General features: G+C 39.1%; 184 protein-coding genes, 4 tRNA genes, 3 rRNA genes, 16 pseudogenes and 1 other annotated feature (1 of these 208 cut by a window edge). Of the genes and pseudogenes, 77 read left to right on the top strand and 130 right to left on the bottom strand.

Going from position 1 to position 230686, the window contains the following annotated elements; all coding sequences use genetic code 11:
* Both AB1A03_RS16400 and AB1A03_RS16395 read right to left on the bottom strand, forming a co-directional pair.
* A protein-coding gene (locus tag AB1A03_RS16400; RefSeq protein ID WP_354625673.1) for a hypothetical protein crosses the window boundary here: on the bottom strand, positions 1-156 show its 5' portion. 1050 nt of this gene lie to the left of the window's left edge; only the first 156 of its 1206 coding nucleotides appear in the window; the start codon lies at positions 154-156; the stop codon falls past the left edge of the window.
* A gap of 246 nt (positions 157-402) precedes the next feature.
* Positions 403-1263 (bottom strand): DMT family transporter, encoded by an 861-nt coding sequence (locus AB1A03_RS16395; RefSeq protein WP_354625672.1) that lies wholly within the window; start codon positions 1261-1263, stop codon positions 403-405.
* Positions 1264-1495: 232 nt separating this feature from the next.
* On the opposite strand from AB1A03_RS16395, the gene AB1A03_RS16390 reads away from it, so the two are divergent.
* The 6 genes from AB1A03_RS16390 (at position 1496) to AB1A03_RS16365 (ending at position 6176) form a co-directional block, all read left to right on the top strand.
* Entirely contained in the window at positions 1496-1906 is a 411-nt protein-coding gene (locus tag AB1A03_RS16390; protein ID WP_354625671.1) for a LexA family protein, read from the top strand.
* Positions 1906-3159 carry a Y-family DNA polymerase gene (locus tag AB1A03_RS16385; protein WP_354625670.1) on the top strand — a complete coding sequence of 418 codons (1254 nt, stop codon included), beginning with the start codon at positions 1906-1908 and terminating at the stop codon, positions 3157-3159. The genes AB1A03_RS16390 and AB1A03_RS16385 overlap by 1 nt, the downstream gene beginning before the upstream one ends.
* Positions 3160-3299: 140 nt before the next feature.
* The gene (locus AB1A03_RS16380) at positions 3300-4319 is read left to right on the top strand and encodes a Gfo/Idh/MocA family protein (RefSeq protein WP_354625669.1); all 1020 of its coding nucleotides are present in this window, start codon (positions 3300-3302) and stop codon (positions 4317-4319) included.
* A 51-nt stretch (positions 4320-4370) separates the two neighbouring features.
* Complete coding sequence (locus AB1A03_RS16375) at positions 4371-5051, top strand: Rossmann-fold NAD(P)-binding domain-containing protein (protein ID WP_354625668.1); 681 nt, start codon at positions 4371-4373, stop codon at positions 5049-5051.
* Between the two features lie 82 nt (positions 5052-5133).
* Positions 5134-5412 carry a hypothetical protein gene (locus tag AB1A03_RS16370; protein WP_354625667.1) on the top strand — a complete coding sequence of 93 codons (279 nt, stop codon included), beginning with the start codon at positions 5134-5136 and terminating at the stop codon, positions 5410-5412.
* 11 nt (positions 5413-5423) lie between these two features.
* Entirely contained in the window at positions 5424-6176 is a 753-nt protein-coding gene (locus tag AB1A03_RS16365; protein WP_354625666.1) for a putative metalloprotease CJM1_0395 family protein, read from the top strand.
* Positions 6177-6378: 202 nt separating this feature from the next.
* Here the strand turns inward: AB1A03_RS16365 and AB1A03_RS16360 are convergent, their stop codons facing one another.
* Together AB1A03_RS16360 and AB1A03_RS16355 are read right to left on the bottom strand one after the other, a co-directional pair.
* On the bottom strand, positions 6379-7266 hold the full coding sequence (locus AB1A03_RS16360; RefSeq protein ID WP_354625665.1) for a LysR substrate-binding domain-containing protein: 888 nt from the start codon (positions 7264-7266) through the stop codon (positions 6379-6381).
* Positions 7267-7428: 162 nt separating this feature from the next.
* Complete coding sequence (locus AB1A03_RS16355) at positions 7429-8829, bottom strand: glycoside hydrolase family 1 protein (protein ID WP_354625664.1); 1401 nt, start codon at positions 8827-8829, stop codon at positions 7429-7431.
* Between the two features lie 148 nt (positions 8830-8977).
* Here AB1A03_RS16355 and AB1A03_RS16350 point away from each other — a divergent pair, with 148 nt between their 5' ends.
* Positions 8978-9748: a cache domain-containing protein gene (locus AB1A03_RS16350; protein ID WP_354625663.1), complete on the top strand. Its 771-nt coding sequence runs from the start codon at positions 8978-8980 to the stop codon at positions 9746-9748.
* A 113-nt stretch (positions 9749-9861) separates the two neighbouring features.
* On the top strand, positions 9862-10863 hold the full coding sequence (locus AB1A03_RS16345; protein WP_354625662.1) for a methyl-accepting chemotaxis protein: 1002 nt from the start codon (positions 9862-9864) through the stop codon (positions 10861-10863).
* 441 nt (positions 10864-11304) lie between these two features.
* On the opposite strand, the gene ulaA is transcribed toward AB1A03_RS16345, so the two are convergent.
* From ulaA to AB1A03_RS16330, 3 genes are all read right to left on the bottom strand, one after another.
* Entirely contained in the window at positions 11305-12561 is a 1257-nt protein-coding gene (gene ulaA, locus AB1A03_RS16340; protein WP_354625661.1) for a PTS ascorbate transporter subunit IIC, read from the bottom strand.
* 169 nt (positions 12562-12730) lie between these two features.
* Positions 12731-12859, bottom strand: a complete 129-nt coding sequence (locus tag AB1A03_RS16335) for a PTS sugar transporter subunit IIB (protein ID WP_354625660.1) — start codon at positions 12857-12859, stop codon at positions 12731-12733.
* Positions 12860-12924: 65 nt separating this feature from the next.
* A complete protein-coding gene (locus AB1A03_RS16330; RefSeq protein WP_354625659.1) occupies positions 12925-13368 on the bottom strand; it encodes a PTS sugar transporter subunit IIA in 444 nt (147 codons plus the stop codon).
* Positions 13369-13609: 241 nt separating this feature from the next.
* Between AB1A03_RS16330 and AB1A03_RS16325 the strand changes: the two genes are divergently transcribed.
* A complete protein-coding gene (locus AB1A03_RS16325) occupies positions 13610-14635 on the top strand; it encodes a LacI family DNA-binding transcriptional regulator (RefSeq protein WP_354625658.1) in 1026 nt (341 codons plus the stop codon).
* Positions 14636-14800: 165 nt separating this feature from the next.
* Here the strand turns inward: AB1A03_RS16325 and AB1A03_RS16320 are convergent, their stop codons facing one another.
* Entirely contained in the window at positions 14801-17575 is a 2775-nt protein-coding gene (locus tag AB1A03_RS16320) for a glycoside hydrolase family 3 protein (RefSeq protein WP_354625657.1), read from the bottom strand.
* A 181-nt stretch (positions 17576-17756) separates the two neighbouring features.
* Here AB1A03_RS16320 and AB1A03_RS16315 point away from each other — a divergent pair, with 181 nt between their 5' ends.
* Positions 17757-18629 (top strand): helix-turn-helix domain-containing protein, encoded by an 873-nt coding sequence (locus AB1A03_RS16315; protein ID WP_354625656.1) that lies wholly within the window; start codon positions 17757-17759, stop codon positions 18627-18629.
* Here AB1A03_RS16315 and AB1A03_RS16310 read toward each other — a convergent pair.
* The 9 genes and pseudogenes from AB1A03_RS16310 to yghU form a co-directional block, all read right to left on the bottom strand.
* Positions 18626-22324 (bottom strand): SbcC/MukB-like Walker B domain-containing protein, encoded by a 3699-nt coding sequence (locus tag AB1A03_RS16310; RefSeq protein ID WP_354625655.1) that lies wholly within the window; start codon positions 22322-22324, stop codon positions 18626-18628. The genes AB1A03_RS16315 and AB1A03_RS16310 overlap by 4 nt on opposite strands.
* Positions 22321-23034, bottom strand: coding sequence for an exonuclease SbcCD subunit D C-terminal domain-containing protein (locus tag AB1A03_RS16305; RefSeq protein WP_354625654.1), 714 nt, complete (start codon positions 23032-23034; stop codon positions 22321-22323). Before AB1A03_RS16305 ends, AB1A03_RS16310 begins: the two co-directional genes overlap by 4 nt.
* On the bottom strand, positions 23013-23555 hold the full coding sequence (gene sbcD / locus AB1A03_RS16300) for an exonuclease subunit SbcD (RefSeq protein ID WP_354625653.1): 543 nt from the start codon (positions 23553-23555) through the stop codon (positions 23013-23015). The genes AB1A03_RS16305 and sbcD overlap by 22 nt, the downstream gene beginning before the upstream one ends.
* Before the next feature lie 178 nt (positions 23556-23733).
* Positions 23734-24000 carry an Lpp/OprI family alanine-zipper lipoprotein gene (locus AB1A03_RS16295; protein ID WP_354625652.1) on the bottom strand — a complete coding sequence of 89 codons (267 nt, stop codon included), beginning with the start codon at positions 23998-24000 and terminating at the stop codon, positions 23734-23736.
* Positions 24001-24230: 230 nt separating this feature from the next.
* Positions 24231-27248: a PqiB family protein gene (locus AB1A03_RS16290; RefSeq protein ID WP_354625651.1), complete on the bottom strand. Its 3018-nt coding sequence runs from the start codon at positions 27246-27248 to the stop codon at positions 24231-24233.
* 1 nt (position 27249) lies between these two features.
* Complete coding sequence (locus AB1A03_RS16285) at positions 27250-27888, bottom strand: paraquat-inducible protein A (RefSeq protein WP_354625650.1); 639 nt, start codon at positions 27886-27888, stop codon at positions 27250-27252.
* On the bottom strand, positions 27878-28480 hold the full coding sequence (locus AB1A03_RS16280; protein ID WP_354625649.1) for a paraquat-inducible protein A: 603 nt from the start codon (positions 28478-28480) through the stop codon (positions 27878-27880). The genes AB1A03_RS16285 and AB1A03_RS16280 overlap by 11 nt, the downstream gene beginning before the upstream one ends.
* Before the next feature lie 292 nt (positions 28481-28772).
* The gene (locus AB1A03_RS16275) at positions 28773-28961 is read right to left on the bottom strand and encodes a putative motility protein (RefSeq protein ID WP_354625648.1); all 189 of its coding nucleotides are present in this window, start codon (positions 28959-28961) and stop codon (positions 28773-28775) included.
* A 110-nt stretch (positions 28962-29071) separates the two neighbouring features.
* A pseudogene (gene yghU, locus AB1A03_RS16270) lies at positions 29072-29936 on the bottom strand (glutathione-dependent disulfide-bond oxidoreductase).
* 113 nt (positions 29937-30049) lie between these two features.
* Here yghU and AB1A03_RS16265 point away from each other — a divergent pair.
* Both AB1A03_RS16265 and AB1A03_RS16260 read left to right on the top strand, forming a co-directional pair.
* Complete coding sequence (locus AB1A03_RS16265) at positions 30050-31642, top strand: protein adenylyltransferase SelO (protein ID WP_354625647.1); 1593 nt, start codon at positions 30050-30052, stop codon at positions 31640-31642.
* Between the two features lie 193 nt (positions 31643-31835).
* Complete coding sequence (locus AB1A03_RS16260) at positions 31836-33509, top strand: flagellar assembly protein A (protein WP_354625646.1); 1674 nt, start codon at positions 31836-31838, stop codon at positions 33507-33509.
* 251 nt (positions 33510-33760) lie between these two features.
* On the opposite strand, the pseudogene AB1A03_RS16255 reads toward AB1A03_RS16260, so the two are convergent.
* From AB1A03_RS16255 to AB1A03_RS16240, 4 genes and pseudogenes are all read right to left on the bottom strand, one after another.
* A pseudogene (locus AB1A03_RS16255) lies at positions 33761-34484 on the bottom strand (YebC/PmpR family DNA-binding transcriptional regulator).
* Positions 34485-34866: 382 nt separating this feature from the next.
* A complete protein-coding gene (locus AB1A03_RS16250) occupies positions 34867-36324 on the bottom strand; it encodes an alpha-1,6-glucosidase domain-containing protein (RefSeq protein ID WP_354625645.1) in 1458 nt (485 codons plus the stop codon).
* Positions 36261-38765 carry a pullulanase-type alpha-1,6-glucosidase gene (pulA, locus tag AB1A03_RS16245; RefSeq protein WP_354625644.1) on the bottom strand — a complete coding sequence of 835 codons (2505 nt, stop codon included), beginning with the start codon at positions 38763-38765 and terminating at the stop codon, positions 36261-36263. The genes AB1A03_RS16250 and pulA overlap by 64 nt, the downstream gene beginning before the upstream one ends.
* Before the next feature lie 781 nt (positions 38766-39546).
* Positions 39547-39999 (bottom strand): AAA family ATPase, encoded by a 453-nt coding sequence (locus AB1A03_RS16240; protein WP_354625643.1) that lies wholly within the window; start codon positions 39997-39999, stop codon positions 39547-39549.
* Positions 40000-40228: 229 nt separating this feature from the next.
* On the opposite strand from AB1A03_RS16240, the gene AB1A03_RS16235 reads away from it, so the two are divergent.
* From AB1A03_RS16235 to nhaD, 4 genes and pseudogenes are all read left to right on the top strand, one after another.
* Positions 40229-41548, top strand: coding sequence for an efflux RND transporter periplasmic adaptor subunit (locus tag AB1A03_RS16235; RefSeq protein WP_354625642.1), 1320 nt, complete (start codon positions 40229-40231; stop codon positions 41546-41548).
* A 162-nt stretch (positions 41549-41710) separates the two neighbouring features.
* Positions 41711-43221: pseudogene (locus AB1A03_RS16230) on the top strand (efflux RND transporter permease subunit).
* 40 nt (positions 43222-43261) lie between these two features.
* On the top strand, positions 43262-44821 hold the full coding sequence (locus AB1A03_RS16225) for an efflux RND transporter permease subunit (RefSeq protein WP_354625641.1): 1560 nt from the start codon (positions 43262-43264) through the stop codon (positions 44819-44821).
* A 290-nt stretch (positions 44822-45111) separates the two neighbouring features.
* Positions 45112-46542, top strand: a complete 1431-nt coding sequence (nhaD, locus tag AB1A03_RS16220; protein ID WP_354625640.1) for a sodium:proton antiporter NhaD — start codon at positions 45112-45114, stop codon at positions 46540-46542.
* Here the strand turns inward: nhaD and radD are convergent.
* From radD to AB1A03_RS16195, 5 genes are all read right to left on the bottom strand, one after another.
* The gene (gene radD / locus AB1A03_RS16215; protein ID WP_354625639.1) at positions 46531-48261 is read right to left on the bottom strand and encodes a DNA repair helicase RadD; all 1731 of its coding nucleotides are present in this window, start codon (positions 48259-48261) and stop codon (positions 46531-46533) included. The genes nhaD and radD overlap by 12 nt on opposite strands.
* 68 nt (positions 48262-48329) lie before the next feature.
* Positions 48330-48929: a protein-disulfide isomerase gene (locus tag AB1A03_RS16210; RefSeq protein ID WP_354625638.1), complete on the bottom strand. Its 600-nt coding sequence runs from the start codon at positions 48927-48929 to the stop codon at positions 48330-48332.
* Positions 48930-49118: 189 nt separating this feature from the next.
* The gene (locus AB1A03_RS16205; protein WP_354625637.1) at positions 49119-50975 is read right to left on the bottom strand and encodes a methyl-accepting chemotaxis protein; all 1857 of its coding nucleotides are present in this window, start codon (positions 50973-50975) and stop codon (positions 49119-49121) included.
* A 642-nt stretch (positions 50976-51617) separates the two neighbouring features.
* Positions 51618-51707: transfer RNA gene (locus AB1A03_RS16200), tRNA-Ser, on the bottom strand.
* Between the two features lie 74 nt (positions 51708-51781).
* Positions 51782-52738, bottom strand: coding sequence for a glucokinase (locus tag AB1A03_RS16195; RefSeq protein WP_354625636.1), 957 nt, complete (start codon positions 52736-52738; stop codon positions 51782-51784).
* A 279-nt stretch (positions 52739-53017) separates the two neighbouring features.
* On the opposite strand from AB1A03_RS16195, the gene AB1A03_RS16190 reads away from it, so the two are divergent.
* Positions 53018-53860 carry a MurR/RpiR family transcriptional regulator gene (locus tag AB1A03_RS16190; protein ID WP_354625635.1) on the top strand — a complete coding sequence of 281 codons (843 nt, stop codon included), beginning with the start codon at positions 53018-53020 and terminating at the stop codon, positions 53858-53860.
* Between the two features lie 72 nt (positions 53861-53932).
* A complete protein-coding gene (gene pyk, locus AB1A03_RS16185) occupies positions 53933-55363 on the top strand; it encodes a pyruvate kinase (RefSeq protein WP_354625634.1) in 1431 nt (476 codons plus the stop codon).
* A 115-nt stretch (positions 55364-55478) separates the two neighbouring features.
* Here pyk and AB1A03_RS16180 read toward each other — a convergent pair whose 3' ends face one another.
* Complete coding sequence (locus tag AB1A03_RS16180; RefSeq protein ID WP_354625633.1) at positions 55479-55760, bottom strand: YeaC family protein; 282 nt, start codon at positions 55758-55760, stop codon at positions 55479-55481.
* Between the two features lie 83 nt (positions 55761-55843).
* Between AB1A03_RS16180 and AB1A03_RS16175 the strand changes: the two genes are divergently transcribed.
* On the top strand, positions 55844-56707 hold the full coding sequence (locus AB1A03_RS16175) for a DUF2989 domain-containing protein (RefSeq protein ID WP_354625632.1): 864 nt from the start codon (positions 55844-55846) through the stop codon (positions 56705-56707).
* Between the two features lie 11 nt (positions 56708-56718).
* Here AB1A03_RS16175 and AB1A03_RS16170 read toward each other — a convergent pair whose 3' ends face one another.
* Positions 56719-58182: an HDOD domain-containing protein gene (locus tag AB1A03_RS16170; protein ID WP_354625631.1), complete on the bottom strand. Its 1464-nt coding sequence runs from the start codon at positions 58180-58182 to the stop codon at positions 56719-56721.
* A gap of 123 nt (positions 58183-58305) precedes the next feature.
* Entirely contained in the window at positions 58306-58920 is a 615-nt protein-coding gene (rnt, locus tag AB1A03_RS16165) for a ribonuclease T (RefSeq protein WP_354625630.1), read from the bottom strand.
* Between the two features lie 128 nt (positions 58921-59048).
* On the opposite strand from rnt, the gene AB1A03_RS16160 reads away from it, so the two are divergent.
* Positions 59049-59918 (top strand): flagellar protein MotY, encoded by an 870-nt coding sequence (locus tag AB1A03_RS16160; protein ID WP_354625629.1) that lies wholly within the window; start codon positions 59049-59051, stop codon positions 59916-59918.
* 49 nt (positions 59919-59967) lie between these two features.
* On the opposite strand, the gene AB1A03_RS16155 is transcribed toward AB1A03_RS16160, so the two are convergent.
* Positions 59968-60300 (bottom strand): YajD family HNH nuclease, encoded by a 333-nt coding sequence (locus tag AB1A03_RS16155; RefSeq protein WP_354625830.1) that lies wholly within the window; start codon positions 60298-60300, stop codon positions 59968-59970.
* A gap of 157 nt (positions 60301-60457) precedes the next feature.
* On the opposite strand from AB1A03_RS16155, the gene AB1A03_RS16150 reads away from it, so the two are divergent.
* Positions 60458-61264, top strand: a complete 807-nt coding sequence (locus AB1A03_RS16150) for a Cof-type HAD-IIB family hydrolase (RefSeq protein WP_354625628.1) — start codon at positions 60458-60460, stop codon at positions 61262-61264.
* 53 nt (positions 61265-61317) lie between these two features.
* Here AB1A03_RS16150 and AB1A03_RS16145 read toward each other — a convergent pair whose 3' ends face one another.
* The 5 genes and pseudogenes from AB1A03_RS16145 to leuC all read right to left on the bottom strand — a co-directional run bounded on the left by AB1A03_RS16145 (position 61318) and on the right by leuC (position 66117).
* A complete protein-coding gene (locus AB1A03_RS16145) occupies positions 61318-61821 on the bottom strand; it encodes a hypothetical protein (protein WP_354625627.1) in 504 nt (167 codons plus the stop codon).
* Between the two features lie 70 nt (positions 61822-61891).
* A complete protein-coding gene (locus AB1A03_RS16140) occupies positions 61892-62326 on the bottom strand; it encodes a DUF3010 family protein (protein WP_354625626.1) in 435 nt (144 codons plus the stop codon).
* Between the two features lie 103 nt (positions 62327-62429).
* Positions 62430-63956: a hydroxymethylglutaryl-CoA lyase-like TIM-barrel protein gene (locus AB1A03_RS16135; protein ID WP_354625625.1), complete on the bottom strand. Its 1527-nt coding sequence runs from the start codon at positions 63954-63956 to the stop codon at positions 62430-62432.
* Positions 63957-64094: 138 nt separating this feature from the next.
* On the bottom strand, positions 64095-64709 hold the full coding sequence (leuD, locus tag AB1A03_RS16130) for a 3-isopropylmalate dehydratase small subunit (RefSeq protein WP_354625624.1): 615 nt from the start codon (positions 64707-64709) through the stop codon (positions 64095-64097).
* 10 nt (positions 64710-64719) lie between these two features.
* Positions 64720-66117, bottom strand: a pseudogene (leuC, locus tag AB1A03_RS16125) (3-isopropylmalate dehydratase large subunit).
* Between the two features lie 356 nt (positions 66118-66473).
* Between leuC and rnd the strand changes: the two are divergent.
* Positions 66474-67583, top strand: a complete 1110-nt coding sequence (rnd, locus tag AB1A03_RS16120; RefSeq protein ID WP_354625623.1) for a ribonuclease D — start codon at positions 66474-66476, stop codon at positions 67581-67583.
* 92 nt (positions 67584-67675) lie between these two features.
* Entirely contained in the window at positions 67676-69025 is a 1350-nt protein-coding gene (locus AB1A03_RS16115; protein WP_354625622.1) for an AmpG family muropeptide MFS transporter, read from the top strand.
* Between the two features lie 97 nt (positions 69026-69122).
* Here the strand turns inward: AB1A03_RS16115 and AB1A03_RS16110 are convergent.
* From AB1A03_RS16110 to pomA, 3 genes and pseudogenes are all read right to left on the bottom strand, one after another.
* Positions 69123-69977, bottom strand: a pseudogene (locus AB1A03_RS16110) (PA4780 family RIO1-like protein kinase).
* Between the two features lie 136 nt (positions 69978-70113).
* On the bottom strand, positions 70114-71124 hold the full coding sequence (locus tag AB1A03_RS16105; RefSeq protein ID WP_354625621.1) for a flagellar motor protein MotB: 1011 nt from the start codon (positions 71122-71124) through the stop codon (positions 70114-70116).
* A gap of 2 nt (positions 71125-71126) precedes the next feature.
* Complete coding sequence (gene pomA, locus AB1A03_RS16100) at positions 71127-71900, bottom strand: flagellar motor protein PomA (RefSeq protein ID WP_354625620.1); 774 nt, start codon at positions 71898-71900, stop codon at positions 71127-71129.
* Positions 71901-72218: 318 nt separating this feature from the next.
* Between pomA and xseB the strand changes: the two genes are divergently transcribed.
* The 3 genes from xseB to dxs all read left to right on the top strand — a co-directional run bounded on the left by xseB (position 72219) and on the right by dxs (position 75500).
* Positions 72219-72452, top strand: coding sequence for an exodeoxyribonuclease VII small subunit (xseB, locus tag AB1A03_RS16095; RefSeq protein WP_354625619.1), 234 nt, complete (start codon positions 72219-72221; stop codon positions 72450-72452).
* A 92-nt stretch (positions 72453-72544) separates the two neighbouring features.
* Positions 72545-73432 (top strand): (2E,6E)-farnesyl diphosphate synthase, encoded by an 888-nt coding sequence (gene ispA, locus AB1A03_RS16090; RefSeq protein WP_354625618.1) that lies wholly within the window; start codon positions 72545-72547, stop codon positions 73430-73432.
* A gap of 208 nt (positions 73433-73640) precedes the next feature.
* Positions 73641-75500 (top strand): 1-deoxy-D-xylulose-5-phosphate synthase, encoded by a 1860-nt coding sequence (dxs, locus tag AB1A03_RS16085; protein ID WP_354625617.1) that lies wholly within the window; start codon positions 73641-73643, stop codon positions 75498-75500.
* Positions 75501-75516: 16 nt separating this feature from the next.
* Here the strand turns inward: dxs and AB1A03_RS16080 are convergent, their stop codons facing one another.
* From AB1A03_RS16080 to AB1A03_RS16050, 7 genes are all read right to left on the bottom strand, one after another.
* Entirely contained in the window at positions 75517-76929 is a 1413-nt protein-coding gene (locus AB1A03_RS16080; protein ID WP_354625616.1) for an ABC transporter substrate-binding protein, read from the bottom strand.
* Positions 76930-77076: 147 nt separating this feature from the next.
* On the bottom strand, positions 77077-77559 hold the full coding sequence (locus AB1A03_RS16075) for a phosphatidylglycerophosphatase A family protein (RefSeq protein ID WP_354625615.1): 483 nt from the start codon (positions 77557-77559) through the stop codon (positions 77077-77079).
* A gap of 10 nt (positions 77560-77569) precedes the next feature.
* Positions 77570-78562, bottom strand: a complete 993-nt coding sequence (thiL, locus tag AB1A03_RS16070; protein WP_354625614.1) for a thiamine-phosphate kinase — start codon at positions 78560-78562, stop codon at positions 77570-77572.
* Complete coding sequence (rluF, locus tag AB1A03_RS16065) at positions 78562-79440, bottom strand: 23S rRNA pseudouridine(2604) synthase RluF (protein ID WP_354625613.1); 879 nt, start codon at positions 79438-79440, stop codon at positions 78562-78564. Before rluF ends, thiL begins: the two co-directional genes overlap by 1 nt.
* 108 nt (positions 79441-79548) lie before the next feature.
* A complete protein-coding gene (locus AB1A03_RS16060) occupies positions 79549-79830 on the bottom strand; it encodes a hypothetical protein (RefSeq protein WP_354625612.1) in 282 nt (93 codons plus the stop codon).
* Between the two features lie 195 nt (positions 79831-80025).
* Positions 80026-80111, bottom strand: a tRNA-Leu gene (locus AB1A03_RS16055).
* Positions 80112-80283: 172 nt separating this feature from the next.
* Positions 80284-81453: a cyclic di-GMP phosphodiesterase gene (locus tag AB1A03_RS16050; RefSeq protein WP_354625611.1), complete on the bottom strand. Its 1170-nt coding sequence runs from the start codon at positions 81451-81453 to the stop codon at positions 80284-80286.
* 272 nt (positions 81454-81725) lie between these two features.
* Between AB1A03_RS16050 and AB1A03_RS16045 the strand changes: the two genes are divergently transcribed.
* A complete protein-coding gene (locus AB1A03_RS16045; RefSeq protein WP_354625610.1) occupies positions 81726-82037 on the top strand; it encodes a hypothetical protein in 312 nt (103 codons plus the stop codon).
* Between the two features lie 84 nt (positions 82038-82121).
* Here AB1A03_RS16045 and AB1A03_RS16040 read toward each other — a convergent pair whose 3' ends face one another.
* Both AB1A03_RS16040 and AB1A03_RS16035 read right to left on the bottom strand, forming a co-directional pair.
* Positions 82122-82826, bottom strand: coding sequence for a DUF3581 domain-containing protein (locus AB1A03_RS16040; protein ID WP_354625609.1), 705 nt, complete (start codon positions 82824-82826; stop codon positions 82122-82124).
* 236 nt (positions 82827-83062) lie between these two features.
* On the bottom strand, positions 83063-83722 hold the full coding sequence (locus AB1A03_RS16035; RefSeq protein WP_354625608.1) for a 7-cyano-7-deazaguanine/7-aminomethyl-7-deazaguanine transporter: 660 nt from the start codon (positions 83720-83722) through the stop codon (positions 83063-83065).
* A 90-nt stretch (positions 83723-83812) separates the two neighbouring features.
* Between AB1A03_RS16035 and AB1A03_RS16030 the strand changes: the two genes are divergently transcribed.
* The gene (locus AB1A03_RS16030; protein WP_354625607.1) at positions 83813-84478 is read left to right on the top strand and encodes a Bax inhibitor-1/YccA family protein; all 666 of its coding nucleotides are present in this window, start codon (positions 83813-83815) and stop codon (positions 84476-84478) included.
* 81 nt (positions 84479-84559) lie between these two features.
* Entirely contained in the window at positions 84560-85144 is a 585-nt protein-coding gene (locus tag AB1A03_RS16025; protein WP_354625606.1) for a GDSL-type esterase/lipase family protein, read from the top strand.
* Here the strand turns inward: AB1A03_RS16025 and lolE are convergent.
* From lolE to AB1A03_RS16010, 3 genes are read right to left on the bottom strand one after another with little or no spacing between them, the layout of a single operon-like run.
* Entirely contained in the window at positions 85101-86345 is a 1245-nt protein-coding gene (gene lolE / locus AB1A03_RS16020) for a lipoprotein-releasing ABC transporter permease subunit LolE (RefSeq protein ID WP_354625605.1), read from the bottom strand. The genes AB1A03_RS16025 and lolE overlap by 44 nt on opposite strands.
* Positions 86345-87061, bottom strand: a complete 717-nt coding sequence (gene lolD / locus AB1A03_RS16015) for a lipoprotein-releasing ABC transporter ATP-binding protein LolD (RefSeq protein ID WP_354625604.1) — start codon at positions 87059-87061, stop codon at positions 86345-86347. Before lolD ends, lolE begins: the two co-directional genes overlap by 1 nt.
* Complete coding sequence (locus AB1A03_RS16010) at positions 87054-88280, bottom strand: lipoprotein-releasing ABC transporter permease subunit (protein WP_354625603.1); 1227 nt, start codon at positions 88278-88280, stop codon at positions 87054-87056. The genes lolD and AB1A03_RS16010 overlap by 8 nt, the downstream gene beginning before the upstream one ends.
* Before the next feature lie 188 nt (positions 88281-88468).
* Between AB1A03_RS16010 and AB1A03_RS16005 the strand changes: the two genes are divergently transcribed.
* From AB1A03_RS16005 to AB1A03_RS15995, 3 genes and pseudogenes are all read left to right on the top strand, one after another.
* Positions 88469-89029 (top strand): PilZ domain-containing protein, encoded by a 561-nt coding sequence (locus AB1A03_RS16005; RefSeq protein ID WP_354625602.1) that lies wholly within the window; start codon positions 88469-88471, stop codon positions 89027-89029.
* 13 nt (positions 89030-89042) lie between these two features.
* Positions 89043-92520: pseudogene (gene mfd, locus AB1A03_RS16000) on the top strand (transcription-repair coupling factor).
* Positions 92521-92541: 21 nt separating this feature from the next.
* Positions 92542-93426 carry a peptidoglycan binding protein CsiV gene (locus AB1A03_RS15995; RefSeq protein ID WP_354625601.1) on the top strand — a complete coding sequence of 295 codons (885 nt, stop codon included), beginning with the start codon at positions 92542-92544 and terminating at the stop codon, positions 93424-93426.
* Between the two features lie 69 nt (positions 93427-93495).
* On the opposite strand, the gene AB1A03_RS15990 is transcribed toward AB1A03_RS15995, so the two are convergent.
* From AB1A03_RS15990 to rluC, 3 genes are read right to left on the bottom strand one after another with little or no spacing between them, the layout of a single operon-like run.
* Complete coding sequence (locus AB1A03_RS15990; protein ID WP_354625600.1) at positions 93496-94479, bottom strand: glycosyl transferase family protein; 984 nt, start codon at positions 94477-94479, stop codon at positions 93496-93498.
* Between the two features lie 27 nt (positions 94480-94506).
* Positions 94507-95151, bottom strand: a complete 645-nt coding sequence (locus AB1A03_RS15985) for an HAD family hydrolase (RefSeq protein ID WP_354625599.1) — start codon at positions 95149-95151, stop codon at positions 94507-94509.
* A 1-nt stretch (position 95152) separates the two neighbouring features.
* Positions 95153-96091, bottom strand: coding sequence for a 23S rRNA pseudouridine(955/2504/2580) synthase RluC (rluC, locus tag AB1A03_RS15980; RefSeq protein WP_354625598.1), 939 nt, complete (start codon positions 96089-96091; stop codon positions 95153-95155).
* A gap of 334 nt (positions 96092-96425) precedes the next feature.
* Here rluC and rne point away from each other — a divergent pair.
* The 3 genes and pseudogenes from rne to trxB form a co-directional block, all read left to right on the top strand.
* Positions 96426-98327 (top strand): annotated as a pseudogene (gene rne / locus AB1A03_RS15975) (ribonuclease E); the annotation flags it as partial.
* Between the two features lie 66 nt (positions 98328-98393).
* Entirely contained in the window at positions 98394-99509 is a 1116-nt protein-coding gene (locus AB1A03_RS17400; protein WP_502945976.1) for a hypothetical protein, read from the top strand.
* Between the two features lie 161 nt (positions 99510-99670).
* Positions 99671-100621 carry a thioredoxin-disulfide reductase gene (trxB, locus tag AB1A03_RS15970; RefSeq protein WP_354625597.1) on the top strand — a complete coding sequence of 317 codons (951 nt, stop codon included), beginning with the start codon at positions 99671-99673 and terminating at the stop codon, positions 100619-100621.
* Between the two features lie 49 nt (positions 100622-100670).
* Here trxB and nlpI read toward each other — a convergent pair whose 3' ends face one another.
* The 15 genes and pseudogenes from nlpI to AB1A03_RS15895 all read right to left on the bottom strand — a co-directional run bounded on the left by nlpI (position 100671) and on the right by AB1A03_RS15895 (position 114057).
* Complete coding sequence (nlpI, locus tag AB1A03_RS15965) at positions 100671-101609, bottom strand: lipoprotein NlpI (RefSeq protein ID WP_354625596.1); 939 nt, start codon at positions 101607-101609, stop codon at positions 100671-100673.
* A 172-nt stretch (positions 101610-101781) separates the two neighbouring features.
* Entirely contained in the window at positions 101782-102729 is a 948-nt protein-coding gene (gene secF, locus AB1A03_RS15960) for a protein translocase subunit SecF (RefSeq protein ID WP_354625595.1), read from the bottom strand.
* Positions 102730-102742: 13 nt separating this feature from the next.
* Positions 102743-104605: a protein translocase subunit SecD gene (secD, locus tag AB1A03_RS15955; protein WP_354625594.1), complete on the bottom strand. Its 1863-nt coding sequence runs from the start codon at positions 104603-104605 to the stop codon at positions 102743-102745.
* A gap of 88 nt (positions 104606-104693) precedes the next feature.
* Positions 104694-105029, bottom strand: coding sequence for a preprotein translocase subunit YajC (gene yajC / locus AB1A03_RS15950; RefSeq protein ID WP_354625593.1), 336 nt, complete (start codon positions 105027-105029; stop codon positions 104694-104696).
* A 59-nt stretch (positions 105030-105088) separates the two neighbouring features.
* Complete coding sequence (gene tgt / locus AB1A03_RS15945; protein WP_354625592.1) at positions 105089-106213, bottom strand: tRNA guanosine(34) transglycosylase Tgt; 1125 nt, start codon at positions 106211-106213, stop codon at positions 105089-105091.
* Positions 106214-106244: 31 nt separating this feature from the next.
* Positions 106245-107294, bottom strand: a complete 1050-nt coding sequence (queA, locus tag AB1A03_RS15940; RefSeq protein ID WP_354625591.1) for a tRNA preQ1(34) S-adenosylmethionine ribosyltransferase-isomerase QueA — start codon at positions 107292-107294, stop codon at positions 106245-106247.
* A 392-nt stretch (positions 107295-107686) separates the two neighbouring features.
* The gene (locus tag AB1A03_RS15935) at positions 107687-108031 is read right to left on the bottom strand and encodes a YggL 50S ribosome-binding family protein (protein WP_354625590.1); all 345 of its coding nucleotides are present in this window, start codon (positions 108029-108031) and stop codon (positions 107687-107689) included.
* A gap of 78 nt (positions 108032-108109) precedes the next feature.
* A complete protein-coding gene (locus AB1A03_RS15930) occupies positions 108110-109024 on the bottom strand; it encodes a DMT family transporter (protein ID WP_354625589.1) in 915 nt (304 codons plus the stop codon).
* Between the two features lie 118 nt (positions 109025-109142).
* Positions 109143-109322, bottom strand: a complete 180-nt coding sequence (locus AB1A03_RS15925) for a hypothetical protein (RefSeq protein WP_354625588.1) — start codon at positions 109320-109322, stop codon at positions 109143-109145.
* Positions 109323-109345: 23 nt separating this feature from the next.
* On the bottom strand, positions 109346-110323 hold the full coding sequence (locus tag AB1A03_RS15920) for an aminotransferase-like domain-containing protein (RefSeq protein ID WP_354625587.1): 978 nt from the start codon (positions 110321-110323) through the stop codon (positions 109346-109348).
* Positions 110324-110515: 192 nt separating this feature from the next.
* Positions 110516-110873: pseudogene (gene rplT, locus AB1A03_RS15915) on the bottom strand (50S ribosomal protein L20).
* A 15-nt stretch (positions 110874-110888) separates the two neighbouring features.
* Entirely contained in the window at positions 110889-111086 is a 198-nt protein-coding gene (gene rpmI, locus AB1A03_RS15910; protein ID WP_354625586.1) for a 50S ribosomal protein L35, read from the bottom strand.
* Positions 111087-111187: 101 nt separating this feature from the next.
* Positions 111188-111731 (bottom strand): annotated as a pseudogene (infC, locus tag AB1A03_RS15905) (translation initiation factor IF-3).
* Between the two features lie 21 nt (positions 111732-111752).
* A complete protein-coding gene (thrS, locus tag AB1A03_RS15900; RefSeq protein ID WP_354625585.1) occupies positions 111753-113660 on the bottom strand; it encodes a threonine--tRNA ligase in 1908 nt (635 codons plus the stop codon).
* Between the two features lie 136 nt (positions 113661-113796).
* Positions 113797-114057, bottom strand: coding sequence for a YebG family protein (locus AB1A03_RS15895; protein WP_354625584.1), 261 nt, complete (start codon positions 114055-114057; stop codon positions 113797-113799).
* A 123-nt stretch (positions 114058-114180) separates the two neighbouring features.
* On the opposite strand from AB1A03_RS15895, the gene AB1A03_RS15890 reads away from it, so the two are divergent.
* The 3 genes from AB1A03_RS15890 (at position 114181) to rsmF (ending at position 117043) form a co-directional block, all read left to right on the top strand.
* Positions 114181-114774 carry a paraquat-inducible protein A gene (locus AB1A03_RS15890; RefSeq protein ID WP_354625583.1) on the top strand — a complete coding sequence of 198 codons (594 nt, stop codon included), beginning with the start codon at positions 114181-114183 and terminating at the stop codon, positions 114772-114774.
* 38 nt (positions 114775-114812) lie between these two features.
* Positions 114813-115412, top strand: coding sequence for a paraquat-inducible protein A (locus AB1A03_RS15885; RefSeq protein ID WP_354625582.1), 600 nt, complete (start codon positions 114813-114815; stop codon positions 115410-115412).
* A 185-nt stretch (positions 115413-115597) separates the two neighbouring features.
* Positions 115598-117043, top strand: coding sequence for a 16S rRNA (cytosine(1407)-C(5))-methyltransferase RsmF (gene rsmF / locus AB1A03_RS15880; RefSeq protein WP_354625581.1), 1446 nt, complete (start codon positions 115598-115600; stop codon positions 117041-117043).
* A gap of 146 nt (positions 117044-117189) precedes the next feature.
* On the opposite strand, the gene AB1A03_RS15875 is transcribed toward rsmF, so the two are convergent.
* The 8 genes from AB1A03_RS15875 to AB1A03_RS15840 all read right to left on the bottom strand — a co-directional run bounded on the left by AB1A03_RS15875 (position 117190) and on the right by AB1A03_RS15840 (position 126736).
* Positions 117190-119451: a diguanylate cyclase domain-containing protein gene (locus tag AB1A03_RS15875; protein WP_354625580.1), complete on the bottom strand. Its 2262-nt coding sequence runs from the start codon at positions 119449-119451 to the stop codon at positions 117190-117192.
* A 244-nt stretch (positions 119452-119695) separates the two neighbouring features.
* Positions 119696-121093, bottom strand: coding sequence for a sodium-dependent transporter (locus AB1A03_RS15870; protein WP_354625579.1), 1398 nt, complete (start codon positions 121091-121093; stop codon positions 119696-119698).
* 433 nt (positions 121094-121526) lie between these two features.
* Positions 121527-122537 carry a quinone-dependent dihydroorotate dehydrogenase gene (gene pyrD / locus AB1A03_RS15865; protein WP_354625578.1) on the bottom strand — a complete coding sequence of 337 codons (1011 nt, stop codon included), beginning with the start codon at positions 122535-122537 and terminating at the stop codon, positions 121527-121529.
* A 98-nt stretch (positions 122538-122635) separates the two neighbouring features.
* A complete protein-coding gene (locus tag AB1A03_RS15860) occupies positions 122636-123424 on the bottom strand; it encodes a hypothetical protein (protein WP_354625577.1) in 789 nt (262 codons plus the stop codon).
* Positions 123425-123707: 283 nt separating this feature from the next.
* Positions 123708-124007 carry a hypothetical protein gene (locus tag AB1A03_RS15855; protein WP_354625576.1) on the bottom strand — a complete coding sequence of 100 codons (300 nt, stop codon included), beginning with the start codon at positions 124005-124007 and terminating at the stop codon, positions 123708-123710.
* A gap of 104 nt (positions 124008-124111) precedes the next feature.
* Positions 124112-124747: a tRNA (adenosine(37)-N6)-threonylcarbamoyltransferase complex dimerization subunit type 1 TsaB gene (gene tsaB, locus AB1A03_RS15850; RefSeq protein ID WP_354625575.1), complete on the bottom strand. Its 636-nt coding sequence runs from the start codon at positions 124745-124747 to the stop codon at positions 124112-124114.
* 68 nt (positions 124748-124815) lie between these two features.
* Entirely contained in the window at positions 124816-125295 is a 480-nt protein-coding gene (locus tag AB1A03_RS15845) for an ATP-dependent DNA helicase (protein WP_354625574.1), read from the bottom strand.
* 64 nt (positions 125296-125359) lie between these two features.
* Positions 125360-126736 carry an ATP-dependent DNA helicase gene (locus tag AB1A03_RS15840; protein ID WP_354625573.1) on the bottom strand — a complete coding sequence of 459 codons (1377 nt, stop codon included), beginning with the start codon at positions 126734-126736 and terminating at the stop codon, positions 125360-125362.
* A gap of 81 nt (positions 126737-126817) precedes the next feature.
* On the opposite strand from AB1A03_RS15840, the gene AB1A03_RS15835 reads away from it, so the two are divergent.
* On the top strand, positions 126818-127195 hold the full coding sequence (locus tag AB1A03_RS15835; RefSeq protein ID WP_354625572.1) for a nitrous oxide-stimulated promoter family protein: 378 nt from the start codon (positions 126818-126820) through the stop codon (positions 127193-127195).
* Between the two features lie 50 nt (positions 127196-127245).
* Here AB1A03_RS15835 and aqpZ read toward each other — a convergent pair whose 3' ends face one another.
* The 14 genes from aqpZ to AB1A03_RS15765 form a co-directional block, all read right to left on the bottom strand.
* On the bottom strand, positions 127246-127956 hold the full coding sequence (aqpZ, locus tag AB1A03_RS15830; RefSeq protein WP_354625571.1) for an aquaporin Z: 711 nt from the start codon (positions 127954-127956) through the stop codon (positions 127246-127248).
* Between the two features lie 164 nt (positions 127957-128120).
* Entirely contained in the window at positions 128121-128987 is an 867-nt protein-coding gene (locus AB1A03_RS15825; protein WP_354625570.1) for a delta-class carbonic anhydrase, read from the bottom strand.
* Positions 128988-129738: 751 nt separating this feature from the next.
* Positions 129739-129854: ribosomal RNA gene (rrf, locus tag AB1A03_RS15820) — 5S ribosomal RNA — on the bottom strand.
* Positions 129855-129965: 111 nt separating this feature from the next.
* Positions 129966-132854: ribosomal RNA gene (locus tag AB1A03_RS15815) — 23S ribosomal RNA — on the bottom strand.
* Positions 132855-133350: 496 nt separating this feature from the next.
* Positions 133351-133426, bottom strand: a tRNA-Ala gene (locus tag AB1A03_RS15810).
* Positions 133427-133480: 54 nt separating this feature from the next.
* Positions 133481-133557 (bottom strand) — tRNA-Ile (locus AB1A03_RS15805).
* Positions 133558-133635: 78 nt separating this feature from the next.
* Positions 133636-135180: ribosomal RNA gene (locus AB1A03_RS15800) — 16S ribosomal RNA — on the bottom strand.
* Together the 16S, 23S and 5S rRNA genes with 2 tRNA genes alongside form the textbook arrangement of a ribosomal RNA operon.
* Before the next feature lie 563 nt (positions 135181-135743).
* Positions 135744-135959, bottom strand: coding sequence for a hypothetical protein (locus AB1A03_RS15795; protein WP_354625569.1), 216 nt, complete (start codon positions 135957-135959; stop codon positions 135744-135746).
* Between the two features lie 24 nt (positions 135960-135983).
* Positions 135984-136763: an efflux RND transporter periplasmic adaptor subunit gene (locus AB1A03_RS15790; protein WP_354625568.1), complete on the bottom strand. Its 780-nt coding sequence runs from the start codon at positions 136761-136763 to the stop codon at positions 135984-135986.
* Positions 136764-136805: 42 nt separating this feature from the next.
* Entirely contained in the window at positions 136806-137420 is a 615-nt protein-coding gene (locus AB1A03_RS15785; RefSeq protein WP_354625567.1) for an efflux RND transporter permease subunit, read from the bottom strand.
* A gap of 101 nt (positions 137421-137521) precedes the next feature.
* Positions 137522-140125 carry an efflux RND transporter permease subunit gene (locus AB1A03_RS15780; RefSeq protein WP_354625566.1) on the bottom strand — a complete coding sequence of 868 codons (2604 nt, stop codon included), beginning with the start codon at positions 140123-140125 and terminating at the stop codon, positions 137522-137524.
* Between the two features lie 24 nt (positions 140126-140149).
* Positions 140150-140647 (bottom strand): DUF6691 family protein, encoded by a 498-nt coding sequence (locus AB1A03_RS15775; RefSeq protein ID WP_354625565.1) that lies wholly within the window; start codon positions 140645-140647, stop codon positions 140150-140152.
* Positions 140647-141069 (bottom strand): YeeE/YedE family protein, encoded by a 423-nt coding sequence (locus tag AB1A03_RS15770; RefSeq protein ID WP_354625564.1) that lies wholly within the window; start codon positions 141067-141069, stop codon positions 140647-140649. The genes AB1A03_RS15775 and AB1A03_RS15770 overlap by 1 nt, the downstream gene beginning before the upstream one ends.
* Positions 141070-141077: 8 nt before the next feature.
* Positions 141078-141371, bottom strand: a complete 294-nt coding sequence (locus tag AB1A03_RS15765; RefSeq protein ID WP_354625563.1) for an ArsR/SmtB family transcription factor — start codon at positions 141369-141371, stop codon at positions 141078-141080.
* Between the two features lie 163 nt (positions 141372-141534).
* On the opposite strand from AB1A03_RS15765, the gene AB1A03_RS15760 reads away from it, so the two are divergent.
* The 6 genes and pseudogenes from AB1A03_RS15760 to ptsG all read left to right on the top strand — a co-directional run bounded on the left by AB1A03_RS15760 (position 141535) and on the right by ptsG (position 149421).
* Positions 141535-141720 carry a YgaP family membrane protein gene (locus tag AB1A03_RS15760; RefSeq protein WP_354625562.1) on the top strand — a complete coding sequence of 62 codons (186 nt, stop codon included), beginning with the start codon at positions 141535-141537 and terminating at the stop codon, positions 141718-141720.
* A 29-nt stretch (positions 141721-141749) separates the two neighbouring features.
* Positions 141750-143452, top strand: a pseudogene (locus AB1A03_RS15755) (FAD-dependent oxidoreductase).
* 409 nt (positions 143453-143861) lie between these two features.
* Positions 143862-144800: a ribosome biogenesis GTPase YlqF gene (gene ylqF, locus AB1A03_RS15750; RefSeq protein ID WP_354625561.1), complete on the top strand. Its 939-nt coding sequence runs from the start codon at positions 143862-143864 to the stop codon at positions 144798-144800.
* Between the two features lie 69 nt (positions 144801-144869).
* A complete protein-coding gene (locus AB1A03_RS15745) occupies positions 144870-146111 on the top strand; it encodes a trypsin-like serine protease (protein WP_354625560.1) in 1242 nt (413 codons plus the stop codon).
* 84 nt (positions 146112-146195) lie between these two features.
* A complete protein-coding gene (dbpA, locus tag AB1A03_RS15740) occupies positions 146196-147584 on the top strand; it encodes an ATP-dependent RNA helicase DbpA (protein WP_354625559.1) in 1389 nt (462 codons plus the stop codon).
* Positions 147585-148014: 430 nt separating this feature from the next.
* Positions 148015-149421 carry a PTS glucose transporter subunit IIBC gene (gene ptsG / locus AB1A03_RS15735; RefSeq protein WP_354625558.1) on the top strand — a complete coding sequence of 469 codons (1407 nt, stop codon included), beginning with the start codon at positions 148015-148017 and terminating at the stop codon, positions 149419-149421.
* Between the two features lie 298 nt (positions 149422-149719).
* Here ptsG and AB1A03_RS15730 read toward each other — a convergent pair whose 3' ends face one another.
* Genes AB1A03_RS15730 through AB1A03_RS15720 form a run of 3 tightly spaced genes read right to left on the bottom strand, consistent with a single transcriptional unit; the run spans position 149720 to position 153155 of the window.
* A complete protein-coding gene (locus AB1A03_RS15730; protein WP_354625557.1) occupies positions 149720-150952 on the bottom strand; it encodes an ABC transporter substrate-binding protein in 1233 nt (410 codons plus the stop codon).
* 25 nt (positions 150953-150977) lie between these two features.
* Positions 150978-152420 (bottom strand): ATP-binding protein, encoded by a 1443-nt coding sequence (locus AB1A03_RS15725; protein ID WP_354625556.1) that lies wholly within the window; start codon positions 152418-152420, stop codon positions 150978-150980.
* 12 nt (positions 152421-152432) lie between these two features.
* Positions 152433-153155 carry a response regulator gene (locus AB1A03_RS15720; protein ID WP_354625555.1) on the bottom strand — a complete coding sequence of 241 codons (723 nt, stop codon included), beginning with the start codon at positions 153153-153155 and terminating at the stop codon, positions 152433-152435.
* 519 nt (positions 153156-153674) lie between these two features.
* On the opposite strand from AB1A03_RS15720, the gene AB1A03_RS15715 reads away from it, so the two are divergent.
* From AB1A03_RS15715 to AB1A03_RS15695, 5 genes are all read left to right on the top strand, one after another.
* Positions 153675-155081: a diaminobutyrate--2-oxoglutarate transaminase family protein gene (locus AB1A03_RS15715; RefSeq protein WP_354625554.1), complete on the top strand. Its 1407-nt coding sequence runs from the start codon at positions 153675-153677 to the stop codon at positions 155079-155081.
* A gap of 4 nt (positions 155082-155085) precedes the next feature.
* The gene (locus tag AB1A03_RS15710) at positions 155086-156576 is read left to right on the top strand and encodes a pyridoxal phosphate-dependent decarboxylase family protein (RefSeq protein ID WP_354625553.1); all 1491 of its coding nucleotides are present in this window, start codon (positions 155086-155088) and stop codon (positions 156574-156576) included.
* A 2-nt stretch (positions 156577-156578) separates the two neighbouring features.
* Positions 156579-157796, top strand: a complete 1218-nt coding sequence (locus AB1A03_RS15705) for a carboxynorspermidine synthase (protein ID WP_354625552.1) — start codon at positions 156579-156581, stop codon at positions 157794-157796.
* 75 nt (positions 157797-157871) lie between these two features.
* Positions 157872-158744, top strand: a complete 873-nt coding sequence (locus AB1A03_RS15700; RefSeq protein WP_354625551.1) for a type III PLP-dependent enzyme domain-containing protein — start codon at positions 157872-157874, stop codon at positions 158742-158744.
* Positions 158704-159000, top strand: a complete 297-nt coding sequence (locus tag AB1A03_RS15695) for a type III PLP-dependent enzyme domain-containing protein (protein ID WP_354625550.1) — start codon at positions 158704-158706, stop codon at positions 158998-159000. The genes AB1A03_RS15700 and AB1A03_RS15695 overlap by 41 nt, the downstream gene beginning before the upstream one ends.
* A gap of 49 nt (positions 159001-159049) precedes the next feature.
* Here AB1A03_RS15695 and AB1A03_RS15690 read toward each other — a convergent pair whose 3' ends face one another.
* The 4 genes from AB1A03_RS15690 to AB1A03_RS15675 are packed head-to-tail and all read right to left on the bottom strand — an operon-like array spanning position 159050 to position 162606.
* Positions 159050-159694 (bottom strand): class GN sortase, encoded by a 645-nt coding sequence (locus AB1A03_RS15690; protein WP_354625549.1) that lies wholly within the window; start codon positions 159692-159694, stop codon positions 159050-159052.
* The gene (locus AB1A03_RS15685) at positions 159691-160797 is read right to left on the bottom strand and encodes a vWA domain-containing protein (RefSeq protein ID WP_354625548.1); all 1107 of its coding nucleotides are present in this window, start codon (positions 160795-160797) and stop codon (positions 159691-159693) included. The genes AB1A03_RS15690 and AB1A03_RS15685 overlap by 4 nt, the downstream gene beginning before the upstream one ends.
* Positions 160794-161870, bottom strand: a complete 1077-nt coding sequence (locus AB1A03_RS15680) for a VIT domain-containing protein (protein ID WP_354625547.1) — start codon at positions 161868-161870, stop codon at positions 160794-160796. Before AB1A03_RS15680 ends, AB1A03_RS15685 begins: the two co-directional genes overlap by 4 nt.
* A 1-nt stretch (position 161871) precedes the next feature.
* Positions 161872-162606 carry an OmpA family protein gene (locus tag AB1A03_RS15675; protein ID WP_354625546.1) on the bottom strand — a complete coding sequence of 245 codons (735 nt, stop codon included), beginning with the start codon at positions 162604-162606 and terminating at the stop codon, positions 161872-161874.
* A 359-nt stretch (positions 162607-162965) separates the two neighbouring features.
* On the opposite strand from AB1A03_RS15675, the gene pdsR reads away from it, so the two are divergent.
* From pdsR to pyrC, 3 genes are all read left to right on the top strand, one after another.
* Positions 162966-163670 carry a proteobacterial dedicated sortase system response regulator gene (gene pdsR / locus AB1A03_RS15670; protein WP_354625829.1) on the top strand — a complete coding sequence of 235 codons (705 nt, stop codon included), beginning with the start codon at positions 162966-162968 and terminating at the stop codon, positions 163668-163670.
* Complete coding sequence (gene pdsS / locus AB1A03_RS15665) at positions 163667-165835, top strand: proteobacterial dedicated sortase system histidine kinase (protein ID WP_354625545.1); 2169 nt, start codon at positions 163667-163669, stop codon at positions 165833-165835. Before pdsR ends, pdsS begins: the two co-directional genes overlap by 4 nt.
* An 84-nt stretch (positions 165836-165919) precedes the next feature.
* Positions 165920-166948: a dihydroorotase gene (gene pyrC, locus AB1A03_RS15660; protein ID WP_354625544.1), complete on the top strand. Its 1029-nt coding sequence runs from the start codon at positions 165920-165922 to the stop codon at positions 166946-166948.
* Positions 166949-167019: 71 nt separating this feature from the next.
* Here the strand turns inward: pyrC and AB1A03_RS15655 are convergent.
* Positions 167020-168153, bottom strand: a pseudogene (locus AB1A03_RS15655) (sensor domain-containing diguanylate cyclase).
* A 619-nt stretch (positions 168154-168772) separates the two neighbouring features.
* Here AB1A03_RS15655 and AB1A03_RS15650 point away from each other — a divergent pair.
* The 9 genes and pseudogenes from AB1A03_RS15650 to AB1A03_RS15605 all read left to right on the top strand — a co-directional run bounded on the left by AB1A03_RS15650 (position 168773) and on the right by AB1A03_RS15605 (position 176185).
* Positions 168773-169352, top strand: a pseudogene (locus AB1A03_RS15650) (thymidine kinase).
* A 95-nt stretch (positions 169353-169447) separates the two neighbouring features.
* Positions 169448-169615, top strand: coding sequence for a DUF2986 domain-containing protein (locus AB1A03_RS15645; RefSeq protein WP_354625543.1), 168 nt, complete (start codon positions 169448-169450; stop codon positions 169613-169615).
* Positions 169616-169754: 139 nt separating this feature from the next.
* Positions 169755-169877 (top strand) — a sequence feature (His leader region).
* 22 nt (positions 169878-169899) lie between these two features.
* On the top strand, positions 169900-170796 hold the full coding sequence (gene hisG, locus AB1A03_RS15640; RefSeq protein ID WP_354625542.1) for an ATP phosphoribosyltransferase: 897 nt from the start codon (positions 169900-169902) through the stop codon (positions 170794-170796).
* A 5-nt stretch (positions 170797-170801) separates the two neighbouring features.
* Positions 170802-172103, top strand: coding sequence for a histidinol dehydrogenase (hisD, locus tag AB1A03_RS15635; RefSeq protein ID WP_354625541.1), 1302 nt, complete (start codon positions 170802-170804; stop codon positions 172101-172103).
* Between the two features lie 63 nt (positions 172104-172166).
* Positions 172167-173236, top strand: a pseudogene (gene hisC, locus AB1A03_RS17395) (histidinol-phosphate transaminase).
* Positions 173237-173248: 12 nt separating this feature from the next.
* Complete coding sequence (gene hisB / locus AB1A03_RS15620) at positions 173249-174319, top strand: bifunctional histidinol-phosphatase/imidazoleglycerol-phosphate dehydratase HisB (RefSeq protein ID WP_354625539.1); 1071 nt, start codon at positions 173249-173251, stop codon at positions 174317-174319.
* Positions 174316-174915 (top strand): imidazole glycerol phosphate synthase subunit HisH, encoded by a 600-nt coding sequence (gene hisH, locus AB1A03_RS15615; RefSeq protein WP_354625538.1) that lies wholly within the window; start codon positions 174316-174318, stop codon positions 174913-174915. The genes hisB and hisH overlap by 4 nt, the downstream gene beginning before the upstream one ends.
* 2 nt (positions 174916-174917) lie before the next feature.
* On the top strand, positions 174918-175670 hold the full coding sequence (gene hisA / locus AB1A03_RS15610) for a 1-(5-phosphoribosyl)-5-[(5-phosphoribosylamino)methylideneamino]imidazole-4-carboxamide isomerase (protein ID WP_354625537.1): 753 nt from the start codon (positions 174918-174920) through the stop codon (positions 175668-175670).
* Positions 175671-175996: 326 nt separating this feature from the next.
* Positions 175997-176185 carry a hypothetical protein gene (locus AB1A03_RS15605; RefSeq protein ID WP_354625536.1) on the top strand — a complete coding sequence of 63 codons (189 nt, stop codon included), beginning with the start codon at positions 175997-175999 and terminating at the stop codon, positions 176183-176185.
* A 158-nt stretch (positions 176186-176343) separates the two neighbouring features.
* On the opposite strand, the gene AB1A03_RS15600 is transcribed toward AB1A03_RS15605, so the two are convergent.
* Positions 176344-177129: a substrate-binding periplasmic protein gene (locus AB1A03_RS15600; RefSeq protein ID WP_354625535.1), complete on the bottom strand. Its 786-nt coding sequence runs from the start codon at positions 177127-177129 to the stop codon at positions 176344-176346.
* A gap of 645 nt (positions 177130-177774) precedes the next feature.
* Between AB1A03_RS15600 and AB1A03_RS15595 the strand changes: the two genes are divergently transcribed.
* The 4 genes from AB1A03_RS15595 to AB1A03_RS15580 all read left to right on the top strand — a co-directional run bounded on the left by AB1A03_RS15595 (position 177775) and on the right by AB1A03_RS15580 (position 181498).
* Positions 177775-179256: a carbohydrate-binding protein gene (locus AB1A03_RS15595; RefSeq protein ID WP_354625534.1), complete on the top strand. Its 1482-nt coding sequence runs from the start codon at positions 177775-177777 to the stop codon at positions 179254-179256.
* Between the two features lie 446 nt (positions 179257-179702).
* Positions 179703-180473, top strand: a complete 771-nt coding sequence (gene hisF, locus AB1A03_RS15590; protein ID WP_354625533.1) for an imidazole glycerol phosphate synthase subunit HisF — start codon at positions 179703-179705, stop codon at positions 180471-180473.
* The gene (gene hisIE, locus AB1A03_RS15585; RefSeq protein ID WP_354625827.1) at positions 180473-181102 is read left to right on the top strand and encodes a bifunctional phosphoribosyl-AMP cyclohydrolase/phosphoribosyl-ATP diphosphatase HisIE; all 630 of its coding nucleotides are present in this window, start codon (positions 180473-180475) and stop codon (positions 181100-181102) included. Before hisF ends, hisIE begins: the two co-directional genes overlap by 1 nt.
* An 84-nt stretch (positions 181103-181186) precedes the next feature.
* Complete coding sequence (locus AB1A03_RS15580) at positions 181187-181498, top strand: hypothetical protein (RefSeq protein ID WP_354625532.1); 312 nt, start codon at positions 181187-181189, stop codon at positions 181496-181498.
* 76 nt (positions 181499-181574) lie between these two features.
* On the opposite strand, the gene AB1A03_RS15575 is transcribed toward AB1A03_RS15580, so the two are convergent.
* On the bottom strand, positions 181575-182783 hold the full coding sequence (locus AB1A03_RS15575) for a DEAD/DEAH box helicase (protein WP_354625531.1): 1209 nt from the start codon (positions 182781-182783) through the stop codon (positions 181575-181577).
* A gap of 550 nt (positions 182784-183333) precedes the next feature.
* Positions 183334-184221: a hypothetical protein gene (locus AB1A03_RS15570; protein ID WP_354625530.1), complete on the bottom strand. Its 888-nt coding sequence runs from the start codon at positions 184219-184221 to the stop codon at positions 183334-183336.
* 363 nt (positions 184222-184584) lie between these two features.
* On the opposite strand from AB1A03_RS15570, the pseudogene AB1A03_RS15565 reads away from it, so the two are divergent.
* Together AB1A03_RS15565 and AB1A03_RS15560 are read left to right on the top strand one after the other, a co-directional pair.
* Positions 184585-185884: pseudogene (locus tag AB1A03_RS15565) on the top strand (YjiH family protein).
* A gap of 25 nt (positions 185885-185909) precedes the next feature.
* On the top strand, positions 185910-186509 hold the full coding sequence (locus AB1A03_RS15560) for a MarC family protein (RefSeq protein WP_354625529.1): 600 nt from the start codon (positions 185910-185912) through the stop codon (positions 186507-186509).
* A 38-nt stretch (positions 186510-186547) separates the two neighbouring features.
* On the opposite strand, the gene AB1A03_RS15555 is transcribed toward AB1A03_RS15560, so the two are convergent.
* A complete protein-coding gene (locus AB1A03_RS15555; RefSeq protein WP_354625528.1) occupies positions 186548-187315 on the bottom strand; it encodes an SDR family NAD(P)-dependent oxidoreductase in 768 nt (255 codons plus the stop codon).
* A gap of 52 nt (positions 187316-187367) precedes the next feature.
* Positions 187368-188441, bottom strand: a complete 1074-nt coding sequence (gene dinB / locus AB1A03_RS15550) for a DNA polymerase IV (protein WP_354625527.1) — start codon at positions 188439-188441, stop codon at positions 187368-187370.
* A 240-nt stretch (positions 188442-188681) separates the two neighbouring features.
* On the opposite strand from dinB, the gene AB1A03_RS15545 reads away from it, so the two are divergent.
* Positions 188682-189830: a methyltransferase gene (locus AB1A03_RS15545; protein ID WP_354625526.1), complete on the top strand. Its 1149-nt coding sequence runs from the start codon at positions 188682-188684 to the stop codon at positions 189828-189830.
* A 117-nt stretch (positions 189831-189947) separates the two neighbouring features.
* Here AB1A03_RS15545 and AB1A03_RS15540 read toward each other — a convergent pair whose 3' ends face one another.
* The 15 genes and pseudogenes from AB1A03_RS15540 to recC form a co-directional block, all read right to left on the bottom strand.
* A complete protein-coding gene (locus AB1A03_RS15540; protein WP_354625525.1) occupies positions 189948-191840 on the bottom strand; it encodes a SurA N-terminal domain-containing protein in 1893 nt (630 codons plus the stop codon).
* A 79-nt stretch (positions 191841-191919) separates the two neighbouring features.
* A complete protein-coding gene (locus tag AB1A03_RS15535) occupies positions 191920-192195 on the bottom strand; it encodes an HU family DNA-binding protein (protein ID WP_354625524.1) in 276 nt (91 codons plus the stop codon).
* Positions 192196-192352: 157 nt separating this feature from the next.
* Positions 192353-194711, bottom strand: a pseudogene (gene lon, locus AB1A03_RS15530) (endopeptidase La).
* A 152-nt stretch (positions 194712-194863) separates the two neighbouring features.
* Positions 194864-196158, bottom strand: a pseudogene (clpX, locus tag AB1A03_RS15525) (ATP-dependent protease ATP-binding subunit ClpX).
* A gap of 15 nt (positions 196159-196173) precedes the next feature.
* Complete coding sequence (clpP, locus tag AB1A03_RS15520) at positions 196174-196800, bottom strand: ATP-dependent Clp endopeptidase proteolytic subunit ClpP (RefSeq protein WP_354625523.1); 627 nt, start codon at positions 196798-196800, stop codon at positions 196174-196176.
* Between the two features lie 109 nt (positions 196801-196909).
* Positions 196910-198217, bottom strand: coding sequence for a trigger factor (tig, locus tag AB1A03_RS15515; protein ID WP_354625522.1), 1308 nt, complete (start codon positions 198215-198217; stop codon positions 196910-196912).
* A 391-nt stretch (positions 198218-198608) separates the two neighbouring features.
* Complete coding sequence (locus AB1A03_RS15510) at positions 198609-198833, bottom strand: MarC family protein (protein WP_354625521.1); 225 nt, start codon at positions 198831-198833, stop codon at positions 198609-198611.
* The gene (locus AB1A03_RS15505; protein WP_354625520.1) at positions 198833-199210 is read right to left on the bottom strand and encodes a MarC family protein; all 378 of its coding nucleotides are present in this window, start codon (positions 199208-199210) and stop codon (positions 198833-198835) included. Before AB1A03_RS15505 ends, AB1A03_RS15510 begins: the two co-directional genes overlap by 1 nt.
* 95 nt (positions 199211-199305) lie before the next feature.
* On the bottom strand, positions 199306-199776 hold the full coding sequence (ybaK, locus tag AB1A03_RS15500; RefSeq protein WP_354625519.1) for a Cys-tRNA(Pro) deacylase: 471 nt from the start codon (positions 199774-199776) through the stop codon (positions 199306-199308).
* A gap of 32 nt (positions 199777-199808) precedes the next feature.
* The gene (locus AB1A03_RS15495) at positions 199809-200189 is read right to left on the bottom strand and encodes a GGDEF domain-containing protein (RefSeq protein ID WP_354625518.1); all 381 of its coding nucleotides are present in this window, start codon (positions 200187-200189) and stop codon (positions 199809-199811) included.
* Positions 200180-201013 (bottom strand): hypothetical protein, encoded by an 834-nt coding sequence (locus AB1A03_RS15490; RefSeq protein ID WP_354625517.1) that lies wholly within the window; start codon positions 201011-201013, stop codon positions 200180-200182. The genes AB1A03_RS15495 and AB1A03_RS15490 overlap by 10 nt, the downstream gene beginning before the upstream one ends.
* Positions 201014-201093: 80 nt before the next feature.
* Positions 201094-203157, bottom strand: a complete 2064-nt coding sequence (gene recD / locus AB1A03_RS15485) for an exodeoxyribonuclease V subunit alpha (protein WP_354625516.1) — start codon at positions 203155-203157, stop codon at positions 201094-201096.
* Complete coding sequence (locus tag AB1A03_RS15480; RefSeq protein ID WP_354625515.1) at positions 203151-204098, bottom strand: PD-(D/E)XK nuclease family protein; 948 nt, start codon at positions 204096-204098, stop codon at positions 203151-203153. The genes recD and AB1A03_RS15480 overlap by 7 nt, the downstream gene beginning before the upstream one ends.
* Before the next feature lie 92 nt (positions 204099-204190).
* Positions 204191-206761 carry an exodeoxyribonuclease V subunit beta gene (gene recB, locus AB1A03_RS15475; RefSeq protein ID WP_354625514.1) on the bottom strand — a complete coding sequence of 857 codons (2571 nt, stop codon included), beginning with the start codon at positions 206759-206761 and terminating at the stop codon, positions 204191-204193.
* Positions 206758-210225 carry an exodeoxyribonuclease V subunit gamma gene (gene recC, locus AB1A03_RS15470; protein WP_354625513.1) on the bottom strand — a complete coding sequence of 1156 codons (3468 nt, stop codon included), beginning with the start codon at positions 210223-210225 and terminating at the stop codon, positions 206758-206760. The genes recB and recC overlap by 4 nt, the downstream gene beginning before the upstream one ends.
* Positions 210226-210483: 258 nt before the next feature.
* On the opposite strand from recC, the gene AB1A03_RS15465 reads away from it, so the two are divergent.
* Positions 210484-210723, top strand: coding sequence for an HP1242/YdcH family protein (locus AB1A03_RS15465; RefSeq protein WP_354625512.1), 240 nt, complete (start codon positions 210484-210486; stop codon positions 210721-210723).
* Between the two features lie 169 nt (positions 210724-210892).
* On the opposite strand, the gene AB1A03_RS15460 is transcribed toward AB1A03_RS15465, so the two are convergent.
* Together AB1A03_RS15460 and mrcB are read right to left on the bottom strand one after the other, a co-directional pair.
* Positions 210893-211348 carry a tetratricopeptide repeat protein gene (locus AB1A03_RS15460; protein WP_354625511.1) on the bottom strand — a complete coding sequence of 152 codons (456 nt, stop codon included), beginning with the start codon at positions 211346-211348 and terminating at the stop codon, positions 210893-210895.
* Between the two features lie 12 nt (positions 211349-211360).
* On the bottom strand, positions 211361-213646 hold the full coding sequence (gene mrcB, locus AB1A03_RS15455) for a penicillin-binding protein 1B (protein WP_354625510.1): 2286 nt from the start codon (positions 213644-213646) through the stop codon (positions 211361-211363).
* A 232-nt stretch (positions 213647-213878) separates the two neighbouring features.
* Here mrcB and AB1A03_RS15450 point away from each other — a divergent pair, with 232 nt between their 5' ends.
* Genes AB1A03_RS15450 through yjjG form a run of 3 tightly spaced genes read left to right on the top strand, consistent with a single transcriptional unit; the run spans position 213879 to position 215938 of the window.
* Positions 213879-214763, top strand: coding sequence for a DUF3014 domain-containing protein (locus AB1A03_RS15450; RefSeq protein ID WP_354625509.1), 885 nt, complete (start codon positions 213879-213881; stop codon positions 214761-214763).
* A gap of 39 nt (positions 214764-214802) precedes the next feature.
* Positions 214803-215264 (top strand): outer membrane lipoprotein, encoded by a 462-nt coding sequence (locus AB1A03_RS15445; protein ID WP_354625508.1) that lies wholly within the window; start codon positions 214803-214805, stop codon positions 215262-215264.
* Complete coding sequence (gene yjjG / locus AB1A03_RS15440; protein ID WP_354625507.1) at positions 215264-215938, top strand: pyrimidine 5'-nucleotidase; 675 nt, start codon at positions 215264-215266, stop codon at positions 215936-215938. The genes AB1A03_RS15445 and yjjG overlap by 1 nt, the downstream gene beginning before the upstream one ends.
* An 89-nt stretch (positions 215939-216027) precedes the next feature.
* Here the strand turns inward: yjjG and erpA are convergent, their stop codons facing one another.
* The 3 genes from erpA to clcA form a co-directional block, all read right to left on the bottom strand.
* Complete coding sequence (gene erpA, locus AB1A03_RS15435) at positions 216028-216378, bottom strand: iron-sulfur cluster insertion protein ErpA (RefSeq protein ID WP_354625506.1); 351 nt, start codon at positions 216376-216378, stop codon at positions 216028-216030.
* A 138-nt stretch (positions 216379-216516) separates the two neighbouring features.
* A complete protein-coding gene (locus AB1A03_RS15430) occupies positions 216517-217281 on the bottom strand; it encodes a DUF6776 family protein (protein ID WP_354625505.1) in 765 nt (254 codons plus the stop codon).
* Positions 217282-217304: 23 nt separating this feature from the next.
* Positions 217305-218702, bottom strand: a complete 1398-nt coding sequence (clcA, locus tag AB1A03_RS15425; protein ID WP_354625504.1) for a H(+)/Cl(-) exchange transporter ClcA — start codon at positions 218700-218702, stop codon at positions 217305-217307.
* 227 nt (positions 218703-218929) lie between these two features.
* Here clcA and hemL point away from each other — a divergent pair, with 227 nt between their 5' ends.
* The 4 genes from hemL (at position 218930) to rraB (ending at position 223764) form a co-directional block, all read left to right on the top strand.
* Positions 218930-220207 (top strand): glutamate-1-semialdehyde 2,1-aminomutase, encoded by a 1278-nt coding sequence (hemL, locus tag AB1A03_RS15420; protein ID WP_354625503.1) that lies wholly within the window; start codon positions 218930-218932, stop codon positions 220205-220207.
* A 164-nt stretch (positions 220208-220371) separates the two neighbouring features.
* On the top strand, positions 220372-222636 hold the full coding sequence (gene parC / locus AB1A03_RS15415; RefSeq protein ID WP_354625502.1) for a DNA topoisomerase IV subunit A: 2265 nt from the start codon (positions 220372-220374) through the stop codon (positions 222634-222636).
* Positions 222637-222642: 6 nt separating this feature from the next.
* Complete coding sequence (locus AB1A03_RS15410; protein ID WP_354625501.1) at positions 222643-223386, top strand: 1-acylglycerol-3-phosphate O-acyltransferase; 744 nt, start codon at positions 222643-222645, stop codon at positions 223384-223386.
* 12 nt (positions 223387-223398) lie between these two features.
* Positions 223399-223764 carry a ribonuclease E inhibitor RraB gene (gene rraB, locus AB1A03_RS15405; RefSeq protein WP_354625500.1) on the top strand — a complete coding sequence of 122 codons (366 nt, stop codon included), beginning with the start codon at positions 223399-223401 and terminating at the stop codon, positions 223762-223764.
* 56 nt (positions 223765-223820) lie between these two features.
* Here rraB and AB1A03_RS15400 read toward each other — a convergent pair whose 3' ends face one another.
* The 7 genes from AB1A03_RS15400 to AB1A03_RS15370 form a co-directional block, all read right to left on the bottom strand.
* Positions 223821-224213 (bottom strand): DUF2750 domain-containing protein, encoded by a 393-nt coding sequence (locus tag AB1A03_RS15400; protein WP_354625499.1) that lies wholly within the window; start codon positions 224211-224213, stop codon positions 223821-223823.
* Positions 224214-224226: 13 nt separating this feature from the next.
* Entirely contained in the window at positions 224227-224496 is a 270-nt protein-coding gene (gene ubiK / locus AB1A03_RS15395; protein WP_354625498.1) for a ubiquinone biosynthesis accessory factor UbiK, read from the bottom strand.
* Between the two features lie 62 nt (positions 224497-224558).
* The gene (gltS, locus tag AB1A03_RS15390) at positions 224559-225782 is read right to left on the bottom strand and encodes a sodium/glutamate symporter (RefSeq protein ID WP_354625497.1); all 1224 of its coding nucleotides are present in this window, start codon (positions 225780-225782) and stop codon (positions 224559-224561) included.
* A 390-nt stretch (positions 225783-226172) separates the two neighbouring features.
* Complete coding sequence (locus AB1A03_RS15385; RefSeq protein ID WP_354625826.1) at positions 226173-226364, bottom strand: rhodanese-like domain-containing protein; 192 nt, start codon at positions 226362-226364, stop codon at positions 226173-226175.
* The gene (locus AB1A03_RS15380) at positions 226334-227464 is read right to left on the bottom strand and encodes a rhodanese-like domain-containing protein (protein WP_354625496.1); all 1131 of its coding nucleotides are present in this window, start codon (positions 227462-227464) and stop codon (positions 226334-226336) included. The genes AB1A03_RS15385 and AB1A03_RS15380 overlap by 31 nt, the downstream gene beginning before the upstream one ends.
* Before the next feature lie 428 nt (positions 227465-227892).
* Positions 227893-228822 carry a hypothetical protein gene (locus AB1A03_RS15375; protein WP_354625495.1) on the bottom strand — a complete coding sequence of 310 codons (930 nt, stop codon included), beginning with the start codon at positions 228820-228822 and terminating at the stop codon, positions 227893-227895.
* Between the two features lie 1550 nt (positions 228823-230372).
* Positions 230373-230686: hypothetical protein (locus tag AB1A03_RS15370; protein WP_354625494.1), on the bottom strand; the 314-nt coding region annotated here is incomplete at its 5' end.

Genomic DNA, 230686 nt, shown 5'->3' with positions numbered 1-230686 from the left:
TCGGGTGTGATCATCTAAGCCTTGAAAAATTGACATTAAAATGAATAAATCAAGAAACAGTACAATGGTTAACACACTCTTTCCAATCGGTTGATTATTTAGGCGAGTCAGTCCGCTCTTAACTTTATTCACTCTACTTCTGATCGTTATCAGCATGATACTTCCTTGTATATCGTCATGTTACCTGGAGATGTTTTGTTAATCTGGCCTGTCGTACACGGCATTTGCTAATCAATATGATTTTATAATGAAGTTTATCCCGATTACTGTGGCATTGATCGACCTACTCGAAGTTGATAGCGTCCGTTCATCAACAACAGAGAGCATAATGGCTAATACCAATAGGTATGAAATATATTGCCTCAATTTTATGCAGGAAAAGTGCTTAAAAAACATCCTCGCTTATTTTTTGTGGGCAACGGCTGCGTCTCCCTTCGCTAAAATATATATACAGATTCCCCCTAAAATTGCACAGGATGCTAACACTAACCTAAACGTAATTGGTTCGCCCAACAAAACCACACCACCTAGTGCAGTTATTACTGGAACACTTAGTTGAACGGTTGCTGCGCTTGTGGCTTTCAAATAAGGTAAAACGCTATACCAAAGTGCGTAGCCGATACCCGATGCTAACGCACCCGATGCCACGGCATACACAATTCCGGAATAATCGACACTCATTTGCGGTATCATTAACATGCTTACCACTAATGCGAGTGGAGCCGCACGGAGAAAATTACCAGATGTTTCTTGCGTTGCATCACCAGCACTTCGTCCACGCAACGAATAGATCCCCCATGCGATACCTGCGCCTAGCATCAGTAGCGATCCCACTAAAGGGGGCGACGCTAACCCAGGCAAGAAAAGCACAATTAAACCACCTAATGCCAACGCAATACCTGAAAACTGTTTAATATTCGTCAACTCCCCGGCAAACACGCCATAACTGATCATTGTAGCTTGCACGGCACCAAACAGCAGAAGCGCACCAGTAGCAGCAGGAAGACTTAGGTAAGCAAATGAAAATCCCGCTGCATAAGCTAGTAGCGAAATCGCAGAAATCCAATTACCTCCCCATATTAGCTGACGATTTTTCAAAGTAACGACGACAGCGAGCATCACGACAGCGGATAAAATTCTAATCGTTGTAAAACTCGCCGCATCAATGTTCGTCTCGTTAAAAGCCAATCTACAGAGCAATGAATTACCAGCAAAGGCGATCATTGCAATGACGGTAACAAGGATTAATCGGGATGATGACATAGAAGAAGTCTCTTATCGGTAACAGTTAATTGCCTTGGTTTATCACGAAGCTCAACCCAATAATGACTTAGGTTTATATAAAGCAATGCAAGGAGGACATTAAGTTAACACTGTTAACAAATGCATTACAACTAATCAACTTCAATATTCCAATAAATCGATTTATTTTTCCCCTTGTACTTATCAATTTGTTCATTATAATAATACTGTTTATTTATACAGCTAGGTCGCTATGAACATTATACCTATACCTGCAAGTGCAGGCATTACCGGATTTGAATCTCCTGCGAGTGATTATCTTCAATTGCCATTAAGCCTCGATGCGCTGCTTGTCGACCACCCAAGCTCAACTTTTATTGGTAAAGCTGATGGCCACTCTATGCAAGGAATTGGTATTTTTAGTGGCGATATTTTAATTATCGACAGACATATTCAGGTTAAAAATCAAGATGTTATTGTGGCAAATTTGAATGGTGAGTTTATTTGCAAAATTATCGATATACCTAATCGGATGCTACTCTCGGCTAATCAGTACTTCCATGCTATATCAATACGAGAAAATGACCAATTTACGATTGAAGGCGTGGTGATCCGATCCATTCGATGTCATCGCCCCAGCCACCTTTTAGAGAATATCACTTAATGTATGCATTAGTTGATGCGAACGCATTTTATTGCAGCTCTGAGCAAGTTTTCCGCCCCGAATGGCGTGGTAAGCCAATGGTTGTGCTATCTAATAACGATGGCTGTATTATCGCTGCGAATAAACAAGCCATATCCTTGGGTATTAAAAAATTTCAGCCCTATTTTAAATATCGAACACTATGTAACACAAAGGGTATAATAGTTTGCTCCTCTAACTATGAGTTATATGGAGATCTCTCTGGCAAAATGATGCAAATTATTGGGCGATTTGCGCCTATACAGCATATCTACTCCATTGATGAATGCTTTCTTTTATTTGCAGATTTTTTAACCATTCCCAACCTTATTCAAGATGCACAGGAAATGCGCAAAGCAGTCTGGAAGGAGGCGCGCTTACCTGTTTGTGTCGGTTTAGGGGCGACGATGACATTAGCAAAGCTTGCCAATCACATCGCCAAAAAATCACCTGACTCGAATGGCGTCTCTCTATTAACCCCTGCTGATATGACGAATCATATCTTCAAAAATATATCGCCTAGTGAGGTATGGGGAATTGGCCGTAAAACAAATAGAAAACTCTGCGATATGGGGGTTAATAGTGTGACCAAACTACTCCAGTTAAAGCGCCATATAATCGAACAAAATTTCAATATTGAATTGCTACGCACTATTCAAGAATTAAATGGTGAAAAATGTAAAGGATGGGATGAAACGCGCGCAGATAAGCGACAAATATTTTCGACACGGAGCGTGGGACAACGTATTGTAAATATCGCCTGTTTACAACAAGCCCTTGTTAAACATATAACTATCGCAGCCGAAAAACTACGTATTCAAGGGTCACTTTGTGGTACTTTAATGGCTTTTGTGGCAAATAGCCCATTTGATACCGCTCCCCGCTATTTTAAGATTATTAAACACTTTACCCCGCCAACGCAAAGCACCCCAACCTTAATTAAAGCAATCACTAATGATATTCAGAGACTTTATATACCCGGTATTCAATATTATAAAATAGGTGTCGGTTTAGTTAATTTGAGCAGTACACACCACCAGCAATATGATCTCTTTAATGACGCCCAAAACGATAATCAACTGATGAATTTAGTTGATAATGTTAACCAAAAATATGGTCGAGATAGCGTACTATTTGCCAGTCAAGGTGTTAATGAAAAATGGTCAATGCGACGGCAGTTTTTAACCCCACAATACACGACTAATTGGAAGGATATACCGAAAATACATTGCTAATTAACCCTCATAGGGGATAGCAAGGAAAAGCGTAACAGAATCAACATCATTATTTGCGTATAGTGGACATTATTTGTAAAGTGACATAGCGCTGTTACCTGCAGCCTCTATGACAACGACAAACGGATAGGAGATAGACGATGAAACTTGGGATTGTTGGTTCAGGAAATATTGTAAAAGAAGCCTTAGCAGCATTGACCTATGTGCCTGAAATAACAATACAAGCGATCGTCGTTCGCGAAAAATCGCGCGCAGTAGCTGAGGAGCTACAGAAACAATATAGCATTAACAAAATTTACTGCGATTACGATCGATTTCTTGAAGATGCTGATATCGAAATGATCTATATTGGTATTCCTAACAGCCTACACCATCACTACAGTAAACGTGCCCTACTCGCAGGAAAACATGTGATATGTGAAAAACCATTTACCTCAAACTATCACGAACTAAAAGAACTCGCAGATTTAGCACGAGAGAAAAAATTATATCTGTTCGAAGCGATCACCTTGATCCACTCAAAGAACCTTGCCTATGTAAAGGAAAAGTTAGCTGAAATCGGGGAGATTAAACTAATACAGTGCAATTACTCACAGTTTTCCAGTCGTTACCCTAAATACCAACAGGGCGAAGTATTAGCGGCGTTTGATCCAGCCTACTCAGGCGGCTCGCTGTTCGATATCAATGTCTATAACATTCACTTTGTTTGTCGACTTTTCGGTAAACCAGAATCGCTACATTATCACGCTAACATCGGTTTTAATGGTATCGACACTTCAGGTGTTTTAGTGATGAACTACCCGCATTTCACTGCGATATGTAGTGCCGCTAAAGATTCACAAAGCCCATGTCATGCAACGGTGCAAGGTACAAAGGGTTACGTGAAAATAGCCGGGCCAACTAACGAAGCTAAAGAGGTAGAATTTAAGTTAATAGAGGAGGCTTCTATATCAACCAATAAAGGGGAATATAGCAATCGTATGGTTGATGAATTTAAAGTATTCGCGGCTCTCTACCACAGTAACAATTATGCCGCTTGTTTAGCATTGCTGGACCACTCACTCGTGGTAATCGACGTGCTAACTGAAGCTCGCCTACAAGCCGGTATACACTTTCCTAACGATCTGCTATCCGAGCTAACACCTGACAAGGCATCTTGATATATTGGCAGAAAATATTAGCAACAACCTTAATTAACGCTGAGGGAAAATATGTCGCAACCGATAGAAATGATCATCGCTGGTGCAACTGGTTTAGTGGGAAAATCAACATTAGAGGCAGCATTACAGTGCGAAAAAATAACCCATGTCTATTCGCTTTCGCGACGCCCAATTACAATAAAAGCCGCTAAATTAACCCAGTGGTTAGATGAAAAATTAGATATTCCTAGTTTTATAAATCCCCCAAAATTTCCAATAGTTGCGGTGATCGCACTAGGCACAACCATCAAAAAAGCGGGTAGTAAAAAGCAGTTACACGCTATCGATGTAGAGCTCGTGATTAAGGTCGCAAAGGATATGCTCACATTAGGTGTAGAGCATATTATTGTCATATCATGCTTGGGCGCCTCCCCTAAAGGGGTTTCTCATTACCTTCGTTGTAAAGGGGAGATGGAAATGAGGCTACAGCAACTCACTTTTAAAACAATTACATTTCTCCAACCAGGTCCCTTAGCTGGGCCACGTGATGACCCTAGAATGGATGAAAGAGTACTACAATGTGTTATGCAAGTGATTAGCCCATGCATGCTAGGTTCATTGCAAAATTATAAACCGATTGATGCCACTGATGTAGCTAAGGTAATTATCCACTTAGCAACAGAACAGCTGGATATTGAAAAAAAACAGGTAAAACGCCTAACCAGCTCACAAATGCAATCACTAATTAGTTAGTTTAATTTATATACAATTAAGATAGAAATTTATCCATTAATGTACCATAATTACCCTATCTGTATTAATTGAGGCTATGACAATGGACATTTCCGGCACAGCAAATGTTATCAAGCAACCAGTCACCTTACAACGAAATGATCCCTATGATTCAAAACAGCAACAACTTGCTACTGAAACTCAAAAGCAAGCGCAAAGCGTCGATAAAATAACCACCGAGCAGCCAGTACAAAAAAGTACTGAGGTTAATAAAGATAAGGTTAATGCACGTGTTTCAGAATATCAATCCCTTTCATCTTCATCAGGCCATCAAGTGACTGCCGATGAAGCGGTGGGCAGTTTGATTGATGTTCGAGTTTAGCAGTCGCTGCTATGAATATCAGTTTAACGACTATTTCATTACCCTTTGCGAACGGCGCTCCCCTTGCACCAAGCCGTTCGGAAAAAACGCCGGAAGCGGTTAATTTAAATGCCCACACCACAGTGTCAATTAGTACGGTAACGGATGCGACACAAAGTAACATTGCCCCCCCCACTTACCAAAGGCCAATAAATAAACAGGCTGATGGTATTGCCTCTCCATCATTAAATCCCAATGAAACAAAGCAACAAGGTGAAGAGCCCGTAGTGCAAGATGGCGATCAAACCATTGTGCCAAAAGATAAGCAATCAGATCCTGAAACACCGCGTACGACAAATAGTAGGCAGGAGCAATATAGCGATGCTGAATTGAAGGAAATCAGCTCATTAAAAATGCGCGATACTGAAGTCGAAATTCATGAAAGAGCGCATTCTTCAGTAGGAGGGCAATATGCTGGAGCCCCCAGCTATACCTATCAGACTGGACCTGATGGGGTAAAATATGCCGTTGCTGGCAAGGTTTCCATTGACACCTCTGCCATTGCCAATGATCCAGAGGCAACTTTACGTAAAGCACAACAAATAAAAGCAGCGGCTTTAGCGCCCGCAGAACCATCAGGACAAGATAAACGGATAGCAGCCAAAGCAGACCAAATGGCGGCACAGGCAAGAAATGATATATTACAAGAAAATCAGAAAAGTGATGATATAAAGGGAGCAGCATCCAGCCTCTGGCTACTCACGACCAGAGCACTTTGCTGGTGAACAATCGTTACAAAAAGAACATGATACTGACCAAACAGTGCAACACCGTATTCAACAGATCCACACTCTCTATGAAAATTCATCCATCAGTAAAATCAACTCAACCTTCCATAGACAAATCTAGCTTCGCTATTTTGCTTGTATAAACGGCTTTATATTTACTCCTAAATATTGAATTTGCCATTAATAGCAAAAAGCAATTTCAAAAATTCCGCCAATGTTGACTGAATGTAATAAAACGCTGTAATAACGGGGAGAGATATTTTTCTTTATGATGTATTAAATAATATTGCCTTATTTGATTTTTCGGCAAATTTAACATGCTAATTCGATTAGCTTTGACTGCATGTATAACGGCTAACTTTGATAAACAAGCAATCCCCAACCCCGCTGCGACACTATTAATAATGACCTCTGTATTTGTGAGTTGTAGCGCCACCTTGTAGTTTTTTAAATGTGGCTCTAAGTAGCGCATAAAATAGTGTTTAGTACCCGACCCCTCTTCACGAAAAATCCACGGCTGATTATCTAAATCGGAAATATCTGTGAGCACGGTTTTACTCAATGCGGAATTGGGTGCACAGACAATGCACATTTCATCGGATAACCATGGCTCTATATGAATACTATCATCGTGAACTTTCCCCTCTACCAAGGCGACATCCAATTCAAATTTAGCTAATTTCTCATAAATAGCAGCACTATTTGAAACAAATAGCGTTTGCTTGAGGTGTTCTGTTTCTAAGCGAAAGTCTCGAATTATAAACGGAGCTAATTGATTACCGATGGTATTACTCGCGCCAATTTTTAACTGGCCCGTTAAACCAGATTGTTCATCAAATAAACTCGTCATATGATCGGCACGAGTAAGATTTTCGTCAGCTAATGGTTGTAGCTTTAAGCCAAACGAATTAATCAACAAACGATTATTATGTCGGTCAAATAGTTGATGACCTAATTGCTTTTCTAACTCGCTAAGCGCCATACTAACTGCCGGTTTTGTTAAATAGAGCTTTTGCGCAGCCAGCGTAATTGATTTTTCTTGAGCAACCATTTTAAATATATTTAATTGCCTTAATGCAATATTCATTTATCCCCGATTTAATACCATCTGCCTTGCTTCGCTATCATCCATTACTCGAAAAGTGAATAACAATGACCTCACGTTACATCAGCTCTGTTAGCCGATCTGGCACTTAACAAAGTAACTTGAGGTAACAGAGGTAGAAGATTGCCGAAATTTCTTTGATAACTATACTGGCGGTTGAAGATTTTGTCCCTTTGATTGGATAATATCCTGATACCAATAAAAACTTTTTTTACGTTTGCGCATTAAACTGCCCTGACCATTATCATCACGATCGACATAAATGTAACCATAACGTTTAGACATTTGTGCCGTAGAAGCACTGATTAAATCGATAGGACCCCAGCTGGTATAGCCCATTACCTCTACCCCATCTTGCAGTGCTTCACCAACTTGATATAAGTGATCATTGAGATAGGAAATACGATAATCATCTTCAATCTCCCCCTGTCCATTAACCTTATCAACTGCGCCTAAACCATTTTCAACGATAAAGAGTGGTTTTTGATAACGGTCATAGAGTAAATTAAGCACAATCCGCAAACCTTTTGGATTAATTTGCCAGCCCCAATCTGTAGATTTAAGATAGGGATTGCTGCCCATTTTTAATACTTTTTCATCAACTATTTCCATTTCAGCATGTGTGGTGACACAGCCCGTCATGTAATAGCTGAAAGAGATAAAATCAATAGTCTCTGTTAACGCTTCCTTATCTTCTTCATTAATATCCAATTCAACACCTAACTCTTTAAATTTACGCGTCATATAGCTTGGATAATAACCTCGGGACTGCACATCACCGAAAAATAACCATTCTCGATTTTCTTGCATAGCAGCAAAAATGTCATCGGGATGACAAGTTAAAGCGTATTGAATAGCACCGAGCATCATATTACCTATTTTGCCATCGGCTACCAGTTCGTGACAGGCTTTAACAGCCTTAGCACTCGCGACAAGTTGATGATGCATTCCTTGATATAGACTTTGAGGGTCGCTCCCCCGAGGAATACCAGCCCCTGTAAAAGGTTCATGCAGCGAAATATTTATTTCATTAAAAGTTAACCAATGTTTAACTCTATGACCGTAGCGGTTAAAAACGACACGTGCGTAACGTTCAAAAAATACAATTAATTCTCGACTTTTCCAACCTTGATAATGCTCGGCTAAATACAATGGCATCTCATAATGCGAAAGAGTCACCAACGGAACCATGCCATGCTTCTCTAACTCATCAAAAATTTTGTCATAGTATGCCAAACCAAGTTCATTTGGCTCTAATTCATCACCTTTTGGAAAAATACGACTCCATGCGATTGATAGGCGAAAACAAGTAAACCCCATCTCAGCAAACAGAGCAATATCTTCGGGATAACGATGATAAAAATCGATCGCGGTATCTTTGATATTAAAATCACCTTGGTGACGTGTTTTTAATTCGCCAAACGTGCCAAAGGGCTGCACATCAGAGGTTGAGAGCCCTTTACCATCGATATTATAAGCCCCCTCAATTTGGTTAGCAGCAGTCGCCCCTCCCCATAAAAATTCATTCGGAAAACGAAAAGACATAAAAGCTCCTTAATAAGTTTTGGTTACTAGATTGCTAAACAGCAAACAACCAAATGATTGCTATAATCATATGAAATGATTATTATTCAATAACAATTATTTTAACAACACATAAAACTCAATGATTGATAAAAACACTAGGAACAACATGAAAAATTTAGGATTTTCACGGAAGATAATATTAGCGGCCAGTTCAATTATTGCCTTAGCATTAATCGTTTTAGCCTCGATTAACTATATTACAGTCATGAATCATACTCAAACTAACTTGCACGCTAACCTTACAGAAACGTCTCATACCGCTTCAAGCAATATTTCTAATTGGCTAAACGGTAAATTACTCGCTATATCAACAGTTGCAGAAGAAACAGATGAAATCAGTGCGACAATGGACAGATCTAAACTCGCATTGATCAATAAAGCTGCAAATTTTGTGCATGTTTACGTTGCCAATGAATCCGGCACTATGGTCTTAGAGGATAAAAATATATCGCTGCCTGCAGATTATGACCCGCGCATACGCCCATGGTACACACAAGCTAAACGACTTAATTCGGCATCATTTACTAAACCTTATGTCGATGCAACCAGTGGTGATGTATTACTTTCAGCGATGGCTCCCATTAACAGAAATGGTCGTTTTGTTGGTGTTGCCGCCAGTGATTTATCACTAGACTTTATCAGACAAACCTTAGATCTTGTTGATTTTTCTGGCATGGGACATGTTTATCTCATTGCTGATGACGGCACTATTTTAGTACATCAAAACAAAGGGTTAATCCAAAAGAACATTAATGATATTTATACAAAAGATAAGATATCAATACAACCTGAATTAATGGAAGCTTCTAGCGATGCAGGCCCCTGCTTGTTGGTTTTTTCCCCATTGAAGGCGTACCATCACTTAAATGGTATCTAGCCGTTGAAATCAACAAAGAACAAGCTTTCTCATCGATAAATAAAATCCGTAATTTAGCATTATACCTCCCACCAATCACCGTTATCATTGCTGTTGTATTATTAAGTTTACTGATGGTTCAATTAACCAAGCCGCTGCGTACATTACAAACTGCAATGCATGATATTGCCCAAGGAAATGGAGACCTAACCAAACGCTTAGCGATCACAAGTAACGATGAAATAGGTAAACTAGCGGAGTACTTTAATACCTTTGTTGCCAATATTCATCACATGATGACAGATTTTAAAAACAACTCCGATGAAATGCTTACAATTTCAGAGCAAATGCATAATATTTCGACTCAAAGTCATCAAGAGATGGAAAAACAAAAGCACGAAACAGAACAGGTAGCGACAGCAGTATCAGAAATGTCAGCCGCAACCAGTGAGATAGCACTCAATGCACAGGGTGCTGCGGAAGCTGCCCAAGAAGCAGATCATGAAGGACAGTTAAGCAATAAAATAGTTGATGAAGCAATCTCTTCTATTCAAGGTTTAGCCATTAATTTAGCAACTGCAGAGCAAGTGATTGGCGAGTTGGAGCACGAAGTTAAAGATATCAGTACCGTCTTAGGGGTAATTAAAGGTATTGCAGATCAGACCAATCTTCTCGCTTTGAATGCGGCAATTGAAGCCGCTCGAGCTGGTGAACAAGGACGAGGCTTTGCAGTCGTTGCAGATGAAGTCCGCAGCCTTGCTGGTAAAACACAAGAGAGCACTGAAGAAATAAACAATAAAATTACCAGCTTACAAAATGGGGCGAAACGCGCCGTTGATTCGATGAAACAAAGTAGAGAAACGAGTGATATTAGCGTACAAAAAGCAGGAGAAGCCGGTGAATCTCTTGTGCGTATTTCAAGTTCTATATCACGCATTTCTGAAATGAATATTCAAATCGCAACGGCATCTGAAGAGCAGACTAATGTGATTGAAGAAATTGCGCGTAACATCGTTAATATTTCAGATGCAACGGAAGTGACCAATCAGGCTGCCAATGAAACAGTAAAAACCAGTGAAAAATTATCCGGTATCGGTAAAGTCATTAACGACAAAGTGAATCTTTTTGTCATTTAATTGAATCACTTGCTAAACTAATGCCATTCGTCGAGAATGGCATTTTTTGCACATGCATCAGCTTTCAGATAATTATAAAATAACCCACCAAATCAACCACTTAACTATCTACTGAAACCGATATTGCCTACGCTAGATACCCGAGATTATCGCCAGCTAAATGTCTACAAGATTAGCTAGTTGCGTTAATAGACTAACAAATTAGGGATAGCCATAACGAGCACAGTCGATGAGTAATATCAGTAGCTTTATAAATCCACGTGAGCATCAAGAACACAAAACAATAAAAGTAATTAAGGATAATATGTCGAGATCCTGTAATACAAGTTCGCTACATTTACATCAGTCCGAACAGGGATATTGTGAAATTTGCTTACATAAAGAAAGCAGACCTGCTCTTTTTCAAGAATGGTCTGCTCTATGTACGCTGATAAGTATTGCTTAGTTAACTATTATGCCTAATAGAATACCGACGACACCAAAGTCTGCATCACTAAATGTTGTGTTAGCAAAACCTAAATCACCCAATACTGGCAATAAAAATACAGGTAAGAAGGTAATTAATAAGCCTTGCGCAAAGCCACCTAAAATGGCACCACGGCGTCCACCAGTTGCATTACCAAATACCCCTGCCGCTGCACCTACAAAGAAGTGAGGCACAACACCTGGAATTATCATGGTCAATCCCATTAGATAAAGCAGGAACATACCAAATAACCCTGCCGCAAAGCTAGATAAGAAACCAACTAAAACCGCATTGGGTGCATATGGGAATACCACTGGGCAATCAAGTGCAGGAATGGCATTGGGTACAAGTTTATCTGAAATACCTTTAAACGCCGGTACAATTTCAGAGATAACCATACGCACACCTTGCAAAATAACCCAGACGCCAGCTGCAAAACTAATTGATTGCATTAAAGAAAACATGAACCAATGTTGGCCACCACTGACTTCACGCACATAATCACCACCAGCAAAAAGGCAGGTAATGATAAAGATAATAAACATCGTGAATGAGATAGCAACGGGTGTATCACGTAAGAATAATAAACTCTTAGGTACATCCATATCTTCGGTTGAATGGGCTTTATTACCAAATTTACTGCCGATGAAACCCGCTAACACATAGGAACAGGTTGAAAAATGACCAATAGCCACATCATCAGAGCCCGTCACTTGAGCCATATATTTATGTGCAATGGCAGGGAAAAATACCATTAATGATCCAACAATAATTGAACCCGTTGCAATAAGTGCAACCCCTGACATACCGCCACTCGCTAAGATAGCAGCAACCATCATCGACATGAATAAAGTATGATGACCGGTTAAGAAAATAAATTTCCATGGCGTGAAGCGTGCAATTAAGATATTAACAATCATGGCGAACAACATTATCATCGCCATCTCTTTACCGAATGCTTCTTGCGCTATCGAGACAATCGCTTCATTATTAGGTACCACACCATGAATGTTGAAAGCTTCTTGGAATATTGCAGAAAAATCACCCAATGAGCTAACGACAAGGCCAGCACCCGCACCTAAAATAACAAAACCCATTATCGTTTTTACGGTACCTTTAATACATTCCGTAACAGGTTTTTTCTGTGCAATTAATCCGATTAGTGCAATTAAGCCAACTAATATAGCAGGCTCGGATAGCACATCATTCATTAAAAAGTTGAAAAACTCCATAATGGTCTCCTATAATGCGCCAAGTTCTTGCAATGCTGCAGACATGCGTTCTTTCATTGCCACTTTGTCTATCATATTATCCAGAGAAACAATTTTACCTTCGACTTTTTGTGCGATAAGTTGTTCTGCAATATCTTTCGTACCAACAAAAATATCACAATCCGTTCCTTTAGCTGAACCAAGAATCTACATGGTCAACATCTGCTTTTACGCCAAGATCTTTAACAATACTTTTAATGCTCATTTCCATCATTAAACTTGTACCAAGACCATTTCCACATACAACGATAATTTTCATAATTTATACCTTTTTTGATTTAATTCAGTGTTAATAAATATGCGCCATCTCTGGCATGGGATTAATTAATATTGTTCAATTATGCTGCGTATTTCAGCAACAGTATCTGCATTACAAATAGTTTCTACATGTTCTTCATTCATAAATAGCTCTACAAGTTGCTGAATAGCAAGTACATGGCTTTCACTATCTGTAGCAGCAAGTGTCAATAACAACTTTACTGGGTCATTTTCTTCATTATTGAACTTAACGCCATTTTTAATAATCGTTAAACTTAAGGATAGTTTATTTACACCATCTTCAGGCCGTGCATGTGGCATCGCAATGCCAGGACCAACAACATAGTAGGGACCAATTTCTTCATGAGTCCGAAAAATAGCATCCAAATAACTAGGATTAATCGCACCATTATCAATTAATGGTTGGCATCCTAATGTAACGGCTTCCTGCCAATTTTCTGTACTGTCATAAATATTAATGACATCCTCTGTAAGCAACGTTTTAAGCATGGTTTTACTCCCCTAGTGTTAAGCCGTCATTTTCTAGTGGTGCTACTTTACCCGTATTTCAAATACCAATTAGTGACGCGCGTCACATTTGATAGCGCTATCTGGTAGCGCTATCAAATGTGTGATTTAGATATCACTTTTATTAACAGGCGCTAAAGTAAGATTTAATAATGTTATAATGATATTCTCTAATAACAATTGGAATAACTCTGCTGTTTTAAAATTATATTCAGGATTATCTATGGAAGTACCCCGTAAACGTCGCGGTACAGGACGTGTCACATTAGCTGATGTAGCAAAGTCGGCTGGCGTAGGAACAATGACTGTATCTAGAGCATTAAGAATGCCCGATCAAGTTTCTAGTAAACTAAGAGATAAAATACAGCAAGTAATTGATGAATTGGGCTATATTCCGAATCAAGCGGCAGGTGCACTCGCATCTGGAAAAAGTAACTCAATCGTAGTTATTCTCCCCTCATTTGTTGATAAAATGTGTTCTCAATTTATTCCGACTTTCCAGGAGGTATTAAATAAAGCAGGCCATCAGTTAATACTGGGTTACAGTAATCACTCCACGGTACAGGAAGAGCAATTGCTGTCAACACTACTAGCAAGCAACCCCTCTGCCGTAGTACTTTTTGGCAGTGACTACAGTGAGCAGTCAACAAAAATGATAAAAAATGCTCAGCTAACTATTATGGAAGTTACTGAAATCAACAAATTTGCATCAGACTTGAATATTGGCATTGACCACTATCAGGCAAGCAAAGATATGACTCAATATCTAATTAATAAAGGTTATAAAAACATTGCATTTATTGGTTGTCAAAGCAAGCACAATCTTTTACAAAAGCAATTACGAGGCTGGCAGTCTGCAATGCTTAATAATTATCTATCCCCAGACCATTTTTTAATCGCCAACGATATTGCTAATATTCAATTAGGTACTCAAGGACTCTCAGAGTTATTATTAAAACAGAGTAATTTAGATGCTATTATTTGTAGTAATGAAGATATCGCTATGGGGGTATTATTTGAATGCCAACGTCGAGTCATTAAAGTCCCTAAAAATATTGCCATAACAACCCTTGATGGAGCGTTACTTAGTCGTCAATCAGTACCTACATTGACGAGTATCGACATTGACTATACTAAAATGGCAAAAAAAGCGGCTCAGCGATTATTAGAGCGCTTGTTAGATAAAGAAGTAAATAATAATACCCAAATAGATGTTGGCTATAAACTCTGTGAGCGTGCAAGTAGTTAATCAATGACCATAACAATTTTTAGCTCTCCACGACTCCTTAACATAAAAATCTCCCTCTAATTGGCAGCCCTATTATAGGGGGAGACCTATATAAAAACACCATGAACTCCTACTGTTATATGCTCTAATTAAGCGTAGGAGTAAATGGATAATAGCCTAATAATTTTACACTTTAGTAAAAATCAATTTTTCCAGCTGTAAACCTGATTTTACGAAATCAATGTCTAGCTTATAAAAACCTTTATCAAGTTTAACTTGCAGCCCTTCTACAGTGATAATTTTACCATGGGTGCCATTAATGGGTAATGTCATGCTAAAAATCCCATTTAAACTCAAGCTACAAGCTGATTGTGAAGTCGCTTCAGCATCATATTTCATTAAACTGCTACACTGATACACTCCAGCTTCTGCCACTTCAATCATCACGGTTGAATTACTTTTCGTATTAAGTTCAATTGCTAGGTCAATCTGATGCACGGTCTCAGCAGCACTTTTATCAATAGCAGCGAATGATTTAATGGGTTCATAGGCTTTCAGTGGTCGATCCATCACTGGAGTATCGAGAATAAAGCGACAGATATTCATAGCGCATCGCTGTATTTCACCCAATGTCAGCGTGCCATTCTGCAGCGCGGCTAGCGTGTCATCGCCCATCGCATTCATTTCTGCGCCATCATTTTCAACCACCATATAAAGGTCATTTTGTGCACGAATCATGAATGATGTATAGCTCTTATCCTCTTTACCCGCTTGAATAGGATCATTCATTTTAGCCCACCAATCGGTCATAACAATACCAGTATACCCCCACTCTTCGCGCAGTATAGTCGTGTTAAGATCATAATTTGAAGCACTCCAATGACCATTAATTGGGTTATAAGCCGTCATAATGGTAGTTGCACCACCTTCCTTCACCGCCATTTCAAATGGTTTTACGTGAATTTCACGCAGTGCTCGTTGTGACATGATGCTATCAACATCAACGCGAGCCGTTTCTTGGTCATTCGCAGCAAAATGTTTGATTGTGCCAGTAACCCCCGCTTTTTTCAGTCCGCGAGTTTGTGCGGCAGCCATCACCCCCGTCATCAAGGGATCTTCCGAAAAATATTCAAAGTTTCGCCCATTAAGCGGATGACGATGAATATTAATGCCCGGACCTAACAAGGTATCTATCTGATTTGCAAGTAACTCTTGCCCAACAAGGAAAAATAGCTGTTCGTTAAGCGGTTTATTCCAAGTACAACCAAGTAGCGTACCAATTGGCACCTGCGTCGCTTTATGGCCACTATCCATACGAATTCCAGAGGGGCCATCTGCGGCGGCAACGACTGGAATCCCTAAATTAAATAGGCTATTAGATACACCACCGAATGCAGCTGCGGTACCTGGCGTGACTTTAGGGCTACACATCCCCTCGCCTCGTACGATAGTTGCTAATTGCTCTGGCGTCATTTGTGCAACAAAATCCTGCAATGATGCTTTGCCCTGTTTTACATCTATTAACTTAATGCCTTGATCACCAGTTAATGATAATGGTTGTGGCATACTAGCTTGAATGCGTTGCGCTAAAGAAACAGTGCGTAATGGTACAGGCTCATAACTAGCTTGATACACGCCTGACTCGTTTCTCTGTAAAGGTTTTAGGCGTTCAAAGGGGTGAATAGGCGCAAGCGCTTCGGTTAATTTCTCGATAACCAGTAACTGATCTAATGCAAACGTTGCAGCAACAGGCTGAGCATGACGAACACTTGCACCTAGGTAAAATTGATAACAGCCTTCTTCTAACACATAACTATTCGGTTGCCCTGTTATGCCACTATCATCATAGGAGGCAAATGAAGTAACAGGAATTGAGATGCGCAATGTTTCACTCTCTCCTGGTTTTAATTGTTGCGTTTTTGCAAAGCCAGCTAGCACGCGAGCTGCTTTACCAAGTACACCTTGCGGTGCTTCTAGATATAACTGTACGACTTCCTTAGCAGAGAATTCAATGCCAACATTGTGCACTTTTACATCAAAATGCAAGATGAGATTTACGCCTTCACCTTCCTCGGCATAAGCGACAAGATCACGGCTAAATTCAGTATAAGAAAGCCCCGCACCAAATTCATACTGTACCGCTTGCGGATTAAAGGTCTCAAAATAACGATAGCCAACATAAATATCTTCAGCATACAAATTATAATCTTTACGGCCAAAGTTTGCTGATGATGGGTAGTCTGCTAGCTGATAAGCAATGCTATCTGTTAAACGACCACTTGGTGATATATCACCTGAAAGGATATCGGCCAACGCATGACCGCCTTCCATCCCCGCAGCCCAACTATAAAGTACTGCTTTAATCGATTGATGGCCGGAAATAGTGTTAAGCCATGCCATATCCATAATATTGGTGACATTAAGTACGATAATCACATTGTCAAAGTGCTGGTTAACTTTCGCGATCATCTCTATTTCTAGTTCGGTTAAACAATAACTGCCTGCTTTATCGGCATTATCTTGATCTTCACCCGCTGTACGGCCAATAAATATAACCGCTTTGCTGGACACAGCTGCAGCTTGCACTATCACATCTTCACTAAGAGGCATTTCTTGTTGAAACCAAGGCTCAGCCGCCCAGCCACCACCGCCGTTATCAAAGGGACGTTCTGCAATCCAATTTTCATAAATCGTCACCAATGACTCATTCAACACAATACCTTCATTTGCTCTTAGACCATCTAGGGCGTTAATCGCATAGGGTACATTAACCGCGCCACCTGAGCCTGTACCGCTTCGGTAAGTATCGATTTGGCAGCGACCAAATAAGGAGATTGTTTCAGTAGCTTTTAACGGTAACACCGCGTCCTCATTCTTGAGTAATACAATACCTTCGGCAGCAGCTTGACGACTAACTGGCACAAGATTTTGCTGTGCTTGGCTGATTTGTTTAATATTCATATAAAACTCACTCATCACTATTTATGGTACGTGTTGAAAAATTAGATCAACATAAAGCCGATATTAACTTATGCAAATAAACACAAAGACAAAATTATATTGGTTATGCTCTTAGTAAATAGTATGCTTGTTAGGTACGCTATTCTACCAAAATAGCGACAATAAAAAGGAAAATAGCGACATGAGCATTATATATCAACTAAAATCTCACCAGCAACATCAACAGATCAAATTTGCCTATGTTGACGGCTTTCATAATCATGACTTTGCCGCCCATCAACACGATTTTTCAGAGCTTTTTTTTGTACTTAGTGGCAGTGGAAACCATTCGGTCGAAAGACATGTCTACCCGCTAAGTAAGGGCGATGTATTTGTTATAAACGGTGATATTGAGCATGGTTTTCATGATGTGAATAAGTTGAAAGTTGTTAACTTAATGTTTGATTATCAAACGCCTTTCTTCGAATTGCCTTCCATGCGCCTTTTATCTGGCTATCAAGCGATGTTTAAAGTTGAACCTATTGCCAGACAGCAAACTGAATACCGAGCAAAATTAACGTTAAATGGTCCGCAACTTTCAGCAACTCAAGCACTGCTTAGTAGTATTAAGCAAGAATATCAATTAGCCCAGCCCGGTTTTGAAGTGATGTTAACCAGCTTATTACAACAATTAGTCGTCTCATTATCTCGTATTTATCAACAACAATCACAGGATCTACCTCAACCAACCCTTGCATTAAGCCGAGCTTTAGTCTTCATCGAACAAAATTTTGCCCTTATCGATATTAATACGGAAACAATAGCCAGGGCAGCATTTGTTAGTAAAAGACAATTAGAAAGGTTATTTCGCCAATTTTTGAATACCTCACCAAACCAGTATTTAAAAGATATTCGTCTTAATTTCGCAAGTAAATTACTAATAGAAGAAAACCGACATTCAGTACAACATATTGCCGAACAGAGCGGCTTTGCCGATAGTAATTATTTTTCTAAATGCTTCAAACAGACTTTCCAATTAACGCCGCAGAATTACAGAAAACAGCGTAGGAATTAACCGCGTTTGGCAATGTTCTTTGCCTTAACCGAAAATTTAGCCTCAAGAAAACTAATACCCATGCCACTTTTTTTGGTCACGATTAACTGTGTTGGGATACAATCCTTCATCGCTTCTACATGGCTTATTACGCCAATCATCTTGCCCGAAGCATTGAGGTTATCTAGCGAATCTAACGCAATATCTAAGGTTTCGCTATCTAAGGTGCCAAAACCTTCATCGAGAAACAGTGAATCAATGCTGGTTTTATGACTCACTAAATCTGATAACGCTAAGGCAAGCGCAAGGCTAACTAAAAAGCTTTCACCACCCGAAAGTGTTTTAGTATCACGCTCGATATCACCTTGCCACGTATCGACTACAACCAACGTCAACCCTTCATTTTGCTTACGCTGCAATTGATAACGTCCATGCACTCTATCGAGCTGTTTATTGGCTAAATAGACGAGATTATCTAAGGTTAAACCCTGAGCAAATTTTCTGAATTTATCCCCTTTTTGAGAACCAATTAAGGTATGCAAATAGTGAATATCATCGTAGCGGACCTTAAAATTTGCAATTTCAGTAAATAAAAGTTGTTGACCATCACAACGCGCTTTATCCGATGTCAATTCATTGTTAATTTCACCAACACGTTTTGTGATATTCTCTGCACGGTCGTGCAACTGCCCACTTTTTTCCACAATTTCTGCTTGTGGGGTTTTCAGGTATTCATCGACTAATGCATGCTGCATCAGCGCTGCTAATCCCTGCTGTGCACTGTCACATAACGCTTGTGTTTGCGCTATCTTCGTATTGAGTGTTTGCTGAAGTGCTAAAAGGTCATTGCGTTCTTCTGCTGACAATAATGCCTTGCAAAAATCACCTTCTGTCGCAAAGGGACTTTGCTGTAATTGTACTAACCACGTATGCTCTTGCACTTTTACGCTGTTTTGTTCCTCTTTCAGGCGGTGTTGTAAAATGGAAATCTCACCACCGATAGTGCTTAGCTTTTCTCTTACGCTCTGCATCGTCAGCTGAGCTATTTGGTATGCAGATTCCGCATTTGCTAACGCTTGCAATGCTTGCTCTCTAACATTCGCAACCACTTTGTCAGCAAAAAGACGTTGTCGCTCACGCTGCTGCTCAGTCAAATTTTTGTGTAAGGCAAGTTTATCCCTTTGCAGAAGAGAGAGTTGCTGCGTTTGTTCAACAAGAGTCGTTACTGCACTTTCGATTTGCGCCTCTAATTGCAATAGGTGACTCGTGATATGCTGTTTTTGTTGGCTATATTCTTGCCAACGCATTGCATCCCGTTGTTTTTCGCTCAACCACTGCGCTAACTCATCAAATAGGGGAGCAACAAAACCTTTTTCGCAGATCTCCACCAGTAAGGTCGCTTTTTTAGCGTCTATTTGTTCTATTTTATGCGTTTTTTCTGTACTTATTTGGGCTAATTTTTCCTGCTCATTACTTATATTCTGTTCAAGCAATGCGATCTTTGTTTTAATCACTTCAACATTGCGTTCAGCTTGTTCTACATCCGAAGTTGCCTTCTTTAAGGCTTTTTCGAGATACTTTAACTGGCCTATTTTGTCGCTTATTTGTGATGATAATTTATCCTGTTGTTGTTGATAGAGCATAAATTGATCCGTTTCACTAATGACCATATTTATTGATAACAACTGACAGTTAACTTGCCAACTTTTTTCAAGCTCGCTTTGCTCTTCTGAAATAGCGTTCAACCTCTGCTGTAATTCCTGCAAATAACGTTTGCTTGAGCTAATCTTCGACGTTGTTGCTGTAATAATTTTTAAACAGTGCTCTAACTCCTTTTCCGCATCACTTAGTTGATCGATCACCTCCGGAATATCAATAGCGACACCTGTAATTTTAGGGTGCTCTTTGGCGCCACATAAAGGACACGCCTCCCCTGTTTGTAAATGAAGACGATACTGAGCAAGTTGCTCTTCTTGATTTGCGAGAGTTTTCAATGCATGAATTAACTGTTTTTGTTTCGCAATTTTATCGATACTTTGTTGCTCTATTTTATCTAGCTCAACCAATTGTTGTTGCTGTTCGCTGTACATTGCTTGCTTTAAGCGCTGTTCAGTCTGCACAGCTAACCATTGCCCACTATCATGACTTAATTGAACAAGTGCTCGATAACCACGGTCCATTCTTTCTTTACTTGTTTCGAGCTCTTCAAGTTTACCCTCATTTTCAGCCAGCAGATAATCCTGCTCTATTTTAAGCAATGCTTGTTGCACGGTTGCTAAGTGATCATTCGCCGCTTGTAATGTATTATTGTTGTTCTGTTGCTCTGCTTGTTTGCCAAGAAGAGAATGTTGCACACTATACTCATTTGCAGTCAATACCGTCATGTTTTGTTGTTCAGTTTGCAGCATCTCACTTTGCATTTGCCATTGACCAAGATATTGCTGTAATGACTGATCCGACTGCTGGTTGTGTAAATACAGCGTTACATTTTCTAAGCTCTGTTGCTGATTCTTTTGTTGACCAACAAGTTGCTCATGCTTTTCCAGTGTCGTTTTTTGTAACGTACTCAACTTTTTGAATTGACTCTCTTTTTCATCAAGCTTCTCTTGCAGCGTTACTATTACATTATCTAACGGCAGTACTTGTTCATTGATTAATTTTTCTAACGACTGTTGCTGAGCCTTCGCGGTATTTAAAGTGTGCAACGATGACTGCTCAGTAGTGATAGATAAATCGAGGGATTTTTTCGCGGAACATTCACTTTCTTGTTTTGCTAACAATGCTGTTTGCGTTTTATTTACCTGTTGTAAGGCTGACTGCCAAAGCTGAAATGGCATATTTAGCTTTTCGGCTGGCTCACTATGCGCTAAACGCAGCAACTGTTGCTGTGCAGCCTCTTTTTGAGCAAGGGCAAGATCAGACTCCCGTTTGGCATTATTAGCACTCGCCTGCGCTTTATCATGTTCAGTCCACCAAACATTATGCGCACTTAATTGTGCCAGCTCAACCTTCAGCTGGACTTGCTCATTATTGAGATGATGTAACTCATCGTTCAAGGCAAGCTTTTGTTCATCATTGAGCAAATGTACACCACTTGCTTTTGCCTCTAACTCACCAAGTTTAATTTTGGCATCCATAAAACGTTGATGTACTTTTTCGGAGATGAGGCCGTATATTTCCGTGCCGGTAAGCTCCTCTAAAAGCTCAGCCCGTTCTTTTTCATTCGCATTCAAAAAGGCTGCAAACTCGCCCTGTGACAACATCATTGATTTTCTAAAACGGGCAAAATCGAGCCCAGTGATTCGTTCAACCTTCTCACTTTTCGCTTTTATTTGGCTGGCAATAATACGCTGACTGGCAACTTCCGCTAACTCCACATCGGCTTGCTGTAAGTTACCATCTGCCTTGCCTCGTGAGCGGCGCATGCTCCATAACGCACGATAGGCCTTACCTTTAACTTCAAACTCTACTTCAGCAGAACACTCAGCGCTACCACGGGTCATTATTTCATTGTTGGCAGTGGTGATAACACCAAGGCGCGGCGTGCTGTGGTATAGCGCAAGACAGATAGCATCGAGAATAGTCGTTTTTCCAGCTCCCGTTGGTCCGGTAATGGCAAATAATCCATTATCGATAAAAGGCGCTTGGGTAAAATCAATTTTCCATTCTCCCTTGAGTGAATTAAGGTTTTTAAAATGCAGAGTTAAAATTTTCATTCGCTCGGCTCCTGATACGCCACTTCCGTGACTATCTCTTTAAATTCATTTTTAATTCGTTCAAGTTGCGCTTCAGCTTGATCCCCTTCAATAGTTTCAAGGGCTAAGCGTTTATTAAATACATCAAAGGGATCTAACTCAGCCAGAGTCTCTTGTATCTGTTGTGTTAAAACAGGTTGATTTTTTCCTCTAGCGCGCTTTATTTTAAGGACTTCAACATGATACTCATCGGCCATCGCCAAGACTCTTTGTTGTAAATCGGAATAATGATCTTGCACTTCGACCTCTATAAACAACCAAGTGGGCTGGTCATTAAGCGCATTAGCAACATTCTGTAATTGTACTTTAATAGCATCTAAATCCCCTTTCAATACTGCCATAGGTTGAAAGAGTGGTATATCAAAGGGTGTGATTGAAATATTTTTGCCGCTAATAAATTCAACAATAACAACTTGTTTATTATATTTAAGTTCATCAAAACTTAAGGGAATCGGTGAACCGCTATAACGAATATGTTCACTTTTCGCGACTTTTTGCGGGCGATGAATATGCCCTAAAGCGATGTAATCAGCAGGAGGAAAAGCATCGGCAGAAAAACCATCTAAGCTACCTATGTAAATATCTCTAACCGATTCAGACTGACTTACTCCTAACGCGGTTAAGTGTCCGGTGGTAATAATCGGAACCGTTAGCCCCTTGGCATCACGCAAATCAACCGCGGCAGCATAAAGCGCGTGATAATGAGCCTTAATGGCTTCCCCAAGCGCCTCTCTTTTTGTAGCCCCGTTTCACCACCACTACTCGTCAACAGATCACGAGGACGGATAAAGGGTACTGCACAGAGAATCGCACCTATTTCAGCTTGGCTATTTTTCAGTGTAAATAATTGCCGATGGATATCCTCTCCAGCTGTTGTAATAACATAGGTGTTAAGACAAGCAAGGATATCCTTGGATTCATTCAACGTTGAGACAGAGTCATGGTTACCGGCAAGTACAATTAAAGTGCAGTTTAATTTACTTATTGCCACAACAAATTGATTATACATTTCTCTAGCATAGCTTGGTGGTGTCCCTGTATCGAAAATATCGCCAGCAACAATAACTGCATTAATAGACTCTTTTTCAATAAGAATGAGCAACCAATTGATAAATGCTTGGTGCTCCTCTCTGCGACTTTTGGTTAAAAAACTCTGCCCTAAATGCCAATCTGAAGTATGTAGAATCTTCATATGTTACCCGTGATATTTGTCGATGAATAATAATTTAGGGAATAATAACAGATAAAAAAAGCCTCTGAGAAATTGATATATCAGTCAATTTTTCAGAGGCTTTATATATTTATGGCTTAATTTAAATTACATCTACAAGCGGTGCAATAATCAAACTAAATATTTAATAATCTAACAATTATTTTTTGTAAGATTCAACAATGCTATCTACGCGTAGATTTGCGCGTTCAGCTTCCATTGCAGCAGCTTCAGCAATTGCTGTATTCGCTTCAGTTTCAGCTTCCATACGAGCGTGATCAGCAGCTAGACCATCTACTTTAGCAGATAGCTCACTAATTTGTTTATTTGTTTGTGCAACACTCGCATCTAAATCAGCTTTGCTCACACAACCACCTAAAACTGTAGTTGCAAGGATAATTCCAGCGATAGTTAATTTATTATTCATAGTAAAACCTCTTTTAGTTATCGTACGGGATGTAAATATATCTTTTACATACAATATATATTTTTTTCTATACATTACAAGTATGTCAGAGCTTTTATTATTTTCCAACTATTAAAATTTTATTTTTGTCATTTAAAAGTCATTTTGAATGACATTAACAAAAAATTCGTCAAAATGTTGCTTTTATAAATTTTCCTATAAATCAATAAGAACAACATTATCAGAGAGCACTATTTATTTATTTGCCAATCTAACCACTCTTTCTTTGGCTCATCAAAAATATCAAATAAAGCTCGGTTATTGACTAGCGGAGCGCCCTCTGCTGGCGAAGCAAAAGCGAGTCCTCCCGATAAAATAGATTCTAAAGATTCTGTTCTGACTTTTATGCCAGAAAAAATACCTGCATCAACATCAATGCCACTGGCATTCCAAAAGCGACTATTTTCATTTAGTAAATGTTGATATTTACTATCAATATTTGCATATATAATGACAGCGTTAGCATTCCTCGTGAGATCAAAATCAATTACTTTACCGACTTTAATTTGTCTGTAATAGATTGGATCGCCCACTTTTAAAGAGCCTAACGAATTAGTACGCAAGCCGATATTTAAACCCGTTGTTAATGATTTAACAATGGGTTTACTATATAAACCACTAAATATATGCGCTGAATTCTTAGACTCCCCCGGTACAACAGATATAAAATTACCCGTTAATATTGCCTGCGGATTTTCAATATTCGTTAAGCCAATTTGTGCAGAAGAGAGCCAAAATTTGGCATCTTTCGCAAATAACGCGGGGAATTTTTTAGAGATACTTAAACTGACCTTTGTACCAGTGAGATTATTATTAACAGCGACATTATTAACATTGCCAACAACATGATTATTAAATTTAACGGGTGCCCCTTCTTGCAAATCAACAACAGTGTCAAATTCAAGTTGAACATCATAACCATTGAGAATCGCCTGAGATCGGCTTGCAAACAATTTAAATTTTTGCATTTCAGAGGCTGCTTTGGCTTCACTATTTTCGCTTGGTAATAATGCAATCCCGCCTCTTATCACTGAAGCTAAGCTTTCTGTACGAATATCCAAGTCAGTGATATTTCCAGCAACATTGATACCACTTCCTTGATAGAAACGGGCATCATCACGTACAAAATGACGATATTCATCATCTATGGTCAGCGTTATATCAACATTTTTTCCTGACCCATTGAAATTGACCGTTTCAACATAACCAATATGTTGCTGCAAATATGTAACGGGTGTACCAACCGTAATTGAGCCAGCTTCATCGCTACTAATAATAAGTTGTAAGCCAGGATCACCAGGACGTGAGGCTGGCGCGCTATCACTTAAATAAAAGTTTTTCGTCGGGGTACCATCTCCTTGCTTAATAACAAGGTAAGCCCCTTTCACTAATGCATCTAATCCGGTTAACGAACCTGCTGATATTTTTGGTTCAACCATCCAAACAGCACTATTTTTGACAAATAATTTGGTAAATTTGGGATCATATTTAATTGTGGCAATACGCGATTTTAAATCCTTCGTAACTTTGACGTGAGATACCATACCAATTTCTTCACCTTGATACATTAGTCGTGTTATGTTCGCGTTAATTTCATTTTTATTGGCATTCTTTACTGTCAGATATACTTTTTCACTATATCTAGCATCTTTTCTGGAATGATAAAGTGGGAATATCGCTCCGTTTTCAAGTGGTTTGTGTGACTTATTTTTAACATCTCCATGGAAAGATATTCCGCCAACTAGCAGCGCTTGCAGGGGCCGCGACTTGAGGCTAAAAGATTGCAAATTTCCAGTAAGTTCAAAACCAGAGTCTTCAAAGAAAACACTATTTTCATTAACTAAATGTTGGTATTTTTCTTCGATATAAACATGCACATTAAAGGAGACATTATCCTCAGCAAGTTCAAACCCCTCAATGTTGCCTACTTTCATTCGCTTATAATAAACCCCCTGTTCTGCATTTATTGAATTTAAATTTTTGGCTAGTAGTTGCAAATGCAACCCGGGTTTAGAGTAATCATTAATGGGTTGAGTATCGAGTATAGTAAAATCAGATTTAGGTTTATCACCAATAATACCTGGTTCAATGGCGATATAAGTACCTTCTAGAATCTTGTTGAAACTATCCATTTTATCTAAGCTGATAATGGGCTTATCCAACCAAAATTTAGTTGATTCAGTGATATAGGGAGCTACTTCTGGATCAAGGAAAACTTTTCCGACCCATCTATATTCATCCGTATCCTTACTGTTTTTATCAAATTCCAGTGACTTAACAAAACCTAAATCATGCTCAGCATACCTGACTTTAGTTTTACCAACAGTAACGGCACTAAAGTTATCAAAGCGTAATGTTATTTCAAACCATGCTTTTGCATCATCGTAGGTATCATATAAGTTAAATGTATGGGAATTTTCGGCTAACGCCGATTCATCATTATTCGGGTTATAAAAAGCAATGCCACCGGCAACAATCGACCCTAGCGACTCCGTACGGAGGTGAAAACCGGATAAACTGCCACTAATATCAATACCACTTGCATTCCAAAAACGCGAGTCAACTTTAACTAATTTTTTGTATTTTTTTTCAATAAGCAGGTTTATTTTGACCCAATCATTATCTTCTTCTAGCTCATAATCAATAACCTTACCTACGGCTATTTTTTTATAGAAAACTTGGCTACCGATTGCTACGGAGCCTAAATTAGTTGCATAGACGGAAATGTGTAAACCAGGCGCATCCTCGGAAATTGGAGCGGCTTTGTCCAAAGCAACAAATTCATGCTTAGTCGCACCTTCACCAACAGCCATTGCAATATAATTGCCTGAAAAAACGGTATCCAGCCCAGATATTTGAGACAGACTGACTTCAGGACGGACAATCCAAAATGCCGTTGTCTCTTTCAATAACACATCGGCTCTATAATCCATTTCAATATGCGCGATGACGTTATCCATATCTTTAGTGATGTTAACATTTTTTACAACGCCAACCACGAGCCCCTTATATCGTACTTCGGTTTTACCAACGACAATACCATCGGCACTTTCGAATTGTACCTGTATGTTGATGCCTGCTGTCATCACGGCATTGACAATCATCCATATACCAATAATCGCGGCCAATATGGGTAAAATCCAGATAACGGACATTTTAGAGCTTTTTTTAACGATCGCAGATTCGGTGGTACTTATTTCCTGACTCATTCTACTCTTCCTCATCCCAAATTAAACGGGGATCAAAACTTTCGGCTGCAAGTATAGACAGCACGACCATAATACCAAAAGCGGTAGCACCACCTCCGGCAATAATTTCAACAACACTGCCAATTTCAACAAGTGTGACTAGCAGTGCAACAACAAACACATCGAGTAAAGACCAACGGCCAAATATTTCAATAAATCGATAAAAAGTAGTCAGCCGTTTTTTGCTAAAACGGGATTTATTCTTTAGGGAATAGACAAGTACATATAACGCGACCAATTTTGAAAGAGGGAGAATAAAACTAGCCAAAAATATCACCGCGGCAATCGGATAGCTACCTAATTTAATGAGTAGTGCAACACCAGATAGGATAGTATCAGGATCGCCTTTGCCAAAATAAACGATGGTCATAATCGGAAGGAGATTTGCAGGGATATATGCAATCGTAGCAGTAATAGTATAGGCAAGAGTACGATTATAGGAATCTGGCTTGCGACTATAAATCGCCCCATCACAACGGTGACACTTTGGTGATTCTTCTTCTTTATCCCATTTATTTACAAAATGGCAATGGGGGCAAGCTGCCAAACCATGATTTTTAGCCGTATTAACTCGCGGGAGTGAAGCATTATCAATGCTCATGAATTCTTTCCCATATTTGCTCTATATCAAAAGTCACGCGTAACGCAACCACACACAATAACAAACCAACAAAACACACAAGCCCCATGCCAAAAGTTAATACCGCCATTGCCTGTAATTTGATAATAGAAACCAAAATCCCCATCATAAACACTTCGAGCATCTCCCATGAATCAATTTTATGATAAATTAACACCGCTTTACGGTAATAAGGATGTTGCATTACAGGGGTATCAAAATAACAGCTGATATATAATGTTAACGTCAACTTAAAAAGAGGTGCAATAATACTCGTTAACGCAACAATCAATGCCACGAAATATAATTCCGTTTGCAATAAGATTTCTACACATTCAAGCAAACTTGCCGAATTCGCACGGCCAACAGCGTGCATTGCCATCAATGGCATAAAGATGGCTGGCACAAAAAAAATTAATCCCGAAATAGCAACCACTTTGGTTCGACGAATCGCATCTATTTTCCGCCTAATAACCTCACAACCACAACGGGGACAACCTGCAACTTGCCCCTCTGATATCGATCCAATATCAATTAAAAGATCACATTCATGACAGGCATGAAGATGCGACATCAGCAAAATCCCTCTATCTGTCTTAAAGTTACACAGAATGTACTTAGTAACGTTGTTAACAACATTAATTAAATCCTAATTTTAATTATAATTATAATACTTTGTAAGGTTTAAATAACGCCACATAAACATTAGGTGTTGTTAATTAATTGATTAGTTTAACGAAAATAACCGAACTATGACGATTTTGCAATAGCCTCTCCGTGCGAAAAACAAATTATGTGTTGCCACAAGAAGAAGCTGCTAACCTATCAGGAAAACGAATACACAAATCTACAAATATAATGTGCGGTTATACCGAAACATCTATATGGTGCCCCTTACTTCCTTCAGGCTTCACAGGCGCAATAGAATCAATTAATTGAGCGGCCTGTTGTTCTGCTTGATTATTCGTTGTTTTTAATAAATTAATATTTACTTTTTCAAGTGTATTAATTCTATTCTGCTCAGTTAGCACTGAGCCTACTACCGCCATATCCATGATATCTCCTTGTTACTTGCACGCATATTTTTATTATAGCGTATCATTTTAACTCAACATAAAATAATGAATGAATGCTAAAATAAGCACACAGCCTCTATATACTCAATTTATTTTTTAGGGGTTAAATTGAGTATATCAGTAATTTCAGATGCTTGATGTCGTTCAGCTAACATTTCCCAAGCATCCCCCCACGTGCGATTAACAATCCTGCCACGTTGTACTGCGGTACGCGATGCGATCTGCTTTGCCCAACGCTGTAAGTTACTATAACTTTGGACATCTAAAAACTCAGCGGCATCGTACAATTTACCCAGCACCAAATTTCCATACCATGGCCAAATAGCGATGTCTGCTATGCTGTATTCATTGCCTGCAATAAATGTGTTTGTAGATAATTGCTTATCTAGAAGATCCAATTGGCGTTTTATTTCCATGGTAAAACGATTGATGGGATATTCAAATTTTTCTGGGGCATAGGCATAAAAATGACCAAAGCCGCCACCTAGGTATGGTGCCGCACCTTGTAACCAAAATAACCAGTTCAAAACCTGCACACGTTCGGCGCTATTTTTTGGAATAAACAGCGCGTGTTTTTCTGCTAAATATAGCAAAATTGCGCCCGACTCAAATACATTGATTGCAGGCTCCGTGGAGCAATCGACTAACGCTGGAATTTTTGAATTTGGATTGACAGTAACAAAACCGGAAGAGAACTTGATTTCCTTGCCCTATTTGAATTAAATGAGCATCATATTCAGCCTCTTCGACTCCCAACGCTAATAGCTCCTCCAGTAGAATCGTCACCTTTTGACCATTTGGCGTTCCCATTGAATATAGCTGTAAAGGGTGCGATCCAATAGGAAGTACCTTATCATGCGTAGCCCCTGCTATTGGGCGATTGATACTTGCCCAAGTTCCGCCAGTTTGCGCATTATTTTGCCAAACTTTCTCAGGTATATATTTGTTTTTCATCATTCCTCCAAAATAAACAGTTTTCAGATTATTTAATTTACCTATTCATTGCCTTGCTAAATAACCAACCAAAACAGTATACTATTTAACTATCTCAATTTGGAATATTTATTATGCCATTAGCAAATTTCGATAATCAATTTATAAGAGAATTACCTGCAGACCCGATCATCGAAAACGGCTGTAGAAGTGTCGAGTTTTCTGCCTACTCCTTGGTTACCCCAAAGAAAACCCAAGCTCCCTCTTTAATTGCTTATAATGAACAACTAGTCGAACAATTAGGCTTAACCAAATTATTAAGCAATCAAGATGCATTTACTCAAGTAATGACTGGCAATAAACTATTAGCGGGAATGCAAGGTTATGCGCTTTGCTATGGCGGCCATCAATTTGGTCAATGGGCTGGACAATTAGGGGATGGCCGTGCGATTAATTTAGGTGAACTTGTCACTAAAAAATTAGGTTATCAGACGCTGCAATTAAAAGGTGCAGGAAAAACCCCTTACTCTCGACGCGGTGATGGCTGCGCGGTACTTCGTTCGTCTATTCGTGAATATTTATGTTCAGAAGCGCTTTTTAATTTAGGCATCCCAACGACACGCGCACTTAGCTTATGCTTGACGGGTGAAAAAGTCCTCAGAGACATGATGTATAACGGCAACTCTGCAATGGAGTCGGGGGCTATTGTATGTCGAGTTTCTCCTTCCTTTTTACGATTTGGTAATTTTGAGTTACCGTCTGCACGGGGCGATCATGCGCTGTTACAGCAGCTTGTTGAATATAGTATAAAAGCAGATTTCCCCACACTACAGGCTGACAACGCCTCGGATAAAGACGTTTATATCGCTTGGTTTAAAGAAATTTGCCAGCGTCACTGTCATTTAATTATACACTGGATGCGCGTCGGTTTTGTCCATGGGGTTATGAATACTGATAATATGTCTATTATTGGTGAAACAATTGATTACGGCCCCTATGGGTGGATCGATAATTTTGACTTAGATTGGACGCCCAATAGCAGCGATTTTGAACAAAAACGCTATCGCTTTGGACAGCAATCAGCTATTTGCTTGTGGAATCTCTACCGCTTAGCTAATGCTATTTTACCCCTTATTGGTGAAACAGCACCGTTGCAAGCTATTCTCAATGACTACGAGGTTAATTATCAACGTAAATGGTGCCAAATGATGGCCAATAAGCTAGGTCTTGTCGCTTATCAAGGCGAGGACGATTTGCAATTGTTTAAGGATTTAGAAACATTACTATCACTGATCGAAACAGACATGACCATTTTCTATCGTAACTTGGCAAAACTCTCAGCCCAAATCGACCTCACTGATATGAATAGCTGGCTTGAACTATTTTCCCCTTGTTTCTATGACTCGCATAAAGTTGATGGCCATTATGTGCCCATTTTACAACAATGGCTAACACGTTATATAGCGCGAATTGAATTAGATGGATTAACAGACTCTCAACGGGCAATGTCGATGAATAAATATAATCCTAAATATGTGTTGCGCAATTATATAACCCAGCAGGCGATTGAATTAGCTGAACTCGGTGACTTTAGTGAAATAGATAAATTACAAAAAATATTTACACGCCCTTACGATGAGCAGCCGCAATATGAACAATATGCTAAGCGACGCCCTGAATGGGCAAAAAATAAAATAGGGTGTTCAACATTATCCTGTAGTTCATAATAAATTGCACAAAAAATCGATTATGTGACCGTCACTCAAGTTCTTAACTATATGATTAAAATAAGATCAAATAGACTTTTTATTTTTAGTCATTTATTACATTATTTGCGATTCAATAATATTACAAATATTTTTCAACTACATTATTTATAAAAATCACCTAGAAACAAAATAGAGAGATGAGCAATACATTATGGGCGAAAATATAATAGCAAATAGTAATTTACTAAAACTATCGAGTGATAATAAGGAATTACTATTTCTAATTCAGTCTAGCAATGATGCAATCACTGCAGAACATCTCACCCAATTAATTTTATCATCTCCATATTGCAATTTTAAACTTGATCAAGTTGCCATCAACCAAGCCGTAACGGTGGTTAAACAATTAAAAGCAGGCCACTCTGTTGATACTAAGTCGATTATTGTTGCTGAACGTATTGACGCACAATTATCTATCACTATTGATCCCATGCTCATGTTTGCCAAGGCGGAGATCATCTCTGCTTACGGTGGAAAAGCGATTACCAAATCCGACTTGAAGGATCACATTAATGAATTGGGTATTCAGCATGGGATACGCCATAAAACCATCGAATTACTGATCGAAAAATCACAAAGCGCCCCTCCGGGAACTGCTGTGCAAGCAACCATTGCTCAAGGTTCAGAGGCCGTTAATGGGGTTAATGCTAGTTTTACTCGTCTAGTTGACACCCCTAAAGAGCGGCTACTAAAACCCATCGAAGACGAACATGGTCGTGTTGACATGCGTGATTTAGGCGAATTAATTACCGTTGCGCCAGATAGTCATTTAATGCGTAAAACCCCGATGATTTTAGGTTCACCAGGCATGAATGTTATGGGTGATATTCTTGAATATGTCCCCGGTAAAGATTTCGCATTAATTGCAGGTGCTAACACTCAAATCAGCCCTTCTGATGAAAATCTATTAATCTCAACCTTAGTTGGTATACCAAAAGCACTCGGTAACGGAATGCAGGTTGATGATGTGTTATTAATTGATAATGTCAATGTGGGCTATGGTCATGTTAATTATGATGGCAGTATCATCATCAAGGGTAATGTTTGTGAAGGTATGAAAGTAAGCTCTAGCGGAGATATTACCGTATCGGGTTACGTTGAATCAGCTGAAATAAATTGTGGTGGAGACCTGATCGTTTCCAAGGGGATCATAGGCCGTAAACAGGAGGAAAATTGTGATAATTATTCTTGCCAAATCACCGCCAAAGGGTCCGTAATTGCGAATTTTAGCCAATACTCTCAAATAAAAGCAGGTGAAAGTGTCTTTATTAAAAAACAGTTATTACACTGCCATGTTGATAGCCAAGGTGATATTAATGTCATTGATGAATCGGGACTAAAAGGAACAATTTTGGGTGGCATTTTACGCTGTCAAAAAAGTATTAACACGGTAACCTTGGGGGCGACAGCAGGCAGTAAAACGATTATAGATTTGGTCGGCATTTATCCGAAAATAATCAATGATAGGCAATTAATAAAACAATGTATAGATGAAGAGCAAAGTAAACTAGAAAGTTTAATTTCAGCGCAACGTAAAATTGACATTCTACCTAATTCAGAAAAAAAACAGGAATTAGATAGCCGTTTACAGCTCACCAAAGCATCTGTAAAAGAAGTTATATCATCACTAATAATCGAACTAGAAAGTAAAAATAGGGAGCTACAACAATATTTTGAAGAGGCTAAAGTCATCATTCAAAAAAAATTACATAATGATGTAATCGTATCCATTGGCAGAGATAATTTTCGCTCTCAACGAGATTATGGGCCTTCTAAAATATCCGTAAAAAGTTACAAATTATCCGTAGAACCTTACCTTAAATAGACGTAAAACAAGACTAATCCGCATAACTATCTGATATATCTTGTTGCTTTAAATCAGTAGCTGCGTTGCATTCAATCGTAATAGCCTGCTATTACTCAATCAAGCGCCTTTCTCGCCATCATTTTTCCTCAACAAGCCCTGATCGCAATATTATGCGCAACGGTATAAATTAGAACAGTGAATTTCAGGCATAAAAAACCACGTCAATTAACGTGGTTTTTTATGCGCACAATGGCCTTCTAGCTTAGTATTTAATCGGGTAAGACGGCATTGTGATAAACATTCTGTACATCATCACAATCTTCTAGCATATCCATAAATTTTTCAAATTTCTCAATATGCTCTTCGGTGATGTCGGTGTCCGTTTGTGGAACAAAGGTTATCTCTTCCACATCAAACTCAAGGTCTGGATGGTTCTCATGCAGTGCTGTTTTGACCTTATAATATTCTGTATGGGGACAAAACACGGTGATTTGCCCCTTTTCATTCTCAACATCAGTGACATCAACATCAGCCATCAGTAACTCATCTAGTACAGTTTCTTCATCTATACCTTTAAAACTAAAAACAGCTTGATGCTCAAACATATGCGCAACCGTACCTTGAGAGCCTATTTTCGCACCTGTCTTAACAAAACAGTTACGTACATCGGTCCATGTACGTTTATTATTATCCGTTAAACAGTCAACAATAACACTACAACCACCCGGCCCAAAACCTTCATAAGTTGCACGTTCATAGTCTTCACCACCGCCACCTTTTGCTTTTTCAATAGCACGTTCAACGACATGAGTTGGTACTTGATTCTTTTTTAGCGGCATCAATTAAACGACGTAAGGAGAGGTTTCCATCGGGATTTATACCGCCATTTTTAGCACAAACATAAATCTCTTTGCCATACTTTGAGTATACTTTAGTTTTAGCGCCCGCTGTTTTCGCCATCGATTCTTTGCGGTTTTGATATGCTCTTCCCATCTATTAAGACTCTTTTATAGTTGATTAAAATGAAAGTGGTAATTTTAACGCTTAACTAAGCAGTTAGGCTAGTCTAACATCAATAAAATTTGCGTTATTGGCTATAAATTAGCTTTCTATTGCACTTTATAGAGAAGATACCATTAACGGATTAATTTATACCAATTCGCATAATATTATGGTCATAGCTTATTGTGGAAAAATGATGGCGAGCAAGGCGCATGATTGAGTAATAACAGGTTATTACGATTGAATGAAACGCTGTTATCTATTATTTTAACCAATAAGATAGGCCAGGTAGTTATGCAGATTAGTATTAAACAAGTAAAAAAAATCGGCGCACCAGGCACCGATTTTAGATTTACAAAGCAATTAAATTATATCATTTAACTTCACAAACTGACATCGTGCCCACTTTTTGTGCATCAACAAAGTCTGTTACAACCAGTGACATAACATAGTTACCGTCACCTAAAGCTAACGTGTTATTACCTGGGTCACTGATAGCACTACTGCCAATACGTGCAATTGCATCATATTCAGCATCAAGTACCATTGCACTTGCAGAAGTTGTTGTACCTGCAAATACTTGTGGGTCCCAGTTTCCGGTATCAGCAGCTAGCTTAAAGCCACCAGAAAGATCTACACCACTTAAAGCAACTTGGTAAGTATTATTACCTTTATAGTTTAATGCGTATGCAATATCCCATCCCCAACCAGAGTGTGCACCACGTACAGCAAGTGATTCTGCCACAGGCCCAGTTTCAGCACTATCGGCTAGTAACTCACATGTTTTTACTTCAACAGCTGTAACTAATAATGTGGCCGCTGATTTATCGCTGGCGTCAAATTTAAAGGTAACCACTGAATCAACGTCTAATGTCAGAGAAATATTATCTCCCCCGTTTAAAGGGAATACATCGCCAACAGTTAAAGCACCTGAGCCACCGTAATTGATAGGTCCCCAAGTTGGATCAGCCACTTTAAAGCCATAGGTACCTGCATCTAATGTCATGGTAACGTTGTAAACACCCGCAGTAGTAAACTCCATCGCATTCGCCGTTCCCCAGCCGTTCATATCACCACGAATATGTGGGATATCATCACCGAATGGCGGAATAGAAGAGAGATCTTTGTTACTATTATCTACTGGTAGACCCGCACCTTGACTAGCACCTTGTGATTGCACAAATACCGCTGTTGTTAATGCAGGAACAGTAAAGGTACCATCGCTAAATGTTGAGCCATTATCAACTAGGTCAGTATGTAATGTAAAACCAGCAGCATCTTTCACAGGGGCATTAATTGTTGCATTGGTTGTATTAATCACCACAACAATTGCATCTACTGCAGGGTCAAGATCAGCACCCGCAGTAGTACCATCATCAATACTCATGACGATAACACCCGATTGTGATTCTACGCCTGTATTTCTGAAATCAACGCGCGATTGAACTTCACTTGCACTGCCAAGACTAAATAGTGGTGAACTAGTACGAATTTTTAATAGCTCCTTAAAGCGAGTATCAGTCCATTCGATATCGCTCATTACTGGCTTAGCATTGCTATCCGCAATAATCTCTTTAATTAGAGGCCAGTTTGAACCATCTTTATCTTCACGTGGCAGACCAACATTCCAGTTATTGCTACTCATATCAAAATTAACAGTATTGTACCAATCACCAGAATCGTAGCTATCGCGTTGCATTGATTTAGAACGTAGCAATTCAGAACCCATGTGGAAGAACGGAATACCTTGACCAAACATGTTCGTACTTAGGGCAATAATTTGCATTCTAGCACGGTCAGCAGAAGAAACTTCTGATGCGGCTTTGTACATATTATTATCCCAAAGTGTTTGGTTATCATGTTTTGATACATAGGAGATATTTTCCTGTGGATAAGAGTGTAACCCGCTTTTTGGCCATTGTAATTAACGTCTTGACCACGTTTTGTTTTACCTGTGTGGTCCAGCATAACAAAATTAGCTAAGTTACCCGCCATACCCAAGCGAATCAAGTCTCCAGCTTCTCTTAATTTAAGAATTGAAGTATCTTCATCTGCTTGCATTTCATTCCAAACGCCAGCAGTTGCAAAACCTTGGTTTTCACGTAATTGATTGCCACCATCAAATGGACCACCACCACGAACGGCATCACGTAGACGATCAGAGAAGGTACCAATTTCCGTGCCACCCATATTAGGCTGAGTTGCTTGCTCAAATAAGGCATTATCTGCTACTTCACCAAAATTCCAACCTTCGCCGTAGAAATAAGTATCAGGATCAACTTCCTTAACAGCGGCTAATGAATCCACCATTAACTGTTTTGGTTGGTGCCCCATTAAATCAAAACGGAACCCATCGATTTTGTATTCTTTTGCCCAAGTCACTAAAGAATCCGTCATTAATTTACCCATCATGACGTTTTCTGTCGCTGTATTTGAACAACAAGTAGAGGTTTCAACAAAACCAGAGGCATTTAAGCGCTGATAATATCCGGGAACGATTTTATCTAAAACAGATTTAGGAGCAATACCATCGGCATTAGTGTGATTATAAACCACATCCATTACCACGCGGTAACCCATTGCATGGAGCTTCATTATTAGCGTACGATACTCTTCAATGCGCTTAGTTCCCATCGCATCGGTCGCATAACTGCCCTCTGGTGTTGTATAATGGAATGGATCATATCCCCAGTTAAAGCTGTCAATTGAACGTAGGTCATTCATTAAAGCTTGTGCATCACCCGTTTCTGGATTATAGCCCTCTAATACATCACGGATCACAGAGTCATTTACACCATCGTCACAAATGGCTGCCGATGCTTTAATTTCACATAGTTTAGCGACAGTGTCACCCAGATCAACACGTTTAGCTGGATCTTCATCAACCGTTGCGATATCGAATACATTCATTAAATGAGCTACATTCATACCATTTTGCGCTAGTGACTCTAACTGCATAACACTTTTACGATCTGTTTCAGTTATTGCGATATATTTACCATCTAGCGCATCGGTGCCACCATCGTTTGGCGCAGAAGTTAAATCACGAAGATGTGTTTCATAAATAACTAACTGCTCGGGTCTGTCTACAGTTGGAATTGTATGATCTTCCCAACCACTAGGCTTAGCGTCCATAGCTAAATCAACAACTTGAGAGTAAAGGCTATTAGTTGATAAGCTTAATGAATAGGGATCGGTTACCTGTAGTGTTTCTACTTTGTCTAAAGCAGAGTGGTATACTTCCACTTCGTAACGGTAATATTTGCCAAGTGCATCAGTAACATTTTGTACTTCCCAAGTACCATTCGCTTTACGCGTCATCGTCACAGCATCACCAACTTGCGCTAAATTATCATCATAAAGATATAATGAAACGTTTTTAGCCGTAGGCGCCCATACTTTAAATGTCGCATCAGAACCAGTGACGATAGCACCTAAGGTTTCCTTTTGTGCACCTTCATCGCCAGTTGCATAAACAGCATCAAGCGCAGGTGCAAGTTGAACACCCGTAGCATCAAAAACTTTGCCTTCCGCATTCTTAGCGACAAGCACAAGTTGTCCAGATATTAATTCCGCATCAGTTAGTGAAGAATCTTGCGGGATAGCAAAGCCGAATGCTTTATACTCAGCATAACGTTTTGCGGCACCCTCTGGCATCTCTTTTGCGGTTAGCTCTAATTTAACCGACGGAGAAGTAATTTCCCCTGTGTCATCATCAAGAGCAAAACCACCCGTTTCAAGATAATGGATTTCATAGGTCGCATCACCGCTAGTGTCCCAAGCAACCGTTGACGCATCGATTAACGCACCTTTAGTACCTTCATACAATGATAAGGCAACAGGAGTAGCAGAAAGTTCAGGTTTACCTTGTGCTAAGTAAACTTTTTTACCTAGTGTACTCATATCCCATTTACGATCGCCACCCGGTTCTTTTTCATTACCTTTGTGCATGATATATGTCACACAGGTTGCACCAGGTTTTAAATCGATTTTATAAACTGCACCATTATCACCTGTCTCAACTGGCGCTAATGGAGTATCCCACGATGTAACCGCACTATCGGCCGCACCATTACAAGTTGGATCATCGTTCCAAATATGTAAGCCCCAACCATCATAGCTCGCATCTTTGCGTAGATAATTCAGCTCACTTTGGTCAGCATTACCACCATCATCGTCATTATTGTTGCTACTACCGCCACAGGCTACTAATGTAGCGGCTACGAATAACGGCATGGTGTACCGTGCTAATTTATTAATTTTAAATTTCATTAACTTTTCCTGTTCAATTATATTTATTATTGGATTAATAATTTGCAGTTTGTATGAAAATAGTAAAGGTTGCCCTTTTACGGTGCGTAATCTTATGGGATTAAAATAAATTAATATGTGATCAAATCTTACAAAAAAAACAATGAAAAAGTTCAAAAGCAAAGTATCCACCAATTCTGTGAAAGACATCACCGAATACCAATCAAAAAAACTGCAAAGCAGCTTGATTTTTAAAAAACAGCATGAAAGCGCTTTCTCATGGTAATGGTTTACCGTGAAAAATGAGCACTAACATGTAGCGAACCCGGGCGATACAAGCACAAAACAAGAAAAGAACAAAAAAGACACGAAAGCGCTTCATATTCAAATGTAAACGCTACCAATAACCACCTAGGCCAGTTATTTGCATAACACCATCATGGATATAGTTTTTTACGTTGAAAATGTTCAATATAGATAATGAAATATAGCAATTAAACGCCACTTACACGCTCTTTGTTATTTTCACTTTATTTTATTAAAAATAAGCATATTATTGCTTTTCAAGTCACGTAAAATACATTTAGTTTTTCAATTTATTGAAATGTGCAGATTAAGGAAAAATGTATTTAAGATAATATAAGTGCAAATAAATGATCATTATTAATTATAATATTTGCAATACATAAACGAGATGGCGTTGAATATTGGATTTATATATTTCCCCATGTTACCTCAATATTCTTTTAGCAAGCGCTAATCGAACACTAAACAAAGAAGTAACATGGGATAACCTATTATTTTATTTGCTGGTAAAACGGAGATTAACATCGACCTTAGAAGATAAGGCTGCACTAAGTGTCTGTGCTTTCTCGCTTGCTAATATCACCATCCCTTTATGATTGGCTATATTTTTAAAAAAATTATTTAAATCAAAATCCGCCTCTAGTGCATGCGAATTTTTAACTGCAACGCTTTTACCTAACGCTATATCTGCTTTTGTAAATAACAATATAGACTGTGATTTTTTTGCCTCTGTAAAAAGATCATTCACGCCTGTTTCTTGCTCTGCAATCGCCGAAGTGAGCTGTAGCAATTTTCCACTATAGGTTTCAACATCTTCCATTGCTTTTGCCAAATCAGTTGTATTGGCTCCATTAAAGATAATTAAGAATCGTTTAGGGTGACTAACATGACGCTTCAAATCTTGTAAAAAACGCTGGTAGCTACTGCTTTGATAATCGATGATTAGCATGGTTTATCCACTTTTTAAGTAAAGAATAGTTGTGTCACTGCAGTTTATCAGTTTATCTATTTAAAGGTTTAATAAATTGAAAATGCCTTGTATATTTAATTAGCTTAGTTGATAAAGTATAAGTCTTTATTTTTTGACTTGCGGCACAATGACTTCTTTTCACAACAACCAATTTAACATTGATGTAATTACCGATTGGTATTAGTTAATCTTAATCAAGGACAGTTAGATGACGCTCAATAAAAAGTGGCTGATATTTCCTGGCATTGCTATCGGCATTGCAGTTTTAGTCTCCGCCTCTATTTTAAAATCCGCTCCAAAGTTACAAGAGAAATATGATAACGCGCAATTAGTCGATATCACCCCTTTGATAAAACAACACATCTCGCCACAGGTGGTTGGATTTGGGCGAGTATCCGCTAAACAAAAATGGCAAGGTATTGCCGAAGTTAAAGGCACCATAATATATCGACATCCAGATCTTGAGGTGGGCAAACATCTTCGTAAAGGGCGTGTTGTTCTAAAAGTAGATCCTCTTGAATACCAATTAAAAGAGGCACAAGCCGATGCTAATTTACAAGCAGCAAAAGCGCAACTGACACGTTTACAACAAACAGAAAAAAACCTTAATGCAAGCTTAAACATTGAACAACAAAAATTGGCGTTAATCACACAAGAATACCAACGCAATTTACGCCTACAAAAGCAAAAACTTATTTCCAATTCAGCATTAGAAAATCAACAACAGCAATTACTTATTCAAAAAAATTCAGTACAACAATTATCAAGTTCATTAGCCCTACTCCCCGATGATAAAAAAGTCATTGAAGCGCAAATAAAGGTTAATCAGGCAATGCTCGAAGATAGTCAACGTCAGCTACAAAAAACAGAATTTATTCTTCCCTTTGATGCTCGAATTAGCCGCGTCAACATTGAACAATCAGAAGCGGTTACACTAGGAGCAACTCTTTTTGAAGCACAACAGTTAGGTGAGATAGAAGTTGCCGCACAACTATCATTACAAGATGTAGAGATTTTACGAAACAGTGTCATTAACAGCGACCATTCCACCATTGACACATTACTGAGTGAATTAAATTTCGAAGCTGATATTGAGATGATGTTGGGCAATAAAAGTTATCAATGGCCAGCCAAATTAACACGCATAGGCAGCACTATTAATGAACCGCAAGATAGCATCGATTTTTATTTAGAGGTTGAGCAGGATGCTAAAGCTTTTCTAATGGCAACCAAACCACCACTGAGTGAAGGTATGTTCGTTAGTGCAAGGATTAGTGGTCTCCCCTCTGCGCAATTTATCATTCCTGAACGCGCCCTGCATGGTGATGCTATTTATATTATGGATGAGCAAAAAAACTTACAAATCAAACCTGTGCAGGTTGTTTTTAGAACAGCTCAAGGTGTCGCAATTAGTGGCGATATTAAAGAGCAACAAGCACTGATATTAAATGATGTGATCCCCGCTATTGCAGGTATGCGCGTTAAACCAAGCCAAGTCCAAATCAACAACGATAAAAAGGGATTATAGTGATAACACATTCCATCATTATCGACTCATTAATGTTTGTAAAAATGAATGCTAGCTTGTTTTTTGATTTTATAATTAGCACCGCTATCAACAGAAATCCATGCCTCACTAACATCCATTTATTCCGCAGCCTGAACAGATCTCATTATTAAAGGATTTGGTATGATTACATTATTTGTTCGCCACCCAACCCTTGCCAATCTCCTGATGCTAACTTTTTTTGTGTTAGGGTTAAGCCGTGTAGGCGAAATTAAGAGGGAAACTTTTCCTGAGTTTTCCCCTCCCTATATTATTGCTCAAGTTGTCTATCCTGGTGCCTCTCCCTCTGAAGTAGAAGAGAGCATCTGCTTACGTATGGAAGACGCCGTTGATGGCCTTAGTAATATCGAAGAGATAAAATGTGACGCCCGTGAAGGTAGTGCAAGTTTAACGCTTAAAATGAGCGACCAAGCCGATCTTGGACGAAGTTTGATTGATGTTCAAACAGAAATAAATGCGATCAAAGACTTCCCAAGTGAAATTGAAGCCCCCATCGTCAAAGAGTTAGATTGGGCAGAGCCGGTTATTGATGTCGCCATTTCAGGTAACACTACTCGCCCAGATCTCAAAGCCTATGCTGAGGATGTAAAACGCCGTTTAAAAATTGAAGCGGGTGTAAATTTAATCACCATAACAGGTTTTTCTGACCATCAGTTACGTATATCCGTCAATATGATTGATATGCGCCGTATCGGCTTAAGCATTGCTGATATCGCCAATATAATTGGCAAACAAAACATACAAATGCCCGCGGGTAATATTGAGCTATCAGATAAAAATCTATTAATTCGTTTTGACGAACGTAAAACCTCTCCCGCTGATTTAGGAAAAATCATCATTTCAGGTAACGCTCAAGGGGGGCTAATTAGGCTTAAAGATATTGCCACCATTGAAGATACCTTTGAATTAGATGAAGATAATATTCAATTTAATGGGCAACCAGCGGCTATTTTAAAAATCAAAAAGAATAAGGCGGATGATTCGCTTCGCATCAAAGCAAAAGTGCAAAGCTTCATTGAAAATGAAAAGCTAATTGCACCAAAGGGGATCACGCTGACACTTACGAATGACTTATCATCCTTATTACAAGATCGCCTTTCCATGTTACTGCGCAATGGCTGGCAAGGTATTTTATTAGCTTTTTATCGTTATGGTTGTTTTTCTCATTGCGTTATTCATTTTGGGTTTGCGCTGGATTACCCGTTGCGTTTTTAGGCGGTTTATTTTTAATGGGTATGTTTTCCATCTCGATCAATGTAATGACCTTAGTAGGGCTGTTAATGGCAATTGGTATTATGATGGATGACGCCATTGTCATCTCTGAATCCGTTGCAGCTCATATTGACAAAGGCTTGCCCATCAATGAGGCGGTCAGTAAAGGGGTAGCTAAGGTCGCTCCAGGAGTTATCTCTTCTTTTTTAACCACTGTGTTTATTTTTGGTAGTTTGCTGTGGTTAGAAGGACAAATGGGACAAGTGCTATCCGCCGTGCCGCTAGTATTGATTATGGTGCTTTCAATCAGTTTAATTGAAGCCTTTTTGATTCTCCCTCACCATTTAAGCCAATCCCTTAATAAAGCAAAACAAGAATCGCCAACCACTAAGAATAAAAGTACTCTTTTTACAAAAGTTTGAACATTTCAGAACCCATAGCTTAGTCAAAATGGTTGCCTTTATGGTGCATTGGCGCTACGTAAGTATCGGGTTCACCTTTGCCCTATTATTTATCTCTTTTGCCTTGCTAAGTGGTGGGCTGCTTAAGTTTTTACCCTTTCCCGAACTTGATGGCGACATTGCCGAAGCGCGTATCATTTTGCCACCCGGTTCCACTTTGCAACAAACAGAACAAGTCGTCGATAGAATCGTGAGCAGTGCCAAACAACTTAGCGAACAATACAGCAGGTCAAACGCTGAGCCTGCACCGTTGGTGCGAGATATTACGGTGCAATATAATTTTAATGCCGATGCAGGGGAAACTGGAGCGCATATTGCCACTGTTCGTTTAGACCTGCTCTCAGCAAAAATTCGTAACTCATTAATAGACTCCTTTATTAATGATTGGCGGCTTACAACGGGTGAGCTCGCCATGCCTATTTCATTAGTCTTTAAACAACCCGCAATGGGGCCTGCAGGTCGGGATATTGAGCTGCGCCTACAGCATAGTGATTTGACCATGTTAAAGCATGCATCAATCGATCTACAAGCTTATCTATCACAATTTAATGGTGTTAATGGCATTGTCGATGATATGCGCCCAGGAAAGGAGGAAATATTAATCCACCTAAAACCGGGCGCTGAAAACCATGCATTAAACGGTCAAACTATCGCTATGCAACTACGCAGTGCCTATTACGGGCAAACCGCCGATGAAATTCAAGTTGGCCCAGAAAATATAGCCATTCATGTACGCTTAAATAAAGAGCAAGCAGGCGATTTACAAACACTCAGTAACTTCCCGATCATGCTTGCCGACGGTAGCCAAATTCCCTTAAGCAGTGTCGCATTCATTGATTTTCAACGGGCATTTGTGCGTATTCAACGTGTCGATAGCCAACGTACAATCACGGTAATGGCTGATATTGACAATAGCAAAGCGAATGGCAATGAAATAGTAGCCAATATGCGTAATGAGTTTATCCCACTATTAAAGCAACATTATGCGGGGATCATCATCGATTTTGAGGGTGCAGCAAAAGAGTCAGACAAAACGGGCAGTTCCCTACGAAAAGGATTTTTAATCGGCTTATTTGGAATTTTTGTCATTCTTAGCTTCCAATTTAGAAGTTATAGCGAACCTTTGGTGGTCATGTTCGCTATCCCCTTGGCATTAATCGGCGTTCTCTTTGGCCACTATATTACTGGTTATAGTTTATCGATGCCTTCTATTATGGGTTTTATCTCTCTGGCGGGAATCGTCGTCAATGACTCTATTTTATTAGTGCAATATATTCGCCATCACATTGAGCTAGGCGATAAAGTGGTTGATGCTGTTGTCCTAGCCAGTCGAGATCGATTACGAGCTGTTTTTTTAACATCATTGACCACAGCAGCTGGATTATTGCCACTGCTCTTAGAGACAAGTCTACAAGCACAAGTAGTCAAACCACTAGTCGTCTCTATCGTCTTTGGTATTTTTAGCTCTACCTTATTGGTACTGTTTATTATCCCCTGTGCGTACGCAGTGCTCGATGATTTTAATCTAGTACACCGCCATCAAAAATTAACCGCAAAATAGCGCGACTCAAACCCTATACGATTTAACCGTGGCCACACAAAGTAAACTTGTATGGTCACGCTTAGTTTATCCCATTGCGATAGAGTTTATTAACGTTAAATCAGCGACTTATCCATGTTGGCATTATTTCATCAAAACAACCAGCAGCTCACAGTAATTAATTGTCCCTGTACTAGGATTATAGCAATTCCTATTATTAGTTACTCAATAATGTCTATTTCTAAATAGATTTATAACGACGGGAATTGCGATTATTTAATTGCCGTTTAAAGTATGGAGATAAATGTTCTATGACCAAACGTAAAATTTGCCTGTTTGCTTTCACTCTATTTTTCTCAATACCCGCCTTATCTGCTCCACCGCTCATGGACTTAACCACATCGACCATCGGTTATGCATCATTAACTATTTTTGCCATCGCCTACATTTTAGTTATTAGTGAAGAGTATTTACAACTACGTAAATCAAAACCCGTCCTGTTAGCTGCTGGCCTTATTTGGTTAATGATTGGTTTCTTGCTTAATCAGCAGGGGCAAATTGAGATTGCAAAGGCGGCTTTAGAGCATAATTTATTAGAATACTCAAAACTGCTCTTATTTTTACTCGTTGCAATGACTTACATAAGTGCAATGGAAGAGAGACGACTCTTTGATTCATTACAAGCTTGGATGGTTTGTAAGGGGTTCAACTACCGCACTTTGTTCTGGTTGACTGGGATCTTAGCATTTTTTATCTCTCCAATAGCCGATAACTTAACGACAGCGCTGTTGATGTGTGCGGTAGTCATGAAAGTGGGGGGAGATAATAATAAATTTATTAATTTAGCCTGTATCAATATTGTTATTGCCGCTAATGCGGGCGGTGCATTTAGCCCATTTGGTGACATCACTACATTAATGGTATGGCAAGCAGGTATTGTCTCATTTGGTCAATTCTTAGACCTATTGATTCCCTCTATCGTAAATTACCTATTACCTGCATTTATTATGTCCCGCTTTGTCGAAAAAACCCAACCACTGACTGTTTGTGAGTTTGTTGAATTAAAACGCGGTGCGCGGCGAATCGTGTTACTTTTTATTCTCACTATTTTTACAGCAGTAGGTTTCCATCTATTTATCGATTTTCCTCCTGTCATAGGGATGATGATGGGGCTCGCCTATTTACAATTTTTTGGTTATTTTCTGCGTAAAACCCTGCCTAGTTCATTAGCAAAAAAAACTAAAAGAGCTTTGAATAACAATGATCAAGCTGCATTAAAACGCCTTGGTTCCGTTGTTCCCTTTGATGTTTTTCAACGCGTTGCATCATCAGAATGGGATACATTACTGTTCTTTTATGGTGTGGTTATGTGTGTCGGAGGACTTAGTTTATTAGGTTATTTAGACTTAGTATCAGGAGTTATCTATACACAATGGAATCCAATTTGGGCCAATATAATGGTTGGTGGTATGTCCGCCATTGTCGACAATATTCCGGTGATGTATGCCATATTAACCATGCAACCTGACATGTCTATGGGCAATTGGTTATTAGTAACACTAACAGCCGGTGTTGGCGGAAGTCTACTGTCCATAGGCTCAGCAGCTGGTGTTGCGTTGATGGGGGCAACGAGAGGAAAATATACCTTTTTTGGACACCTAAAGTGGATGCCCGTCATTGCGATCGGTTATGCCGCGAGCATTATTGTGCATCTACTACTTAATAGTGAATTATTCACTTAGTTCAAACAATTTGTCCCGCACTACCCAAAAACGTCCTTTTTTACGCGCAATAATAACCTTTGGTGCGCGTAAACGATGTGCATTTTTTATCACCTTAGTGGGGCAGCTTTCTGTGAAGGGTCTATGCCTATCGATTAAATGTGGGCGAATAAAGCGATTAAGAAAATCTCTCTTCTGCGTTTTGCTATGCAGGGGCCAAACCTCATTAATTTCCCCGCCATCATCGCCAATATAGGTGACTTTTAATTGTGCTTTTGCAAATTTATTCTTACCCGCTTGCAGCTTTAAATCTATGCAATTCATTATTAGAGCGTCTTTAAGTTTTAATGCGTCACGTAATTTTTTATCGGGATCCACCAGTACATGGTTGCATTGTTGACATTGTCGAGCAGCTATATCGTTATCAGCCCCACACTGGTCACAAAATTTAGCGCGAAAACGATAACCGCATATTTCTCGCAGCCCATCGGCATGCTCTTTGTAACCTTGACATTGGCGCCCATAATGCTCGATAACGAAACCTGCAGGATCCATTTTACCCCAAAAGTTATTCTTAAACGAACATACAGGGCAAGGTATAGTCACAATTTCACTGTCACAATCTGGTTGAGCACTGCCCACTTCCGGTTGATACAAATCATAACAATTACCAGCAAACTCCATCACCAAACAATCTTTTTTACCCGCACTAAGGCGTAAACCACGCCCCACAATCTGCTGATATAAACTAATCGATTCGGTGGGTCGTAGGATGGCTATTAAATCAACATGTGGCGCATCAAAACCGGTGGTTAATACCGATACATTTACTAAAAACTTAATATTCTCAGCTTTAAATTCAGTAATAATACAATCTCGCTCCTCGACAGGGGTATCACCAATTACCAGTGCCGCATTTTCATCAACCAAGTAGGTCATGATCTCCTTGGCATGATTCACCGTAGAAGCAAAAATCATCACCCCCCTTCTATCCTTACTGGTACTAACCACCTGCTTGATAATTTGCGGGGTTACACGTTGTGATTTTTTTACTACGGAATCGAGTTGTGCAACATTAAAATACCCTGCTGAGGAGATTTTAACCTGTGAAAAATCATAGCCGATCACCGCCATATCCATTATTTTCGGTGTTGTTAAGTATTTTTCTTCCAGTAAAAAACGGATAGGTAAGTCAAAAATACAGTCACGAAAAAATCGTTTTTCATGACTCCGCACTTGCCCGCGTGTATGGTATTGATAAATCCACCCCATCCCCAAACGATAAGGGGTGGCGGTAAGACCTAATATTTTTAAGTTGGGGTTGATTGACTGTAAGTGTTGAATAACTTTTTGATAGGCGCTATTTTCATCCTCAGGCACACGATGGCATTCATCAATAATCAATAATGAAAATGCGTCATCAAAACGGCCTAATCCATTGGCAATAGACTGTACTGACGCGAATACAACTTGACGATCATTCTCTTTGCGCCCTAAGCCTGCGGAAAATATTGAGGCTTGTAAATCATAACTTTCATATTTAGCATGATTTTGCTCAACCAGCTCCTTAACATGTGCAAGGACCAAAACACGCCCTCTAGCAAGCCGAGCTAATTCCGCAATGATTAAGCTTTTACCAGCCCCCGTTGATAATGCTAATACTGCGGGATCACTATTTTTTCGGAAGTATGCGATAGTCGCATTAACGCTGTCTTGCTGATAAGGGCGAAGTATATACATATGGCGAAGCTATAAGGAAAAATAATTACGCTTAAATTAAATCGTTGCCAGCAGACAACGATTTAGCATTAAAGCAGTTCTTTCTTCACGGCCTTTACAATGCCAACTGGTTTCTTGAGATAAAGCGCGTGATTTAATAAAACCGCTTTATCTGCGATCGTTAATAACAGGGCTGGAAATGAATTTGTTCCCATAAACTCTTGTAATTCGTTAATATCAGATAACGTATATTCCGCTTCTTTACTTAACTCTTCTTTAAACACTTTATTCGGAGGCGACAGTTTAAATGCATTAATAATCTCATTGAAATCATGCTTACATGTTAAAGGATTACCTTCAATAAAATGCGCATTTTGTAGTGCGTTTAACACTGGTAACGCTCTCTCAGGTTGTTTACTTTGCAGCCAAGTCATTAAGTTCGCTGCTAGAATAGAACTCTTTGGGCTATCGGAAAAACGCATGTAATCTTTAGCAAATTTAACGCAACTCTGTTGAGCTACCGCATCAACCTGTTTGAAGCCAGCACTATCGCTGCCATCAAAATGTGCACAATGCCAGATATGTAACTTCATTTCAGGGTAAGCATTAGCAAGTTCATTCACTTGTGCCGTTGCTGCATAACTCCAAGGACAGTGTGAGTCATAAATAAAATAGAGTTCAGGTATCATCGTCTCGCCTTCTATTAATAAATTGAATATGATTTTAGTGACTTTAAGGCCACTATACAATCAATGATTTTGACCAACATGGATAATTACAAATGGGGAAAAAGACACTAGAAATGTAATGATAAAAAAACACCTCCCATAATATGATCATGGAAGGTGTTTAAATGCAATCTGAACTAATAGGTCATATTAAATAATGAAACGTTTTATCTCATTACTTAATAGATTTGCTTGTTCCGCTAATTCATCACCCATTAATTCATTTTGTTGTGCCGACTCACTGGATGTTTCTGCCACATCTCTTATCGATACCACATGACGATTAACTTCAGCAGCAACCATGCTCTGCTCTTCGATAGCCGTTGCAATCGTAGTATTCATATCCATAATCGCAACCATATCGTGATTGATTTTTTCAAGTAATCGCCCTGCTTGTGAGGCCTTATCAGCACTCTCTTGCCCTTCGTGACGACAATCAACCATTAAAGCAACAATCTGTTTAGTTCTATTCTGTAAAGATACAATGATATTTTCAATTTCTTTCGTCGATGATTGTGTGCGACTAGCAAGCGTACGAACCTCATCGGCAACAACCGCAAAACCACGACCTTGTTCGCCAGCACGAGCCGCCTCTATCGCCGCATTTAATGCTAATAGATTAGTTTGTTCTGCAATACCTCGGATCACATCAAGTACACTGCCAATTGTTTCGCTATCTTTGGCTAAATAATTCACCACACCTTCGGATTCAATTAATTTATCAGATAACAAGTTGATTTGCGTGATAGTTGCATCGACACCTTGCAGCCCCTGTGCAGCATTATCATTGGACTGTTGTGCTTTATCTGCGGCATCTGTTGTATTGTTGGCAATCTCTTCAATAGTTGCAACCATTTCGGTAACAGCAGTAGCCACCATATCCGTCTCTTGCATCTGTGACGCCACACCTAAATTCGATTTGTGAATATTATCAGTTAGTGTCGCTGTCGCATTATTGAGACTGCCAACAGAATTATTCACCGACACAATAAGACGTTGGAAGTTAGCAATCATGCTATTAAATGCTTTGCCCATATCCGCCAGCTCATCTTTATTATCCGTTGCAAGCGAAATTGTTAAATCATTCGTTTCTGATATTTTAATAATCGAGTTTTTAATATAGGAAATGCCATTCATAATACTACGCGCAATAACCCAAGCAATCGCAATTGAAACAAACAATGCAACGGCAAATAAAATATTCGTCACCTGCTTAATTTCATCAACGTACGTGTCCACGGCCACATTCACTTTAGCAATTAAGTTATTTTGTATTTCCGTTACTTTTAACGCACTTTCATTCATTGATTTTTGTAAGCCATCGGTTGCGTTATAACCTAATTTTTTCTGCTCTTTTATTAACGCTAGGAATGAACTTTGATAATTTTCTAGTCCCTCTAAAATCGCTTTTTTCTGTGTACTGATTAAATAACTTTTTTTAACATCTGCATGTAATATTTCATAATCATCCTGGAATACCGTAATAAATCTGTCATCAAGTTGACGTATATAGTTCTGTTCACTGCTTCTTATCTTAAGCATTAAATTTAAGAACGACATTGAATCACCAATAGCTTGCTCAGTAGCGCTCACAGCATCCGCTAACTGCCCATTCAAACCACTCTTTAAATCAAATCCAATCGCACTTTGGGTTGCCACAAGTTCAGAAAAATATTGTTGATACTCATTGAGTACGACGGCTAATTGCAGCGCTTCATCAACAGGGACATTAATCAAACCTAAATCTGTTTCTAACACTTTAATTCTGCTTTGTAGCTGCGCAACTTCATCATTAAATGAGGTTATGTAACCATTCTCTTTACGCGCTAAGAAGTCTTTTTCATAGGAGCGCAATTGCAGTATTCCAGCTTCAATTTTGCCAATATTCTGCACCAATTTTATATCTTGTTGTAAAGATGAAGAGGAGAAGTTAATGAGGAGTAACATAGCGACCATACTTACTATTGTTACGGCAGCGTTTGCTATTAATTTATTTTTTATCAACATGCAGCGTGTTCCCTGTAGTGTACATAGACAATTTACGAAATTTGTTATGAAATAATGTAATCTTAATTAAAAATAGACAAATCTATATTGAACTAAATTTTGATTAACTCTTATGATTATTTCCGATCATATCATTAATAGAAACATACTATGGTAGTAGGGGGAGTAAATCCCCCTCCCCCTAGGGCGTAGATAGATCTAATTGCAAATTTGTGATGTGAAATATGTAAATACATTTAAAACTAAGAGATATAAGATTTGGCCCAATAAGTGGGTTGAAGTATGGCCTATCATGTTGATTAAAAATAAATAAAAAACAAATAACAACAAAAACATATTGCCATGTAATTTACATCAAAACCAAATCCAATTGGTATAATTTGCTGCAATACTAGCATTTTGCATAATATTTTGTTCATAGCTTGTGGAGAACAAATGAGGGAAAGCAAAAAGCATGAATCGAATAATTACAGATGATTGCGATTAAATGCAACATGGTCATCTATTATTTTAACCACCATAATAGATCAGATACTTATGCGGATAACTGTAAATAGCATCATATACGATAAACATAAAAAACCCGAACGCTTATATTCATAAACTGTTCGGGTTCTAGTCGTACCTAGGAGGCACTAAATATGGCGGTGAGCGAGAGATTCGAACTCTCGTTAGGGGTTAACCTAAACACACTTTCCAGGCGTGCGCCTTCAGCCACTCAGCCAGCTCACCAATACTTCGATATTTCATTGAAGCGGGGCGCATGATAGTTAACTCTCCTCCTAAAATCAACTACTAATATCATTTTATATAATATTAAGTTCTTGGCGAAGATAAACACTCGCCCCTAGCAATCCTGGATTATCATGAATAATCAAATAGGTTGGGATCGATGCTAGATAGCTTTTAAAACGCCCCTTATCTTCAAAATATTTTCTAAAATCACTTGCTTGAAAGAAATCAACAAATCGAGGAACAATTCCGCCCGCAATATAAACACCACCAATACAAGAAAGGTTTAAGGCAAGGTTACCCGCAAAACCTCCCATCACTTCACAGAAAATATTCAAGCTACGCAAAGCCAACGGGCATTCATTTGCAAGAGCAGCACCAGTCACTTCTTTTGGCTCATGAAACACCGGTTGCTTACCTTCTAAACGGCATAGGCTATGATATAAATTAACTAAACCTTGCCCAGCCAAAATTCGTTCTGCCGAAACATGCCCGAATTGTTCCTGTAATAAAAGCAAAATATCAGCCTGTTCACGTGTATTTGGCGCAAAACTAACATGACCACCTTCACCATCCAAACTGATCCATTTATCAGCTGGTTTAATAATGTGTGAAACGCCTAGACCCGTTCCAGGTCCAAATACTGCGGTGACGCCATTTTCAACGGGTTCTCCTCCCCCAACTTTTATTTTTTGTTGGTCATTGAGGAAAGGGACTGCTAATGAAATTGCAGTGTAATCATTAATAAGATATAAAGATGTTAAATTAAGTTTTTCTTTTAATGCCTGCTTAGAAAAAGCCCAACTTAAATTAGTCATCACAATCTGATCATTATCAACAGGGCAAGCAATACCAATACAAAGATGCTTCACTTCGCCCTGTAATGTTGCAAAATATTGCACTAATGCTGCATCAAGCGTTACAAATTCCGCACAAGCAAACTCTCTTAATTTACTCAATTCACCGGTTTCTATATCACAAACAGCAAGGCGAATATTAGTACCGCCAACATCAGCAACTACAGACAACATATTTTTCTCCATAAATAATTAAAAATAAAAAATAAAAGTATAAATTCGACAGATCTCACTCACAATATCGTAATAAAACAACGAAAAGGTTGATCTAAAACAGCTTTATGTTGTAATAAAATGACAGCGAATAATGGCTTACTTATAATAAAGTGACATTACAAGCATTTAATCTATTTTAGATCCTACGACATAAAAGGATTAAAAAACATAAACTATCACGAGCTATTTTGTAAGTGCCTAGTTTAACTTATAAATAATATATTACAGCGGTCAGGCATGAATACTTTAGAGTTAATTCAAAAAAATCTAGATACTTTTAGCAAATCAGAACGGAAAGTAGCCGAAGTGGTAATAACATCACCACAGATAGCAATTCATTCTAGTATAGCTACATTAGCAAAAATGGCATCAGTCAGTGAGCCAACTGTAAACCGGTTTTGTCACCAGCTTAATACTAAGGGATTTCCTGATTTTAAACTACACCTAGCACAAAGCCTTGCGCTTGGTACTCCCTATGTTAATCGTAATGTTAATGAAAGTGATGGCCCAAGTGCTTATACAGCAAAAATATTTGAGTCAACAATAGCCTGTTTAGAAAATGTCAAAGACTCCTTAGATATATCACTTATTAACCGTGCTGTTGATGTTTTGACACAGGCAAATAAAATCTCTTTCTTTGGCCTAGGTGCTTCTGCATCTGTTGCTAAAGATGCGCTGAATAAATTTTTTCGATTTAATATTCCTGTTTTATGTTTTGATGACGTTGTCATGCAAAAGATGAGCAGCATCAACAGTAACGATGGTGATGTCCTTGTCTTAATTTCACATACAGGGCGCACTAAAGCGTTGGTTGAAGTAGCTCAATTAGCACGTAAAAATGATGCCTTTGTTATTGCTTTAACAGCATCTAACTCGCCACTTGCTCTTCAGAGTAATTTAGTCTTATCGACTAATGTCCCTGAAGATACCGATATCTATATGCCAATGGCCTCACGAATTGCTCAATTAGTCCTAATTGATGTTTTAACGACTGGATTTACACTTCGACGCGGCTCCAAATTTAGAGATAATTTAAAAAAAGTAAAAGAAGGTATTCGCGACTCAAAATTTGATATGTAAAATAAATCAGTAACATTTGTAAATACACTTCATATTTGTTACAAGATGTTTCCCCTATACAAGGAGTAGATGATGATCAGACGTACAAAAATAGTAACAACCCTTGGACCTGCTACCGATAGAGATAATAATTTAGAAAAAATCATTGCTGCAGGCGCCAACATGGTTCGTATGAATTTCTCTCATGGAGAAGCGATAGACCATGTTAGACGAGCAAATGAAGTTCGCGAAATAGCTGCCCGTTTAGGTAAAGAAGTGGCAATTATGGGCGATCTACAGGGCCCTAAAATACGCGTATCAACATTCATAGATAAAAAAATTCATCTTGCAGTTGGTGATAAATTTGCGCTAGATAGCGATATTGAAAAGGGTCAAGGCAATCAACAGGCCGTAGGACTAGATTATAAAACATTACCGCAAGAAGTAGAATCAGGTGATATATTATTACTTGATGATGGCCGCGTGCAATTACAAGTAGAAAAAGTAACGGGCAACCGCGTTGACACCGTAGTCACAATCGGTGGTCCACTTTCAAATAATAAAGGTATTAATAAAAAAGGTGGGGGTTTATCAGCTCCCGCACTTACTGAAAAAGATAAAAAAGATATATTAACCGCAGCTCAAATTGGCTGTGATTACCTAGCGGTATCTTTTCCTCGCAATGGTGCTGATATCCACTATGCTCGAAAATTAGCACAAGAAGCTGGTTGTCATGCCAAAATTGTAGCAAAAGTAGAACGAGCTGAAGCCGTTGAAACACAAGAAGCTTTAGAAGATATTGTTCTTGCATCTGATGTGGTGATGGTTGCTCGAGGCGATTTAGGTGTTGAGATTGGCGACGCACGTTTGGTGGGCGTACAAAAAAATATGATCCGCACAACACGCCGTTTAAATCGCGTAGTGATTACCGCGACGCAAATGATGGAATCAATGATCAGCGCGCCGATGCCAACCCGCGCGGAAGTGATGGACGTTGCAAATGCGGTACTTGATGGTACGGATGCCGTAATGCTTTCAGGCGAAACAGCGGCGGGTGATTATCCAGTTGAAACTGTAAAAGCAATGAGCGACGTTTGTATTGGCGCAGAAAAACACCCAAGCATTAATGTTTCCAATAACCGTATGAACTACACATTTGAGGATCCTGGTGAAGCTCTTGCAATGACAACTATGTTTGCCGCTAACCACACCGTTGGGGTTAAAGCGATTGTTGCATTAACCGAATCAGGTTCAACACCATTATTAATGTCACGTTTAAGCTCGGGCCTACCTATCTATGCACTTTCAGGTAATGCGCAAACATTAAACTACTGTGCATTATATCGTGGTGTGACCCCCGTTAAATTCCCATCTACAACAACTAACAGTGTTGAATATATTGCTAAGGCAATCCAAACATTAAAAGATAAAGATTGTCTAAAAGATGGTGATCTGATACTGATTACTCACGGAGATGATAACAACGCAGGCTCTACAAACACCTGTAAAATTGTTAGAGTGTAGGTAATTTTACCGCTTAACTAACAGTAAAAAACCTCTTTTAAAGAGGTTTTTTACTTAAATCATCGAGGAATAACAGTTTCGTCGATAATGATAGGATTTACTACCACCTCTACTGTTATAGGTTAATAATATGAATTTCTGGTTCATCCTCATGAGTAAATTTTGTTTTTAATTGCGCTTTGCTTTGCATGTATATTTCCCCCCCTTTAGCGATGCTAAAATGGTCGGGCAGTTCGTTATATAAACTTTGATATGCCATTATTAACTGTAAACTACTCTCTTTCTGATGTGTAGATAATTGCTTACCGTCTGGCCATCTTCCGGTTTCGGCAGCTTGTTTTAATTGTTCATATAACGATGGCGATATATTTTTTGCATATTCGGTTAAATTTGACACTCGTATCACCTATTTTAGTATTAACATGCTAACTTATATTTATAATGCATATGTATATTGATTTCACGGAACAGAATCAACTTATGATTACCCAAACCATCAAATTTATTTTTGGACTAGTTACTCTCTTCGCTATTATCTCCTGTAACCCATTTTCACATGATAGTTTATCGCGTATTTGTGATAGTGATCCTGAACTATGTGCAGATCTACATACATTAACCGATTGCCGTTTCCAACGAACACATCTGATTCGTGCTCGTTATTATGACAAAAGAGAGCCTTCTTCAGACCATACTCGTCAGCTTTTAGACCGTCTTGATGAGTATGAATCATGTATAGAATTAACACTTTCATTACAATTCACACGCAATCAAGGACGCAAACAAGCACGCGTCGAAAATTATCTTACGACTAAAAATCTAATGAAAAATGAGTTAAAAAAAATTAAAAATACAGAGGATCCCATTCTTGCTTACTATCTTTGGACGCATTATCAGGATTTAAAAGCAAAACAAGTTTTTTTAAACGCTGCACGTAAAGAAGGCGTAACAGACCGTAAATTGTTAACCAAGCTTGCCATCTATTATAGTAAATTTGACCCACAACAAGCATTAGCACTATTTTATAATGCGCTACGAGAAAGTAACTCATACAAAGATATACCTGATAGTACATTTGTTTATATTATGACCATTTATTACCAAGCACAGGATTTTGAAAAAGCTTACATATGGGCACTACTTGCAATAAGCAAAGAAGCGATGAAAGCACAAGATGAACAGCAACTGGAATATATAAATCTAGATCTTATTTTGCAAAAAGGACTTATCAATGGAAAGAAACTAATAACCAATGAAATGGCATTACAAGAGCAAGCTAATATCTATAAAAAGAAACTGATGGAAGGTAAGTTTAGCGAATATCCTGAAACACTCATTAAATAACATTTATTTTACTATTGACGCATCGAAAAGGCCGTTAAACACATGTTAAGGTGCTCGATAGTAAAGTTAAATAGAGAAAAATCTTCACTATTTATTTTTTCTACTGCACCTAAATATTGCACAGAGAACATACCAATCACTTTATTAGAAATCATAATAGGAGCAAAGCCAATAACACCATTAGCAATTAATTTTTCAATATCTTCTGTAATATAATTGCGCCATTTAGGATCACGATAGTTAGCCACTAACGTCGCCTCCTCATTTTGTAAAACGTGATCCATTAAATGAAGGTTTTTATTAATATCAAGTCTGCGATGGAAATAAATAACCTCCCCATAATCATCATATGAAACCCTTGATTCCAAATGACTTTTATCCTTAGATAGCATCCAAAAGGAGCTACGACTGAAGTGAAAAATAGTCGCTATTTGCTGTAGTGTGTAATTTAATAATTCATTAATACTATGGCCTTTTTTACTTAACCTTGTTATCTCTTTAACGGTCATTAATATCGCTTTTTCCTGACTCAATAAAATGGTGGCGTTTCGCGTTGAAATTGTCAAATCATCTTCTTTAGGCAATTTGCGAATATATTCATCTAACACAGAAGCACCATATGAGTTTAATAAACTAATAGCGAGCACCCTTGTCTCATCTATACGTTCACGTAAAATTTGTCTATCGATATGCATAATATGGCTAATACTATTTAATACTTCATTAAATTCATTAAATTCACGTTTATTATTCGGTGGCGAGGTAATATAAAAACTGAGCTTATTTGCTAAGCTTATTGCTTGCATTTCAACCGTACGACTTTCTGGGGTATCCAGTGACTTCCTTAATAAATCCCCAAGATGCCATGTTTCAGCAAGCCCTCGACTAAGCTCGTTAAAACTCATCCCAAGCGTTTCTTGGCAATGTTTTTGAAACTGATTTGCAGGTAATGATGTTTTTTCAATTAATTCTCGAGCAATTTCACTATCACAACTCCAAAAAGCAGTTTCACCGATGTTATATAACATCGCAGCCAAATAAACCTCTTCCTGTGTATCATCTTCATACTCAGGCAACATCATTTTAGCTAATAAAGCAGCATGGAAGGCATTGGCCATTAACATACCTAAACGCTTACAGACCTGCTGAGATAAATTTTTGTTTTCTAATAGGCCATCTAATATTTTGGATGTCAAACAGATATTTTTTACTGTGCGTATACCCAACACAATAGCCGCTCTAGAAACGGTCGTTATCTGACGTTTAGAAATACGGTTACCACTATTTACAACTTTTAAAACTGAGGATGATAGAGATTGATAGTGTAAGATCACCTTACATAATTTAGGTATAGAACTAATGTCATCATTGGAAAATTTATCTAATTTACTCGCAACAGAAGTAATTGCTGGTAGCTCATTCTTAGATAATAACTCAACCCACCTTGCCGCTGTTCGCTTTCTATTTTCTGCCATGAAGAACACTACCCCTAGATTCATTTGCAATTATTGTGATGAGGAGTAAAAGGCGCCAACTATCCCTATGGTACCTCAAGATACTTTGCCAGGCCTATTATTGAATAACTGATATTATTCTAATTAAACAGGCCATCCGCCTAATCCTTTCCATTTGTTGACAATATAGAAAAACAACTCTGCGGTCACTTGTGTATCGTATAAAGCAGAATGCGCCTCATTATTATCATAGGGTATTTTGGCCTGTTCACAAGCCTTCGCAAGCACAGTTTGACCAAGGGCTAACGCAGCCATACTCGCTGTATCAAAACTGACAAAAGGATGAAATGGGACTCTTTTAAAGTTACAACGCTGGGTTGCCTGATTTATGAAACCTTGATCGAATGAAGCATTATGAGCCACAATTATAGAACGATTGCATTGATTATTTTTTTGATGTTTACGAACTAACTTAAAAATTTCGCTTAATGCCTCACATTCATCAATAGCGCCCCGTAACGGATTAAAGGGATCAATACCGGTAAATTCCAATGCTTTAGGATCTAAATTCGCCCCCTCAAATGGCATTATATGAAAATGAATTTTTTCTGCAGCATAAAGGTAACCTTGTTCATCCATCGCAGGAAAAATTGCGGCGATTTCTAGCATCGCATCCGTTTGAGAGTTTAATCCTGATGTTTCAATATCAATAATAACGGGGTAATAACCACGAAAACGCGCAGTCAATGTGTTTGCCATAATTTACTCATAGTTAAAATTTGAAAAGTAATTATGCCTGATTTTTCCGAAAACAGCATAAAATTCACTAAAGAAAAAAATATCGCTGCCGATAATAATGATGACGCCTTAATAAGATGAGTTATATTATGCAAAAAATTATTTTTATAACACTGCTATTTTTCTATCAATCAGCCTTTGCAACGAATAAAAGTTATCACGCAGATATGGATAACTCCCTTTGGTATATCTCCAGCTCTACTCCCATTCAATGTACACTGGAGCACCCTATTCCAAATTATGGACAAGCGCATTTTGAGGCAAGGGCAAGTAAAAAAATCAACCTTGATTTTATTTTACATAGTAAACTGGCGATGCCCGTTACACGCACAGTGAAACTCAAATCAATACCGCCACAATGGCGCCCCGGTGCACCTAGCGAAGATATTGATACCGTCGAGTTTTATCAACAATTTGATGGTTATGTTACGCAACAAAGCGCTTGGCGCATGTTGAACGAACTTGAAGCAGGACAATACCCAACCTTTTTCTTTGAAGATTGGCGTAATAATGATCAAATAACCAGTGTCGCACTTTCATCAATCAATTTTAATCGTAGCTATGATGAGTTTAGTAATTGTGTCGATCAACTGTTACCCTACGATTTTGAAGATATCTCTTTTAGTATTTTAAAATACAATAAGAACGGCGTTAAACTCACCTCATTTTCCAAAAAACGTTTAAAAATGATTGGTGATTACATTAAATATGATGAAAATATTAGTGTTGTGCTCATTGCAGGATACTCAGATAGCTATGGTTCCCGTAGTCATAATCAAAAATTATCGGAGCAACGCGCAATTTCAGTTAAAGAATATTTAGAACAATTAGGTCTAGATGATGAAAAAATACAGGTAACAGGATTTGGTGAAAAACATCATGTGGCGGATAACCAAAATATATTAGGACGGATGCAAAATCGCCGCGTAGTTATCTCTATTGAACGGGAAGATAGTTAACTCATCCAACACATGCCCCATTCGAATATTATGATTGGGGCATAATACACTACTTTTTCATTTTAGATAACAAGTCTGCAAAGGGGTTGTAGGTTGCACTGGCTTGTACATCATCACCAGCGACTACCGTACTGCCATACAAATCTGCTTGAGTATATTTATCATGCTCATGGTCATGACAGTAGATACACAATAACTCCCAATTACTTCCATCTGCTGGATTATTACTGTGATCATGGTCGATATGATGAACCGTTAATTCACGTAAATTAGAATAAACAAATTCACGCGCACATTTTCCACACACCCACGGAAACAATTTTAATGCTTTATCGCGATAGTCATTTTCCATTGATTTGTAATTGCTTGGGATATAGGCCATTTGAGTACCACTCTTTAAATGATTAATATTAAAAACAGATAATATACCCATGATACTTCAAGATGCAAAGTCAGCAATAATATTATTTCTACAAACAGTGTCGATTAAAAAGACGATTTCAAATACACTATCGGTAAATAAATTACCGGAATTAATCATGTATAAATTAATTGCTTTAGATATGGATGGCACCTTATTAAATAGCCAAAAAGCCCTAACCAATCGTGTTCGCGAAGCAATATCAGCGGCAAAGGAACGAGATATAAAAGTAGTATTAGCTTCAGGCCGCCCCTTTGAAGGCATGCTACCAACATTACAAGCGTTGGGTTTAGATGGTGAAGATGATTATGTGTTAACCTATAACGCCTCACTCATTCTTAAAGTAGCCTGTCGCTCAGTTATAAAAAGCTCTATTTTAACAGGGCGAGATGCGATTGAGTTATATCAGCTAGCAAATAAGTTAGATGTTAATATTTTAGCTTACTCTATGACGCATGGGCTGATCACACCAAAGGAAAATAGATATACGGATTATGAAGCAAAACTCAATGGCATTGAATTTAACCTATACGACTTTAATCAGCTTGATGAAAATGATGATATCATCAAAATTATGATGATTGACGAGCCAGAACAACTCGCTAAAGGGATTAAATTACTCCCAAATGAGATGCAAGAAAAGTATTCAATGGCACAAAGCACACCATTTTTTTACGAGTTTATGCATAAAAATAGCAACAAAGGTGAAGGCATGGCTGCTTTAACCGCACATCTCGGACTAACAGCAGAACAAGTGATATGTGTAGGCGATGCGGCGAATGATTTAGAAATGATTAAGTTCGCAGGATTAGGTGTTGCAATGGATAATGCCGTTGATGAAGTTAAAGCCCATGCGAATTTTATTACAACGAGCAATGATGAGGATGGTGTTGCCCATGTCTTTGAAAAATTTCTACTAAAATAATAGCGATAAAAATGAAGCTGCGCTATCTAAAAAAGATAGCACTGCTTTATGACTTAATGGGAGTGGTCATGATCATCATTAATACTCGAAAAAGTATCAAGAACAATAGCGCTTGGGCTAAATTCATCATCATTACCCGCTAGATAGCGCAAATGCTCCCAGCTGAGCATATACGCAAAATATAAGCGATATAAACGCTTTTTCTTAATGCCAACATGCGCAAATAATTGACTGCCATTATAGCCTTGCAATTTTTCAATGATATTAATAAAACGTAGCCATTTTCTCTCGCATTGGTGATGAGAAGGCATCGTTGATAGGGAATGAATAACATGCAAAGCCCTCCAAAATGCTTTGTCCGTCTCACTATTACCATGCCGTTGAGCACTCTTAATTTGTTTTAAAAAGCTATTTTCTATCGCCACACCTTCTTTGCATAAATAATCGCATAACTGAGCTTGTAAGTATAAAGCCCCCTGTACAAAGAACCCCTGTGGATTAACGGGTTTCTCAGTATCAAGTAATGTATTTAAAAAGGGATTAACATCTGTTTTCAAAATTTATCCTTAGCTGCGATTTTCAACTTTACAGATTTCATGACGTTGTAAAAAACGGCTTTAACTATTATTAATTGGCCGCTTGGTGCTCTAAGTAAGCAAAAGCAGTTAACAATGCGGTTTCTTGAAACTGCTTTAACCCCAATTCTCTTGCTTCTGGTTTTACCTGCGCTTTCGCTAAACCTTCTTTAATATAAGCAGGAGAAAGCACAAGCACCTTAACATCACTCATCAGCTGTAACGCAGCTTCAATTTTAAAACTAAGTGGATTTCCAGCAAATTTGCCCTTTAAGTCACGCTGCCTAATAACAACCGTATCCACTTGGTAATCTTTCATTAATTGTGAAAAATCAAACTGAAATTTTTTAAGTGGCTCAGTATTGATTGCATCGCCTAACGTTAATTTAGTTGTCCTGACGGCTGGCACATCATAGAGCCCCCCTTTTAATTGAATGATACCAATTATCGCTTCATTCCCCGTTAACTCAACCCCACAAACACGCATAAAATAACCTTATAAAAAATTAACTAAACATAGCAAATTAACTCATTGCTACATATTAAAACAAATATTGGTTTAACGACTAAAAATTGTCGCAAGGAGATCATTACTCCTTATGAAATTTGAGGTTTATCATACGAATAGTTGCAGCAATACCTGCTAAAACCTGATTAGCATTTACGCCACGCGTCGTAAATTGGCTATCACCATCTGACCAAGTCACTCTACATTCGGTTAATGCATTGGTTTTTCCACCTGGGGGAATACGTAATTCGTAATCAATTAATTCAGGAAACTGGAATCCATCTTTATCTAACACTTTTTTCATTGCGCTGATAAAAGCATCAAAACCACCATTACCACTACCGCTGGTTTTATATATCTCATCTGCAACTCGAACTCGAATACTAACAGTTGATTCAAGTTCCAATCCAGAGTTGATAGAGCAATTTAACAATTCTACATAGTTATAATCATTGCGTTCGAGCATATCTGCAATGATAAATGGTAAATCATCGGGACTAATACTAGATTTTTGATCCGCTAAGCGAACGATGCGTTTCAACAATTTTTTCTGCTGCTCATCGTCAAGTTCAATATCCATCGTCTCAAGGTTTTTCATAAGCGAAGCCTTACCACTCATTTTACCCAGTGCATAACTGCGTGAACGCGCAAAACGTTCAGGCGTTAATGCAGTGATATACAATCCACCTTTCCTATCACCATCGGCATGAATTCCACTGGTTTGAGTAAACACATCGGCACCGACAATTGGCGTATTATCGGCGATACGTTTACCTGAAAAATTCTCCACTAACTGGCTTAAATTGTGTATTTCACTTTCATCAATATTCACCTTTTTACCCAATTTATCCTGTAAAACAACGGCAACTTCAGTGAGTGACGCATTGCCCGCCCGCTCACCTAAGCAGTTCATGGTGCAATGGATTGAAGCAACACCCGCTTTAACGGCAAACAGCGCATTAGCAGTGGCTAAGCCATAATCATTATGCGGATGGAAATCAAATTGCAGATGCGGAAAACGTCCAATCATATCACTTAGACTTGTAAACACATCATCGGGAGACATGACCCCTAATGTGTCAGGTAGCATAAAGTGGCCAATGCCTTCATGCTCTAATTGACTTACCATTGCAAAAACATATTCAGGACTGTCTTGATAGCCATTTGACCAATCCTCGAGATAAATATTAACTTTTAACCCTTTTTGCTTGGCATAGGCGATCGTCTGTTTTATATCAGAAACATGTTCATCAAGAGTTTTGCCTAACTGCTCAGTACAATGTTTTAAGCTACCTTTTGCCAATAGATTTAAAACTTTTCCACCTGTATCTGTTATCCAATCAACACTTAATGTATGGTCGACAAAGCCAAGTACTTCGATTTTATCAACAAGCCCTTCGCCACTTGCCCAGCGATTAAGCTTGCTAACGGCCTCTTTTTCACCTTCAGAGACACGTGCAGAAGCGACTTCAATACGATCTATTTTTAATTTTTGTAACAAAGCCTTAGCAATACTAACCTTTTCAGCAGGAGAAAATGAAACCGCTTGAGTTTGTTCGCCATCGCGTAATGTAGTATCCATTAATTGTACAACGTTGGGCTGTATCATTCCCTTTACTCCGTCTGTTATTCTGTTTAAAAGCTGCTTGGATTAATTTTCAAATATTAATCCAAGCAGTTTTCGATAAAAAAGGCGCAACAATTGCGCCTTTTTAATTAACCGACCACTATTTTAATAGTAGCGGCCTTAATTCCACAACCAAGGTAAAGCTTGTTTCTGTTTCTCTTCAAAGGCAGTGATTTTATCTTCATGTTTTAACGTCCACGCAATATCATCAAGACCTTCAAGTAATGACTCTTTACGGAATGCATCAACGTCAAAGCTAATATCAAGACCACCTGGTGTTGTGACTTTTTGCGCAGCTAGGTCAACCGTAAATTGTACACCTTCATTAGCCGCAATTTCAGCCATTAATGCATCTAATTCATCTTCGCTGACTTTAATAGGTAAAATACTATTTTTAAAACAGTTGCTATAAAAAATATCGGCAAAACTAGTAGAAATAATGGTATTAAAACCATAGTCAGCGATTGCCCATGGCGCATGTTCACGCGATGAACCACAGCCAAAGTTTTCACCCGCAACTAAAATTTTAGCACCTTGGAAAGCAGGCTTATTTAATTCAAATTCGGGATTAGGAGTGACATTATCAGCAAGGTAACGCCAGTTATGAAATAAATTGATACCAAAACCTGTACGCTCTACTTTTTTCATAAAGTTTTTTGGAATGATTTGGTCTGTATCAACATTACTACGATCCATTAACGCAGCGATACTAGTGTGTTTAATATATGGTTGCATTATCTTTTTCCTATTTCCAATCACGAATATCAACGAAGTGGCCTGCAATAGATGCAGCTGCTGCCATCGCAGGAGAAACAAGGTGAGTACGTCCGCCCTTACCTTGACGACCTTCGAAGTTACGATTTGATGTAGAAGCACTACGTTGACCGTCTTTTAACTCATCGCCATTCATTGCTAAACACATAGAACATCCTCAATAGCGCCATTCCCATCCAGCTTCAACAAATACTTTATCTAAGCCTTCTTTTTCCGCTTGGAATTTAACAGGGAAAGATCCCGGTACTGCGATAGCTTGAACACCTGCAGCTACTTTTTTACCTTTGAGTAATTCAGCCGCCGCACGGAAATCTTCAATACGTCCATTAGTACATGAACCAATAAAGACGATATCCACATTAATATCTGTAATTTTTTGCCCCGCTTTAATATCCATGTATTTAAGCGCACTTTCACATGCCTGTGCTTTTACTTCATTTTCAAAATCAGAAGGCGCAGGAACGACAGCATTTACAGCAACGACTTGCTCAGGTGATGTCCCCCAAGAAACTTGTGGTGCAATATCTTCTGCTTTTAATGTAATCGTTGCATCAAATTGTGCATTTTCGTCTGAAGGAATACTCTTCCAATAAGCAACAGCAGCATCCCAATCAGCGCCCTTAGGAGCAAATTCTTTACCTTCTAAGTAATCAAAGGTTTTTTGATCTGGAGCAACAAGCCCTGCACGCGCACCCGCTTCGATTGCCATATTACAGAGCGTCATACGCCCTTCCATCGACAAATCGGTAATGGTATCGCCAGCAAATTCCATGACGTATCCCGTACCACCAGCAGTCCCTGTTTCAGCAATAATAGCAAGGGCGATATCTTTTGCGGTTGCAAATTTAGAAAGTTTACCTTCGACTTTAACAAGCATCGTTTTCGCTTTCTTCTGTTGTAATGTCTGTGTCGCCATTATATGTTCAACTTCAGAGGTGCCTATACCAAAGGCCAATGCACCAAATGCGCCGTGAGTTGCCGTATGGCTATCACCACAACAAACAACCATACCGGGATGAACAAAGCCATGCTCTGGAACAACAATATGGATAACACCATTATTTAGGCTATCTAATCCATACAGATTGATATTATGAGATGCACAGTTAGCGGTCATTGTATCAACTTGTTTCTTGGCAATAACATCAACAATGTTGGTACGATCGACAGTAGGGATACAATGATCGATGGTGCCGAGAATACTGTGTCGATTACGCACTGCTCGATTTTGTAATTTCAGGCCTTCGAATGCTTGAGGACTGGTTACTTCGTGCATTAAATGTCTGTCAACATAAAGAAGTGGTGAACCTGATTCTGGTTCATGCACCAAATGAGCATCCCAGATTTTTTCATACATTGTTTTAGTCATTGTTTTCCTTACCGTACTATTCACTGTAAATATTCGACGCTAACATTTGTAAACAGCTGTTTTAAAAAAGCTATTAACAAACATCGTTACTTGGGGGTTAAAATAAACTATTAGATTGCCCCATTCTAATTGATCACTGTCAATCTCACAAGATGGGAGTCACAAAATCCTATTCAAATGACTATTTATGCACGTTATCTTGATTAATATGCATGATTTTATCATCTATAAATCTTGCCATATAAAATAGCTAGCTCACAAGCTTTAAAATATCCCTTTTATCACAGTGAATATAAATGGATGATTTTTAATAATTTTAGTAACATATAACAATTATTATTCATATGGGAGTATCTATGCAATTTGACATGATAACGACACAAACACAATTGCATGATTTTATAGCAACACTTGACGATAGTCCTATCTCTCTTGATACCGAATTTGTACGAACACGTACCTATCTTGCCAATCTTGGCCTATTGCAAATATCACAAAATAACAAAATCACCTTAATTGATCCGCTTGCTATTACAGACCTTTCTGCTTTTTGGTCTGCACTCAATGAAAAAAAATGTATTTTGCATGCGAGCAGTGAAGATTTAGAGATTATTCGCGAACATAAAGGTGACTTAAATATTAAGCTATTTGATACGCAAGTAGCCTGTGCTTTCTTAAACCTTGGTGCTTCATTGGGTTATGCAAAAATGGTGGAAACATTAGAGGGAATTGTTGTTGATAAAGGAGAATCACGCACTGATTGGTGCCAACGCCCTTTAAGTGCTAAGCAGATAAATTACGCAGCTATTGATGTTCTCTATTTACAATCTTGCTTAGAAAATTTACAAAAACGTCTTGAAGAGAAAAAAATGACTCTCTTTTTCGAACAAGAGTGCCAAATGATTCTAAATCAAAAAATGCAAACCCAAGATCCTGAAAAAGCATACAAATCATTCAACAACTTGTTTAAATTAGATAGGCAAGGTCTCGCCGTTATTAAAGCGCTAGCAACATGGCGTTTGCTCACGGCTAAATCACGTAATCTAGCGCTAAATTTTGTTGTAAAAGAAGACCACCTTTGGTTATTGGCTCATTATCGCCCAGCTTCGTTTGAAGATTTACACCGTCTACATTTGCTACCAAACGAGATTCGCATTCATGGCGATACAATTTTAGCTATCATTAAGGAAGTTGCTCAACAAGATCCGGAAACATACCCCCCTATGTTTCGCGTCTCGTGGATTTTCCAGCCTACAAAAAGACAGTTAAAGCAATGCGCAGTAAAATTCAACTGTGCGCGGAAAAATATGAATTACCGGTTGAAACTCATCGCTTCAAAACGTATTATTAATGAATATTTGAGTTGGTTATGGAAACTCGATGCAGAACAAAAGAAAACAGCCAAAAAACCGAAACTATTATCCGAATGGCGCTTTGAACTGATCGGACATCAATTTGAACATTAGTTAGATTTTGATAATGTACTACGAGACCAATATTGCTCCGATGCACTATCCCTTTTGTTTATTACACCTAGGTTTATTAGAGAGCGACGAATATGAGCGAATCGCAGTCCTGGCTGGAAAATTGTAAGGTCTACCTTGAAAAACGAGTCGTGATCCTCTTTTTCTTCGGTTTCTCCGCAGGCTTACCAATTTTACTTGTTTTTTCAACACTCTCTTTTTGGTTAAGAGAAGCTGATGTTAGCCGTGCAAGTATCGGTTTTTTTAGTTGGATAGCGCTAGCATATGCATTTAAATGGATATGGGCTCCCTTCGTAGATAGTTTAGCATTACCCTTTCTAACCAACTGGTTAGGACGACGTAGAGCATGGCTATTATTTTCACAACTTGCTATTGTCTTATCACTATTAGGCATGGCTCTAAGCAATCCTCAACAAAATCTTACTGCATTCGCTATTTTTGCTATTATTGTTGCCTATAGTTCTGCTACACAAGATATTGTCATCGACGCCTATCGTATTGAATCTGCTCCAGAAAAGCTTCAAGCAGCGATGGCTGCAGCTTATATGACTGGTTACCGACTTGCCATGATCATGGCGGGAGCTGGCTCTTTAGCAATAGCTGCTTGGGCAAGCAGTAGTGATGCTTATCAATTATCTGCTTGGTCAACATCCTATCTGGTTATGGCGCTATGCATGGGGGTAGGTATTGTTACCACATTCATTTGCCATGAACCCACTTATCAAAACTCACAGCAAATAAACGCACAGAAACTTGAACAAAAATTAAAATACCAACATCTGCCGTCCATCCTCGCTCATTTTTTAGCTTGGTTAAGCATAGCGATAATTCAACCCTTCACTGATTTTTTTCAACGCTATGGCAAGAATGCAATATTGATATTACTTCTCATTGGTAGTTACCGCATATCCGATATTGTCATGGGCATCATGGCTAACCCCTTCTATGTCGATATGGGCTATAGCAAGGGCGAAGTAGCGGCTATATCAAAGGTATTTGGCGTGATCATGACCCTTGTAGGCGCAGGTTTAGGAGGGATTTTATTAACTCGCTATAGCACCTATTCGATACTGTTTTTAGGGGCATTTCTGGTTGTGATCACCAATTTGATTTTTGCTGTCTTAGCTTTTGTTGGAAAAGATTTACTGCTATTAACGGCAATTATCTCGATGGATAATATCAGTGCAGGTATTGCAACAACAGCATTCATTACCTACATTTCTAAACTAACCAATATTGAATTTTCAGCCACGCAATATGCCCTATTTAGTTCAATGATGTTGCTCTTTCCTAAGTTTATTGCTGGTTTTTCAGGGATTTATGTGGATCACTGGGGCTATATAAACTTTTTTATTAGTTCAGCATTAATTGGCGTGCCTGTTTTGGGATTAATTATACTATTAAAAAAAGTGATAGAGTCATAAGGATACTAATAAACTAGCGAATGGGTAATTATTCTACTTAATATATATGATAAATATACCACCAAGTAGAATAATTAAAGAGTGGAAATTGAATAGATTAAAGCTCTGCCTCCACTAAGCGTTGCTGCTTCTCTTGATATTCATCACGCGCTGTCATTATCTCATTCATAACATTATCAACATCGACCGCATTGTCTGGTTCAACAAATTCCCCCGTTAACACCGTATTAACGGATAATTCACCGGCTTCATAGCGCTGCCAGATCTCTTCGCCATACTTAGTATGTGATAACTCTGGCGCAAATTGCGAATAATAGCGTTTCATATTTTCAACATCTCTTAGCAGCATTCGCTTCGCGTTATTATTAGCAGCAGCATCAACTGCCTGCGGTAGGTCAATAATAACCAAATTTTACCATTCGTCTACTAACACATTAAATTCAGATAAGTCACCGTGAATAATACCAACACTAAGCATGGCCACAACATATTGCATCATTTCAAGGTGATCTTCTATCGCCTGTTCCTTTGACATCGAAACATCATTCAAACGAGGTGCAGCAAAGCCCTGTGTATCAGTGATTAAATCCATTAACAACACGCCTTCAAAACAGCCATAAGGCTTGGGTACACGTACCCCAACAGCATCTAATTTATAAAGGGCATCGACTTCTGCATTCTGCCAAATATTTTCTTGCTGTTCGCGACCAAATTTAGAATTTTTTTCCATTGCACGCGCTCGACGCCCGCTACGTACTTTACGACCTTCGGTATATAAAACCGCCTGTTTGAAACTTCGCTTAGAGGCTTCTTTATATACCTTTGCACAACGAATAAATTCCCCACACTGGACAACATAAACCGTTGCTTCTTTGCCACTCATTAATTGACGTAATACTTTGTCAACTAATCCATCATCAACAAGTGGCTGTAATCTTTTCGGAATTTTCATTTTCTACTGATACTTTAATAAATGATTTAAATAAAAGCAGACTGTAAATCTGCTTATAGATGCAATAACTACTATCAATTAAGGAATGCCGTACTATACAGAAATTAACCATAAATACGCTATAGATACGAAAATATTAATTCGCCGGTAAGCCTATCGGATCACTTTCTTTAGCTTCTCCCTGCATAACCATGATTTCAACACGGCGATTACGGCGACGCTCAGCGATACTTTTCCCTTTAGTTAAAGGCTTAGTGTTCGCATAACCAGCAACGACCAACTCTTTACCTTTCATCCCTTTTACCTTTAACATTTCATGTGCTACTGAAACAGCACGCTGTGCGGAAAGATCCCAGTTCGAGCGATATAATTCTGAATGAACAGGTTCACTGTCAGTATGGCCAGAAATAGTAATCACCCCAGGGACATCAACGAGTACCTTGCCAACTTTGCTAATAACGGGGCGAAAACGAGGTTGTAAAAAAGCAGATCCCGATGGAAATGCCCCTTTTTCACGAATACGAATAATTAACTGCTGACCTAATGACTCTATTTCAATAGCACCATCATTAATCTCTTCACGTAAATCTTTGGCAACTTTGCTCGCTAAGCCATGATCGGCAGAAACGCCCGGAGCTTGGATAAGATTTTCGACAGGCTCATCCATTGCTTCATCTTGCTGTTCTTCCTCTTGCTGCTGCTCTTGCGACTCTAAATCCGTTGAATCCAGTGGCTCATTAATGTTATCTGACTCACTTTCATCGGGCGCATCTTGCTTTGGTGCTTGGATTTTAGTTTGTCCACCGCTATTATTCGAATCACCCTCTTTAAAATCGAGTTTTGCTTTTGTCATCTCAATAGTTTGTTGCATGATAACTTCAATCGGGGTTGGATCTGGTTTACCTGGACGGAACTCTTGCGCAATAACGGAGGTACCTTTTGGAATATCTTTAACTTCTAAATTTGTTTGTACACCAAAGGCATTTTTCATTGAGCCTGCAATCTGCTTAAATTTGAGCACATCCATTTCTGAAAATGATAATAGCAAAACAAAGAAACACATAAGCAATGACATTAAATCAGCAAATGTGCCCATCCATGCGGGCAACCCCTCTGGGGGACATTTTGGACATTCCTGATCAGCCATTGTTAATTACCCGCTTCATCTGTTGTATCAATACTTCGTTTTGATTCAGGTAAATAATTTCTTAGCACACCTTCAATAACACGTGGATTTTGACCATCTTGAATACCTAATATTCCATCAAGAATTAAATTTTTATTCAACGCTTCTTCCGCCGCTCTTAATTTTAATTTATCAGAAATAGGAATGGCCATCATATTCGCTATAACGGCACCGTATAGTGTTGTTAATAGTGCTACGGCCATTGCAGGTCCAATGGATTTAGGATCATCCATGTTAGATAGCATTGCCACTAAGCCAACCAAAGTACCGATCATCCCCATAGCAGGAGCAACGTCACCAAACTGTTTAAATATTTCTGCGCCAGATTCATGCCTTGCTGCCGTTAAACGGATATCATTTTCCAGCGTACTTCTCACCACATCAGCGTCATGCCCATCGACTAACATATCAATCCCCTTACGCATAAAAGGATTATTAATCTCAGCCTCTTCAAGTGCTAAAAAGCCCCCTTTACGAGCTGCGTCAGCCATTTCCACCGATTTGCTAATCAACTCTTCCGCAGAGTCTGTTTTAAACATAAACGCTTTTATGGCGATTTTGACAGCGCCAATAAACTGGCTGAGATTATATTTCATCATAACCACGAATAATGAACCACCCAATACGATTAATATTGAGACGGTGTCTATAAACATCCCAATGTTACCACCTAATATCATCGCCATGATGACAAATGCAAAACTACCGATGAGGCCAATAAGGGTTGCTAAATCCACAAAATATTCCTTTAAGTAAATGTAAAACAATCCAACATTCAGAAAATGCGAAACAGACACCCAATCAACACTGAGTGGTTAGATTTCAAGAACGCTGAATAATACCGTTAGCGTTTATTAATTTCATTCAATGAATTAATTTGTTGAGTATATCTATTTTCGCTTATATTACAGGTAAGCTGCCATGATCTTTATTAATTTTTTACATTCAAACAGAAATAGATCACATCTTCCCCCTTTATAAAAGATTTACCTTAACAGTAATTGACTTATTGGCTAGGCACGGTACTCTTTAAATTTTAGCTAAATGAGCGTTCCATGGCATTAAAGAAACCTGAAAATATGCTTTATGAAGAAGCAATTACTGAATTACAAACTATTGTGAATCACTTAGAAAACGGCGATCTACCTTTAGAGGATGCGTTAAAACAATTTGAAAGAGGCATTTCGCTCGCTCGCAGTAACTCGCAAAAGTTGCAAGATGCCCAACAACAGGTAAAAATATTAATGCAACAAGACGAACAAGCGGTTTTACAACCATTTAATGGTTAAGTTCTTTATTGCCATTGCTATAACGACTCTGGTCACAGAATGATAGCAAGCTGAAATTTTTCAATTATATAAAAGTGAATATAGTAAAATCTATGATACAACTTGTTGAAATAAACACCCGTTATCAAAACCGTGTTAACTCACAACTAGAACATTATATTAACCAAAATGCTCCAATCTCTGCTCAATTAAACGAAGCAATGGCTTATGGCGCTTTACTGGGTGGCAAACGCATACGCCCTATTCTCGTTTATATCGTGGGTAATATGTTAGGAACTAAATTAACCACCTTAGATCCTATCGCCTGCGCCATAGAATGTATCCATGCATATTCGCTAATTCATGACGATTTACCAGCTATGGATGATGATGACTTGCGTCGAGGTAAACCCACTTGCCACAAAAAGTTTAATGATGCGACCGCTATTTTAGCTGGTGACGCACTACAAACATTGGCTTTTGATATATTATCTACAGCGAATGCTGGGCTCTCTGCACAAACACAGCTGACGATGATAAACCGGCTTGCCAAAGCTTCCGGTGATAATGGCATGTGCGCAGGTCAATCTTTAGACCTCCAAGCCGAAAATAAAAAAATTGACTTAACTGCCCTTGAAAAGATACACAATGCGAAGACCGTTTTAATAATAGCAGCAGTAGAACTAGCTGCGCTAAGTAAAGTTGATTTACCATGTGAACACAGACAACTATTGCATAATTTTGCACGTGCGATTGGTTTAGCCTTTCAGGTACAGGATGATATTTTAGATATCACAGGTGATACTAAAACTCTCGGTAAACCGCAGGGATCGGATATTCAATTAAATAAATCGACCTACCCGGCCCTACTTGGCCTCGCAGGCGCAATAGAAAAATCAGAATATCTGTATCAAGAAGCACTTCATGCTTTAACGCAATTGCCCTATAATACTGAATTACTTGAATCCTTTGCTCAATATGTCATAAAGAGAGATCGATAGGACCTATCCTAGTCCACCTTATGATGAACGGGGATATTAATACACTTTACTTACACTACTATACCTGTGATACCTCAATATGCCTCGTCACGTACTTGCTTGTATTTCAGCATGCTTTTCTTGCTGACTTTGCATATTGAAGTACCATGGGTATAATCAGCATTAATGCTTTCATCTTTTATCAAATTTATAAACGCGACGAATTATTATGCCTTTGGATTTAAAAAACTACCCTTTGCTTGCTAATATTAATTACCCCGAAGAGTTGCGTTTATTAAAAAAACAGCAACTCCCCGCCTTTTGTAATGAGTTACGCCAGTTTTTACTCAAAACAGTTAGCCAAAGCAGTGGACACTTAGCATCAGGGCTTGGTGTAGTAGAATTAACCGTGGCACTACACTATGTTTATCGTACCCCTTTTGACCACCTTATTTTTGATGTCGGCCATCAAGCCTACCCACATAAAATTTTAACGGGTCGTCGGGACCAAATGCATAGCATTCGCACCTTTAAAGGCTTACACCCTTTCCCATGGCGGGAAGAAAGCGAATATGATGTGCTCAGTGTTGGACATTCATCAACCTCTATTGGTGCTGCACTTGGAATGGCAATTGCGGCAGAAAAAGAACAACAAAATCGTAAGGTTGTTGCTATTATTGGTGATGGTGCAATTACCGCAGGAATGGCCTTTGAAGCATTAAATCATGCAGGTGCTCTGCATAATGATATGTTAGTAGTTCTCAATGATAATGAAATGTCTATCTCTGAAAATGTCGGTGCACTCAACAATCATCTCGCCAAAATCTTATCTGGCAATCTTTATACGCAATTACGCGAAGGTAGTAAAAAAGTCCTATCAACCATTCCCCCCATTAAAGAGTTCGCAAAACGAACAGAAGAACACCTAAAAGGAATGGTCTCCCCTGCCACTATCTTTGAAGAGTTCGGATTTAATTATATCGGTCCAATGGATGGGCATAATGTTATTGATTTAGTTGAAACATTAAGCAATATGCGTAACCATTCAGGGCCTCAATTTTTACACCTTATGACGAAAAAAGGGAAGGGCTATAAACAAGCGGAATTGGACCCTATCCGTTACCATGCGGTTCCAAAATTTACACCCGATCAAGAATTGCCAAAATCTGTTTCGAACACACCGACTTTCTCACAAATATTTGGAGAGTGGTTAAATGATATGGCAGATCAAGACGAAAAATTAACCGCTATCACTCCGGCGATGCGAGAAGGCTCTGGCATGGTTAGTTTCTCAAAAAAACATCCTGACAAATATTTTGATGTTGCCATTGCAGAACAACATGCTGTTACACTCGCTGCAGGTATGGCTATCGCAGGGTTACACCCTATTGTTGCAATATATTCCAGTTTTCTACAACGCGCCTATGATCAACTCATCCATGATGTTGCAATTCAAAATCTAGGTGTATTATTTGCGATTGACAGAGCAGGCATTGTCGGCCCAGATGGACCGACTCACCAAGGAGCATTCGATTTAAGTTTTCTACGCTGTATCCCTAATTTAGTTGTTATGACACCCTCCGATGAGCAAGAGTGCCGAGACATGCTATATACAGGCCACACACTTAATACACCTGCAGCGGTTCGTTACCCTCGTGGCGTTGGTGCCGGCGTACCTGTAAGTCAATCAATGCAAAAACTACCTATCGGTAAAGCAAAACGCATACGTGAAGGGGAAAAATTAGCCATTTTATGTTTTGGCACCTTACTGCAACAAGCATTACCTGTCGCTGAAAAATTAAATGCTACGCTCATTGATATGCGCTTTGTAAAACCCCTGGATAAGGTGCTACTCAAAGAGCTCAGTGATCATCATTCTCAGTTTGTAACTATTGAAGAAAATAGTATTGCGGGAGGAGCCGGTTCCGCCGTAAATGAATACTTTATGGCTAATAAAATTATTTTACCCGTTTTAAACATTGGCATACCAGATCAATTTATTGAACAGGGAACCCAGCAACAAATTTACCATTTATTAAAACTAGATAGCGAAGGCATCACAGAGCAAATTCAGGCCTATTATAATTAATATATAGCAATTGCTATTATGGCTTATTTACTGTTAATAAATGCCAGTATGGGATACTGTTAATGGAAAATATGGATGCTAAATCATATTTATCATCACTGGCCCATACTGTATTTAAAAATAACAAAGGCATGATCCATTGTGATTCTTGACTTTGCTCAAACAGTGATATTTTACTGGCGAGTGTATTATCACTAAGCGATTCAGCAAACAGTGCGTCGATATATTGACTTAATGGGCTATCCGTAAATAAGTGTTGGTAAATGTTATCTCGATTTAACAACGGAAATTGCCATGAAGATAAAGTAAAGTCATAATCACCGGACATTGCGTTCCATTTTTGTAAATCCGAGACCTCTGTAATGGTCAGTTTAATAGACACTTTTTGCATCATATTTAATAAAGCACGGGCGATTTGTGCTGTATTACCCGCTTTATCGACTAACACTAATAAATGCAGCTCCGCTGGCATCGTTATTTTAGAAAAAATATTTCTCGCAGTTCTGGCATCATATTCAAGCAACTCTTTATTTTCTTTATCTCCTATATTTTGCTGCGCAGTAAAATAGGGTTTTACACTCCCTAGATTATTAACAATGTGCTTTAACATGCCCATTTTATTGATCGACAAAGCAACGGCATCTCTTGCAACTCGGCGTTTAAACACATTAGATCGTTTATCACTAATGGTTAAAAAAACAACTTCCGATGAAGATATTTCTACTAATTTTTTAGATGGGGCATGGCTAACGGTATCAATATCTTTTTTAGCCATCGATTCACATATATCAACATCTTCGGCAAGTAATGCATATAAACGAGAATTCGCTGAGTGTATCCTAATAAAATTAAAACCTGCAATTACATTAGTTTCCCCCCAATATTTATCATTACTAACGACACGTAGATGTAATAATGGATTATATTGGTTTATTTTATAGGGGCCTGAACCAGAAATAGGCAGTGTTTTACTATTAAAGTTGACGATATCTTGACTATTATTCATGGTGATATTATGTGATTCATAAAATGCATGGTCTAAAACAAAAAAATGCGCCAGATAATCTAATAATTGATCTTCAGACAAATCTGTATGTAGATCAAAGCTATGCTGATCGACTTTTTCTATCTTAAGGATACCTGTAAAAAAAGCTTTTGCATGAGGGGTTTTACGAATTTGATCAAGCGTCCAAATAACATCATCGCTACTTAATTTATTACCGGAATGAAAACTAATCTCTTTTTTTAAAAAAAAACGAATAACCCCGGGTTTTAGTAACAGCCAGCCACTCACTAAACGTTTTTCTAACTCTTTATGCGTAGACCAACGCACTAAGGGATCAAAAAATAAATGTGCATATTGAGCCTCTAAAGGAGACATTGCATAGGGAGAAAAATAAAGAGGAATATCTGCAACAGCAATCTGCACTTCGGGTGTACCGTTACCGACTGGGCTTTGTTGGATTTCGACTGTCGCTCCCCGTCCCTTTCTTCCGCAAGCACATCATAAAAGAGAGAAGGGGCAGTAAAGATAACAACAAACTGAAATAACTGTAATAACAAGCGCAACATATAATTAATTATAGATATGAATGAGGTATTGTAATAGGACAGCGGCAAACACGCCCGCCAAAATATCATCAATCATAATACCGAGGCCACCATGGACTTTTTTATCTAACCAGGAAATAGGGTATGGTTTAACAATATCAAAAAAACGAAACAGAACAAACCCGACAATAGCCCATTTGATAGAAAAAGGCACCATAAACATCGTGATCCAATAACCAACAAATTCATCCCAGACAATCGCTTTATGATCATGTACCCCCATATCACGACTCGTAACCTGACAAATCCAAATACCGATGGCACTGCTTAGAATCAAAATTCCAATATATAATTCAACGGAGAGAAAAGATAAAAAATAGTAGATAGGCATTGCAGCTAAGGTGCCAAATGTTCCTGGCGCTTTTTTCGCTAACCCACTGCCAAATCCAACAGCAGTAAAATGAATAGGATTAGAAATTTTCAACCCATTTAAGTCATCACGTTTCATTATATTAACCTTATTTAAAATGATCCCAGCCTTGGGTCATAAAAGAGACTGATTTGTTATTTTCAAAGAGAGCGACCTGAGGAGATGTCGGTTCGGTTATCTCTCCGATAACTTTAACAGTGATATCATGCATTTCAGCTTTTTGCATTTGCATCGTTAATTGCGGCAATTTTTCACTAGCAATGGTAAAAAGTAACTCATAATCATCGCCCCCTGTTAAAGCATACTGAGAAGCTTGCTGACAATTTATCGCCCCCATATTAATCTCATTTCGCATTGCTGGTGAAAAGGGTAATTTATCAATATGAACATTGGCAGAGCAGTGTGAAGCTTGCAAAATGTGCTGTAAATCCTGTATTAATCCATCTGAAATATCAATACAACTACTCGCCAAAGAGCGCAATACAAGGCCCAGCTCTATACGAGGTTGCGTTATCTCCAATGCATCAATAAACAATTCAGGGCTACTCAGCGCACATTTTAATTGTTTAGCATCGAGACCTAATGCACCATCGCCTAAGTTGCCAGAAACACAGATAAGTTCACCCACACTGGCCTTATTACGCAGCAACGCTTGACCACGGGGGACAATACCTTTCACCGAAATTGTAATTGATAATGGGCCATGAGTCGTATCACCACCAATGAGGCTAACCCGATGTTGATTCGCTAATGTAAAAAAGCCTCGAGAAAACTCAGCAAGCCATTGCTCATTAACTTCCGGTAGGGTGATTGCTAAGGATACCCACTTAGGCGTAGCTCCCATCGCGGCTAAATCGCTCAGATTTACTGCAAGCGCTTTATAACCCAATCTAAAGGGATCAACATCAGCAAAAAAATGCACATCACTAACCAGTGTATCCGTACTAACGGCCAATTGAAAACCATCTGGTACATCTAAAATAGCGCAATCATCACCAATCCCGACACAAACATCATTATCTACGAGGGCGACGTTATTTTTAAAATATTGCCCGATTAAATCAAATTCACTGATACTCATTAACGATTTAACTTTAATGTACGTTTACTCTTATCATTTGCAATAACACGCTTTTTTTTGTCATTAACAAAAATTTTTTTAGCACTCTTTTGCGGCTTTTCATGGTCACTATTGAACTGTTTTTTAGGTAAGGCAGTATCTAACGCTGTTTTTGAAGATGAAGCAACGGCTTGGTTAATTTCATCCATTTCATGTTCACTAAGATTACGCCATTGTCCCGGTTTTAATTTATCTAACTTGACGTTCATGATACGAGTGCGCTTTAATTTGGTCACTTCATATCCTAAATATTCACACATTCGGCGTATTTGCCGATTTAACCCCTGCGTTAATATAATAGTAAAAACAAAGCGACTCTGAACTTTAACGACACAGGGCTTAGTAATCGTATCAAGGATAGGAACGCCGCGCTGCATACGCTCAACAAATCGTTCACTTAGAGGTTTATCAACGGTCACTTGATACTCTTTGTCATGCGCATTTTCAGCACGCAATATTTTATTTACGATATCACCATCACTTGTTAAAAAAATTAATCCTTCCGACGGTTTATCTAAACGCCCGATGGGGAATATACGCTCTTTATGTTTCACCGCATCAATAATATTGCCATGTACATTACGCTCCGTGGTGCAGGTAATACCAATTGGTTTATTGTAGGCGATATAAATGCGATCTGATTTATTCTCTGCAACAGCTGATATGCATTTACCGTTAACTGTAACCACATCACCAACTTGGACTTTCGTCCCTAATTCCGGAATTTTTCCATTAATTTGAACACGTTGTTGCTCAATCAGTTTATCAGCCTCGCGACGAGAACAAAAACCCGAATCACTAATATATTTATTCAGTCGCTTTTCATTGCTTGTATGCAAAATAATTTCCCATTAATATCATAATTTGGCACTCAATTTTGCCACATTATACACTCACACATTGCAAATGCGAATCTCTACAACTTCAGTAAAAACAGTCCCTGTTGCTTATTCACTGCGCCATAATACGACCTTACATTGCGTGCAGGCGTGGTAAAATTTGAGCTTATCAGGATTCTCTTTTTCACTTTTCAACGGACGCTTTACGGTCTCGCTGCAACCACAATAATGACAGCATAACTCCCCGCTTTCATTTTGTGTTTTCTCCAACGCTTGGTATTCCTGAAAATCTGGCAATTTTTCCCAATCTGTTTTCGGTGCGGGTTTATTACGAACTAGTACAAAATAAACGATGGCTACAATCATAATAAGCGCAATATATTCAGTCATCACATTCCTTAATAAATTAATAATACCAAACCCTATAATTATCTACGCATTAATGCTTGTTAAAATAAACGCTACCTTATTTATTTTGCAATTATAGCAACAAGTTACAGCAATCAAGGAATGGTATAAGATGTTCTTGGTATAAATTTCAGGTAAAAAAAAAGCTCCAACATAAGTTGAAGCTTTCTCTTGAATTGGTGCCCGGAGCGAGACTTGAACTCGCACACCCATAAGGCGAGGGATTTTAAATCCCTTGTGTCTACCGATTCCACCATCCGGGCTAATTACTTTTTATCTTTCTAAGTAAGTGCGGCGTATTGTATAGAAGTTTTATTTCAGCGCAAGTGCTTAATATAAAATAATTTAATAAAATGGTTTGAGTGCTTATAAAAAGTACACCTACCCCCTCTATTGTCTATTTTAAAGGCATATTACGCATCATAGCCACTAGAATTAACCTTGATCTGCAAGAAACTCCATGACTAAAGCCATGTTTAAATCGAAGTCATCAACGCGCACACATTTAACAATCTGCTCATCTCGTATAGTCGATAAATCAATATCATTAGCAGCTTCAAATTGCTTAGGATGTAATTTATAAAATGGTTTAACCAAAGGACGAATGGGATCATCTGGATTACGACTAGCAACAACAGCCAGCCGATTAGAGTCTAATTGCACCACAGAGCCAACCGGATAGACGCCAATGCATTTAATAAATGAATCAACCAATTTTGCATCTAATTGGTTAGACTCAGCCAAAGCACGTAAAATGCCAAAGGCTTTAACCTGCGAGTAGCCTTCTTTGTAACAACGGTGCGACGTTAATGCATCAAAAATATCACAGATTGAAATCATGCGCCCATAGATGGATATATCTTTATCTGCAACACCATTAGGGTAACCTTCACCATTTAATTTCTCATGATGTAACGCTGCGACCTCCAAGCTTAACGCACTGATATTTGGAGTTTTTTTAATTATTTCAATGGAGTGGCTAGCATGACTTTTCATAATAGCAAACTCTTCTTCCGTTAATTTACCCGGTTTATCAAGAATTGCCGGAGGAATTTTAATTTTACCAACATCGTGTAAAAATGCACCAATGGCCAATTCTTTTACGATTGCTTTATCAATATTCATGCGGAAAGCAAAAATCGTCATTAACACGGCTACAGCAACGGAATGCTCTAATAAATATTCATCCTTAATGCGAATATTCAATACGCAGGCAAGCGCATCCGGGTTTTTAAAAATGATATCAATAGACTCATCAGTTATTTTTTGCACTGATGATAAATCTAACGGATTACCGTTTTCGGCATCATAAAATAATTTTTTTTGAATTTCTTTCGATTGATCAAACACCGCCTTCGCTTTTAAAACATCTTCCTTAAACAACTGTTGACGAGATTGTACCGGTGGCTTTTTATTTATGGCTCCACTGCGTTGTTTGCTAGTGTCGATAAGCACACGTTCAACACCTTTCAATTTTAAATACTCAATCGCCTTAGGGCTTTCAATCCAACCAACCTTTGCTAGATGAAATTTCCCTTTTGGTGTCGTAATATCAACGATATACATACCTATATCTAACTCGTCGACATGTTGCTCAATCATCATTCAACAGGATCCTCTGTTCATATACATCAAACCTAATTGTAACGACATAAAATATGTTTATCATCTATTAATGATTCAGTTAGTGTTAAGAGCGCCACTATTTATGAATATTATTGGCCTTTCTAGCGGCTAATCAGCCTGTTTTTATTAAACTAATGACATAACTTACAAAATGAACTGTAAGTATTAAAAAATATGCGACGAATTTAACATGATCATTTTTATCTGCTATACCTATATCCATGTTACCTCAATAAATGAGTGAGAAGCAGATGAATCGCTGGGATGATCAACATTTAACTTTAAGTCAAAAATTAAACACACTTAAAGATTTAACTGAAATCGAGAGGGGACCAATTATCAAAGAGGTTATGGCATTGTTAGCTAAATATCAGCCTAATTTACTTGATACGGAAAATGCATTTGATTTTCCACTTAATTTAAAACGACGTCGTTGGTATGACGATGATCCCTATCTATGGGCTATGTTTAATACTTTAAAATGTGCTAATAAAAATTCACTAACAAAAGTAGAACTGTTTCTTAGCAGTGCGTTGGCTAATCAACAAAAAATGATGGGTTAACTTTCATGGTTGGGGATATTGTTCATTCAAAAAAATAAATGTATTTTTTGAATGAACAATTGAGCACAATGATAGTTTTAACAATTAAAATGCTTCCCGACGCGCTTCATAAGCGTTTGAAAAGGCTGTAATTTGCTCATGGTCATAGGGCTTTAATCCAGCAATAACGATTGTTTTAACCCCCCTTCCAATAACTTTATCACCATCAAAAATATCAAAATTCAAAAAGTTATTAGCACGTTTAGGTAACACTTCAAAACTTGCATCGGATAGACTGACATGTAACGGATTAGTGAGCGATAAGGAATCAAACGCAAAGCTCATACTATTATACATCACTAAAGGTCTTGCAGGATTGAACATCACATCGTGTTTTTTCATTAATGGCATGAGTAATGTGGGGAAATTTTGTCCTGAAAAAAGCACATAATTTTTAATCAATGACCCGATTAGAGTCGGCTCTTGACTGTTCGCTCCCTGACGATTAATTTCTAATACACTTTTTCCTTGCTCATTGGTAATAATAATATCTTCACCAGCAACCTCAGGAAAAACCAACCCAACATTATCACCCACCATATTTGTAAAAGTAAAACTCATTGTTTCACTCAAACCATACTCTTGCAGAGCAAGTGCAAACAATAAGTCACCGGGAACACAAAAGCGCTTCGATTCGGGATCATGAATTGGATTGAAATCGCGACATTGTTGTTTAGCAAAATGACTTGCTTGCGTTGCAGATATCGTAATTACATTACCATTTTTCGTGTAATAAGGTGCTAATAACATTTAGATTCTCTTCAATAGCCAATTAGATTCAAAAAGCGAATTATAAGCAGTTAATCGAAAAATGGTACCATTATTGCCAATACATTAATTAACAGATGCTAAATAAATACCTAAACGATTGTTTTGTTTTAATTAAAATTCAGTCTAATAAATATGATTGCGACGATCCCATATTGACAACTTCAACAAACCGTTCAGTCGCATCAAAATCCTCGTTCATTTAGCCACAAATGGTTTTAAACTGTTTGATTTGATACTGGCGATTGAATTATTTTTTGCTCGAGTATTTTTAACAATACCCCATAGGCTGGCAAAAATAACCCAAGGCTAACAATTAACTTAAACACATAATCGACTGTTGCAATTTCCGGCCAGTGTTGCGCCATAAACATATCGCTTGAAGCATAAAATGCAACGCCAAAAAAGACGACCGTATCAACTAAATTTCCGACAATAGTCGACATAGATGGCGCAACCCACCAAGCCCCTATTTTACGTAATTTAGCAAAGACAGTAATATCCATTAACTGACCAACTAAATAAGCAGTAAAACTAGCAAAGGCGATACGAAAAACAAAATCATTAAATTCAGCGAGTGCAGCAACACCTTGAAAACCACCCTGATTAAATACAACACCCATTACATAGGAGATACACAATGCGGGAAACATTGACTTTAAAATTATCTCTCGAGCCGTTTTTTTACCTAAAATACGAACGCTTAGATCCGTTGCTAAATAGACAAATGGAAAGCTAAAAGCACCCCATGTGGTATGGAAGCCATAAATTTGAAAAGGAAGTTGAACTAAATAGTTACTAACACAAATTATTATAATTTGAAAAGCAACGAGGACAACTAATGCACGGCTCATTTGCTGTGTGGTTAACATTAACATATTGTGACCTTTTTAATTAAATAGTGCGGGGTGAGGGAACCCGCTTGAAATTTTATTGATTAATTTATTTAACATTATCTTGGAGATCATATGAATTCACCCATGTTTAACACACAAACAGAGACTCAGGGACGCAGCATCTCTATTAACAGAGTGTTAAGAAATACTTATGTTTTGCTGGCAATGACACTAACGGTGTCAGCTGTTACAGCAACGATTGCAACCATCATGAATATTGGCCCAACTTTCTCTTTAATATTAATGCTTGTCGGTTTCGCTTTACTATTTGTTGTTTCTAAAACAGCAGACTCTAGTAAAGGACTGTTTTGGGTATTTATGTTTACCGGGGTGATGGGCGCCTCTTTAGGTAATATGCTTAACCATTACATGGCAATGGAAAATGGCCCTGCATTAATCATGCAGGCGTTAGGTTCAACTGCACTTATTTTCTTTGCTTTATCTGCCTACGTATTAACTTCACGTAAAGATTTTTCTTTTATGGGTGGTTTTCTTATGGCGGGTATGATCGTTGTGCTAATTGCAATGATTGCCAACTTTTTCTTTGCGATTCCAATGATGCAAGTGGTCATTAGCAGTGTCGTGGTGCTCATTATGTCTGGCTTTATTTTGTTTGATACTAGCCGCATTATTCACGGTGGTGAAACAAACTACATACGCGCAACCGTCTCTTTATATTTAAATCTATTCAATATATTTATCCATCTTCTTACTATATTGGGACTTTCTGACGACTAACCCGTTTGATACCGCCTATAACGCTCTGTTCTAGGCGGTTTTTTTACTAACTATTATTTTCCCCCATAGTGATTCCATGGCATGTTACAGCAACTAAATCCTCTACAACCCATTCTTTCATTTGGTGACAGTTTAACTTTTGGTTATCCCGCCTCCCCCCATCAAAGCTACCCCGCACAACTAAGTAAGTTAATTAACCGTGACGTTATTAATGCAGGTGTGAACGGTGAATTAAGCGGGACAGGACGACTTAGGCTAGAAAGGCTATTAGATAGATATGAACCACAGTTATTGCTTTTGTGCCACGGTGCAAATGATATGCTACAACAACGCAGTTTAGATGAAATGGTAGATAATTTACGCGCAATGATCGCACTTGCACAAGCGCGTGATATTCAAGTTGTATTACTAGCAATCCCGAATACCCTGCAATTATTAGCTCCCATTAAACAGTATCAATACGTTGCATCAGAGATGGCTATTCACATTGATACCACTATTTTTACAACAATATTAAAACAACCCTCATTGCTCAGTGATGCCATACATCCCAATGCATTGGGCTACCAAAAGCTAGCCCAAGCAATAGCGCAACTACTTACCAACAGGGTGCAATTTAAGGCTAGTGACTATACCCTAGCTCTTGTGCCGGTTTTATATTACTAGCTCGCCAGGCAGGATAAATAGTCGCTAACACACTCATCACAAAGGCTAACAGTGTAATAATTATTACTTGATTATAATTTATTTGTGAAGGTAAAAAGTCGATAAAGTAGATATCACCCGATAAAAACTTATGGCCCAATAACGCTTCTAAGTGGGTAATCAACTCTGTTAAATTAAGCGCAATATAAATCCCCATCATAGCGCCTAATAAACAACCAACAAAACCATTAAAAGCCCCCTGCACGATAAATATGAAACGCAACGTCCACTTGCCAGCCCCCATGGTTTTCAAAATAGCAATATCACCACGTTTCTCATTAACAGCCATCACTAATGTCGACACGATATTGAAACAAGCGACCGCAACCACCAGCAATAAAATGATATACATTAACGATTTCACCATTTGGATATCTTGGTATAGATAACCTTGACTGGTTATCCAGCTTTTAATATATAAATAATTATCAAGACTGTAGCCAACACTACGCGCGATACTTTGTGCCTTTAATACATCATTAACCTTAAAGGCAATTGCATTAGCGCTATCCATTGACAGTATTTTTTGAGCGTCACTAATGTGAATAAAAGCCAGTGAACTATCTAATTGCCCCCCCATCGCAAATATGCCAACCAACTTAAAAGGAATAGAGCGAGGCGCTTTTAAACGAGTTTGAGCGCCCTGTTGTGGTAATAACAAAAAGACGCTATCTCCAATGGACAATTGCAACTTTTCAGCGACACTTTTGCCTAGAATAATCGTATTTTTATTTGGGGATAATAAAGACCAACCCTGCCCTTTTATAAATTTCTCAATATTGGTCACATTGTTTTCAGTGCGAGGATCTATGGCACGTATTTGCAGCGCCTTCATCTTGTTATCTTTTTGTAACAACCCATTCAAAGTAATAAAAGGTGTTGCAGCAACGACATCGGGTTGCGCCTCGATTTTAGCAATGGTTGCATCTATATCGTTGAAACTACCAGACACCATTTCCAATTCAGCATGGGGGACAACGGATAATAATTGATCTCGCAAGGCTTTTTCGAAGCCATTCATGGCAGATAAACCAACAATTAACACCATCACACCTAGTGCAATACCTAATATCGAAGCGATAGAGATAAAAGAGACGAATCTATTTTTATGCTTGGCTTGACTATACCGTAAGCCAATGAACGTCGATAAAGGGCGATACATTATAAGTTATCCTGCAAAATACCACTGATCATGTGTAATTGACGATCCAATTTATTGGCTAATTGTTGATCATGTGTTACCACTACAAAGGCGGTTCCTAACTCATTATTAAGGTCTTTAATTAGCTGATAAATACTTTCTGCACTAACCGCATCTAAATTTCCTGTTGGCTCGTCAGCAAGCACCAGTTGCGGATCATTAATCAATGCCCGCGCGATTGCAACTCGCTGCCTTTCACCACCAGAGAGCTCTGCTGGTCGATGTGCTAACCGTTTATCTAAGCCAACACGAGTCAACATAGCCTGTGCTTTTTGAGTCGCGTCTTTTATGTTTTCGCCGGCAATCAATAATGGCATAGCCACATTTTCCAAGGCATTAAATTCCGATAACAGGTGGTGAAATTGATAAACAAAACCGAGATGTTGATTACGCCATTTTGCCTGTTTATTAGATGATAAGTGATGGATATTATCCCCTAAATAAAATACATTCCCCGTTGTTGGCGCATCTAATGCACCTAACAGGTGTAAAAGCGTACTTTTACCAGAGCCAGAACTACCAACAATCGCTAACAACTCGCCTTTTGCAACGGATAATTCAACCCCTTGTAAAACAGTACTCAATAATTTGCCATCTTGATAGGTTTTACCTAAATCATGGCAAGACAAGATCGTATTATCATGCTCAATGTTATTTTTATTATCTATATTATTCATATCTTAATGCCTCAACGGGACTAACTTTTCCGGCGCGGTATGCTGGGTATAATGTGGCAACTAAGCTCAATAGCATCGCTGACAGCATAATCACGATAATTTGCATGGGTTCAAACAGCACAGGAAGGATTCGCTCTCCTCCCGATGCGTTTGAAAGAAGGTGTAAACCTAAAATCGACATAATTTCGTTAATATAACTACTTAATAAAATCCCCATGATGGTACCAACGAATGCGCCGATAATACCGCTCCATGCTCCTTGAATAATAAAAATTAGATTAAGCGTTCTTCCCTCAATGCCTAAGGTTTTCAAAATAGCGACTTCAGCACTTTTATCACTGACAACCATCACCGATGACGAGAGAATATTAAATGCGGCAACGGCAATGATTAAACAAAGTAGTAACCAAATCATATTCTTTTCCATCTTCACGGCAGCAAATAACTCTCCATGGCTACTCCGCCAATCAGTGAGTAATTGCCCCGGTTTTAAACTTGGAGAATGCCAAGATTCAATGGCAAAAGGGTCAAAGAGATAGATACGCAATCCGGTCACTTGCCCATCATTAATACGTACTAAACGTGCCGCATCATCAACATTCATCAAAACCAGTTGCTGATCCACATCAGAGCCAACATCAAATAAACCGGCAACGGTAAAGTTGCGCTGGCTAGGCATACGCCCAAGCGGAGTATAACGACTCCCCCTTGCAGAGATAACGCGTACTTTATCGCCAAGGGTTACACCGAGTTGGCGCGCTAAATTTTTGCCGATAATAATATGGTAACTACCTACCGTTAAATCACTAATATCCCCTACATACATGCCGGATTTAACGACATCTGCACCATATAAAAGAGGATCAACCCCTTCAAATATAACACCTTGCAAGCTAGTCGCCGTTTGCACTATTGCTTCACTGCTAACGATGGGTTCAACACTTTTAACCTCATCAATCGCTTCAATTTCCGGTATTTGATCATGCCAATCGCTCAGGGTTTGTTGTTCATTACTGATAATCGCGTGCGGTACTGCTCCTAAAATGCGTGTTTTTAACTCATTTTCAAAACCATTCATTACCGATAACACGGTTATTAAAGCTAACACGCCTAAGGTGATCCCGCCCGTAGAAAAAAGGGAAACAAAGGAGACAAATTTATTATTACGTTTTGATTTTGTATAGCGTAAGCCGATAAAAGCACTGAGGGGGTAAAACATAAATTCCTTTGTTTCTTGATTAGTTGACATTGAGTTATAATGACAAAATATTCGTAGTTAGCCCTAAAAAGAATACATTAAATAACGATTAAGACATTGATTACACAATATTCTAATGTATCTTCATAGATCAAGATACCGAAAATTAGATGAAAACAATCACAGTAGACAGAAAATAAGGGAAAATAATGACCAAACATGAATACTTTTTGGTGCACTATCAGCTTGCAATTAATGTTCAACCTCTGCAAGACGATGAAAGTATTCCAGAACAAGGGCAATTTGAAGCGGAGATCCCCGCCCCTTTTCGTATGGCCAGCGACCTTTCTGAACTTGACTCTACAGCGTTGCATCGACTAAAACTAAACAATGAAACAACGCAAACTTTATGGCAATTCTTAGATACACAAAATCAAAAAATAAATATATTGCTAACTTACATATTAAGTCAGCAAGATGAAAGCCAATACCGTTTTAAAACCGATGCATTCAGTGCCGGTTGTTGTTTATTTGATTGCTCAGGAAAAAACTTTTATTTATCACAACTGGTACGCTTAAAAATTTTTTTACCTGAAGAGTCTGCTGCGATCTACTGCTATGCAAGGGTAACCAATATCGATGGAACATCTGTTCAATTAACCTATCAGCGAATACGCGAAGAAGATCGCGAATTACTGATTCGTAGTACATTACATATTCAGTCCAAGCAACTCAAACTGCGTGCAGAGCAACGCACACAATCAATTTAAAAAAGAATAGACAATGAAGCCAGTGCAACTATTATCGATTCCAACACTCAAAAATAATAATGACCGTTTATTACTCGCCAATTTACAGGGCAGCAGCCAAGCATTGGCAATTAGTGAGTGCGCGAAACTGCAATCATCGCCACTCATTTTAATCGTTAACGATACGCCAAGTGCATTAAAGTTACGCCAAGAATTAAGCTATTTTGTTGAGGATAAACTTGAGCTAATTGATTTTCCCGATTGGGAAACGTTACCCTATGACCATTTTTCACCGCATCAAGATATTATTTCTACCCGTATAGAAACCTTGTATCGCTTACCGCAGATGCAAGGGGGCATATTAATTGTCCCCATAACCACGCTTTTACTGAGGCTAGCTCCCTTATCCTATTTACAGCAGCACACGTTAATTGTTAAAAATGGACAGACAATTGATCCGCAACAATTCCGCGCAAATTTACAAGAAGCGGGTTACTATGCCGTTGAACAGGTTATGGACCATGGCGAATTTTGTGCGCGCGGCTCACTACTTGATATATATCCCATGGGCAGTCAACAGCCCTACCGTATCGATTTTTTTGACAATGAAATTGACTCTATCCGCCCCTTTGACAGTGAAAGTCAACGCTCATTAAAGCCAGTCAAAGAGATAAAATTACTCCCCGCACATGAATTTGCAACGGACGCTGATGCATTACAACGTTTTAAAATAAAGTTTAAAGAAAAATTCAATTCTCCACTATCAAGTAGTAAAGAATCGATTTACAACACCATAGAACAGGCAAATTTACCTGCGGGTATTGAATATTATCTGCCACTTTTTTTTGAGCAAACCGCTACCCTTTTTGACTATCTACCAAGTAACTCTCGCCTTGCTATCGTCGGTGATATTAACCAAGCCAGCATGGATTTTTGGCATAATTTACAGTCGCGTTACGAAGAGCGTTGTGTCGACCTCTATCGCCCTCTCTTGCCGCCAGCGGAGTTATATCTACGCCATGAACAATGTTTCGAACAATTAAATAAATGGCCTCGCTATTTTTTCTCGCAGGCGCCAATTAACGAGCATAAAGCAGGAAATACCAACTTCGATATATCGCTCGTTGAAAATGTTCAAATCGAGCATAAAAAAAATAACCCACTGGAAAAAATTGCCCATTTTATTACTCATTTCGATGGCAAAATTCTTTTTAGTGTTGAATCGCCAGGGCGTAAAGAATCGCTATTAGAATTATTAGCACCGTTAAAGATGAAAATAGCTGAGTTTAGCTCATTTACATCTTTTGCCGGCAACACAAAAGCTGTCGGTGTAACCATCAGCCATGTAGCAAAAAGTTTTATATTAAATAGCAGCAAAATCGCATTTATTACCGAAAATGAACTATTAGGGATTAAAGTATCACTACGTGGGCGTCGTAATGAAGCAAATGATGAAAACTTTAATGCTGAACATACGCTGCGTAATTTAGAAGAGCTTAAAATTGGCCAACCCGTTGTCCATATTGATCACGGGGTTGGCAAATATCTTGGCTTACAAACCATCGAAAATGCAGGAAATGTCACTGAATTTGTCACATTAGAATATCTAAGAGGCGATAAGCTTTATGTCCCCGTGACCGCTTTACACCTGATAAGCCGCTATAGTGGGCATGACGTCGACAATGCCCCAATTAATAAACTTGGTAATGACACTTGGCAAAAAGCCAAAAAACGCGCCGCTGAAAAAGTGCGCGATGTTGCCGCAGAGCTGCTCGATGTCTACGCACAACGCGCAGCTAAAATAGGATTTCAATATAAACTTAATAAAGCTAATTATGCAATATTTCGTAATGACTTCCCCTTTGAAGAGACCTACGATCAATCCCTTTCTATCAATGCAGTGATTTCCGATATGTGCTCTAAGCAGCCAATGGATAGATTAGTTTGTGGTGATGTGGGTTTTGGTAAAACGGAGGTCGCAATGCGTGCTGCTTTTATTGCGACTGATAACTTGCGTCAAGTGGCAGCTTGTGCCTACGACATTATTAGCCCAACAACACTATGAAAGCTTTAAAGATTGATTTGCCAATTGGCCTGTGCGTATTGAGGTATTATCTCGATTTAAAACGGCTAAACAGCAAAAACAGATACTGCAAGAGACCATTGAAGGCAAAATTGACATTTTGATTGGTACACATAAATTATTAAGCAGTGACCTTAAGTTTTCTGACATCGGTTTACTGATTATTGATGAAGAGCATCGATTTGGAGTGCGCCAAAAAGAAAAAATTAAAGCTTTACGGGCACAAGTCGATATTTTAACTCTCACAGCAACGCCTATTCCAAGAACATTAAATATGTCCATGAACGGGATGCGTGACCTCTCCATCATCGCTACCCCACCTTCAAAACGGTTAGCGGTTAAAACCTTTGTGCAACAAAAAACCGACCAAGTCATTAGTGATGCCATCACGCGTGAAATCATGCGTGGTGGTCAGGTCTACTTTTTACATAATGAAGTCGCTACCATTGAGAAAGCGGCAGCAGATATTCAACATTTACTACCGCAAGCTAAAGTCGCTGTCGCACATGGCCAGATGAATGAACATCAGTTAGAACGGATTATGACCGATTTTTATCATCAAAGACAAAATGTCCTCGTCTGTACCACTATTATTGAAACCGGTATCGATATCCCCAGTGCTAATACGATTATTATCAATCGAGCTGATCACTTGGGCCTTGCACAATTACACCAACTGCGCGGTCGTGTTGGACGTTCACACCATCAAGCTTATGCTTACCTGCTTACACCGAATGAAAAATTAATGAGTAAAGATGCTAAAAAACGCCTTGATGCCATCTCATCATTAAATACGCTCGGAGCAGGCTTTACACTGGCAACACACGATTTGGAGATCCGTGGAGCAGGTGAACTACTGAGGGATGAGCAATCTGGCCAAATTAGTAGCATTGGTTATAACTTGTATATGGAAATGCTCAATCAGGCAGTGACAGCATTACAAAATGGTAAAGAACCAACGCTTGAATATCTACTTGCGACTCAAGCAGAAGTGGAATTGCATATTCCAGCCCTTATCCCGGATAATTATATTCATGATGTTAATATGCGCCTGGCCTTATACAAACGGATAGCTAACAGTAAAGATATAACTAACTTAAAAGAATTGCAGGTGGAGATGATCGATCGTTTTGGTTTATTACCCGATGCAACGAAGAACTTAATTGCAATCACCACATTCAAACAACAAGCAGGCTCACTTGGTATACAGCGTCTAGAAGCTCATGCTAAGGGAGGGCATGTCATATTTACAGAAAACACTTCCGTTGATCCTATGTTCTTAGTTTCTTTACTGCAAAAAGATACAAAAACATTTAAACTAGAAGGCCCAACGAAACTTAAATTTAACATTGATCTAACGGATACTCGATTAAGAATTAGCTGGATCACAGAACTGCTGGATGATTTTTCAGCGCATACGCTCAAATAAATAAGATTTAAGGATATGATCTTGAATTACAGACTTATATTGCCATTAATATTACTACTGCATGCCTTTCCTGCCAGCGCTGAGGAGAGATGGTTTGAAATCGAACTATTGCTCTTTCAACGTAATGTTAAGCTACAAGATGTTAGCGAACATTTAACAAATGATAATATTAATATTGATCTATCAAACAGTATACCGCTAATCAAAACAGAAACGGCGTTAGATTGCTATGAAACAACAACCTGCTTACATGTTAGTCATCCTGTACTGATTGATAGCACGCTTTTTGATTCTGAAAATAACAATTTTCAACGACTAACAAATGGTCAATTACAATTAAGTGTAGAGCGAGAAAAATTAAATCGACATGCAGCTTATACGCCCGTACTGCATTTAGCTTGGCGCATGCCTGTCAAGAATCGTTATGCAGCAAAACCTATTCATATTTTTGCAGGTGAAAATTTTGCACAGAGTAGCGCAGATAAAAGCAACGCTTCACAAGAATTACAAGATAGTTTAAGCAATGAAATAGCTATCGCGGTTAATCAAGAAGCGACTCCCCCCGCCGTCGACAAATGGGCTATAGATGGTAATTTCACCGTCTACTTGGACCATTTTTTATATATTGATAGTCAGCTAATCATTCGCCAACAAGTACAACAAGCAACGCCAACCGCAGCAACGCAACAGAATCAATCCGTTGAGGTTGTTAGTAGTGAAAATGATGTACAAATTATTAAACAGAGTGAAGCAATAATGCCGATGGCGATGCAAGAGGTTACAAAACTTACCGACGTTTTATTTGACCAAAGCCGCCGCTTACGCAGTGGTGAGATACACTATTTTGACCACCCTCTGATGGGCATGATTGTACAAATTAGAAAAATCCCAGCGCAGGAGAATTAAACGTTCAGCTCAATGCAGTAGGGGGAATATAAATTCCCCCTACTGTTACTCTTATTTTTAAAGTCGCTGTTAACTATTTTTATCTCGTTTTTCCCATAAACGTTGCGCCTCACCCAAACAATCTTGTTGACTACGTTGCCTATCGAATTGTTTTAGTAATAACGCAATAGTACAGATCACTGCGGCATCACCGTACTCATCTTGCACATTTCCAGACCAAACGTTTTGTAAATATTGAGCTGATACTTCGCTATGTGCGCCACTCGCTTCAATTAAATAAGTAGGCCACTCTTCTTCAAAATAGGTCGCCTCACCATCAATCTGTTGCACGCCACAAATATCACTACTTACCCTTGGATTAACCTCACTCTCACCGCCCTCACCCTTAAAGGCGATCATATTCTGTTCAGCAGTTAATAACGCGGCTTGCGCATGCAGTTTTTCATAACCTTTATGAAAAACGCCGTGAATAGCAAAAGGTGCGTTACTTGGATTAAGGCTACGTGCGACGGTATTAAGAGGTGTGCGTAACCCCACTTTATCGCGCAGGGCTAACAACGGCACAAGCTCAGGGCAATACGCAGATAAAGGAAGGTAACAGATATTACTTTCAGAAAGGAACAGCTCTGCTTGCTCAGGTGTTTCAGCAATTTTAATATTGAGCGTAGGACAAGCTTCTTCTATCTGAAATTTAACCGCATCAATGGAATTATGTCCATGTAAAAGGATGCGTTTACCCTGCGAAGCGATCACTTTGGCTGCTAATAATAACCAAGGAGGCTGACGTTTTTTTCCCGCAAAACAGGGCCAATCAAGATCTACACTAAGTTTTTTCCACTGAGGATCGATCACATCGCGTAGGGCTTGAATGTAACCAGCAGCCTCATCTGCTGTTTCGCAGCGTACCCGTTGCAACATCAACAATACGGCTAGCTGTAATAATTCAGCATCACCATTTAGGTAGCAAGACAAAGCATCATAGGCTTCTTTTTGCGTTAAAGGGCGTCGCCCTTTTTCACCGCGCCCGGTAATTTTTATATATTCACTAAACATCACATTATTTCACTGTTATTGGGGGAATTAAATATATGCATCAAGTTGTTTGGGTAAATTATCTAGAATTGCCAACGGGTTATAAGCAGATAAAGTGCTTTTACAATGTACACCATAACTAACGCCAATACAGTCGATAGTTGCATTATTGGCCATTTCTAAATCATAACTTGAATCACCTATCATTAAAGCTTGGGTTGCCTTTACATCCATTTCAGCCAATATTTTATGTAACATTAGAGGATCTGGCTTTGAAGCTGTCTCATCTGAGCAATAGGCTATTGAGAAAAAATCAGCCATACCATGGGATTCAAGAACATGATTTAAACCATTACGACCTTTACCTGTTGCAATAGCTAAGATATAACCTCGCTGTTTGAGTGTAAACAACCACTCTTTAACCCCTGGATAAAATGGCGTTAATTGACTATTAAAACGCCGATAATCGTCGCGATAGGCATCAATGATAGCCAGTCGCGTTTGTTTCGACTGCTCTGGAAATAACTTATCCATCGCATGGTTCAAACTCAAACCGATAATATGACGAATGGCCTCATTACTAGGGGCTGCAACATCAACCTGTATAGCCGCCCGCTGCATACTCGCTACTATTTTATCAAGCGAATCCATCAAAGTACCGTCCCAATCAAAGATTAACAGTGAATACTTCACCCTAGCACCTCGTTAACTTTTCTAATAAATCGGATAACTCTGCACATAATGGCGCACTCACAGTAATCTCTTTTTCTAATACGGGGTGATAGAAGGTAATATGAGCGGCATGTAAAAACAGACGGTTTAATCCTAACTTTTGCATCTCTTCAGTAAATGACGCATCACCATAACGCACATCACAGGCAATATTATGTCCTTTACAGGCGGTATGTACACGAATTTGATGTGTTCTACCCGTCACGGGACTGGCTTCTAACAATGTAGCACCTTGATAACGCTGCATAATTTTAAAGCGCGTTTCAGAGGCTTTGCCCTCACTACTTACCTTCACGACGGAGTCTTGCTCTATTTTCAGTAAAGGTTCGGTGACAGTGCGCCATTTTTTATCCCAACTGCCTTTAACCAAAGCCAGATAACGCTTATTCATGGTTTTATTACGCAATTGCTCGTGTAATGCCCTTAACATGCTGCGTTTTTTAGCGATCAACAGACAACCTGAGGTATCTTTATCAAGGCGATGCACTAATTCAAGAAAACGCGCATCAGGTCTTAACGCACGCATCCCTTCAATGGCACCAAAATCCAGTCCACTACCACCATGAACAGCAAGTCCTGAGGGCTTATTTAAAATAATCAAAGCCTCATCTTCATAAACAATTCGCGACTCTAATTGCGCGATGCTATTTAATTTAGGTGAAGGTAATGCATTTTCCTTAGCTACTTGCACTGGTGGTATACGTACTATGTCACCAACAGCAAGTTTATAATCAGGTTTTATACGCTTTTTATTTACGCGCACTTCACCCTTACGTACGATTCTATAAATCATACTTTTCGGGACACCTTTCAAATAAAGCCGAAGAAAATTGTCAATTCGTTGTTGTGCATTGTCTTGAGTTACCTCAATCATGCGTACTGAGTGATTTATCTGTTCCATTCGCTAAGCTTATCACGTGTTAAAGGGTTAATATGTAAAAATTTGTATTGCGGCTAAAGGTATATTAATGAGATGATTAGGGTGTTATGACTCGCCAGTCGGCTTGAAGTCAAAATAACAACTATTAAATAAAAAATACAATGTTGAGCCTTTTGCTTATTATCTATTTATTAGCTAATTACAGCAATGATAATAAAATATCTGTTTTCACTTTCCAATGCACCTCTGCATATTTCCCAGTCGAGAGACTGTACAGTCAGACACGAGGTCAAGTGAACAGAAACATAGCCAACATAAACAAAAAATAACGATAAAATATAAGAGTTTATTAAAAATGAAAAGAATGCTAATCAATGCAACTCAAGCTGAAGAGTTGCGCGTTGCCCTTGTCGATGGGCAATTGTTATATGACCTTGATATCGAAAGTCCAGGACATGAACAAAAAAAGCGAATATATATAAAGGTAAAATCACCCGAGTTGAAGCAAGCTTAGAAGCTGCTTTCGTAGATTACGGTGCTGACCGACATGGTTTCTTACCTTTAAAAGAAATCGCTAAAACATATTTTCCTGCGGGTTATTCCTTTAAGGGCAGACCTAATATTAAAGAGGTAATAAAAGAAGGCCAGGAAGTTATTATTCAAATTGAAAAGGAAGAGCGTGGCAATAAAGGAGCCGCATTAACAACCTTCATCAGTTTGGCTGGTAGTTACTTAGTATTAATGCCTAATAATCCACGCGCAGGTGGCATATCTCGTCGCATTGAAGGAGATGAACGTACTGATTTAAAACAGGCACTTAGCCAGTTAACGCTACCAAATGGTATGGGTCTTATAGTACGTACAGCTGGCGTTGGTAAATCTCCCGAAGAGCTTGAAAGCGATCTATCTGTTCTGGTTAACTACTGGAATAATATTGAAATTGCCGCAGCCTCTAAACCCGCACCTTTCTTAATTCATTCTGAAAGTAATGTTATTTTACGTTCAATTCGCGATTATTTACGCAATGACATCGGCGAAATCGTTATTGATAAAGCAGCGATATTTGAACTTGCTAAAGAGCATATCAAAGTAGCTCGCCCCGATTTCATTAATCGCCTCAAATTATATCAAGGTGAAGTACCTTTATTTACTCACTACCAAGTGGAAAGCCAAATTGAATCAGCCTTCCAACGAGAAGTTAGACTACCATCAGGTGGCTCTATTGTTATCGACCCAACGGAAGCATTAACATCTATCGATATTAACTCTGCACGCGCAACCCGTGGTGGTGACATTGAAGAAACAGCTTTTAATACAAATCTGGAAGCCGCAGAGGAAATTGCTCGCCAGTTACGTCTACGCGATTTAGGTGGATTAGTCGTTATCGATTTTATTGATATGACCCCTCCTCGTCATCAACGGGAAGTTGAAAACCGTATGCGTGAATCGGTTCATCAAGACCGTGCCCGTATTCAACTTGGTCGTATTTCACGTTTCGGGTTAATGGAAATGTCTCGTCAACGCATTCGTCCTTCTCTTGGCGAATCGGCATCTCGTGTATGCCCTCGTTGCCATGGACAAGGTACCATCCGAGATAATGAATCCTTAGCTCTTGCTATCCTACGTTTGATTGAAGAGGAAGGTTTAAAAGAAAATACAGCGCAAATTCAAGCAACGGTGCCCGTTGCTGTCGCGGCCTATTTGCTCAATGAAAAACGCAATGCCGTTAGTAAAATAGAAGAACGTCACGGATGTGAAGTTTACATTATTCCTAACGCCAACCTATTAACACCTCACTTTGAAATCAAACGCACGCGTCAAGATGGTAAAGAAGATGTTAACTACGATGCATTAGAAAACAGCACTCTGTTTACGTCCCTAATGTAATTAAAGATGAGCAAAATAAAGAGGCTGATCCCGTTTAACCGGTTTCTCTAGCCCTAAGAAAACACCTGAAAAAAACATCCCAAGTGCCTCAACAGAAAAAGAAAAAACGGCTAACAAACCATCAATTTTAACACGCTTTATCCGATCAATAGCCGCTATTTTCTCAAATAGCGAAGAAACGGTCAGCGAAGAAACTAAAAAGGCTGCAACAGTATCGGAGAAAAAAGCAACAGATCGACAAGCGACACGAAATAACCGCAATCGCAGCCGTAACCGTAACAGAAATCGTCCTACTAATGAGCGTCCTGAGCGTTCTGAACGCCCTAAACGCCCTAAAAAAGACAATAATCAAGTTAAAAAGCAAGAACAGAATGACTCTAACTTAGATAAGAAAGAGTCTGAAGAAGCAGTTGTCGTTCGCCGTAAACGCAGAAATATGCGTAAAAAAGTCCGTTTGCAAAACAATGAAGCCTCTGTTGAAAATAACAGCGTACCAGTAAGTGAAACACCTCCTAATAATGAAGTAAGCAACAAAGATACATTACCTAAAGAAGTAAATAACAATGTTAGTTCAGATTCTGTTGAAAAAGAAGAAGTTGCAATAAAAAGTAGCAAACGACGAGCGCGCTATTTACGTAACAATAATCAACGCAACAAAAAATCGGAACTAAATGAAAAAACGATTGAAACGACAAATCCGATCAATCAACTAGATCCTGTCAGCAGCCGTTACCCGGAATCAACGGATACAACTAACACAAACGAAAGTGTGAATAGCAATACCAAAGCCAGTATCGCAAACGAAATTAGCAATATTGATGGTAATGTGACAACAAGTGAAGTGGTTAAAAAATTACAAAATAGTGCTAACGATGTAACCACTACAATTGCAAAACAGATATTACCAGAAATCCAAATGGAAACCTTTATTGACAATGACAGCAAGGCAACAAAACCCGTAGAAACTTCTCCTATAGCGACTACAACGCTAGCAGAAGAAACACAGGTAGTTGCTGAAGCAGAGCCTATTGTCGTTGAACAAGTTCCTGCGGTCACTGAAGAAGCACCGCTTGTTGTTGAGCAGCCCACTACTGTCACTGAAGAAGCACCGCTTGTTGTTGAGCAGCCCACTACTGTCACTGAGCAAGTAGCTGTGGTTGTAGAGCAAGCGCCGGTGGTTGTTGAACAGCCTACGGTTGTCATTGATGAAGCACCCGTTGTCGTTGAACAAACTCCAACGGTCACAGAAGAAGCACCTGTACTCGTTAAGCAACCAGCAAACGTCACTGAAAAAACACCGGTTGTCGTTAATAATCCTACTTCCGTAATCGAAGTAGATCACAATGCTAGTAAAATTGGGACGGTCAGTAATGTCAGCCAGTACGCGACATCAGTAATGACACGCACGATTAGTGAGCCTTTGGATCTCAATAATGAAATAACCATTATTGCTGCAACCACACGCCTGCCCTTTACTAAATCAACTCAGCAAGCAGGTAGTAGTTTCGCTAGTAATCAGGCAAGTAGTAAAACTGTAAAAGCAACTATTTAACTATCAATAGTTTTAGCCTATCAAAGCAAACGGATATTTCATTGAAATATCCGTTTTTTTATGCTGCTATTTTCTAGCTCCCAGTTTACTATATATAGCAAGTGTTCTGTAAAGTATGATATTTAAGCTACAGGCTAACTCAAATATATTAAGGCATTTTTATGAGTAATAAAACACATCACAAACTAATCATTTTAGGCTCAGGGCCTGCAGGTTATACGGCTGCCGTTTACGCTGCACGCGCTAATTTAAACCCACTTATTATAACTGGCATGCAACCAGGTGGGCAGTTGACAACAACCAGCGAAGTAGAAAACTGGCCAGGCGGCGGTGCTGATATGACAGGCCCCGGTTTAATGGAAAGTATGAAAGAGCATGTACAGCGTTTTGATACTGAGATTGTAGTCGATCACATCAATAGTGTAGACCTAAGCAAGCGACCATTCACTTTAATTGGCGATGCAACCTATACCTGTGATGCATTGATCATCGCAACAGGAGCCTCTGCACGTTATCTCGGCCTTGAGTCCGAAGAAGCATTTAAAGGACGTGGTGTTTCCGCCTGTGCAACCTGTGATGGTTTCTTTTACCGTAACCAAAAAGTAGCAGTTGTCGGTGGCGGTAATACTGCTGTTGAAGAGGCGCTATATTTATCTAACATAGCCGCAGAAGTCCATCTAATTCATCGTCGTACTGGCTTTCGTAGTGAGAAAATCCTGCTCGATCGCTTAAATGAAAAAGTTAAAAACGGCAATATAATATTACATACCGATAGAGTATTAGACGAAGTACTTGGTGACGAAATGGGCGTTACTGGTTTACGTTTAAAAGATACCTTATCTGATAACAGTGAAATATTAGAAGTGATGGGTGTATTTATAGCAATTGGCCATAAACCTAATACAGACATCTTTGCTGATCAGCTAGAAATGAACCATGGTTATTTAAAAGTTCAAACGGGAAGTCATGGTAACGCAACACAAACAAGTATAGAAGGCGTTTACGCAGCCGGTGATGTTAGCGACCATATTTATCGTCAAGCAATAACATCAGCAGGTACTGGTTGTATGGCAGCATTAGATGCAGAACGATTTTTAGATAGTCAGAAATAACGAGTTAAAAAGGTAGCTTAGGCTACCTTTTTAACAGGGTGAATATTATTTACTCGCTTACTGTTTTAGTTAACTCTTTTTGTAACATCTGCTGAATTGACATTAATTCCATCAGTGAATATTTATACTCAACAAAATCATGAATATTAGTAGCAACGCTCATTTTGAAGTAGTAAATAGCAATTTTCAGCTCTCCAGCCAATTTATGTTTATGGCCCAAGTAAAAATAAGCTTCACATAAACGTTGAGCTAATTCAGTGTTACTCTTCAAACCATTAGATATACTACTCAAAAATTGCTGCTCAGTTATGCGTCCAGCGATAACATCAACAATTCCCCAGGCGAAGTTTTTATCATTTTCAGGTGCTTGCTCTGATTGTAGATCTCTTAATGCCTGATCTTCATCTAGCTGGCTATTGATGATATAGCGCCATAAGACACGGTAAGGGTCAGTTTTATCAAACGCGTAAAATGTTTCTATATCTTTGTTTGCTAATCCATAACGTTTTGCTAAATATAAACCAATTGCTCGGTGAAGATGGCTATATTGCATTTTATCAGACAACTCTAATGCAGAATCGAAGGCATCAAAGGCTTCATCATAGGATTGCACCAAAAGCAAATAAACACCGAGTAAATTATAAGGCTCAGGAAAAGTAGGATCTGCAGTTATGGCCTGGTTAAAATCATAACGACTATGTGCATTTAATCCCATTCGATCATAGGTAATACCACGCTCATAAAAAAGTTGCGCACGCTCTCTCGCGGTCAAATCTTTTTTCTCTGTTAATAATTGACTAAGGCGTAATATTGTAACTTCATCCTCATAACTAACTTGGGTCGCTAAAGCAAGAGGGAAAGCAAACGGCAACGTTTCTTGAGTTTCAGTTTGCTCCGGAGAAACCTCTGTATCTGGAGGTATTGTTTGACAACCACTTAGAAAAGCAATTAGCGTTAATAATGAGATAATAGGAAAATTAAGTTTCATGTATAAACCCTTGTAGATAAGAACGTTAAGAGTGAACCATAATCAGAATAAAGTAAAGAGAGATATAAATTTTGCTTAAATAAATGCGCAATAAATAATGAAAAAACCCGTTATCATTCAACTATATTTGTACTATATAGAATGGTAACGGGTAGGTGAAAAGTGGGTAATATTATAAAAGAGGTTCTTGATCAGCCCCCTCTTTTTCCACAACGACAGGTATCATATGTTCACGATTAATACCTAATTTAACTGCCAATGCACTCGCAACATAAATTGATGAATAGGTACCGATAAAAATACCGATTAAAAGCGCTGTTGCGAAGCCATGAATAATTGCTCCTCCAACAATAAACAGTGATACTAATACAAAAATGGTTGTACCTGATGTAATTAGTGTGCGACTTAAGGTTTGCGTTAGTGATTCATTAACAATATCTTCAGGTGTTGCTGTTACTAACAAACGGAAGTTTTCTCGGATACGGTCAAATACAACTATCGTATCATTGAGAGAGTAACCAACTACAGCAAGTAGTGCCGCGAGGACCGTAAGGTCAACCTCAAGTTTGAAGAATGAAAAAACACCTAATGTTATAATAACGTCATGTGCTAACGCTAATACAGCCCCCATTGCTAAACGCCATTCAAAACGCGCACTCACGTATACAAGAATACAAACTAGCGCGAGAATAATAGCTAATCCGCCATCTTCAGCTAACTCAGCCCCCACGTTTGGCCCAACAAATTCGATACGACGCATATCCACTTGCCCAAAAGAGCCGTGTTGCAAAGCATCCAAAACTTGATTACCAATCACTTCGCCTTTAACACCTTCACGTGGTGCCAAACGAACCATGACATCACGACTACTACCAAAATGTTGCACGATAGCATCGGGAAATCCAGCATCTGCAAGGGTTACACGTACATCAGGTAAGTTTGCTGGCTGCTCAAACCCCACCTCAATTAGTGTTCCCCCCGTAAAGTCAAGTCCCCAATTTAGCCAATTAATACTCAGTGATAATAACGAACCAACAATTAACACTATTGAAAACCAATAAGCTGGCTTTGAATAACGCATAAAGGGAATGGTTTGTTTAGCTCTAATTAACTCAAACATAATTTATCCTGCCCTATATTGATAGTTTTTTAATATCATTACGTCCACCCCAGATTGCGTTCACAAGCGCACGCGTTCCAAAAATTGAGGTAAACATTGAAGTTGCAATACCAATTGCAAGAGTCACAGCAAAGCCCTTAATCGGCCCTGTACCCACCGCAAACAAAATAATTGCAGTAATCAGCGTTGTAATATTAGCATCGGCAATCGTCGAAAAGGCATTCGCATACCCTTCGTGAATCGCCTTTTGTACTGATTTACCCGCACGCAACTCTTCTCGAATACGTTCAAATATCAATACATTGGCATCAACCGCCATACCAACAGTCAATACAATCCCCGCAATACCAGGCAAAGTTAATGTTGCCCCAGGAATCATTGACATAACACCGATAATCATAACAATATTGAATAACAAGGCGGCATTAGCTACCACGCCAAATTTACGATAATAGATAAACATAAATAAAACGACCGCAAGTAGTCCGTAAACCATCGCTTTCACGCCGTTATCAATATTTTGCTGTCCAAGACTTGGCCCGATAGTACGTTCTTCAATAATTTGAATCGGCGCGATCAAAGCCCCCGCACGCAATAGAAGCGCGAGATTATGTGCTTCAGCAGGATTATCTAACCCAGTAATACGGAAACTACGTCCTAGTTGAGCTTGGATAGTCGCAACATTGGCGATTTCTTCACGCTTCTTAATTTCGGCTTTACCATTGGCCTTTTTCTTGCCTGTTGGTAAATACTCAATAAATAAGGTTGCCATCGGTTTACCAATGTTACTTTTGGTAAAACGAGACATTTTGCTACCACCAGCCGAGTCCAGAGAAATATTAACTTGTGCACGACCATATTCATCGAGACTCGATTGAGCGTCAACAATGTGATTCCCCGTTAAGATAATTTGCTTTTTAACGACCACAGGACGTCCATCACGATCTTTATAAACAGCAGAAGAAGAAGGTAAACGTCCAGCTAATGCATCATTAAGATCTGTTTCAGCATCTGCTGCATGAAATTCAAGGGTTGCCGTTGCACCAATGATCTCTTTTGCTCGCGCAGTATCTTGAATACCAGGAAGTTCAACTACAATACGGTCACTGCCTTGGCGCTGCACCAGAGGTTCTGCTACACCTAATTCATTGACACGATTACGTAAAATACCTAAATTTTGTTGTAACGCATCTTCTTTCGTTGCCTTTAGCTTTTGCTCGGTCATTGAAATAACAAGCGCTAGCTGATCATTCTCATCCGTTTCGATGAATTGATAACCAGGGTTTATCGGTTTTAAATGATCAACAGCTTTATCTAACCTTTCCTGATCAGCGAAGCGCACCACGACACCCGTTTCACTGCTATCTTTATTGATGCCAATAAAGCGGATCTTTTGCTCACGTAATTCCGAACGGACATCTTGCACCAACTGCTCTTGTGCTTTACTGATAGCTTCCTCCATATCCACTTCCATTAAGAAATGAACACCGCCACGTAGGTCAAGTCCTAACTTTAACGGAGCACCGCCTATTGATTCTAACCATGCAGGAGTCGATGGCGCTAAATTTAAAGCAATAATGAAATTGTCACTAAGTTGACTAGTTAAAGTTTCACGGGCGAGAAGCTGATCTTCACTGGAACTTAAACGTACCAGAATTTGACCGTTTTCTAATTTGCTACTTTTAACAGTGATATTCGCTTCTTTCAGTAAACTTTCGACTTTACCTAGGGTAGCTAGTTCAACTTTTGCTCCGCGGGTCGCAGAAATTTGAATAGATGGATCTTCACCGTAAATATTTGGGGTTGCGTAGAGTAAACTGATTAATACGATAAAACCAAGCAGTAAATACTTCCACAATGGGTATTTGTTTAACACAGTACTGTCCTTGAATTACACACTAAAGAAAATAAATGACAAAATGATAAACCCATTTTGTCATTTTCTTAGAGTAACTTAAACTTTATTAGATAGATTTAAGTGTACCTTTTGGTAATACGGCACTGATAAAAGTCTTTTTAATAACAATGGTATTATTTTCGTTAAGCTCGATTTGAACGTAATCATTTTCAGCTGAAATTTTAACGATACGGCCGATTAATCCACCTTGTGTTAAGACTTCATCGCCTTTGCTTAAACTTGCCATTAGATTTTTCATTTCTTTAGTACGTTTTGCCTGTGGGCGATAAATCATAAAATAAAAAATCGCAGCGAAAATAACCAACATAAAGATCATTTGTGGCCCGCCTTGCTCTGGAGCACCTTCAGCTGCGGCATGTGCTTGTGAAATAAAAAAACTCATTTTGTATCCCTCATTTATTGTTTAAAGATATATTTTATTGTTTAAATTTACTAAATCGATTAATCGATAAGCAATGGCTTCTCTTTACCAATGCGCTTATAAAATTGATCAACGAATTCCTCTAATGTACCTGTTGCGATAGCATCACGCAAACCTTTCATTAAACGTTGGTAATAATGTAAATTATGGATCGTATTTAACCGAGCACCCAATATTTCACTACATTTGTCAAGGTGATAGAGATAGGCACGGGTATAATTTTTACATGTATAACAATCACATTCTGAGTCTAATGGAGTTGTATCTTGGCGATGTTTAGCATTGCGAATTTTGATTACCCCATCACTGGTAAATAAATGACCATTTCGCGCATTACGGGTTGGCATAACACAATCAAACATATCCACACCTCGACGAACGCCTTCAACGAGATCTTCTGGTTTCCCTACCCCCATCAAATAACGCGGTTTATCCTGCGGGATTTTAGGCGCAATATATTCCAAAATTCGATGCATATCTTCTTTTGGCTCACCAACCGCTAATCCACCAATAGCATACCCGTCAAAACCTATTTTGGTTAATCCATCGAGTGAGACATCACGAAGATGTTCATAACAGCCGCCCTGTATAATACCAAATAATGCATTCGGATTTTCTTGTTCATCAAAACGTTTACGACTACGCTCAGCCCAACGTAAAGACAACTTCATCGAAACTTCCGCTTCCATTTCGGTTGCTGGATAAGGTGTGCATTCATCAAAGATCATAACAATATCAGAACCGAGATCATACTGAATTTCCATTGAAATTTCAGGGGATAAAAACACTTTGGCGCCATTGACAGGGCTGCGGAAATAAACCCCCTCTTCTTTAATTTTACGCATTTTGCCCAAGCTAAATACTTGGAAACCACCTGAATCCGTTAAAATAGGCCCTTTCCAATTCATAAAATCGTGTAAATCGCCATGTTGCTTAATCACTTCTTGCCCAGGACGAAGCCAAAGATGAAAAGTATTGCCCAGTAAAATTTCAGCGCCCGTTGCATCAACCTCCTCTGGTGTCATGCCTTTTACCGTACCATAGGTACCAACAGGCATAAAAGCAGGTGTTTCCACCGTCCCCCGTTCGAAGGTCAAACGCCCACGACGCGCACGACCATCGGTCGCTAATAGTTCATATTTCATTTTATTCCTTATCAGATAAACAGTCTGATTGTTATAGTAAAGTATTTTTAGTTAAAAACATGGCATCACCGTAACTGAAAAATCGGTATTTTTCATCAATAGCGACCCTGTATGCATGGTCGATATGATCCTTACCAGAAAAAGCACTCACTAGCATTAATAGTGTCGATTCTGAAAGGTGAAAGTTGGTGATCATGGCATCAATTAAGGCAAATTTGTAACCCGGGTATATGAAAATGTCCGTTTCGGAAAAATACGGCTGTAATGGAATACCTTGCGATAACGCAGCTTGCGCGGCACTTTCGACAGAGCGTACAGATGTAGTGCCTACTGCGATAACGCGCCCGCCTTTGGCTTTTGTAGCATTAATTTTATCAACAACCTGTTGCGATACCTGAGCATATTCACTATGCATTTGATGATCGAGTATATTATCAACTTTTACCGGTTGAAAGGTCCCCGCACCGACATGCAATGTGACAAAAGCAAAATCAACGCCTTTAGCAGTTAATTTATCAAGAATTGGTTGATCAAAATGGAGCCCTGCCGTTGGGGCAGCGACCGCTCCTGGGTTTTTATTATAAACCGTTTGATAGCGCTCTTTATCAGCGTCACTATCGGGTCTATCAATATAGGGTGGTAATGGCATATGCCCTATTGCTTCCAATATTTCAAGCACACTTTTTTGATCATCAACTGCAATTTCAAAAAGAGGACCATGACGAGCTACCATCACCGCATCAACGCGGTTTTCCAAGCGTAATTTACAACCAGGTTTCGGTGATTTTGAACTACGCACATGGGCTAAAAAGCGCTGTTCATCGATTACACGCTCCACCAAGACTTCTATTTTCCCACCTGTCTCTTTTTCACCAAATAAACGAGCAGGAATTACACGCGTATCATTAAAAATCAACAAATCATCCGCATCAATCAAGTCAACAACATCACTAAATTGCAAGTGCTGTAATACTCCATTAACCCCATCAAGGGCAAGTAAACGGCTACTGCTTCGTTCTGCCATCGGGTGACGAGCAATTAGTTCATTAGGGAGCTGAAAAGAGAAATCTGATACTTTCATAAAGGGAAACCTGAAAAATAAAGCGCGTAGTGTATACCTATACCAATGTTACCTCAAGATGATTTCTCAGACGCTCACTCGGATAGCTGATCAAGACCTAAGCAGAGGTAATTGTTATTCACTTTTCGAGAGTTACTGCACAGATCTGCTTTTCTATCTAGTGCCCTGTAAGGCAATAGAACTGCCCCCATCTTTTTTATTATGTATAATAACAATGCTGAAATTTATGCCTAACAAATGGGTACTCTTTTCTACTGGCTTTGCATCTTGGAGTATCATGGTATAGATGCCCCCTGTACAGCTTACTATGAGAGCTTAAATGAATAGGAAATCAATCACTTTATCTAAGAAAAAATGATTGATTAACAAAAAACACAGCGGTTGATTCTTAATTAATCGCCATAATAGGCATCAATTAATTCACCAACGATAACATTTTTAATAAAGTTACGCTCAGCAAGCCAGTTAGTAAAGGTGCTACGATCGTCTTCTGTTGCACTTGCATAACGAGAATAAGGGCTAATGAAGATATTAAAGGTTTCACCACCACCGGCACCACCCATGATTAAATTTCTTGATTCAACAAAATCCATTATCTCAGTAAAAAACAGATCAAAGGTATTTTCATCTATTTCTGATAACTGAAATGAAACTTCAAAGCCCAGCACTTTATATTCATCTAAATATAATTTTTTACGAAGTCGTTTACTTCTTTTTACCTGTGTTTCTGTTTTCATAATATTCTCTTCATTTTACTATTTAGCACAATGCAAATAGAGATTAACTATTTTCACCTGTTATAGCCATATAAGCAATCAATTATTAAGAGGTGTAATGGACTGTACATTATTTTCTTCTGCTGGAACCAATGGCAACGGATTATGTAATTGACTAATTAATATGCCAAGAATAACTACACCTACACTTAACCATTGGTCTATATTTAATACTTCGCCAAGTAATAGTGCAGAGAGTACTAATGAGAAAACTAAGGTTAAATTTGAATAGGCAGCGACTTTCAATATCGACGTTTTACTCAAGGCATAATTATATAAACCATAGGCCCCTAATGTAACGACCGAGCCCAAATAAATAATATTAAGTAACGCATCAATATCATAATGTTGTGGAAAATCAATAAAACAGAGTAAAGTGCCAAAAAATAGCGTTCCACTTGCCCCCTGAATTGCAATCAAAGATAACGGTGAATATCGTGTCAGTAAATATTTAACACTAACGGAATAGTATGCAGCACAAAGCATCGCAGCAAACTCCAATAAATTACCGAGTAAAGGGTTGGGCGCATTATCGGAATGCGGTGACAGTAATGTTAGCGAAACACTGCCAACAATACATAAAGTAAATCCAATAACAATGGCTTTCGATAGCCGTTCTTTGAGCATAAAATAGGCGAGAATGGCAACCAACATCGGTAAACAGGAGATAATCACTCCCGCTTGCGATGCAGAGGTATAGCGTAAAGCATTACCTTCAAATAAAAAATATAGACAAGGCTCTGCTAATGACATACCAATTAAATATTTCCAATCTCCAACTCTATACCGAAAACGCTTAACCCAACGCCATAGCAATAAACAGACAAAAAATGTAGTAATCATTCTAAAAAACATGACAAAAATAGGGTCATAACTACTTATTGCGAATTTCAATGAAACAAAGGAGCTACCCCACAAAAACGTAGCGATAATTAAACAAAATGCGATTGGCATAATAGTATCCGAAAAAGAATATTGCTGGCAGATATATAATAGCAATATATTTTATATTAGATTAAAACCCAAAAAGCCAATCATATGATTGGCTTTATATTCGGCGATAGTAGAGATGCTAGGCGTCTAACAAGTCATGTAATACTTTGCCTAAACGTTGGATCCCTTCTTCAATAACATCAGGCGCTACGCTTGAGAAGTTCAAACGTAATGTATTCAACCCACGTTTATTTACATAGAAGGGGTCACCAGGTACAAAAGCAACTTTCTCTTTAATAGCAAGGTCAAATAATGCCATTGCAGATAGCTCTTTTGGCAATGTTACCCATAGGAACATCCCCCCTCAGGATTAAAATAAGTCACTTGTTTTGGAAAATACTGTTTAATTGCATTTTCCATCACTTGTTTTTGGTGCCCATAGACACTCACAATCTCTTTAATATGCGCTTGCAGGTCATTATCTTGTAAAAAACGGTGCAATAGGCGTTGGCAGAAATAATTAGAGTGTAAATCACCAGCCTGTTTTGCAATCACTAATTTGGCCATTAATTCTTTCGGGGCGACTATCCAACCTAAACGGAATGAAGGGACAACGATCTTAGAAAAAGAACCTAATAAAATAGTTTTTCCCGGTAATAACGCTTTAAAAGATTGCTTATCTTGACCTGAAAAACGCAGATCACCATAGGGATTATCTTCAATTAATAATATATTCTTATCAGCTAAACAATTTGCAACCGCTTGGCGATTTTCGTCACTGTAGGAAATACCCGATGGATTTTGGAAATTAGGTACTGTGTACATCAGTTTCGCATTACTGCTATCTAAAACATTTTGTAATGCGACTACATCCATGCCAGTTTCATCAACAGGCACAGAAAGAAATTGCGCGGCATATACGTCAAAGGCTTGAATAGCCCCTAAGTAGCCAGGCTCCTCCATAATCACTTGATCACCTTCATTAAGTAATACCTTACCTAATAAATCAAGTCCCTGTTGAGATCCATTGGTGATTAGAATTTCATTAACATCAATATCTAATCCTTTCTTTTTATAATCAGCAGCAATCAATTCTCTTAATGGTAAATAACCTTCCGTATTACTATATTGGAAGATATCTTTACCCGAATCAGCAAAGAGATCATTAGTGGCTTTCTGTAATTCAGCGATAGGAAATAGATCCCGATTAGGCAAGCCACCAGCAAATGAAATAATTGAGGGATCGACTGCAACTTTTAGAATTTCGCGGATGAATGAAGGGGATACACCGGAGATACGATTTGAAAAAAGCTCGTTCATAAAATTATCCATAAAATATTTATTAAATTAGTACAAAAATGCAGGTTAAAAGTTGTCGAATATCGTTAGTTATAATAACAAGGTTTATCTATATAACCATCAAATTAATTCATCACTATAAAAATAATTAATGTTTAGACAAAAAAAAGGAGACATTTAAGTCTCCTTTCAAAAATCTAATTAGTCATCTAATTAAGCAAGTGCTTTTTTAGCAACTTCGACTAAATGTGCAAATGTTGCTTTATCAAATACAGCGATGTCAGCAAGGATCTTACCAATCGATTTCAACAGAAGCCTTTTTAAGACCATTGATGAAACGGCTGTAAGATAGACCGCTTATACGAGAAGCAGCGTTAATACGCGCTATCCATAATTGACGGAATACACGTTTACGTTGACGACGGTCACGATAAGCATATTGACCAGCTTTAGTTACAGCTTGTACTGCTACACGATAAACACGTGAACGTGCACCGTAATAACCTTTAGCTTGTTTTAAGACTTTCTTATGACGTGCACGCGCTTGTACACCACGTTTTACTCTAGGCATCTTTTAATTCCTTACTTAAGCGAATGGTAACATTCTGTTAATACTCGGTACATCTACTTTCGCTACCATGCTTTTAGCACGTAGGTGGCGTTTACGTTTAGTAGACTTCTTAGTAAGGATATGACGTAAGTGAGATTGCTTACGTTTAAAACCACCTGAAGCAGTCTTTTTAAAGCGCTTTGCAGCACCTTTGTTAGATTTCATTTTTGGCATTGCGAACTCCGCATTGTTCAAATTTAAATTAAACCAGTAAGGCGAATAAAATCCTGCCGTACACTTTAAAATGTACAGCAAAATAGATATTACTTTATGCCTTAGCTAGCACGTTTAGGGCCTAACACCATAACCATTTGACGACCTTCCAACTTTGGAAAAGATTCGACAACAGATATCTCAGATAAATCCGCTTTTATACGATTTAAAAGAATCAACCCCAATGGATTGGTGTGCCATTTCACGACCGCGATAGCGAAGCGTTACTTTAGCTTTATTACCCTCTGTAAGAAAACGAGTCAGGTTGCGTAGTTTTACCTGATAATCGCCTTCGTCAGTTCCAGGACGGAATTTGATTTCCTTTAACTGGACCTGAACTTGCTTTTTCCGTTGTTCTTTAACGGATTTGCTCTTCTCAAAAAGAAATTTGCCATAATTCATGATGCGACATACTGGTGGTTCTGCATTTGGGCTAATCTCAACAAGGTCAAGATTTTGCTCAAATGCCATATCTTTTGCATCTTCTAAAGAAACAACACCAAGAGGTTTGCCTTCTGAGTCAGATAAACGAACTTCTGTTCCTGTGATCTCTTCATTCAAACGATGTTTATTGCTCGCTACGGGAGCCTTTTTTGCACCTTTTATAACAAATTCCTCCAAAAATAATTAACGACGAGTGATAATTTCTTCTTTTATATAAGCAACAAAGTCTTCAACTTGATACTTACCTAAATCATCACCTTTACGAGTTCTTACTGCAACTTCATTTGCTTCGACTTCTTGGTCACCAACAACAAGCAGGTAAGGTACACGCTTCAATGTGTGTTCGCGGATTTTAAAGCCAATCTTCTCATTTCTCAAGTCCGAAATTGCTCTAATACCCGATTTCTTCAATTTATTTACGATTTCTTCAACAAAAACGGCTTGTTTATCAGTAATATTCATAATTACTACTTGCTGAGGTGATAACCATGTCGGATAAACACCCGCGTACTCTTCGGTTAAGATACCGATGAAACGTTCAAGTGAACCTAATATTGCTCGATGAATCATCACTGGCGTATGGCGTTCATTGTCTTCACCAACAAATGAAGCCCCTAAACGGCCCGGCATTGAGAAATCTAACTGGATAGTACCACACTGCCACGCTCTACCCAAACAATCATATAGGGTAAATTCAATTTTAGGGCCATAAAATGCCCCTTCTCCAGGTAAATATTCAAATTGAATATCATTTTCTGTTAATGCGTTAGCTAATGCCGCTTCTGATTTATCCCATGTTGCATCATCACCAACTCGTTGCTCTGGGCGTGTCGACAATTTTACAACGATATTATCGAAACCAAATGTTTTATAGCACTCAAAGACCATGCGAATACAAGCAGACACTTCTTCTAAAATTTGTGCTTCAGTACAGAAAATATGGGCATCATCTTGGGTAAATCCTCGAACGCGCATTAGGCCATGTAAAGAGCCTGATGGTTCATTTCGGTGACAAGATCCAAATTCAGCCAAGCGCAAAGGTAAATCGCGGTATGATTTCAAACCTTGATTAAATATTTGGATATGACCAGGGCAATTCATTGGTTTGATGGCAAATTCACGATTTTCACTACAGGTACAAAACATATTATCTTTGTACTTATCCCAGTGGCCAGATTTTTCCCAAAGTGAGCGATCTAATATTTGTGGCGCCTTTACTTCATCATAGCCAAACGCTTCAGTTTGTTCGCGAACAAACTTCTCTAACTCACGGAAAATTGTCCAGCCATTACTATGCCAAAATACCATCCCAGGCGCTTCGTCTTGCATATGGTAAAGGTCAAGTTGCTTACCAATTTTACGGTGATCGCGTTTAGCCGCTTCTTCTAAACGTTTTAAATAAGCTTGTAACTGCTTCTTATCCGCCCAGGCAGTACCGTAAATACGTTGCAACATTTTATTATTAGAGTCACCACGCCAGTATGCGCCAGATACTTTCATTAGTTTAAAATATTGACTGAATTTCATCATCGGCACATGTGGGCCACGACACATGTCGATATACTCTTCATGATGATAAAGCCCAGGACGGTCATCCTTATCAATACCTTCGAGAATTTCTAACTTATAATCTTCACCGCGCGCCTTAAACACTTCGATAGCTTCAGCAACCGATACTTTCTTTTTAATAACACGGTAATTGGTTTTCACTAATTCATTCATGCGCTTTTCAATTTTAGCGAGTTCCGCTTCATTGATAACAACATCTAAATCAATGTCATAATAAAAACCATTTTCTATGGTAGGACCAATAGCCATTTTGGCTTGAGGGTAAAGCTGCTTGATGGCATGACCAAGTAAATGCGCACATGAGTGACGTAAAATTTCTAAACCTTCATCATCTTTAGCCGTAATAATAGAAACATTAACATCACGATCAATAGGATCACAAGCATCCACTAATTTACCATCGACACGCCCAGCTATACAGGCTTTGGCAAGCCCTGGCCCGATATCAGATGCAATTTCCATAACGGAAGTGGTGTTTTCAAAATGACGTTGATTCCCATCGGGAAGAGTAATAATTGGCATGCGCTTTTCCTCACAGTGATGCTTCCAACCAAAAAGCATTTGTATTGCTTTATAAATAAAGCGCGCATTTTAAAGTAATCTGCCGCACATGAAAAGCAACAATTCAATGATTTATAAACACAACTTATTGGGAACGCTATTCACTGTCTGTTTCTACCCCTGCTGTATAAAGGTTACCCTTGAATAAATTTTGCACAATTTCTTTATTACTTGCGAGATACAGACCTAATTCTTCTAACTGCTCATCGTCAAGGTTAACTGAACTTGCACCTAAAAATGCGGCTAATTGATCTGCACTATCTAGCATTTTATCGTATGCATCAGCCTCTTTCTTACTAGTAAAGGTCATTTTTTCAACACCTTTTCTTTCTACAATGTATTTAATGATGACTGCCACGGTGGCCTCTTTATTTATCTAAAGTTCATGGTTTTATATACAGTAAAATATTAAAAGCAAAAATGCAATCTTTAATAAAGTTTGCTATCTTTAATTAATATTTTATACAGATGAATTAAACCAATGAAAACTATTCTCTGCGGCCATTGTGATATGGTTTCACAACTTCCTGACATACCTGCAGGCCATGTCGCAAAATGCTTTCGCTGTAAGCATACTATTTTCAAACAGAGTCGATATCCTATCTCTACTCTATTAGCTTTATCACTGACCGCATTAATAATATCTCTGCCTGCATTTTATTTGCCTTTATTCTCAATTCATTTATTGGGTAAAACTGAGCCCACAAATATCATTCAAGGTGCATTGATGATGGCCAATAGCGCACCGATTGTCTCCTATGTTGTGCTCTTTTGTGCGGTTGTTGCACCAACGGTATTAATGGTATGCATTACCATTAGTTGTGCCTGTTTAACTTTTGATTATCGCCCCCTATTTTTACGTAGGATTCTAAAAACCACGCATCTACTGCTGCATTGGTCGATGCTTGAGGTTTATGCGCTGAGTTTAATGGTTGCTATCTTTAAGCTAATTAACTATGCGCAGCTATTTATTAACGTTGGCTTTTATTTTTTTATTGGCTTGTTATTGGTTAACTTAACTGTTATTCATCATTACAATCACCATGACTTATGGGAGAGATATATTAATGAATAATATCGCTGTCCCAGGTAAAACTGGCATCGAAACCAGGGTTGCAACTATGTAATAACTGTGGGCATTTCAGTGTAAAAAAAGATAACCCACTTTATTGCCCGAACTGCGAAAGCCGAATATCTCAACGGATCCATCATAGCTTACAAAAGACTTTTGCCTTCTTAATTACAGCAACTATATTTATCATTCCGGCAAATCTCTACCCTATTACTTATTTTTTAAAAAATAATGTTTTATATCCAGACAGTATTTTTTCAGGGATTCTAAGTCTCATAGACAGTGGTATGGTTAGCATTGCAATCATTGTCTTTATTGCCTCGATTATCGTCCCTTTTTTTAAAATTTTGGCCTTAGCTGTGATTGCACTATGCGTACATTTTCAACATAATTTAAGTCCCCAAAAACAGTTATGGGCATTCAAGTTAGTTGAGATAATCGGAAAGTGGTCAATTCTCGACCTTTTTGTCATATCAATTATGGTTGCAGTTTTTGATAAAGGACAAATGCTATCGGTTTACCCCGGCTTCGCAGCAACCTCTTTTACTATTGTAGTGCTTACGACGCTCTTTGCTGCACATAGTTTTGATACGCGATTAATTTGGGATTTAACATTAAACCATGACCAGTCGAAGCAATAAGTTGTAAGCATTAGAGTAATCTGGATAATATTGTGGACATCGCTCGCTGAGGGAAAATACGGCAGAGCAATACACACTCCAGGTGATAGCAAACTATTTATTATTTTAACCAGCAAGCTAGATCAGATACTTATACAGATTGCTATTATACGCATAGCAGATTAATAAACTATTTAAGGAACTCAATGGATAACAGCCCGCTTCTACCACAAGCATTCGTAGATAAAATGACGACTATATTGCCCACACATCTTGATATACAAGATCTCATTAATATTAGCCATATTCCACTGCGACGAGCTATCAGAGTTAATACTCTGAAGATATCAGTGGATAAATTCAAACAACGTGCAACGGAACAGGGCTGGTCATTAACTCCAATCCCATGGTGTCAAGAAGGTTTTTGGATAGAAATTGAAGATGAAACCATTCCTCTTGGTAACAGTGCTGAGCATCTCGCTGGACTTTGCTATATTCAAGAAGCTAGCTCAATGATGCCTGTCGCAGCTTTATTTCATTTCTTTTTCCCTACTGAAAGCACTATTTTACTCGATGCAGCTGCAGCCCCTGGATCTAAAACAACACAGATGGCCGCTTTGTTGGAAAATAAAGGGTTAATTATTGCCAATGAATTTTCATCCAGCCGCATAAAAATGTTACATGCCAACATCCAGCGTTGTGGCATCAAAAATGTGGCACTGACGCACTTTGATGCAGCCGTTTTCGGATCATGGTTACCCGATAACTTTGATGCGATTTTATTAGATGCCCCCTGTTCAGGAGAGGGGACAGTGCGAAAAGATAAAAATGCGATGAAAAATTGGAGTCAAGATGCTATTGACGAAATTTCGGCAGTACAAAAAAAACTTATCATCAGCGCATATCATGCACTTAAAGAGAACGGCATTCTAATCTATTCAACCTGTACCTTAAGTTTGGAAGAAAACCAGGATGTTTGCCATTACCTTAAAAATAGCTTTCCCGACGGTGTTGAATTTTTAGATCTTAATACACTCTTCAGCGATGCCCATAGAACCAGAACAGAAGAAGGTTTTTTACATATCTGGCCACAGGTTTATGATAGTGAAGGATTTTTTGTTGCGGCTATAAGAAAAACACAAGCAAGTTTTCCACCACTAGCCGATAAACGTCTTGGTAAGTTCCCTTTTATAAAATGCAGTAAAAAAACTAAAGCGCTGTTGTATGACTATTTTGCAGCACAATTTAACATTAATGATATTACCGGCGAACTCTATCAACGTGACCAGGAGTTTTGGTTGTTGCCAACACCAATAGAGCCACTGATTAATGAATTACGTTTTTCTCGTTTAGGTATCAAAATAGCAGAACAATTTGGTCAGGGTCGTAAAACAGGTTTTAAAACAATGCATGAATTTGTTATCAGCTTTGGCGATCAAGCAAGTAAAAACAAAATCGCATTAAATGCACAGCAGGCTCAACAATTCTTTCAAGGCCGTGATATTCACGAAGTGCAAACAAATAATGCTAAAGGAGAAGTACTACTTTGCTACCGAGACAATATAATCGGTATGGGTAAAGCACTCAACAACCGTATAAAAAACAGCCTTCCACGTGACCTTATTCGTGATAATAACTTATTTATAAAATGATTTTGCGCCATCATTAAATACTCTAAGCGTTATCTAGGTTAAATATAGCCAAATACCGCTAAATGAACTTAGCTAACGTTTAGTGGCGATGACAAAAAATAATTAATAAATCATCGCATAACAGATCTATTTTTATATTTACTACTTTACACAACTATAGATTCGACTAATTGCGAACGAAATAACTGCACCTTATTATGCGACTGGGATTTTGCATGATACATAGCGGTATCAGCTTTATCTATCAGCTCTTCAGGCAGAGTCGCATGCTGTGGATATAAACTGACACCTATACTACCAGCAATAGGAATTTCGTAACCTTCGTAGCTAAATTCCCCCTGAAAACTATCTAATATCCGCTGCGCTATTAGTAATGCTTCAGAGCCCGTATTGGCATCAATCTTAAAGACAAATTCATCCCCACCAAACCGGGAGGCATGATCTTCTTTACGAAGCGTAAAACTTATAGCCTCTGCAACATAAACTAATACTGCATCCCCTGCAGCATGCCCAAAGGTATCATTAATCTCTTTAAACCGATTTAGATCCATGAGCATAATAGCAAAACATGCATCAGGATATTGACGAATATCACTAGTAACCCGCTCCATTAATGCAGCTCGATTGGGTAATTCAGTTAAACTGTCATGGTAAGCTAAAAATTCAATATGTTGCTTAGAATGGTATTGTTCAGTAATATCTGTAAGGACCCCAACAAATCGGCTCGTCCGCCCATCAGCTTCGCGCATCGCTTCACCACACGCAGTAACCCAAAGGTAAGCGCCTGACTTGGCTCGCATACGAAACTCTAATTTGAAGGGTTTACTTTTCTGTAAATGCGCTGTGATTGCAAATCTTGTAACTTCTTGATCTTCGCTATGAATACGTTCAAAAAATGACATATTACGATAGCACAGCTTCTCCTCTTCAGTTATGAAGCCGAGCATTTCAAGCAATTGGTCATTCCACTCCATTAAATTTAGTTCTAGATTCCAGGTCCATATACCATCATTGCTTGCATGAGCAATCACTTCGAGTCTTTTTGCCAAATTCAACGCATTACGCTCCCGATCACGAACACATTCGGTTAATGCTTCACGCTGCATAAATACAGAGATCAGGGAGACATAATAGAAAAACATATTATAGGAAGCTTGATCCATACCGACATCTAGTTTATCAATAATAGTCATCACTCCCCATTTAATTCCTTCTGGAGTAATTGGGATCAAGGTAACGTAAAGTATTTCATTGGCATCATAGGTTGCAATCGGTAATGGCGGAAATTTTTGTATTGCGATCTCACTATTAATATAGCTATCTAAAATAGTACAATCTCCATCACCATCAATCACATCGACCAAGGTGATTCGTTCTTTATCGCGCGATGAATTAAATTGTGATTGCCATTTCCCTAAACAGACACATGTAAAGAATGGCCCCCATAGTTTGGATAGACTAGTCATCCATCGGTAGTCACGCCCTCCTATGGCCAAAGCCAAATTACTGCAATCTTGCATATAGCTAGCGCTTTGTATTTGCTCATTTTCATTATTAGCACAAGGGAGCAAAACTTCATCAGCGCCCCCGCAACTCTCACGGATCACTATACGCGGCGCTATCAATTGTGCGCTTTTAATAAATGGTAGTCCGGATAGGCGTCCCTGAAGTCGATCAATAACTCGCGAAATCATCACAGGTAAGTTCTGATCAATTGAAGTTAAAGTAGGGATACAACTCTCTCCGAGAGGGTTATTATCAATACTTACAATTGCTAGTTGTTGCGGCATGTTAACGCTTTTTTTATCTAATGCATTTACCATTCCTAAAGCCATCATATCTGAGCCACAAATGATTGCACTACAGTCACACGCCTGTGCAATGAACTTTTCACTCGCATTTGCCCCACCAACAATGCCAGGGTCACTTACATCGAATAGCCAATTTTCATTAAAAACCATCGCTTTTTGTGCATAACATTCACGTAACGCTTGATAGCGTAATCTGAAATCGGTGATAAATAGGGTGCCAACAAAACCAATTCTTCGATGCCCTAAGTCATAAAGATGGTCAAAGGCAAGTTGAACGGATGCTTTTTGGTCACTGATAACAGATTCAACCGCTAATGAAAAATACTCTTCTGAGGCTGAAACTACGGGAATATTTCGCGCTAAAAGCTGTTCGACATAAATAGAAGATAATACATCCACTGCAATATAAGCAGCATCAATATAATCAAGTGCTAAGGGCATATTAAAGTCAGTTGTCTCATTGGTTAATATGACAACTAAATCCATCCTACGCAATGCGCACTGTTTTCTTAACTCACTACAAAGCGTACTAAGATAAAAGCCACTCACACTCGGAGCAAAGAAACCGATTGTTGGTCTATCGTTATGAATTCCCATAGTAACCTTACTAAATTGATACCTACTGCCGACAACGTTAAAAATCAATAATACCTAGAAAGCGGTTTCTCTCATATTTAATATTCATTTACACTTAATAAAATGAAGACAAGATCATACTTTGCATAGGTGGTTCAGGGGAAATGGGTACAAACAATTCTTCGATTTATCCAAAAAGCAAAACGACAAAGGCGCTTAATAAATTAAGCGCCTTTGTCGTTACAGAACTAATTTTTACTAACAATTAGCTGATAAAATCTAGCACACCCACTGAATTAGCAAAGACAAATAAAATACCTAATGGTGCAACAAAACGCAGTAATACCATGACTAGACTAAATTGCCACGGCGCTAAACTAAACTCGCTTTTAACAACTTCAGTTTTAATTATCCAACCCGCAAATACCGATATCAATAACCCACCTAGCGGTAACAATATATTCGCCGTTAAATAATCAAGGGCATCAAAAATATTACCGCCCATGAAACCAAAATTAATTTGCGCCCATTCACTGCCTGCTAATGAGCCAATCGTACCCAAACTCAATAGCCAAATGCCACTACCGGCAATAATCGCAGCTTTAACACGTGTTAAACCTTGGCGCTCTACTAAGTATGCCGCAGCAGACTCCAGTAATGCAATTGCCGATGTAAAGGCCGCGAAGACCACCATGATAAAGAATAATGTACCAACAAAATCACCCATTGGCATAGAGCCAAATGCAATTGGTAACGACTGGAACAATAGACCCGGGCCAGCACTTGGCTCTAAACCATGTGCAAAAACGATTGGGTAAATAGCGAGACCGGCAATCAATGCAACAAGCGTATCAGCAATGGCGATCATAACTGATGTTTTAGCGATAGAGACACCTTCCGGTAAATATGCACCGTAAACCATCATAATACCTGAGGCTAAACTTAGCGTGAAAAATGCGTGGCCCAGTGCAACTAATACACCTTTGATCGTTAGCTTAGAAAAATCTACGTCAAACATAAAAGAGAAGGCAGAAGCAAAATCACCGACAATCGCGGAGTAACACATAATACAAACAAGCAGTACTAACAGTGCCGGCATTAAATATGTTACCGCCGTCTCAAGGCCATCTTTAACCCCCTTGGAGATAACATAAACAACAGCAACAACGGTTAATGTCGTCCAAATAAGCAGCTGTGGAACACTACTTACCAGATTGCCAAAAAGTGTGCCGATGGCTTCTGCATGTGTCGCGCTATCCGCAGCAGCGGCACTAAATTCACCGGTACCCGCATACAATACATAGGCAGCAGCCCAACCTGCGATAACCACATAAAAACTAAGAATTAAAAAGCCCGCGAGCACGCCCATCGAGCCGATTACAGACCAGTGTGAAGAGTGTCCAGATTCAACCGACACCATCGCAGCAGCATTGGCTGGTGTAGAGCGACCACGTTTACCAATCGCCACCTCAGCCATCATTACCGGGATACCGATAAAGAGGATACAAAGTAGATAAACAAGAACGAATGCGCCACCGCCATTTTCGCCCATAATGTAGGGAAACTTCCATAAATTACCTAAGCCAACCGCAGCGCCCGTTGCCGCTAATATGTATGCGTATCTACTTGACCATCGATTGGAAACATGAGTTTCAGTATTCATTTAAAACCTTTGAGTTAAGAAAAGATGCATCTTTATAGACAGTTCACGTGGTTAATTCAAGTTTGTAATCATGCATTTTGAAGCAATGAAAAGCAGAATAAAAATCATTACACGAATAAGAATGCAACATTATTGAATAAAAACTTAAATGAGGTTGATTGCATGAATATTAAATCACTTAACGCTATTTAATAATGAATATCACCACACCCCTATAATTACTATAAATGCGATTTAGGTAACAGAAAAAAAATCGTGACTGTGCGCAAGTCGATATTTTAATAAACGATGTAAAAATACAGATAGGTGAATTCACACGCGTATCATTGCCATACCTATAGCGATATATGTCGTCTATTGTTAACGACGTTCCAAAAATAAAAAGGCTAAATAACAAATAGATGTTATTTAGCCTTTTTTGAATGGTATTAAATTAAATGTTATTGACGATATTCTTGACTAATTGTGGGCCGTGATAAATAAATCCAGAATAAACTTGTACTAAACTCGCACCGGCGGCAATTTTTTCTTTTGCGGCTATAACACCATCAATTCCACCGACACCAATTATTGGAATTTCCCCTTTTAAATGAGAGGCGAATTTAGCAATGACTTGTGTACTTTTACTTTGCAATGGACGACCACTTAATCCCCCCGCTTCAGCTGCATGAGACATACCTTTGATCATTTCTCGATCTAAAGTGGTATTCGTTGCAATTAATCCATCAATTTTGTATTTCAATAACGAAGAGGCTATTGACTCAATTTCCTCATCACTCAAATCAGGAGCCACTTTTAAAGCAATCGGTACATATTTATTATATTTAACTTCTAATTCGGCTTGTCTGGTTTTTAATGCATCAAGCAGTTCATTTAACGCTTCGCCATACTGTAAAGAGCGTAACCCTGGTGTATTTGGAGAAGAGATATTGACGGCAATATAACCGGCATGTTGATAAACTTTATCCATACAAAGTAAATAATCGTCTTTACCTTTTTCCACTGGCGTAGTGAAGTTTTTACCAATATTAATCCCTATAACACCTTTAAAATTGCTCTCTTTGACATTTGCAATCAAATTATCTACGCCAAGGTTGTTAAAACCCATACGATTAATGATGCCTTCAGACTCTAATACTCTGAATATACGCGGCGATTCATTTCCCGGCTGCGCAACGGGAGTGACTGTACCTATTTCTATATGGCCAAACCCCATCGCAGCAAATGCATCAATACATTCACCATTTTTATCCAAACCAGCGGCAAGACCGACGGAATTAGGAAAGGTTAACCCCATCACTTGTACAGGACGACTTTGAACCTTTTGACGATAAAAAAGATCTAATATAGTGCCATGTGTTAATTTGAGCTGTTTTATGGATAAATCATGAGCTTTTTCAGGATTTAACATGAATAAAAAACTACGCAGAATACGATAAAACATAACAAAACCTTTTTAAAATTGAGAGATTATAGTGTGATCCATATTGTACCGTTTATATGAGGTAAACATGAACAATAAAAAGAAAATAATAAAAAAAATTATTCAATTCTTATCTGAGGGTAAGCATAAAGGCGAGCTCGCCACCCATTAAGCCAACGAAATTCATCGCGCGGCGCATTTTTTACTCGCCGTGTTAATACTTCATCAGCAGAGAAAGAAAATGCACGTATAGCATCATCATATTGACGCGGCATATTTAAAAGCACTTGTTTTAATCCCCATCCTTGACCTTGATAACGTTCATTATTAGCAACTCCTTCACCTTTAAAATTAACGTAATCAAGTAATACAAAGGTGCCTTTCACGCTATTGGTCAATGAAGATAGATTATGTAACAGCACAGTTTTATCAGCAGGATTGCAGGTCGCAATGATCGATGGTATTGCCTTTTCTAAACGTCTAATAATAAATTTAGCTTGTAAATCAACCTGCTCACTTAAAAACAGACGTAACGAGGCAAGCTTTTCACCTTCAAACTCCTCATAAAATTGCGTTCGTGATTGCCAAGGAGCCAATTTAGTCTGTTCAAGCCAGGATGGAATTTTTACACCAGACTCACGGAAAAAAATAAGTAATTCAGGGAACTGTTCTTTAAAGGGACCTTTTTCTTTAGTTGGATACCAGATAAAGTGTCCTAAGCCGAGAGAAGGAAAATCTTCAGCTTGATTCCATGAAGTTAAGTGCTGTAATTTTTGTTGTCCCTCATTTTGCCAAATAAGTTGCCCTAATTGACTTATTTGAGTTGCTGATAAATTAATTTTATAAGGTTGGCTTTGTAATGAAAAACTCGCACAAACAAAACAGAAAATTGTCAATACACGGAACATAAAACACCTAAATTAGAAGATATATACCCATGATACTTCAAGAAGCAAAGACAGCAAGAAAAAGGACCGATATACTAGGTATAAAATTGAAGTATATATATGCTACATAGCTATTTCATGACAAGGCAGATGAATACTATTTTTCTTGCCCTATGGACACAAATTCGAAAATAAGCACTACGTTGCTGTACTATAAAAATAATTATTTTATGTTAGGTCTTGCTCAGAAATATGGGCTGGCGCCTGACAAAACACCTCGAGATAACAAGGGTATAAACATTTATTAAACAACAAAATGAAAACTCATACTATCAATAATACGTTCTCTTTTTTCTTGTACCGCCACTTGTTGATAAGCTTCTAATGCACCACGCTGCTTAGAGTTTGGTTGATCATAACCAAGAGTTTTATTAATTGACTCTTTCTGCTTTTCCGAGAGGACCATAGAAAAATTTTTCGACGATGCTTTTGGAGTTACAGGTGCAATATCGGTACTGCTAGTAACAGACGATTTTTTAGCAATCGTACTTTTACCAACGGATATTGGACTGAGATGTAAACTGGTATTATTTTGTATTGCCATTAATAATCCACACTTTAACTAAAAAAATTATTCTCTACCAGGTAGCTTTTTCCATGTAACTTTGTCACGAATATATACGGGTGTCGCTAATTCTGGCAACTGCGTTACACCCTTTTCAATGCAATATAATACCTGATCCAACATATATTTGGCGCTCGGAAATTCAATATCAAGGCGCACCGCATTGGCAAAATATGATACCAATTCAGGGTAAGCAGCCCACGCAATCCTACCAGTGCCGCATTTTTGGATATTAGCGGCTGTTGTGCCAATAAATCAGCAGGTTTTATTACCACTTCTTCATTAACCAATGTCATTAACTGCCCTTGTAACTGATAATGTGCGAAATAAATTTCCCCCATACGCGCATCAATAGCCGCATAGACATCACATGCTTGCTCTGTTTTATAGGCTTGTTGTGCCATCGCCTGCAAAGTCGAAACACCCACCATGTTTTTTTCAATGCCATAGGCTAAACCTTGAGCAATACTTATGCCAATTCTAACACCAGTAAAACTACCAGGGCCACGGCCATAGGCAACGATATCAATATCAGCGAGTGCTAACTTTGCTTGTTGCAAAACTTGTTCAACAGTCGGTAATATTTTATTCGTATGCTCACGGGGGGCCAACATAAATTGGTCATTAATGACAGTGTCGAAGCCGGTAGCACTAAGTACCGCCACCGAACAAGCTTCTGTTGATGTATCAACACATAAAATATTTAATGCTCTGGACATAGTTACTTTATCTCTTATCTATCATGCCTGTATAACATTTATCAGCAACAGGTTTAAGACTTTATTTTCTAATCAATTGTTTCTAAAAAAGCAATCGCATTATCAAGGGATCGCGTACGTGGCATGCACGGTAAACTATTAAGAAATAAATTTCCATATTTACGTGTCACTAAACGGTTATCACAAACAATTATAACGCCTCGGTCTTGCTCTGCACGAATTAAGCGACCAATTCCTTGTTTGAAGGTAATCACTGCTTGCGGTAATTGTACATCTGAAAACGGATCTTTTCCCTTCAATTGTGCGTCTTCAATTCTTGCTTTAAGTAAAGGTTCATCGGGAGAGGTAAAAGGAATTTTATCAATAATAACACAGGATAAAACCTGCCCACGCACATCGACTCCTTCCCAAAAACTCCCCGTTGCAACTAACAACGCATTACCATGACTAATAAATTCATCGAGCAATGCCTGTTTACTCTTTTCACCTTGTATAAGTACGGGCATGGTGAGAGTTTGCCTAAAGCCATTTGCCAATTGGTTCATCATCGCATGGCTTGTACATAAAAAGAAGCACCGCCCTTTACTAGCACGAATAACTGGTGCTAATTGTTCAATTAGTTTTTCGGCTAAGCCTGGGATCTGGCTCAGGCAATAACCTAGGTACTACAAATAAACTTTGTTTGGCATAATCAAACGGGCTACTTAATTGTAAACATTGGCTATTTTGTAAACCAAGCAGTTCTGTAAAATGGTCAAACAGCCCTTTTACTGATAACGTTGCTGAAGTAAAAATCCATGCTGCCTGCTTCTTTTGGCACTCGGATTGAAATCTATCCGCCACACTAAGTGGGGTAATATTTAAGGAAAAGTGCAATTTGGAGCAATCAAACCAATAACTAAAACCAGTTTCATTGACACTATTTAATTTTTTAAGCAACAATGTGAATTGGTTTAGACGATCGAAGCTGTGATCTAACACTTCGCTTTTACCTAACAAATCACCTATCACCTCTTTCAGAAAATCCATCACCTGTAATAATCGCTGCATATGCAATTGCATGATGCGCTCACGTGATTTATCTCGCCAACTGCCGCTACCTTTATCTAAGGCGAAGGCCAAACGAAAATCGAGTGTGCAGATTCGCAATTGTTCAGCCGCTTTAGCCATCTGTTTTGCTTCTTTAAGTTCACTGCGATAAACGAAATCAATCTCTTTGGCCAGATCGATTAATTGCCGGTGAGATAAAGATTCACCGAAATACAAACTCGCAATGTCAGGCAGTTGATGTGCTTCGTCAAAAATATAGACGCCAGCTTCAGGCATTAATTCACCAAAACCGGTCTCCTTAACGGCTAAATCGGCAAAAAACAGATGATGATTAATAACAATCAAATCAGAGTGCATTGCTTTTTTACGCGCTTTGACGATAAAACAGTCATCAAAGCTCGGGCACTGACGACCTAAACAATTATCATTGTTACTCGTGATAGCAGGAATGATTGCGGCATCTTCGGCTAAATCATTAATTTCAGCAATATCACCAACACGGGTTGCCAGTGACCAATTCTTAACTTTCACTAGCTCCGTATGCATATGCTGATCTTTATGTTTAGTTTCCAGCATAAAGCGATTTAAACGTTCGTTACAGAGATAGTTACTGCGCCCCTTTAATAAAGCGACAGAGCCAGTAAACCGGGTCGTTTCGATTAGAATTGGTAAATCTTTAATAAAAAGTTGTTCTTGTAACGCTTTACTCCCTGTTGAAACAATAATTTTTGGTGATTTATCCTTATCAAAAGAGAGAAGAGTGGGAGCAAGATATGCAAAAGTTTTCCCCGTTCCAGTTTCAGCTTCAACCACTAAATTGCTGCTATTTTTAATCGCTATGGCAACAGCCTCAGCCATTTCTAGCTGTGCATCACGGGCAATAAAATGGGGCAATTTTTGGCTTAAAGGACCCGTAGGAGCAAAAAAAGATGAGATCAAAGCAAAATACTCAATTGTGAAGGTATAGATAAACAGCTATTCTACTTTATTTACGGTTAATAGATAAGAGTCAAATTAACGATGTATGTATTCACTGGACGTTTAGCGACTGAATTTAAAACCATTGAAGCAATGGTCAAAATATATTGTCATGGGCACCATAGACAACAAGGAGAGAGCTCCCTTTGTCTTAACTGCAGTGAGTTTATAAACTATGCGAATGAAAAGCTAAATCGTTGTCCCTACGGGCAAAACAAACCCTCATGCAACAAATGCCCTATCCACTGTTATAAAAACAAACAACGCATACAGGCAAAAGAGATAATGCAGTATGCAGGGCCAAGAATGTTACTTAAACATCCAATTTTAGCAGGCAAACATATTTTTTCATTGCAAACTGTACCTACGGATATTCCACATAAAACATCCAATCGACATCAACGCAACAATAAAAAATAGATATAAAAAAACGCTGTTTTTTATTTAAAAAAACAGCGTTAATACTAGTTTCAAATATTTTTACGCTTCTTTAGTAATCCAAGCCATCTATAAACAACACCAGCTAACATAGCACCAGCTATTGGCGCAAGCCAAAAGAGCCATAATTGCGATAATGCCCAATCACCTTGTAAAATAGCAACACCAGTACTTCTTGCTGGGTTGACCGAAGTATTAGTTACAGGAATACTAATCAGATGAATTAAAGTAAGTCCTAAACCAATCGCAATAGGTGCAAATCCCTGCGGAGCACGTTTATCGGTAGCCCCTAAAATAATAATGAGAAACATAAAGGTCATGACAATTTCACAAACCAAGGCTGCAATTAAACTATATCCACCAGGAGAGTGTTCACCATATCCATTAGTTGCAAATCCAGCTGAAATATCAAAGCCAGCTTGCCCTGAAGCAATAACATATAAAACAGCTGCGCCTGTTAAACCGCCAGCAACTTGCACAACAATATAGGGTACAAGTTCACTGACAGGAAAACGACCACCTGACCAAAGACCTATTGATACAGCTGGATTTAGGTGGCAACCAGAAATATGCCCAATTGCGTATGCCATGGTTAGTACGGTTAAACCAAATGCAAATGATACCCCTAGCAGACCAATGCCTACATTAGGAAAGCCTGCAGCAATTACTGCACTCCCACAACCACCTAATACCAACCAAAATGTGCCAATAAACTCAGCAGATAATTTTTTTATTAGTGTCATTTTAATTCCTTTTAAAATAAATAATTTGCATTGATATCACTAACTCAGCAAAGTTAATGACGCTTAATTATGCACGATGAATCTATAAAAACAACTCAACATGACATTTTAATCACATTAAAATAGCTAAAAACAGACCAAGAAATAAATTTAAAGTAAATTTATCAGTCTATTTTTGACAAAAGCGCTGGATTAACAACCAAATTTCTTACACCATGAGCATGATCTTCATTAAAGACATTGCCTTTACACCATTCACCAACAGACTCTACATTAACCTTCGCAATACTAGGACGTACACTCCATGTAACTTGGAAGGGAGATGCCTGTTCATTGTATGTTGGCCCAGTAGTTGAACCTGCATATTGGATAGGAGTACCTGTATTACTAGGGATATTTAATGCTTGGTATAATCCATTATTCAAACCATAGCTAGTTAAATCAGTAAAATCTAATGCTTTGTTGTCATTTACCAAGACATAAACTTGTGTTTCTACTCGTAATTGAGGATTAACAATTGAATCACTTAAGCAAGAAGCTAAAGTAGGACCTGGAGACACTTGAGCAGTTGAATAGACATAATGCACTTCAATCGTATCACCTGGTGACAGATTGCCATGTTTGCTTGGGCATACCTCCTGATGAACTGGTTTTAACTCATCAGGCTCAAGCATTCCGGAATACATATAACCACTCTGATAACCATGTCCATCACCATTACCAGCATATTTTGTAAACTCTCCCCCTTTATGTTCTGCATTTTTATGAAAATGAATATTACATAGGTTCATATTTGAATAAGGAGGAGCAGAAGAAAAGAAACGCTGATTATTACCTAAAATAGAGTCTATATCACGGGGAGACTGAGGACCAAATCCTTTATCTTTCGTATTTATAGCCAACGTATCACGCTGCTTTGCAATAACTTGATCTGAAACTTGTTCGTGAATACTAGAATGGTTACTTTCAGCATTTGCTGTAATGGGAAGTAGTACAGTATTAAGCACAAGAAAGAGAACATTTTTTTTCATATTAAATTCCATATTATTGAATCAAAAAACTCAATGAATTATATAGCTCAATTTATTTTAAATATACAAAAACACAACAAAAAAGTTATCAACATAATTCAAATTCAAATATCTGGCTATGGTCTATTAGGCGACAATTAGGTTGACCGCTCGAGGCTCTTGCCTATCGACAAACAACCAGGGCACGCGGAGCTTAGCCCGCTCATAGACCTTGGCTAGCGCCAAATTCGCCGCCCTACTCTCACATGGGGAGACCCTTTTGCATTGAAGTCCCTTGAACGAGGTTCAAGGAAACAAGGAGCAACTAAGTACCATCAGCGCAGCTGCGTTTCACTTCTGAGTTAGGAATGGGAAGGAGAGCAAGGTCCGTTAGTTTGCTTGACGTTGATGGGCCACTTTTATCGTCTCTAAAAAGCAAAAAAGCCCTGATATTTCTATCAGGGCTTCTTCTAAATAGGCGTCTAGCAATGGAAAGTCGTCGCAGAGCACCGAAGCTCGTGACACATCGCTATCGCGATACTCGCCCTACTCTCAAGAGTAGTCATAAATCATCAGAATTAAACAAACCCAGTAAGAAAAGACCTACTGGGTTTGTTTAATTGGGCATGGAAAGGGCTCGCAGCGCTCACCCGCTCGTGACACATTGCTGTCGCGATACTCGCCCTACTCTCGAGCAGGTCATCGTCGTCAGTACCCTAAAAAGAAAAAATCCCTGCTGACATCGTCAACAGGGATTTTTCGTTTATTAGGCGCTTGGCGATGACCTACTCTCACATGGGGAGACCCCACACTACCATCGGCGCAGCTGCGTTTCACTTCTGAGTTCGGAATGGGATCAGGTGGGACCACAGCGCTATGTTCGCCAAGCTAAAAAGTTAATTAGAAAAGCTGTCTATTATTCTTTAATCTTGCAAGTTGTAAAATATATTGTCGCAAACGTACTTTTTCTTGGTTACATCAACACGTCTTAGGTGTTGTATGGTTAAGCCTCACGGGTAATTAGTACAAGTTAGCTCAATACGTTACCGCACTTACACACCTTGCCTATCAACGTTGTAGTCTCCAACGGCCCTTTAGGGGACTTAAAGTCCCAGTGAGAACTCATCTTGAGGCTCGCTTCCCGCTTAGATGCTTTCAGCGGTTATCGATTCCGAACGTAGCTACTGGGCAATGCCATTGGCATGACAACCCAAACACCAGCGGTTCGTCCACTCCGGTCCTCTCGTACTAGGAGCAGCTCCTCTCAATTCTCAAACGCCCACGGCAGATAGGGACCGAACTGTCTCACGACGTTCTAAACCCAGCTCGCGTACCACTTTAAATGGCGAACAGCCATACCCTTGGGACCGACTTCAGCCCCAGGATGTGATGAGCCGACATCGAGGTGCCAAACACCGCCGTCGATATGAACTCTTGGGCGGTATCAGCCTGTTATCCCCGGAGTACCTTTTATCCGTTGAGCGATGGCCCTTCCATTCAGAACCACCGGATCACTATGACCTACTTTCGTACCTGCTCGACGTGTCTGTCTCGCAGTTAAGCTGGCTTATACCATTGTACTAACCTCACGATGTCCGACCGTGATTAGCCAACCTTCGTACTCCTCCGTTACTCTTTGGGAGGAGACCGCCCCAGTCAAACTACCCACCAAACAATGTCCCAAACCCCGATTCAGGGGCCATGGTTAGAACTCAAAACATACAAGGGTGGTATTTCAAGGTTGGCTCCACGTCATCTGGCGACAACGCTTCATAGCCTCCCACCTATCCTACACATGTAGGCTCTAAGTTCACTGCTAAGCTGTAGTAAAGGTTCACGGGGTCTTTCCGTCTAGCCGCGGGTACACTGCATCTTCACAGCGATTTCAACTTCACTGAGTCTCGGGTGGAGACAGCATGGCCATCATTACGCCATTCGTGCAGGTCGGAACTTACCCGACAAGGAATTTCGCTACCTTAGGACCGTTATAGTTACGGCCGCCGTTTACCGGGGCTTCGATCAAGAGCTTCGACCTAAGTCTAACCCCATCAATTAACCTTCCGGCACCGGGCAGGCGTCACACCGTATACGTCATCTTGCGATTTAGCACAGTGCTGTGTTTTTAATAAACAGTTGCAGCCATCTGGTATCTTCGGCCGCCAATAGCTCCATCCGCAAGGGACTTCACCGTCAGCGGCGTACCTTCTCCCGAAGTTACGGTACCATTTTGCCTAGTTCCTTCACCCGAGTTCTCTCAAGCGCCTTGGTATTCTCTACCTGACCACCTGTGTCGGTTTGGGGTACGATCCTTATATTTCTGAAGCTTAGAGACTTTTCCTGGAAGCATGGCATCAATGACTTCATCACCTTAGTGACTCGACATCGTATCTCAGTGTTAAGAAAACCCGGATTTACCTAAGTCTTCCACCTACATACTTGAACCTGGACAACCATCGCCAGGCCCACCTAGCCTTCTCCGTCCTCCCATCGCAAAATATAAGGGTACGGGAATATTAACCCGTTTCCCATCGACTACGCCTTTCGGCCTCGCCTTAGGGGTCGACTCACCCTGCCCCGATTAACGTTGGACAGGAACCCTTGGTCTTCCGGCGGGGAGGTTTTTCACCCCCCTTATCGTTACTCATGTCAACATTCGCACTTCTGATACCTCCAGGATGCCTTACAGCTTTCCCTTCGACGGCTTACAGAACGCTCCTCTACCATGCCTATAAATAAGCATCCGCAGCTTCGGTGATATGTTTAGCCCCGTTAAATCTTCCGCGCAGGCCGACTCGACTAGTGAGCTATTACGCTTTCTTTAAAAGATGGCTGCTTCTAAGCCAACTTCCTAGCTGTCTAAGCCTTCCCACATCGTTTCCCACTTAACATATACTTTGGGACCTTAGCTGGCGGTCTGGGTTGTTTCCCTTTCCACGACGGACGTTAGCACCCGCCGTGTGTCTCCCGTGATTGCACTTGTTGGTATTCGGAGTTTGCATGGGGTTGGTAAGTCGGGATGACCCCCTAGCCCAAACAGTGCTCTACCCCCAACAGTGATACACGAGGCGCTACCTAAATAGCTTTCGAGGAGAACCAGCTATCTCTTGGTTTGATTGGCCTTTCACCCCCAGCCACAAGTCATCCCCTAATTTTTCAACATTAGTGGGTTCGGTCCTCCAGTTGATGTTACTCAACCTTCAACCTGCTCATGGCTAGATCACCAAGTTTCGGGTCTAATCCCAGCAACTATTCGCCCAGTTAAGACTCGGTTTCCCTACGGCTCCCCTATACGGTTAACCTTGCTACTGAAATTAAGTCGTTGACCCATTATACAAAAGGTACGCAGTCACCGAACTAAGTCGGCTCCTACTGCTTGTACGTACACGGTTTCAGGTTCTATTTCACTCCCCTCACAGGGGTTCTTTTCGCCTTTCCCTCACGGTACTGGTTCACTATCGGTCAATTAGGAGTATTTAGCCTTGGAGGATGGTCCCCCCATATTCAAACAGGATTTCTCGTGTCCCGTCTTACTCGTTTTCACTGTAAAGAAGTTGTCATATACGGGACTATCACCCTGTATCGTCGGACTTTCCAGACCATTCTACTAACTTCTAAACAGCTTAAGGGCTGTTCCAATTTCGCTCGCCGCTACTTTCGGAATCTCGGTTGATTTCTTTTCCTAAGGGTACTTAGATGTTTCAGTTCCCCTCGTTCGCTTCGTTAAGCTATGTATTCACTTAACGATGACACTAAGTGCCGGGTTGCCCCATTCGGAAATTCCAGGATATAACGCTTGTTATCAACTCCCCTGGACTTATCGCAGATTACCACGTCCTTCATCGCCTCTAATTGCCTAGGCATCCACCGTGCACGCTTATTCACTTAACCATACAACACCTAAGAAAGTGTCACGCAGTGACGCGTTTTAGGTATTGTTCCCAACAAGAGATTGACGTCTTTTTGTCAATGTCTGAGTGGGCAACACCATTTGGCATCACTACTTAATACTGATTTTTGTTTTGTATGTCGTTTCCAAGACGCTTGCGATTTCTCATATTTTACAATACAAAAAACAACATTCGTTTTTCGTGCACCTATCAATCATATGATTGAGTAGATACGTACTGTTCACATTTCACTACGTGAAAAATGAACTTTTTATTTTTGCTTGATTACAATGATTAATAAATTAATCATTGAGAACAATTTCGTTTCGTTTAAACATATTGATATCTATATCGATACGTTCAAACAGAACTTTATCAGCTTTCCTAATTGTTAAAGAGCAAACTTTTTCGTAAAAAAAAGCTTAAGATAAATTATCTAACTTATCTTAAGCCTCTCCCTCTAAAGAGGTTCATGTTGGTACACTTACTAATGTAAGTGGTGGAGCTAAGCGGGATCGAACCGCTGACCTCCTGCGTGCAAGGCAGGCGCTCTCCCAGCTGAGCTATAGCCCCAACATGGTTTGTATAAACAGATTGTTCACAATTTCAAGTAAACTTACAAGAAATTGGTGGGTCTGGGCAGATTTGAACTGCCGACCTCACCCTTATCAGGGGTGCGCTCTAACCAACTGAGCTACAGACCCAATAACGGCCTGTCATACGTCTTTATCATTCTAATCAAACAATCTGTGTGAACACTCATTATTGTGAATTTCTTTACGTAAGGAGGTGATCCAGCCCCAGGTTCCCCTAGGGCTACCTTGTTACGACTTCACCCCAGTCATGAACCACACCGTGGTCATCGCCATCCCGAAGGTTAAGCTAATGACTTCTGGTGCAGCCCACTCCCATGGTGTGACGGGCGGTGTGTACAAGGCCCGGGAACGTATTCACCGTGGCATTCTGATCCACGATTACTAGCGATTCCAACTTCACGGAGTCGAGTTGCAGACTCCGATCCGGACTACGACAAACTTTATGAGATTCGCATACCCTCGCAGGTTAGCAACCCTTTGTATTTGCCATTGTAGCACGTGTGTAGCCCATCCCGTAAGGGCCATGATGACTTGACGTCGTCCCCACCTTCCTCCGGTTTATCACCGGCAGTCTCCCTAGAGTTCCCGGCATGACCCGCTGGCAAATAAGGATAGGGGTTGCGCTCGTTGCGGGACTTAACCCAACATTTCACAACACGAGCTGACGACAGCCATGCAGCACCTGTCTCAGAGCTCCCGAAGGCACTCATCAATCTCTTGGTGATTCTCTGGATGTCAAGGGATGGTAAGGTTCTTCGCGTTGCATCGAATTAAACCACATGCTCCACCGCTTGTGCGGGCCCCCGTCAATTCATTTGAGTTTTAACCTTGCGGCCGTACTCCCCAGGCGGTCTATTTAATGCGTTAGCTTTGAAACCCACGGCATATAGCCACAAACTTCTAATAGACATCGTTTACTGCGTGGACTACCGGGGTATCTAATCCCGTTTGCTCCCCACGCCTTCGCGCCTCAGTGTCAGTCTCTGTCCAGGTGGCCGCCTTCGCCACTGGTATTCCTTCAGATCTCTACGCATTTCACCGCTACACCTGAAATTCTACCACCCTCTACAAAACTCTAGTTAACCAGTTTCAAATGCAGTTCCAAGGTTGAGCCCTGGGCTTTCACATCTGACTTAATTAACCACCTACGCGCGCTTTACGCCCAGTAATTCCGATTAACGCTCGCACCCTCCGTATTACCGCGGCTGCTGGCACGGAGTTAGCCGGTGCTTCTTCTGCGAGTAACGTCACAGATACAGGGTATTAGCCTGCACCCTTTCCTCCTCGCTGAAAGTGCTTTACAACCCGAAAGCCTTCTTCACACACGCGGCATGGCTGCATCAGGGTTTCCCCCATTGTGCAATATTCCCCACTGCTGCCTCCCGTAGGAGTCTGGACCGTGTCTCAGTTCCAGTGTGGCTGGTCATCCTCTAAGACCAGCTAGGGATCGTCGCCTTGGTAGGCCTTTACCCTACCAACTAGCTAATCCCACTTGGGCTCATCTTGTCGCGATAGCTTATAAATAGAGGCCACCTTTGGTCAAAAGACATTATGCGGTATTAGCAGTCGTTTCCAACTGTTGTCCCCCACAACAAGGTAAATTCCCAAGCATTACTCACCCGTCCGCCACTCGTCAGCAAAATAGCAAGCTATTCTCTGTTACCGTTCGACTTGCATGTGTTAAGCCTGCCGCCAGCGTTCAATCTGAGCCATGATCAAACTCTTCAATTTAAAGTTTAATTTGTATCTTTCGATACGACTCAATATTACTGACTAAAACTAAAGAACTTACGTTCTTTTTTTTATTCTGAATTAACCACCAAATATAAATATTTGGCCTGTTAATCATTGAAAGATAAATCTTTCAATGTAAATGAATTAATTCGTGTGTCACTTCTATTGATGTTACCTAAACAAGTTAGGTGTAACTTTCTGCAAGCAGAAGCGTTACTTTTTGATTATTTGAAATCACATCAACAATAAGTGCCCACACAGATTGTTTGATTAAATTGTTAAAGAGCTGCCTTGCGGCGAGGTGCGTATATTACGCGCCTTTCGAACAATGTCAACGTCTTATTTTACATTTCTTACGAAGCGATAAATGCGTTTCTTTATTCTCAAACCTGCGGCTAACTTGCGTTACGCCCCGTGTCTGTGGATGCGCATTATAGGGATTTCGATCACATTGGCAAGTGTTTATGGACAAGTTTATTCAAACACGAATCTGTTTGTATATTTAACATACAAAATCACTGTTCTTTGACTAAAAACCATTCAAAAATGGTTTTCTATTTTTATTTCAACACTTGTTGTTGATGATTAAGCGGATTAAGAATGACTAAATCGCCATCTTTTAATCCTTTACGTATTCTATTATCTTCTCCAAGTTGCACTAATTTAGTTTGTATTTTTTCATTTTCTAGTACCTTGACATAATCAATTTGCCCAATCTTATAAATAGCTTCATCAGGTACAGTGATAATATTATCGGTGTCGGTTTCTACCCACACTTTTCCATAACTCCCAGGAAAAACTTAATCTAGATGGTTCAATGCTATTTTAACAATAAAACTATGTGAACTATTATCCGTTGCAGGAGAAACTGTCACGACTTGCCCTTCCCCTTTTATTGCAAAGGTTGGGATTTCATAGCGCAATACTTTATTTAACATTGCTTTATTAATTAATGATTCTGATATATTTGCTTGTAATTGAAGGGTTTGTGGATTGTATAGACTAAGCAGAGCCATTCCAGGAACTGCTGTATCGCCAACATAAATTGATCGCGTATCTATTACCCCAGAGAATGGTGCGGTAATTAAACTATAGCCATAGGTTGTTTCAGCCTCCTCTAAAGAAGCCTTAGCACTTTTAAAGTTTGCACTTTGCGTTTTAAATTGAGACTCGACCTGATCAAATTGTGCTTGTGAAATTAACTTTTTATTTAATAACTGCTGCGCACGTAGAAATTCTTTACGCGCAACATTTAGTTGCGCTTGTGCTGATGACAAAGCCTGTTCTGTTTGACGTACTATCGCGTTGAGAGCAGCACCTTCTAAACGTATTAATATATCACCTTGTTCAACCTTATCGCCCACATCAACTAATACCTCAGCAATTTTTGCGGTTATTCTCGAAGAAAGAATCGCTTTTTGTTGTGCATTTACAATAGCTACAAACTGCCGTTCATTAGTTATATTTCTCGTTGCGAGTTTAATCGTCACCAGATTAGCTATATCATTTACCTCTTCGTGTTGCTGCTGTGCTAATTTAGTGGTAAAAAAACCCGCCATGTAGAGGAATAACAGTGCCAATATTAAAAACAGCCCCTGCTGCTAATATAGTTTTTGAATATTTCATGCGCCTTCCTCCGTTATTTGTGGCAAGCCATGGCCTTCAACATCTTTATAGGCAAGATTATAGACAATAGGTACAACCAATAGTGTAAATACGGTTGATGCAGTGATCCCAAAAATAATTGCCCAAGCTAATCCATTAAAAATGGGATCTAATGTAATAACAATATTGCCTAATAACGTTGTGCCTGCTGTTAACAAAATAGGGCGCATACGTACCGCACCAGATTCAATCAAGGCACTTTGTAGATCTTTTCCCTGTTGTAATGATTGTTGGATAAATTCAATCAAAACTAGAGAATTACGTACCACGATCCCAGCAAGTGCAATCATACCTATCATAGCCGTTGCGGTGAACAATACTGGATTCGGGTACCCTTCTATCTCTGCTGAGAAACTATTTAATAGCCAGAAGCCAGGCATAATACCGATCACCGTCAATGGAATGGCGAGCATTATGATACCTGATACAGCAGGCAAGCCTGTTTGCACTAACATAATGATGAAGACCCCCAGTAAAGCCGCACCATAGGCAATCCCTAAATCACGGAATACATCAATGGTAATTTTCCATTCCCCTTCTCCGCTCCAAATAACGGTAATATCGCTGTTCACTTGCCACCCATCGCCAGCACCATTGTTAATATAGCTTCTATCAGAAAATGGTACAGCTGTAGTAGATGAGGGGGCATTTTCATCGGCAATAACGTCGGCAATTACTTCACCAGGAACAGACCAATTGGCTCAGCGTAAATATAAACGACAGGTTTAAGATTTTTATGAAAAATAGGCTGTTGAACACTTCTTTTTCTAAACGCACCCAATTCTGAAATTTGCACTAGGGGCTGTGGTGCATCAAACAGCGCTCCTTGTATTTCTTGTTTGCTGATACCAGCTTGACCGCGTACATATAAAGAGAGAATTTTATCTAATTTATCTCGTTCATTACTTGGTAAGTGAATCGTGATTGGTAATGGATTTATTTCCCGTTCTGCTTGCAAATAGCCAATCACTAAACCTTTATTGGCGGCCATGATGGTGGCATTGATATCTTTAATTGATATTCCCGAAAGAGCCGCCTTTTCACTGTCAACAATAAATTGCCAAGCTTGATAATCACCTTGAATTGATGTATCCACTTCACTAACAAATTCATTTCTAGCAAGTCGCGCTGCGATTACTTTCGCTTGTTCCTGCAATTTATTATAGGGTGTTGTCTCTTCACCATAAACCTCCGCACTGATCGTTGCCATCACAGGGGGGCCAGGTGGTACTTCAACCAGTTGAATATCTGCGTTATATTGCGTAGCGATACTCTCTAAATCTCGCCGTAAACGGGTAACTATTTCATGAGATTGCTGACTACGACGATTCTTTTGAGCCAATACAATTCGTAATTCACCTTGATGTGGTAGATTACGCATAAAATAGTGGCGTACCATGCCATTGAAATCCATTGGCGATGCTAGTCCAGCAAAGGCAGAAACAGAAACCACCTCAGGAACACGCACTAAATAGTCGGAAAAACCGCGTAGGACATTAGAAGTGTCTACAAAGCTTGCATTTTCAGCCATATTTAAAACAAGTTGGAACTCATTCTTATTATCGTAAGGTAATAATTTTAATGGCACATAACGTAATACAGGCAGTAAAGCTGCAATAACAAATATACAAGCGACTAGCACTAAGAACCCCCAACTGCGCGCCTTACTCGTTAACATCGGCATTAATAATCTTTTATAACCTTTATATAGCAAAGTAGATTCAACCTCATATGCCCCCTCTTGCTCTGCTTTACTAAGAATTTTTTTAGCTAGCCAAGGCGTGATCATAAATGCGACAAAGGTACTAAACATGACACTGATCGGAACATTAAAGGCTAAAGGGGCCATATAGGGGCCCATCATCCCGGTGATAAAAAACATAGGTGTAAAAACAATGACAATCGCAACTGTGGACATTAACAGTGCACTACGGATTTCAGCCATTGCTAATACGATTGCCTTGGTGCGCGATAAATCATGACGCTTTAAGTAACGTTCAATATTATCAATGCTGGCGATAGGATCATCAACAATTAAGCCAAGTGATAGAATCAACGCAAATAGTGTTACCCGGTTAATGGAATAGCCAAAGGCTAAATCTAAGCCTAATGCTGCACCATAACTAATTGGAATGGCAATGCCGACTACGAGTGCACTGCGCCAGTTTAAAAACAGCCCAATAAATACGACAACGGTTAATATTGAAATAGCTAAACTTGAAACTAAATTAGATACTTTGTTAGCGGCTGTCTGCCCATAATTTCTGATGATATCGACTTCGACAACATCAGGAAACTGACTCTGTTTTAATTCATCGAGTTCTCGTAATACACTTTCTGCCACATCAACCGCATTGGCGCCTTTTTGCTTCGCAACTGAAATAAACACGGCTGGTAATGGATCTGATGCACTTCGCTCAGCGCTACCATAACGGATCCAGGTGTCGCTGTGAGGCTCTGTTGGTGCATCAATGATAGTGGCAATATCTTGCAAATAAACAGCCTTACCATTAACAACATTAACGACTAAATTATTTAATTCACTCGCCTTGCTAAAAAATAGGCCTGATTCAAGTTCATAACGCAGGCCATTTACATGTATCGTACCTGCATTTTGTTTACTATTGGTTAATTGAACGGCTCGTTGCACATCAGCAATCGTTGTTTTACGGCTAGCCATGGCACTGCTATCAAATGTAATTTCTATATTCCGGGGTTGTCCACCGATAATATTGACACTATTTGTATATTCGAGCGCCTTAAGTCCTTGTGTTGCTTGTTCTGCAATGCGACGCAATTGATAGGCAGATATTTCCGTAGGGTTAGTTGAATATAATGCAGCAACAACAATCGGGACATCATCAATTTCAACGGGTTTAACAATCCAATTTTGTACCGATGGCGGGATTAAATCCTGATTAGAATAAAGTTTATTGTAAAGCTTTACTAATGCGCTTTCTCGGCCCTCGCCTACAAAATAGCGCACGGTGATCTGTGCATTTCCTTCCTGAGATGATGAATAAACATATTCAACACCATCTATTGCGCTAACGAGTTTTTCAAGTGGCTCGGTTATCTGTTTTTCAATCTGTTTTGCGCTTAACCCAGGAGCTTCAATCAATACATCGGCCATAGGAACAACAATTTGCGGATCTTCTTCCTTCGGTGTTAACCACAGAGAAAAGCCGCCAATAATCAATGTCAGTAGGATAAGAATAGGAGGCAAAAAACTATTCATCACCCTCGCGACTAATCCTTTAGCTAATGGCTTCTCCATGTAAACCTCTACTTAGGTTAAATGTTAATTAGATTTTACTGCACAAACATTATTTCTATACCCAACAATAGGTAAAGGAACGCGTCCTGACAAGTATAGATTAGCGAGTACCATCCCAACGACCATACTCAAAATAAAATACAATATAATATAATTCCCGATACTCGCCATGGCAGGTCCGGGGCAAATTCCCGCTACCCCCCAACCAATGCCAAAAAACATTGCTCCAGACAATAACGTTCCATCAACCTTTGTATTACTCATCCAAGAAAATTTATCACCATTCACAGCTACACAACGTTTTTTAATAATGAAGTGGTAACATGGTGTAAAAACAGCAAGAGCCCCGCCCATCACGAAAGCAAGACTCGGATCCCAATTGCCCGTGATATTTAAAAATGCAATGACATTATGGGGATCAACCATACCAGAAACGATCATCCCACAGCCAAAAAGCAGTCCAGCAATCAGTGCTGCTAGTATTCTCACTGTTTTTACTGATGAACGTGTAGATATTGGCATCACAAGACTCCAAATTGTTTACGTAAAAAAACGACTATCATCGCAGATGCCATAAAGGTACTGGTTGCATATATAGAACGCTTGGAAAAACGCCCCAAACCAATGATTCCGTGACCACTTGTACAACCATTTCCGAGACGAGAGCCGAAGCCAACAAGCAAACCTCCAAGGCACATGACGATAATATTAGTGTGGCTGATATCAGGAAGTGAAAAACCGAAAGGAGCCACAACGACAAAACTAATCGCCATGCCACATAAAAAAGCGATGCGCCAACTCGAATCATGTTGTTGCGGTTTTAACAATCCACCAATCACGCCGCTTATGCCTGCAACTTTACCGCTAAAAAGCATTAAAACAGCAGCCGATAAACCAAGTAATGCACCACCAATAAAGGATTCCCAGGGAATATTGAAATTCATATTTGTACTCATTTACAAAAAATCGTATAAAAACTCGAAAACAACTCCTTCACTCGAGGATCAGCCAAAGAATAGAAAACGGACTGCGATTCTTTGCGAACCTTAACTAAACCATGCTTTTTTAATACCATCAAATGTTGTGAAAATGCAGATTGGCTGAGGGTTGACCCCTCTTGTAATTGGCCAGCTCCTACTTCTCCATCAACCAATTGACAAAGTACCATCAGCCTTTCTGGATGAGCCATCGTTTTTAGCAATTTAGAGACTTCCATCGCCTTAGATTTCATATCATGAAGTTCCATAATTACCTCTATAATTAGTTTATGATTTGTTTAAATTTTACTAATAGCTAAACATTAGTCAAGATTTAATTTAGAAAAACCTAAACTAGAAAAACAAAACATTAGACTTTTCTAATAAAGGTTATTATAGTACCAAAACAAAACACCTCTAAAGGAGTATATTATGAGTATTGATAATGGCGTAAGAGTAATAGCAGGCTGTATGATATTGCTATCGGTAATTTTAACGGCATTCGTTCACCCAAATTTTGTTTGGTTTACTGTTTTCATTGGCTTTAATCTTATTCAGAGTGCTTTTACTGGCTTTTGTCCTGCAGTAATGATGTTAAAAAAATTAGGTTTAAAATAGGTATTCTATAAAAATTATTGGAGTGTTTCATGACTAAAATTGTGATTATTGGTGGCGTTGCCGGTGGCGCATCAGCAGCTGCGCGTGCGCGGCGTTTAAGTGAAAATGCAGAAATTATAATGTTTGAAAGAGGCCCTTTTGTCTCCTTTGCTAATTGCGGTTTGCCTTACCATATCGGTGGTGACATTGAAAATCGTAACAAACTACTACTGCAAACACCGGATAGTTTCTTGGCGCGTTTTAATGTCGATGTTCGCGTCATGAACGAAGTGCTCAGTATTAATCGAGAACAAAAAACGATCAATATTAGAAATTTAATCGATAATAGTGAATACGCTGAAAGTTACGATTTATTACTACTCAGCCCCGGTGCTAGCCCGATTGTCCCCCCCATCCCCGGGGTCAATAATCCATTAACTCACTCTTTACGTAATATTCCTGATATGGATAATATTATTCAGACAATAGCAACCAATAATGTCGAACATGCCACCGTTGTCGGAGGCGGTTTCATTGGTCTGGAAATGATGGAAGCATTCCATCAAAAAGGGATAAACACCACACTACTAGAGCTGTCCGATCAAGTCATGGCACCCGTTGATAAAGAGATGGCAGGCTTTGCCCATGCTGAAATATGCAGCCATGGGATCGATTTACGTCTCGGTGTTGCGTTATCTGCGGTCGAATATGTGGCAGAAACCCATATGGCTAGCATTAGCGCTGGCGAAGATATAAGCCATCAGCATATCAATGGCCATCTAAATCTATCATTGAGCAATGGGGATGTATTAAAAACGGATATTTTAATCATGGCAATTGGTGTACGCCCTGACATAAAATTAGCTGTTGATGCAGATCTTAAAATTGGAGAACTTGGCGGGATTTACACAAATGAAAATATGCAAACAAGCGATCCATTTATCTACGCTGTGGGTGACGCCATTGAAGAACAAGACTTTGTTACGGGAAACCCAACAATAGTTCCACTTGCTGGCCCAGCTAACCGTCAAGGACGGATGGCTGCAGATAACATGTTAGGACGCAATGAATCCTACCAGGGCACACAGGGTACTGCGATTTGCAAAATATTTGATTTAGCGGTCGCGGCAACGGGGAAAAATGAAAAACAGCTAAAACGTGCGAATGTTTCCTATGAAAAAGTCTATGTACATACAGCAAGCCATGCTAGCTACTATCCGGGCTCAGAAATCGTTTCATTAAAAATATTATTTGATCCGAATAATGGAAAAATTTTAGGCGCACAGGCAGCAGGTAAAGACGGTGTTGATAAACGCATTGATATATTAGCGGTTGCGCAGCGTGCCGGAATGACGATAGAGCAACTGCAACACATTGAACTCACCTATGCCCCCCCTATGGCAGCGCCAAAGATGTCATCAATCAAGCGGCATTTGTAGCAAACAACGTAATGAAAGGCGACCTTATGCCGATTCATTTTGATCAAATTGATAGCTTAACCGATGATCAAATTCTCCTTGATGTACGTAATCCTGAAGAGTTAAAAAATGTAGGTTACCTAAAAGGTGCGATTAATATTCCTGTCGATAGCTTGCGTCAACGTATGGATGAGTTACCCAAAGATAAAGAGATAATCATTTATTGTCAGGTCGGTTTACGCGGTAATGTAGCTTATCGTCAACTTGTTAATAATGGCTTTAGAGCGCGTAACTTGATTGGCGGTTATCGTACTTATAGCTTTGCAAAAAAATAGCCCGATTAACTATTTTGACACCTGAAAAAGGGGAATAATTTTACTAACGACTGACCTAAAGCAGGCTTATCATAACGAATGTAAAGCCTGCAATTTCAATTTCTCTTATATACTCACTAATTTAATCGTGATGGGCATATACCCACACTACTTCAAGATTCAAAGTTAGCTTCAAAAGCAACCCTAGGTGTTGCATACGAAAAGTAAATAACAATTACCTCATGTTACATATTGCTCAGATATCCGAGCTAGCGCCTGACAAAGCATCTGGAGGTAAAATGGGTATATAACCTCTAAACTATCAGTTAGACTAGCACCTATCGTACTATTTTAATCATGATATTAGCGGACTACGGTACTAATAACGTACTCAATAAGAAAGCTAAGATATATAAAGGCTTAATAATAAATGAGCAGAACAAAAATAAACTGGTTTCCCGGACACATGCACAAGGCACACAAAGAGATAAAAGAGGTCTTGCCGCAGGTAGATATTATCATTGAGGTGGTTGATGCTCGCATCCCCTATAGCAGTGAAAATCCACTAATATCCCATATTCGTGAAAAAACGCCATGCATAAAAGTACTTAATAAATCGGATTTAGCCAATCCAGAAATTACCGCACAGTGGATCACCTATCTCGAGCAAGAACAAGGAATTAGGGCATTGGCCATCACGACGAATAAACCGGAACAAGTTCATCAAATAACAAAATTATGTGAACAAATGTTACCTAATCGATTAGGCCAAGATAAGCAAATTCGGGCAATGATCATGGGCATTCCCAATGTCGGTAAATCAACGATTATCAATATTTTAGCAGACAGAATTATTGCGAAAACAGGCAATGAACCCGCAGTCACTAAAGTTCAGCAGCGTATTCGTTTACCCAGTGGCATTATGCTTTCCGATACACCTGGGTTTTTATGGCCAAATATTGAAAATGTGAATTCTGGTTATCGCCTAGCGGTTACAGGTGCGATAAAAAATACGGCGGTTGAATATGAAGACATCGCTTACTATGCGGCTGAGTATCTACTCGAACACTATCCAGATCGTTTACAAGCGCGTTACGAATTAGACACGTTACCAAAAACGGACCATGAGCTAATGGAAGCAATTGCATTACGCCGCGGCTGTTTACGTGCAGGTGGGCATTTCGACATCTACAAAGTATCTACTATTCTATTAAATGAGCTCCGTGCAGGTGCTTTAGGGGCGATTAGTATTGAAACACCGGATATCGCCATTATAGAAAAAAGAGAAGTAGAAAAAATATTGTTAGAAAAAGCAGAAAATGAACTTGAAAAGAAAAAATCAAGAAAACAAAAATTTAAACGACGATAATTACAGATAACCACAAAATATAGTGAACAGAAAATTTTAAACGCTTGTCATTAACGGTAAGGATACTCAATGAATAAATTACTTTTATATTTTACCCTGATCATTTTACAGTACTGTACTTTATCTAACGCTATAGCAGCAGAAGTAATCACGTCATCTATCAATCCGCGTATTGTGGGTGGTGCCGACAGCGATCCATTTGAATGGCCAACAATGGTAAGCATAAAAGTAAATCGCTTTAGGGGCCAACATTTTTGTGGTGGTTCGTTGATTGCTCCTCAATGGGTGGTCACTGCTGCACATTGTGTATTTGATAATAATGATAATCTCTTTAACGTTAATGATATCGTTGCAACGATTGGTGAATATGACCTTAATTCCTCGCCAGTGACCCCCGCTACTGAGCTCATACAAATCATCGCTCATCCTGATTTCAATAATGAAAGCTTGGTCAATGACATTGCCCTGCTAAAATTGGCTACGGCCGTTGGCAATGATACCCCCATCATGGATATCATCGACACCGAATCAACAACATCCCTCATTTCATTAAACTTTCCGGTGACTGCAATGGGCTGGGGCTCCACTGTCAGCTATGATCCGAATCAGCCAACATCTCCTAGCTATCCCAACATACTACAACAAGTGGAATTAGAACTTTATAGAGATAGCACCTGCTCACAACAATTAGGAAGCAATTATAAACCACAAATGTTATGCGCATCGACACCAGAAGGAGGACAAGATACATGTACTGGAGACAGTGGCGGCCCATTATTAGTTAATAGTAATTTAGGATGGCAACAAATAGGTATTGTCAGTTGGGGATATGGTTGTGCATTAACAAATTATCCTGGTGTATATACGCGCATTTCTTTATATAAAAATTGGATAGCAACAACGACAAAAACATTTTCAGCCACAACAGGATTACAATTTGTACTCTACAATGCCAATAGCAGTGCCAATCAACAAATAACAATTAGCAATAACTCAGACAGTGTAGCGACATTCACTTATGAGTTAACAGGTTCTGAATATTTTAACATTAATGCAAGTTCATGCGATCTCATTGAAGCAAATTCAACTTGCCAAATCACCGTAAACTATACGCCAATGGAGCAAGGTAGCCATAAAGCAACGATTACTATCAATTCAAATATCCCAGACTCAACAACATTAACAACTCAACTTTCTGGTACATTTTTAGCGGTTAGTTCAGAGGGCAGTAGTTCATCGGGATCAACGGGAATAATGATATTGTTGCTCATTCCCATTGCTTTCATGCGCCGTTATATTGCTTATTTTTAGTCACCAACAGAAACCACTTTGTGATACATATCACAACAGCGTATAGTGTCCACTTTTTATACGCTTAACAACAGGAACACCATTTTGAGCTTAAAACCTTTTTCAACTGTAGCACTTAATACAGACCTATTAAAAAACCTAGAATCCCTTGGCTACCATTCTATGACAGAGATTCAAGCACAAAGCTTACCCGATGTACTAGCGGGTAAGGATATTATTGCACAGGGAAAAACAGGCTCAGGAAAAACTGCCGCCTTCGGTTTAGGCGTATTACAAAAACTTAATGTAAAACGTTTCCGTATTCAAAGCTTAATTTTATGCCCGACTCGAGAATTAGCTGACCAAGTGGCCAAAGAGATGCGTATGTTGGCGCGTACTATCCATAATATAAAAGTATTAACACTCTGCGGAGGTGTTCCTTTTGGCCCTCAAATTGGTTCGTTGGAACATGGTGCACATATTATTGTCGGCACACCAGGAAGAATTGAAGATCATTTACGCAAAGGCACCTTACAATTAGATGACTTAGAAATCCTCGTCTTAGATGAAGCGGATCGGATGCTAGATATGGGCTTTCAGGACGCCATTGATAACATCATTGCGCAGATACCCAAAGTTCGCCAAACATTACTATTCAGTGCAACATTTCCTGAGCAAATTAAAAATATTGCTAAAAATATTTTACTTGATCCGATTACGATTAAGGTGGAATCCCATCATGATAACAGTACGATTAAACAATTGTTTTACAAAGTAGAGGACAGTGAGCAGCGTATGGTTGCTCTACGCCTGTTATTACAACAATACCAACCAGATTCTTCGGTTGTTTTTTGTAACACTAAACGAGAAGTCCAAGAAGTAACTAATGAACTTATCAATCGCGGTTTTAGCGCTATCGCATTACATGGCGATTTAGAGCAAAAAGATAGAGATCAAGCCTTGATTCGCTTTGCTAACAAAAGTGCTTGCATACTCGTAGCAACAGATGTGGCTGCACGAGGACTTGACATTGACAATCTCAGTGCTGTATTTAATTATCATATTGCCCATGATCAAGAAGTACACGTACATCGAGTAGGACGTACAGGTCGCGCTGGCAGCAAAGGTCTCGCATTTTCATTTTATGATCACAAGGATAATCATCGTATCGCGCTGTTAGAAGATGAACTAGACCGTAATATCTGTAGCGAAAAGCTACCTGAATATGACATTTTAGATAATGCACCATTACAATCAAGCATGATCACTTTACGCATTGAAGGAGGGAAAAAACAGAAGATTCGTCCTGGTGATATTGTTGGTGCATTAACTGGACAGGATGGAATAATGGGAGAGCAAGTAGGTAAAATACAAATTTCAGACAACTGGGCTTATGTCGCAGTACAAAGAGAGTGCGTTAAAATTGCTTTTAAAAAACTAAGTGAAGGTAAACTTAAGGGCAAAAAATTTAGAGTCAGTGTTATCCGAGGTTAAAATTATCATTGCTAACCATTCGAATGATTAAAATTATGCATGGTTAGCAATTTATTTGTTACAAATTAAATCAACTCCAGCAACAACAATCATAAAATAATAAAAAATAAAGCAACAAGACCCCTCCATATTTGTAACAGAACGTAACACAACTGCAAGTTATGTAAGCAAGTGTAAGCATGGCTAACATACCGAAAAATATGATGATTCCATCACGAAAAATAATTTTTTCTTGTATATACTTGTCTCACTTGAATTGAAGAAACATTCAATTTTAGACAAAAATATTAGATATTTGCTTACTTCAAATGTTACTTAACATTAACAATCTAACTATTATTCATGTTAAGTAGTAATAAGGTAAATAAGTATTTAGTTAACCTGGTTACTAACCTCGCAACGAACAAATAAACCTAATGGAGAGTTGTTCATGAATTTATTCGGAAGTTTACAAAAAGTAGGGAAGTCATTAATGCTTCCTGTATCAGTACTGCCAATCGCCGGTATTTTACTGGGTGTTGGTGCAGCTAAATTTAGCCTTCTACCTGAAGTTGTTTCTCAATTAATGGAACAGGCTGGTGGTGCAGTATTTGGTAATATGGCGCTTTTATTTGCCATTGGTGTTGCCCTAGGTTTCACTAAAAATGATGGTGTAGCTGGCCTTGCTGCGGCTGTTGGTTATTTCATCATGATGAAAACAGTTGAAGTACTTGCACCGGGTGCCGATACTGGTGTCTTAGGCGGTATCATCGCTGGTGGTATTGCGGCGTATATGTTTAATCGCTTCTTCCAAATCAAACTACCTGACTATTTAGGTTTCTTTGCGGGTAAACGTGCTGTTCCAATTTTGACAGGTCTTAGTGCTATCATCATGGGTGCGATTTTATCGATTGTTTGGCCTCCAATTGGGTCTGTCATCGGAACATTCTCTCACTGGGCGGCAGATCAAAATCCTGAACTTGCATTTACTATCTACGGTATTGTTGAGCGTTCTTTAATTCCATTTGGTTTACACCATATCTGGAATGTACCTTTCTTCTTTGAAGCGGGTAGTTGTACAAACGTTGCAGGTAAAGAACTACACGGTATCTTAACTTGTTACTTATCAGCTGACGAAGCAACTCGTGCTGCAGGTAATGGTTTTGGTCAACTTGCTGGTGGCTACATGTTTAAAATGTACGGTCTACCTGCTGCGGCTATCGCAATTGCACATTCGGCTAAACCAGAAAACCGCGTTAAAGTAATGGGTATCATGGCATCAGCCGCGTTAACTTCTTTCCTAACAGGTATTACAGAGCCAATTGAATTCTCTTTCCTATTCGTAGCGCCTTTGTTATATGCAATCCATGCTTTACTAGCTGGTACAGCATTCTTTATGACAAATATGCTTGGAATGGTACACGGTACGTCATTCTCACACGGTTTAATTGACTTTGTTGTTTTATCTAGTAATTCAGTTAAATTCTGGTGGTTCCCTGCACTTGGTCTTTGTTATGCGGCTATTTACTACACTATTTTCCGTGTTGTAATCGCTCAATTTAACCTTAAAACACCTGGTCGTGAAGACGAAGAAGCAGAAGAAGAAGTGCAAGTCGGTAGTACTGAAATGGCTATTCTTCTAACAGCTGCATTCGGTGGTAAAGCGAATATTGAAAATCTAGATGCATGTATCACTCGCCTACGTATTACAGTTAAAGATATTGAACTAGTTGATAAAGCTGAACTTAAAAAACTAGGTGCTGCTGGTGTGGTAGTATCTGGTAACGGTGTTCAAGCTATCTTCGGTACTAAATCTGATAACTTGAAAACAGACATGGAACAATACATGTCTCGTTAATCAATAATTAAGGGCTAGTCATTACTAGCCCTTTCAAAGTAGAAGGATAAACAGCAGTAACATCGCTAATAGACTTCTACTTCCCCCTCTTCTGTTATTAGCGTCTTTTTACCATTGATCAAATCCACTTGAATCACACTATATTCCCCCATCTATTACTCAATCTAACTAGATCTTATAATGAAAGAAATAGCTTTAAAAAGCGTGCCGCAATGCAATAGCAAGCTATTACAATTGAATGCAAACCGCTATCTATTATTTTAGCCATTAATGTAGGTTAAATACTGATGAGCAGGGATTAATGCATCGCATGAATAGCTAATGAAAGTAACCTAACCGTTTCTTCTGCTTGCGCATCGGGATCATTAAAGTAATTACTAATTATCTGTATCATTATGTGCTGTACTTGACTTGTTGTTGCTAAGTTTTGCGTAAATGAAGGCACTAAAGTGCTACTTTTAAAGTCAGCGTAGGATTTTTGTGAACATTGATCAAAATTGCTCATATCAATGTCATTGCGAATAGGAATAGAACCTTTACTGAGGTTGAATTCAAGTTGAAATTTTTTAGATAAGAGTATTTCTGAAAATAAAATTTGCACATTATTTTTCGGTAAAATAGCGTATTTATCAAACATCACAAAACTGTCGATATTATAACTATAGAGCCCCTTACTTTCCGGTACATCTACACAGAGATAATCAACCATCGCAGTTTTCCCCTTAGCTTGCCACATCCCTTTAGCCCAATCCCCCATAAATTGCATGGCCGCTTGATCCGTTGCAATTAATTGACTAGCATAATACCAGTCTTTATCTACGATGGATTTATCTGTATAAGCGGATAGCCCTTTGAATTTTTCAAATACAACAACCATTTCAGGAGAATTCAAGACGGATTCATCAAAGTCAACAAAGGCCTTAATGTATTTTTCTGGCCCTAAAATAGAGAGAGCCATTGATTCAAAGATCAACGCATCTTGCCAAGCAGTTCCACCTAGGGCTAAAGGTAAATAACCAGCGGCTTTAATTTTATCGGCTACGGTAAAAAATTCATCCCATGTTTGTGGTATAGCTAGTTTAAGCTCTTTGAATATTTTTTTATTTAACCATAACCAATTGACCCGGTGTACATTAATGGGAACAGCCATATAATTTCCATCGAATGTCACGGTATTTCTAACCACCTTAGGCATAATATTGGGCCAGTTTGAAGTGTTTATTAACGTGTCAATATTCTCCAACATCCCCACTTTTGCCCACTCTCCGATATCAGGGCCTTTTATCTGTGCTGCATCGGGGGGGGTACCCGATAATGAACGCATTTGTAACACGCGTAAGGCACTATCTCCCCCCTCACCGGTGATGGCAAAACTCTGCCATTTTATATCTTTTTCGGCTAATGCTTTTTTGAGTATTAGCTGTGATTGCACCTCTCCTTCAGCAGTCCACCAATGGAGCACTTCTAAAGAGGCTGCAAAAACAGGTTGTGACATAGCAAGAGTAAGAATAAGCATACTATTTTTTAGCATATCGATTTCCATAGAGTCAGCTTAGCTATGCTGATTTATAAATCCGAGGTAAGGTAATAATCACTTCCAAACCGCCATTATGGCGATTAAGTAAATGCAATTGTCCGCTATGAGCATGAATAATATTTCTTGAAATCCCTAATCCCAACCCATATCCTTCCTGATCATTATGTAGGCGACGGTACGGTGTAAAAATACGCTCTAACTCATCAGCCGGTATACCTGGACCATTATCTTGAATAACAATTTGTAGATTTGCATTACTATCGATCACCAGCACTTCAACTCTATTGCCATACTTAACACCATTATCAATCAAATTTGATAAACAACGTTTTAAAGCCAAAGGTTTACCTCGATATAAAGCACAATTATCCGGTGCCAATATTTTAATTTGTTCTGGTTGTGAACTACTGATTTGCTCTAACAATTTAACAATATTCACGGGCTGAGTGTTTTCATGAATATCAGTATCTTTTACCGTCTGTAACGCACCTTTCACTAGCATCTCTAAGTCATCTAAATCATGATTAAATGCTTCTGTTTGTTGCTCATTATCAAGTAATTCTGCACGTAGTCGTAAACGTGTTATCGGTGTTTTAAGATCATGGGAAATAGAGCGAAATAACACTTCTCTATCACCAATATAACGCTGTAATTTTTGCTGCATACGATTAAAAGCTTGAGTCGCAACAACAATCTCTGATGCACCTTCTTCTTTAAGAGGCGCCTGTTCAAGGTCAATGCTCATTTCAGAAACCGCCTTGGCAAGCTGTTTAAGCGGTTTGGTTTGCCAGTAAAAAAGCAAATAGATAAAAATAAGTACAAATGCAGTAGTAAATATCAGTGTGATAAGCTGCTCAGCAGTAATAATTGATTTATCAATTAACAGATAAGGTGGGGGCAAAATAGCCGCTAAATATAACCATTCACGTTCAGCAATCTCGATCTGCAGTACTAAAATAGGCGGTTTGACCGTGGGTATTATGAGCGAATAAGCTCCCCACGAAGGAGGAAGATCCTTAAGTAAAATATCATTTTTTAATACATGGAGATCATCGGGATGAGAAAATTCGATTTCAAGTTTCTTTTTTGCATCGATTCGACGCCTTAATACATCGTGCACCGTATTAATAACACGCGTTTTTAATATGCTATCAGCAATGGGATTAACTTCTATTTTTTCACTGTTTAAAGAGACAAAAAAGCGACTTCCACCTAAATCTCGTAACTGTTGTAGGACTAAGTGTCGGTATTGCAATGGCAAATTTTGAAAGAAGGAGATAGTGCTTAATGCATTTTCAGCTAAATTATTCGCATTCAGCAAAACAGTTTTTTCTTCACTTTCGGCAAATTGATGAACCAAAAAATAACTGCTACATATTTGTGCAACAATCACAGAAAACATGGTCAGTAATAACATCCGAGAAATTAGTGAGCGAAAAATAAAGCGGGCATAATTCATCATTTAGTCTTGTAATTAATTGTCATGTAATTCAGCAATAAAGACATAACCCGCACCACGTACTGTTTTGATCATCGTAGGCGCTTTGGCATCATCGCCTAAACATTGACGCAAACGACTTAAATGCACATCAATTCCCCGTTCATTAGCAAATGCATCTCGTCCATGCAGAGCTTGGCTAATTTGATCTCGCGAAATAGCAGTATTAGGATGAGTCAAAAACAACATTAATAGTTGAAAATCCGCGCCAGTCAAACTAGTTACATTGTCATTTTTATCGATTAAATTATGTTGCAATGTATCTAATGTCCAATTTGCAAATGCTACATAGCGCTTATTCTCTGGTGTTTTCAGGGACTCTTTAGCAAAATTAGTACGCCTTAATAATGCTTTGATACGAGCAAGTAATTCACGCGGGCTAAATGGTTTAGCAATGTAATCATCGGCACCAATCTCTAAGCCAAGGACACGGTCCATTTCATCAGAGTTAGCCGTTAACATTATAATCGGAACACTAGAAGTTTGCCGAATACGTTGACACAGCGCAAAACCATCATCACCAGGTAGCATAATATCTAAGATAATAATATCAGGCTGACAGGTTAAGAGATGCCCATCCATCTCTATGCCATCATGGGCTGTTATCACTGAAAAATTATTTTTAGATAGATATTCAGCTAATAATTCACGAATAGCTTGATCATCATCAACGACTAAAATTTGCTTATTTTGGATCACACTCAGCCCTTATAATTTAATATGATTATTGCCGCAACTTTAGCAGAATATCGACAAATTCGATAGCAAGAGTCGATATAATTGGGGTTTAGCTCATATCAAAAAGCGAAATTAATCAAACAAAAAACAACGATTACTTTTCACACAAAAGTAAAAATAAACCATTTAAGTTCAACAGCTTAATGAAAAGTCGTTATTTAAATTAAATATTACACTTGCCACTATAGAAATCGATGATAAAATGCGCCGCTTTAATAATCATTCATTTGAATAATTACCCACTTTTATACAATAAGGAGCGCGATATTATGTTTTTATTATTATCCATCAATCTCGCCGTAAACTTGGTGTATTTTAAGTTATTAACTACATATAAAATTTTTGCACACTACGCAACAGAGCCTTGAACTCCACGCACAACCGTAAGCCTTTACTAAAATTGCAGCAGTGAGCTTCAATGTGGTATTGCGCATAATAACATTCAACTTTTATACCATAACCTTTTTATAGGGGTTCGCCATGAACAACGTTCTCAATATAGCTACAAATTCTACTCTTTCAAATGATCAAGAGATCCCAGTCGTAAAAGAATTATACGATTTAACACCTGATAATATTTTATTGAGTCAGGAACATTATGAGTCGGAAGTTCGCTCTTATCCACGACGTTTGCCTATTGCGATAAAAAATACACGTGGAGTAATTATTGAAGATACTAAAGGACAAGTTTATTTAGACTGCCTTGCTGGCGCTGGTGCACTGCCTCTTGGTTATAACCACAGTGAAATTAATCAAGTAATGATTAACCATATTAATCAAGGCGTTCCTTATCAAACGTTAGATATTACGACTCCAGCAAAAGATCATTTCATTAAATCAGTCATGAAATTTTTACCTACAAATTTTGCTAAAAATGCACACATTCAATTTTGTGGACCGTCTGGCGCTGATGCAGTCGAAGCGGCAATAAAATTAGCGAAGCTCTATACCAAACGCAACACCATGATGTCTTTTCATGGCGCATATCATGGTATGACAAACGGATCGTTAGCCTTAACGGGTAACCTTGGTGCTAAAAACCGCCGTACAGGACTCATGTCCGATGTTCATTTCTTACCTTTTCCATATAGCTTACGTTGTACTTTCGGATTAGGGGGTGATGAAGGTGCAAAACAGAGTCTCCGCTACATTGAATCAGTACTTAGTGATGATGAAAGCGGTATTACTAAACCCGCTGCGATAATTGTCGAACCAGTTCAAGGTGAAGGTGGTGTTATTCCCGCTCCTGCTTTTTGGTTAAAAGAACTGCGCCGCATTACCACAGAGCATGGTATCTTATTAATTTTTGATGAGATTCAATGTGGTGTAGGCCGCACTGGTGATAACTTTGCCTTTGAGGAATCAGGCATTGAGCCTGATATTTTAATCCTATCCAAAGCGATTGGTGGCGGCATGCCAATGTCGATCCTTCTTTACAATAAAAAATTCGATTGTTGGAATGCTGGCGAACATACAGGCACCTTCCGTGGTAACCAGTTAGCGATGGCAACTGGCGCAAAGACATTAGAGATTATTGAACGAGATAATTTAACCGATAATGCAATGCAACGTGGTAAACAATTACGTTCATTATTGCGTGAAATACAAGTTAGCAGTGATTGTATTGCTGAGGTGCGTGGCAGAGGTTTAATGTGTGGTATTGAAATAGTCAAAGCAGGTGAATTTGATCCCCTTGGTCGCCCTGTTAGCGATCCAGCACGAGCGATCAAAATTCAACGAGCAGCATTAGAACGCGGATTAATTATTGAAAAAGGTGGACGTAATGGTGCTGTATTACGCTTTTTACCGCCATTAATCATCAGCGAAACACAAATTAACTTTGTCGCAGAGACAATCAAACAAGCCGTAGCAAGTACACAGGGTTAATATAGTGAATTCAATACAATCACCATGGTTTGAACATTTTTTACAAATAGGATCTGGTAATAATACGCATTTTGAAAAAAGTGCCTCTTTAGTATTATCTCAGATCAATTCTTTATTCTCTGATTGCGATAGCCCCTATTCGGGGCTACCTGCAAATGAATTAAAAAAAGCAATCTATAGTAGTAACTTAGATCAAACCGAATCAATGGATTGGGTGATTAATGAGACCACCCAATTAATCGCTAAAAACTCGCTGATGGTGCAACATCCTCACTGCATTGCGCATCTACATACCCCGCCATTAATGGCTTCGGTATTGGCAGAGTTTTATATTGCATCACTGAATCAGTCGATGGACTCATGGGATCAATCCCCTAGTGCGACTTTCCTAGAGCAATTTATTATCGATTGGTTAGTAAAGACCTATACATTGGGTGATATGGCTGATGGTGTTTTTACCAGTGGTGGTACACAAAGCAACCTAATGGGGCTATTACTCGCCCGAGATTGTTTTGCTAAGAACCATTCTGCACATAATATCCAACAGGATGGCTTACCAGAATATGGCCATAAAATGCGTATTATCTGTTCTAATAAAACCCATTTTACCGTGCAAAAATCAGCCTCATTAATGGGCTTGGGTGAACGAGCCGTTGTTTGCGTAAAAACCAATCAACAGGGGCAGATGGATATTAATGATCTACAGGTGACCATAGATACCCTATTAGCTCAAGGTCTATTGCCTTTTGCAGTGGTTGCAACGGCAGGTACGACGGATCATGGCGCAATAGATGATATCGAAAGCATTGTAAATTTATCTCAGCGCTACAAATTATGGAGTCATGTTGATGGAGCCTATGGTGGCGCATTAATGTTAAGTAAAAAACATAAAGCGAAGCTCAGTGGCATCCAATTAGCAGACTCAGTTAGTGTTGATTTTCATAAGCTTTTCTATCAAACAATTAGCTGTGGTGCGTTATTAATCAAAAATAAAGCGAATTTTCAAAGTTTGCTTTACCATGCCGATTACCTCAATCGTGAAGGCGATGAGCTACCCAATTTAGTCGATAAAAGCATCGCTACCACAAAACGTTTTGATGCCTTAAAAATGTTTATGACATTAAAAGCAGTTGGCGCTGATACACTCGGTGAGATGTACGATAAACTACTCGAATTAACCGGGCAAGTTGCTGAAAAGGTTAAACAAAATGAGAATTTTGAATTGTGTTGTGACCCTTTATTATCAACCGTGCTATTCCGTTTAAGTGACCGTTATCAAGGCACATTGAACAATCAAGAGTTCAATGTATTACATCAAACGCTTCGCTTACAACTTCTAACCACTGGTGCAGCGGTGGTTGCTGAAACTAAGGTAGATGGTAAACTCTACTTGAAATTTACTTTATTAAACCCGTGTTTAAATTTAAGCGATTTTGATTCTTTATTCTTAAAAATTGAATCTCACGCTGCTTTACTTACAGGAAAGGCTTTATAATTATGTCTGTTTTACAAATTGGCACCTGCGGCGTTGGATGGGTTATTGCCCATAAATGCGCTCAAAATAATGATGTTTTTGGTGATATCACTCTAGCTTCTCGTACGTTTTCTAAATGCGAAAAAATCATTAATTCCATTAAAGGCCGTAACAACTTAAAAGACACCAGTAAAAAAATTGCAGCATTAAGTGTTGATGCTGACAGTGTTGAAGCCTTAATTGCTTTAATAAATCAAGTACAACCAGACTTGGTCATTAACGCAGGCCCCCCTGGCGTAAACGTCAACATCATGGAAGCTTGTGTACAAACCCAAACCTCATATATGGATACTTCAGTTGCCACCGATCTTTGTAGCCCTGGTCAACAAGTCCCTGAAGCTTATGATCCACAATGGGCATTTGCCGATCGTTTTAAAGAAGCCGGTATTACAGGTATTTTAGGCGCAGGTTTTGATCCCGGTGTTGTCAGCGTCTTTGCCGCTTATGGTCACAAACATCTATTCGATGAAATTGATAGCATTGATGTTATGGATGTTAACGCGGGTGATCATGGGCGTAAATTTGCAACTAATTTTGATCCTGAAACCAACATGCTTGAAATTATGGGTGACTCTTTCTACTACGAAAATAAGCAATGGAAAAGTGTTCCTTGCCATAGCCGTATGATGGAGTTTGATTTCCCAGTTGTTGGTAAACAAAAAGTTTATTCAATGGCACACGATGAAGTACGTTCAATGGCTGAATATATTCCCGCTAAACGTATCGAATTTTGGATGGGGTTCTCAGATAACTATCTAAACTACTTCAATGTGATGCGTACAATAGGCTTATTAAGCCAAGAGCCTGTTACCACCAGTGATGGCATTACCGTTGAGCCTCTAAAAGTATTAAAAGCCATCCTCCCTGACCCAACATCGTTGGCTCCAGGGTATACAGGAAAAACTTGTATCGGAACTTGGTTACGCGGCAAAAAAGATGGCAAGGCAAAAAGTATATTTATCTACAACATTTGCGACCATGAAGAAGCCTATAACGAAGTAGAGCATCAAGCTATTTCCTATACGACGGGTGTACCTGCAATCACAGCTGCACTACTTTATTTCCAAAATAAATGGCGTGATGTCGGTTTATTTAATGTTGAGCAACTGAATCCTGATGACTTCCTTGAACTCATGCCAAGCATTGGTTTAACTTGGCAAGTACAAGAATTAGAAGCGTAAGCAAGGTCTATTTAACAAAGCAAAGGTGCTTGCCTTTGCTTTTTTTTGTAAATTTTATCAATCAAGAGATCCGTTATGGGCATCAATGAAAGCCAGTTAGCTACCCCCTACTTTATGATTGATGAGTCAACGCTTATCAATAACCTTGAAACCGCCAAGCTATTAAAAGATATTTCAGGTGCAAAATTAGTATTAGCACTAAAATGCTTCTCCACTTGGGGAACTTTTGAGACAATAAAACCCTATTTAGATGGCACCACCAGCTCAGGTCCCTTCGAAGTAAGATTAGGCCATGAAACCTTTGGCGGTGAAACACATGCCTATAGTGTCGGATATTCGCAGCAAGACATCGATGCGGTTTTACCCCTTTCTGATAAAATAATTTTCAACTCACTTTCCCAACTCGACGCCTATTATCAGCAATGTGCCGAACAAGCCTCGCTTGGTCTACGCATTAACCCAGAAAAAAGTTATGCTGGACAGGATTTAGCGAATCCGGCTCGCCCCTACTCTCGCTTAGGTGTAAAACCGGATTTACTGGATTTATCGATCACCGAGAAAGTGGATGGCTTTATGTTCCACATGAACTGTGAAAATAAAGATGTGGATGCTTTTATTGCCATTTTAGACCATATTTCAGTTACCTTTGCAGCCTATCTAGACAAACTTAACTGGTTGAGCTTAGGTGGCGGTATATTTTTTACTTACCCTAACTATCCGGTAGAAAAATTAGCCTTAGCATTAAAAGCCTTTTCTGAAAAACATAAGGTGCAAATTTATCTTGAACCCGGCGAGGCGATTATTACTCGCAGCGCCGATCTCGTTGTTACGGTTATTGATATTGTAGAAAATGGGAAATTGACCGCGATTGTTGATAGCGCAACCGAAGCACATCGTCTAGATACCTTTGATCTACAAAGAGCCAGCTTCCATTTACGAAGCCTCTGAAGAGGGGCAATACCCCTACATTATCGGTTCATGTTCTTGCTTAGCAGGGGATCAATTCTGTGAAACCCAATTTGACCAGCCTCTACAAATAGGCCAGAAATTACATATTATGGATTCTGCAGGCTATACCATGGTAAAACTCAACTGGTTTAATGGTCTAAAAATGCCCAGCATCTACTATAAACGTATAGATGGCCAAATTGAGTTACTCAATGAATTCGGCTATGACGATTTTAAAAGAACCTTAGGTAAGTAAGCAATTCGCTAGCATTGTCACAACAATGCTAGCGCCCCTTTCAAGCCCCTCAATAACCACTGTTATGATGCGCAAAACTATTATTTTTAATCCGTTTGGCAACCACCACAAAACGTAAATCACTCTGTACAATATTGCTATCAAAAGGATAACAGGTGATCAGTGTTAACTGTTCTTGCCCATTATCTTGAATAACAGACATCTCATTTTCATTGACAATTTTTGTCTCTATCACTTGATAAGTTAACAAGGTATCGGCATAGGTTGTGAGCCATATTTCATCATCAATCTGTACTTTTTTAAGTATATTAAAATGGGTATCGTTATGGCCAAATAGGACACTATTACCATTACCATTAAAAGGAGAAGAGTTGATCATCCATGCTGGCGCAAAGGCAAGATTATTGCCCGTGGCACCTGCCAGTATGATTAACGGATCTTCTCCTGCCATTTGCAGTTGCGCTAAGGGTTCACTATCTGCCCAAGGCCATGGTCGATGTAATTCCCCATCCTCTAAATGGCGCGCCCAAGCGAAATTAAGTAACTGTTGTGCAAGCAAGGCCTTGGCTGGCATATAAATGCCTTTAGCAAAAAATGCTAATGCGACAAAGAGAATGATCAACATCAGTTTGCGCAATAATGAGATAGTTGACCAGGACATTTGTAAACGTGACAGTGTCTCGATGCGACTCATAAACAGACTCCTCGCTCTTTTTTAACGGTGACAAAATAATGTTCCACAAACCAACATAGCGTCACGATAACCAATAACAGCAGCGCCCATTGTAGATAATAGCCACTTGCCAATCCCGTTTGCGGTAAACGCATGGTGTTTCCCTTAGGCATCTCGGTTTTTACCTGCTTATCAATCGCATTCAGCGAGGTTGGACGAGCTATTTTCTGTTCAATCGCTAATAAGCTGGTGTACTTGGTCACAATATGGAACTGCATCCCTAATGCGCTTATCTGTTGGCGTTTCTGTTGCGCAGTTAACTGCCGATTTAATGCAATGCTATCAATCTTCTCCTTTGCCCATAGAATATCCAGCCCAGCGGCGTTTTGATATTTTTGCGCTGACAAATCAATCTCCTGCGTCCAATCCTTAGTTGTACCTTGGTCAATACCTATTGCGCTGATCTGCAATGCACTTTTACCTTCTGGAATTTTAAAAACAAACTGTAAGGGCTCTCCCTGATAAAGATCGCTAAGTGGTGCAGGCCAATAATCAACGGCACTGCCATCTGACCATTGCATATTTAAATTGGTTAATACTGGCGCAGCAAGTTGAGAAAATAATGCCGAAATGTGCTGATTAACCTGATTGACATCGCTAATACTGGTGTAGCTACCTTTGCCTAAATTAGCACTATTTTTCATAAAGGAGTGATTTGCCGCTGAACCGATAGCCACCATAAATAATCGACTATCACCGAGATTTTGATCGATCATCGTTAATATCTGCTCTTCATTACTAATACTGGCATCGGTAATAAAGATAACTTGTCGTAATCCCATTTGTTGATTAGCAAAAACGGTGCGTTGACCTAATAAAGCATGACTTAATGCGGAATACATATTGGTTCCACCGGAGGCTTGTAACTGATCAATAAAGCTATTTGCCATCGCTCTACTGCGCAGATCAACGGGCAAGGCATTAGCTGCAAAAAAGGTACTGTTATCACTGAAACTAATGATGTTAAAGGTATCACCGTCGGCTAGCTGCTCGATACCGTAACGCAGCGCCAGTTTTGCCTGTTCAATTGATGTACCCGACATGGAGCCAGAAACATCAATCACAAAGACAACCTCTTTGCTAATACGAGCCGATTCGGTGAACTGCTCGCGGGGGGCATTAACATTAATAAACCATACTGTTCGTTGCTGACCAATTTGTTTTCTATAAATAAGTGACTTTCGGCTTGCTCAGTTTGTTGTACTTGCCAAGTCAGTACAAAATCCTGATTAGCAATCACCTTGGTATTCGCTAATGAGACTATCGCTTCGTTAGGCGCATTTTTTTGCGTGTTAATCTGATGGGAAAGACTCTTAATCGACGTAATAGCCAGAGGGCTATGCAAATTGACTTTAATTGTCATCAACAGCCTTGGATCCTCGTTACTTCTAATATGATCCGTGGTTTGCTCTGCCAGTTGCAGGCTCTCCATCTGCGCTAATAAATCATCCCAACGTTGCTGCCATTCATTAGCAGCTTCTCCAGCGTTAGACCCATTGGCTAAGTTCTGTAAATATTGTTGGCGCTGCTCTGAGGTTAACGCTGTCATAGCAGGCGCATAGCGAGGCGTAATGGTCATCGGAAAATACAAACTAAATACGCCGGATTGATAGCTAATCCTCTGTTGATACTCAATTTCAATGGTGATTTTTTCATGGGGTGCGATGTTAGCAACGTTAGTGGTAAACATATCATTGCGTTTTTGCGTCACTAAACTTGCTTTTTTCCCTGCGACTTGCGCCTTTTGATATTCCCGTTGGGCGACCTCCTTCTCTTTAATCTCCCCAAGGATAACCCGCTCACCAATAATCATGCGCAGATGATCGACCGCTGCATTTTCAGGTAATGGAAAAAGATAGGTCCCATTAATCCAATCATCACTACTATTCACAAAAACCTGCTTTACGGTAACGCGACTAATTAACCCGGTCACATCCATATCGACGGCACTACTCAACAGTGGCGCACTGATTTTTTCGCCACTGTTATTGATATAGACAAGTCCAACCGGATCCTTCTCGACAGGCAATTGTTCCGCAAACAAAGGCGTATGACTAACTGCGTGCATAAATATCACCATCAACCAAAAATGTTTACGGATCAATTTGATGGCGAAAACTTGTTGTAATAGGCTCATATCACCCCCTATGATCCATTGCAGTGGTGATCGCATTTTTCGTTGGTAAGGCAAAATCATCCGCAAATTCATTTTCCTGTTCATCTAGCACGGCATGACCTTCAATAGCGACAACTTCATTAAGTAATTTTTGCGCAACACGTCTCGCGATTTGCTGCTTTTTAAGTTGATGCTTTTGTTGCTGTAATTGTGTAGCTAACAGGGTTATTTCAGCTTGATAAGGATGTATTTCTACGCGGCGTTGCTGGCGGTGTTCTGTCATTGCCGACTGATTCTTCGCATTCGAATCCCCCAGAGAGAGGATTGACAACTTATCTTCAGCAACCCCTTTCGCAACTAAATACTGGGCAACAGCTTGTGCACGTTGTTTGGCCAACTCGATGTTATATAAAGTATTGCCCTGTTTATCTGCGTAACCGACCACCTGCCAAAGTGTTTGTTGATTGCCCTTGCTTCTTTGCATCTCTAAGGCAGTCTCATTTAATGATTGAAAATAAGCGCTATTAATATCGCTAGAATCAAAAGCAAAAAGCACTTCATTTTTAATCTCAGGATTTAATTGCTGAACATCGCTACTCGTCTCTATTTGAAATTCGCTCACGGGAGCCGTTAGAGCTGTTGTCTCAATAACAACAGCATCATCTTGCATCTCCTCTGGCGATAGGAGTTGAGCTTCAGCTTGCCAAGCTAAATAGTCTATATCGACACGGCTCATTGTTTGGTCAAAGGGTTGCATCGGGTGACCTTCATTTTGTGAGCCAACGAATCTCGAGCCGAGTAGGATTTTTGCATAACCAACACAGCAATTCCCAAACTTGAGATAATTGCTAGATTCAAGAATGATTTTTTAAAAGAGAGATTTATTTTATTGTTATCCATTTTCTACCCTTACTATTTGTATAGAACAGCTGATATAGCCGTTACTTAATTGATACCGTTATTTAAGCAAAGGGTTATGTTTTTTTAAGGGAGAGAAAATGGCAATTCACTGATCAATTATGTTCAAAAAATGGCAATATGAGTTTCCCCCTATTTACCTTTTTATTTTTGCGTATACTAGGGGCTGTTTATCCAGAAACAGAGAAGTATATTTGCATGAAACGTATCGCCATTATTGAAGATGAAAAAAACATCAGAGACAATTACGCTGATTTAATGAATAGACACGGCTATCAAGTTGACTGTTATGAAGGAAGACTCGAAGCCATGCAAGCTTTTCAGATTCGTTTACCCGATCTGGCTATTATAGATGTCGGCTTAGGCGATGAATATGATGGCGGTTTTCTACTCTGCCAAGCTTTACGAACACTATCTACAACATTGCCTATTATTTTCTTAACGGCACGAGATAATGATTTTGATAGTATTTCTGGCTTGCGTTTGGGCGCTGATGATTACCTCAGTAAAGATATTGGCCTTGAACATTTAATGGTACGAATTAGTGCCCTGTTTAGACGCATTGAAGTGATGCAAAAACCCAATCAACAACAGACAATTTTAACACGGGGAAAATTAACCATCGATAGCGATCGCATGCAAATTTACTGGGCAAAACAGCCCTTAGATTTTACCGTAACCGAATTTTGGATTATTTATGCATTAGCTAACCGCTCTGGTACAGTACGCAATCGCCAGCAATTAATGCAGGATGCCAATATGGTCGTAGATGACAACACCATCACCTCACACATTAAACGCATCCGTAAAAAATTTATTCACCTCGATGCGACATTTAATGAAATAACCGCTATTTATGGCATGGGCTACCGTTGGGATATCACTCAGGACAGAGCTTCTTGAAAAAATTTACCTTCGGCCTGCGTAGTAAAGTTATTATCTTATCAAGCTTTTTATTGATATTACCTTGGTTTGCCTATCAATATGTCTTAGAAATGGATAAATTTTTACGGCTAGGTCAAGAACAAACGCTGATCGGCACTAGCCGTGCAATTGCGATGACACTTCACGAAAGACCAAATCTCTTTAACGAAGATGCCACTTTTTTACCACACATAGAAACAGGTAAAGATCTTTATGTCTATGAACTGAAAAAGAAAATAAAACTCGATGGCGAACTCGACAATTGGCAAGAATATATATCTGAAAGTTTGCACTATGGGGAACAATATACCCGTTATCAGTCCGTTGATAATAACAATAACCCAACCTCTTTTCGCCATATGGTCGGTAAACGACAAGGTTATTTATACGGCTATTTGCAAGTGACTAACCTTTATCCCGTTTATCAAAACAACAATGCACGCACCATCAATAGCAGCGACCATCTTATCATTGCCCTTACTTCACCACAGGGGGAGCTACAACACTATGTTATTTCAGCCCTTAAAAAGATTTGGATCAATGCCTATTTAAAACCCAATACAGGGGATGAAATGAATCAATTGCAACGGGAAAAACACATTCAAGGCTATTGGCAAGAGAGTGAGTCGGGTTACAATATTGAATTTCGCTTACCACTTGAAATGCTGGGTAATAAGTTAGGATTTGCACTTTATACGGTTACCAATAGCGCTCCTCAGCAGATTAATACGATTATCTCCACCTCCAACATCCACAACAAAGAGCAGCTCGGCACAGTCTTAATCCCCTCACCTGAAATAGAGCAAATAATCAAGGGGATGAGTCATACACAATCACGCATTTTTGTGCTGGATCGTCACCAACGTGTTATCGCAAAAGCAGGGGATATTTTGCAAGCGGATGGCGCATGGCCAAGTGATGCACTACAGCAACAAAGCAATGATTACTTAGAGGTCATTAAGAAGAAAGTGCTGAGCCCTATTTACTCACTGATTCTCGCACCACCGACAAATGATTTTAACGATGACCTAAAGGAATCAACACAGCTTAACAGTGAATTTATCAGACAAGCATTACTAGGCAAATCACACTCCGATTGGTCCTTAAGCAGTGATGGTAAAGCAATGATTTTATCTGCAGCCAGCCCAATCATGGTCGGCAATAAAATAATGGGGATGGTGATCGCACAAGAGACCACCAATGGCATAAAAACACTGCGTAATAAAGCGTTGGAAAAAATATTTAACGTCATTTTGCTGATTATTTTTAGCGCGACATTAGCACAATTTTTATTTGCCTCTAATATTGCTTCTCGTATTCGAAAATTACGCGATCAAGCGGATAACGCCATTGATTCACAGGGGCGTATTTTAACCCTATTTAGCGCATCAAAATCAAAAGATGAGATTGGTCACCTATCGCGAGGACTATTTGATATGGTTAATCGTTTACGACAATACCATTTCTATCTTGAAAATCTTGCATCGCGTTTATCCCATGAACTCCGAACACCCGTTGCCGTAGTCCGATCATCACTAGAGAATTTAACGTTATTACCGCAAAATAGTGAAAATAAGAAGTACATAGAAAGAGCCGAAAAAGGTATTAATCGTCTTAACAAAATATTAACCAGCATGAGCGAAGCAACACGCATTGAACAGAGCCTTCAAGCGTGTGAAAAAATTTCATTTTCTATTAATGAATTACTTGATAATTGCGGGCAAGGTTATCAAATGACCTACCCTAATTATCATTTTCAATTAGAAATTACCGATAAACCCTTATACGTTTGCGCAGATCCAGACTTGATCGTTCAATTACTCGATAAATTGATCGGTAATGCCTTAGAATTTAGCGAAGCACAAAATCCCATTAAAATATTACTCAAACAACAAACCAGTAATGCACTCATTGAAATAAGCAATGCAGGCCCCCTCTTACCGGAGAATATGAGCGATCAATTACTCAATTCGATGGTTTCAATACGAAAACAGAGTCATCAACAGCAAACACATTTAGGTTTAGGGCTCTTTATTGCCAAGATAATCTGTGAATTTCATCAAGGGCAAATTCAGATTCAAAACCGTAGCGATAAGTCCGGAGTACAAGTCTTAGTTACTTTTCCACTGATCAAACATAATTAACGGGTCAATTATTTAAATGCAAATAGGTATGCAATACCTTACGAAGTTTGTAAAATAGTGATAAATCAATGGAGAATAACAAAAATGAATAGATTAACAATAACCCGCCCAGATGACTGGCATGTACATTTACGTGATGGGGATGTGCTAAATGATACGCTACGTGATACAAGCCGTTACATGGGCCGTGCGATAATTATGCCAAACCTCGTTCCTCCGGTTATCGATACAACATCGGCACTTGCATACCAACAACGTATTTTAGCTTGCCAACCAAAAAATAGCTTTACCCCTTTGATGACGCTCTATTTAACAGACAACACGAGCGCTGATGAAATAAAAAAAGCAAAAGCATCAGGCTACGTATACGCCGCCAAATTATATCCAGCTGGCGCGACAACTAACTCAGATTCAGGTGTTACCTCGACACAAAATATTGGCGCAGCACTAGAAGCGATGCAAGAAGTGGGTATGCCACTGTTAGTACATGGTGAAGTTACATCACACGATATTGATATTTTTGACCGTGAAGAACTCTTTTTAAAGACCGTTCTTGCGCCTCTGGTTGCCGATTATCCTAATTTAAAAATAGTTGTTGAACATATAACGACGGCCAATGCCGTTGAATTTGTCAACAATGCTAGTGACAACGTTGCTGCCACAATCACTGCACATCATTTAATGTTTAACCGTAACAATATGTTAGTGGGAGGCATTCGTCCGCATTTCTACTGTTTACCTATTTTAAAAAGAAACACGCACCAGCAAGCATTAATTAAAGCCGCCACGAGTGGTTCAAAAAAATTCTTTTTAGGTACAGATTCGGCACCACATGCGATTGATAAAAAAGAGTCCAGTTGTGGTTGTGCAGGCTCTTATACTGCACATGCGGCAATAGAATTGTATGCAGAAGTGTTTGAGGAAGCGAATGCGCTTGATAAATTAGAAGCTTTTGCTAGTTTTAATGGCCCAGATTTTTATAATCTACCACGTAATAGCGACACCATTACCTTAGAAAAAAGCAGCTGGGATGTGCCTGCAACCTTAGAATTTGGTCATAATCAAGTGGTACCAATCCGAGCTGGTGAGCAATTACTTTGGAAAGTTCTCTAACCTAAAGAGCTAAAATGGTGATCCTGTCGGGTTACCATTTTACACTTGTTATCAATACAATCACGGTAAAATCATAGTGCATTAGAAACGTAAACTTGATTTTTTCCTCGCTCTTTTGCTTGAAATAAAGCATTTTCAGTCAACTTAATAATTGCCTCTAAATCATCCGTCGCACGGGTAACATACACTCCAACACTGACCGTAATATGTAACATATTTCCCTTCCGTTTCTTAGCAACCACACTATTGATTCGTCGCGCTAACGTTTCAGCGGCTTCAGCACTTATCCACTGGCAAAAAATCAAAAATTCGCCACCTCGCCAACGACAGCAGATTGATGACTTTCGGTTAGTTTTAATAATTTGCTTGGCAATTGAGAGGATAATTTAATCACCGGCAAGATGCCCATATTGGTCGTTAAATCCTTGCAAATCATCAATATCAACCATAATTAAAGCAAATTCTACTGGGCTGCGTAATAACCCCGAATAGATGGGTTTTAATATCGTAAAAAAGCCATGGCGATTGTACAGTTTGGTTAGCGGGTCAATAATCATTAACGCACTGTTTTTTAATTTAACATTAAAGGCAAAAACACTGAAGAAGCTCAGAATTAAAACCACAAATAACATTAACCAGATAACAAGTGACGCACTGATAGCCTGCAGCTGAACATCCTGATCATTGATATAGTGCAACATATAAAGCTGTTCATCGATTAAAGGGGCGCTATAGAGTTCACCGCCATCCAGTGATGACCAGGTTGTTTGATTAGTTAGCTTTGGAATACTATCCATAAAAGCGATAGCTTCATTAGTCGTGATAAGCTGCTTATTTTCATTAACCAAAAATGAGACGCCAACCGTCTCCTCAAGTTCAAGTAAAAAAGCCATATAATCAAGTTTAATATCGGTAGACAAAGCCCCTATAAAATGTCCATTAATGATAATGGGGCTTGATATAGTTAACATTATTTCAGGGCTATAGCTATCTTCGTAAACGGGTGTAAAAACCTGCTCAGCCAATGGATTCGCAGCAGGAATCACTTCTTGCCAAAATTTTTTCTGATAAAATTCAGGAAAAAAATACCAATTTTCCAATAACACTTTAGGTGTCAAATAAATAAGCCCCTGTAGCGAAGTATAATATACGCGCTCAATCAATCCGCTTTCGCCCGTTAATAGAGTAAGCTCATCATCAATCATACTAATGGCTGTTACTTCGTCATGTAAAACTGTATTTTCAATATTTGATTTAGCACTAACCACTAAAGTGCCTGAAAGCTGTTGTGCAAACTGAGAAGGCGAATAATCTGATATACCATACATATTAAAAGATTTAAGGTATGAAAGAACATCGAAAAGATGAATATTATAATGGTCTTCAGCAACAAGCGCATAGGCATTAACCATTGATTGGCTAAGCTTACTGTTCGTTGCTGATATTAAATGAATATATTGATTAAGTAAGTTATGACGAACAATGATATTTTCATATTCAGATTGTTTTATGCGCTCTACTTGATTAACAAAAGTACGATAACCTATCAAGGTCAAAATAATAGTGATTATCATGGGTAAATAAAAAAACTTGTTGAGCATCCGTAATTCCCTATTACATTCCTATATCCGCTGCTATTGTCCCAATTCGCAGTTTTTTAAAAGTATAGAACATTACCTCACCCTTGCTTTTTAGGGGATCACAAATTACGTTCCTCATTTTTCATCTTTAGCGCATAATGTTATTTCCTTGTAATCTAAAATACGACCGATTACCATCTCACCATGAAAACAAAATATTGCACTAGATATTAAGGATCGCACGTTGGCTCAACTTTATTTTTACTATTCATCAATGAATGCTGGCAAATCAACCTCTCTGCTACAGTCCTCTTATAATTATCGCGAACGTGGTATGAATACATTCGTACTAACAGCCTCCATTGATAACCGTGCAGGTGTTGGTAAAGTTGCATCTCGCATAGGCATCGAAACAGATGCTGCTATTTTTTCCTGCAATGATAATTTGGCAACAATAATCGAAGCGGTACATCAACAGCAGCAACAACACTGTATCTTAATTGATGAAGCCCGAGTTCTTAAGCAAAGAACAAGTCAAACAATTAACCCATGTTGTAGATAACCTCGATATTCCCGTTTTATGCTACGGTATAAAAACCGACTTTCAGGGAGAACTCTTTAGCGGTAGTCAGTATCTGCTTGCTTGGGCGGATAAACTTGTTGAGCTTAAAACTATCTGTCATTGTGGCCGCAAAGCAAATATGGTGCTGCGCCATGATCAAGATGGCAACCCAATCAAAGAGGGGCAACAAGTCGAAATTGGTGGCAATGAAAGTTACCAATCGGTCTGTAGAAAACATTTTCGAGCGGTACTGTGGGATTAAACGTATATAACAATAGTACGAGCTTGTGTTTATTTTATGGACAGCTACAATAGCAAACAATAAATATAGTAGGCGAATTTCGTCAGGAAACAAAAATGAATAGAAAGAAAAAATTAAACAAAATTCTCGATAAACGCATCAAAAAAATGAATGCAAAAAAAAATCCAAGTAACAAACCCAAATATATCTCTAAAGCAGAACGCGCAAAGCTCGAAGCATTACAGAATGAAGAACAGGAAAATGGAAACGGCTTGAGTGAATAAGCAATAAAGTTGCATAAAAAAACATTATTTCCCCTTTTTGAATAAAAAAATAGTTCACTTTTATTAACGACATTGATATTCTACCCGCAATTAAATTATTTGAGATTTATGTAACCATGAAATTAGCCATTCTGAAAGTACAACACCACCATCATATCACCTAATCTTTCAGGATTTTTTATTCTTGGAAGAGTTTTTGTGCTTCCAGTGGTTACCAACAAAATAAACCCCCGGAAGGCCAACCTCCCGAGGGTTTTTTAGTTTATAAGGCAAGGAAAATGACTATGTCAGAGCAACGTTTAAGAATCGCAATACAGAAGAAAGGCCGTTTAAGTGATGATACGGTAAAACTACTAAAAGCATGTGGTATTAAAGTTAATTTAAACACCCAACGTTTAATTGCACACAGTGAAAATATGCCGATTGATATTTTACGTGTACGCGATGACGATATCCCGGGTTTAATTATGGATGGTGTTGTTGACCTTGGTTTTATCGGGCAAAATGTACTCGAAGAAGAGTATATGATGCGTACAGTTGCTAATGAACCCACTGGCCATAAAGTCATTAAAGAGCTTTCCTTTGGTGGCTGCCGTTTCTCGCTTGCCGTTGACCATGATTTTGATTATCAAGGTGTACAATCACTTGCCAATCTACGTATTGCAACCAGCTATGTACATATACTAAAACGTTTCATGAATGAAGCCAATGTTCCTTATACCTCTTGTATGTTAACAGGTTCAGTGGAAGTTGCACCACGCGCCGGGCTTGCTGATGCGATCTGTGATCTTGTTTCAACGGGCGCAACGTTAGAAGCGAACGGTTTAAAAGAAGTGGAAGTGATCTACCGCTCCACGGCTGTCTTAATCCAACGCGCAGAGCCTTTAGCAGCCGCTAAACAAGAACTACTAAACCGCCTTTTAGTACGTATTGATGGTGTGCAAACAGCAAAAGAATCTAAATACATCATGCTCAATGCACCCAAAGTTAATCTTGCAGCAATCACCGACCTACTGCCTGGTTCGGACCTACCTACCGTGATGGATTTAGCGGGTAGCAGCGATCATGTTGCACTGCATGTGGTAAGCAAAGAAAATCTTTTTTGGGAAACAATGGAGCAATTAAAAGCACTCGGTGCAAGCTCTATCTTAGTCTTGCCTATTGAAAAAATGATGGAGTAATTGCAATGAAAACTGCAATGCAAACAGTCAATTGGACAAGTTTATCAAATGACGAGCAAAAACAGCTGCTTGCTCGTCCAGCAATGGCAGACTCTTCATCGCTAACCAATACCGTTACTGAGATCATCACATCTGTACGAGCCAATGGCGATCAAGCTCTGCTTGATTATACAAAACGTTTCGACAAATTAACTGGCGATAACTTCACCATCACAAACAGTGATATTGAACAAGCTTGTGGACGTTTAGGTGATGATATAAAAAGTGCCATTGACACCGCTTATCAGCAAGTTGTTAAATTTCATCAGGCACAACTGCAAGACGTTATCCGTGTTGAGACAATGCCCGGTGTTGTTTGTGAAATGCATACTCAGGCGATAGAGTCCGTTGGTCTGTATATTCCAGGTGGTAGTGCTCCACTACCGTCAACGGTTATCATGACGGGTGCGCCTGCGCAAATTGCAGGTTGTTCGCGGATCGTGCTGTGTTCACCACCGCCCATTGCAGATGAAATTTTATATGCTGCATCGCTATGTGGCGTTAATGAAATCTACACCATTGGTGGTGCACAAGCGGTTGCCGCACTGGCCTATGGCACACAAAGCATTGCCGCTGTCGACAAAATTTTTGGCCCAGGTAACTCCTTTGTAACCGAAGCAAAGCGCCAAGTCAGCAATGATTTTGCTGGAGCTGCGATTGATATGCCTGCGGGGCCATCGGAAGTGTTAGTGATTGCAGATGAACACGCTGATCCTGCTTTTATCGCAGCCGATTTACTATCACAAGCTGAACACGGTCACGATTCACAAACCATTTTAGTCACCCCTTGCGCAAAAATTGCGGAGCTGACTGGTATCGAAATCGACAAGCAACTAACACTGCTATCTCGAAGTGAAATTGCCGCCAAAGCCATTGCCCACAGTGTCAGCATTGTCTGCGAAGATATTGAGCAAGCAGCAGAAATATCTAACAGTTATGCACCAGAACACTTGATTGTACAGACGCAAAATCCACGTCTGTTACAACCTAAATTACGTAATGCTGGTTCAATTTTCTTAGGTGCATGGACCCCAGAGTCGGTAGGCGATTATGCCAGCGGCACTAACCATGTGTTACCAACCTATGGCTATACCCGTACCTATTCAAGCTTAGGGCTAGCAGATTTTGTAAAACGCTACACTGTGCAAGAATTAACCATGGATGGACTACGTCGCTTAGCGCCAGCCGTCACTTGCCTTGCTGAATCGGAAGGCTTAACGGCACACGCTCGAGCAGTAACAATTCGTATCGACAAACTTAATAATTAGCAGCAATGGGCAAGCGAGGCGTTCGCGTCTCGCCATTATATATAGCTAGGGAAGATCCAAGAGATGAGCAACACACAACACCTCGCCCGTAAAACGGTACAAGCATTAACCCCTTATCTTTCTGCGCGTCGTATCGGCGGAAAAGGCCATATCTGGTTAAATGCGAATGAAGCACCTGACTGCAGTGAATATCAATTAGATTCAAGCAAATTAAATCGTTACCCTGAATTTCAACCTCCCGCATTAATTAATGCCTACGCGAGTTACGCAGGCGTTAATAACGAGCAATTGCTAACAACTCGTGGTGCCGATGAAAGCATTGAAATTTTGATCCGCACTTTTTGTGAACCGGGTATCGATAGTATTTTAATTTGCCCTCCCACCTATGGCATGTATGCTATCAGCGCAGAAACCTGCGGAGTAGCCATTGAAGAAGTGGCGCTTGATGCACAATTCGATGTCGATTATTTTGCCGTGAACAGGCCGTCAATAAAAGCGATAGCCAAGTTAAAATCGTTTTTTTATGTGCTCCGAATAACCCAACGGGCAATATGCTTGATAGGGAGAAACTAGTTCATCTGTTACAAGCAACCGCAGGTAAAGCGCTGATTGTTGCCGATGAAGCTTATATCGAATTTTGCCCAGAGCGAAGCCAAGTTGACTTAATTGCGCAACATGAAAATTTAGTGTTAACACGGACACTATCGAAGGCTTTTGCGTTAGCAGCCATTCGTTGTGGCTTCACAATTGCCCAAGCCCCTGTTATCGCAATGTTATCCAAGGTTATAGCTCCTTACCCGATGCCTGAGCCTATTGCACAAATTGCCACACAAGCGCTATCAGAAAAGGGACTCGCGGTGATGCTTGAACGCGTTGCGATCCTCAACAACAATCGCCAACTATTACAGCAAGCCCTAAACGAACTTGATTGTGTTACAGAAGTTTTCCCTGCCACGGGTAACTTTGTTTTAGTACGCTTTAAAGATTCGGCAAAAGTCTTCGCAGCCTTTGCCAATAATGGCATTATCATGCGCGACTTTGCGACCAAAAAGCGCCTTGAAAACTGTATACGTATTACTATCGGCAACCAAGCTGAGATGGAAGCCACATTAACGACCTTAAAATCGCTGTAGGGAACACAAACCATGAGCAAACAAAAATTTCTATTCATCGACCGTGACGGTACCTTAATCGATGAGCCCATTACCGATAAGCAAGTGGATAGTTTAGAAAAATTAAAATTTGAAGCCGATGTTATTCCAAGTTTATTAACGCTACAAAATGCAGGCTTCATTTTAGTGATAGTCTCTAACCAAGATGGTTTAGGCACGGCTAGCTACCCACAACAAGATTTTGATATTCCACAAAATAAAATGATGGAAATATTTGCATCTCAGGGCGTTAAATTTGAATCCACCCTACTTTGCCCCCATTTTCCTGAAGACAACTGTAGCTGTCGTAAGCCACATTTAGGCATGGTTAGCGAATACCTAAAATCAGGTCGTATCGATTTTGCTAACTCCTATGTGATTGGCGATCGTCACACAGATATCGGTTTAGCTGAAAATATGGGCTTAACGGGTATTTTGTATAATAAAGAGACCCTTGGTTGGAAACAAATCGTTAAACAACTCACTAGCCGTGGCCGTGTTGCCTCCGTAACCCGCAAAACCAAAGAAACCGATATTACGGTTACTGTCGACTTAGATAACACGGGTGAGAACCAGATCGATACTGGCATGGGATTTTTTGATCATATGTTAGATCAAATTGCCACACATGGTGGTTTCCAAATGAATGTCAGTGTCAAAGGTGATTTGCATATTGATGATCACCACAGTGTCGAAGATACCGCACTGGCACTCGGTGAAGCATTAAACAAGGCGCTTGGTGATAAACGCGGTATTGGCCGTTTTGGCTTTGTTCTACCTATGGATGAAACGAAAGCGAGTTGTACATTAGATTTATCAGGCCGCCCGTACCTGAAGTTTAAAGCGAACTTTCCGCGTGAATTAGTCGGCACCATGTCAACGGAAATGGTTGAGCACTTTTTCTATTCTCTCGCTCAAGCGATGGGTGCAACACTGCACCTTGAAGTAGAAAATGGTAACGCTCATCACATGGTCGAAGGTTTATTTAAAACCTTTGGGCGCACACTACGTCAAAGTATCCAAATCGTCGGCACAGACTTACCCTCGAGCAAAGGTGTTTTATGATCGTAATTATTGATACAGGCTGTGCAAATTTATCTTCGGTTAAATTTGCCATCGAACGTTTAGGTTATGAAGTGACCGTCAGCAAAGAGCCCGCAATTTTGCAGCAAGCTGACAAACTATTTCTACCCGGAGTTGGCACTGCCAAAGAAGCAATGGCGAACCTTATCGACCGTGATTTAGTCGAACAAATTAAAAACCTGACACAACCCGTATTAGGTATCTGTCTAGGTATGCAAATGTTAGCAGAAGCTTCTGAAGAGGGCTTTGGCGAACAGAGCAAAGTGAAAACCTTAGGCATTGTCGCAGGTACTGTCGCAAAAATGGAGGTTGCACCACTACGCTCACCTCACATGGGCTGGAATCAAGTAACCCCTAAAGCGGGTGATCCCTTATTTAAGGATATTCCAGCGGGTACATATTTCTATTTTGTGCACAGCTATGCGCTTCCCGTAACAGAAGATACCATTGCTAGCTGCGAATATGGCGTGCCATTTACCGCAGCGGTAAATAAAGACAATTTTTATGGGGTACAATTCCATCCGGAACGTTCAGGTAAAGCTGGTGCCCAACTGCTGAAAAACTTTTTGGAGCTTTAATAATGATTATCCCCGCATTAGATTTAATTGATGGTAAAGTAGTTCGTTTATATCAAGGCGATTACGCACAAAAAACCGTTTACAGCGACGATCCTCAAAGTCAATTTACCATTTACAATGAGCAAGGCGCCGACTGGTTACACTTAGTGGATTTAGATGGTGCTAAAGATACCAGTAAGCGTCAATTAGAGGTCATTGCCAGTTTAATTAAAAATACACCGGCAAAAATTCAAATTGGCGGTGGTGTGCGTACAGAGCAAGATGTCAAAGACCTACTCGATGCAGGCGCTCAACGTGTGGTAATCGGTTCTACGGCGGTTAAAGAGCCTGAAATGGTCGCAGGTTGGATGAAAAAATATGGTGCCGAGCATATCGTATTAGCGCTTGATATCAACATTGATGGCGATGGTAATAAGATTGTTGCCGTATCTGGTTGGCAAGAAGCGAGTGGTCAAACCATTGAATCTCTGCTTGAAACCTATTTAGCCGTAGGCCTTAAACATGTACTCTGCACCGACATTTCTAAAGATGGTACATTAACGGGATCAAACGTTGACCTATATACTGAGTTAAGTGCAGCCTATCCTCAAGTAGCATGGCAAGCATCGGGTGGTATCGGCTCATTAGATGACATCGCTGCCGTAGCCCGCTCGGGTGCGACAGGGATGATTGTAGGTCGCGCGCTACTGGAAGGAAAGTTCAATGTTGTTGAAGCAATTGCGTGTTGGCAACAAGCTATGCAGAATAAACAATAACATTTACTGTAATACTTTCACCGCTAATTAATACCGATACAAATAATAATCAAGCGATTACTGACGAACGCTTGATTATTATCAATCACCTATTAAACCACCACGATAACCAATACATTGCAGGTAATAATTAATTTTTTGTCTATCTTTGCACTTTAGTGCTTTAATGTAGATAGCAGAATGTTTACGCTTTTGTATGGCATTCGTAGTTAAAAATATAAGGCCAATACCTATGAATCATTTTTTAAAAATATTGTGTTTCTCCCCCCTACTTTTTCTCTGGTCTTGCTCCGCATCTCACTCATCAGTGAATGAAGTCCCGGCAAATGCTTTCCAGTGTAAAGCGCCTAGGCCAGAAGTCTGCACAATGGAATACCTCCCCGTTTGTGCAACTACTAAAAGTGGTGAAACGAAAACGTATTCAACAGATTGCAGCGCATGTGCAGATAGCGACGTCATTTACTACCAAACCGGGGAGTGCAAGTAAAAACAGTCGTCAAGTCAAACAGGGATGATGTTATTGCCTTTACTACAAAGTCATCCCCTCTTTATTTAAGCAGTACAGAAAATAGCATGCAGTACTGCTTATACTATTGTCTAAAAATACTTTCTCAAATCCCCTTTTCTGCTCACTTTGCATATTGAATTAGCATGCATATATGGATTAATAATATTAAAGATATTTTTCAACAATTTGCTCATATTGCGGTGAACTTTTTATCTCCTTGATTGTATTCCAAATTGCTTCTGTTAGGTCTGGATTTTCTAGCACAAACTTGTGAGAAAATACTAAATAATAGGGTATTTGATTGAGTGGTGGATATACTTTGACGATATCTTTGAATTCATTCGGGTGTGTTTTTATCTGAAAATCGGAGACTGTTTCTATATCGGCTAAACCAACAATGCGGCCTGCATTTAGCATACGTAATCCGCTTAGCTGTGAATTAATTTCTTTTACGGCAATCCCCATTTCTTTGAGATAACCAACAACGACATATCCTCTTACCACACCAATACTGCCATTAATTTTCGTGAAACTTTTACCATCCCATTGTATGGAAGCATCTTTATGTTTATAAAGAAAATAGGATTGGTGGACAATTGCTCTACTAGAGTCCAGCTTACTATTTTTCATTGGATAAACGCCACTTAATAAACGTTCTTCGCTAAAAGTAGCGTGAAAAATTCCATCAACAACATTTGCCTTAACCTCTCTCATGCCTCTAGCCCAAGGCCTACGCTTAAATTCAAATTGTATATTTAATTTATTTTCTAACAATTTTAATAGTTCTAATGTGACACCAGGTTTTTGCCAATCAATTGCAGGCCCTTCACCTAAATAGAATGGTGGATTAGGCATTACCTCATAAACCAAGGTTATTTTCTTTTTATCCATTTCAACCGCAGGAACAGGCAAGCTAAAAACCATTAATATCAGAACGAACATCTTCATCATTTATATGCCCACCTATTCTAAAATCGAACTTCAATTACTATCATTATCAATTCAACTATTTCAATAAAAGCAATAAGCTCCCAATTTCATCAGTATGTTTTACAACCACAAATAACCACCTTAATAACAGTCACAATTAAAACAGAACAATAAGATACGATTTTCATTCAATGTTGACACAGCTTACGATGAATAAATATTAGCGACCAAAACTGGCAAACCAATTAAAATGGATTATAGTAAAAATTATACAACAACAGCTAAGTTATCACCTTAAACCATTATGGCAAATAATTCCCCCTGCAGTAATTGTGATAAAAATCAAACTTATAATACCTAACTTACTAGAGATGTCACCCACATCACATAAACACACAGGCAGCAAACCAAAACCACTAATTGGTCTAGCATATATAAGACTATTGACGCAGATTGTTCGGCATTCATAGTACCAATCAGTATTTATGTTGAATTACATTGTGATGATAGCGTTGCGAAAATAAAGGTGGCTATGACTAATTTAATTAGAAACAGCCTTAAAAAGGAGTGATTAATACTTGTTAAAATTAACTCGAAGCTTCAATTATCGATAGCAATTTTGTTATTTTTTAATGAATACTAATCAATTAATAAACGGATAATATTATGAACTTAAAGAATAAAGTGTCGTTGGGTGTCGCACTGGCACTTTCTATGTCGGTATCAGTATCAGCTGCAGCATATAATATAAAAGTGGAAGCTGAAAATTTTATAGCACAAGGAGGAACTTTTGACGACCAACAACCTACGGCAGTAACAAAATATACAATCAATAACCAAACCGCCATCAGTTATGTAAATAGCGGAGATTTTGTTGATTATAATATCGAAGTAGATCAAGCTGGTATGTACAGTGTCAGCTTTAATATTGCTACTGCAATGACAAACAACACTGGGATAGAAGTGCTTGTTTTAGAAAACGGCACATGGGTTTCCTATGCTACCTCAACGGTTCCTGCTAATGGATGGAACACATTTTCTACTGTTAATGCCGCAACGGCGGTTAAATTACCTGGCCCACAAAAAATTCGTATCTATGCACTAGGGAGTAACGATTGGCAATGGAATTTAGAATCATTCAATTTTATCTGGAAAAGTGACATTTCAACGTCTCCTGTAAGCGGAGAATTAAGTGAGATCGCCAAATCAGGTTACGCATCGCAAGGTTTAGATGCAAATGCGGTGGAAACGCTCCCCGTCCCAGCACGTATTCAAAGTGGTAAAAAATGGGTTGAGCAAACGGCACAGTCTGATGACTTTAATTATGAATTTGATGCTACTAATGTTAAATCAAACTTTGGACCAGGTAATAAATGGTATAATTTCTACCATAATGCTTGGAATGGCCCTGGTGCTACATACTGGCAATATGATCACGTTGCAGTTAACGGCAATGAATTAGAAATTCGAGCATCACGTAATCCAAGTACCAGTAAGATGAATGTGCCCGGCATTAATGCCGGTTGCATTACTTCTAATAGCCGTGTTTTGTACCCTGTGTTTGTAGAAACAAGCATTAGCCTTGCAAATATTTCATTAGCTTCCGATGTTTGGTTATTAAGCCCAGATGATACTCAAGAAATTGATATTATTGAGGCTTATGGTGGTGTTAACTATTTTGAACAGTTCATACATTTAAGCCACCATTCATTTGTTCGCTCTCCTTTCCAAGATTATCAACCACGAGATCATAACAGTTGGTGGGGACGCAATGGCGTAACCAGTTGGGGTGACTACACGTGGAATAATGGTAATCGTAACTTTATACAAGTTGGCGTAAACTGGGTTTCACCAAAACACTTTGAATATTACATCGACGGCGAATTAGTTCGTGTTGTCTACCATAACGCCTTTGCGACGAAAGGAAAGGATGGCACATGGAGCTATACACAACCATATTTAGATGCAAGCGGTGGTGTGGCATTTGATAATGGATACCAAGCTGTAAAAATACATGGGAGCATCTCGCATTTTCACAAAATGCATTACAAACGGCAAGTGATACCAATAATATCTCTGCTATTGACCCCCTTAATTTTCAAGGAGGTCTTGGTTTTACTAAGGCAATGGATATTATTATTAACATAGAGTCACAAACTTGGTTAGTTGAAAATAATAGTCCTTCAGACGCTGATTTAGCTGACCCAGACAAAAATACAATGCTGGTTGATTGGATTCGGGTATATAAACCAGAGAATAATTAACCAAATAAGAGATTCAATTAATGATAAAAACATAGCAAAGCTCTGTTTTTATCATTTACTTTCCCCCCTACTATACGCAGTCCCCCTTTTTCACTGCTTAACGTTACATGTATAGGCAAAAAGAAATAAGTCATTAAATGTAACTTAAAAACCTACAAAGCGAAGATGAAAAATTATATACTTAGCAGATACTTAACAAATACTTTAGCAATAATATTGCCAACAACTAATTATTTTGTATGCAAACAGGATTGCTATTTACATTAAACAGAAAAACAAAATATTGGATAACACTTTGATATATATTAGATTAGTGCCAAAGAGGTCAATATGTTAGCAAAACGCATAATTCCGTGTCTTGATGTTAAAGATGGTCAAGTCGTCAAAGGTGTCCAATTTCGTAACCATGAAATTGTAGGTGATATCGTACCATTAGCAAAACGCTACGCCGAAGAAGGTGCCGATGAGTTAGTTTTTTACGATATTACAGCAAGCTCTGACGTTCGAGTGGTCGATAAAAGTTGGGTAAGTCGTGTTGCAGAAGTCATTGATATTCCATTCTGTGTCGCAGGTGGAATCAAAACAGAAGAAGATGCACGACGCATTCTAGAGTTTGGTGCTGATAAAGTATCCATCAACAGCCCAGCTCTCGCAGACCCCAGTTTAATTAATCGTTTATCTGAAAAATTTGGCACGCAATGCATCGTCATTGGTATTGATTCATATTACGATGAAACAACGGGGCAACACCAAGTAAAACAATTTACAGGTAACGAAGATGCCACGGTAACCACAAAATGGAATACCTTTGATTGGATCAAAGAAGTGCAATCACGCGGGGCAGGTGAAATAGTACTCAACGTGATGAATCAAGACGGTGTTCGCTGTGGTTATGATATCAAACAACTTAGCCAAGCTCGCGCTATATGCAATGTACCTTTAATCGCTTCAGGGGGCGCAGGCGAAATGGTTCATTTTGCAGAAGTATTCAAAGAAGCAGATGTCGATGGCGCCTTGGCAGCCAGTGTATTCCATAAACAGATAATTAATATTGGTGAGCTAAAATCTTACCTTAAAACAGAAAATGTAGAGATTAGATGATGAGCAAAGCATTAATGAAAGAAGCAGAATTAAACGCACTTGATTGGTCAAAAGTAGATAACCTTATGCCAGTCATAGTGCAAAATCGCACTTCCGGTAAAGTACTTATGCTTGGTTATGTTAATCAAGAGGCATTAACTGCAACACTTGCTAGTGGCAAAATGACCTTTTTCAGCCGCACTAAACAACGTTTATGGTGCAAAGGTGAAGAATCTGGCCACTTTTTAAATGTTGTGGAAATCAGCACTGATTGCGATAACGATACCCTATTAGCAATGGTTGATCCCATTGGTCCAACCTGCCACCTCGGTACAGAAAGTTGTTTTAAAGGTGAAACTCAACCTGCGCTGACATTTATTGCTGACCTAGAACAGGTGATTGCACAACGTAAAGGGGCGGATGCAGACAGTAGTTACACAGCAAGTTTATATGCGCGAGGCACCAAACGAATTGCCCAGAAAGTCGGCGAAGAAGGTGTTGAAGTTGCATTGGCAGCAATGGCTAAAGATATGGATGAATTAACCTGTGAAAGTGCAGATCTACTCTACCACCTAACGGTTTTATTACAGAACGAAGGGCTAACATTAGCTGATATCGCCGCAAAATTGCAGCAACGCCATAATAAATAATCCCATTATTTATTTGACTAAAAGCATAAGGTGAACTTAATCGTTCACCTTTTTTATTGATTAGCAATAACAGGTTTCCCGAATATGAGCGAACTATCAATTAGTAAAGCACAGTTAATTACCCAATTAAAAGAGACGATGAACGGTAAAATGAGTGCACAACAGCTTCAAGAGTGGATGATCAACCATTTTGATCCACCAGAAGTTGAAATAGGCCCTGGCGAGAGTGAGTGCGTGCAAGAGGCAATGGCTATCATTATGAATGAATATGAATTAGCGAAACTTTCTGTTTTTAAAGAAGAAAGTTACGGTTATGCGCTCGATTTTTTAGACTGTGATGAAACAGATTTCAACCAAAAGAAATACCATTTTTTACATGATGGCTTTTCTGATTAAAAATATATCTCCATGATGCTTCAAGCTGCAAAGTAATGTTTAGGAGAATTACGCTACTAAACATTACAACCAACCTCTATTTTTGTACAGTGCGACGTCTTGATGGGCGCGCCTTTTTCGGTGCGTAACTCACATCGGAAGCGGGTATCTCTAATCTTGGCTCAAAACCAACCACTTCTTTTCTTTCAATAAATTTACCCAAACGATTCTCAATAGCACAGAGGTTTCTAAAATCATCACGAGAAACAAAAGAGATAGCTTCCCCTAATGCACCAGCACGACCAGTTCGACCAATACGGTGTACATAATCATCCGCTTCATCGGGTAAATCATAGTTGATAACAAGGCTAAGATCTTCGATATCAATACCGCGAGCGGCAATCCCTGTCGCTACTAAAAACTTAACCGCCCCGCGTTTAAAATCGGCCAATAACTGCTCACGAACAGCCTGACTACGCCCACTATGAAAAGATTCCGCTGCAATTCCACGCTTTTCAAGTTGGCTGACTAATTTTGCAGCCCCGCGTTTGGTTTCAATAAAAATCAGTGCCTGTTGCCAACTATTGTCAACAATCAAATGACTTAGCAGTGCTGATTTTGCATCTTTATCAACGGCAATTAAACTTTGCTCAACCTGCTCAGTAGCAATATTTTTTGCTGTAATGGATATTTCAACCGCTTTTTCAATCGCTGTTCGAGCAAGAGAGCGCACCTGTTTAGATAACGTCGCTGAAAATAATAAATTTTGTCTTTGTTCAGGTAAACGTTCTACGATTTTATTAATATCAGCAATAAACCCCATATCAAGCATTCTATCGGCTTCATCGATCACGAGCGTTTCCGTTTCATCAAAATGAATAGCACGGCGCGTATACATATCGAGCAAACGCCCAGGTGTTGCCACGAGAATATCCACACCTGCAATTAAACGTTCCTTTTGCGGCTCAACATCAATGCCACCATACATCGCCATAGAAGTGATATTGAGGTATTTAGCGTATTGCACAATATTTGCCTCAACTTGAATAGCCAGTTCTCTCGTGGGCGTCAAAATCAAAGTACGAACACGTTTTGGGCGCACGGCTGGCGCATCTATCATATTTTCTAATATTGGTAATACAAAACTCGCTGTTTTACCCGTTCCCGTTTGCGCAGCAGCAAGCACATTTTTCCCTGACAAAATAACAGGAATTGCCTTATATTGAATCGGTGTAGGCTGCTCATATTGTAATTCTGCTAGCGCTTTTAAAATTGGTTCGCTTAATCCAAGTTGGCTAAATGGCATTAATAATCTCTGTTATTGATAGGATAAGTATTAGTTAGAATCTATTCTAGCAGGAAGAATATGAGAAGTGCTTAAAAGACACTTTACACTCTGCTTACGTTATTCATAATTAAGATAATTACAAATTTTCTGTATATAAAACAGGCCGACATTAACACAAAACAACGACAAAGATCACGTTTTTTGCACATATTTAGGGCTATCAAGCATTTTTTTGGTGCAAATAAGCTAGCAACACAAAACAATTAAATGTAATTGATTGTTTTATAAGGGATTCATAATTGGCATGTTAATTTCATGATGCTATTTGATGCTAACTGACTTGGCATCGTTAAGGAGGTTATTATGAATAGTGACATGATGTTTTTAAGCTATGCTTATCCAACGGTTTGTAAATCATTAATAAACGAGAATAGATATAACTACACCTTACTCAACTACATTGTTCGTCTATAGTCTTACCTGCTAAATGCCTCTTTACAGTGAATATCACCAAGAGGCATTTAGCCTTTCATCTTATAAATGATTATAAAGAAGGGTAATAAGTGAGCTATAACAATGTCATCCCCGCAAAATCTAATTTATTATTATCCGAAATACCAACGGGTCTCAATTCCAACTTAACATCACCTTGAAAATCAACATCAGCACGAATATAAATCCAATCGTCATTACCAGATAATTCAATAATATTATCCTCACCATTAATCACTAAATTAACGGATGCCATTTCATCTCTCAAGGGTTTCACTCTAAAATATAACGAAGCAATTGATACGGAGCGTAAATCAGCAGGACTTTTTATGGTAAGTAACACCGCATTATTATCATTCCAATCAACACGGCTAAAGCCACTTGCGACTAATTCTGCATTATCAAGAAAAAGATAGGCCATATCGTGATACGTTACCTCACCTAAATACTCTAATTGCGTTATATCAATACCCGTTACCGTTTGATTTCCAATAACACCGCGAGAAGAAATATAAGTAACGTCTGTTACATCGATATTTTTGTTGGCAAACCTATCAACATCAAACAACGAATCATCATGGGAATAAGCAGATTGGATAGCTGCCCCTATCTCAACGATATTATTTTCAAGATAAGCACCTTCATTGCTATCGCTATTTGTTGTAAGTAGAAGTGCTGAATTACTATTATCGATTAACTTGGTGTCATCTTCAATTTCTATACCTATCTGCTCAATCTCTTCACTATAACCAGCAGCCGTTGGGAAATCTTCAAAGGCCCTATTCACTAGATTAATTTGATACTCTTGTAATGTATTATTCACTTGTAGAAGTTGGTGTTTTTGCCACATTACAAAGCTAATAAAAATGGCAAAAGTAATGGCAATAAGCCCTATTATGGTGGGAAAATTCGATAAAGTATCGAGAGAGTGGTTATTCATATCTGCTTTTGATTTTGGATACATCACAACGCTCTACAGTTAATATTGTTATAAAATAGAATCCATTCTTTTTTAAACAAAAAGTAGCAACAAAACCGACATCCTATTATCGATTATCTATTTAATCCTAGATTACATTTATATACTGTCAAATAAACTAACCTTGATATATCCATTTAATTGCACAATATAGACTAGAATTATTTATTTTCCAGCACGATCTGATTTACTTCATGCAACAAAGCAAGTACCCTTGCGCGCTTCTTAAATACAGTAACCACTATGATTGATTTATTAAGGTGAAATGTGAAAAACGAAATAAGACCTAATCAGGCGATAAATAAAAAACACACATTACGTACCCTTTTAACTTTTATAATACCGTCAATGATTGGTTTGCTACTGTTCATGACACCAATTAATTACCAAGGGGCAATAACAATCCCGATCGCAATTGGTGCGAAGTCACTACAAAATTTACTCTCCGATTATTTGACCGCACTCATTTTGGCGATTGTCATCATTACAGCGACAATAACTACATTACAGCGCGCCTATACTTTCTCTGTCATTAAAAATAATCGCTTTTTAAATGGATTATTTTCTGTTTCTCCGATGTGGTTAATAATCCGCATTATCGGTGCTATTTTCACTATACTCACTTTTTATGGGGTGGGCCCTGAAATAGTATATTCTAATGATACAGGTTCACTTGTCTTAAATGATCTACTTCCCGTCTTATTTTGTGTGTTTATTTTAGCAGGTATGTTATTACCATTATTACTCAATTTTGGCCTATTAGAGTTATTCGGAACGCTACTAACCAAGGTAATGCGCCCAATTTTTAATCTACCCGGACGAAGTGCCATCGATTGTATCGCCTCTTGGTTAGGAGATGGTAGCGTTGGTATTTTATTAACAGCTAAACAATATGAAGCTCGTTACTATACGCAAAGAGAAGCAGCTGTTATTGGCACCACCTTTTCAGCGGTATCAATAACCTTTTCTTTAGTCGTTATTGCTCAGGTAAAACTAGAACACCTGTTCATTCCCTTCTACCTTTGTGTTTGTGGGGCAGGCGTTGTTGCCGCCTATATAGTCCCTAAATTGCCTCCGCTTTGTTGGAAAAAAGATTCTGTTTATCGACCAAAGTGAACGCAATGGTGAAGAGGAACTAACACCACACGGTCACAATGTTTTCACTTGGGGGTTTGCGCTCGCTTTACATAAAGCAGACAATGCTGCAACTTTTATGGAAACACTTAAAGATGGATTAAAGAATGCCACCGATATGCTTTTTGGTATCTTACCTGTTGTGATGGCTATTGGCACTATTGCACTTATTATTGCCGAACACACCCCTATTTTTGAATATTTAGGCTATCCATTTATTCCGTTACTCGAATTATTACAAATTCCAGAAGCAGCCGCCGCATCACAAACCATTGTTGTCGGATTTGCAGATATGTTTATCCCCTCAATTCTCGCTTCAACAATAGAATCTGATATGACTCGTTTTGTTATAGCGGCAATGTCTGTTACTCAGCTTATCTATATGAGTGAAGTTGGGGCTTTGTTATTAGGCAGTAAAATACCGGTGAATATGGTTGAACTATTTATTATCTTTATTTTAAGAACGCTAGTGACATTACCTGTTATTGCAGGTATTGCACATTTAATATTTTAAACATTTTAACGAGTAATAAAAAACTATGGACTTAACGATCTATTTACATGCATTGACGGCACTGTTCGTTATTATAGATCCCATTGGCGCAGCACTTATTTTTAATTCATTGACCACTAACAGTGATAAAAAACACCGCACTGTCATGGCGGTTAAAGCGGTTATAATTAGTGCGACATCATTGGTTTTGTTTGGTAATTATGGTGAAACGTTATTCTCGCAATTAGGTATTAACATCAATTCATTACGGATATCAGGAGGCCTTTTACTCTTTTATACCGCATTTAAAATGATAACTCAGGAGATGGAGTTTAGTGCCTCTAATAAATCTGTGGATATCTCAGTTTTTCCAATGTCAATTCCACTGCTTGCAGGACCAGGAACCTTAACCCTTTCTATTTTACTGTTTTCACACAGTACTCAAAGTAGCGGCGTGATTGCCGTTACTGCGGCAATTATTTCTATATTATCATTAACTTTAGTACTCATGTTGTTATCAAGAAATTTAAAGAAAATCATAGGTAAAACGGGCGATGAAATTTTAAAACGTTTCCTAGGGGTTATTTTAGCCGCGCTCGCTATTCAGTTTATCTATGATGGTATTATCAACTTTTCGCTAAAATAAAAAATGGCAACACCCCCTTAAATTTCAAATATTGTTAATTATTTTTGTAATTTAAAAGCAACTTTTCGCGCCCATCCACGTGGCAGTATCTGTGCCAATAATGCACCCAATTTATTTAGCCATCCCGGTATGACCACTGCTTTGTGCCGATTTACCAGGGAGTAGCTAACTACGGGCTCTTTACTCATTGATCTTAATCTGAACAGTAACGATTCCGACAAATCAGCGACTGTTGCAAATTCGGTTCTTGTTGCGCCAGGGCATAATGCACTGACCATAATATGACTTTCTTTCAACTCCTCGTGAAGCGCCTCAGTAAAGGACAACACAAAAGCTTTACTTGCATAATAGATTGCCACATTTGGACCTGCCTGAAAGGCAGCCGTAGACGCTACATTAATAATAAAACTTTGTGGCTGCAGTTTTAATAAAGGAATCGCTAAATAGGTTAAACTCACTAATGCATTCATATTCACTTGCATTATCTGTAAATGTAGACTCAGCTCTGTTTGGCAAAAACGCCCACGTTGCCCAAAACCGGCATTATTTATTAAACCAATTAAATTGAGTGATTCTCTATCTAAATAGTCATAAATGGCACTAGGAGCACCACTATCGCTTAAATCACAGGGGAAGATATGGACATCAATCGCGCTGTATTTACGTAATAGCTGTTGCTGTCGTTCTATTAACCTTTGCTCCCGCCTTGCCACTAATAGCAGCGAAAAACCTTGCTGTGCAAGTTGTTCACAAAACGCCTCACCTAAGCCCGCACTCGCACCAGTTATCAAAACATAATCTTTCATTTTTTAAGATTCCCTGAATTAAATTAAAGAATGATCAAAAATTAACAACAATTTAAATAAGTGTAAACTGGAACTGATCTGTGCAATCAATATTATCACCTAAACCAATATGCACTCCTAATAAACGTACCGCCTTCCCTTGCCCACGTAACATAGCTTGATCAAGTAAGGTGTCAAAGAGTGAAGCATTAAAATCGTCATATTTCAATTCTTTGGTGGTTTGCTGAAAATCGTTAAATTTAACTTTCACGCCAAGTTTACTTATCACACGTTTTTCAAGATGTTTAACAGCCCGTTGTTGCAGTTCGGGTAGCAAATGCTCATGCATAAAAGCACGTAATTTCGCTATATCCGTCATGTCATGCGCAAACGTTCTTTCTACACCAACAGATCGACGAATGCGTGATGTTTGCACAGCTCGGTCATCAATCCCTTGGCATTTATCCCATAGAGAATAGCCCAGCTTGCCAAACAGACTGACCAAGGTATATTGATCACTAGCGCGGACGTCTTTTCCAAGCTCAAATCCCTGAGCTTTTAATTTATCAAAGGTCACTTTGCCTACCCCGGGGATTTTACTTAAGGGCATCTCTTCAATAAAAGCAATCACATTGCTCGGAGGAATAACGTATTGGCCATTTGGTTTATATAAATCAGATGCAATTTTAGCAAGGAATTTAAGCGGTGCGACCCCAGCCGAAGCCGTTAGATTTAGTTCATTAGCAATGCATGAACGAATATCCTGTGCAATAAGCGTCGCAGAGCCATTGAAAAGCGTACAATAGCTAACATCTAAATAAGCTTCATCAAGGGATAACGGTTCGATGATATTGGTATAACGTGCAAATATTTCATGCAGCTTAACACTAACCGATTTATAAACCTCCATACGACCCGGTAGGATAATTAAGTTTGGGCATTTTTTTAAGGCCAGATGGCTCGACATAGCCGAATGGATACCAAATTGCCGAGCAATATAATTGCAGGTAGATAAAACGCCACGTCGTTCTGACTTGCCACCAACTGCAACGGGTTTATCAGATAATTGTGGGTTATCACGTATCTCAACTGAAGCATAAAATGCGTCCATATCAATATGTATTATTTTGCGTTGTTTAATTACCAAATGCCATCCACATCAAGCTGTTTATACATACAGCTTATTTTCATCTGTTTTTATTAAAATGCAAGCTTTTCTGCTAACCTATTCGCTAACGATATTATCCGCTTATATGAAAAACGGTTACGTCAATTAACATAGCGATGCTCGCTATTTTCCTCTTTAATGTGAAATAGCTTACCTTAATAGCCCAAGCAAGCTAAACTAGTCGGCTATAACTTACCCATTCACCTTAGGCATAACTCTATGAATGAAACACTCAATATTGCGGTTCAAACGCTAGTATTACATCGCCATCCTCGCCATAAACAAGAAACACTACAAGCTTGGGATTCAGCCGATGAATACCTCATTAATTACTTTAATGAAAATGAGTTAGCAAAACAGATCCGTGAAGAGGATCAATTATTATTAATTAATGACGGTTTTGGCGCATTGAGTTGTTACTTTCAAGAATTTCAACGCACCGTTATTTCTGATTCCTATTTATCTTTGAGTTCAATTAAACTAAATATGTTACGTAATAACTGTCCTGAAAATAATATTTTGATTCAAGATAGTCTGCAAAAAATTCCAAATAATGTAAAAATTGTTTTAATTAAAGTTCCCAAAACCTTAGCTTACCTTGAATATCTTCTACAGCAACTACGCGAAGTGATAACCCCTGATACGCTCGTGATAGCCGCAGGGAAAGTTAATATGATCCATAATTCTACATTAGCCTTATTTGACCAGTATATAGGTACAACCAAAACCTCTTTAGCTAAAAAGAAATCGCGCTTAATTTTTAGCTTGGTCGAGTCGCAACAAATAGCAGAAAAAGAGATAGCGATAACGTGGGAAATCGAAAAACTGCAGTGGAAAATACATAATCATGCCAATGTTTTTTCACGCAATCATCTCGATATAGGTGGCCGCTTCTTAATGGATAACCTCCCTAGCGGTGACTTTAGCAAAGTGGTTGATTTAGGCTGTGGTAATGGCATTATTGGTATGGCTGCATCAATGGCTTATCCAAATGCACAGGTAACCTTTATTGATGAATCTTACATGGCTATCGATTCAGCTCGTATCAATATGCTTAAAAATCTACCTGAAGAACAAACTGAGAAAGCGCGTTTTGTCGTAAATAACGGTTTGGTAGGTTTTAAAGCAAATAGTTACGACCTTATCCTATGCAACCCACCTTTTCATCAACAACAGGCAATTACAGACCATATTGCTTGGAGTATGTTTAACGATGCACGTTTTTGCTTAGTAGAAGGTGGAGAATTGGTTATTGTCGGCAATCGCCATTTAGATTATCAAGATAAGTTAGAACGTATTTTTGGTAACTGTGAGTTAGTTACTGAAAATAAGAAGTTTGTTATTCTACGTGCCGTTAAAATGGCTTAATTCCATGGAAGCACTGCATTTAAAATAATTTAGCAAAAAAAAACGCACATTAATATGTGCGTTTTTATTACCATTATAAAACCCATTAACAAGCTCTCCTCGTTAATGGGTATCTTATCAATTAGCTACAGCGTATTTAATCTCCGCCTGCTCCATTAATTCAGCAATAAATGCTTGATAAATTGAATCAGAAGTCGAACGTTGCAATATTTCATTAATTTGCGCAGCCATTGGGCTATTATCCGTGGGCTGTTCAATGACAGAGAGTAATTCAACAACGATATAATCACCTGAAGTCGTTTTAACCCAATCACGCATTACATTTTCATCTACTGGCTTAGGCATCTTAAATAATTTTTCAATCACTTGATAATCATAATCACGACTATAACGAGTAAAATTAACATCATTGACAAAGTTAAGATTTTTATCACTCAATTGCTCTGCAATAGATTCATTGGCATTTAATTTCACGACAATCGACTTAGTAAACGCCATTGCATCTGCACTTGCTTGCTCAGCTTTAAGTTGTGTCGTAATAACATCAGTCACTTCAGTTAACGGTTTTGTAGAAGCGGGCTTATAATTGTTAATTCGTACAACTATTGATTTATTATCACCTAACTCGATTACTTCAGAGTTCACCCCTTCAGCACGGAAATCAGCATCAAATATTTTTTGCAAAACCGCTTTATTTACGAGAGCTTGAGGAGCTTCTTCAGCACTAAATAGTTCAGTATGAACGACTTCACCATTAATGGCGTTAGCTGAATCAGTTAAATCATCAGGTGATTCAAATGAAACTTCGCTAAGTTGCTGGTGCATTTCAAAATAAAGCTCATTCGCTTTATCTTTTAATAGCGCCTTTTTAACTTGCGCCTGCACTTCATTCAAGGGTAAAGTTTTACCTGGTTGAATATCTAACAATTTAATGATGTGGTAACCATATTGAGATTTAACAAGTCCCGATACAGGCGCATCAACTGTCAATGCAAAAGCCGCTTTGTCAAAAGCGGGATCCATCACCCCACCTTCGAACCAGTCTAATTCACCATTATTTTTAGCTGATAAAGTATCCTCTGACTTTTCACGCGCAAGTAAGGCAAAATCACTGCCATTATTAATATCCATTAATATGGCTTGTGCTTTTTGTTTTGCTTGATCGTTATCGCCTTGCACTAAAATATGTGCCACTTTACGACGTTCGCTACGTTTATAATCGGATTGATGATTATCATAGTAATTTTCTATATCCGCTTGATTAACGCTTACCTGAGAGGTTAATTGGTCACCATCTAACAGCACGTAATCAACACTGACTTGTTCTGGATATTGAAAAAGTTGTCGATTATTTTGGTAATAAGCGTCTATTTTATCTGCATTGATTATATTATCTTTGACAAATTCATCAGACTTAACGGTCAACACATTAGCAATACGTTGCTGAGATTGTAGTTGTTGCACCAACGAAACTTCTGTAGGTAGAACAAATTCACTATCAACCAACATTTGTAATAATTGACGACGAGTTAAATCTTGTTTCATACTTTCACTAAATTGTGCCGGGGTATAATTGACACGACGCAACACAGATAAGTATTGTTCATTATCAAATTTACCATCAACTTGAAATTCAGCCATTTCACGAATGGCATTTTTAATTTGCTCATCACCGACACGTAAGCCCATTTCCTTAATAGCCTGCGCTATTAACGCTTCAGAAATTAACGTTTGAGTTGCTTGAGCTTTAAGTTGCTGAGCAAAATTAGGATTGGCGGCAAGAATATCGAATTGTTCACCATATTGTTGCTGCAAACGCTGACGTTCATTTTGATAAGCTTTTTCCACACTTGCTTGGCTAATTTCTTGATCATTAACAATAACGGCAGTCGTAGCACTGCTGCCGCCTAAATATCCACTTATACCTGCTAAAGCAAAAGACAAGATGATAACGCTTAAAATAACTTTAGCCGCAATCCCCTGTGAACCTTCGCGCAATTTATCTAACATAACAATTCTTCTCTGAGAAATTTCAAACAAAAAAGCGCATCAAATGACGCGCTTCATTCATTATTCAACAAACAACAAATTAAACGTTGATCGCATCTTTTAATGATTTACCCGCTTTGAATGCTGGTACTTTAGCTGCTGCAATTTGAATATCGCCACCAGTTTGTGGATTACGGCCAGTACGAGCAGCTCTTTCTTTAACAGAAAAAGCACCAAAACCGATCAGTGAAACATTATCACCTTCAACTAATGCAGTTGTTACACTTTCAATAAAGGCGTCAAGTGCACGACCAGCAGCTGCTTTAGATATATCTGCACTTTCAGCGATATTATCAATTAGTTGTCCTTTGTTCATTTTTTATATCCCCATTATTATAATTTTGTTGTTTATCCAGAAATGAGTGATAAACACGCTTAAACATCCAAGACGTTAGGCTACGTTGCTATTTAAATCGGTGCAAGTAAATTTATAAAAATTTGTACTGAAGCCCCCATTTTATGTAGCTTATGAGCTATTTTTCAATATTTTCCACGGAAAAACCTTTTAAACTATCCTGCAAGGCAACCTCTAATACTTCATCAATCCAACGAACAGGTATAATTTCCAATTGGTTTTTAATATTATCAGGAATATCTTCAAGGTCACGGGTATTTTCAAAGGGAATTAATACCGTTTTAATGCCCCCTCTACGTGCAGCTAATAACTTCTCTTTTAACCCGCCAATAGGTAAAACTTCACCACGTAATGTTATTTCTCCCGTCATTGCCACATCAGCACGAACAGGAATCCCCGTTAAACTAGATATTAATACCGTGCACATCGCAGCGCCTGCACTTGGACCATCTTTTGGCGTTGCCCCTTCAGGTACATGCACATGAATATCACGTTTTTCATGAAAATCAGAATTGATGCGCCATTGTTCCGCCTTAGCACGAACAACCGTCATTGCAGCCTGAATAGACTCCTTCATGACATCACCTAGGGATCCAGTATAAGTTAATTTACCTTTCCCAGGAACAGACGTTGCCTCGATAGATAATAATTCTCCGCCGACCTCAGTCCAAGCAAGGCCGGTTACTTGCCCAACTTGATTGTCTGATTCAGCTTTGCCGAAATCATGGCGATAAACACCTAAGAAATCTTTTAAATTATCAATGGTCACATCGACCTTTTTAAGTTTTTTATCTAACAATATTTGTTTAACAACTTTACGGCAAATTTTTGAAATTTCACGCTCTAAACCACGAACCCCAGCCTCTCGCGTATAATAACGGACAATGCCAATTATGGCGCTATCATCGATATTTATTTCCTTCTCATTTAAGCCGTTGCGTTTAACCTGTTTGCTAATTAAATGCTGCTTGGCAATATTCAATTTTTCATCTTCGGTATAGCCAGATAAACGAATGACTTCCATACGGTCCAATAATGGACCTGGAATATTCATTGAATTTGAAGTGGCAACGAACATAACATCGGATAAATCGTAATCCACTTCAAGATAATGGTCATTAAAACTATTATTTTGCTCCGGGATCGAGAACTTCTAATAGTGCCGAGGCAGGATCACCACGCATATCGGAAGCCATTTTATCAATTTCATCCAATAAGAATAGTGGGTTTCTAACCCCCACTTTACTCATTTTTTGAATGATTTTACCCGGTAAAGAGCCAATATAAGTACGACGATGACCGCGTATTTCCGCTTCATCTCGAACCCCACCCAAAGCCATCCTGATATACTTACGTCCCGTAGAACGAGCAATAGACTGACCTAATGAAGTTTTACCAACACCAGGAGGACCAACTAAACATAAGATAGGCCCTTTTAATTTATTAATACGTGTTTGTACCGCTAAATACTCTAAAATACGCTCTTTAACTTTATCTAACCCATAATGGTCAGCATCAAGTATTTCCTGCGCTTTAGCAATATCCTTTTTAACGGCGGTACGTTTTTTCCACGGCACATTAACAAGGCTTTCGATGTAGGTACGAATGACACTCGCCTCTGAAGACATCGGTGACATCATCTTCAATTTTTTAAGTTCAGAAACGGCTTTTTCATAGGCTTCGCTAGACATGCCCGCTTTTTCTATTTTTTCCGCGAGTTGATCATAATCATTTTGACCATCTTCAGATTCACCTAACTCCTTTTGGATAGCTTTCATCTGCTCGTTTAGGTAATAATCTCGCTGACTACGCTCCATCTGTTTTTTAACACGGGTACGGATGCGTTGCTCTACTTTAAGGATGTCTTCCTCATTTTCCATCATCGCCATTAAAAATTCAAAACGTTCGGTAATAGAGGTGATCTCTAAAGCGGTCTGTTTATCTTCAAGATTTAATGGCATATGAGCTGCAATGGTATCAGCTAAGCGCTCAGCTTCATCTATTCCATTAACCGATGCTAATACTTCCGGTGGTATTTTTTTATTTAATTTAATATAGGATTCAAACTGACCAAGTACAGTTCGTAATAAAGCTTCTTCCTCTTTTTCATCCACAGGTTCACTTTCTAACAAACTTACTTCGGCAAAAAAGTATTCATTATTTTCAATATTTTTAGTTAATTGAGCACGTTGTACGCCTTCAACTAATACCTTTACAGTACCATCAGGTAATTTTAATAACTGCAGTATATTGGCAACCGTACCAACACTATGTAGATCTCCTATTTGAGGATCGTCTAATGAAGCTTCCGTTTGTGCAACGAGTAAGACCTTTTTTCCCTGCTCCATCGCAGCTTCTAAACAACTAATCGATTTTTTTCTACCAACAAAAAGTGGAATGACCATATGTGGATAAACCACTACGTCTCGTAATGGTAGGACTGGCAGGGTTAATTGCAGTTCTGATTCTGTTTTCATAATATCCCCAATGCCTGCTTTTGTTTTTTATATGGCAGGTCAGTTTAAATAGCGTTATAGCTAATACTGGGGATTGTATGAAAAATTTCAAGATAGTAAATGAAAAAAGGGAGCAATTTGCTCCCTTTAATGATGATTATGCGTTTGACTGCTTATTTATCAGACGAAATACGTTGAATTTGATCATCACTATAGATCATTATCGGCTGAGATTCGCCTTTAATAACATTTTCATCAACAACCACTTTACTGACATTATCAAGGGATGGTAAGTCATACATTGTGTCGAGTAGTACCGATTCAACGATTGAACGCAATCCACGTGCCCCAGTTTTCCGCTTCATCGCTTTTTTAGCCATTGCAATTAAAGCGTCCTCTCTAAATTCAAGCTCAACATTTTCCAGCTCAAATAGTGCGGCGTACTGTTTAGTAATCGCATTTTTAGGCGCGGTTAATATTTCAACAAGCGCACTCTCATCTAACTCAGTTAAGGTAGCAACAACAGGTAAGCGGCCAATAAACTCAGGAATTAAACCATATTTCGTTAAATCCTGTGGTTCAACTTTTCGGAAAGTATCACTCAATGTAGCCTGACTGTTTTTATCTTTTACTGTTGCACCAAAACCAATGCCAGCGCCAGTATCTACACGTTGTTCAATAATTTTGTCTAGGCCTGAAACGCACCACCACAAATAAATAATATTTTTGATGTATCAACCTGAATAAATTCTTGGTTAGGATGTTTACGTCCCCCCTGTGGCGGAATAGAAGCAACGGTACCTTCAATTAATTTTAATAAAGCTTGCTGTACCCCCTCACCTGATACATCACGTGTAATTGAAGGGTTTTCTGATTTGCGCGTTATTTTATCAATTTCATCGATATAAATAATACCGCGTTGTGCTTTAACTGGATCGTAATCACATTTTTGCAAAAGCTTTTGAATAATGTTTTCAACATCTTCCCCAACATAACCTGCTTCCGTTAGGGTGGTTGCATCAGCCATCGTAAATGGCACATCTAACAAACGCGCCATCGTTTCCGCTAGTAATGTTTTGCCACTTCCCGTTGGACCAATTAAAAGAATATTACTTTTACTTAATTCAACACCGTTCGTCACATCACCATGTTTAAGTCGTTTATAGTGATTATAAACCGCCACAGATAATACTTTTTTAGCGGTATCTTGACCAATCACATAATCATCTAAATTGGCGCGAATTTCATGTGGCGTCGGTAATTTTTTATCGCTGATATTAGCTTGAGCTGTATTGCTGATGTCGGCAATTTCTTCTTTGATAATATCATCACACAGATCGACACACTCATTACAAATATAGACCGAAGGACCTGCAATTAATTTTTTTACTTCATGTTGGCTTTTTCCGCAAAAAGAACAATAAAGTAGGCTATTACTATCGCCCTTACTGCCGTACTTATCTGACATTTTTAGTTCTCCTTACTATGCACGCTTAGACAAAACAGAATCAACAATACCATACTCAACGGCTTCATTGGCACGCATAAAGTTATCTCTATCGGTATCTCGCGCTATGATGTCAATATCTTTCCCTGTGTGGAACGCTAACAATTCGTTCATGCGCTGTTTAGTTGCAAGGATCTCTTTCGCATGTATTTCGAAATCAGAAGCTTGCCCCTGAAAGCCACCTAATGGTTGATGAATCATCACTTTTGCATTCGGTAAACAGTGACGTTTACCAGGTGCACCACTTGCTAGTAAAAATGCGCCCATGCTAGCTGCCATGCCCATACAAACAGTACTTACTTCAGGTTTAATAAATTGCATTGTATCATAAATGGCCATCCCAGCACTGATTGAACCGCCCGGTGAATTAATATAGATATAAATATCTTTTTCAGGGCTTTCTGATTCTAAAAAAAGAAGCTGTGCAGTGATAAGGTTAGCCATGTAATCTTCTACTTGGCCAGTTAAAAAAATCACTCGTTCTTTTAATAATCGTGAGTAAATGTCGTCGTAGAATCGCTCGCCTTTTGCCGTTTGTTCCACAACCATTGGAATAAGCGCGTTACTAATTGGATTCGTGTTTACAGCAAATGGATTTGACATTTTCTATCCTAATAAATTTTTAATATTGATACACTAAAGACGAAAATGGCCCGAGTGAGATCACACGAGCCATTGAAATCAAACACTACATAAAATAGACAGCAGGCTATTAAGCAACTGTTTTATTCATAACTTCGTCGAACGATTTGTTCACTTCTGTTACTTTAGCTTTTTCTACTACAAAATCAACAGCTTGCTCTTCCAATGCAACATTTTCAATATTTTGCATCATCTCTTTATTGTTTTTATAGTATTCAACAACTTCAGCTGGGTTTTCGTAAGCTGATGCAGCAGATTCAATTAACACTGTTACTTTATCTTGATCAACTTTTAAATCATTAACCTTGATAAGTTCACCTAGTAATAGGCCTACTTTAACACGTTTTTCTGCTTGCGCAGTAAACAGTTCAGCAGGTAACTCAGGCATGTTTTTAGGATCCATTTGCTGACCGTAACGCTCCATAGCTTGCTTGCGTAGTACGTTCACTTCACCTTCAACTAATGCTTTAGGTACTTCAATCTCATTCGCTTCAACAAGCGCTTCTAATACCGCATTTTTTACTTCATTTTTAAGAGATTGCTCTAATTCACGAACCATGTTCTTTTTAACATCGCTTTTCAGGCTATCAATTTCACCATTTTCAACACCAAATTTTTGCACAAATTCAGCTGTAATTTCAGGTAACACCTGCTCTTCAACTTTATTTAATTTAATAGAAAATTGTGCTGCTTTACCTTTAAGGTTTTCTGCATGGTATTCTTCTGGGAAGTTAACATCGATAATAAACTCTTCACCCGTTTTTTTACCAACGATTCCATCTTCAAAACCAGGGATCATGCGTTTACTACCAAGTACAATTTGGAAACCTTCAGCTTTACCACCTTCGAAAAGTTCGCCATCAATTGAACCTTCGAAATCAATACTTACTTGATCATTATCAGCGGCTTCACGTTCAACAACACTCCAAGTTGCATGTTGTTTACGTAAAGTTTCAATCATTTTATCAAGATCAGCGTCAGTTACTTCTGCAGTCACTTTTTCGATAGATAACTCTTCTAATGCTTTTAACTCAACTTCAGGGTAAACCTCAAAAGTTGCAGTAAATACAAATTCTTCACCTTTTTTACGTGCTTTTGGCGCAACTTTAGGGGCACCAGCTGGATTTAATTTTTCCGCAACTACCGCTTCAAAGAAATTACGTTGCATCACGTCACCAGCAACTTCATGCTCAATTGCCGGGCCAAAACGTTTAGCAATAACAGATGCAGGAACTTTACCTGGACGGAAACCATCAACACGTTGTGTTTTTGATAAATGACGGATTCGGCCATCATATTCTTTTTCAAATACGTCAGCAGCAACAGTAATAGTTAGCGTGCGCTCTAGACCTTGTGTTGACTCAACAGAAACTTGCATTTTATTTCCTTTATCTTTTACGTTAATTTTTAAGTTATCTTAAGACTTTATTAATTGGGATTAATAAAGAAATTTCAAGAGCAATGATGAATTATTTCAGATGGCTCGCTGTTTGACTACTTAAAGTTTATTTGATTGATGAATTTTAAGACGCGCTATTATAAACACTGTTTACGGGTTAGTCGAGTTTTACACCAAGGCAAATGTGTATTCTTGGGCACAGTTTCACTGTTCCCACCTTTCATTTTATATATTTAGTTGACATTTTAGCCCTTATAAACACTATTTATTACCCTTTTGTGGTGACTACTAAGCAAATATAGGAATGGGCTAGAAGGCTAAATTTATGCATTGTTAAACGCATTTTTAATTTAATGATGCCGTTATTCAGTTAAAACAAAAAACCTTTTATACCAGAAAAAACGATTTGCGCGCCAATCGCGGAAACAAATAATCCCGTTATTTTAGGTAAAATTTCTAAACCTTGCTTACCCATTAAATCTTGTAATCTATTGGATACGAGCAAAACCCCCGCAAGAGAAAAGACAGCGGCAAGCAATGCCACGACAACGACAAGAATATCGTAAATGCCTTGTAATTCGGCACCAATAACCATCAATACCCCATCATCCCGGGGCCGATAGTGCTCGGTATCGCCAAGGGGACAATCGCAAAGTCGCTGCCTCTTTTGGTGTTATTAGACGCCACATCATCACCATCATTGCCACGGATCATATCCAAAGCACTTAAAAACAATACGGTACCGGCACCAATCTTAAAGGCCTCTAGTGTAATACCAAACATACTAAAAATATATTTACCAAATAATAAAAATATTAATCCGGTAATGATAACGGCAACCGACGATTTAAAAACAACATTTTTCTTTTCAATTTTGTTAAGATTTTTACTCATTGTCAAAAACACAGACATCACAAAGAAGGGAGTCATCATAAAAAAGAGTTTTAGATATAAAGTGAAAAATTGATCCATGAAAAATCCTATAATAAGTGCAATCAAGATGGGGGCGATGCTAACATATAAAAATAGGCACCGAAAAAATAAAAACAATTTATTTAGATTTGCTGTTATGGCAAGGTAATACCTTCACACTTTGCGTTTAATAACTGTTGCAGTTTCGATGCGGCCAATTCGATTTCAACGCCTCGTTTACCGGCGCTAACATAAATTGAAGGAAAATTTAAGGCACTATCATCTAACACCGTTACGATCCTTTTTTTTTGCGCAAAAGGGCTAACACCACCTAATACATATCCCGTCGATCGAAGTACATCGTTTTTATCTGCCATCATCGCTTTTTTAACCATAAAATGTTTCGCTATTAATTTCATACTTAATTTTTTTGCCACCGGAATGATAGCAACGACCAATTGATGATTATCTAAGCAGACCACTAAAGTTTTGAAGACTTGCCGCGCATCTAAATGTAGTTTTTGTACGGCTTCTAATCCATAACTTTCACCATTCTTATCGTGTTCATATTGATGTACTTGAAAGTCGATTTGTTGCTTTTTAAGATAATCTATTGCAGGAGTCATATGGGTCTCAAAAATTAAAATAGGGGATATAATTACTCACCGATAATGCGATTTCTACCGCTCTGTTTCGCCTTATATAATAAACCATCAGCACGTTGCACCATAGTTTGAATACTTTCAGCAGCTCTTAATTGAGTGACGCCAAGACTAATAGTAATGCGATGTTGCTCAACGACCATATTTTTTTCTACGTCCTCACGAATACGTTCGCATACAACCAGCGCCCTATCCAAGCTGGTTTCAGGTAATAAAATAATAAATTCTTCCCCCCCCCAACGATAGACCATATCCATATTACGAAGAATATCATTAAAATGGACAACCAATGACTTTAAAAATTTATCACCTAAATCATGCCCATATTTGTCATTTATTTTTTTAAAACGATCGATATCGATAAACGCTAGGCACAATGGATGTTGATGACGAAGATGACGTTCCGCTCCATATCCGCATTTATAATAAACTTACGGCGATTACCCGCTAAGGTTAAGGGATCATGTAATGCGGCTCTTTCCGCTTCTTCTCGCAATTTATCGGTTAACAGATAAGCAGCCTTTAAGGCCTCTTCACGCATTTTTATTTGCTTAGCTAAATGTCGTTGCAATATCCACAAAAAACCTAACGCAAAGGCGACACTATATAGACCATAACTTAATATGGATATTTGCTGTATCACATCGCGATTAATCCATTCATGGCTAATTTTATCAATAACTGCATTCGATATACGCAACAGGGTCACTACTGCAAACGACAGCACAATACAAAGGGTAAATTTATACTCGGTTGCAGGCCACTTACTATGAATGGGTTTTAATAATACGGCCATTGTCAATATGGAATAGACAAGAACAAATCCAGAAAATACTACAATTTGCATGTTCGCATCAAATTTTATGTAGCGATAATAACTAAATAGAATAATGAAAACGGCGAGAGAGAGTACAACTGATTTAAGGGGGAATGCTAACCCTTGAAAGTCACGTACGCCCTGCCATAAAAAAATTATCCAGAGGAGATAAATAGTATTGGCAATAACGGCTGAAATAAATGAAGGGAAATAGTCGTCAAATGAAATAAGTAAATCACTACTAATCAAACAGATAAAACTTAACGAGATCCAACCTAAGCTAGAACAATACTCCTGCGTTCTCCAAATCACTATCATTAAAATAGCGACAATGAATGAGGTAGAAAGGTTAGCAATAAAAAGCGTTTGAACATCTAAATTCATTAGCGCTCCATAGGGGCTGAAAAGGATAACAGTGCTAGCTACTATTTATTATATTGTAGTCCCAAATCATATTTATATTGTTAATAATTATCATTTTCAAACATTTGTAAGCGCGACACGAGTCGACTTGAACGCTGAGTTTTATCTTTAACCGCATTCGCCAGCAATGCTAAATCAGCAAATAGTGTGAGCCTTTTTTTAGCGCGCGTTACCCCTGTATAGATAAGCTCTCGCGTAACAACAGGAAGATGAGTCTCTGGCAACACCAACAGTGTATGTGCAAATTCTGACCCTTGACTTTTATGTACCGTCATCGCAAAAACAGTTTCTAAACTCGGTAAGCGACTGGTTTGAAAATCAGCAACCGTGCCATCACTCATCTGAAAATAGACACGTAACTGCTGTTTATCGTCCATTAAACATAGGCCGATATCACCATTAAATAGACCTAAATGATAATTGTTTTGTGTGATCATAATTGGACGTCCATGATACCAAGCAGTTCGACTACTGCTACCTGCATTAACGGGTAAGGTTATTAGACCTGCTTTCATTAATACCCGTTCACAACGTTTATTAAGACCTTCAACAGCCCATTCTCCTTGTCGCGTGGCACACAAAATTTTAAATTGATTAAAAGCGTGCAACAACGTCTTGGCGGTCTCTCGATTTGCCTCCCCTATCGCGACTAATTGGGATAAATAAGGGCGATAACCCGCCACAATAAATTCATCTAATTGTGCAAAACTTAATTCATTATTGGGGAAATAGCTAAGATCTGCATATTCATGACAGAGCGATGATATCTGTTTGTTAGTTACACGCCCTGAATTTATCGCTTTGGCTAAATATCCTATGCCAGAAAATTGATCAAAGCGATAACTTTTACGTAATAAACAGAGATTATCTGCCATATTAGCAACGCTTTGAGTTTGCGTTTGTAATGTGCTAAACCCCGTTAACTGCGCAAGTTGCTGCGCTTTTTCATTGCTATAGCCTGACTCGATAAAAGAACAAATATCACCTAAAACAGCCCCCGCTTCAACCGAAGCTAATTGATCTTTATCGCCTAATAAAATTAAACGCGCATGGTCGGGAAGTGCCATTAATAGCTTAGCCATCAGAGGTAAATCAACCATCGAAGCTTCATCCACCAGCAATAAATCTAGATGCAATTTTTTACTACTGTTATGGCGAAAATGGTTGCTATTAGCTTGCACACCTAATAGGCGATGGATAGTGGTTGCTTCACGAGGAATCAATGCTTTGATCTTTTCATCAATATCAAGGTCATCGACAGCATGGCAAATCGACTCAGTTAATCGCGCCGAAGCTTTTCCCGTTGGTGCAACCATTTTTATGACCATTTGCGGTTGTACTTGTAATAACAACGCCAATAACTTCGTCACCGTCGTCGTTTTGCCCGTCCCGGGGCCGCCAGAGATAACGCAACGGGCGGAGGTTAATGCTAACGCTGCACTCACCTTTTGCCAATCACAGCGATCAGTATCAGCAATGAGTTTATCCAGTGCCTGTAAATCATCACAGCCCTTCGCTTCTGTAAAAACGGCTTCTATCTTTGTCCAATCTAAAATATTGTCCGGCAATATATCTAAATAAGTTTCACATAACCGAGCGATTGATTGGCTCTTATCTGCACACCATGCTTGCCAAAGATAAGCGTAATTAATGTTAAACAAAGCGTCTAAATACGTTTTTATATCGCCGTGTAAAACAATTTTTGGTTGATACAAAAATTTATCTACAATTAACTGTTCAAATTGAGCATAACGGGCTAAATACAAGGCATTAAATTGTAACTGCAAGGGAGCCGCATCACCAATACAGGGGGATTCCATCAACAATGCGTGCATTTCTTGGTCGTTATGCAGCAGAGATTCAATATTATGATCCTGACAAAATTGTTGTAGGTTGATATCACTACTTAAACACTTTTCATTTACCCGTTGCACAACCATATCTAGTGGCAAACAGATATGACCGAGCCCTAAATGGTCACTACATAAAGTGGCACATAAGGTGGTGAGGTTATCTCCACCTATATCATGAATGAATTTGCCAAAGTGGTAATCAATAGCACGTAACAACCCTAGTTCTTTCCATTGTTTTAGTACGCTTAACATAGTGACTCCGATGACAAGGTTGGCTCTATTAGAGCTGGCAATGTCTGCCCCGAAAATAATTTATCTAGCCCATCAATCAAGGCAAAACTGGGTTTATTGAAATAGACGCCATAGTGATTATCGCCCTGCATACCACGAATAAAGGTATAAAAAACACCACCAATATGTGTTTCGTAATCATAATTTGGTAAGCGCGACCTCAGCAGACGATGTAATGCCAAAGTATATAATTGATACTGGAAATCATAACGGTGCTCTATCATAGCCAGCTCCATAGCCTCTTGGCTATAGCACTGCAAAGTATCACCAAGGTGATTAGATTTATAATCGAGCAGATAATATTTCCCTTGAAACTCAAAGGTTAGATCTATAAAACCTTTAATAAAGCCTTGCACGCTAGCAAATTGTAAATCACCGGCACGAGCTGAAAGTGGATCAAAATGTTGGATAATTTTATTCACATCTCGCGCATGCAATAATTGCATGTTTATGAAAAACTGCATCTCAACTTTGATTTGCGGCGCACTTAACTGACTCAATGTCAGCCCCTGTACAGGGAGTAACTCCTGGTGCAGAATTTGTTCAAACCAAGTGGTTAGAATAGGCGTCCATAATTCAGCGTGATTATACAGATGTAGTTGTAATTGTTCATCAATAACAGCATGCAAATGGCTACTATCGCTTTCCTGAAAATTTATTAACTCAAATAGATAATGTAAAAAACTACCGTGTTTTGCCCCCCTCGGAAAGGTAAACGGGCTTTTGATGGGGTCCATCACCGCAACAGACTCCCCAGTTGCACTCTGCACATCCTGCGCAACCGTGCTGTGTTGGCGTGATAATGCCGAATAACTACTAATGTAAAAATTTCTTTCGATGTTACCTTTAAAAATAGGCGGCTGCTGTAAATGAGTCGATGGCTGTTGTTGTTGATAACTCACCTCTTCTGCACTCGGCGCTGGACGAGTCGCAATATGATCGGAAGTTCGCGTTAAATCATCGAGTAGTGCTTGTAACTTATCGGTATCCCCCGCTAAGATTTCTTCGCCCCCTGCAGACAGATATAACCCAAAGCACTTTTTGTCAGTGGGCTATTTTTAGCGTTGCCCTTTTTATAATTGGCAATGCCGAGATAGCAGCGATAAACACTGCGCGTTAATCCCACGTACAATAACCTCAGCTGCTCTGCTAATTGCTCTTTATCCGTTAATACCATGTGCGCATGACTGCTATTGAGATCATAAAAGAGTTGCCCGTGCTGTTCGGGATCATGGTAAAGACATTCACCACTGCTTGGCTGTAACCCCACATAAGGCATAAACACAATGTTGTATTCCAATCCTTTAGATTTATGCAAGGTGCTTACTTGCAGTAGGTCCTTTTCACTTTCAAGGCGTTGCTTTTGCTCACTTTGCGCCCCATTAGCCCGATTAATCTGTTGGCCATACCAGCGTAGTAAAGCAAAATGACCATCATATTCAACACTGTTTTTTTGTAATAATTCAGCAAGGTGTAGAAGATCCGTCAACTCTCTCTCGCCACCAGCAGTAGAAAGTAAATGGGCAGTGATCCCCTGCTCATGAAAAAGTTTGTGCAACATCGCCAATACCCCGACTTTGTTCCAACTATCTCGATAGGCGATAAACTGTGTGATCTTCTCTTCCCATAATTGACTATTACGTTGCAATTGATGAATTTGCACAAGGTTAAGCGCGAATAATTTACAAGCAATAGCACTGCGTAAAAGACGTTCATTTTCGGGTTGTAAACAGGCCTGTAAAATACGTAATAGATCCGCCGCTAAGGGCGTTGCATAAACACTCTCTTTGAGCGACAAATAGACACTGTTAATATTTTCATCAATCAAGGCTTTGCGGATCTGTGCGGCTTCTTTCCCCGTACGCACTAAAATCGCGATGTCATTGGCACGTAATGGTCTTTTTTGCCCATTGGCATCCTCTAAGTAGGCTTCACCACGTTGTGCTAACAGCAGGATTTTTTTTATTTCATTAACACAGGCAATCGTTATAGAGTCTTTAAAACCTTGCGTATTTTCGCCACCAACAAGATGCAAAAACTGGATCGCTGTTTGCGCAAAATCATCGTCATTATTAATATGTAATGTTGTCCGTGCTTTGTTCGGCGCTTTAACCGCGACAAAGGGAATATCATCATTATAAATAAATGGCGAAGGTGAAAATTCAAAAAACGCATTGACCGCATGAATCATCTCCGCTGTGGAGCGATAGTTATAATCGAGGCTATAGTGCGCAGTCACATTTTTTCTTGCCTGCATGTAGGTGAAAATATCGGCACCACGAAAACTGTAAATCGCCTGCTTAGGATCGCCGATCATAAATAATCCCGCACTTTTATCGGCCGTCTCTTGATCACTCTCTGGTTGATAAATCGTTTGGAAAATACGGTACTGTACGGGGTCGGTATCTTGGAATTCATCAATCAAGGCTACCGGATAGGTCGTCTTAATATGTTTTGCCAGATGTCCATTAGCGGATCGTTGTAACGCCTCATCTAAGCGTGTTAGTAGATCATCAAAGCCAAGTAAACTTTGCGCACGTTTACTTTTTTGCAGATGGTCTCGCACCCAATATGTCGCTTTGATCAGTAAGGTATTTTGTAAGGAGAGGTCAACCTCAAGCAACGCTTCTATTTGCGTAAAGACGGCGTGTTTAGGCACAGCTCCTTTGGGCGTTTTTTCATCAAGGGTTTTCTGGGAAAATCGATGTAAGTTTTTAGGTAAGGTTAACGTTTCACTCGATTGCTCTGCCCAATCGCTCACTTCATTTATCCATGCGGGTAAATTTTTCTTGGTATAGCTACGCTTGGAGACATCGGAATGGTCAATAATATCAAATAGATCCTCTACATTTTCTAGCCAAGCATTTTTTAGCATTGCAATTGCAGTCAGCCCTTCAAGATACTTCCTTCTAAAATCAAAATTGCTAATATGCGGTATAAACTGCACATCTTGACGTGCTAAAAAAGGCATTAATTGTGCTTTTAATTCTGAAGGATTTTTCCAATAGCTGTAAATAAGCATACTTAACGGCGTTGATAGATCATAAAAATGGCTACGCCAAAAGTCATTACAGGCTTGCGTCAATAGCGCGCTATCGTCTTCTAATAGATTTTGCTCAAAAAGAGATCCCGATTCAAAGGCATTTTGCATCAACATGCGTTGGCAGAAACCATGAATAGTGTAAATAGCCGCTTCATCCATCTGTAATTCAGCAAAACGTAAGAGACGGATCGCCACCTGCAACTCTTCACTCTCTGCAATCAATGTTTGAATGAATGGATCGTCACTACTGCCCTGTAAAAACGCTAAACGCACCTCGACAATACGCTCTCTAATACGCGAACGTAACTCAGCCGTTGCAGCATCGGTAAAGGTCACCACTAATATTTTATCAACAGTCAAAGGGCTTTGATGACTGTTCTCTTGGCCATGCCCGAGCAATAAGCGGATAAATAAACTGGCGATGGTATAGGTTTTCCCAGTCCCTGCAGAAGCTTCAATCAAACGTTGTCCATACAGCGGAAAAGTAAGCGCATTTAATGGGGTAATCGTCAATTCACTCATTGTACTTGCTCCTGCCATTGATCATATTCAATGGTGCTGATGTTAACCATAATAGGCTTAAATAGCAGCATCGCTACTCTTTCAAACTCCAACCAATGATCCTCTAAATTATCAAAGCAACGTTGGATATAGGGATCATCACCCTCGGCAAAACCACGAGTATTCGCGAAAATTTCCCGTGCTGCCTGCTGTGCGGCTTCCTTAGTTGCAAAGCTAACATCATCGAGAATAAAACAATCAGGTTGTAATGAATGTACGACACAACTCCAAGCAAAGGCACTTTGTACAAAGAAGGGTAATGGTTGCTGTAAACCTGTTTCATATATCGCGATCAGATCGTTTAATTTTTGATAAGCATAATCAGAAGTAACCTCCTCAAAATAGATACCACTCTCTTGCCCAAATAGACTAGAGTTAAGATTTTGACTATGGGCGATACAGTAACAGAGGTGATCAATCCACAGTGCTAAAATATCTTTACCTTTAACATTGCCAGTTTTAACCCGTACTAAGCCATTCTCACAATGGTCATTTAGTTCACCCAACAAACGTTTCTGTGCAAAACGAATGTCGACGTTGATGGTCTCAATTTCACCGATAAAATAACTAGCGATGAGGTCAGCAAGGTCGACCATACTCTGCAAATCTTTGTTGAAAACCAAGGGAGCAAATTCAGCAATAGGTAACTCCCCCGTTGCTTTAATTTCAACAAATAGCTCCTCTAAAGAGCGCCCCTCTAAGGCACAATTAAACTGTAATTTTTTAAGTTGATATTGCTGCAAGTGATTTAATTCAAATGGCTCATCATTATCCTGTTCGCTCTCGTCAATTTCAAAATAGACATCGAGACGCTGATTATAAAATGCCTTACAAGGGTGTCTAAAAAACTGCTGTAACTGACTTAATTGAATATCGATTAGCGGTTCATCCAGCGGTAATAAGGTCGACGACAAATCACTATCGGTTGTTTCTATTGCAAGTGTTTGTGCCAGTGAAGCTGCTTGCCACCAATTCTGGTTATAGGTGGTTAATCCATCTTGATAATAACGGTCACTATAACTCTGCATGGGATAACGGTGCTCGATGAAAGCACGTAATGCTTGCTCTGCAACGACACAACTATCATTAACATTTTCGGCTAACAGATAACTTTGCTGACAATAATTGCATAATTCAGAAAGCAAGACCGATGGCATCTGTTCACTATTATCATTAATATCACGACCAATATAACTGATATAGAGCTTATCTCGCGCAGACAGTAACGCTTCTAAAAATAGGTAGCGATCTTCTTCACGACGGGAACGATCCCCCCTATAACGATGACCTGCCATCAAATCAAATCCCATTGGGACGATATTACGTGGATATTGACCGTCATTCATGCCCAATAAGCAAACTACTTTAAAGGGAATAGAACGCATCGGCATCAAGGTGCAAAAGTTAACCTGTCCAGTTAAAAAGCGCTTGCTATTAGACTGAGCCGCAAGATTGTTCTGCAGGTAATCAATTAATACAAATAATGATAATGGCTGCGAAAAATCGGCCTGTTGTGTGTGAATTAATAGATTATCCATCTGCTCACGGATAAGTGACAACAGCTCACTGTTCTCTTCATCTTCAAGATAAAAAGTCTCAATTAATTGATATACAAAAGTTTGCCACTGGCCAACATCGTGAGATTGCAACAAGCCCGTTTGTAACGCCATCAATGCATCGATAAAGTCGATAAAACGGCCTAGCAGATCGCCCTGTAACCCCTGAATTTCATCAAAGGGAGATATTTCAGCAAACATATCATCACTCATCGCATAGCCAAGCAACATACGTTTTAAACCAAACATCCAACTATTTTGTGGTAACTCTGGCAATTGCCATTGGCTGGCACTTTTTTCATCCAGTCCCCAGCGGATACCACTGTCATTGACCCACTTTTGTAACAAGATAAATTCATCTTGCGTTATTTTAAAACGTTGTAAAATAGTCGGCACTTCTAATAATGCAAAAATATCCTCACGTGTATAACGACTTTGATTAAGATTTAATAACTGTAAAAAGCTAACTAAAATAGGGTTTTCTTGCTGCGCACTGACATCGGAAATAGTAAAAGGGATATAACGATTGTGTTCTACACTGGCGAAAACAGCTTGGATATAGGGTGCATAGAGGTCAATATTTGGCATCATAACAATAATATCTTTACCCGTTAGCTGCTTGTCAGCGCTAAACATCGCCAATAAATTATCATGTAAAATTTCCACTTCGCGCATCATGCTGTGGGCAATATGAATGGTCAGAGATTGATCATCACTGCGGACAACTTGTCGTTGTGACACATCGCTATCTAAAGCGCGACTACTGTCCTGTAACGCCAAAATATCAGCTTGAATGCAATGCAGTAGAGAATCTCTTTCAATATCGACAAAAGCATCGATCTCCTGCTGCTCTAGGGAGTAGAGTTGATATAAAAAATCACGTCCCATTTTGCCCATCGATGCAAGCAAAGGGTTACCCACTTCATTTTCTGGATCACCACTCATCGCCCACTGCAAGTGGCTGCTATCCTTTTGCCAACTAGAATCAGGCAAGCTTTTTAGATTGCCCTGTGCAACGGTTAATTTCGGACGACTTTGCGCGAAGCGTTTACCTAATAATTTAGGATCTACAATATCAGCCCAATAGTAACGACAGGGATTAGTTAATAAAAAATGCACATCACAATGTTTTGCCAGTCCCAGTAATGCTTGCAAATAGGAATCAGGCAGTGCAGAAATACCAAACACAAAAATCCGTTTAGGCAGATGGGGCAATGATTTTTGCTCTTCTAACTGAGTTAAAAAATCTTTATAAAGCCCGGCGCGATGATAAGCCTTACCTTGATGAATAAAAGCCTGCTCAATACGTTGCGCTAACTTTTTCCACAATTTAGCCTGCCAAAGTTGTTCTCCCACCCACCGTGGCACAGCGTTATCACTTTCCACAGACCAACCACTAAACTGTTGCTCAGATGCGTTTTCCCATGCTTCTATCCACTGTGGACGATAGACTAAATATTGGTCAAAAATGTCGGCTATTTTCTGGCTCAGTTGAAAGCGTTTGCGTAGCTGTGTGTCGTCTTCAAGGTAATGCAGTAAAGGCGAAAAATCGGGATCATCTAAACAATCTGGCAATAGCTGCATAATTTGCCAAGTCATAGACATTTTATTAAAGGGACTGTTCTCTGGAACTTCGGGCAACACGGCTTTAAACTGCTGCCAGATAAAACTTGCTGGCAGTGGAAAATCGAAATTAGCGGCAATCCCCATTTTTTGCGCAATTTGCAGCTGTAACCACTGCGCCATTCCAGGGCTTTGCACCAAAATTGTTTCATTGCCCAAGGGGTCTTGCAATGGTGCCTGCTGCATCAACGCAACGAGCAGATCCTTTAATAAATCCAATCGATTAGAATGATAAACTTGAAACACAAGCAGCTACCTTATGGTTAGTGTGTGGTATTAGTATACTCATAGAGGATAGCAATCTAAATAGTAAAATCAGTAACAAAAACGAGGTGTCATGGGCGTTTTTATAAAAAATAGTACGGTGAATTATGACAATTAATGCAACCTGCTTATAATTTATACAAATTTCCTTAATAACATACTTTATTGAATGAAATTTTTTGTAAGTTAAATAATACAACCACGTTTTAATCTGAAATTGATTACATAAGGATAGTAACTATGTTAGGTGAAAACCACGCGCTACTAAGCGATTTTCCAGAGTATGAAGAGACCATTCGAACATTAACTGAAAATGATCAAAGCTTTTCAGAAAAAGCAAAACAATACCACCTCTTAGATGGCCAAATAAGAAAACTTGAACTCAGAAACTCTCCTGTTAGTGACGATAATATGTTGCAGTTAAAACATGAACGATCTATTTTAAAAGACTTTTTATATCAAAAAATGCTAAATGGCTAAAGCTTGATAGCACTCTGTCATAAATGGAGTAGGAAAAATTCACCTACTTCACTCTTAACGACAAACAAGTACAACCCAAGAAAAAATTGGATATTTACCACTCATTTAAGTAAAAAAAGTAACAGAATTTCGATTTGAATTAACAACCGCTAATCCGTCAGTTAATAGACTATCCAGCAATGCGCTCTATTAATTCGTTCGCCTGTTTATATAGTTCTCCCTGTGCTCCCAAACTAAGACACTTTTCGGACAGAGCACGCGCTTGCTTGTATTTTTTTTGCTGATAACGTAGTAATGCCAAACGATAATAGCTTTCAGGGAATCGGGGGGCAATACGGATAGCGCGCTGAATAGTTGCTTCTGTTGCAGCAAGTTCACCTGCCATCAGCTGTTTATCGGCTCTCTTTAATAAGGCAATGACCGCCGCAGGTGCAGCGACTGCTTTATCAACGACGGGTGGCGGCTCTTTTGGCTCTAGCTTATTTTTATTAGACTCTCTTTGCCCCTCTAAACTAGGCTCAACCACCTCAATGGGAGCCGAAGTTTGCGGTTCAAGAACGGGTTTGCTTGAACAAGCAGCTAAAAGAGCGCTAATAACAAACAGAAAAAACTTAAAAAATTTCAAAATAATCCCCCATCACTCGACTAATTGACGAAACCAATCCAGTATTTTATCAGCACTATCACGACAACGACGCACTTCTTTTGGTAAATAATCTTTGACAAATGGCATTGTCATTGCGTTAGGACAATCATCCTCTACGGCTTCCCCTGTCAGACTGTCCACCCAAGCCATGCTGATATTTTGCGGAGGAATATTTTGAATAGCAAGTTGCGAACGCTGTGCAAAAATATTAGCCCAAACAGATAAGGCCCCCGTTGCCCCCGTTAATCCCGTATTTGCATTGTCATCTCGTCCAATCCAAACAACAGCAACCATATCACCAGAAAAACCAGCAAACCAACTATCTCGCAGGTCATTACTTGTTCCCGTTTTACCCGCTACTGGAAATTGCGGCAATAAATGTTGCAATGCTTTAGCCGTACCCTCCTGCGTAACCGCTTGTAAAGCATAACGCAGTTGATAAATGGCGACATCACTAAAGCGCTTCTGTATCTCTAATGGGTAGCTTTTGATCACCTTACCAGAAGGTTCCATCACTGCTTGAATAGCTATCAAAGAGGTATAAAATCCCTCACTGGCAATGGTTTGATAAATTTGAGCCATATCCATCGGGGTCATTGCAACCGATCCTAAGGTTAGTGATGGTACAGCAGGCAACCGTTGCTCACTACCAAGTCGCGCTATCGTCTCTACTATTTTATCAATACCAACTATATTACCTAAGCGTGCCGTGGCTTGATTATAGGAAAGCGATAATGCCCGATAAAACATGACGTCACCATGACTGTTTTTATCATAATTTTGTGGTGACCATAACTCCCCATTATCTAAGGTCTGCGTATATGCTTGATCACTTATTAATGTTGCTAAATTATAGTTTTGCGGTTGTTCAAGGGCAGTTAAATATACAGCAGGTTTAAGTAAAGATCCCACCTGTCGACGGGCATCTATGGCACGATTAAATCCTGCATAACGGGCATCTTTACCGCCAACAATAGCGACGACTGCACCTGTGTTTGGATGCGTCACAACTACCGCACCTTGTAACTGGTCGCTACTATCATTGCCATTATATTTAGCAATAGCAGCGCTTAAACTGGTTTCCGCACTGTTTTGTATTAAAGGATCAAAATGGGTAAAAATAGTCAAGCCCGTTGAGTTAAGCTCTTCTAACTTATAATCTCGTTGCAATTGACGACGAACTAAATCTAAATAAGCCGGATAACGTTTATGGTCGGCATTAACCTTGACGCCCATACCAAGCGGCTGTTTTTTAGCATATTCAGCTAAACTTGCTGATAACTTATTTTCTCGAACGGCAATATCTAATACCAAATTTCGCCGTTCGAGTGCGCGTTCAGGATGACGCCAAGGATTGTAAAAGCTAGGACCTTTTACTATTGCGACCAATAATGCTTGTTGATCAAGAGAGAGGTTTGCAAGTGATCTCTTAAAATAATATTGACTTGCTAAGCCAAAACCATGAATGGCACGCGGACCATCTTGGCCAAGATATATTTCATTAATATAAGCTTCTAAAATATCCTCTTTAGCAAAATGCATCTCCAAAAGTAAAGCCATCACAGCTTCCTGCAATTTACGAGAGAAGCTACGCTCTGAACTTAAATAATAATTTTTAACTAGTTGCTGAGTTAAAGTGGAAGCTCCCTGTGATATCCCTCTTTCCTTAATATTGACCAGCATTGCCCTTGCTATGCCACGCAATGAAATACCCATGTGATCATAAAAATCACTATCTTCGACAGCCACTAACATAGTTTGTAACGGTAATGGCATTTCATCCAACTTAACTAACAGACGATCTTCATTATGAGAGGGGTAAATTCCGCCAATCAAAAGTGGATTTAAACGTACAATGACGGCATCATCACTACTCTGTAAAGATGAAATAAGTCCATTATTAAATGCTAAGACTATTTTTCGAGCGGGCGACAATTCATCAACAAACTGAAATTCGGGTATATAAATAGTGATTTTGTGGCGCTCTATTTTGGCCTGCCCAACTGTTTTCACCTGTTTAACAAATTCATACCCAAGCATCTCCAACTCAGATTTCAGATCCGCTTTGGAAACCTTTGCCCCCTCATACAACTCCAATGGACGTGCATATACCGTTGCAGGAACTGCCCATTTTTTACCATTAAAAGTGGCGCTAATAGTGCGATCTAGATCGATAACAAAGTGGCAAATAATGGCAGAAGTAAGGGCTAACAAAGCCAATACAAGGATACGGCGCATGGATAACTTTGCTGACAGATTATTTTTATCTTTTTTCATTTTTTATCCAAAGCATTGCAACATATTAGTCAATAGAACGATGCACTATAACAAATAGGCTAGTGTTAAAATATATTGTTTAGTAAAGTAGATCACTGAAACCATCTCGATGGCAGTTAAGGCTACCAGTGGATCCCTTGCAAAGCGAGCACTGAGCAATTTCTTTTCGTTGTTAACAGGTATATGATTAACTAATTGATAACTAAAATTAATAAGTAATACAGGAAATATCATGCGAGAAAATTCTGACTCTTTATATAAAAACAAAAAAAGCACAGCTATAATTGTTTTAACCATTATCCAAGCGATTATCCTCGTCCTCGTCCTTATTGCTGCTGGAATGTATTTTTTTGATAAAAACAGCCCGAGTACCCCGACTACGCCTATAGAAAATATAACGCCCACTCAGCCCATTGTTATTGAAACCGATACAGTCGCTCCTGTCGAGGAGCCGATAAAACCCAGTGATGAACAATCCGATGATCTAACTAATCAAATAGCCCCCGATATAGAAGATGTAGAGCAACCTCCATTACCCACAATTGAGGAATCAGATCCCTTTACTCTCAATATTATTGAACAATTATTAGCAACGACAGAACAAAGTAAGCTCTTTGCTAAACAAGATATTATTAACAATATCGTTGTGTTTATTAGCAACTTATCACAAGGTGAATTGCTGCATAAGTTCAGCCCGGTTAACAAACCTAGTGATAAATTTACAGTTATTGAAGACGACGGAAAGCTATATCTAAACCCGCAAAGTTATCGCCGTTACGATAGTTATATCACCTTGATGAGTCACCTTGATACTGATGCTGTTGTCACACAATACCATTTATTAAGTCCATTGCTTGAACAAGTTTATGGTGAAGTTGGTCACCCGCAGCAAACATTCAAAAACGCCCTATCCGATGCCATTGATATTTTACTCGCAGCCCCCATTATTGAAGAACCGATCGCCTTGATTTATCCTTCTGTGATGTATAAATTTGCAGATGAAAAATTAGAAAACTTGCCCGCGGCACAAAAATTAATGATACGAATGGGGCCTGAAAACAGTCGTAAATTAAAAGAAAAATTACGACAAGTTCAATCGGCATTAGCAAATAAGTAATTTAATAGATTAGTTAACGTAAATAAAATGAAGGTCATTATGAAAAATTTACCCCTTAGTTTAAGCATGATATTTATCGCACTTTCCTTTGGTTGTGCCCCGAATCCCTATGGCGATACTTACGCCGTTGGTGACGCTCAAAAGGTACAAAATGTAAGTTATGGTGTAATTAAAAAAGTAGAGCCCGTTAATATTGAAGGGGAAGGCAGTACGGTGGGCACCTTAGCGGGAGCTGTTGTGGGTGGACTTATTGGTTCAACCATCGGCGGTGGAACGGGATCGAGTATTGCAGCTGTTGGCGGTGCGGTGGCTGGTGGAGTTGCTGGTAACGAAGCCACACAGGCAATCACAAAACGCAATGGCGTAAATATTACAATAACCCTTGATAGTGGTAATACCATTGCGGTGGTGCAAGAAGCCGATCCCAATATGATTTTTCAAGTGGGTCAACGTGTACAAATTAATTCACAGGGTAACAAAACACGCGTAGTGCCTGAATAATGAAATATCAATGGATATTATTTGATGCCGATGAGACATTATTTCATTTTGATGCATTAAAGGGCTTACAGCTTATGTTTTCCCGTCATGGCGTTGATTTCACAGAGCAAGATTATGATCGCTACGAAAAGACCAACAAACCATTATGGGTTGATTATCAAGATGGTAAAATCACAGCAGAACAACTAAAACATACCCGTTTTAAAGATTGGGCGGAAAAGTTAGCAGTTACCACCACCTACTTAAACAAAGAGTTTTTACGCGCGATGGCAGATATTTGCACCCCTTTAGAAGGTGCAAAAGAGCTGCTCGACTCTTTACTTGGAAAAGTAAAAATGGGCATCATTACCAATGGTTTCACCGATCTGCAAGCAATTCGCCTGCAGCGAACCGGTTTTGCAGAGTATTTTTCAACGTTAACAATCTCTGAAGAAGTGGGTGTTGCCAAACCGCATGTAGGGATTTTTTCACACACACTTGCCGCAATAGGAGAACCTGAAAAACATCATGTTTTAATGGTAGGTGATAATCCCCACTCCGATATTTTAGGTGGATTAAATGCAGGTATTGATACCTGTTGGTTGAATATTAAAGGGCATCATGCCCCCATTGATATTGTGCCTCATTATCAAGTTAACTCGTTAAATGAGTTGCAAAGGTTACTACATCAATAGAAAACATGCCTAACACATCATAACGCTTTGATTTCATTACAGTATAAAAGTCTCTTTATACTGTAATGAAAGTTAAATGCGCGATTTACCTAGACGGAAAATGAGGAGCCACAGCCACAGGTTGCCGTCGCATTAGGGTTGTTAACTAAAAAACGAGATCCTTCTAAACCATCGACAAAATCAACGGTGCCACCAACTAAGTATTGCAAACTCATGGAATCAACCACTAATGTAACGCCACTATTTTCTATTAAGGTATCACCTTCATTAACTTTTTCATCAAAGGTAAAGCCATACTGAAATCCTGAACAGCCACCACCAGTGACGTACACCCGTAATTTTAAAGCTGGATTTTGCTCTTCTTCAATAAGCACTTTTACTTTTTTTGCCGCATTATCACTAAAATATATCGGCAACGCTATTTCGACTTCGGATGTCATTAGAACCCCTAAAAATATAAACTATTCACCAGAAACTAACTAAGTATGAATTTCTAGCGCATTATCAAATACCCGACAAATTAAATCAAGTAATACCGCGATATTGGTCCAGCTTAACTCTATAAATTGACTAATAGGTTAAATACTCTCCATTTCCCCTGTTATAGCAAGACGAGTCAAATCTTCAAGACCATACTCCGGCAAGTCTCCATCATCCTGATGAGTCAAACTATTCCACTCATAATTTTGCTCTAGTGTTTGCCTTTTATAGCGACGACTCTTATTGACATCAACTTGTAACGTCACTTCATCAACCGTGATATTTTTAGGTAATTCAAAGCTACCTTTTAAAGTCTGGAAATACTTAAACTTAAATGATAATTGCTCACTATCGGCAAACGTATTGAGCTCACTTAACGCCATATTTGTAATTTCGCCTTCATCAAAGACAGAAAAAAGCAAATCAAACGTTCCCGTTATTAAATGACGATCTTTTTCTGCTTGCATCAAAACTAGTTCATACTCCCATTCATGATCAGCATCTTCATTTTTTGTCACCGTGAAAGAAAATACTTTGATTCCCTTTTCTTCTAATTCAGGCGCGATCACTCGTTCATAAAAGTACAGTTTATTCGCAGCTACATCCATATTCTCATGCAGTTTTTTATTTTCATGCGTCAAGTGCGCAATGATCTTCTCATCAATCATCAATTGTGCCTGATAAGCAGCAGCCTGCTTAGATAACACCATTTTTTCATCTTTGAGCTGGTCTAACTCCATTTCCTGCAATTGCAATGAATCGAGTAAAATATCCTGTTTAAACTTACCCAACAAAAAGCCCAATAATAGACAAATTAAAGAGACGGTGATCCATTTTATGGCATGTTTTCTTAAACGCTGCATTAACTACCCTTGTGCTGTTCGATTTATAGGTTTTCTTTATCTTTATTTAAAGTGCGGAACATCGCTTTACGGATAGTTTCCTGTCGTTTATTACGCATAGAAAGCTTCATTGTACGTTCCAATAATTGTGTATAAATTGGTCGCCCACCTAGCGATTGAGCAACCATAGTCGCCCCCAAGCACGTGACGATTAGGGGTAAAATCATCGAGTAATTACTGGTCATTTCAATGACCAATAAAATACCCGTAATAGGGGCGCGAACGGTTGCGGCAAATAAGCCCCCCATACCGGCAATGGCAAATGTACCTGCGTGCGTTACCGTCTCCGGAAATAACTCATGGCAACCTAGGCCAAATAGCATACCAAATAGCGTTCCGATGGCTAATATTGGCGCAAAAACGCCACCGGGTGCACCGGAACTAAAACAGAGCAAGGTGGTAATGATACGCACAGCAAAGATAACCATTAATGCACCAGCAAAATAATGCCCACCTTCAATTTCAGGGATCAACGCCATGCCGCTTGAGGCAAACTCAGGTTCAATAATCGATAGAGCACCAAAAACAGCGCCAAGAAATAAACCAATGGCAACAAATCGCCAGCGTTGATTATTATGGATAGCTAAATACATGTCCATTGTATTTATTACCATTTTATTAAATAGTACGCCTATCGCTCCGAAACAAAAGCCTAATACTAAATACAGAGGTAGCGACATTAAATCAGGGTGACCATAATGGGTAATATCAACGACAGCATGCTGACTAGACAATGAACGCATTACGATGGTCGCCATTACTGCGCTCATAAAGACACTTTTAGTCGATGTTAAACTGTAGTTAAATTGTGAACGCATCTCTTCAATAACAAACATAATACCCGCAAGAGGGGCATTAAATGCTGCTGCTAACCCCGCTGCAGCACCTGCGGCGAGCAAGGCTTGACCATCAACTTTATTGACCTTAAATAGATCTGAAATCATACGTCCGACATTAGCACCAATTTGTACAGAGGGTCCTTCCCTACCTAGTACCATGCCACTGCCTAGGGTTAACAATCCACCAAAAAACTTAACAGGAAGCACACGTTTCCAGCGAACGGGGCGCATATCTTCCATCGCCCCTTCTATTTCAGGGATACCACTACCACCGGCTTCAGGGGCAAATTTATGGGTCAGGTAAAAAGCAACGCCAGCCATTAGCGATGAGATAGGAATAGCAATCACCCATAGTGGGATATCTGTATCACTGTAATGATGAATCAACGTTAAACGCTGCTCACTTACCCAAACAATGCCATGCTCAAACATAGCGGTGATCACACCTGCTAACGTCCCAATAATCACGGATAGCCAAATCAACAACGCACTACTTTTTCGCGTGAAAAAACGTTCAATAAAAATGCTTAAATAATAGCGCACGGTTGTGAAACTCTTCATATTCATAGGATAAAACAACTAGTTGAGAACGAATTTAAGGTAGCAAACGAATCAATCACAGATAAAAAAAATCGTAATTATATAAAATATATAACTTAATGTAACGTAATCTCTACATATAATAGATAATTATCAATAAGCAATTTATATCATCGCGCAGACTCTGCTATATTAACGTTCATTATTTTCAGTAATTACATAGGATTTTCATGACAGCTTCTGAACAACTTTTTCAACGCGCACAAAATATCATTCCCGGTGGTGTTAACTCTCCTGTTCGTGCATTTAATGGTGTCGGTGGCGGTCCACTATTTATAGAAAAAGCCGACGCCGCATATATTTACGATGTAGATAAAAAAGCCTATATCGATTATGTCGGTTCATGGGGACCGATGATTTTAGGGCATAACCACCCTGCTATAAAAAATGCAGTAGTAACAGCAGCTGAAAATGGTCTTAGCTTTGGTGCACCTACTGAAATAGAAATCATCATGGCAGAAAAAGTGCAAAGCCTCATGCCTTCAATGCAGCAATTACGTATGGTTAGTTCTGGTACTGAAGCTACGATGAGCGCGATACGCCTAGCCCGAGGTTATACTGGACGTGATAAAATTTTAAAGTTTGAAGGTTGTTACCATGGCCATGCAGACTCCTTGTTAGTTAAAGCAGGCTCAGGCGCATTGACCTTAGGTCAACCAAGTTCACCGGGTATACCAGCCGACTTCGCACAACATACACTAACGGCTACCTTCAATGACCTTGACTCGGTACAACGTTTATTTGATGAATATAAAGGGCAAATTGCCTGTATTATTGTTGAGCCTGTGGCTGGTAATATGAACTGTATTCCGCCCATTGAGGGATTCCTACAAGGGTTACGACAAATTTGTGATGACCATGAAAGTTTACTTATTTTCGATGAAGTGATGACCGGATTTCGCGTCGCACTAGGTGGAGCGCAGGCCTATTATGGGATAAAACCAGATTTAACAACGCTTGGTAAAGTAATTGGTGGTGGCATGCCCGTTGGCGCATTTGGCGGATGTAAAAAAGTGATGCAGCACATCGCCCCAACTGGGCCCGTATATCAAGCAGGGACGTTATCTGGTAACCCAATCGCCATGCATGCAGGGCTTGCGGCACTAACCGCGTTAGAAAACTCCGAATATGCACAACTAGCAGAAAAAACAAAAACATTAGCGTTAGGTATTGCGCGTGTTGCTGCTGAAGAAAATGTCCCTCTAGCGGTTAACTATGTCGGCGGTATGTTTGGTATTTTCTTTACTGCCGAAAAAGAGATAACGAACTTTTCACAGGCATGTCATTGCGATGTAGAAAAATTTAAGCAGTTTTTCCATCTTATGTTAGCTGAAGGGATTTATTTAGCCCCATCGGCATTTGAAGCTGGATTTTTATCTTTAGCACATACCGACCAAGATATTGAAAATACACTGATCGCAGCTAAAAAGGTCTTTGCTCAGTTATAATTTCTGCACATTTCAGTTAAAAAATGCACAGCTCAATCGTTGTGCATTTTTTCTTGCATATTTCCTCACAAATCGGCGCTAAATTATCAGCAATTATTTTTAGTAACAGCTAATTACGTTATACTCATCTCTTTTGTAAAATCAGAATAGCAGGGTCAAATAACATGAGCGACGTACTAGATTTAAGCTTGGAAGGTATTGAACAAGCGCCACTAGCTAAATTTACTGAAGAAGCCTATCTAAACTACGCCATGTACGTGATCATGGATCGCGCCCTTCCCCATATTAGCGATGGTTTAAAACCCGTACAACGACGCATTATTTATGCAATGTCCGAGTTGGGTTTATCGGCATTGGCAAAATATAAAAAGTCAGCCCGTACCGTCGGTGATGTATTAGGTAAATACCACCCTCACGGTGATAGCGCCTGTTATGAAGCAATGGTGTTAATGGCACAGCCATTCTCCTACCGCTACCCGTTAATTGACGGGCAAGGTAACTGGGGGGCACCAGACGACCCCAAATCCTTTGCTGCAATGCGTTATACGGAATCGCGTCTATCGCCCTTTTCAGAAGTGCTACTTTCTGAAATAGGTCAAGGTACAACGGATTGGAAACCCAATTTCGATGGCACCATGAAGGAGCCCAAATTACTACCCGCAAGATTACCGCATATTTTACTCAACGGCATAACCGGTATTGCCGTCGGCATGGCGACCGATATTCCTCCACACAATGCGCGAGAAGTGGCCGATGCCTGTATCCATTTGATCGATAATCCCAAAGCGGATCTCAACGAGATTATCGGGTTTATTCAAGGACCTGATTACCCAACTGAAGCGGAAATAATCACACCGCGTAATGAAATAAAAAAAATATATGAAAGCGGGCGTGGCAGCTTTAAGAGTCGCGCAGTATATCTAGTTGAGAACGGCGAAATTATTATCACAGCCTTACCGCACCGCGTTTCTGGTGGCAAAATACTTAAAGATATTGCCAAACAGATGCAAGATAAAAAATTGCCGATGGTAGCCGACCTACGCGATGAATCGGATCACGAAAACCCAACGCGTTTAGTGATCATTCCTCGCTCTAATCGAATTGATATTGAAGCATTAATGCATCATCTTTTTGCCTCTACTGAGCTCGAAGTTAACCATAAAGTTAACCTTAATATGCTTGGTTTAGACATGCGCCCACAAGTAAAAGGGTTGCTAACAATACTAACAGAGTGGTTAGAATACCGCTTTATCACGGTGCGCCGTCGCCTACAGTTTCGACTCGATAAAATTCTAGCGCGTCTACATATTCTCGAAGGTTTATTAATCGCCTACCTCAACATTGATGAAGTGATCGAAATTATCCGTACCTATGATGATGCCAAAGCGGAATTAATGTCGCGCTTTGCGCTATCAGAAATACAGGCGCATGCCATTTTAGAGATAAAACTGCGCCAACTTGCCAAACTTGAAGAGATTCAAATTCGCGGCGAAATGGATGAATTATCAGCAGAGCGTAATAAATTAGAACAGCTACTCAGTTCTGATCGCCGCTTAAAAACTTTAGTTAAAAAAGAGCTTATCGCCGATGCGAAAAAATATGGCGACGATCGACGTTCACCTATCGTGGAACGTATCGAAGCGAAAGCCTTAACAGAAAAAGAGCTCATGCCGAGTGAGCCGATCACCGTGGTATTATCAAGCCAAGGTTGGGTTCGTGCAGCTAAAGGGCATGATATCGACGCACAGGCGCTAAGTTATAAATCGGGAGATGAATATTTAACCAGCGCGCAAGGAAAGAGCAATCAAAGTTGCGTGTTTATAGATGCCAGTGGTCGCGCCTACTCATTAGATGCGCACTCCTTAGCATCGGCACGTTCCCAGGGTGAACCACTAACGGGCCGTTTTAATCAAAATAGTAATGTCCCCTTTGTTGCCACCATCCTTGGTGATGATGACGATCGTTATATCATGAGCAGCGACCACGGTTACGGATTTATCGTCAAATTTAGCGATATTAATAGCCGTAATAAAAATGGTAAAGCGATGATCAATTTGACCGAAAATGCGCTCTTGCTAGCACCAGAAAAGCTCAGTGATAGTGAAACCGATCTTTGCTTAAATATTAGCAATGAAGGACGCATGTTGATATTCCCCGTCACTAGCTTGCCAACCCTTAGCAAAGGTAAAGGCAATAAAATGATTAATATCAGCAATGCAAAAGCGACTAAACGCGAAGAGTTTGTTACTATGATCAAGATTATTCCACAATCAAGCTCAGTGACCCTACACGCAGGAAAACGCAAGTTAACCCTAAAGCCAAGCGACTTAGCACATTACCAGGGGGAACGAGGTAGACGTGGTAATAAACTTCCCCGCGGTTTACAACGGGTAGACAAAATAGACGTTATATTTGAAGAAGAGAACTAAACAACCATGTTATTTATTATTCGTTTTATATTAATTATTAGCGCCGTATTATTGATGAGTGTATACGCTATTTTTTATTGCTTGCTCAGCCCTCGCAATCCGAAAAATACCTATCACTTCGCTCAACTTTTTAGCAAAATGTCACGTTTAGTGGGATTAAAAGTAATTCTACGCATGCCCAAAAATGCTAAAGATAATGGCTCTGTGGTTTATTTGGCTAATCATCAGAATAACTACGACATGGTGACAACAACCGCAGCAGTCCTACCCAACTCAGTGACCATTGGTAAAAAAAGCCTTGTATGGGTCCCCTTTTTCGGCATTATTTACTGGTTAACGGGTAACATTCTTATTGACCGTGATAATAAAGATAAATCACGAAATACCATTAACCAAGTTGCTGCGCGTATGCGTGAAAAAAACTTATCCGTATGGATATTCCCAGAAGGGACTCGCAGTCGTGGACGCGGTTTAATGCCCTTTAAAATGGGGGCATTTCATACGGCATTACAAGCGGGGGTTAATATCGTACCAACCGTGATTTCTGATACCCATAATCAAGTTAACCTAAATCGCTGGGATAATGGCGAAGTGATCGTTGAGATGCTAGAGCCAATTGATATATCACAATATAAAACGCGTGAAATTCGTCGTCTAATGAACGACTGCCACGCCATTATGTTAGAGAAATATGAACAACTAAATAATGAAGTAAAACGCCCAGATAACAACCGTAACTGTTGTGATTAATAGGAATGAATAATGGATAACACGCCAGATTTAAAAGAGTTACTCGAAGAGTTTCGAGTTGAAACAGAAGAGATTGTTGAAGCTATTCTTGAGGATGGCAGCAATCCTGATGCTGTTTATATGATTGAGCACCATCTCTCCTGTAGTGATTTCGACGTGTTAGAAAAAGCTGCTATTGTCTGCTTTAAGAAAGGTTATGAAGTCACTGACCCAGAAGAGTTAGAACTTGAAGATGGCTCTATTATCTTAAGTTTTGATGTGATTGTAGAGATGAATCTCGATGAAGAAGCGATTATGGAGGATGTCGAAAAATTACTTATTTTAGCGCAATCTTTTAATATTGATTATGATGGTTGGGGAACTTACCCAGAAGAGTAATTAGCTTACTGTCATGCCCAATCTATCAAAGATTGGGCATGACAGCGAGATAACCATTAATGTAGCGTCTTTTCTGGTGCGATTTCTGCTTCATTTAATTTTTCAATGATTGAATTTTTAAGCACCATCGCTTCAATTTCCAATCCATAAAGATTTTCATCCCAGTTAACGCCTGCAAATACTTGCTGTTTTTGCATGCCATCCAACCAAGATTCTAAAAACACGGTGAGCGTAATAGGCTGAATTTTGTAATTGGCCCACTCTTCATTTTGCAATTTTTCAGCGAGAGAAGGTTCAGACCAGAAGAGATAAACTGCAGATGCATCACGGTTATCATGCGCATGGCAATTTGCCCACCCTTCATTTTCATCAAACAAACCAAACAACACTTCCTGTTGCGTCACTTGTTCAACAAACATTTCCGCTCTTTTTAAATATTCTTCTTTCATTATGTTTACTTTCTCACTCGTCTTTATTGGCTTCAGAATTTGCAATTTTTGCTTCAAATGCTGCTAATTTATTTTCTAGCTCCGCTAATTTTTCACGGGTACGTAATAATACATGCGTTTGCACTTCAAACTCATCGCGGCTAACCATATCGAGTTTACCCAACTGCGCCTGTAGTACCTGTTTAACTTTACGATCAATCTCTTCACCAAAGCTTTTTACGCCAGCAGGCATTGAGTCACTGACTTGCTTAGCGATCTCTTCTAATTTTTTGGGGTTAAACATGATTACCAAACTCCTTAACTATTTTGCGCTATTGTATACCTGTTACCAAGTAAACACAAAAATCAGCCGATAAAGGTTAAGTAACCTTGAATGACAATTAAGTTCGTTATATCAATAAAAAAAGCGCCAATAATGGGCACAACGACAAAGGCCTGTGGAGAGGGACCATTACGTGAAACAATGCTGCCCATATTCATCACAGCGGTGGGTGTAGCCCCCATCCCAAAACCACAATGCCCGCCAGACATCACAGCAGCATCGTAACTTTTGCCCATAAAGTTAAAGGTCACAAAATAGGCAAAAAGAACAATAACTACCGTTTGCACCACCAATATGAATAACAATGGTAAGGCGAGTTCAAATATTTCCCAAAGACGCAAACTCATCAACGCCATCGATAAAAATAGTGATAGCGAGACCGTACCAAGAATATCCACCGTCTCTGCATTAATCTTATATATTTTAGTCGTATCGGTAATATTGGTAATCACAACCCCAATAAACAGAGCATAAACAAAATCAGGGATTTTCAAATAACTAATATCAAAACTATCAACAAACTCTTTCCCATATTTCGCGCCTGCTACGCAAAATAATAAAATAAACAATGTTTCCTTTATTTTTTTAGAGCTAACTTGATCTTCTTCTAAATCATTATAAGTCACTAACTCAGGATGAGTGTCATGATGGTGGGTTCCTTTACCAAAGGTTGATTGCAGTTTTTTTCCATCAATTAATTTTTGAGCAACAGGGCCGCCGATTAATCCCCCCATCACTAAACCAAAGGTGGCGGCTGCCATCGCAAATTCCAGTGTTTGCACGCCATAGTCTTCACTGAAGGTTTGTGCCCAAGCGGCGCCCGTACCATGGCCACCGGAAAGCGTAATTGATCCCGCAATTAAACCAAGTAAAGGATCTAACCCTAATACATTGGCCATAGCAACTCCAACACCATTTTGAATAATGATATAGAGCGTTGCGACCAGTAAAAAGAAGGCAACTTTAGCGCCCCCCTGCAGCAGCAATTTAAAGTTAGCCGCTAGGCCAACACTACTAAAAAACAGCAGCATCAGCACAGATTGCAGTGGCAACTCAAAATTAACGGTGATGCCTTGCTGATGTAATAGCGTGATCACTGACGCAATCACTAAACCGCCTAAAATAGGCTCGGGAAGATTAAAACGGGCAAGTTGGGGAATAGAAACATTAACAAACCGACCAATAAATAGTACTGAAATGGCTATAATAAATGATTCTAACGCCCCCACCTCGATGACAGATTGCATTTTGACTCCTTTGATTTATAAACGAGAAATCAGTAAGCAAAAGATAAACTGATTTAAAAAGAAGAGTGAATAGCATTATACAATTCAATGTAACTATACCCGTTAGCCAACAAAATGCAAAATTGGCGAAATAATAGATAACAGCGTTGCATTCTATCGTAATAGCCAGATATTTGATAAATCACCCTGATACAGATTTTCACGCCCTCTGAACGTGACATATTCTATTTCGTCAAAAAGGTTTGCTCCAGTAATACGAAACTAGGTGATAATAATTAGACATAATCGAATAAATACAAACAGTAATGGCATTATCATACTGGTGATAATGACGCTTTATATAAAATGAATAGCGCTCTAACGGCGCTATTCATTAGCGAGCAACATTTCTTAAACTAATATAATCCCGTTCTCATTGGCTATCTCTTCAAAAGAATCATTTAAGAATTTTATATTCTTATAACCTTTACTAATCAATGCGGTATAGGCTATGGATGCTCTAGCGCCAGCCCCACAATGGACAATAACTAAGCCAGTTTTTGGAATCATGGCTAAATTTTTATCAAGCGTTTCAAGCGGTATATTAATGGCATTTTTGATGTGCTCACGTGCAAACTCCTCAGTAATCTAACATCTATAATGGTCGCGTCATTAAATTTTACAGCAGCAACAAACTCAGTTTCATCAATTGCACCTTTGACCAGTTTCTTAACATAGTGAAGTTCTGTGCCAATGGGGGTATTGGCAATCGGCCGCTTTTGTTTATACCAGTCACTCATTCCTCCCTTTAATATCGCCACATTCTTGAAATTCCAAAAGGTTAATATTTCATATGCTTCGATTGCCTCTTCATTTTGACCGCTGTCAGCCACTATGGTGATGGGGGCTTTCCTATCGCGTAAGGCAAAAATAGTCCGTTTTTTGGTGGGTAACTTCTGTTCGTTCCATTTTTGATGCATTGCAACTAGCTGCTCGGTCGGAAGGTGCACCGCACCTTTGATATGCGAACTAGGCTTAGCTCTAACATCAATAATGACATGGTTAATATCAATATTTTTTGCTAGCCATGTGGGATTAACGTAAGCCGGGTAAACTTCTTCTTTCCAAGCCGGAAACCCTTCTACATAGGCTTTAACATTCGAATAGCCATTTTTTTGTGCAATTTTTAACGCTTGGGGACTTAACGGACAAGTCACACCACCACAATAAAAAACTAATAGGGTGTTTTTATCCTCGGGTAACCAAGTTATATGGTCAGCCAATTCATTGGCAGGTGTTGCAACAGCATTAGGCAGGTGTCCAATATTATATTGCTCTACTGGCCGGGCATCGCCGATAAATACTTTTTCACCCGCTTCAATCATCTCAGCCAGTTGCTCAGTACCAATAATTTGTTGCTCGGGAAGTTTAACCAATATTCGTTTAATGTAATTAGCGTACATATCGCTATCAACTGTTGCTTTTATTTTTGTATTAACGGTCAACTCCTCAAAAGATTCTGCACTCTCAAGTTTTGTTTGGTCGTTAAATTTAATGACGGTGACCGCTTTGCTTTTAGGGTTGATCAATTGAATAACTTTTGCCTGTACAGATATAGATTGAATTTTTCCTACAACTTCTGTTGCCATCAATGACAATGACATAGGCAGCAAGGCAATGAGTATGATTATTTTTGTAAACATTATGGCACTCCTGATTGTAAATATTTTAAAGTAGCTGTTTATTCGACTGGCAAAGCAATAGCGATTTTTAACAATAATTTCTATTGCTATATTAGCTTAGACTTCATTAGTTATATTTACATTAGATTTAGCTTGTTTTGCTAGGAGGTGTGCACTGGCTCACGACTCAAACGAGCCGACTCAAACGAGGACATCCATATCTTTTGAACGACGACACAAACGAGGACATCCATAACTTTTCATTTATAAAAAATCTAATAGCCATTCTTTTTAAAAATAATCTTAATCCGCACTTTGCTGTAATGAAATAGTTAAATTCCAGCACTTGATACTCAATTCAATCTGTTTAATCAAATTTTATTAAAATCAACGCATAAAACACCCTTAACGAAGCGTTAATAGTTAATAAAAAATAAATGATGGGGGAGTTAATGCAGCATACAACTTAGTTTGTTTTGCCCAGATACCCAACAGCGACCAGTGTGTTCGGCAAACAAGGCAAGCTCTTCGAGTGAGCCCACTGCACCATGGTAATCTTTACCAAAACTCACCGCTAAGGACAACCAGGTATCACTCTCTAAGCCAAGGGTACTTAATAAGCTTGGCAGTTGGCTCGAAATCACGCCGCGCTTATCCTCTCGAATCGCTCGTCCAGTCCAATCAACAAGCTCTAAATAATCGAGCAAGGCATAGGGAATACCTTCGTGGGGCGCATCACATTCTGCCGCTACAAAACCAAATAAGGGTTTACTGTTATCATGGCAATGCAACGCTTCATCGTGACTACATTTACTGTGGATACGCTCAAATATGGACGTAAATTCCGATGTTTCCACACTCTCTGACATTTTTGCCCGCACGGGGTTTAAATCAACATAAGCCATACAAGTTAATAGTGCTTTTTCATCAAGCAATGCTTGCGACTTAAAGCGCCCTTCCCAAAAGCGTCCTTTACAGTTATCTTCGGCGTTCGCTTTGCGGGCAATAAATTCATTTAACGCACGCATGAACCAAGAGATATCAAGCAGGCGATGACGCCATTTGCTGATTATCTCAAGCGCCACCTCTATTTGACCTGCGCAAGTCAGCTCCCCTTTACGCCATCGAGAAACTATTTCTGAGCCAGAATAAAGTTGATACCAACGTCGGCAAACTTCTTCATCGCTGCAGGCGCTAATCTCGGCTTCATTAGCATGTAAAACAAGGTGATAGTGATTAGACATAATCGAATAAGCGCAAACATCAATGGCAAAGATATCACTTAATTGCCGAATGCGATCGACCATCCATTGCCGGCGATGTGAATAGTTTTTACCGCTGTAATTATCTTCGCCACACAAAAATGCACGGCGAGACATCGAGAAATGCAATGATAATAAGGCGTGTCCACAAGAGAAATTAACGAAGCACGTGATTGTGTCATACCAAACTCCACAACTGTAAACAAAAACACTGTTTATATAGTAGGTGCAATATTCAATTTAGTCAAAAAGGTGTGGGTGTCCTACACTATCCAAAGTAGCCCAACTGCAAACAACAAAACTTAAATCATAAAATTAGAAAACAAGGTGAATTAAGCAAACCCGTTTAGCACAAACTCAACCTAAATATTGCCCCACTTCCAACTACGATTCAAAAAGCCAATTAGCAAACTCGCTCAGGATTGGATCGTGTAAAACACCAAACCAACCAATTTACAATTTCTACATTTCACAATGCGGAGCGAAATTTAACGCCGCAATAAACGGCGCGTAGGTTGGCGCTGTTTTTGCTGCTTTTTGTTTTTAGCAAAAATCGCGACAGCCGTTATGCGTCCGATTTAATTGCCTTGTTAAATTTTAGCGACTTGTTTGCTCTTAGCCTACAAGACACTTAATGCTTGATTTTGTTGTAACTTGAAACAAAAAACGTTGGTTTAAAACAATTTTAAATCAACGAAGTAGCCCAACTACCAACAACAAAACGTAAATCATAAAATTGGAAAATAAGGTGAATTAAGCAAACCCGTTTAGCACAAACTCAACCTAAATATTGCCCCACTTCCAACGACTATTCAGAAACCCAATTAGCAAACTCGCTCAGGATTGGATCGTGTAAAACACCAAACCAATCAATTTATAATTTCTACATTTCACAATGCAGAGCGAAATTTAACGCTGCAATAAACGGCGCGTAGGTTGGCGCTATTTTTGCTGCTTTTGTTTTTAGCAAAAATCGCGACAGCCGTTATGCGTCCGATTTAATTGCCTTGTTAATTTTTAGCGACTTGTTTGCTATTCGCCTACAACACTTAATGCTTGATTTTGTTGTAACTTGAAACAAAAAACGTTGATTTAAAATAGTTTTAAATCAACGAAGTAGCCCAACTACCAACAACAAAACTTAAATCATAAAATTGGAAAACAAGGTGAATTAAGCAAACCCGTTTAGCACAAACTCAACCTAAATATTGCCCCACTTCCAACTACGATTCAGAAACCCAATTAGCAAACTCGCTCAGGATTGGATCGTGTAAAACACCAAACCAACCCATTTACAATTTCTACATTTCACAATGCGGAGCGAAATTTAACGCCAAGTTCACCGGCGCAGGTAAGTTGGCGAATTTTTTGGAACAAAAAAGGTGACAGCTTACCGGAGTCCGCGTGCAACTTTTTGTTATGTAATTAATGCACTTAGGTCGATAGGTGTCCTGCAACGGGCCCGACTCCTGTAGCCCATAAACTTTCAACCACTGAGCTTAAAAAAATACGAGAACGAGCTTTTAATGTTTTAACCATAGACACCTCCTTAGTGCTGTCTTGATCCGAAGGAATCAATCTAATACTTACGTAACGCAACAAAAACAACAGAAAGACTACAGAGCCAACAACCGCCATAGGGATTTCAACCCCTCCACCTATTACCCCTATCGGCCTAAATGCACTAATTTAGCTACCAGTTTGATGAAAAGGCTTCCAACCTTTTTATATAATAGCTTATCTTTATCTTGTAAGTGGCGTGCAATTGTTGCAAACAACCACCCAGTTTTGTTATCGATATTCATTGCCCTGAGGGTATGCTGACTTCTTTTAATCCAGTTGATCTTTAATAAAAGTAGCGGAACCCAGCCTTCACTAAAACCTGACTCAGAAGACTTTATAAATTCATGAACCTCATCTGACATTTCATCAAACAATTGGTGTACTTTTTGTTTAAATGGCACACACCCTCCTTTTACAT

Origin of the sequence: Psychromonas sp. MME2, assembly GCF_040566515.1 — a bacterium.
Lineage (GTDB): Bacteria > Pseudomonadota > Gammaproteobacteria > Enterobacterales > Psychromonadaceae > Psychromonas.
The sequence above is the reverse complement of the archived record's forward strand: the minus strand, read 5'-3'. Positions and strand labels throughout refer to the sequence as shown.

What these genes read in the sequence shown, in the direction of transcription:
- AB1A03_RS15765 (WP_354625563.1), bottom strand. Translation starts at nt 141,371, where the DNA reads ATGGAACTTCATGATATGAAATCTAAGGCGATGGAAGTCTCTAAATTG.
- AB1A03_RS15875 (WP_354625580.1), bottom strand. Translation starts at nt 119,451, where the DNA reads ATGGGAATTCATAACGATAGACCAACAATCGGTTTCTTTGCTCCGAGT.
- rraB (WP_354625500.1), top strand. Translation starts at nt 223,399, where the DNA reads ATGGATAACACGCCAGATTTAAAAGAGTTACTCGAAGAGTTTCGAGTT.
- pyrD (WP_354625578.1), bottom strand. Translation starts at nt 122,537, where the DNA reads ATGTTTTATCGTATTCTGCGTAGTTTTTTATTCATGTTAAATCCTGAA.
- recB (WP_354625514.1), bottom strand. Translation starts at nt 206,761, where the DNA reads ATGAGTGAATTGACGATTACCCCATTAAATGCGCTTACTTTTCCGCTG.
- AB1A03_RS16380 (WP_354625669.1), top strand. Translation starts at nt 3,300, where the DNA reads ATGAAACTTGGGATTGTTGGTTCAGGAAATATTGTAAAAGAAGCCTTA.
- parC (WP_354625502.1), top strand. Translation starts at nt 220,372, where the DNA reads ATGAGCGACGTACTAGATTTAAGCTTGGAAGGTATTGAACAAGCGCCA.
- AB1A03_RS15375 (WP_354625495.1), bottom strand. Translation starts at nt 228,822, where the DNA reads ATGTCTCGCCGTGCATTTTTGTGTGGCGAAGATAATTACAGCGGTAAA.
- AB1A03_RS15990 (WP_354625600.1), bottom strand. Translation starts at nt 94,479, where the DNA reads ATGTTTAGTGAATATATAAAAATTACCGGGCGCGGTGAAAAAGGGCGA.
- AB1A03_RS16235 (WP_354625642.1), top strand. Translation starts at nt 40,229, where the DNA reads ATGACGCTCAATAAAAAGTGGCTGATATTTCCTGGCATTGCTATCGGC.
- AB1A03_RS15760 (WP_354625562.1), top strand. Translation starts at nt 141,535, where the DNA reads ATGAGTATTGATAATGGCGTAAGAGTAATAGCAGGCTGTATGATATTG.
- AB1A03_RS16105 (WP_354625621.1), bottom strand. Translation starts at nt 71,124, where the DNA reads ATGGCTGATCAGGAATGTCCAAAATGTCCCCCAGAGGGGTTGCCCGCA.
- AB1A03_RS16135 (WP_354625625.1), bottom strand. Translation starts at nt 63,956, where the DNA reads ATGATACAGCCCAACGTTGTACAATTAATGGATACTACATTACGCGAT.
- AB1A03_RS15410 (WP_354625501.1), top strand. Translation starts at nt 222,643, where the DNA reads ATGTTATTTATTATTCGTTTTATATTAATTATTAGCGCCGTATTATTG.
- AB1A03_RS15400 (WP_354625499.1), bottom strand. Translation starts at nt 224,213, where the DNA reads ATGAAAGAAGAATATTTAAAAAGAGCGGAAATGTTTGTTGAACAAGTG.
- AB1A03_RS15890 (WP_354625583.1), top strand. Translation starts at nt 114,181, where the DNA reads ATGAAAACTATTCTCTGCGGCCATTGTGATATGGTTTCACAACTTCCT.
- AB1A03_RS16365 (WP_354625666.1), top strand. Translation starts at nt 5,424, where the DNA reads ATGAATATCAGTTTAACGACTATTTCATTACCCTTTGCGAACGGCGCT.
- AB1A03_RS15465 (WP_354625512.1), top strand. Translation starts at nt 210,484, where the DNA reads ATGTTAGGTGAAAACCACGCGCTACTAAGCGATTTTCCAGAGTATGAA.
- pyk (WP_354625634.1), top strand. Translation starts at nt 53,933, where the DNA reads ATGATCAGACGTACAAAAATAGTAACAACCCTTGGACCTGCTACCGAT.
- AB1A03_RS16355 (WP_354625664.1), bottom strand. Translation starts at nt 8,829, where the DNA reads ATGTCTTTTCGTTTTCCGAATGAATTTTTATGGGGAGGGGCGACTGCT.
- AB1A03_RS15540 (WP_354625525.1), bottom strand. Translation starts at nt 191,840, where the DNA reads ATGTTAGATAAATTGCGCGAAGGTTCACAGGGGATTGCGGCTAAAGTT.
- AB1A03_RS15835 (WP_354625572.1), top strand. Translation starts at nt 126,818, where the DNA reads ATGTATGTATTCACTGGACGTTTAGCGACTGAATTTAAAACCATTGAA.
- AB1A03_RS15780 (WP_354625566.1), bottom strand. Translation starts at nt 140,125, where the DNA reads ATGGAGAAGCCATTAGCTAAAGGATTAGTCGCGAGGGTGATGAATAGT.
- AB1A03_RS15535 (WP_354625524.1), bottom strand. Translation starts at nt 192,195, where the DNA reads ATGAACAAAGGACAACTAATTGATAATATCGCTGAAAGTGCAGATATA.
- AB1A03_RS15730 (WP_354625557.1), bottom strand. Translation starts at nt 150,952, where the DNA reads ATGCTAAAAAATAGTATGCTTATTCTTACTCTTGCTATGTCACAACCT.
- AB1A03_RS15675 (WP_354625546.1), bottom strand. Translation starts at nt 162,606, where the DNA reads ATGCAACCCTTTGACCAAACAATGAGCCGTGTCGATATAGACTATTTA.
- trxB (WP_354625597.1), top strand. Translation starts at nt 99,671, where the DNA reads ATGAGTAATAAAACACATCACAAACTAATCATTTTAGGCTCAGGGCCT.
- tgt (WP_354625592.1), bottom strand. Translation starts at nt 106,213, where the DNA reads ATGAAATATGAACTATTAGCGACCGATGGTCGTGCGCGTCGTGGGCGT.
- hisG (WP_354625542.1), top strand. Translation starts at nt 169,900, where the DNA reads ATGTCAGAGCAACGTTTAAGAATCGCAATACAGAAGAAAGGCCGTTTA.
- AB1A03_RS15505 (WP_354625520.1), bottom strand. Translation starts at nt 199,210, where the DNA reads ATGGATCAATTTTTCACTTTATATCTAAAACTCTTTTTTATGATGACT.
- lolD (WP_354625604.1), bottom strand. Translation starts at nt 87,061, where the DNA reads ATGAATAATATAGATAATAAAAATAACATTGAGCATGATAATACGATC.
- ylqF (WP_354625561.1), top strand. Translation starts at nt 143,862, where the DNA reads ATGAGCAGAACAAAAATAAACTGGTTTCCCGGACACATGCACAAGGCA.
- AB1A03_RS15490 (WP_354625517.1), bottom strand. Translation starts at nt 201,013, where the DNA reads ATGAATTTAGATGTTCAAACGCTTTTTATTGCTAACCTTTCTACCTCA.
- tig (WP_354625522.1), bottom strand. Translation starts at nt 198,217, where the DNA reads ATGCAAGTTTCTGTTGAGTCAACACAAGGTCTAGAGCGCACGCTAACT.
- AB1A03_RS15680 (WP_354625547.1), bottom strand. Translation starts at nt 161,870, where the DNA reads ATGAGCCTATTACAACAAGTTTTCGCCATCAAATTGATCCGTAAACAT.
- AB1A03_RS16285 (WP_354625650.1), bottom strand. Translation starts at nt 27,888, where the DNA reads ATGAGCATTGATAATGCTTCACTCCCGCGAGTTAATACGGCTAAAAAT.
- AB1A03_RS16045 (WP_354625610.1), top strand. Translation starts at nt 81,726, where the DNA reads ATGAATCGCTGGGATGATCAACATTTAACTTTAAGTCAAAAATTAAAC.
- AB1A03_RS16330 (WP_354625659.1), bottom strand. Translation starts at nt 13,368, where the DNA reads ATGCTTAAAACGTTGCTTACAGAGGATGTCATTAATATTTATGACAGT.
- AB1A03_RS16060 (WP_354625612.1), bottom strand. Translation starts at nt 79,830, where the DNA reads ATGACTGAATATATTGCGCTTATTATGATTGTAGCCATCGTTTATTTT.
- yajC (WP_354625593.1), bottom strand. Translation starts at nt 105,029, where the DNA reads ATGAGTTTTTTTATTTCACAAGCACATGCCGCAGCTGAAGGTGCTCCA.
- AB1A03_RS16075 (WP_354625615.1), bottom strand. Translation starts at nt 77,559, where the DNA reads ATGAAACGTGATGACTTAAATGGGTTGAAAATTTCTAATCCTATTCAT.
- ptsG (WP_354625558.1), top strand. Translation starts at nt 148,015, where the DNA reads ATGAATTTATTCGGAAGTTTACAAAAAGTAGGGAAGTCATTAATGCTT.
- AB1A03_RS16115 (WP_354625622.1), top strand. Translation starts at nt 67,676, where the DNA reads ATGAGCGAATCGCAGTCCTGGCTGGAAAATTGTAAGGTCTACCTTGAA.
- hisIE (WP_354625827.1), top strand. Translation starts at nt 180,473, where the DNA reads ATGAGCAAAGCATTAATGAAAGAAGCAGAATTAAACGCACTTGATTGG.
- AB1A03_RS16290 (WP_354625651.1), bottom strand. Translation starts at nt 27,248, where the DNA reads ATGAGTCAGGAAATAAGTACCACCGAATCTGCGATCGTTAAAAAAAGC.
- dxs (WP_354625617.1), top strand. Translation starts at nt 73,641, where the DNA reads ATGCCTTTGGATTTAAAAAACTACCCTTTGCTTGCTAATATTAATTAC.
- AB1A03_RS16390 (WP_354625671.1), top strand. Translation starts at nt 1,496, where the DNA reads ATGAACATTATACCTATACCTGCAAGTGCAGGCATTACCGGATTTGAA.
- rsmF (WP_354625581.1), top strand. Translation starts at nt 115,598, where the DNA reads ATGGATAACAGCCCGCTTCTACCACAAGCATTCGTAGATAAAATGACG.
- hisH (WP_354625538.1), top strand. Translation starts at nt 174,316, where the DNA reads ATGATCGTAATTATTGATACAGGCTGTGCAAATTTATCTTCGGTTAAA.
- nhaD (WP_354625640.1), top strand. Translation starts at nt 45,112, where the DNA reads ATGACCAAACGTAAAATTTGCCTGTTTGCTTTCACTCTATTTTTCTCA.
- AB1A03_RS16210 (WP_354625638.1), bottom strand. Translation starts at nt 48,929, where the DNA reads ATGATACCTGAACTCTATTTTATTTATGACTCACACTGTCCTTGGAGT.
- nlpI (WP_354625596.1), bottom strand. Translation starts at nt 101,609, where the DNA reads ATGAAACTTAATTTTCCTATTATCTCATTATTAACGCTAATTGCTTTT.
- AB1A03_RS16160 (WP_354625629.1), top strand. Translation starts at nt 59,049, where the DNA reads ATGCAAAAAATTATTTTTATAACACTGCTATTTTTCTATCAATCAGCC.
- AB1A03_RS15690 (WP_354625549.1), bottom strand. Translation starts at nt 159,694, where the DNA reads ATGAGTCGCATCGAGACACTGTCACGTTTACAAATGTCCTGGTCAACT.
- AB1A03_RS15450 (WP_354625509.1), top strand. Translation starts at nt 213,879, where the DNA reads ATGCGAGAAAATTCTGACTCTTTATATAAAAACAAAAAAAGCACAGCT.
- rpmI (WP_354625586.1), bottom strand. Translation starts at nt 111,086, where the DNA reads ATGCCAAAAATGAAATCTAACAAAGGTGCTGCAAAGCGCTTTAAAAAG.
- AB1A03_RS15445 (WP_354625508.1), top strand. Translation starts at nt 214,803, where the DNA reads ATGAAAAATTTACCCCTTAGTTTAAGCATGATATTTATCGCACTTTCC.
- AB1A03_RS16195 (WP_354625636.1), bottom strand. Translation starts at nt 52,738, where the DNA reads ATGTTGTCTGTAGTTGCTGATGTTGGCGGTACTAATATTCGCCTTGCT.
- gltS (WP_354625497.1), bottom strand. Translation starts at nt 225,782, where the DNA reads ATGCAATCTGTCATCGAGGTGGGGGCGTTAGAATCATTTATTATAGCC.
- leuD (WP_354625624.1), bottom strand. Translation starts at nt 64,709, where the DNA reads ATGCAACCATATATTAAACACACTAGTATCGCTGCGTTAATGGATCGT.
- AB1A03_RS15560 (WP_354625529.1), top strand. Translation starts at nt 185,910, where the DNA reads ATGGACTTAACGATCTATTTACATGCATTGACGGCACTGTTCGTTATT.
- rnt (WP_354625630.1), bottom strand. Translation starts at nt 58,920, where the DNA reads ATGGCAAACACATTGACTGCGCGTTTTCGTGGTTATTACCCCGTTATT.
- thrS (WP_354625585.1), bottom strand. Translation starts at nt 113,660, where the DNA reads ATGCCAATTATTACTCTTCCCGATGGGAATCAACGTCATTTTGAAAAC.
- AB1A03_RS16025 (WP_354625606.1), top strand. Translation starts at nt 84,560, where the DNA reads ATGTTACAGCAACTAAATCCTCTACAACCCATTCTTTCATTTGGTGAC.
- AB1A03_RS16140 (WP_354625626.1), bottom strand. Translation starts at nt 62,326, where the DNA reads ATGCGTGTTTGTGGGGTTGAGTTAACGGGGAATGAAGCGATAATTGGT.
- AB1A03_RS16150 (WP_354625628.1), top strand. Translation starts at nt 60,458, where the DNA reads ATGTATAAATTAATTGCTTTAGATATGGATGGCACCTTATTAAATAGC.
- tsaB (WP_354625575.1), bottom strand. Translation starts at nt 124,747, where the DNA reads ATGTCCAGAGCATTAAATATTTTATGTGTTGATACATCAACAGAAGCT.
- AB1A03_RS16275 (WP_354625648.1), bottom strand. Translation starts at nt 28,961, where the DNA reads ATGGATATGGCGGTAGTAGGCTCAGTGCTAACTGAGCAGAATAGAATT.
- AB1A03_RS16345 (WP_354625662.1), top strand. Translation starts at nt 9,862, where the DNA reads ATGGTTCAATTAACCAAGCCGCTGCGTACATTACAAACTGCAATGCAT.
- AB1A03_RS16005 (WP_354625602.1), top strand. Translation starts at nt 88,469, where the DNA reads ATGACCAAACATGAATACTTTTTGGTGCACTATCAGCTTGCAATTAAT.
- clpP (WP_354625523.1), bottom strand. Translation starts at nt 196,800, where the DNA reads ATGTCAAATCCATTTGCTGTAAACACGAATCCAATTAGTAACGCGCTT.
- AB1A03_RS15600 (WP_354625535.1), bottom strand. Translation starts at nt 177,129, where the DNA reads ATGATGAAGATGTTCGTTCTGATATTAATGGTTTTTAGCTTGCCTGTT.
- AB1A03_RS15845 (WP_354625574.1), bottom strand. Translation starts at nt 125,295, where the DNA reads ATGATGAACCAATTGGCAAATGGCTTTAGGCAAACTCTCACCATGCCC.
- AB1A03_RS16280 (WP_354625649.1), bottom strand. Translation starts at nt 28,480, where the DNA reads ATGTCGCATCTTCATGCCTGTCATGAATGTGATCTTTTAATTGATATT.
- hisA (WP_354625537.1), top strand. Translation starts at nt 174,918, where the DNA reads ATGATTATCCCCGCATTAGATTTAATTGATGGTAAAGTAGTTCGTTTA.
- pulA (WP_354625644.1), bottom strand. Translation starts at nt 38,765, where the DNA reads ATGAAATTTAAAATTAATAAATTAGCACGGTACACCATGCCGTTATTC.
- AB1A03_RS16010 (WP_354625603.1), bottom strand. Translation starts at nt 88,280, where the DNA reads ATGTTTTACCCCCTCAGTGCTTTTATCGGCTTACGCTATACAAAATCA.
- AB1A03_RS15595 (WP_354625534.1), top strand. Translation starts at nt 177,775, where the DNA reads ATGAACTTAAAGAATAAAGTGTCGTTGGGTGTCGCACTGGCACTTTCT.
- AB1A03_RS15545 (WP_354625526.1), top strand. Translation starts at nt 188,682, where the DNA reads ATGAATGAAACACTCAATATTGCGGTTCAAACGCTAGTATTACATCGC.
- AB1A03_RS16335 (WP_354625660.1), bottom strand. Translation starts at nt 12,859, where the DNA reads ATGAAAATTATCGTTGTATGTGGAAATGGTCTTGGTACAAGTTTAATG.
- AB1A03_RS15605 (WP_354625536.1), top strand. Translation starts at nt 175,997, where the DNA reads ATGCTTTCCAGTGTAAAGCGCCTAGGCCAGAAGTCTGCACAATGGAAT.
- queA (WP_354625591.1), bottom strand. Translation starts at nt 107,294, where the DNA reads ATGAAAGTATCAGATTTCTCTTTTCAGCTCCCTAATGAACTAATTGCT.
- AB1A03_RS15930 (WP_354625589.1), bottom strand. Translation starts at nt 109,024, where the DNA reads ATGCCAATCGCATTTTGTTTAATTATCGCTACGTTTTTGTGGGGTAGC.
- AB1A03_RS15860 (WP_354625577.1), bottom strand. Translation starts at nt 123,424, where the DNA reads ATGTTCCGTGTATTGACAATTTTCTGTTTTGTTTGTGCGAGTTTTTCA.
- AB1A03_RS15725 (WP_354625556.1), bottom strand. Translation starts at nt 152,420, where the DNA reads ATGATGAATTATGCCCGCTTTATTTTTCGCTCACTAATTTCTCGGATG.
- AB1A03_RS16240 (WP_354625643.1), bottom strand. Translation starts at nt 39,999, where the DNA reads ATGCTAATCATCGATTATCAAAGCAGTAGCTACCAGCGTTTTTTACAA.
- sbcD (WP_354625653.1), bottom strand. Translation starts at nt 23,555, where the DNA reads ATGAAGATTCTACATACTTCAGATTGGCATTTAGGGCAGAGTTTTTTA.
- AB1A03_RS16190 (WP_354625635.1), top strand. Translation starts at nt 53,018, where the DNA reads ATGAATACTTTAGAGTTAATTCAAAAAAATCTAGATACTTTTAGCAAA.
- AB1A03_RS16205 (WP_354625637.1), bottom strand. Translation starts at nt 50,975, where the DNA reads ATGTTGATAAAAAATAAATTAATAGCAAACGCTGCCGTAACAATAGTA.
- aqpZ (WP_354625571.1), bottom strand. Translation starts at nt 127,956, where the DNA reads ATGACACTAATAAAAAAATTATCTGCTGAGTTTATTGGCACATTTTGG.
- AB1A03_RS16310 (WP_354625655.1), bottom strand. Translation starts at nt 22,324, where the DNA reads ATGAAAATTTTAACTCTGCATTTTAAAAACCTTAATTCACTCAAGGGA.
- AB1A03_RS15705 (WP_354625552.1), top strand. Translation starts at nt 156,579, where the DNA reads ATGTCTGTTTTACAAATTGGCACCTGCGGCGTTGGATGGGTTATTGCC.
- AB1A03_RS17400 (WP_502945976.1), top strand. Translation starts at nt 98,394, where the DNA reads ATGCGTAAAAAAGTCCGTTTGCAAAACAATGAAGCCTCTGTTGAAAAT.
- xseB (WP_354625619.1), top strand. Translation starts at nt 72,219, where the DNA reads ATGGCATTAAAGAAACCTGAAAATATGCTTTATGAAGAAGCAATTACT.
- rluC (WP_354625598.1), bottom strand. Translation starts at nt 96,091, where the DNA reads ATGGAACAGATAAATCACTCAGTACGCATGATTGAGGTAACTCAAGAC.
- AB1A03_RS16295 (WP_354625652.1), bottom strand. Translation starts at nt 24,000, where the DNA reads ATGAATAATAAATTAACTATCGCTGGAATTATCCTTGCAACTACAGTT.
- AB1A03_RS16395 (WP_354625672.1), bottom strand. Translation starts at nt 1,263, where the DNA reads ATGTCATCATCCCGATTAATCCTTGTTACCGTCATTGCAATGATCGCC.
- AB1A03_RS15920 (WP_354625587.1), bottom strand. Translation starts at nt 110,323, where the DNA reads ATGAACGAGCTTTTTTCAAATCGTATCTCCGGTGTATCCCCTTCATTC.
- recD (WP_354625516.1), bottom strand. Translation starts at nt 203,157, where the DNA reads ATGTTAAGCGTACTAAAACAATGGAAAGAACTAGGGTTGTTACGTGCT.
- erpA (WP_354625506.1), bottom strand. Translation starts at nt 216,378, where the DNA reads ATGACATCCGAAGTCGAAATAGCGTTGCCGATATATTTTAGTGATAAT.
- secF (WP_354625595.1), bottom strand. Translation starts at nt 102,729, where the DNA reads ATGTTTGAGTTAATTAGAGCTAAACAAACCATTCCCTTTATGCGTTAT.
- AB1A03_RS16360 (WP_354625665.1), bottom strand. Translation starts at nt 7,266, where the DNA reads ATGAATATTGCATTAAGGCAATTAAATATATTTAAAATGGTTGCTCAA.
- AB1A03_RS15510 (WP_354625521.1), bottom strand. Translation starts at nt 198,833, where the DNA reads ATGGTTATTGGTGCCGAATTACAAGGCATTTACGATATTCTTGTCGTT.
- thiL (WP_354625614.1), bottom strand. Translation starts at nt 78,562, where the DNA reads ATGAGTATCAGTGAATTTGATTTAATCGGGCAATATTTTAAAAATAAC.
- AB1A03_RS16260 (WP_354625646.1), top strand. Translation starts at nt 31,836, where the DNA reads ATGGGCGAAAATATAATAGCAAATAGTAATTTACTAAAACTATCGAGT.
- pdsR (WP_354625829.1), top strand. Translation starts at nt 162,966, where the DNA reads ATGAAACGTATCGCCATTATTGAAGATGAAAAAAACATCAGAGACAAT.
- AB1A03_RS16315 (WP_354625656.1), top strand. Translation starts at nt 17,757, where the DNA reads ATGAGCATTATATATCAACTAAAATCTCACCAGCAACATCAACAGATC.
- AB1A03_RS15380 (WP_354625496.1), bottom strand. Translation starts at nt 227,464, where the DNA reads ATGTTTACAAAAATAATCATACTCATTGCCTTGCTGCCTATGTCATTG.
- AB1A03_RS15645 (WP_354625543.1), top strand. Translation starts at nt 169,448, where the DNA reads ATGAATAGAAAGAAAAAATTAAACAAAATTCTCGATAAACGCATCAAA.
- AB1A03_RS16050 (WP_354625611.1), bottom strand. Translation starts at nt 81,453, where the DNA reads ATGATGATTGAGCAACATGTCGACGAGTTAGATATAGGTATGTATATC.
- rnd (WP_354625623.1), top strand. Translation starts at nt 66,474, where the DNA reads ATGCAATTTGACATGATAACGACACAAACACAATTGCATGATTTTATA.
- lolE (WP_354625605.1), bottom strand. Translation starts at nt 86,345, where the DNA reads ATGTATCGCCCTTTATCGACGTTCATTGGCTTACGGTATAGTCAAGCC.
- AB1A03_RS16170 (WP_354625631.1), bottom strand. Translation starts at nt 58,182, where the DNA reads ATGGCAGAAAATAGAAAGCGAACAGCGGCAAGGTGGGTTGAGTTATTA.
- AB1A03_RS15430 (WP_354625505.1), bottom strand. Translation starts at nt 217,281, where the DNA reads ATGCAGCGTTTAAGAAAACATGCCATAAAATGGATCACCGTCTCTTTA.
- AB1A03_RS15775 (WP_354625565.1), bottom strand. Translation starts at nt 140,647, where the DNA reads ATGCCAATATCTACACGTTCATCAGTAAAAACAGTGAGAATACTAGCA.
- AB1A03_RS15870 (WP_354625579.1), bottom strand. Translation starts at nt 121,093, where the DNA reads ATGAATACTGAAACTCATGTTTCCAATCGATGGTCAAGTAGATACGCA.
- AB1A03_RS16175 (WP_354625632.1), top strand. Translation starts at nt 55,844, where the DNA reads ATGATTACCCAAACCATCAAATTTATTTTTGGACTAGTTACTCTCTTC.
- AB1A03_RS15855 (WP_354625576.1), bottom strand. Translation starts at nt 124,007, where the DNA reads ATGGCAATACAAAATAATACCAGTTTACATCTCAGTCCAATATCCGTT.
- AB1A03_RS15715 (WP_354625554.1), top strand. Translation starts at nt 153,675, where the DNA reads ATGAACAACGTTCTCAATATAGCTACAAATTCTACTCTTTCAAATGAT.
- yjjG (WP_354625507.1), top strand. Translation starts at nt 215,264, where the DNA reads ATGAAATATCAATGGATATTATTTGATGCCGATGAGACATTATTTCAT.
- ispA (WP_354625618.1), top strand. Translation starts at nt 72,545, where the DNA reads ATGATACAACTTGTTGAAATAAACACCCGTTATCAAAACCGTGTTAAC.
- AB1A03_RS16325 (WP_354625658.1), top strand. Translation starts at nt 13,610, where the DNA reads ATGGAAGTACCCCGTAAACGTCGCGGTACAGGACGTGTCACATTAGCT.
- ubiK (WP_354625498.1), bottom strand. Translation starts at nt 224,496, where the DNA reads ATGTTTAACCCCAAAAAATTAGAAGAGATCGCTAAGCAAGTCAGTGAC.
- AB1A03_RS15925 (WP_354625588.1), bottom strand. Translation starts at nt 109,322, where the DNA reads ATGGCATTATTTGACCTTGCTATTAAAGAGAAAGTTGCTTTTGTACCT.
- hisB (WP_354625539.1), top strand. Translation starts at nt 173,249, where the DNA reads ATGAGCAAACAAAAATTTCTATTCATCGACCGTGACGGTACCTTAATC.
- AB1A03_RS15555 (WP_354625528.1), bottom strand. Translation starts at nt 187,315, where the DNA reads ATGAAAGATTATGTTTTGATAACTGGTGCGAGTGCGGGCTTAGGTGAG.
- pyrC (WP_354625544.1), top strand. Translation starts at nt 165,920, where the DNA reads ATGAATAGATTAACAATAACCCGCCCAGATGACTGGCATGTACATTTA.
- AB1A03_RS16385 (WP_354625670.1), top strand. Translation starts at nt 1,906, where the DNA reads ATGTATGCATTAGTTGATGCGAACGCATTTTATTGCAGCTCTGAGCAA.
- AB1A03_RS16040 (WP_354625609.1), bottom strand. Translation starts at nt 82,826, where the DNA reads ATGTTATTAGCACCTTATTACACGAAAAATGGTAATGTAATTACGATA.
- AB1A03_RS16155 (WP_354625830.1), bottom strand. Translation starts at nt 60,300, where the DNA reads ATGGCCTATATCCCAAGCAATTACAAATCAATGGAAAATGACTATCGC.
- AB1A03_RS16375 (WP_354625668.1), top strand. Translation starts at nt 4,371, where the DNA reads ATGTCGCAACCGATAGAAATGATCATCGCTGGTGCAACTGGTTTAGTG.
- mrcB (WP_354625510.1), bottom strand. Translation starts at nt 213,646, where the DNA reads ATGAAAAAAGATAAAAATAATCTGTCAGCAAAGTTATCCATGCGCCGT.
- AB1A03_RS16030 (WP_354625607.1), top strand. Translation starts at nt 83,813, where the DNA reads ATGAATTCACCCATGTTTAACACACAAACAGAGACTCAGGGACGCAGC.
- AB1A03_RS16370 (WP_354625667.1), top strand. Translation starts at nt 5,134, where the DNA reads ATGGACATTTCCGGCACAGCAAATGTTATCAAGCAACCAGTCACCTTA.
- AB1A03_RS15745 (WP_354625560.1), top strand. Translation starts at nt 144,870, where the DNA reads ATGAATAAATTACTTTTATATTTTACCCTGATCATTTTACAGTACTGT.
- AB1A03_RS16225 (WP_354625641.1), top strand. Translation starts at nt 43,262, where the DNA reads ATGGTGCATTGGCGCTACGTAAGTATCGGGTTCACCTTTGCCCTATTA.
- radD (WP_354625639.1), bottom strand. Translation starts at nt 48,261, where the DNA reads ATGTATATACTTCGCCCTTATCAGCAAGACAGCGTTAATGCGACTATC.
- AB1A03_RS16250 (WP_354625645.1), bottom strand. Translation starts at nt 36,324, where the DNA reads ATGTACAAAGCCGCATCAGAAGTTTCTTCTGCTGACCGTGCTAGAATG.
- ulaA (WP_354625661.1), bottom strand. Translation starts at nt 12,561, where the DNA reads ATGGAGTTTTTCAACTTTTTAATGAATGATGTGCTATCCGAGCCTGCT.
- AB1A03_RS15570 (WP_354625530.1), bottom strand. Translation starts at nt 184,221, where the DNA reads ATGTATCCAAAATCAAAAGCAGATATGAATAACCACTCTCTCGATACT.
- ybaK (WP_354625519.1), bottom strand. Translation starts at nt 199,776, where the DNA reads ATGACTCCTGCAATAGATTATCTTAAAAAGCAACAAATCGACTTTCAA.
- AB1A03_RS16320 (WP_354625657.1), bottom strand. Translation starts at nt 17,575, where the DNA reads ATGAATATTAAACAAATCAGCCAAGCACAGCAAAATCTTGTGCCAGTT.
- AB1A03_RS15575 (WP_354625531.1), bottom strand. Translation starts at nt 182,783, where the DNA reads ATGCCATTTAGCCAACTTGGATTAAGCGAACCAATTTTAAAAGCGCTA.
- hisD (WP_354625541.1), top strand. Translation starts at nt 170,802, where the DNA reads ATGAAAACTGCAATGCAAACAGTCAATTGGACAAGTTTATCAAATGAC.
- AB1A03_RS15935 (WP_354625590.1), bottom strand. Translation starts at nt 108,031, where the DNA reads ATGAAAACAGAAACACAGGTAAAAAGAAGTAAACGACTTCGTAAAAAA.
- hemL (WP_354625503.1), top strand. Translation starts at nt 218,930, where the DNA reads ATGACAGCTTCTGAACAACTTTTTCAACGCGCACAAAATATCATTCCC.
- AB1A03_RS15825 (WP_354625570.1), bottom strand. Translation starts at nt 128,987, where the DNA reads ATGAAAAAAAATGTTCTCTTTCTTGTGCTTAATACTGTACTACTTCCC.
- AB1A03_RS15580 (WP_354625532.1), top strand. Translation starts at nt 181,187, where the DNA reads ATGAGCGAACTATCAATTAGTAAAGCACAGTTAATTACCCAATTAAAA.
- AB1A03_RS15770 (WP_354625564.1), bottom strand. Translation starts at nt 141,069, where the DNA reads ATGAATTTCAATATTCCCTGGGAATCCTTTATTGGTGGTGCATTACTT.
- AB1A03_RS15700 (WP_354625551.1), top strand. Translation starts at nt 157,872, where the DNA reads ATGGGCATCAATGAAAGCCAGTTAGCTACCCCCTACTTTATGATTGAT.
- AB1A03_RS16265 (WP_354625647.1), top strand. Translation starts at nt 30,050, where the DNA reads ATGCCATTAGCAAATTTCGATAATCAATTTATAAGAGAATTACCTGCA.
- AB1A03_RS16350 (WP_354625663.1), top strand. Translation starts at nt 8,978, where the DNA reads ATGAAAAATTTAGGATTTTCACGGAAGATAATATTAGCGGCCAGTTCA.
- hisF (WP_354625533.1), top strand. Translation starts at nt 179,703, where the DNA reads ATGTTAGCAAAACGCATAATTCCGTGTCTTGATGTTAAAGATGGTCAA.
- AB1A03_RS16035 (WP_354625608.1), bottom strand. Translation starts at nt 83,722, where the DNA reads ATGTTAATGTTAACCACACAGCAAATGAGCCGTGCATTAGTTGTCCTC.